Origin of the sequence: Microlunatus sp. GCM10028923 (assembly GCF_042666975.1) — a bacterium.
In the GTDB taxonomy this organism is placed as follows: Bacteria; Actinomycetota; Actinomycetes; order Propionibacteriales; family Propionibacteriaceae; genus Microlunatus.
On sequence record NZ_JBHTFF010000001.1, the window covers coordinates 216,803 to 447,488 of the forward strand.

The window sequence follows — 230,686 nt, forward strand, 5'->3', positions numbered from 1 at the left end:
GTCGACTTCCCTGCGTTGCCGGGGGTCGGTGGTGTGGGGTTGTCGACTTCCCTGCGTTGCCGGGGGTCGGTGGTGTGGGGTTGTCGACTTCCCTGCGTTGCCGGGGGTCGGTGGTGTGGGGTTGTCGACTTCCCTGCGTTGCCGGGGGTCGGTGGTGTGGGGTTGTCGACATCCCTGCGTTCTCGGGGATCGGCGGTGGGTTGTCGACATCCCTGCGTTGCCGGGGATCCGCGGCGTGGGATTGTCGACATCCCCACGTTCCCAGAGAGACCCACGGCGTGGCGTTGTCGACTTCCCCGCGTTACCGGGGATCCGCGGCGTGGCGTTGTCGACATCCCCGCGTTCTCGGGGATCCATGGTGTGGCGTTGTCGACTTCCCCGCGTTCTCGGGGATCCGCGGCGTGGCGTTGTCGACATCCCCACGTTGCCAGGGACCCACGGCGTGGGATTGTCGACAACCCCACGTCGCCGGCGGTTGCGTCCAGCGGCGGGCGGGAGCTGATCTTGGTCGGGTGACAAGGGGCTCCGGTGTTTCTGGGGTGTTCACCGGTCGGTCAGGTTGCGGCGAGCCTGGCGCAGGGCTGGCGATGCACGCTCGGAGACATCCAGCACCCCTCCGAGAAACGAGGCCCGATGGATGCGATGACCAGGGAAGATCTCTGTTCCGAGTTGAGCATGATCGACGCGTCCGGACTGATCGCGCTCGCCGACGAGTGCGTCGCCGACGAACCCGACCTCATGATCACCAGGCCGCCGACCGTCGGCAGCGTGGTCACCCAGGTCCGGGAACCCGTGGCCGAGCAGCGATTCATCCTTGCCGACGCGCTCGCCTGCTCCGCCGAGGTCAGCCTGCGCGGCCGGCTCGGCTGGGGGATGCGGCTCGGCTCCGATCGGCGGGCCGCCCTGGCGGCCGCGATCTGCGACGCCGAGGTCGTCTCGTCCGGACCGTACGCGGCCCGGGTGCTCGATCTGTGCCGCGAGGGACGGGCCCGCCGGGAGGCCGAGCGCGCCGCCGAGTGGGCCCGTCTCGCCCCGTCCGTCGTCGAGTTCGAGGAGATCCCGTGACCCTGACCGCACACCTGACCACCGCGCCCACCGACACCGCGCCCACCGACACAGCGTCCGCCGAAACCGCGTGGCCCGTGCTGCCTGCCTTGCCTGCATCGGCGTCGCAGCAGGTGTTCCGGGCCTGCCTCGGCGCCCTGTCCCGGCCGGGCAGCGTGCATCAACTGCCAGCCGCGGACCTGCCGGCCAGCATCCCGGCCGCGGCCCTGGTCCCGCTCGCGCTGACCGACCTGATGGCGCCACTGACCGGGCTCGGTCGCGCCGAAGGGCTGGCCCGCCGGATCGCGACCGCGACCGGGGCGCGTTGCGTGCCGGCCGACCGGGCCAGGTTCGCTCTCGCCCTCGACGATGATCATGATCAACTGGCCGGGCTGCCGATCGGCAGCAACTGGTCGCCGGAGCTGGGGGTGCTGCTGAGTCAGCGGGTTGCGGCCCTTCGACAGGCTCAGGGCGCGGAGAGTACGGCTCAGGGTTCGGAAGGTGCGGAAGGTGCGGAGGGTGCGGCTGGGGGTGCGCTGAGCCTGACGCTGACCGGACCGGGGATCAAGGACTCGACCGTGATCACCGTCGCCGGCCTCAGCGCGGACTTCTTCGCCGCCCGGGCGGAACTGACCGCAGAGTTCCCGACCGGGATCGATCTGGTGTTGATCACCGACGACCGGACCATGATCGGCCTTCCGCGGACGACCCGGATCGAGGTCGGCTGATGTACGCGGGCACCAACAAGGGCGGTACGGAGGCGATCATCGCGGCCGAGCGGCTGGTGCTGCAGCGGCGGGCGATGCTGGACGGCGTGATCACCGTCGACCAGGTGATCGAATGCTTCCCTCGCGCGCTGGACAAGATCATGGGCGAGGGCGGGCTGTGGGATCCGCGGACCGCCGCGACCGCCTATCTGCAGGCGGGCGGGGACACGGCGGAGGCGGTGCACCTGCTCCGGGCGCACCGGTCGACCCTGCCGCGGCTGGCGTACTCCGAACCGGTCGAACCCCGGGAGCTGGAGCTGTTGCGGCGGATCGTTCCGGCGCACCGCAAGCCGGACGGACCGCAGTTGCTCGGTGAGACCGTCGATTACACCGCGCGGCTGCTGCACCCGCCGGATGCGCCGTGGGACAGCGAGCCACCGCTGCCGGTCGAACCGCCGGAGCCCGGCGCGGAAGCGGCCGAGTCGCCGCAGGACGTGCCGTTCCGCCGCTACCGCGACTACCTGGCCGACCGGGGCGTGCTGGCCGATCGGACCGACCCGGACGATCCGGAGCCGTTCGACCTGGCCCTGGTGGCGCCGCAGCTGCCCGCCGAGCGCTCGGCGCTGCTCTCCGCGATGGCGCTCGCCGAGACCGGCGGCTTGATCAACATCTGGTACCAGTCGATCATCGGCCCGGACGGCTACACGGACGAGTCGGTCACGCTCGGCGAGGTCCGGCACGGCCGGGTACCGATCCGGGTCGTCCACCCGCACACCGGGAACCCGGTCCAGATCGGCCGGATCAGGGTCACCGAGACCGAAGCGATCACCCACCTCACCGACCGCGGCGAGGACGCCGCGAAGTTCGATATCGGGTACGGGATGGCGCTCGGCCACAACGAGCGGAAGACGATCGCGATGGCCAGTCTCGATCTCGCCGCGCACCGGTTCCGGGGCACCGAGGGCGGTCAGCGGCTGGACCAGATTCTCCTGCACACCACGGACGGGCTGGCCTCCTGCGGCTTCCTGGAACATCTCAAACTGCCGCACTACGTGACCTTCCGATCCCAACTGGAACGGGCCGAGGCGGCGGCGGGCGAGGCCGGCCCGACAACCGAGCGCCCGACCACCGAGCATGGGGAGGACTGCGACCATGATCACGACCACGCTTGATCAACTCGTCGAGGACCGGCCGGAGGACGCGGCGCCGGTGGTGCTGGACGAGCAGGCGAAGCGGGAGGTCCGGCGGGCCTGCCTGTCCGGCGTCTGCGTGCCCGGGTACATCGTCCCGTTCGGATCGCGGGAGATGCCGGTCGCTCGCGGCTGGGGCTCCGGCGGACTCCAGGTGACGCTCGCGATCGGCGGTCCGGACGACTCGGTGAAGGTGATCGACCAGGGCGACGAGGAGGGCGTCAACGCGGTCAACCTGCGCCGGCTGATCGCCGGGACGCTGCGCTGCCGTACCACCGCGGACACCCTCGACGCCTCGATCGTGCAGTCCCGGCACCGGGTGCCCGAGGACACGCTCGACGCCGACGACATCCTGGTGCTGCAGGTGCCGCAGTCCGAACCGCTGCGCAAGGTGGAGAAGTCGGTGTACGAGTGCAAGCGCCGGCACGCCGAGGCCGACTACGCGAAGATGTGGGTCGGGCTGTACGAGGGGCTGGCGCAGAACGGCGTGATCAGCGGCGGTGCCGGCTACCCGGTGATGGTTCAAGATCGTTATCTGATGGCGCCCAGCCCGATCCCGCGCTGGGACATTCCGCGGCTCGACGACAGTGATCATCTGACGCTGCTCAGTCACGGCCGGGACAAGAAGATCTACGCCGTACCGCCGCACACCAAGGTCGAACCGTTGACCTTCACCGACGTCCCGTTCGAGGTCGAGTACACGGCCGGCAGCCGGTGCGGCCTGTGCGGCTCGGACGACACGTTCCTGGTCGAGACCTCGGCGGGCGACTACCTGTGTTCCGATGTTCAGTGGTGTCTGAAGGTACGGGCCGGGATGGCCGACCATGATCATCGGGACCGGGCGCCGCTGCACCTGCTGCCCGACCCGTCCCGCCGGGTCCGCGCCACCGCCGCGACGGAGCGGCGGGTCTGGACGGCCCCGCCGGCCGGGATCACGGCGCCGGCGGAGGAGTGGTCGCTCAAGGTGGTCGACCTCGGCAAGACCTACCGCGGCTACCGCGGGTCGAGCGAGGTGGTGGCCGCCGCCGAGGTCAGCTTCGACGTCGCGCCGGGCGAGGCGCTCGGCATCATCGGCGAGTCCGGGTCGGGCAAGTCGACCGTGATGCGGTGCCTGATCGGCGACGAGCTGGAGGCCGGCGGCGAGGTCTTCGTCGGCTCGGTCGACGACGGCCGGACGAACATTCTTGATCTTGATCCGGCCCGCCGCCGGTCCCTCCGGATCGGTACGTTGAGCGTCGTCTATCAGGATCCGGCGGCCGGCCTCGATCTCGGGATCTCGGCCGGCGGCAACATCGCCGACCGGCTCACGGCGGCCGGCTGGCGGTCGTACCACGCGATCCGGGACCGGGCCGCGGAACTGCTGGAACGGGTCGAGGTGCCGCTGGAGCGGATGGACGACGTGGTCGGCCAGTTCTCCGGCGGGATGCGGCAGCGGGTCCAGATCGCGAAGGCCCTCGCCACCGATCCGCAGGTGCTGTTGCTCGACGAGCCGACCACCGGCCTGGACGCCTCGGTCGCGGCCGGCGTGCTGGACCTGCTCCGCGAGCTGCTGGCCGAGCGGCAGATCGCCGTCGTCGTGGTCAGCCACGACTTCTCGGTGATCGACGCGCTGACCGACCGGGCGCTGGTGATGCGGCACGGCCGGGTCGTCGAGACCGGGCTGACCGACCAGCTGTTCGCCGACCCGCACCATCCGTACACCCAACGCCTCGTCGCGGCGGCGAAGCACTGACCGGAAGGAAAGTGATCATGAACGCTCCGATCCTGACCGTCGCCGAGCTGACCAAGACCTTCACCCTGCATGCGATCGGCGGCCGCCGGGTGCAGTCGCTGGACACGGTGTCGTTCACCCTGGCCGCGGGGGAGCATCTCGCGATCGCCGGCGCCAGCGGGGCCGGCAAGTCCAGCCTGCTGCGCTGCCTCTACCGCAACTACCGACCGGATTCGGGACGGGTGACGCTGCACACCGAGGCCGGTGACCTGGAGCTGACCTCGCTGCCGGATCGGCGGATGGCCCGGCTCCGCGGTCGCGAGTTCGGGTACGTGTCGCAGTTCCTGGTCGCGCCGCCCCGGCAGGGCCCGCTGCGCCTGGTGGCCGGCGCGGCCCAGCGCCGGGGCCTCGAGCCGGCGGCGGCCCGGGCCGCGGCCGCCGCCTCGCTGGAGCTGCTGGGCCTGCCGGAACGGCTCTTCGACGTCGACTGCAGCCTGCTCTCGGGAGGGGAGCGGCAGCGCGTCAATCTCGCCGCGGGTACGGTGAGTCCGCCGCGACTGTTGCTGCTGGATGAGCCGGTCTCCGCCCTCGACCCGGCGAATCGGGCCCGCGCGCTCGCGGTGATCGAACGGCTCACCGAGCAGGGGGTCAGCGTGCTCGCGGTCTATCACGACCTGGCGATCATCCGCCGGATGGCGGACCGGGTGCTGGTCCTCGACGGCGGCCGGCTGGTCGCGGAGGGTCCGCCGGACAAAGTTCTTGCGGCGGGCCATCGGGCCCTCGACGATGTCATGGAGGAGGCGTACGCATGAATGCTCTGCAGACCGAACTTGATCATGAACGACGACCGGCCGGGTCCGGTTGGCCGGTCGGCGCACCACCGGATTCGTACCTGATCGGCAACGCGCGGGTCGTGCTGGCCGACCGGGTCACCGAACCGGCGACGGTGATCATCACCGACGGGCTGATCGAGGAGGTGGCGGAGCGGGTGCTGCCGGCCGACCTCGACGCCGGTGGCCGGCTGCTGCTGCCGGGACTGATCGACGTCCACAGCGATGCCCTGGAGAAGGAGCGGGCGCCGCGCGCGAATGCCGTTCTGCCATGGGATTTCGCGCTGACCTCGTACGAGGCGAAGCTGGCCGCGGCCGGGGTGACGACGATCTTCCACGGGGCCGGCTTCCAGCACAAGGCGGCGGCCGGCACCGAGCGCTCGCCGGAACGGGCGCTGGAGCTCTGTGGGGCGGTCGACGCGCACGAGTCGTCCCGCGTTGATCATCGGGTGCTGCACCGGTTCGCGGTCCGGTCCGAGGGCGGTGCCGAACTGCTGCGGCGGCGCCTGGACGGGCTTCCGGAGGGCGAGCAGCCGCTGGTCTCGCACGAGGACCACACCCCAGGTCAGGGGCAGTACGCCGACCAGCAGGTGTTGATCAAGGCGATCATGGGCGACGGCGGGCTGGATCGCGAGGCGGCGGAGCAGCGGGTGGCGGAGATCCTGGCCGACGCCGAGCGGACCGAGTCGGTCCGCCAGGACCACCTCGCCTGGCTGGGCGACCTGGCCCGAGCCGGCCGGATCCGGCTGCTCGGCCACGACCCGGACACCGCCGAGGCGATCGACGAGCTGCACGCACGGGGCGCGACCACGGCCGAGTTCCCGACCACGGTCGAGGCCGCCCGCCGGGCTCGTGACCTCGGGCTCACCTCAGTCGCCGGCGCGCCGAACGTGCTCCGCGGCCGGTCCCACTCCGGCAACGTCGGCGCCGCCGAACTGGTCGGGCTCGGCCTGGTCGACGCGCTCGCCTCGGACTACCTGCCGAGTGCGCTGCTCGGCGCCGTGTTCACCCTGGCCCGCTCCGGTGTCGCCGACCTGCCGGCGGCCGCCCACCTGGTCACCGCGGGACCGGCGAAGGTGGCCGGGCTGACCGACCGCGGCCGGATCGAGCCTGGCCGGCTGGCCGACTTCACGCTGGTCGACGACACCGGAGCCGGTTGGCCCACGGTGCTGGCCACGTTCAAGAGCAACCGCGGATGACCGCGCTGATCCCCGGCGACGTGCACCCCGCGCTCGCCGACACCTGCCGAGCCGCGTTCGACGCGCTGGCCGACGCCCAGCGTCGGTACGGCCGCGCCGAGCTGTCCGCGGAGACCCGAATGGGCGCCGACGGTACGCCGACCATGTTGATCGACGACCTGGTGGAGCAGCGGATCCTGGCCGCGGCCAAGACGCACGGGGTCAACGTGCTCAGCGAGGAGGCGGGTTTCGTCGACCTCGGCAGCGCGCTCACCCTGGTCGTCGACCCGGTCGACGGCTCGGCGAACGCCGCTGCCGGGGTGCCGCTGTCCTGCTATTCGGCGGCGCTGCTCGAGGACGGCCGACCGGTCGAGGCCCTCACCTGCTGGCTGGAGACCGGGCGTTCGATCGCGGCCCGGGTCGGCCAGCCCGCCTCGTACCGGACCAGCGGGGCGCGCCGGCTGGCCGGTCAGGCGCTGTCCATGCTGCGGCCCAAGCACGGGGCCCGCGGCGACACCGCGGAAACCTGGATGACGCTGTGCCGCCGGGCCGGCCGGGTCCGGATCCTGTCGTCCAGCTGCCTGGAGGCGATGCTCGTCGCGACCGGCGCGATCGACGCCTTCGCCGACCCGGGCTCGGACACCCATCGGCTGGTCGATCTCGCGGCCGCGATGGTGATCATGCCGGCCGCCGGCGGCTACGTCTGCGACGCCTTCGGCCGGCCGCTGGAATTCGATCATGACCTGACCCTCCGCTACTCGGGCGTCGTCGCGGCGACCCGGGAGCTGGCCGAGGAGATCTGTGCGGTGATCGACGCGGATCGCTGAGACCCGTCCCAGTGGCGCGTCGCCTAAGTTTCTTAACGTTTGGCGACGCCCAGGCACGCACCTCGCGGCGTTCTCCTCAGTCGACATATGACCCGATATGCCTTCCTCGTCGGCCTTGCGATGCACGCACCTGGACGCCGCCAAACGTCAAGCAACTTAGGCGACACGCCACTGGGCGGTGACCGCATGACGAGATTCCCTATTTAGCTACTGGGGATTATGTGAAACTGGAACGGCTGCAGCTTGTTGATCATCTCTCTACCGAGAGGCAGTCGTCCCATGTCAGCTCACCCCGCTTTCGGCACCAGAAGGCCTGATCTCAGCCTGGTGCCGCCCGACCCGGAGCCCACCATCGCTCCGGACCTCTACCGGTCCGTGTTCCGGCAACGGGCCGACGGCGTGGCGGTGATCACCGCCGACGCCGGCTCCGGCCCGGTCGGCTTCACCGCGACGTCGGTGGTCTCGCTCTCCCTCGACCCGGCCATGGTCTCGTTCTCCCTGGCCAGCAGTTCGTCCAGCTTCCCGGCCGTCGATCGCGCCCACCACGCCGCGATCAACTTCCTCGACGCGGACCAGTCCGAGCTCGCGATGCGCTTTGCCAGTAAGGGAATCGACCGGTTCGCCGGCACCCGCTGGTCGGCGCTGCCGGACCAGACCCCGGTCCTCGACGATGCGCCGAGCCGGCTGCACGGCCGGATCGCGCACCGGTTCGCCGTCGGTGATCACCACATCGTCGTGCTCCGGCTGCTCTCGGCCGAGGTACGCCGACCGTACCGGCCGCTGGTCTATCACGACGGCGGCTACGGACTGGTCGTCCGTCCCGGCGACCCGGCGTGGACGGAGGGCGGCCGATGACCGTACGCCGCTTCCTCGCCGCCCTGGCCGGCCTCGCGCTCCTGCTGTCCGGGTGCGCCGTGGCCACCGGCCAGCCGGCCGCGGGATCGCTTGGGCTGGACGCACCGCTGCCGGACGAGGTGCCGGCCGGGACCAAGATCATCGTCGGCGATCCGACCACGCAGAAGGCCCTGCAGCTGTCCGGCGAGCTGGACCGGCTCCCGTTCGTCGAGTGGGCCAATCTCTCCGGCGGGCCGCAGACCACGGAGGCGTTCCGGGCCGGTGCCCTGGACGCCGGGTCGGTCGCCGAGATCCCGCCGATCCATGCCCGTTGGACCGGGCTGCAGACCAAGATCATCGCCTCCCGGTTCCGGGTCGATCCGCTGCACCATCCGGTGTACGAGTTCGGCGTCGCGCCGGGCATCACGGCGACCACCCTGGCCGACTTCCGCGGCAAGAAGATCGCCTACTCGCCGGGGCAGGCGCAGGGTGCGCTGGTCCTCAAGGCGCTCCGCAAGGCGGGGCTGACCAAGGCCGACGTGCAGCTGATCGAACTGCCCAGCACCGGTGACGTCTACGCCAACGCGCTGGCCGCGCGGCAGGTGGACATCGCACCGATCGGCGGCGTCCAGATCAAGCGCTATCTCGCGAAGTACGCCGGCGAGGGCGCGGCGACCGTACAGCACGGCCTCCGGGACGACCCCGGGCACGTCTATGCCCTGGAATCCTCGCTCGCCGATCCCGGCAAGGCGGCCGCGCTCAAGGCCTACGTCGCGGCCTGGGCCCGGGCCGCGCGCTGGGTCGACGAGCACCCGGAGGAGTGGATCGAGGGCTACTACGTGGCCGATCAGGGGCTCAGCGCCGAGGACGGCCGCTGGCTGGTCGAGCGGGCCGGAACGATCGAGGTGCCGGACGACCTGACCGACGTGTACGTACGGCATCAGGAGACGATCGACCTGCTGGCCGCCGAGACCGGCAACGATCCGCTGCGCGCCGAAGATCTTTACGACCCGCGGTTCGTCCCGGTCGCGGCCGAGGCGTTCGGGCAGGCCGGAGGACGATCATGAGCGCCGACGTCCGGCTCGAGGCCCCGGCCGGCCTCGCTGTCGTACCCGAACGGGCCGGGGCGGGCCGGCCGCGAACCGAGGATCGGCGCAACCGGACGACCCGGCTCGGCCTGGGCAGGCCGATCCCGTTCGCGATCGCGCTCGGACCCCTGTTGCTGCTGGTGATCTGGGCCGCGGGCTCGGCCCTCGGCTGGATCGATCCGCGGATCCTCTCCGCGCCGTGGACCGTCGTGATCACCGCGATCGACCTCACCGTCGACGGCCGGCTGCCGGCCAATCTGGCGACCTCCGCCGCGCGGGCCCTGACCGGGCTGGTGCTGGGCGTCTCCCTCGGGCTACTGCTGGCCCTGCTCTCCGGCCTGAGCCGGGCCGGCGAGGCGCTGATCGACGGACCGGTGCAGCTCAAGCGGGCCATCCCGTCGCTGGCCCTGCTGCCGTTGTTGATCTTGTGGTTCGGCATCGGCGAGCCGATGAAGATCATCACGATCACGCTCGGCGTGTTCGTCCCGATCTACCTGCACACGCACAACGGGCTGCGGGCGATCGACAGCCGCTACGTGGAACTCGCGCAGTCGCTGGGCCTGCGCCGCGGGGCCTTCATCCGGCAGGTGGTGCTGCCCGGCGCCCTGCCGGGATTCCTGCTGGGGTTGCGTTTCGCGGTGACCGGCGCCTGGCTGTCGCTGGTCGTGGTCGAGCAGATCAATGCCACCAGCGGCATCGGTTACATGATGGAACTGGCGCGGACGTACGGCCAGACGGACATCATCATCGTCGGGCTGGTGGTGTACGGCGTGCTCGGCCTCACCTCCGACGGCATCGTCCGGCTGATCCAACGGAAAGGGCTGTCATGGCGACGCACACTGGCCGACTAGCTCACGATCCAACTCACGATCGGCCGGCGGTCCGGGTGACCGGACTGACCCGTCGGTACGGAAGCCGGGCCGTGCTCGACGCGGTCGACCTGTCCATCGCCGACGGCGAGTTCGTCGCCCTGATCGGGCGCAGCGGATCGGGCAAGAGCACCCTGTTGCGGGCGCTGGCCGGGCTGGACGAGGGCGTCGCCGGGGACGGCGGGCTCGACGTACCGGACCAGATCTCGGTGGTGTTCCAGGACTCCCGGCTGCTGCCTTGGCAGCGGTTGCTGGACAACGTGGTGCTGGGCCTGAACGACTCCGCTGCCGCGGCGGCGGCGCGGGGCCGGGAGGCACTGGCCGAGGTGGGCCTGGCCGGCCGGGAACGGGCCTGGCCGAATGAGCTCTCCGGCGGCGAGCAGCAGCGGGTTGCCCTGGCCCGCTCCCTCGTCCGCGAGCCGCAACTGCTGCTGGCCGACGAGCCGTTCGGTGCGCTCGACGCGCTGACCAGGATCAGGATGCACGCCCTGCTCCGCCGGCTGTGCGAGCGACACCGGCCGGCGGTCCTGCTGGTCACCCACGATGTCGACGAGGCGATCGTGCTGGCCGATCGGGTGATCGTGCTGGACGCCGGCGTGATCACCGCCGAGGTCGGCATCGACATCCCGGCCCCGCGGACCGTGGCGGATCCCGCGTTCGCCGGGATCCGGGAACACCTGTTGTCGGCCCTCGGAGTGAAGGAGTCCGTCCATGTCTGATCATGGAACGCCTGATCATGGAACGTATGATCATGGCCTCGACCCGAAGCGGCGCACGCTGCACCTGAACGCGTTCCTGATGAGCACCGGGCACCACGAGGCGTCCTGGCGGCTGCCGGAGAGCGATCCGTACGCGAACACCGACGTCGGCCACTACCAGCGACTGGCCAAGATCGCCGAACGCGGGAAGCTGGATTCGATCTTCTTCGCCGACTCGCCGGTGCTGCGTGGCGACGTCGGCCGGCGCCCCGCCGGCTCGCTGGAACCGACCGTGCTGCTCACTGCGATCGCGGCCGTGACCGAGCGCATCGGCCTGATCGCCACCGCCTCGACGACCTACAACGATCCGTACAACCTGGCCCGCCGGTTCGCCTCGGTCGATCACGTCAGCGGCGGCCGGGCCGGCTGGAACGTGGTCACCACCGCGGGTCCGGAGGCGGCCCGCAACTTCGGCCTCGATGATCAACCGGCGCACGCCGAGCGGTACCAGCGGGCGGCCGAGTTCCTCGAGGTGGCCGGACGGCTGTGGGACAGCTGGTCCGACGACGCCGCGCTCGCCGACAAGGAGTCCGGGGTCTGGGGCGACGAGACCAAGATCAGGACGGTCGATCATGCGGGCCGGTTCTTCCGGGTCCGCGGGCCGCTCAACGTACCCCGGTCGCCGCAGGGTCATCCCTTGATCGTGCAGGCCGGCAGCAGCGAGGACGGCCGGAGCTTCGCCGCCCGATATGCCGAAGCCGTGTTCACCGCCCAGCAGACGCTGGCCGACGCGCAGGCGTTCTACCGCGACCTGAAGCGGCGGGCGGCGGCCCTCGGCCGGGACCCGGAGTTGATCAAGATCCTGCCCGGAATCGTTCCGGTGCTGGGGTCCACGGAGGCCGAGGCGAAGGCGCTGGACCGGGAGTTGGACGAGTTGATCAGGCCCGAGTATGCGCGTGATCAACTGGCGAAGACCTTGCGGCTGCGGCCCGACGAACTCGAGCTGGACGCGCCGTTGCCGGCCGACCTGCCCGGCGAGGACGAGATCGAGGGTGCCAAGAGCCGGTACACCTTGATCGTCAACCTGGCCCGCACCGAGCGGCTCACGGTCCGGCAGTTGATCGGCCGGCTGGGCGGCGGACGCGGGCACCGTACCTTCACCGGCACGCCGGAGCAGGTTGCGGACGCGATCGTCGACTGGTTCGAGCACGGAGCGGCGGACGGGTTCAACGTGATGCCGCCGGTGCTGCCGTCGGGCCTGGAGACGTTCGTCGACGAGGTGGTGCCGATCCTGGTCCGGCGCGGCCTGTTCCGGTCCGACTACACGGGCCGGACACTGCGTGATCATTACGGGCTGCCGAGACCGGTGGCCGACGTGGCGGAGCTGGCGGTGACCGGATGACCGGGGCTGGGCCGGTCGACTTCCTCTGGTACATCCCGAACACCGTCCAGCCCGGCCATCGCGGCGACGACGTGGTGGACGGCTGGGGCACCCTGGACCTGTCGGTCCGGCATGCCCGGGCCGTGGAGGACCACGGCTGGTCCGGCGCACTGCTCGGTGCCGGCTGGGGCCGGCCGGACACGTTCACGCTCGGCACCGCGCTGGCCGCCCGGACCAGCACCTTCCGCCCGCTGATCGCGATCCGGCCCGGCTACTGGCAGCCCGCCCAGTTCGCCGCCGCCGCGGCGACGCTTGATCAACTGAGCGGCGGGCGGCTGTTGATCAACATCGTGAGCGGCGTCGATGATCTTGCCGCGTACGGTGACCTGCACAGCGATCCGGCCCGCCGCTACGACCGCACCCACGAGTTCCTCCGCCTGGTCCGTCGGCTGTGGCGGGAGGACGATGTCACGTTCCGGGGCGAGTTCTTCTCGGTCGAGAACTCGACCGTGCGGCCGGGACCGTACCCTTCGGAGCGCGGTCCGCAGCCGCGGCTCTACTTCGGCGGGGCCTCGCCGGCCGCGGAACGGGTCTCGGCGGCCGAGGCCGATGTCCAGCTGTTCTGGGGCGAGCCGCTGGACGGGATCGCCGAGCGGATCGACCGGCTGCGCCGGCTGAGCACGGAGGTGGACCGCGAGCATCCGCCGCTCGAGTTCGGCCTGCGCGTCACCACGGTGATCAGATCGACGGCGGAGGAGGCGTGGCGGATTGCGGAGGAGCGGGTCGCCACGATGGCCGCGCAGTCCGGCGAGGTAGGCCGGAACTGGCGCCGGGCCGTCGGTCAGCAGCGCCTGTACGAACTCGCCGACCGCGGCGAGGTGCTGGACACCTGTCTCTACACGGCGCCGGGCCGCTTCGGAGGGGGAGGTGCCGGCACCACCTGGCTGGTCGGCTCACCCGATCAGGTCGCCGCAGCCCTAGGTCGCTACGCCGAGCTGGGCGTCACGCACTTCATCCTGTCCGACACCCCGTACCTCGAGGAGGTGGCCCGCATCGGTGATCAACTTCTGCCGCTGCTCAAGACCCCGGCTGCCTCCAGCGTCCGGTAGTTGTTGGCTGGAGGCAGCAGGATGGCTGTCCTCAGTGGCGGGTTCGACTGACGTGAGCCGTGGGCGAACCGGCCGTCAGCAGGGTCACTGCACCGCGAGCTAGGTCGACGATCATGGAAGGAAGGGTTTGATCGGGTCCCCCCGGAGACGCTGCCATGACCCGCACCCGATGACGACCGGATCGTAGATCGGCTAGTGGTGCACCGGGCTGCGGAGAGCCGGACCCATCGCGCGGCCGGTGCAAGGAGCCGAAGTCGATGTCGGTCGAGGATCTGGCCCGACGAGTGATCCTGTAGGCGAAGCTCACGCAACTCGCGGGGCGAGGTGCGTGTCTGTCACGCTCACGGAGCTGGTTGGGCGGCTGGCTTGTTGTTCTTCGCGCGTGGAGCTCGATCCGCGATGGGTACTCAGCGAGCATCGGTTCAAGATCGCGGCGACGACCCACGACGCACCGACGGCCGGCGGCCGGCCTCGGCTAGCCCGTTCCTGACCAACAGCCCAGTATCCCGACCAGCAGCGTCGGTGTCGGATCAGCACGACGGCGCCGGATCCGACCGCTGTCAGGCCGCCGGGCCAGAGCGGCGGGTTGATTCGCACTCTGATTCCCGGGACTCGATACACGGCGATTCGTTATCCAGAACGGATCTGCGATATCGGTGTGGGCTCTCGATCGGCACCATCGGCTATCCCTGTGCCAACTTGAGCGGTGACAGCCCGATGGTCGGACTCGATAGTCGGCGATGTCGGAGGCAACGGTCACCCACGATCCCGATGCTGCCGGTCCAAGCCGCCGCGCAGAGTCTGCCCAAGGCTTCTGTCGGCGGTTGATCACCAGCGATACCGACGGTGACGTCCGAATCGAGCTTCATCTCAAGGCCCACGGAATCCGTCGGGACGGGTCGGTCAGCCCGCGCCGGCGGCGAGCCCAACGACTCGGTAGCGACCCTGGGGAACCTGCCATCCTCCGAAATCCAATCCGGTTCAAAGTAGTCCACAGATTCCTTGTTTTGTTGGGATTCTGTCGGTTCCTTGGCCTATAATAGTCTTTATGTTCGAATCGTTGGAGTCGAAGGCTGTCGGGTACGGCAGCCGCGACATCCTGAAGGCCGTGGACGGGTTGAAGCGTGCCCGGATCGCGGTCGCGAACGAACTCCTGGTCTGGGTCGCAGCCTGGGCGGATGCGCATCCGGCGGAGTCGATCATGGAGACCGGGCCCGGGTTGGCCCGGGCGGTCCGGCCGGGCGGGGAAGGGACGCCGGCGGTCAACGATCTCGCCATGGTCGAACTGTCCGCCAAACTGGGCAAGAGCACCAGCTCCGGGATGCTGTTCCTGGGCGACGTTCTTGATCTTCGTCACCGACTGCCACAGTTGTGGGCCAAGGTCATGGGCTGTGAGGTGGAGGAGTGGCAGGCGCTCCGGGTCGCCCGGATGACGCACCGCCTCTCCCAAGAACAAGCTGGTGAGGTGGATCGTGCGGTGGCGTGGTTCGCCGGGACGCAGCCACCCAGGAAGCTCTTCGACACAGTCGAAGCGACGATCTTGCGGATCGACGGTGATCGGGCTCGGGCGGAGTATGAGGAGCGGCGTAAGCAGGTCGGGGTGTGGAAGTCGCAGACCGACGACAACGGGCTGAAGGGCGTGTTCGGCAGGCTGGAACCGTTGGCGGCGGAACGGTTGTATGCGCGGGTGCAGGAACTCGCGGACTGTCTGAGTGAGGGCACTGCTGATGAGCGGCGTGCTGAGGCGTTCGGATTGTTGGGTGATGCCGCTGCGATCACCAGGTTGCGGGCGAAGCGTCGGCAGCCAGAGTTGTTCGATGAGGAGTTGGCCGAGGCTGTGGCCGCGTTGACGCCGGGTGATGAACCCGAGCTGATGGTCGAGGAGTCCGAGGTCCATCCGGCGTTGCGGGATCGGCCGGCTTCGGTGGATGTGGAGTCGGCGATCTTCGAGGCCGCGGTGCAGCGGCTGGTCGAGAAGTTGGATCCGAAACTATTGGTCCCGACCTCGACCGTGGTCGTCCACATCTCCGCCGAAGACCTCGCCCAGGACGAAGGCGTCTGCCGGGTGCCTGAGATCGGACCAGCCCTGAAGAGCGTGATCGGTGACTGGCTACACCACGATCGCGTGATCGTGCGTCCGGTGATCGACCTGAACGACGCTCCGCCACCAGTAGACGACTACGAGATCCCGAACCGGCATCGTGACCATGCGCTGTTGCGGTGTCCAGGGAGTGTGTTCCCGTGGTCGACGGCGACCCGGAATCTTGATCTTGATCACACGGACCCGTACCGGCCGAACGGTCCGCCCGGCCAGACCCGGGTCGAGAAGCTCATTCCGCTGTCGAGGACTGAGCATCGCGCGGTGACCCACGGTGGCTGGCGACGACGAAAACCTGATCCGACCACGATGATCTTCCGGTCACCGCATGGTCACGTCTTCCTGACGAACCGTACCGGCACTCATGATCTTGGTGCCGGACCGGTCGCCCACGCCCTCTGGTCCGCTGCTTGACCAACCCTCCGTGCCCTGAGCCTGTCGAAGGGCCAAACCGGATCGTGCCTCGTCCTTCGACAAGCTCAGGGAACGGTGCTGCCGAACGGCTCGTTGGCGGGTAAGGCCGGTAGTACCTGGCGTTTAGTCGTGCAGCCAGGCCTATCTCACATATCGCACCGCACCGATGATCTTGGTCCCGAACTGGCCACCCACACCCCCTGGTCCGCTGCCTGACCAGCCGCCGTGCCCCGAGCCTGTCGAAGGGCCAAACCCGAATCATGCGCTGCCCTTCGACAAGTTCATCGAACATCGTCGCCGAGCGGCTTGTTGGGGGGCGCGTTGGCCGGTCGTGCCTAGCGTTGGTCGTGCCGCCGGGCCCATCTCACATATCGCACCGCAACCATGATCTTGGTCCCGGACCGGTCGCCCACCCATGTAGCCCGCTGCCTGACCAATCCTGTGCCCTGAGCCTGTCGAAGGGCCAAGCCGGTTCATGCCTTGCCCTTCGACAAGCTCAGGGAACAGTGCTGCCGAGCGGCTTGTTGGTGGGCGCGTTGGCCGGCAGCGCCGAGCGTTTGGTCGTGCAGTCAGGCCCATCTCAAGAATCACACCGCATCCATGATCTTGGTTCCGGACCGCTCGCCCACCCGTGGTCTGCTGCCTGATCTGCCTCTGTGTCGTGAGCTTGTTGGAGGGCCGAACCGGATCGTGCCTTGCCCTTCGACAAGCTCAGGGAACGGTGTTGCCGAGCGGCTTGTTGGCGGAGGGTAGGCCTGCAGCGCCTAGCGGTGGGTCGTGCAGGCTGGTTTCTTTCACGAACCGTTCCGGCCCGCCGTGATCTTGGTGCCGGCCGGGTCGCCCATGCCCTGCGGCCCGCCCTCGATCATCCCTCAGTGCCCTGAGCCTGTCGAAGGGCCGAGCCGGATCGTGCCTTGCCCTTCGACAAGCTCATGGAACGATGTTGCCGAGCGGGCGCGTAGGCCGGGAGTGCCTGGCGTTTGGTCGTGGGTCTCTCTCCCGAACGGTTCCGGCACTCGTGATCTTGGTACCGGCTTGGTAGCTATACCCTCCGGCCGCTCCCGATCAAACCTCAGCGCCCTGAGCCTGTCGAAGGGCCAAGTCGGATCGCGCGCCGCCCTTCGACAAGCTCGGGTGCGTGGGTGCCGCGCGGCTTGTTGGCGGCGTTGGCGGTCGGGGATAGTGACCGAGATCGACGGGGATCGTGCCAGATCGACCCGACAGCGAGGGATCTCGTGCGATCGCCGTCGATCTCGGACATCCCGGACCCGGAGGGTGGAGTACGCGGCGCTGATCGTGCGACCGCCTCCTCCTCACCGTGATCTTGGTGTCGGTCCGGATTGGGTCCGCCGCGGCGGTGAGTTGAATTCGCGCGTTCGGGGCTCGGCTGGTAGGTCTTGGGCATGGTTGAGCTGACCGAAGACTATGTCCGCGCCGTGCTGCCGGGGGCGGGGTGGCAGGTGTCCGGGGTCCGCGGCTCGATGAAGGTGACCCGGCTGGCGGAGCGGGGCGCTGAGGCTGTCGCGGTCAAGCTGGCCGAGGTGCCGCTCGAGATCCTGTCCCGGCTCGCCGAGCTGGGCGTGACGCCGCCGATTCTGGCGACCGGCCTGTACGAAGGGCGGGAATACGTGGTGCAGCGGGCGGTCAGCGGGCCGCATCCCGATCATGACTGGTTCGCCGCCAACCTGCCGCGCTGGGCCGACCTGGTCGGCAGTTACCTCAACGACGAACCGCTCCGCCGGTTGCTCCTGCCCAGGCAAGGGACCTGGCGGCTCGCCGTCCCGGACGCGGTGGCCATGATCGACTCCCAGCCTGCCCCGGCCTTGGAGCCGCTGCGTGATCACGAACTTCAGGTCCGGCTGGATCGCTGGCGAGGGCAGGCCACCGAGATCGCGCGGCTGCCGACCCGCCCGATCCACCCCGACCCGCACTGGCACAACTACGTGATCGCCGACGGCCACCCGTACCTGCTCGACTGGGATCTCATCGACCTGTCCGATCCGCTGCGCGACGTCGGCAGCCAGATCTGGGGGTTCCTGCCGCAGCAGCGGTGGCCCGAGTTCCTGCACCGGGTCGGACTCCCGACCGGTGATCAGGCGGAGCTGGCGATCCACTGGTGGGCGGCCTTCAAGATGATCATGAACGCCTGGTGGAACGACCGCCACGGCGACGAGGGCGGCGCCGCCTTTCACGCGGACGCGTTCAAGCTCGCCGTCGACCGCCGGCCCTGGCTGCCGCGACCCTGATCAGGCGAACCGGGACAGCAGTTCGTCGTCGACCAGGACCGAATCCGGAAGCAGGACGTGGATCGAGCCGTCCTGGATCTCGCAGGCGTACGCCTTCGGGTCGTCGCAGACGTCGGCCAGTCGGACCGGGGCGTCGCCCCGGAAGTCCCAGAGCGCAAACCCGGCGGCGGTACGGAGCACGAACAGCCCCGCGATCCCGACCGGCACCACCACCGTCGCCTGGTCGGGCAACGGCCGGGTGTCGGCCAGGGTCAGCTCCGGCCAAGGCCCGGCGGCGGGCAGCATCAGCCAGCGCTTCTCGCTCCGGCCCTCGAAGGTTCCGGTCACGGTGGCCAGGAAACGATCATGGTCGATCGCGCCGCGTACCCGGGCGATCCGGGTGCCCGCCGGTGACTTCGCGGTCGTGATCACCGTCAGGGTCGCCGCGTCGATCGTGGCGAACAGGCAGTGATCATCGGACGGCGGCGCGCTCTCGCAGTCCGCGTCCATCGTGGTGCCGGCCAGCAGTGCGGTCCCCGCGGAGTCGAGCACCAGACTGCGGATCGCCTGCCCGGGCAGGGGATCGTCGGCGTAGTCGGCCAGGCCGGTCCGGGTGTCGTACCGGGTCAGCACACAGCCCAACTCGCCGTAGTGGTGGTTCGACGCATAGAAGATCATCCGGCCGTCGTCGGCCGCGGCGACCGGACGCATCCCGGCGGCCGGCTTGGCCACGATCCGCGGATTCTCCGGGAACCGGGCGGCTCGCTCGGGGTCGTACTCGACCAGCTCGGCGCCGGTGTAGGCGGCCAGGTAGACCCGGTTGTCGATCTTCCAGGTCTGCAACACCTCGCCGCCGCCCGGCGCGGCGCGGCCGAGATCCTCACCCACGCCGGTGCGCAGGTCGAGGCTCCAGAACCGTTGCGTGATGAAGGTCGTGCCGAGCAGTCGATCTTGGTCGATCCGGCGCAGGCAGTCGACGTGGCCGACCGAATCCGACGGTACGTGGCGCGCCTGCAGCAACGAGCCGTCCTCGGCGTCGATCAGGTAGAACGTGCCGAACATGGTGACCGCGACGATCCGGCCGGACTCGGTCAGCCGGGTGCCCTGGATGGTGCCGTCGGGGATCCGGCACAGCTCGGTGATCTTGCCGCTGGCCAGGTCCCAGCGAGCCAGCGTCAGCATCTCGCCGGCCATCGCCGCGCCCCACGCCGTGCCGTCCCGGAGCGCGAACCAGTTCATCCGCGCGGACGCCTCGGGACCGTCCACCAGCCGCTGCCCGATCGGGTCGTACCAGCCGAGCTCGGGCAGATAGACCCGGCCGGCGCCGTCGGTGATCGTTGCGCTGATCGTCGACCGGTCGGTCCACCGCACGGGCCGGCCGACCAGTTCGCTGGCCAGCGTCCTGGTCACCTTGTCGGTGGCCGGATCCCAACGCAGCAAGGCCAGATCGGGATTGAAGGCGAGCAGGGTGAAGGTGCCGTCGCCGTTGGCGAAGTGGGAGGCCGAGTAGTGCTCGGCACACGGATTCGGCGTGACCGACCCCGCGGTACGGTTGCGGAAGTCGAAGCTGATCGCGGTCGGATCCGGCGGCGGGAACGCGAGCCCGAACAGCTTCCCGGACGCCGGGTCGACGACCATGCCACCAAACATCAGCGCGTACGGGGCACCCGTCGCATACCGTTCCAGCTCCCGGGTGCGCAGGTCGTACCGGACCACCTTCCCCAGATCGCCGCAGAGCCACAGGGTGTCGGCATCCTCCGGCCCGGCGCTGTAGAAGCCCGGGTCGTCGGGGAACCGGTGCTGCTCGGACCGGCCGTCCTCGGTGATCATGATCGCCTGGGTCCCGGACACGCTGTTCCAGGAGGTGATCCAGAACCGCTCCAGCCCGTCGGCACCGGCTCCCAGACTGATCAGCGGCGTATTGACGAACGGATCCTGCGCAGGCGGCAGGGTGAAGCGACGCGCCATGGCGTGCTGTCTCCTCAGACGAAGTTGATCACCGCGTGGCGGCGTAGGCTTCCTCGTACTCGGTCCTGATCTTGTCGCCGCCGCCGGTGCGGAAGGTGGAGACGATCGCGTCGAAGTCGGCCAGCTTCTTCCGGCCGGTGATCACGTCGTTCATCCCGTCCACGAGGCTCTTGTCCAGGGCAGCGCCATCGGACTGCTGGGTGGGGGAGTAGAGCCCCTGGGTCGCCAGCGGCAGGCTGTTCTTCGCGCAGCGCTCCTGGTAGGCGTGATACATCTTCGTCGTCTCCGGCCGGCCGGGCGTGAAGTTCACCACCGGCGCCGAGCCGGTGTAGTTGACGGGCAGGTTGGTCTCCAGGACGCCGGCCTTGGTCTTCACGGGGTCGCCGTCCTTGTACTCGAAGGTGTGACCCTCGATGCCGTACGTGAGCAGCCGTTGCTCGACGGTGCCGAACGGGCTGGCCAGCCAGTTGAAGAACGCCAGGATCTCGCTCAGCCGCTCCGGGGTGGTCTTGGTGACCGCGAGCACCGCCGGGCCGTAGACGGCCGGGCCGAGCAGCTTCTGGCCGTCGCCGCCGCCGTCCCACTTGGGCGGCACCAGCACGCCCATCTCCATCTCCGGTGCGACCGCGGCGTAGGTGATCAAGTAGCCGGACACCGAGCCGGCGCCGCCGTTGTTCACGGCGACCGCGCCGGTGCCGACCCACTGGGCCAGCAACGTCTCCTGGGTGAAGGCGTCCGGGTGGTAGAGCCCCTCGCTCCATTGCTGGGTGATCGCGTCCAGGGCCTCCCGGAACTCTTCCCGCTCGGCGACGTGGGTGAACTTGCCTGCCTCGTCGACGCCCCAGTTCAGCGGCAGGCCGAGCATCTCCTTGAGGAAGTTCAGCGTCGACTGCGGGCTGCCCATGGCGTACTTGTTGCGCTTGGGATCGTTGACCGTGCGGCACATCTCGAGGAACTCGGCGTAGCTCTTCGGTTCCGGGTTCGCGCCCTTGGCCTTGATGATGTCGAGCCGGGCGTGCATCTCGCCGGCCGCGGCGGGCCGGTTCAGCGGGATCCCGAAGATGCCGCCGTTGTAGACGCACGACTTCCACGAGATCGTCGGGATGTTGGCCAGGTTCGGATACTTCTTGATCGCGTCGCCGGACAGGTGCTCGCTCAGGTCGGTGAACCGCGCCTCGAGCAGCCGCGGCAGGTCGGCCAGCGGCCGCATCGACACGATCTCGGGAAGATCATCTCCGGCGATCACGACGTTCAGCTTGGCCACGTAGTCGGCCGCGTTCGCCATCGTGTACTGGAGTTCGGCGCCGGCCGCCTCGTTGACCGCCTGCCAGTACTTGTTGTCGTTCAGCGCCGGCGGCAGCTGCGTGTTCGTGTTGGTCAAGATCGTCAGCGGCTTGCCGCTGGCCAACGGCTTGCCCTCGGTCGCCGTGACGTCACCCTTGGGGTAACTCAGGAACCCGGGCATCACCGCCTCGTTCGTCGACGGCAGGTCCGGCTTGATTCCGGTGTACGGGAGGTAGGACGGCAGCACGACGGTCCGGTTGGCCTCGCCGGAGTTGTCGTTCTCGGCGCTGCCGGCGCAACCGCCGAGCAGGGCCGCTCCGGTGACGGCGGCGCCGCCGGCGAGCAGATGGCGACGGCTGAGTGAGCGGGCCCAGGTCATGATCATTTCCCCAATCGATGAAACCGATTGCAATAAGTGCACAAACTAACGGCGACCGGTCCGCTTGGCAAGAGTTGACCGAAGATCGTAACCGTGACGGGCTAGAGCCGGCCGGCCTTCTTCAGCGCCAGGTAGTGATCGGCCAGGGCCGGCGCGAAGGTGTCCGGCGGCCCCTGGACGATGGAGATGCCGAGGTCGCGCAGCTGGCGGACCAGCCGTTCCCGGCGGGCGATGTCGACCTCCGCGGCGGCCGCGGCGTACGCGTCCCCGGGCTCCTCGCGCCGGCTCAGCAGTTCCTCGATCCGCGGATCGGACACGGCGGCGATCACGATCCGGTGCTTGCGCCGGATCGGCCCGATCACCCCGAGCAGGCCGTCGGTGATCGCGGCGGTGTCCAGCCCGGTCAAGATCACCACCAGGGACCGCTGGGCCACCCGGGTCATCACCTCGGCGACCAACTTGCGGTGATCGGTCTCGACCAGGACCGACTCGACGCCGGCCATCGCGTTGACGAAGGTGCTCAGCATCGTCGACGCCGGCTCGCCGACCACGCTGGCCCGCACCTCGCGGTCGACGATCAACAGGTCGACGCGATCGCCGGCCCGGGAGGCCAGCGCCGCCAGCAGCAGCGCGGCATCCATCGAGTGATCGAGTTTCGGCTGGTCGCCGACCCGGCCGGCCGAGGTCCGGCCGGATTCCAGCACGATCAGCACGTGCCGGTCCCGCTCCGGCCGCCAGGTCTTCACCACCACCGTGGTGGACCGGGCCGTCGCCCGCCAGTCGATCGACCGGACGTCGTCGCCCGGTACGTACTCGCGCAGGCTGTCGAACTCGGTGCCCTGGCCGCGCTGCAGGATGCTGGACCGGCCGTCCAGCTCACGCAGCCGGGCCACCCGGCTGGGCAGGTGCTTGCGGCTGTTGAACGGCGGCAGTGCCCGGACCTGCCACGGCGCCTGGTGGTGGGCCCGCTGCCGGCCGGCGATCCGCAGCGGCCCGTAGCTGCGGATGATCACCGGGCCGCTCGGCCGGTCGCCGCGCCGGGTCGGCCGCAGCGTGGTCCGGGTGAGCCGACGCTGCCGGGCCGGGATGGTCAACGTCGTGATGCCGTTGCGGGCTCCGGCGGACGGGGTCCAGGCGTCCCGTACGGTCGCCTTGATCGCGCGCCGGTTGTGGTTGGTCAGCAGGACCGAGACCTCGGCCTCCTCACCGAGCCGGATCGAGGTGTCGCCGGAGCGCCGTACCGTGATCTTGGCCGGGGACGGGCAGAGCACCAGGTCGACCGTGATCACCAGCACCAGCAGGCCGGTCGCGATCACGAAGGCGAGCCAGTGACCCGCGATCGCGACCGCGACCACGGCGATCGCCGCCAGCAGACCGGCCCGCCAGGTGAGGATCATGATCAGCGCGGGACCGGAACGGTGGCCAGGATCGATTCGATCACCGAATCGGCGGTGACCCCTTCCAGCTCGGCCTCGGCGCGCAACGCCACCCGGTGCCGCAGGGTGGCGAACGCCAGCGCCTTGACGTCGTCCGGGGACACATAGTCGCGGCCGGACAGCCAGGCCCAGGCCCGCGACGTGTTCAAGATCGCGGTCGCACCGCGCGGCGAGACGCCCAGCTGCAGCGAGGGCGACTGCCGGGTGGCCCGGACCACGTCGACGATGTACGCCTGCACCTGCGGCTGGATCAGCACCGCCTGGGTCTCCCGCCGTGCCTGGCGAAGATCTTCCGGCGTCGCCACCGCGGTCAGACCGGCCGCGTCCAGATCGCGCGGGTCGAAGCCATGCGCGTGCCGGTTCAGCACCTCGATCTCCGCGTCCCGCTGCGGCAGGTCGATCTTGATCTTCATCAGGAACCGGTCCAGCTGGGCCTCGGGCAGCGGGTAGGTACCCTCGTACTCGACCGGGTTCTGGGTCGCCGCGACGATGAACGGATCGGGCAGCGGCCGCGGCGTCCCGTCCACGCTGACCTGGCGTTCCTCCATCGCCTCCAGCAAGGCGGACTGGGTCTTCGGCGGGGTGCGGTTGATCTCGTCGGCCAGCAACAGGTTGGTGAAGACCGGACCCTCGCGGAAGGTGAACTCCGACGACCGCGCGTCGTAGATCACGGTGCCGGTGATGTCGCCGGGCATCAGGTCCGGGGTGAACTGGAGCCGCTTGGTGTCGATCCGCATCGCCTTGCTGAAGGCGCGCACCATCAACGTCTTCGCCGTCCCGGGTACGCCCTCGAGCAGGATGTGGCCGCGGCAGATCAGCGCGATGATCAACGAGGTGATGGCGGACTCCTGGCCCACCACGGCCTTGCCGACCTCGGCCCGCAGCGCGGACAGCGCCGCCCGGGCCGGCGACTGGGGCGGCGGAGGCGGTGCGGGCGGCGGGGCCGACTGCTGGGACGCCGGGTAGCCATGGGCGACGGGCGGGCGGTCCGGATAGGGCCGCTGCTGGTACGGGTCATGGCTCACGGTTGTCGTGCCTCCTGCTCAAGATCATCGAGATTCTCCGCAAGGTCCAGAAGTTGATCATCGTCGTCCGGGACCGGCCCGAACAGAACGTGGTACACCTGCCGGCTGTCCCGCCCGGTCCGTTCGGCGAGGGCCGCCGCCAGCGCCATCGGGTCGTTCCCGTGACCGTACCGGCGGCCGAGCCGGCGCACCACTCCCTCGCGCAGGGCGGCGGCCGCGCGCTCCCGCGCCTGCAGCCGGTGGTAGAGCTGGCCGTGCCCCTCGACGGTCTCGGAGGCCCGCACCCGTACCGGCAAGCGTTCCAGGATGATCGGGCCGAGCCGGCGGCCGCGCCAGATGCCGACGATGATCAACGCGACCACGGCCTGGGCCACCGCGACCGCCCACCAGGGCGGCAGCACGGTCGGCGGCGGCGCGGTCTGGTCGCCGGAACCGGGACCGCCTCCGCTGGCCATCACCCAGATCAGCCGTTCCCGGGAGCCGAGCAGACCGAGCACCAGGGCGGCATTGCCGTCGGCCGCTGCCGTGCTGTTGGTCCAGCCGCCGCCGAGCAGTTCGATCTCCGGGCCCGCGGTCGAGGGCAGCCTCAGGTAGCCGTGCCCGTTCTCGGTCTCGTAGCAGGCCACGGTCGGCGTGGCCTCGGCCCGGAAGGTCCGGCCGCCGGCGAACGAGGCCGACCCGGCCCGTTCGGCGGTCGGATCGGCGCAGCCGGGGTCGACAGGCTGGCCGTCGGCGTAGCTGGACTCGACCCCCGCGACGAACCGGCCCAGGCCGTCGTCCGGGCCGAGCAGGATCAACCGCGCGTCCGGGATCTCGAGCAGCTGGCGTACCTGGTCGTCGGACAGCCGGTCCGGGTAGGCGACCACGACGGTCGCCCCGGCGCCGTCCCGGACCGCGTCGCCGATCCGTTCGGTCGGCCTGACCTCGACGCCCTCCTGCTGCAGGACCGTGGCGACGGCCCGGGCACCGTCCGGCCCCGACGACCGCGGATCGTTCTCCGCCTGGCCGGCGACGGCGGTGCTGAACGCGGCCACGGTGCCCAGCACGATCAGGACGACCACGAGAACGCCGGCCACCCAGCGGGTCGCCCGATGCCGAAGGAATCTCGACCACCCCGGTCGCTGCGGCGGCTCGACCGGCGTGGTCGGCGGCTCGTCGGTCACGGTCGGGGCGGTCATCGCTCGGCCCCACGGCCGGCCGCGGGTTCCGGCTGGTCACCGGCCAGGTCGGCCCGCCGGGCCGCCTCGCTGATCCGGTCGTCGAGTTCGGTCATCCGCTGGTACGCGGCCGCGTCGGCCACCCGGTCGCCGTACATCACCTCGGAGAACGTGCCGGCCCCGGCGTCCAGCTCGGCCGCCTGCTCCGGCAACGCCCGGCCGGCCAGGGCGGACGCCTCGAAGGCGGTCCGGGCCGGGCGCGGATCGAGGATGGTGGCGATCTCCAGCTCCTTGACCACGGCCCGGAACCGGTCCCGTACCGCCGAACGCCAGTCGCCGGCCTCGGCGTACCGCTGCGCGGCGGATCGGTAGTCGTCCGGTTCCAGCGCCTCGCTGAGGTCCACCTCGGCGTCGCGGCGGCGCCGGGTCTGCCAGCGGGGCAGCCCGACCTTCCAGACCAGCAGCGCGATCCCTGCGGCGATCAGGACCAGGATGACGACGAACCCGACGTTGATCCCGCTGCCGCCCGACGCGGCCGGACCGGAACTCACCCCGGACACGAACGCGATGATCTTCTCCATCAACTCGGAAAGCCACCTCAGCAGGTCCAGCAACCACTGCGGCGCCTCGGCATAGCGCGACTTCTCGAGCTCCGCGAGGACCCGCCGGCGCGCCTCCTCCCGGCTCAGTTCGACCGGGACGTCCAGCGGGATCATCGGCCGTGCCCCGGCGGCGGTGCCTGCATCGGGGGCGGGGCCTGCATCGGCGGCGGGGGCGGCATCGGCGGGGCCACGTAGATGATCGGCGGCGCGGACGGCTGCGGGATGGGTACGCAGTCGAACCGCATCGCCAGGTCGAGGCCCTCCCGGCGCATCCGCAGATCGACGTAGAGCAGCGTCTGCACCGCGGCGACGAAGGCCAGCAGGGCCGACATGGCGACGATCGAGGAGAACCCGAACACGCCGAGGTAGGTCCACGGATTCTCAAGCAGGTCGTAGAAGTCGACCCCGAGCGAGGTGGCGTAGAGCAACAGCACCAGCAGCGACCCGAAGCCGACCAACGCGATCACCAGCAGCGCGATCGCGAACGCGCCGGCCATGATCACCGTCGCCCGGGGCAGGTTGCGCCAGCCGATCAAGGTGAACGACCGGATGAACGCGGTGATGATGTTGGTCCGGCGGGCCGGGGTGCCGATCCAGGCCGGGGCGTGCTGGCTCTCGGTGGCGTAGGCCGGGACGGCGAGCGACAGATAGCTGTACGCGGCGGCGGAGATCACGTACCCGATCACGCTGACGACCGTCGCCAGGCCACCCAGCGCGGCGGGGGAGAACCCCGTTCCCATCGCGAGCATCAGGGCGATCAGGACGTAGTAGACCCCGGTGATGATGATCGACTGCATCGTCGACGCGGCCACCCACTGCAGCAGGGACAACCCGACCATCGGCCAGAACATCCGCAGGGCCCGCCGCAGGGTCCACGGCGTTGCGGGGACGAAGCCCGGCCCGAGCACCGTCTCCAGCGTGATCCGGGACAGCACCGCGGTCATCCAGACCAGGCACATCGTCAGCAGCAGCAGGCCGAGCAGCCCGTACAGGACGACGGTGACGATCTGCGCCGTCGCACCGGAGGTGTCGCCGAGCAGGAACCAGAGGCCGATCCCGCCGAGCAGATAGAGCCCGGCGCCGCCCGCGATCACCAGCGGCAGCCCCACCATCATCCGCGCGTTGGCCCGGACCACCAGGAACGCGGCGTCCAGCACCTCGGTGATGGTCAGTGGCCGGAGCGGGATCAGGGCGGCCCGGGACGCGTCCAGAACGGCCGGCCGACGGGTCCGCTGCCAGGGCGCAGTCGCCGAGGCCAGCCGCAGCCCGCCGCCTGGGTTGGTCGTCCCTGCCATCCGCGCAAGTCTTGCATCCGGAAGAGGCACCGGCAGACACCCGAAGCGGTTCGCCGTGTTCTTCTGCTCCAGATCAGTAGGATGAACTCGCCCAGTGGCGACGGACACGACACTCACGCTATGTCAGAGAGGCTTTCGGTGTCAGAGGGAACAAAGAGCGGGAGCAGCCGCGGCAGGGTGCTCGTCGTCGATGACGACGCGTCCCTGGCGGAAATGCTCACCATCGTGCTGCGAAACGAGGGTTTCGAGCCGATCTGGTGCTCCCACGGCGACCAGGCCTATCCGGCCTATGTCGAGTCCAAGCCGGACCTGGTGCTGCTCGACCTGATGCTGCCCGGTCGCGACGGCGTCGAGATCTGCCGCCAGATCCGGGCCGAGTCCGGCGTACCGATCGTCATGCTGACCGCGAAATCCGACACGATCGACGTCGTGGCGGGGCTCGAGGCCGGCGCCGACGACTATGTGGCGAAGCCGTTCAAGGCCAAGGAACTGGTGGCCCGGATCAAGACCAGGCTGCGCCGCCAGCTGGACGACAACGAGTCCGAGACCCTGCTCATCGGAGACCTGATGATCAAGGTCGACGGGCATTCGGTGCAGCGCGACGGCCGGCCGATCCAGCTCACCCCGCTCGAGTTCGACCTGCTGCTGGCGCTGGCCCGCAAGCCGTGGCAGGTGTTCAGCCGCGAGGTGCTGCTGGAGCAGGTCTGGGGTTACCGGCATGCCGCCGACACCCGGCTGGTCAACGTGCACGTCCAGCGGCTCCGTTCCAAGATCGAACGCGATCCCGAGCATCCGGAGATCGTCGTCACCGTACGGGGGATCGGCTACAAGGCGGGCGAGCCGAAGCCGGCCCGGTGACCGCTATGAGGGGTTAAGCCTCGATGTCCCTTCCGGCCCCGCTGGACGAGAACCAGCCGTGGTGGAAGCTGCCGCTGAACTGGTGGTGGCGCTCGCTGCCGCTGCGGGTGATCACCTCCGTGTTCGCCGCGTCACTGGTGGTCGTCGTGCTCGGCGGGTTCCTGATCATGCGCCAGGCCACCACGGGCGTGATCGACACCAAGAAACGGGCCGTGCAGTCCGAGGCGACCGCCGCGCTGGCCGAGGCGCAGGAGACGCTGGACAACTCGACCGTCACCAGCAGCGCCAACGCGAACGAACTCTTCCAGACGCTGGCGGTGAACCTGGCCGGGCGGAGCGGGTCGGACCGCTACTGGGTGGTCGCCTTCGTCAACCGGCAGACCGTACGGACCGCGGACGCCGACGTCAGCAGCATCCCGAAGGCGATCCGGGACCAGGTCACCATGTCCGACGCCGAGGGCCGCTACTTCATCACGCCGGCCTCGGCGCAGCGGACCAACGAAGAGGACACCACCCGGCCCGCGTTCGTGGTCGGCACGATGCTGCAGCTGCCGGGCAGCGGGTCGTACGAGACGTACCTGATCTTCCCGTTGGAGCAGGAACAGGAGACGCTCAACGTTCTCGGCACCGCCGTGATCAGCACCAGCGCGCTGCTGGTGCTGCTGCTGACGATCATCGCCGCCCTGGTCAGCCGCCAGGTGGTGGCGCCGGTCCGGGCCGCCCGCCGGGCCGCGGAGAGTCTGGCGCTGGGCAACCTGGACAACCGGATGCGGGTCCGCGGCCAGGACGACCTGGCCCGGCTGGCCGCGTCGATGAACTACATGGCGAGCGAGCTGCAGAAACAGATCACCCAGCTGGAGGACCTGTCCGCGGTGCAGCACCGGTTCGTCTCCGACGTGTCGCACGAGCTGCGCACCCCGTTGACGACGGTACGGATGGCCGCCGAGGTGCTGTACGAGGCGCGGGAGGACTTCGACCCGGTCTCGGCCCGGTCGGCGGAACTGCTGCAGGCCGAGCTGGACCGGTTCGAGGCGCTGCTGACCGACCTGCTGGAGATCTCCCGGTTCGACGCCGGCGTCGCCGTGCTGAGCCTGGACCGGGTCGACCTGGTCGGCGTCGTGGAGCGCGTCGTCGAGGCCCACCAGCGGTTCGCCGAGGAGGCGGCCACCACGGTCACCGTGCATGCGCCGGGACCCTGCGTCGCCGAGGTCGACGCCCGCCGGATCGAGCGGGTGGTGCGGAACCTGCTGACCAACGCGATCGAGCACAGCGAGGGTCGCCCGATCGACATCTGGCTGGCCCGGGACGACGAGGCCGTCGCGATCGCGGTCCGCGACCACGGGGTCGGTTTCGAGGCGAGCCAGGCCAAGCTGGTGTTCCACCGGTTCTGGCGGGCCGATCCGGCCCGGACCCGGACCATCGGCGGCACCGGCCTCGGGCTGTCGATCGCGATGGAGGACGCCCGGCTGCACGGCGGCTGGCTGACCGCCTGGGGCCGGCCCGGAATGGGCGCCCAGTTCCGGCTCACGCTGCCCCGGGAACGGGGTGGCATCCTGGAGCAGTCGCCGTTGCCGCTGGTGCCGCGGGACCTGGTCGGACCGTCGGTCTCCCGAGTCGACGGGGTGGAGTACGCGCAGCCGCTGGTGGACACCAATGACACGCCGGCCCAGTTGCCGGCCTCGCCGACACCGGCCGCCTCGCCGGCATCGCCCGAGGTGCTGGAGCTGGGGCGGGGATCGGACGAATCCGTACCGTCGGAATCGGGGAGCTCGAGAAGGGGGGAGCAGTGAACACGACGTCGCGCGGCCGCATCGCCGCCGGCCTGCTGGTGTTGCTGCTGGCCGTCCTGGCGGGCTGCGCCGAGGTGCCGACCAGCGGGCCGGTCGACCCGGTCGAAGGTGCCGAGCCGTCCTGCCGCGGCTGCCTCAACGTCGATCCCGCCGCACCGCAGCCGGGCGACGACCCGAAGACGATCGTCGACGGCTTCCTGCAGGCGATGGCCGCCTACGAGCCGACCTATGCGACGGCGCGCAAGTACCTGACCAAGGAAGCCGCCGAGCGCTGGGATCCCGACAAGGGAGTGACGGTCTACATCGGCCAGATGACCGCGACCAGCCCGACCTCCTTCCTGCTCGACGCCAGGACGGTCGGAGTGCTGGGACCGAACCGGGACTTCCTGGTTCGCGACCAGCGGTTCCAGCCCACCTTCCGGGTGGAGAAGCAGGGCGGCGAGTGGCGGATCAACAACCCGGTGACCGGGCTGCTGGTGCCCAAGTGGACCTTCGACACGTTCTACGACAGCTTCAACGTCTACTTCGTCGGCCGGGACGGCACCCTGGTGCCGGACGTGATCTACCTGCCGGAACGGGCCAGCATCGCCTCGGCGCTGATGTTGGCGTTGCTGGCCGGACCGTCGGGCTCGCTGGGAACGGTGGTCGGCAGCGCGCTCCCCGCCGGTACGACGCTCGACGTCCAGTCCGCCTCGGTCGAGGGCGGCGTGGCCGAGGTGCAGCTGAGTGATGCGATCAACCAGCTGACCGACCAACAACGCATCCTCATGGCGGCCCAGATCGCCGAGACCCTGCGCCAGTATCAGGTCCAGTCGATCCAACTCCGGGTCAACGGCGAGGTCTTCCGGATCCCGGGCGCCGACCCGCAGACCGGAGCGATCTCGGTGAACGACGAGCGGATCCGGGCCATCGCGGCCCTGCCGCCGGGGGTCAGTGATCAGCTCTACGCGGCGACCGACGACGGCGCCCGGATGATCACCGACCGGGCGGGCAAACGAGAGACCACGCCGGTTTCCGGCGACCTGGGCAAGCAGGACGATTCCGAACGGATCGCCGTCTCCCTGGACGACCGCGACATCGCGGTGGTGACCGAGAATCGCACCGTGCTGCGCAGGCAGGGTGAGGACGGTCGGGCGTCGACGGTGATCGAGGGGGTGACCGACCTGCTGCGGCCGCAGTACTCCCGGCAGGGCGAACTGTGGGCGATCGGCGACAAGGGCGGCCAACAGCTCATCTGGGCAGTGCAGGGCGAGAAGGTCGTCGAGGTCCAGGCGCCGAGGCTGCGCGACGGCAGGATCGTGTCGTTCAAGCTCTCTCCGGACGGCTCCCGGATCGCGATGGTCCGCGAGGTCGGCTCGACCCGCCAGCTGACACTGGCCCTGGTCAATCGCGTCGACGGCCGGATCGTGATCGATGAGCCCAGCCGGGTCGACACCGCGGGCAATCAGGGCACCACGATCACGCAGTTCCGCGATGTGGGGTGGCAGGACGACTCCCGGCTGCTGGTGATCGGCGCGGCCGCCCAATTGGCGCCGGTTGGGGTGTACCTGATGTCCCAGGACGCGTCCCAGATCTCGGTCCTCGGTGAACTGCCCGACGACGAGGCGGCCGAGCTCGCGACCTCGCCCACCCACAACCAGGTGGCGATCGTGACCAAGAAGGGCGAGGCCTACTGGCTCGATCCGGCGCGCCGCTGGACCCGGATCTCGGCCGGCGTCGACTCGCTGGCGTACCCGGGCTGATCGTTTGCCGAAGCGGCAAGGAAGCTTGCCGATTCCTTGAGTACGGAGCACGGTGGAGTCCTCGACCGAATCGAAGGAGGACACGGTGTCCGGATCAGGTGCAGGGGCAGCGACGGAACGGGATCACGACGTGATCGTGATCGGCGGCGGGCCGGCGGGTCTGAGCGGGGCGGTGGCGCTGGCCAGGTCGCGGCGCTCGGTCGCCGTGATCGACTCCGGCGAACCGCGCAACGCGCCGGCTGCGCACATGCACAACTACCTCGGCCGGGAGGGCCTGCCGCCGGCGGAGTTGATCAAGCTCGGCCGGACCGAACTGGCCGGCTACGGCGGAACCCTGATCGACGGCTCGGTGACGGCGGCCGCCCGGGACGCCGAGCGGGGCGGGTTCGTGGTCGACCTGGCGGATGGCCGCCGGCTGCGGTCCCGCCGGTTGTTGATCACGACCGGCCTGGTGGACACGCTGCCGCCGGTGCCCGGGGTGTCCGACCTCTGGGGCCGGTCCGTGCTGCACTGCCCGTACTGCCATGGCTGGGAGGTCCGGGACACCGCGATCGGCGTCCTGGCGACCAGTCCGATGGCGGCGCACCAGGCGCTGATGTTCCGGCAGCTGTCCCACGACGTGATCATGTTCTCGCACACCACCGAGCTCGGTGACGATCAACGGGAGCGGCTGGAGGCCCGCGGGATCAAGATCGTCGACGGCGAGGTGGTCGGGCTGGAGCGGGACGAGGCCGACCGGCTCTCCGGGGTGGTGCTGGCCTCCGGCCGGTTCGTCGGCCGGTCCACGGTGGTGGTCGGGACGATCATGGAGGCCCGCGCGGATTTCCTGACTCCGTTGGGCTTGAGCGTGGAGCCGGTGCTGGCCGGTGAGTACCGGATCGGCAGCCGGATCGTGACCGACGGCAACGGGGCGACCAGCGTTCCGGGCGTCTGGGCGGCCGGCAACGTCGCCGATCCGCGGGCCCAGGTGATCGTCTCCGCCGGTGCCGGCCTGACCGCCGGCGCCATGATCAACGCCGACCTGATCGAGGAGGAGACCGCGGCCGCGGTCGAACACGCCCGGTCCCGCACCCGGCAGCTCAGCGGAGCTTGATCAGGAACGCTCGTCCCGGCGGGTCCGGGCCCGGACATGGGCCCGCTCGCCCTGGCTGCCGAACAGCGACAGCAGTTCGACACCGGCCGGGTCGGCCGCCGCGAACCAGTGGCCGACCCTGGTGTCGAACTCCGCGGCCTCGCCCGGCCCGAGCTCGAGTTCATGATCACCGAGGACCAGTCGGAGCCGGCCGTTGAGCACGTACATCCACTCATAGCCCTCGTGCCGCTGCGGATCCGGCTTCGCGCCCTTGCGGTACGGCATGATCATCTTGTACGCCTGCAGACCGCCCGCCCGCCGGGTCAGCGGGATCATCGTCATCCCGTTCTGGGTCATCGGCTTCAGCCGGATCCGCGGATCGCCGGTCTCCGGCGCGTCCACCAGTTCGTCGATCGCGACCCCGTACTCGCGGGCCAGCGGGAGCAGCAACTCCAGCGTCGGCCGCCGCTGTCCGGACTCCAGCCGGGACAGCGTGCTGACCGAGATCCCGGTCGCCGTCGACACGTCCTGCAACGTCGCCGACCGATCCTGCCGGAGCGCCTTCAACCGCGGCCCGACCCCGGTCAGGACGCGTTCGTACTCGTCGGTCAGGGTCTTCTCGGAATCACCACGGCCCGCCACAACCCCCAGTCAACCACCGCCCGCCCGTCACCGGCGACAGGCGGGGCGCCGGTTCAGTCGAGCAGGCCGCCGCGGCGGGCGATGGTGGCGGCCTCGGTCCGGCTCGCGGCGCCCAGCTTGCCCAGGATGTTGGAGACATGGACGCTCGCGGTCTTGGTGCTGATCACCAGTTCCCGCGCCACCTGGGCGTTGCTGCGTCCCTCCGCGACCAGAGCCAGCACCTGCCGTTCCCGAGGGGTCAGCACCGAGCTCGCGGCGCCGGTGGCCGTCGCCGCGCCGATCTCGGCCAACAGCGGAGCCGCGCCGAGCCGGGTCGCCACGGCGCGCGCCGAGGCAAGCAACTGCTCGGCCCGGGACCGGTCGCCGACCGCGACGAGCACCGCACCCAGCCGTGCCTCGGAGCGGGCCAGCTCGTAGACGTTCGGGTAGCGTCGGAACCCGTCGAGCACGGCGTCCCAGGCGGCGGTGAGTTCCGCGGCCGAGGGCCGGTCGACGTCGGCCGCCCAGCGCAGCCGCAGCAGTTCGGCGCCGAGCCGGTCCAGCCAGGCCAGGCTCTCCGGGCCCAGTACGGCGCCGTGCCGGCCCATCCCGTGGGCCCGCGCGGCCTGGTCGGCCAGCACGGTCAGCCGGTCCACCGCGGCGGCGCGGTCGGCGGGCGCCAGCCGGTGCAGTCCGCTCGCGTACTGTCCGATCAGCAGGGCGGCGAGCCGGATCTGGCCCTGCAGGTCGGGCGCCTGCCAGACCTCGGTGGCCGCCTTGACCGCCTCGCCGTGGACCCGTTCGGCCGCCGCAAGATCACCGTTGGCGGCATACCAGTCGATCGCCGTGGAACCGCTGAGCATGATCACGTGGCCGTCGTGGGACCAGGCCGGGCGGGCCAGGTCGAGCCAGGGACCGGCGTCGCCGCCACGGCCGCCGACGACCGCCAGCCGGAGCGCCGCCAGCGCGGCCCGGGCCGACTCCGGCGGCGCCTCGCCGGAGGTGTCGCTCACCGCGAGCACGGTGTCCCAGTCGCCCAGCTGGAAGGCCGTGACGCCGACGTGCATCCGGGCCCCCAGGCCGAACGGCGAGTACCTGAGCCCCAGCTCGGCGGCCCGCCGCACGCAGCCCTCGTACCGGCTCTTGGCCTCGGCCAGCTCGCCCTCCTCCATGGCCATCCCGCCCAGGTTGTAGAGCGCCCGCAGCTCGGCCGGATCGTTGTGGCGGCGCGCCACCAGGACCGCCTCCCGCAGCCGGTCCCGCATCCCGTCCGGGTCGCCGTACTTCGCCGCGCTCCACGCCTGCGCGGTACGGACCGCGACGAGCGCGTCGGGCAGGTCGAACTCCGTCGCCTGCTCGGCCGCGGTCTCGGCGATCGCCATCGCCTCGTCCTCGCGGAACTCCATCTCCAGCGCCAGCACCCGGGTGGCCAGCACCCGGGTCCGGAACGGGGTCGGCTCGTCCGGCAGCAGGCTCAGCGCCTCCGCGGCCGCAGCCTCGGTCTCGACCGGCTGGTCGGTCTGCAGCCCGACCGTCGCGAGCGTGTACAGCAGCCGGACCCGGGCCGGCGGCGCGAGGTCCCGGTCCGCCAGCGCGGTCCGCAGGATCACCGTCGCGCGATGGGACTGGCCCGCCGCCAGCGCGCACTCGGCGGCCCGGGCCGCGAGCTCGGCCGGGTCCGCGTCGGCCCCGGGCTCCGCGGCCAGCCGCATCGCCACCTCGTAGTGCCGCAGCGCCTCCGCCGGACCCGCCGCGGCCGCCGCGGCCTCGGCCGCCCGGATGCTGGCCGGCAGGGCCAGTTCATGATCACCGGCGGCGAGGGCGTGCCGGGCCAGCTCGGCCTCCCGGCCTTCGGCGGTCCGGCCCGGGACCGCCTCGGTCAGCCCGGTCAGCAGGGCACGGTGCAGCCGGACCCGCTCGCCGGGCAGCAGGTCGCGATAGACCGTCTCGGCCAGCAGCGAGTGCCGGAAGGCGAACCGGTCGTCCTCGCCGACGACCAGCAGCCGGTGCTGGGTCGCGTCCCGCAGCGCATCGTCGAGATCATCCGGGCCGAGCTCGGTGACCCGGCGCAGCAGCTCGGCCTCCACCGGGTGGCCGGCCACCGCCACCACCCGGGCCACCCGCTGGGCGGTCGGGCCAACGCGTTCCATCCGCATGATCAACACGTCGGCCAGGTTGTCCGGCAGACCGTCCTGCTCGGCGCCGGCCGCGGCCAGTTCCTCGAGGAAGAAGGCGTTTCCGTCGGATCGCTCGACCAGCTGGCGGAGCCGTTCCGCCGTCATCCCGGCGCCACCGAGGCTCATGATCAACTCGCGGGCCGACGCCTCGGCCAGCGGGCCCAGCTCCAACCGGGTGACCGCCCGGGCCCGTACCCATTCGGCCAGCACCGGGCGCAGCGGATGCTTCCGGTGCAGGTCGTCGCTGCGGTACGACACGACGATCGACAGCGGCGCCGGACAGGGCCGGGCGAACAGGTAACTGATCAACTCGAGGCTGGACCGGTCCGCCCAGTGCACGTCCTCGATGATCACCAGCAGCGGCTCGGCGCCGGCCAGTTCGTTGAGCACGGTCCAGGCACTCTCGATCAGCGCGCCCCGATCCGGTTGCGCGGCCGCCCGGTGCCCGGCCGCCATCGGTGCGAACGCCGGGTGCCGCTCGATCATCCGGTCCAGGTCCGGCCGGTCGCCGAGCAGCCGGCCGAAGATCTCCAGGAATGGCAGGTAGGGCAGCGGGCTGTCGCCGAGATCCACGCACTGACCCCGGACCACCCGCCGGCCCCGCCCCTCCGCCAGCTCGGCCAGCTCCGTCAGCAGCCGGGTCTTGCCGATTCCGGCGTCTCCGGACAGCAGGACCAGCCCGGGCGGACCGGCCGGTTCGTCCCCCGGGCAGACCAGCTCCGCCAGCCGATCCAACTCGGCCGTACGTCCGATCAGCGGTGCCATGGGCCCATCATCGCAATCCGGACTCCGACCCGAGCGGAGCGGCGCCCGGCGCCCCGCCTCCCGCCCGGCGCCGACTCGGCACTTCCGCAGCGACACGCCGACCAACCGGCTGCGTTTGTGCCGGGTCGGCGGAGGGGTGGGTGGGGTGTCGGTGGGATCGGGGAAGGTGTCCGGGTGGGGATGGGGTGGTGGGCGGCCGCGGGCGACCTGCTGCTCGGCGCCCGGTGTCAGGCGTGCCTGCGGCCGTGGTGGGGGCTCTGTCCGGCGTGCCGGGCGTCGCTGCGGTCCCGCACACCCCGGGGCACCCGGCCGACGCCCTGTCCGGTCGGGTTCCCGCCGACCTCGACGGCGGGCTGGTACGACGAGCCGATGCGCCGCCTGATCGTCGGGCACAAGGAACGGCAGGCGCTGGGCCTGGCGCCGATGCTCGGCGAACTGCTGGCGACGGCGTGCTGGCACCTGATCCGGACCCGCGTCGCGCCAGCCGAGGCCGAGTTCACGCTGGTGCCGATCCCGTCGGCGCGGGCGGCGGTCCGCAGCCGCGGGTACGACGCGACGGCGGTGCTGGCCCGCCGGGCGGCCGCGCTGCTCCGCCCCGCCGCTCCGGTACGGGTTCGCCGGCTGCTCCGGCACCACCGCGGCGTCCATGATCAATCCGGCCTGGACGCGGCGGCGAGGCAGCGCAACCTTGCCGATAGCCTGCGGGTGCGCGACGCCGCGGCGGGCGCGACACGTCAGGGGATGATCATCATCGTGGACGACCTGGTGACCACCGGGGCCACGCTCACCGAGGCGAGTCGCGCCTTGACCGCGGCCGGGATGGCGGTGCTCGGCGCCGCGACCATCGCGGCGACCCGCAGGCACCACGCGGCGCTCGCCGACCGCACCCGCTAAGATGGCGCCGATTGATCTGACGAATCTGAAGGGAACGATGACGATGGGGTCCGAGCAGGAGGCACCGAGCCGGGGCGAGTTCACCGGGCTGCGGGCGATCGTCACGGGCGGGGCGAGCGGTATCGGCCTGGCCACGGCCAACCTACTGGCCGACCGCGGTGCCGCGGTCGCCGTCCTCGATCTCCGGGTGGACGGACTGTCCGAGCGGCTGGCCGGGTTCGCGGTCGACGTGGCCGACGACGACTCGGTGACCGCCGGCGTCGCGGGCGCGGCGGAACGGCTGGGCGGCATCGACATCGTGGTCAACAACGCCGGCATCGGCGCCCAGGGCACGGTGGCCGACAACGACCTGGACGAGTGGCGCCGGGTCTTCGAGATCAACGTGTTCGGCATCGTCCGGGTGACCCGTGCCGCGCTGCCGTACCTGCGCGAATCGAAGGCCGCCAGCGTGGTCAACACCTGCTCGATCGCGGCCACCGCCGGGATCCCGCAGCGGGCGCTCTACTCGGCCAGCAAGGGCGCGGTGCTGTCGCTCACCCAGGCGATGGCGGCCGACCACATCGCCGAGGGGATCCGGGTCAACTGCGTCACGCCCGGCACCGCGGACACGCCGTGGGTCGGCCGGCTGCTCGACTCGGCGCCCGACCCGGCCGCCGAGCGCGCCGCGCTGAACGCCCGCCAGCCGCACGGCCGGCTGGTCGCGGCGGACGAGGTCGCGGCGGGCATCGTCTACCTGGCCTCCCCGCTGTCCGGATCGAACACCGCGACGGTGCTGCCGGTGGACGGCGGCATGCAGAACCTCCGGCTCCGGCCGCGGTCCGCCCAATGACCGGCGGCCCGGTCACCGGCGGTCCCGCGACCGGCGGCAGTGCCATGGTGCGGCCGGTCGAGTCGGCGGTACGGTCACCGTTCGGCCCGGTGCTGCTCGGCGGCGCGGGCTACGCCAACCTCTATGCCGCGGTCTCCGAGGACGAGGCCCAGGCCGGTCTGACGACGGCCTGGGAGCTGGGCCTGCGGGCCTTCGACACCGCGCCGCACTACGGCGCCGGGCTGTCCGAGGAGCGCCTCGGCCGGTTCCTCTGCACCCGGCCGCGGGACGAGTTCGTCGTCTGCACCAAGGTCGGCCGGCTGCTGGTCGACGACCCGGCGGCGTCCGCCGACGCCGAGGGCTTCGCCGACGCCCCGCGGCGGAGCCGGCGCTTCGACTACTCGGCCGACGGGGTCCGGCGCAGCCTGTCCGAGTCGCTGCAGCGGCTCGGCCTGGACCGGATCGACCTGGCCCTGGTGCACGACCCGGAGGACCACCTGGACCAGGCGCTCGGCGAGGCGGCGAAGGCGCTCAGCGCGCTCCGAGCAAAGGGGGTGATCGGCGGCTGGGGCGTCGGCACCAACTTCGCGGCGACGGCGGAACGTTTCGTCGCCGAGACCGACCTGGATCATCTGATGATTGCCGGTCGCTACACGTTGCTGGACCGCCGGGCCGACCGGCTGCTCGGCGCCGCCGCCGAGCGCGGAGTCGCGGTCCTGACGGCCGGCGTCCTGAACAGCAACATCCTGGTCGACCCGGCCCCGGGCGCGCGGTTCAACTACGTACCGGCGCCGGCGCCGCTGCTGGCCGCCGCGCAGCAGATGGAGGCCGTCTGCCGGCGGTACGGCAGCACGCTCCGGGCGGCCGCGCTCCAGTTCGGCCTGCGCGATCCGCGGGTGACCGGGGTCGTGCTCGGCGCCGGCCTGCCGGACCTGGTCGCGGACTCGGTCGAGCAGCTCGGTGCCGTCATCGACGAGGCCTGTTGGGCCGAGCTGGAGGCGCTGGTGCCGGACCCGGCCGAACTGCCCGACTGACCGTCCGGGATGATCTTGGGAGCGTTCGACACCCATCGAGAGTTGAGGATGATCATGGAATTACAGCGACGGGGCCCGGCCGGTGAGGAGATCCCGGTCGTCGTCGACCAGGGCCGCGCCTTTGATCTTCGCCCGCTGACCGCCGACATCGACGCCAACTTCCTCGGTGGTGACGGGATCGCCGGAGTCCGTACGGCACTCGCGGCTGGTGAGCTGTCCGAACTCGACGTGACCGACCTGCGCTACGGCGCGCCGATCGCCCGCCCCGGCGCGGTGGTCTGCATCGGCCAGAACTACGCGGCGCACGCCGCCGAGTCCGGGGCCGAGCCGCCCGCCGAGCCGATCATCTTCTTCAAGCACCCGAACAGCGTGATCGGGCCGTTCGACGACGTACACCTGCCGCCGGGCAGCACCAAGACCGACTGGGAGGTCGAGCTCGCGGTGATCATCGGCCGCCGGGCCCGTTACCTCGCCTCGCCGCAGGAGGCGCTCTCCTACGTCGCCGGCTACGCGGTGAGCAACGACGTCTCCGAGCGGGTCTACCAGGCCGAGGTCTCCGGCGGCCAGTGGTCGAAGGGCAAGTGCTGCGAGACGTTCAACCCGCTCGGCCCGTCGCTGGTCCCGGCCGACCAGGTCGACCCGCGCGACGTAAGGCTGCAGTCCTGGGTCAACGACGAGCCGAGGCAGGACTCGACCACCGCGGACATGATCTTCCCGGTGGCGCAGTTGATCTACGAGCTGAGCCAGTTCATGGTGCTCGACCCGGGCGACGTGATCAACACCGGCACCCCGCAGGGCGTGGCCCTGTCCGGCCGGTTCCCGTTCCTCGGTGTCGGCGACGAGATGCGGCTGACCATCGCCGGCCTCGGCGAGCAGCGGCAGAAGATCATCGCCGCCCCGGATGTGCCGGCCACCGCCGGCGCCGCCAACATCGCCCGCTGACCGAACCGCCAGGTGCGATGCCCGAACAACACTCGCGCGAGGTACCCGGCGGCCGGGCCTATTTCCTGACCGAACGGCTCTGGGCCCTGGCCGCCGACCTTCCGGTGCAGTCGGTAGCGATCGACTCGATCGCCGAGTTCGACCAGGACTGCTGGTTCGGCGGCCGGGGGCCCAGCTGTCGCGAGGTCGCCCGGCACGCCCAGCGGATCCAGCAGGCCGACCTCGGTTACCCGGTCATCCTGTCCGCCGACGGCCGCCTGATGGACGGCGGCCACCGGATCGGCAAGGCCTGGCTCTCCGGCGAGACCATGATCAATGCGGTCCGCTTCCGGGTCGACCCGGAGCCCGACTACATCGTCGGTACGGACTCGCCGGACAGCCGCCGGGCACCGGGGTGACCACCGCTCCGCCGATCGTCGAGGCCCACCGGCAGACCAGGGGATTGCGGTTCGCTCCGTTCCCAGAGCTGCTGGGCAGAAGTCCGGCCCCGGACCAGGGCTGGCGGCCGCTGGTCGAACTCGACCTCGACCCGGCGGCCGAGCCGGCCGGCTTCACCCTGGCCGCCGTGCTCCGCGCCGAGGTCGACCACTCGACGCCGGGCCCGCACGCCGTGCACGCGCTGCGCACGCTGACCCGGGAACTGGTCTTCGCGATGTCGGCGAGCCTGTACCTGACCGGCTCGGCGACCGTGTTCGACGAGCGGGACTGGCTGGTCCGCGAGGTCGGCCGGGCCGCCGCCTCCACCGAACCGGCGCTGCTGCTCGCCGGAGCCCGTACCGGGACCGACCGGGCCGCGGCCGAGGTCCTGCTGACGATCATCACGCCGATCCTCGACGGCATCCGGCGGGCCACCCGGGTCGGCCGGCGGACCCTGTCCAGCTACGTCGTCGACACCGCGAGCTTCGCGATGATCAACCTGGCCCGCCAATTGGGCCGGGATCGGGTGGCCGCCTGGAGCCGCGCGGAGGAGTTCGCCGAGGCGCTGTACGAGGCCGGACTGCCGCGGCTGTCCCGCCCGGAACTGGCCCGCTACCGGGGCGACGATCCGGCCGGTGTCTGGGCCGTCCGGGGCGCCTGCTGTCTCGACTTCAAGGACCCCGGGCACGGCTACTGCCTGACCTGCCCGCTGCTGGACGCCGAGGAAAGAACCCGACGATGGCAGGCGACGACACCGGCCGTCAACGCCCGAATTCGGGGGTGAGATTCTCTCCCGGGCCATGGAAATACCGGCGCCTTCGGACTACCGTCAACCTATGGTGCACCAGCCCACGAATGACCACGGTTACGGGGGTCAGCTGCGGGTGAGGCTCGGTTGCACGGCACGGCCCAGCCAGGGCCAGGATCCCTTGCGACGGCGGTTGCGGTGGCGCGCGCCCCGGGGGATCCGACCGCCGCTCACCTACGGAGGTTGACATGGATGTTGTCGTGACCACGAGGCACTGCCAGGTGTCGGACGGGTTCCGGGAGCTCGTCAACGAGAAGATCGCCCGGCTCGAGAAGCTGAACGATCGCCTCGTCCGCGTCGAGGTCGAAGTCTCCGCGGAACGGAACCCGCGACAGCACGACCAGGCCAGCCGGGTCGAGATCACCGTCCGCGGCAAGGGCAAGGTGATCCGGGCCGAATCTGCGGCCGAGGACAAGCGGGCCGCGTTCGACCTGGCCCTGGACAAGTTGATGGCCCAGCTGCGCAGGCTCGCGGACCGCAAGCGGGTGCACCGCGGGACCCGTACCCCGAAGTCCCTGCACGACGCCGCGGCGCGGCGGCCCGAGACGAACGGCCACCAAGTGGTCGAGGTCGAGGACTCCGAGGTCCGGACGATCGCCGGCATGGAGGTGCGCGGCGACGGGCCGCTCGTGGTGCGGGAGAAGATCCACAACGATCCGCCGATGTCGCTCGAGCAGGCCCTGGAGGCGATGGAGCTGGTCGGCCACGACTTCTTCCTCTTCGTCGACGCCGAGACCGGCGTGCCGAGCGTCGTCTACCGGCGCCGCGCCTACGACTACGGCGTGATCAGGCTCGATCACGGCGCCCAGGACGCCGGCCACGTCAACGGCGGCACCCGGACCGAACCCTCGGTGCTCGTCTGACCGTCGGACCGGCCGGCACTGTCAGCGGCGGCCGATAGCCTCGCCGCGTGCAGGTACGACAGCGAGAGCGGCTGAGCCGCGCGCAGGCGAGGCGGGTCGCGCTCGCGGCCCAGGGCTTCGGAACGCCACGTCCGGAGCGTGCGGTCGGGATGCGCGACGTCCAGTCGGTGATCTCCCGGCTCGGCCAGTTCCAGATCGACTCGATCAACGTGGTCCGCCGGGCGCACTATCTGCCGCTGTACTCCCGGCTCGGTCCGTACGATCCGGCCCTGCTGGACCGGGCCGCGCACCGGGCGCCGCGCCGGATGTACGAATACTGGGGCCACGCCGCGAGCCTGATCGACGTCCGGCTGCAACCGCAGCTGCGGTTCCGGATGCGGGACGGCTTCCGCGACGTCTGGCGCGGCGTCGAGCGGGCGGCCCGGGACAACCCGAACCTGGTCGACTGGGTCCGCGACCAGGTCGCCGACCGCGGCCCGCTGACCGCCCGCGAGATCGAGTACGTGGAGGACCGGAGCAAGACCAACTGGGGCTGGAACTGGTCGACGGTCAAGACCGTGCTGGAGTGGCTGTTCTACTGCGGTGAGGTGACCTCGGCCCGCCGCAACGGCCAGTTCGAGCGGGTCTACGACCTGCCCGAGCGGGTGTTCCCGGCGACCGTGCTCGATGTGCCGGACCCGTCCCCGGAGGATTCGGTACGGGAGCTGGTGCGGCACGCGGCCACCGCGCTCGGCGTGGCCAGCGAGTTCTGCCTGCGCGACTACTTCAGGACCAGCGCGGCGATGACCAGGCAGGCGGTCACCGACCTGGTCGACGCCGGCGAGCTGTTGCCGGTCCAGGTGGAGGGCTGGGAGAAGCCGCAGTACCTGTGGCACCAGGCCCGGGTGCCGCGCCGGGTCGACGCGCGGGCCCTGCTCAGTCCGTTCGACTCGATGATCTTCGAACGCGCCCGGCTGGAACGGATCTTCGACTTCTTCTACCGGATCGAGATCTACGTCCCGGAGCCGAAGCGGCAGTACGGCTATTACGTCTACCCGTTCCTGCTCGGCGAGCGCTTCGCCGCCCGGGTGGACCTGAAGGCCGATCGGGCCGCCGACCGGCTCCGGGTGAACTCCGCCTGGCTGGAGCCGGGGGAGGACCCGACCGAGGTGGCCGTCGAGCTGGCCGCCGAGCTCCGTACCCTCGCCGACTGGCTCGGCCTGTCCACCGTCGCGGTGGCCGGGAAGGGCGATCTGGCCGAACCGCTCTCGGGCGCGGTCAAGCGCGCCGCCTGAACGTCGAACGACCGGGCCGGCACGGACGTCGACAGCCTCGACATCGGCGCCTGGTCTTCCCGCCCCGACCGCGTCTCTTACGGTCAGCCGGCGTCTCGGTTCAGCGGCCCCGACTCCGCCTTTGGGCACCTCTCCGCGGTCGGCCCAACTCTCGCGTCGCCGTCCCCTTGGGAGTAGCGGCCTACCAGGGGACGGGCCCGCGACTTCGCCGCCGCGGCGCGAGCCTGCCGTTGAAACGCCGCTCAGGATCCCCGCGACCGCGCTCGTTCCACCCCTCTCCGCCTCAGCCCGGCATGCCCGCGCGCAACGTTGCACGTTACTGTGACGTTTCATGAGTAGTTAAAGCATTGACCACGCAGGTTCGATCACTTAGCGTAGCCGCGTGCACGAAGCCGTGAACGTTCCCCAAGGCAGCCCGAGACGGGCCGCCTCCGGGACGTCGACCGAACAGCGGGCCAAGCCCGGCGGCCCGGCCCGGCCCGATCGTCCGGCCCGCCCGGCCCGGAGCGCCGCGGGCCGACTCCGGTTCCTCGCTCGGCGGTTCGGCTTCTACCTGTTCACGTTCTGGGCCGCGGTCACGCTCAACTTCGTCATCCCGCGGTTCATGCCGAACGACCCGGCCGACTCGCTGCTGCGCTCGATCCAGCAGCAGACCGGTCAGCCGCCGTCGCCGGAGACGATCGCCGCGGTCCGCCGGATGTTCGGCGACCCGACCGAGAACCTGCTCCAGCGCTACCTCGACTACTGGGTCAGCCTGAGCCGGTTCGACTTCGGCGTCTCGGTGGTCAACTACCCGGTCCCGGTCGCGCAGCTGGTCGGCCAGGCGCTGCCCTGGACGGTGCTCCTGGTCGGCGTCACCACCGTCCTGGCCTGGGTGATCGGGACCGCGCTCGGCGCCTACCTGGGCTGGAAGCCGGGCGGCCGGTTCGACGCCCTGTTCACGCCGGCGACGACGTTCCTGCACGCGATCCCGACGTTCTGGCTGTCCCTGCTGGCGCTGTGGGTGTTCGCGTTCCAGCTGGGCTGGTTCCCGATCGCCGGCGGCTACGACCCGAACGTCCCGTACCAGATCAACAACGTCTGGTTCCTGCTCAGCGTGCTCCAGTACGGCGCGCTGCCGGCGGCGACGTTGATCTTCATCGGGTTCAACGGCTGGCTGTTCACGATGCGCAACGTCATGGTCACCACGGTCAGCGAGGACTACGTGCTGCTGGCCCAGGCGAAGGGGCTGTCGACCCGGCGGGTGATCTTGATGTACGCGGCCCGCAACGCCCTGCTGCCCAACGTCACCGGGCTCGCCCTGGCGATCGGCGGGGTGATCGGCGGTGTGCTGCTGACCGAGGTCGTGTTCACCTACCCGGGCATGGGCCACCTGCTCTACGTCGCGACCCTGAACCAGGACTTCCCGGTGATGCAGACGATCTTCCTGATGATCACGATCACCGTGCTGCTGGCCAACCTGATCGCGGACTCGATCTACGTACTGCTGGATCCCCGGACCCGAGAGGCGACGAGCCGATGAGGGCGGTGCTGCGCAACACCAAGGCCAGGGTCGGGCTGGCCGTGTTCGGCCTCTTCCTGCTGGTCGCGATCTTCGGCCCGCTGGTCGTCGACCGGATCCTCCAGACCAATCCGCGGGAGATCGACTACGACCACCTCGGTTCGCCGCCCGGCGCACCCGGACATCCTCTGGGTACGACGATCCAGGGCGCCGACGTGCTGGTCCAGGTGATCATCGGCGCCCAGGGATCGGTCTTCGTCGGGATCACCTCCGGCCTGCTGGCGACGGGGCTCGCGGTGGTGATCGGCGTGCCGAGCGGGTTCCTCGGCGGCCGGCTGGACCGGGTGCTCACCGTCTTCACCAACCTGTTCCTGACCCTGCCCAGCTTCGCCCTGATGCTGATCGTCGCCGGCTACATCCAGGGCGCCGACTGGTGGGTGATCGCGATCTTGATCGCCGCGTTCGAATGGCCGGGCGGCGCCCGGTATCTGCGGGCGCAGACGCTGTCGCTGCGGAACCGGGACTTCGCGGTCGCGATGCTCATGATCGGCGAGTCGAAGACCAGGCTGGTCTTCGCGGAGGTGCTGCCGCACCTGACCGGGATCATCTCGGCGATGTTCCTGCGCGCCGTGGTCGCGGGCGTCTTCGCCGAGGCCGGGTTGGCCTTCCTCGGCATCGGTACGACGACCTCGGTGTCCTGGGGGACCATGATCTCCGAAGCCCAGCAGCAGTCCGCGATCCTGAACGGCGTCTGGTGGTGGTTCGTCCCGCCGGGCCTGTGCATCGCCGTGCTCGGCACTGCGACCGCCCTGGTGAACTTCGGCATCGACGAGGTGTCCAACCCCCGGCTCGGCGCGGCCAACCGGAAGTTGATCAAGCAGTTCGAGCGGGCGGCCGCCCGGCTGCGGGCCCGGCCGGGGACGGAGACCGTCCGATGACCACCACCACGAACACCACGACGAACACAGCGAGAGTCGGCGAGGTGCTGCTCGAGGTGGAGGACCTCAGCGTCGCCTACCTGACCCAGGCCGGCCCGGTGCCGGCCTGTGACCGGGTCTCGTTCACCCTGCGCCGCGGCGAGATCCTCGGCGTGGCAGGGGAGTCCGGCAGCGGCAAGTCGACCTTGATCACGGCGCTGCTCCGGCTGCAGCGGCCGCCGGCCGTGACCACCGGCGGCCGGATCGCCTACCACCCGGACGGTGCCGAGCCGATCGACCTGGTCCGGATCAGCGAGCGGGGCCTGCGCCGCTACCGCTGGAACGAGCTGGCCATCGTGATGCAGAGCGCCATGCACTGCCTCAACCCGGTGCTGCGACTGTCGGCCCAGTTCGTCGACGTCCTGACCAGCCACGATCCGTCGCTGTCCAAGGCCGACGCCATGGCCCGGGCCGGCGAACTGCTGCGGATGGTGGGCATCGCCGAGGACCGGCTGTCCAACTACGCCCACGAGCTGAGCGGCGGGATGCGGCAGCGGGCGCTGATCGCCCTGGCGCTGGCCTGCAACCCGCAGCTGATCGTCATGGACGAGCCGACCACCGCCGTCGACGTGGTGATGCAGCGGCAGATCCTCGCTCAGGTGATCAAGCTCCAGGCCGAGTTCGGCTTCGCGGTGATCTTCGTGACCCACGACCTGTCGCTGCTGATGGAGCTGGCCGACCGGATCGCGATCATGTACGCCGGCAAGCTGGTCGAGCTGGGCGCCGCGGCCGACCTGTACACCGCGCCGCAGCACCCGTACACCAAGGGATTGCGGGACTCGTTCCCGCCGCTGCACGGCGACCTGACCGAGCTGCGCGGCATCCCGGGCACCCCGCCGAACCTGCTGGCCCCACCGTCCGGCTGCGCGTTCCACCCGCGCTGCCCGCGCCGGTTCGACGCCTGCGAGACGACCGAACCGGCCTTGATCGAGCACGAGGGCCGCGAGGTCGCCTGCCTGCTGTACGGCACCGAAGGAGCCCCCGATGCCCGACCATGATCAACAGCTCGACGATCGACGGCCGGTGCTGGAGGCGGTCGGGCTGACCAAGCACTTCGAGGTCACCGACCGGTTCGGCCAGTCCAAGCTGGTCCGCGCCCTGGAGGACGCCGACCTGGCTCTGCACCCGGGCCGCACAGTCGGCCTGGTCGGCGAGAGCGGCTCCGGCAAGACGACGCTGGCCCGGCTGCTGGCCCTGTTCCACCCGGCGACCTCCGGCGAGATCAAGCTCGACGGACGTCCGGTGTCGCACTCCAAGGACGGCGAGCGGGACTACTACCGCCAGGTGCAGTTGATCTTCCAGGACCCGTTCGCGTCGCTGAACCCGCTCAAGACGGTCCGCTACACGCTGGGCCGCGCGCTGCGGATCCACGGCCACGCGCGGAAGGCGGACCTCGAGACCAAGATCATCGAGCTGCTGCAGAAGGTGAACCTGACGCCGGCGGAGACGTTCATCGACAAGCTGCCGCACGAGTTGTCCGGCGGGCAGCGGCAGCGGGTCGTGATCGCCCGGGCCCTCGCGGTGCAGCCGAAGGTGCTGCTCGGCGACGAGCCGATCTCGATGCTCGACGTGTCGATCCGGCTGGACGTGCTCAACCTGCTGGCGAACCTGCGCGACAGCGAGGACCTGGCGCTGCTCTACATCACCCACGACATCGCCAGCGCCCGCTACCTCTGCGACTCGATCACCGTGCTGTACGCCGGCCAGCTGGTCGAGGGCGGACCGGTCGACGCGGTGATCCAGCAGCCCCGGCACCCGTACACCCGGCTGCTGCTCGACTCCTCGCCCGATCCCGGCCGGACCGTGACCGCGGGCGGCCGGCGGGCCGGGCTGTTCGACCTGGAGGAGTCCCTGGGCGAGCCGCCCAACCTCAGCGACCCGCCGCCGGGCTGCCGGTTCCACCCGCGCTGCCCGTTCGCGATGGACGAATGCCGTACCGAACTACCGGCCCGCACCGAGTTCCCGGACGGGCACTGGGCCCGCTGCTGGCTGCACCAGAAGAAGCAGAGCCATCTGCTCGAGCTCGACGTAGAGAAGAAATGAGACGAACGATGACCCGACGCCTGACCGGCCGGCTGATCGCCGCCGCGACCTCGGCCGCCCTGGCCCTCTCCCTCGCCGCCGGCTGCAGCACCGAGCGCACCGTCGACGGCGGCTCCGGCGGCCCGAGCGGCGGTGCCTCGACGGTGGACACGCTGAACATGACCGCGTCCGCCGCCACGCCGACGTTCGCCCGGAACTGGAACCCGTTCTCGCCGGTGGACAAGAAGAGCCCTGCCTCCGGCCTGATCTACGAGCCGCTGCTCCGGATCAACCACACCCAGGCGAAGAAGCCGGAGCCCTGGCTGGCCGAGTCCTTCGCCTGGAGCGACGGCGGCAAGAAGCTCACCTTCACCCTCCGGTCCGACGTGACCTGGTCGGACGGCAAGCCGTTCACCTCGGCCGACGTGAAGTTCACCTTCGACGTGCCGGCCAAGCACGACAACCTCGGCCTGGCGGTGCCGTTCGAGAAGGTCGAGGCCCCGGACGAGCGGACCGTCGTGGTCACCTTCGACGACGTCTCGTACCAGAAGATCGACTGGTTCGGCGGCTCGGCGGCGCCCGCGCTGATCGTGCCCGCCCACGTCTGGCAGGACCAGGACCCGTCGTCCTGGACCAATCCCGAGCCGGTCGGGACCGGGCCGGTGAAGCTGGAGACGTTCAGCCCGCAGCAGGTCAGCTTCGCCGTCCGGGACGACTACTGGAACGGCCAGTTCAAGATGAAGAAGATCAACATCAAGCCGTTCGCGTCGCCCGAGGCGGGCAAGGCCATGATGCTGAAGGGTGACCTGGACTGGTCGACGATGTCCTGGGCCGACGCCGAGAAGCAGTTCGTCGCGAAGAACCCGGAGACCAACAAGTACTGGGCCTATTCCACCGGCGGCGCCGAGGGTCTCGACTTCAACAACGCCAAGCCGCCGCTGGACGACGTGCACGTCCGCCGCGCCCTCTACTACGCGATCGACGCCGAGAAGATCCTGGCGCTGAACAAGACCGGGCAGCAGGTGACGAATCCGACCGGGCTGTCCGACGACGTCTGGCACGACCTGATCGATCCCCAGTTCGCCGGGAAGAAGATCACCCAGCGGGTCGACGAGGCGAAGGCGGAGCTCGCCGCGTCCTCGTACAAGCTCGAAGGCGGAGTGCTGACCAAGGACGGCAAGGCCTACCCGCTGACCATCAAGCCGGTCGTCGAGTACTCGAACTGGGCGGCCTGGGGCCAGGGCCTCTCGCAGCAGTGGAAGGAGACCCTCGGGGTCGAGGTCAAGGTGCTGCCGACCCCGGAGACCCAGGTGTTCAACCAGATCGCCGAGGGCGACTACCACATCGCGTTCGACTGGATGTACGGCGGCAACACGCAGTGGGCCAGCTTCGACTCCAACCTGAGCAGCGAGAACTACCTGCCGGTGGGGGAGAAGGCCAACGCCAACTACGGCCGGTTCAAGAGCGCCGAGGCGGACGAACTGCTGAAGCAGCTCTACCGTGCCGAGGATCCGAACCAGACCAAGGACCAGGGCTACCAGCTGCAGCGGATCCAGGCTGATCAGGTGCCGTACGCGCCGCTGTTCACCGCCGCGTGGTTCATCGAGGTGAACGCGACGAACTGGACCGGCTGGCCCGATCCGGCGGCTCCGGAGTCCGTTCCGCACACGCTGCTCGGGCCGGACACGATCCTGACGATCCGCAACCTCACCCCGGCGCGATAGGGGCCCCCGGCGCCCCGGAAATCCGGGCGTGCTGGTCTGGTACGGATGCTGGCCTACGATAGGGAGGCGCCGGCGCCAGGTGACGCGCGGCGAAATCCGGGATCGTCAATACAAGGGAGCCAAGACCGCCGTGGGCTTGATGGATAGGTTGCTGCGGGTCGGCGAGGGCAAGACGCTGCGCCGGCTCAAGGCGATTGCCGACTATGTCACGAAGATCGAATCCGACTTCGAGGAGATGTCGGACGAGGAACTGCGCTCCCAGACCGACGAGTTCAAGAAGAAACTCGAGGACGGCGCCAGTCTCGACGACCTGATGCCGGAGGCCTTCGCGACGGTCCGCGAGGCCAGCCGGCGGGTGCTCGGCAAGCGGCACTTCGACGTGCAGCTGATGGGCGGGGCGGCGCTGCACCTCGGCAACATCGCCGAGATGAAGACCGGTGAGGGCAAGACCCTGGTCGCGGTGCTGGCGTCGTACCTGAACGCGCTCAGCGGCAAGGGCGTCCACGTCATCACCGTGAACGACTACCTGGCCAAGACCCAGTCCGAGCAGATGGGCCGGATCCACCACTTCCTGGGGCTCGAGGTCGGCGTCATCCTGTCGGCGATGACGCCCGCCGAGCGTCGGAAGGCGTACGCGGCGGACATCACGTACGGCACCAACAACGAGTTCGGCTTCGACTACCTGCGCGACAACATGGCGCTGCAGCTGAGCGACTGCGTGCAGCGCGGGCACCACTTCGCGATCGTGGACGAGGTCGACTCGATCCTGATCGACGAGGCGCGGACGCCGCTGATCATCTCGGGCCCGGCCGAGGACAGCCACGAGTGGTACCCGCAGTTCGCCAAGCTGGTCGACCGGCTGCAGCGGGACGTGCACTACGAGGTGGACGAGAAGAAGCGCACCGTCGCGATCCTGGAGACCGGCATCGAGGTGGTCGAGGACCGGCTCGGCATCGAGAACCTGTACGAGTCCGCGAACACGCCGCTGATCTCGTACCTGAACAACGCACTCAAGGCCAAGGACCTGTTCAAGAAGGACAAGGACTACGTGGTCGTCGAGGGCGAGGTGCTGATCGTCGACGAGCACACCGGCCGGACGCTGGTCGGGCGGCGCTACAACGAGGGCCTGCACCAGGCGATCGAGGCCAAGGAGAAGGTGCAGATCCGCGAGGAGTACCAGACCCTCGCCACGATCACGCTGCAGAACTACTTCCGGATGTACAGCAAGCTGGCCGGCATGACCGGCACGGCGATGACGGAGGCTGCGGAGTTCCAGAAGATCTACGGCCTCGGCGTGGTCCCGATCCCGACCAACGAGCCGATGGTCCGCGAGGACCAGCGTGACTACATCTACCGGACCGAGGAAGCGAAGTTCGCCGCCATCGTCGAGGACGTGGTGGAGCGGCACGAGCAGGGCCAGCCGATCCTGATCGGCACCGCCTCGGTGGCCAAGTCGGAGATCCTGTCCGCCCTGCTGAAGAAGGCCGGCGTCAAGCACGAGGTGCTGAACGCGAAGCAGCATGACCGGGAGGCGGCGATCGTCGCCATGGCCGGCCGCAAGTCCGCCGTCACGGTGGCCACCAACATGGCCGGCCGCGGTACCGACATCATGCTCGGCGGCAACCCCGAGTTCATGGCCGACAAGCAGCTGCAGGACAAGGGCATCGACCCGGTCGAGCACTCCGAGGAGTACGAGAAGCTCTACCCGGAGGTGCTCGAGGAGCTCGAGGAGGCCACCAAGTCCGAGCACGACGAGGTGGTCGAGCTGGGCGGGCTGTACGTGGTCGGCTCGGAGCGGCACGAGTCGCGGCGGATCGACAACCAGCTGCGCGGCCGGTCCGGCCGGCAGGGCGACCCGGGCGAGAGCCGGTTCTACCTGTCGCTGGGCGACGACCTGATGCGGCTATTCAAGTCCGACATCGTCGAGTGGGTGCTGCAGGCGCTCAAGGTGCCCGACGACCAGCCGATCGAGAACAAGCGGGTCTCGTCGTCGATCGCCAGCGCGCAGGCCCAGGTCGAGTCGCAGAACTTCGAGACCCGGAAGAACATCCTCAAGTACGACGACGTGATGAACCGCCAGCGGCACGCCGTCTACGGCGACCGGCGGAAGGTGCTCGAGGGCGCCGACGTCGAGCAGCAGCTGCGCAACACCGTGGACACCGTGGTCGAGCAGTACGTCACGAACGCCACCGAGGGGTTCGCCGACGAGTGGGACCTCGAGCAGCTCTGGACCAACGTCAAGACGCTGTATCCGGTCTCGCTGAAGCTCGAGGACTACGACACCGATGATCTTGATCGGCAGACGCTGATCGACGACTTCAAGGCCGACGCCGCCGCCGCGTACGACAAGCGCGAGGAGGAGCTCGGCGCCGAGGTGATGCGGGAGCTGGAGCGGCGGGTGCTGCTCACCGTGCTGGACCGCAAGTGGCGGGAACACCTCTACGAGATGGACTACCTGCGCGAGGGCATCGGCCTGCGCGCGATGGCGCAGCGCGATCCGCTGGTCGAGTACCAGCGCGAGGGCGGCGCGATGTTCAACGCGATGATGGCCGCCTTCATGGAGGAGGTCGTCGGGTTCGTGTTCCACATCGAGGTCGAGGTCGAGCCGGCCGCGAAGGTCGGCGTCGCGACCGATGCCGACGGCGCTCCGGTGCAGGTCGGCTCGGGCCAGAACGGATCCGGCCAGAACGGTGCCGGCCGGACCAACGGCAAGGCCGGCGGGAAGTCCCGGAGCAAGGCGAAGTCGAAGCCGCGGATCGAGTCCGGTCCGGATCCGGACGGCCCCGGCGTCGAGGTGAACCGGGTCGAGGAGCCGACCAACGAGGAGCTGGCCGCGGGTGCGGCCGCCGACCTCGCGGAGTCCGAGGACGACAAGGAGCCGGAGACCGTCGGCGCCGGCGGGCGACCGCGGCTGCGCGGCAAGGGCCTGGAAGGCGGCGGCCGGTCGCGGCAGCTGTCGTACTCGGGATCGGGCACCGACGGGAAGGCACAGTCGGCGAAGAAGTCCGAGGACGACCCGTACGCCAACGCGTCCCGGAACGCGCCCTGCCCGTGCGGCTCCGGCAAGAAGTTCAAGCTGTGCCACGGCCGGTCCAGCGCGCAGCGCTGATCCCGGATCAGCACAGCCGCAGGTCCGTGACCAGCCACCGGTCGTAGTTCACCTCCAGTCGCAGCGCGACCGGAACCGAGGCCGGCCCGATCCGGACGTGTACGGCGGCCTCGGCGACCAGGTCCGACGGATGCTGGGCCCGGGCCGACTGCACCCAGGCCTGCCGGACCGGCCCGCCGCGCGGGATCGTCGGCACCAGGCTCGGCCGTGCGGCGAGCCCGGCCAGCCGGTCGAGTTGATCATCGTCGAGCCAGCGGGACAGCTGCCCGAGCGGCCGCCGGCCCCGGACCACCTCGACCGCCGCCAGGGCCAGCGAGGCCGCCCAGTTCGCGGCGTCCGGCAGCCGCTGGTCGGGCGTCGCCTGCCACACCGGCCCGGTCTCGGCGGGCCGGTCCATGAACACGGCCGGCGGCTCCGGCCCGTCGGGCGCGTCGAGCAAAGGCGGCTGACCGGCCGGCACCGCGATCGGACGGGTCAGCGAGGCGAACCAGCCGATCGCGGCCGGCCGCGACTCGACCGCCGGCAGCAGACGTGGCCCTGACATCCCCCCACCCCAACCCGACCCCCGTCCCCGCGTCCACCCCCACCTGCCGACCGGGCACAAAAGCAGCCGTTTCGGCGGCGTGTCGCTGCGGAACTGCCCGGTCGGCGTTCCGCGGCGGGACAGTGCGGCTCGTTGACATTCGATCGTCATGTTCCCGGTTTAGGGTGATCGCCATGGTGACCGCCGAGCGCGAAGCGATGACCTGGCCGATCTTCGGTACGGCGAGCCGGGCGCTGTCCGCGTCGGTCGCCGAGAGCGGGTTCCGGCCCGACATCGTGCTCGGCATCTCCCGGGGCGGGCTGATCCCGGCCGGTGCGCTCGCGTACGCGCTGGACTGCAAGAACCTGTTCACGATCAGCGTCGAGTTCTACACCGGGATCGACGAGCGCCTGGACGTGCCGGTGATGCTGCCGCCGTTCCTCGACGCGACCGACCTGGACAACGCCAAGGTGCTGGTCGTCGACGACGTCGCCGACACCGGGAAGACGCTGGAACTCGTGCACGACTTCTGCCGCGGCCACGTCGCCGAGGCCCGGACCGCCGTGCTCTACCGGAAGTCCCAGTCGATCGTCGACCCCGACTACGCGTGGGCGACGACGGACCACTGGATCACCTTCCCGTGGTCGGTCGATCCGCCGGTCGTCGACCGCGGCGGCGCCGCCGAGTCCTAGACGGCCAGGGACGACCGGATGCTGTAGCGCGCGGCGTGGTAGATGTGCCGGCCGTATTCGACCAGCCGGCCGGAGTCGTCGTAGGCCAGCCGGTCGGCGGTCAGGCAGGCGAGTGGCGGCATGGCGCCGAGCAGGTCCGCCTCGTCCTCGCTGGCCAGCCTCGCCCCGACCCGCTGGTGCGCCAGCTTGAGGTTCACCCCGGCCCGGCGCAGGCACGGGTAGAGGCCGTACCGCTCCAGGTCGGCCGGGTCGAGTTCGATCCGGGCCGGCAGGTAGTTGGCCAGCACCGCCAGCGGGAGGTCGTCGGCCAGCCGCAGCCGCCGGAGTTGCAGGTACGGCTCGTCGGCCGGCAGCGACACCCGCTGGGCGATCTCGGCCGGCAACGGGCCGACCCGGAAGTCGAGCAGCCGGGTGGTCGGCGTCTTGCCGGCCTCGACCAGGTCGTCGAACAGGCTGGACAGCCGTTCGTCGCGGCTGAACCTGGACCGGACCACCTGGGTGCCGACGCCGCGCTTGCGGACCAGCAGCCCCTTGTTGACCAGTTCCTGGATCGCCTGCCGCGCCGTCGGCCGGGAGACGCCGAGCCGGTCGGTCAGCGAGAGCTCGTTCTCCAGCCGGTCGCCGTCGGCGAGTTCGCCGGTCGCGATGGCCCGCTCGATCGCCCGGGACAGCTGGAGATACAACGGTTCCGCCGCGGACCGGTCCAGCGTGATGTCGAGGCGGCGGCTGGCCATGGCTGACATGGTAAGCCTGCTCAGCCGACGTCCACCCAGGATTTCTGGGCGATGGAACGGCTCAGAGCGGCGCCGACCCGCGCGGCCGCGACGGCGTCGATCATGGTCGCGCCCGCCGGGGTTCCGTTGGGGGCCGCGGAGCCGGCGCGGATCGCGGTGATCAACCGGTGCAGTTCGATCACCTTCAGGTCGTCGTACGACAGCGCGATGCCCGGCGCCGGCTGGTACGCGCCGAGGTCACCGGCCTCGGGCCCGACCAGCACGGTGCGGTACGCGGCGCCGGCCCGGCCGCCGTCCAGGCAGACCTGGAGCTCGCCCATCCGGCGGAAGTCCCAGGCCACCGCGCCCTCGGTGCCGCGCACCTCGAACCCGTACCGGCACTGATCACCGACCGAGGTCCGGCAGGACTCGAGCACGCCGCGGGCGCCGCCGGCGAAGCGCAGCAGGGCGGACAGGTAGTCCTCATTCTGCACCGGCCGCGACGGTCCGCTGCCCTGGGCGAAGTGCGACGTCGCCCCGGTCGCCTCCGGCCGCTCGGTGATGAAGATCGCGTCGTCGGCGATCACCGACTCGATCTCGCCGACCAGGTAGCGACCAAGATCAACTCCGTGGCAGACCAGGTCGCCGAGGACGCCGCTGCCGGACAGTGATCGGTCGAACCGCCACGAGAACGCGCCGCCGGGATCGGCGGAGTAGTCGGCCAGCATCCGGATCGACACCATGGTGACCCGGCCCAGCCGGCCGTCCTTGATCAACTCCCGGGCCGCCTCGACGGCCGGTGCGTAGCGGTAGTTGAAGCCGACCGCCGACCGGACCCCGGCCGCGGTGACCGCGTCCGCGATGGCCGTCGTCTCGGCAAGATCACGCCCGGCCGGCTTCTCCAGCCAGAGATGCCGACCGCTCTTCGCCACCGCGGCGCCGACCTCGGCGTGCAGGAAGTTGGGTGTGGTGACGCTGACCAGGTCAAGATCATCCCGGTCCAGCAGCGCGCGCCAGTCGTCCAGCACGGTGTCGACGCCGTAACCGGCGCAGAGTCTCCGGATCCGTTCCCCGCCGTTGATCTCGGCCACGGCGACCAGTTCCGGGGCCGGCAGGTCGGGGTAGTGCTGGGCGAGCCGGCGGTACGCCCGGGCGTGCACCTGGCCCATCCAGCCGAAGCCGATGATCCCGGCGCGGACGGGGGAGTCGGGTGAAGTCATGGTGATCAGTCTCGGTCATCGGCCCGGGTCCGGGTAGTACGGTGGTCGGGAAACGGCGGGACGCGAGATCGGAGGTGGGATGCCGCAACGGCTGAAGCCCGAGGAGGTGTCGGTCCTCGCGCTCGACACGGCGCGCGCGCCGGGGCACATCGGGACCGTGGACATCTTCGCCACGGACGGTGACGGGTTCAACTACGAGCGGCTGATCGGGCTGATCCGGGAGCGGCTGGCCTACGTGCCGCGCTACCGGCAGCGGCTGCGCTTCCTGCCGGCGAACCTGGCCGGACCGGTCTGGGTGGACGACGAGCACTTCGACCTCACCTTCCACGTCCGCCGCTCCGCACTGCCGCGGCCGGGCACGATGGAGCAGCTGCGGGAGTTCGTCGGCCGGGTGCTGGCCCGCCGGCTGGACCGGTCCCGCCCGCTGTGGGAGGTCTATCTGGTCGAGGGTCTGGCCGGAAACCGGTTCGCCCTGGTGGCCAAGTCGCACCTGCTGCTGATCGACGGCGTGGACGGAGTCGATCTTGGTCAGGTGCTGCTGGAGGACGAGCAGGACCCGCCGCCGGACGGGTTCGGCAGCGCGAACTGGCACCCGGTCCCGGAGCCGTCGGACGCCGAGTTGTTGATCTCCTCGGTGCTGGACGGGGTACGGAATCCGGAGCTGGCGGTGGAGAACGTCCGCGGCGCGCTGACCGGAGCGCTCGGTACGGCGATCGCGATCGGTGAGGCGGTCGGCGGCATCGCCGGGGCGCTCGGCGAACTGGCCGGCGACGCGCTGCGCGGGACCCGGCCGCCGACCACGTCGCCGCTGACCGGGGTGCTGTCCGAGCAACGTCGCTACGCCGGCGTCTCGCTGCCGCTGGCCGACCTGCGCAAGATCAGGGCCGAGCATGATCACACCGTCAACGACGTGATCCTGGCCGTGATCGCCGGCGGCCTGCGCGGCTGGCTACTGGCCCGCGGCGAGCCGGTCAGCCCGCAGACCGTGGTCCGGGCGGTGGTGCCAATGAGCGTCACCGAGGACGACGGCGAGCCGACCTCGCTGGGCAGCCAGGTCGCGCCGCACGTGCAGACGCTGCCGGTGGGCGAACCGAACCCGCTGATCCGGTTGCACCAGATCGCGTACGCGACGCAGGCGCACAAGGACACCGGCCGCGCGGTCGACGCCCGCACCCTGACCGACATCGCCGGCTTCGCGCCGACCACGATCCACGCGCTCGGCGTCCGGGTCGCCGGCGAGGTGATCCGGGCCCGGCACGACCTGTTGATCACCAACGTGCCCGGCCCGCAGCGGCCCATGTACGCGGCCGGCGAGCGGCTGGCGGCCAGCTACCCGGTGCTGCCGCTGACCGCCGGGCACCTGCTGGCCATCGGCGTCACCTCCTACGACGGCGAGGTGTTCTTCGGGCTGACCGCGGACCGGGACGCGATCAGCGACCTCGACGTACTGACCCAGTCCCTGGTCGACGCGCTGGCCGAGCTCAGCGAGCTGACCGAGGCCCGGCAGCGAGGCGATTCATGATCATCTACGTACCGGCGTCGGTGGCCGAGGCCACCGGGCTGCGGGACGGCGGCACACTGCCGAACCGGCGCGGCTCCGCAGTCACGCCGGCCCTGCTCGCCGCGGCCGGGTTCACGCCGAAGGACGCCGAGGACGCCGGCTACACCGCGCTCAGCCACGCCGGGGTGCAGGCGCTGCTGACCGGCGACGACGCGGCCGGCGGCCGGCGGCTGGTGCTGGCCGCGGACGCCGGCCGGGTGACCGACCTGGCCGACCCGTACGGAGCGGTCGAGGTGACCGGCCTGACCTGGGACCGGGTCTGGGCGCTCTATCTCGACGAGCCGGACGCGGCCGAAGCCGTCCGGAAGGCGGCCGCGGTGGTACGGCCGGGGGAGTCGGTCGCCGACGCGCTCGACCGGCCCGAGGTCGGCGCGCTGCTCGATGATCATGACCTGCTCTGGTACGACCCGACCGAGCTGGACCGCCTCTCCTGAACCGCGGCAGCCCGTCCGAAACCGGCGATCCCGGCCGGTCTGTCAGGATTACGGACATGGTCGACCAGCAATCGGACACCGAGCATCGGTCCGCCAGTGTCCGTGACGTCGCCGCCCTGGCCCGCGTCTCGCCGACCACCGTGTCCAACGTGCTGTCCGGCAACCGGCCGGTCGCGACGGCGACCCGGGACCGGGTGCGGCAGGCGATCGACGAACTCGGCTACCGGCCGAACCTGAGCGCCCGCAACCTCCGGCTCCGCCGCGGCGGGCTGATCGCGCTGGCGGTCCCGGAGATCGACGTCCCGTACTTCGCGGAGCTGGTCCGGCTGGTCGTGCAGGCCGCCCGCCGGCGCGGCTACACGGTGCTGATCGACCAGACCGAGGGCGACGCGGACGCGGAGCGGTTCGTGCTCGGCGGGATGAACCCGGGCATGGTCGACGGCATCCTGTTCAGCCCGCTGCGGACCGACCGCGCCGAGTTCGAGCAGCGCCGGGACCGGACGCCGCTGGTCCTGCTCGGCGAGCGGATCACCGGCCGCGGCATCGACCACGTCGGGATCGACAACGTCGCCGCCGCGACGGCCGCCACCCGCCACCTGGCCGACCAGGGCCGGCGCCGGATCGCGGCGCTCGGGCACCGGACCGAGACCGGTACGGCGGCGCTGCGGTCCGAGGGCTATCGGCAGGCGCTCGACCAGGCCGGGCTGCCGTACGACGAGGACCTGGTCGTGATCACCCACGGTTACCACCGGACCAACGGCGCCATGGCGGTCCGGCAGCTGCTGCAGCAGGGCGACCCGCCCGACGCGCTGTTCTGCTACAACGACCTGCTCGCCCTCGGTGCCCTGCGCGCCCTGCACGAGGCGGGGCTCCGGGTGCCCGAGGACGTCGCCGTGGTCGGCTTCGACGACATCGACGACGGCCACTACAGCATCCCGACCCTGTCCACGATCGCGCCGGACAAGGCGCGGATCGCCGAGAGCTCGCTCGACCTGCTGCTGGCCCGGATGGCCGACCCCGCCGCCGGGCCGAGTCAGGTGACCGTCCCGTACACGCTGGAGGTTCGGGAGAGCTCACGCCCGATCTAGCAGATATCGATCAATAATCGATCTAACTGAGGTTGCTCCGGCGAGACTAGTCGTTGACTGGGGCGCCAGAACGCTGACATATTGTTCGATGTGGCGAACAATAGAGGGCTTGCCGCAGGCGTACGCGACGTCAACTCGGCCGCTCTGCTGGACGCCGTCCGGCGGGACGGCCCGACCACCAGGACCGAGCTGCTGCAGCGGTCCGGCCTGAGCAAGGCCACGGTATCGGTCATCGTCGGCGATCTGCTGGAGCGCGGTCTGATCAAGGAGACCGGCCGGCTGCAGCAGGGCCGGGGCCGGAGCCGCGCCGTGCTCGAGTTCGATCCGGCGGCCCGGACCGTGGCCGGCGCCCAGCTCAACGACGAGGCCTGCGAGTTCGTCCTGACCGACCTCTACGGCAACCCGTACCACCAGCACCGGGTGGCGCTGCCCGGCACCGACCCGGACCGGGTCCTGGCGGCCGTCGCCGACGGCTTCCGGACGGTACGGGATGCGGCCACCTCGCCGGTCGTCGGCCTCGGCCTGGGCACCCCCGGCAACGTCGACCGGGACGGCCGCCGGGTCGTCGTCGCGCTCACCCACGGCTGGCAGGACCTGCCGGTCGCCGACCGCCTCGAAGATCAACTCGGGATCCCGGTGGTGATCGCCAACCGGGCCAAGGTCGCCGCGCTCGGCGTGATCGGGCACGGCCAGCCGGACGGCCCGCAGGACCTGATCTACGTCTACCTCGGCTCGGGGATCATCGCCGGTATCGTGATCGACCGCCGGCTCTACTTCGGCCGGGACGGCAGCGCCGGCGACATCGGCCATGTCACGGTCCGCGCCGACGGCGAGCTGTGCAACTGCGGCAACCGGGGCTGCCTGCACACGTACGCCTCGCAGGAAGCGATCCTCGGTGCGGTCCGGTCCCGGCTCCGGGAGGCCGAACATCCGGAGGAGTCGATCTTGTGGCAGCGCACCGACGGAGCGCTGGCCTCGCTCACCGTACCGATCCTCGGCGAGGCGGCCGCGGCCGGCGACCCGATCGCCCTCGCCGCGGTCGACCAGGTCGGCGGCAGCCTCGGCCTGGTGATCGCCAACCTGATCAACACGCTGAACCCGGACTCGGTGATCATCGGCGGCCCGACCACCGGACTCGGGGCGCCGCTGCTGGCCGCGATCGAGGCCGAGGTACGCCGCCGGGCCCTCAGCGAGTCACGGCGCGAACTGCAGCTTTCCCTGACCCGTGAGGAAAACGGGCCGGCCGGCGCCGCCGCGCTCTGGCTCAGCCGGCACCTCGATGACAGCTATTCGCTGAACCGCATCCTGTCCGACGAACTCGAGGGGACACCATGATCGACTTCGGAGTGGCCATCGTCGGCTGTGGCGGGCTGGGCGCGACCCATGCCCGCTGCATCGCCGAGATCGACGGCCTGCGGACGATAGCGTACTGCGACCTCGACCAGGCCCGGGCCGACGCGATGGCGACCGAGTTCGGCGGCTACGGAACCACCGAGTTCGACCGGATCCTGGCCGACGACGCCGTCAAGATCATCTACCTGACCACCCAGCACGACAGCCACGCCGACCTCTGCTGCCGCGCCCTGGCCGCCGGAAAGCACGTGATGGTGGAGAAGCCGCTGGCGATGACGCTGGAGCAGTGCCTCCAGGTGCGCGAGGCCGCCGCCGCGTCGTCGGCGATGCTGATGGTCGCGTTCAAGATGCGCTACTACGAGCTGCTGGCCAAGGCGCGGGAGTTGATCAGCGACCCGCTCATGATCACCATGCAGCTGATGGACGTCCGCTGGGGTGATCAACTCTGGGTCAACGACCCGGTCCGCGGTGGCGGCAACGTGCTGGCCCAGGGCTGCCACGCGACGGACCTGATCAGGTTCCTGGCCGGCCGGGACCCGATCGAGGTGTACGCGGCCGGCGGCAACTTCTACCAGGCGACCGGAGTGGTGGACAACCTGTCCGCCGTGTTCCGGTTCGACGGCGACGTCGCCGGCAACTGGATCCAGGGCGACTGCGACACGCCGCAGGTGACCAGCAAGTTCTTCCTGCAGTTGTTCGCGGAGGGGCGTGCGGTGACCCTGACCGACCGGCTCACCACGCTGGTCTACACCGAGGGCGGCCAGGAGAAGCTGCGCCTCCGCGGCACCGAGTCCGGCTTCCACGAGGAGAGCCGGGACCTGCTCCGGGCGCTCCGCGAGGAGGCGCCGTCGCCGGTCGACGTCACCGACGGGCTGTACGCCACCGTGATGGCGCTGCAGGCGATGGCCTCGACCCGGTCGCACCGGCCGGAGCCGATCCGGGACGTGATCGCCGGACGATGATCCGGATCAAGCGGCGGTCGGCCGGATGGGGCCAGCATGGAGGGCATGGGCACCCAGGACGACCGATTCGCTGCCTTCGTCGAGGCACTGGCCGACGGGATGGACGAGCATCTGTCGCCGGCGGAACTGGCGGAGCGGCTGCACCTGTCCCGATCCCACCTGGACCGGGTGGTGGCAGCGGTCGGCGGTGAATCGCCGATCCGGTTGCGCCGCCGGGTGCTGCTGGAGCGGGCTGCCTGGCGGTTGACCGTCGGCGACGGCACGATCCTCGATGCCGCGATCGAGGCCGGCTACTCCTCCCACGAGGCGTTCTCCCGTGCCTTCGCGCAGGCGTACGGCAGCAGTCCGTCGGTGTGGCGGACGGAGCCGACCCAGCTCCGGCTGCCGGGCCCGAGCGGTGTCCACTTCGCACCACCGGGTGGGCTGTTCCTGCCCGGACCCCGGCAACCGGAAGGGGCAACCGCCATGTTCACCGCGCTGGTCGATCGCCACATTCAGTCGATCGGGAGGCTGATCGCCGCGGCCCGGGAACTGCCCGACGAGCAGCTCGACCGGCCGATCGAGTTCTCGGTCGAACTGATCGACGACCTGCCGACCATCCGCCGCCTGCTGTCCCGGCTGGTCGGCCAACTGGACATGTGGAACCAGGCGATCCGGATGGGTGACTACGACTTCGGGATCGAGGCGCATGAGTCGCTTCCCGACCTCGAGGCCCGCCTCGCCCGCGTCGGCCCGGCTTTCCTCGCCCACGTACGGCAGGCCGACGAGTACGGGTCCGGCGACGACACCTTCGTCGACGCGCTCTGCGAGCCGCCGATCACGATGACGTACCTCGGCCTGATCAACCACGTGCTGACCTACGGGGGCCATCGGAAGACGCTGGTGGCCGGCGCCCTGACGTCGGCCGGCTGCGCCGGCTTCGACGCCCTCGCCTCGTCCGACCATGGCTGAACTGCTCGCGGTGAACGTGGTCCGCGAACTCCGGACCGGCCACCGTGGCGACACCGCGATCGACAAGCACCCCGTTCGCGGGCCGGTCCCGGTGACCGAGCTGGGACTGGCCGACGACCGGCAGTGCGCTCCGGCTCACGGCGGCCCGGACAAGGCCTTGTACGCGTACGCGCTCGAGGACTACGCCTGGTGGTGGACCGAGCTCCAGCGCCGGCTCGGTCCGGGTCTGTTCGGCGAGAACCTCACCACGCTCGGACTTGACGTCAACGGCGCCCGGATCGGGGAGGTCTGGGCGATCGGCGACCAGGTCAGGATCGAGGTGCGCGGGCCTCGGACGCCGTGCCCGAATCTGAGCGAGCGGCTTGGGATCGAACGCTTTCACCGCGAGTTCGCGGCCTCGGGCCGGGTCGGTGCCTACCTGAAGGTGGTGCGGGTCGGGGAGATCGCGGCCGGCGCCCGGATCCGGATCGTGCGGCGCCCGGACCACCCGGTCACGGTCGCCGCCTGGTGCCGTCCGACGGCCGAGCAGGCCGAGCAGTTGATCGGCAGCGAGGTGGACCTGTCACCCGAGGTACGACGTCGCGCGCGGCGCCTGACCGGACGCGGCTGACCGGGGCCTGACCGGGCCGGAATGTCGGCGGCGTAGGGCAGACTGGCGTCATGCCTCGTTCAATCTGGAAGGGCGCGATCTCCTTCGGCCTGGTCACCATTCCGATCAAGCTGTATTCGGCGACCGAGGAGAAGGACGTCAGCTTCCGTCAGGTGCACCCCGAAGACGGGGGCCGGATCAAGTATCGGCGGGTCTGCGAGAAGTGCGACAAGGAGGTCCCGTTCGCGGAGATCGCCAAGGGGTACGAGACCGCGGACGGCCGGATGGTGATCCTGGAGAAGGAGGACTTCGACGCGCTGCCGCTGACCACGACCAAGTCGGTCGAGGTGGTCCAGTTCGTGGCGGAGGACGAGGTCGACCCCACCTACTTCGCGAAGACGTACTTCCTGGAGGCGGACGGGCCCGGCGTGAAGCCGTACGTGCTGCTCCGGGACGCCCTGATCCAGAGCGGGCAGAGCGCCGTGGTCAAGGTCGCGCTGCGGTCCCGCGAGGCGATTGCGCTGATCCGGCCCAAGGACGGCGTGCTGCTGATGCACACGATGCTCTGGCCGGACGAGTTGCGCGACGGTGCGTTCGCCGCGCCGCCGGCCGAGGTGACCGTCTCCGAGGCCGAGGTGGACATGGCGCGCTCGTTCATCGATGCGCTGTCCGGCGAGTTCGACCCGTCGCAGTTCACGGATGCGTACCGCGAGGCGATCGAGGAACTGGTCAAGTCGAAGCTGGACGGGGTCGAGTTGCCGGTCGAGACCGAGGCCCCGGAGGAGGCCGAGGTGGTCGACCTGGTGGCGGCGCTGCGGGCGTCGGTCGAGGCGGCCAAGAAGCGGCGTGAGGGTGCGGAGGAGAAGAAGGCGATGTGAGGTTGGCCGGACCTCCGAACGACCTCGCGGAGAATGATTCCCCGCGACAAGCTTCGGAGACGGTCCGTGGAGTAGCCTCGCCGCCGTGGACGCCGTAACTTTTGTGCCCGATCCGGTCAACGAGCCGGTCCGTAGCTACGCCCCGGGAAGCCCCGAGCGGGAGTCCCTGGTGGCCCGCCTGTCCGAGCTGGCCGACGCCGGTCCGGTCGACCTGCCCGCCGTCATCGGCGGCGAGTCACGGACTCCCGGCGGCGCTCCGTTCGAGGTACGGATGCCGTCCGATCACGGCCACCTGCTGGGCCGCTCGGCGGCCGCCAGCCAGGCCGACGCCGGCGCGGCGATCGAGGCGGCGCAGCGGGCCCGGCACGACTGGGCGGCGGCGAGCTTCGACGACCGGGCCGCGGTCTTCCTGCGCGCGGCCGACCTGCTGGCCGGGCCGTGGCGGGACACCGTGAACGCGGCCACCATGCTGGGCCAGGGCAAGACGGTGCAGCAGGCCGAGATCGACGCGGCCTGCGAGCTGATCGACTTCTGGCGGTTCAACGTCTCCTTCGCCCGCACGCTGCTCGAGCAGCAGCCGAACAGCTCGCCCGGCGTCTGGAACCGGACCGACTACCGGCCGCTGGATGGTTTCGTGTACGCGATCACGCCGTTCAACTTCACCGCCATCGCGGGCAACCTGCCCACCGCACCGGCGCTGCTCGGCAACACCGTGCTCTGGAAGCCGAGCCCGACCCAGCAGTTCGCGGCGCAGTTCACGATGGAGTTGCTGCAGGCGGCGGGGCTGCCGGCCGGCGTGATCAATCTGCTGCCCGGCGACGGCATCGACGTGTCCGCGGTCGCGCTGCACCACCCGGACCTGGCCGGGATCCACTTCACCGGCTCGACGGCGACCTTCCAGAAGCTGTGGGGGACCGTCGGCGCCAACCTGCCCCGCTACCGGGCCTACCCGCGGATCGTCGGCGAGACCGGCGGCAAGGACTTCGTGGTCGCGCACGCCAGCGCCGACCCCGACGTGCTGCGTACCGCGCTGATCCGGGGCGCCTTCGAGTACTCGGGGCAGAAGTGTTCCGCCGCGTCGCGCGCCTACGTGGCCCGCAGCGTCTGGGACAAGATCAAGTCCGACCTGATCGAGCAGACCGAGGCGCTGCCGGTCGGCGACGTTCGTGATCTTGGAAACTTCACTTCGGCGGTGATCGACCAGCGCTCGTACGCGAAGCAGGCGGCCGCGATCGAGCGCGCCCGCGGCGACGCCGACACCGAGATCCTGGCCGGCGGACGGACCGACGACTCGACCGGCTGGTACGTCCGGCCGACCCTGATCGCCTCGACCGACCCGCGCAACGAGATCTTCACCACCGAGTACTTCGGCCCGATCCTCGGCATCCACGTGTACGAGGACGACGCGTTCTCCGCGACCCTCGCCGAGGTGGACCAGGCCGCGCCGTACGGGCTGACCGGAGCCGTGATCGCCGACGACCGGGCCGCCGTCGCCGAGGCCGCCCGGACGCTCCGCTTCTCGGCCGGCAACTTCTATGTCAACGACAAGCCGACCGGCGCGGTCGTCGGCCAGCAGCCGTTCGGCGGCTCCCGGCGTTCCGGCACCAATGACAAGGCCGGCTCGCCGTGGAACCTGATCCGCTGGGTCAGCCCTCGGTCGATCAAGGAGACCCTTGTCCCGCCGACCACCCACGGCTACCCGCACCAGGGCTGACCCAACCGAACGGCCGCCCGGCCGTGTCGGGCGAGGCTAGACCCCGTCGTAGTAGGCCTCGACGGCGTCCGCGTCGATGCTCGGATCGTGCGGCAGGCCGAGCCGTTCGTACTTGGACCGGCGGGCCCGCATGTCGCTGAGCAGGATCGCGCGAGCGTGGGTGGCGACCTCGAGCGCCACCTCCTGGGGCACCACGACCACCCCGTCGTCATCGGCGCCGACGATGTCGCCCGGGTTCACCTGGGCGCCGCCGCAGGCGATCGTGGTCTGGGTCTCGATCGCCTCGATCCGGCCCGGGATGATCGTCCGGCCGCGGTGGCGGGACACGATCGGCGTGCGCTGGGTGGCGAGCTCGGCGGTGTCGCGGCAGTAGCCGTCGGTGACGATGCCGACGGCGCCGCCGAGGATCGCGCCGAGGGAGTTCTCCGAGCCCCAGTAGCCGGTCTCGGGGCCGCCGCCGGAGTCCATCACGATCACGTGGCCGGGCGTGAGATCCGTGGGCAGCTTGGCCTGCGGATACTTGGCGAACCAGCGGCCGTGCGCGGCGACGATGTCCTCGGTGGTGTCCAGCTTCCACATCGGCTTGTTCGACGGTACGGCGCGGATCGTCGCCGCCTCGCCGAAGAACCGCATCCCGGACCAGATCGGGCGCAGCTCGGGCGAGACCAGACCGATGTTGAAATAGCCGATGCCGTCCAGCGCGTCGACGACGTCGACCACCCGCAGGTAGCGGTACAGGCTGCCGAGTCGCTGCGGATCGGCCTTGGTCGGATAGGTCGGGGTCGTGGTGGTCATGATCAGCGGATCTCCTTCGGGGGTTGGGTTTCCTCGGCTGGGGGATGATCAGGCAGGCCGTACCAGCGACGGGCGGTGCCGCCGCTGATCTCGGCCAGACCGGGGGAGTCGCAGACGGCCGCGGCGACGGACCGCACGTCGTGCCAGGCCCGGGCGTACGGGGCTCGCAGCTCGACCACGGGCCAGTTCGAGGCGAGCATGCACCGCTCCGGGCCGAACCGCCGGATCGCCCACTCGACGTAGCGGGGCAACGCGTCGGCCTGCCAGGATTCCCAGGCGGACAGGACATCCAGGCCGATCGACAGCTTGATCGCGACGGCCGGAAGGCCGGCCAGCCGGGCCAGTTGATCGGCCCAGGGCTGCCAGCCGGCAGTCTCGACCGGTGGCCGGGCGAGATGATCGAGAACGATCTTGAGCTCCGGTACGGCCTCGGCGAGGTCGATCACCGCCTCGACCTGCTCCGCCGTCACCGGCACCACGTCCCAGGCGAGTCCGCAGCCGGCCAACTCGGCGAACAGCGCCCGGACCTCGGGGTCGCGGGTCCACTCGATCGGAGCGGCGCCGATCAGGCAGCGCACCCCGGACAGCTTGGGGATGGTGATCCGGTCCAACTCACGCCGCGCGGCGGCCGGATCGGCCAGCGGCAGCCAGCCGACCACGCCGACGACCGGCGGCTGCTCGGCGAAGACGGCCAGCCGGTCGTTCTCGTCCGGGCCGTCGACCGACTCGACCAGGACGGTGCCGGTGACCGGCGTGCCGGCGGCGGCGGTGATCAGGTCGTCGGGCAGGTAGTCCCGGGCGATCCGGTGATGGGAGTCCCGCCGCCACGGCTGCTCGGCTTCGCCCAGCCGCCAGAAGTGCTGGTGTGCGTCGATGATCATGGTCAGCGGCCCTCCCAGACCGGGGTACGGTGCTCGAGGAAGGCGCGGACGCCCTCGGCGAAATCCCGGCTGCCGTAACAGGCCCGGATCAGGTCCTCGTCCTCGACCGGCACCGGATGCGCCGAGGCGGCAGACAGCCGGCGGTCCAGCGTCTTGATCGCGGACAGGCTCAGCGGCGCGCTCGCCGCGACCCGCTCCGCCAGCCGGTCGACGCCGGCGTCGAGGTCGTCCGCCGGCAGCACCTGGTGCACCAGGCCCAGCTGGTGGGCGCGGTTGGCGGTGATCAACTCGGCGGTGATCAACAGGGCCAGTGCCGGCCCGGCGCCGAGCCGCTCCCGCAGCCGGGCCAGCACGGCGGCCGGCACACAGTTGCCCAGCGTCCGGACGATCGGCACCCCGAACCGGGACCGGTCGCTGGCGATGATCAGGTCGGCCATGGCCGCGATGGCCAGTCCGCCGCCGACCGCCGGCCCGTCGACCGCGGCGATCACCGGCACCTCGATCGCGGCCAGCCGGCGCAGCACGTCGCCGGTCCGGCGTTCGTACCCGACGCCGTCGTCGGCGCCGCTGAAGCCGGTGAACTCGCCGATGTCGGTGCCCGCCGCAAACGCGCCGTCGACGCCTCTGATGATCACCACCCGGAGCTCGGCCGAGCCGGCCACCTCGGCGCAGCAGGCCGCCAGCTCGTCGTACATCGCCAGCGTGAGGGCGTTCCGCCGGCCCGGATGGCTGAGCCGGATCGTGCCGACCGGGCCGGATCGTTCCAGCCACACCCGGCCGCTCATCCGGCCCGCTCCGCGTCGGCCGGCGACTCGTCCAGGATTTCCTGGTTGTGCTCGCCCAGCAGCGGCGGCGGGCGCCAGACCCCGGCCGGGGTGCGGGTCAGCTTGAGCGGCGTCCCGAGCACCCGGATCGGGCCCTCGACCGGATGGTCGACCGTGCTGATCATGCCGCGTTCCCGGACGTGTTGATCATGGTCGAGCACGTCGGAGTAGTTCCGGATCGGGCCGGCCGGGACGCCGGCCGCGAGCAGGGCGTCGACCCAGACCTCGGTGGACCGGGTCCGGAACCGCTCGGACAGGATCTCGATCAGCTCGGCCCGGCTGGCCATCCGCCGGGTGTTGTCGGAGAACCGCGGATCGGTGATCAGATCGGTCCGGTCGATCACCCGGCAGAGCCCGGCCCAGAGCTTCTCGTTGTTGGCCCCGATCGTGACGTACCCGTCTGCGGTCGGCAGCGCCTGATAGGGCGCCGACATCCGGTTCGCCGAGCCGAGCGCCGCCGGTGCCTCGCCGGTGGCCCAGAACTCGGTCGACTCCCAGACCGACATGGCGAGCGCGGCCTCGTAGAGCGAGGTCTCCAGATACTGGCCCTTGCCGGTCCGGTGCCGGTCGGTGACGGCGGCGAGCACGCCGACCGCCGCGAAGAGCCCGGCGCCGAGGTCGGCGATCGGCAGGCCGCTCTTCACCGGCTCCCCGCCCGGCTCGCCGGTGATGCTCATCACCCCGGTCATCGCCTGGACGATCAGGTCGTAGCCCGGCCGGCTCGCGTACGGCCCGGTCTGGCCGAAGCCGGAGATGCTGGCGTAGATCAACTCCGGGTGATCACGGCTGAGCTCGGGATAGTCGATCCCCAGCCGCTTGGTGACTCCCGGCCGGAAGTTCTCGATCACGATGTCGGCGGTTGCGGCCAGCCGGCGGAACCGGCTCAGGCCGTCGGCCGACTTCAGGTCGAGCGTCACGCTGCGCTTGTTGCGGTTCAGGGCGAGGAAGGCCCGGCTGTCGGTGCCCTTGACCGCGACTCCCCAGGAGCGACGGGTCTGATCACCGCCGGCCGGGCTCTCGATCTTGATCACATCGGCGCCGAGGTCGGCCAGGATCATCGTGCAGTAGGGGCCGGACATCACCTGGGTCAGGTCGAGCACCCGCAGCCCGGCGAGTGCACCGGACGGCTCTGCCGACGTCGGGTCGTCCATGATCATGATCTCCTTGGGGTCACGACGCGGCTCAGCCGAGGGTGGCGTTGGTCTCGGTGAAGAAGGCATCCACCGCCTGCTGGACGGAAAGCCGGCCGAAGGCGATCTCGTCCCAGTTCCGTTCGAACGACTGCTGGAAGGTGGCGTTGTAGCCGGGCGGATAGACGATGTACGGCGGGTCGTCGGCAACGATCTGCTGATACAGCTCGAGCTCGTGCTTCTTCAACGCCGGCAGCTCGGGGTCGTTCAGCTGGGCCTCGAGCACCTGCTGGTTGGTCGCGGCGCCGTTGTCGGAGGCGAACGACTGGCCCGCCTCGGCGTCGTTGGTGAAGAAGTCGATGAAGGCCGCCGCCGTGGGCACGTTGGCACAGTTCGCCGCGATCCCGAACCCGGACGGAATCACCGCGTTGCCCATGCCGGCCGACCCGTTCGGATAGCGGTACGTCATCAGCTCGCCCGCGTCGTGCCCGGTCAACGTCTGCTGGGCGTTGAACAAGGCGTTGCCCGGGATCCCGTTGATCATCAGCTTGCCGGTCGCGACGTAGCCCTGGTCCGAGCCGACCGGCTCCTCGGCGGCAACCTGTGGGGGAATCGTGACGCCCTCGTCGAGCAGCTGCTTCCACATCGTCCAGTACTCGGTCAGCTGCTCCATGGTGATGCCGATCTTGCCCTCGGCGTTGAACAGCTCGAGGCCCTGGCCGAGGGTCCAGGCGTTGAACGCGTTGATCGTGCCGCCAAGATCACCCAGCACGTACGTGTCCTCGGCGACGGCGGCCTTGGCCTTGCGGACGTAGTCGAGGAACTCGGGCCAGGTGTACTTCTCGGGCAGCGGGTCGAGGCCGGCCTGCTCGGCGATCGTGGTGTTGATCGCGATCGCGTCATAGGCGGCGCCGTACGGGATGAAGTAGAGCTTGCCGTCGGTGCCCTTGCCGGCCTCGAGGACGGCGGGCGGGATCTTGCTGGTGTCGATGGTGCCGGCGGCGACCATCTCGTCCAGCGGCAGCAACACCTTGCGTTTCGTGTAGTCGTTCAGCTGCCGTCCCTGCAGCTGCACCGCGCAGGGCAGGGAGCCGCTGCTGGCCTGGACGTTGAGCCGGTCGAAGTAGTTGCCGTAGTCGGCCGACTGCCGTTCGGTCTTGACGCCGGTGTGCTCGGCCTCGAACAGGTCGATCACGGCATTGGTCTTCTTGTTCCGGGAATCGCCGCCCCACCAGGCGACGGTGAGGTTTCCGGTGACCTCGCCCTTGCCGTCGGAGGTCGCGGGCGGCTGGTCGCCGCCGACCTTGTCGCCGACGCCGCAGCCGGCACCGGTCAGCGTGATCAACAACGCTCCCGCCAGCAGCCGGCGTAGTCCAGTCCTCATGATCAACTCCTGTCCTCGACTCACTTGAAGCCGGTGGTCGCGATGCCTTCCACCAGCAGGCGCTGGGAGGCGATGAAGAAGCCGACGATCGGGGCGAGCGAGAGCGTCGACATGGCGAACAAGGTCCCGTACAGGCTCTGCCCGGTCTGGTCCAGGAACGAGTTCAGGCCGAGCGGTACGGTCCACATGCTCGCGTCGGGCAGATAGAGCAGCGGGCCGAGCAGTTCGTTCCAGCTGGCGATGAAGGTGAACATCGCCGTGGTGCCGATCGCCGGCAGGGCCAGCGGCAGGATGATCCGGAGGAAGATCCCGAGGTGGCCGCAGCCGTCGATCCGGGCCGACTCGTCCAGCGACCGCGGCAGGGTGCGGATGAACTGCACCATCAGGAAGATGTAGAACGCCTCGGTGCCGAGCCAGTTCGGCACCACCAGCGGCAGGTACGTGTTGATCCAGGCCAGCTCGTTGAACAGGACGTACTTCGGCACCAGCGTGACGTGCGCCGGCAGCAGCATCGTGCCGATCATGATCGCGAACAGCAGCCGCTTCAGCGGGAACCGGAGCCGGGCGAAGGCGTACGCGGTGAGCGAGCAGGCGAACAGATTGCCGGCGATGGACAGCACGGTGATCGCCGTGGAGTTGAAGAAGTAGACCGAGAAGTTGATCGCGCCGGACGACCAGCCGTCCAGATAGTTCTGCAGGGTGTAGCGCTCCGACAGCAGGCCCAGCCCGTCGAAGGTCTCGTTGCCCGGCCGGAACGACGCGGCCACCATCCAGATCAGCGGGTAGAGCATGATCACCAGGGCGCAGATGATCAGGCAGTGCCGGACGACGGCGGCGACCAGGCGGCTCTTCGGGGCCGGGCGCAGCATCAGCCGGCCGATCCGGCCGCCGGCCGGGGGAGCGGTCCGGGTGAGCACGGCCATCAGGACTCCTCCCCGTAGAACACCCACCGGCGGGAGGTGAGGAACAGGACTCCGGTGATCACGGCCAGCACGGCCAGCAGCACCCAGGCCATCGCGGAGGCGTAGCCCATCTGCAGTTGCCGGAAGCCCTTCTCGTAGAGATAGAGCGTGTAGAACAGGGTGGAGTCGACCGGTCCACCCCCGCCGCCGCTGATCACGAAGGCGCCGGTGAAGGACTGGAACGCGTTGATCGTGCCCATCAGCAGGTTGAAGAAGATCAACGGCGTCATCAGCGGCACGGTGACGGAGAAGAACCGGCGCACCCGGCCGGCGCCGTCGACCTCGGCCGCCTCCAGCAGCTCGCCCGGGATCTGGCGCAGCCCGGCCAGATAGATGATCATGGTCGAACCGAACGCCCACAGGCTGAGGGTAATGATCGTGCCCAATGCCCGGCCCGGATCGCCGACCCAGCTGCCGACATCGTGGATCCCGATCGCCGCCAGGGCGCTGTTGACCAGGCCGGCCTCGCCGAACACCTGCCGCCACAGGGCGGCGACGGCGACACTGGCCCCCATCAGCGACGGCAGGTAGAACAGGGCCCGGTAGCCGCTGCTGAACCGCATCCGCCGGTTCAGCAGCAGCGCCAGCAGCATCGAGAAGATCTGCAGCAGCGGGACGAAGATCACCACGTACGTCAGCGTGACCCGGACCGAGTTCCAGTAGCGCGGGTCGGCCGCCATCGCCTCGAAGTTGTCCACCCCGGTCCAGCTCGGCGGGGTCAGCAGGTCGTAGTCGGTGAAGGAGAGATAGAGCGAATAGAGGATCGGGCCGCCGGTCAGCACGGTGAGCCCGATCAGCCACGGCAGCAGGAACAGATAGCCGGCCAGGGCCTCGGTCACCGCCGGTCGGAGCCGGCGCCGGCGGGGGACCGTCGCGATCGTCGTCACGACTCACCCCTCCGGTCGGCGTGCCGGCGAATGAGCCCGGGCAGCCGTTCGGTGATCATGGCCGCGAACGGGGCGTCCAGCCCGAGCTCGCCGGCTGCCCGGACGGCCTGTGCCGGGTCCTTGGCCCACGGCCGGTGATCATCCGTGACCCCGGCGGCGTCGTAGTCGCGGGTCAATCCGTCGAAGAAGCCCCACTGGTCGGTGACCCAGGATCGGGCGGTGCCGGTGCCGGCCACGCGCAGCACCGCCTCCTCGGTCAGTCCGAAGCCGCGGGCCAGGTCCATCGCCTCGTACGCGCCGGCGAGGGTGGCGAAGAGCATCAACTGGTTGGCCAGCTTGGCCGCCGATCCGGCTCCCGGCGGGCCGAGGTGGATGACGTCGGATCCCAGGTCGCCGAGCAGCGGACCGGCCCGGTCATGATCATCGGCCTCGGCCCCGACCATGATCGTCAGCGAGCCGTCGGCGGCCCGCTCGGCACCGCCGCTGACCGGGGCGTCGACGAAGCCGTAGCCGACGGACCGGCAGTCGGCGCCGAGTCGCGCGGCGAGCGCCGGCGAGACCGTACTGTGCATCAGGATCAGGCCGCCGGGCCGGACCAGCCCGGCCAACCGGCCGGGCTCGGTCAGCGCGGTGACCGCCTGGTCGTCCGGCACCACCAGGCAGAGGACCGACCGCGGCGACGACTCGTCGAGCGTGGTCGCGCTGCCACCGCCGGCGGCGAAGGCGGCCCGGCGATCCGGATCGAGATCGACGCCGACGACCTCGTGCCCTCGCTCGCGAAGCCGGTTCGCCATCGGCAACCCGAGGTTGCCCAGCCCAACGAGCGCGATCGCGGCGGCATCGTCCGTCATCGTGGTCCCCTCAGCCCTGAGCACTTGATCACCGAGTATGCGACAGCGATGGACTATTGTCTACAAAAGTCTGAATACATCTCGGCAGGCCTGTGGCACACTGTGGCGGCAGCCACCCGCGGGCCGGAAGGAGCACCGATGACGGCAACCGGCCCGACCGGACCCACCGACGATCGGCTGAACCCGCCGAGCCTGGTCCGGCTGGCGGCCGATGCGATTCGGAAGTCGATCCTGGCCGGCGAGTTCGAGCCGGGGGAGCGGCTGCGCGAGGAACGGCTGACCGAACGGCTGGCCATCTCCCGGCCGCCCTTGCGGGAGGCGCTGCGGATCCTGGAGAACGAGGGCCTGATCACCACCCTGCCGCGTCGCGGCGCGACGGTGACCACGCTGACCGATCGCGACGTGTTCGAGATCCTCACCCTGCGCGGTGCGCTGGAGCGGATGGCGTTCGAACTCGGCATCCCGGTGGCGCGGCCGGAGCTGCTGGACCGGCCGCGGGCGGCCCTGGAGGAGATGGGGCGGTGCGCGCGCGAGGAGGATCGCGGCGCACTCGTGCAGGCCGGCTATGCGTTCCACTCGGCCCTGGTCGGCATCGCCGATCACCGCCGGCTCTCCGCGACCTACGAGTCGGTGCACCAGCAGGTGCTGCTCTGCATGGCCCGGAACCTGATCGCCCGGGAGACCTACTACGAGGACCTGGAGCAGCACGTGGCCCGGCATCGGACCCTGTTCGAGCTGGTGGAGTCCGGCGATCGGAAGGCCGCGCTGGCCGAGCTCGCCGTCCATGGCGAGGACTCGTTCGAGAAGCTCTCCGGCCCGCGCCGCCGGACCTCCCCGAGTTCGGCACCGGCCGGCCGGATCAGCCGGTCGGCCAAGTCCTAGGCCGACCAGGCTCGCAGCTTCTCCGGATTGCGGACCGCCCAGATCCGGGTGACCCGCTCCTCGACGACCTGGAACGAGAACACGGTCGCGATGGCGCCGTACTGCTGGGCGACCAGTCCGGGCCGGCCGTTCACCGTACGTTCCAGGATCGCGGTGCCGGTCGAGTACCGGACCAGGTCGCGGTAGAGCAAGGCGATCGGCTCGGCACCGTGCAGCGGGTCGGGCAGGGCCGGCACCACGCCGCCGCCGTCGCCGGTGGCGATCGCGTCCGGGTCGAGCAGCCCGACCAGCGCCTGCAGATCCTGTGCCTGCCAGGCCCGCCGGAACCGGCGGACGATCCGGGCCTGCTGTGCGGTCGGCGCTGCCGCGGCGCGGGCGTCGGCGACCCGGCGCCGGGCCGTCGAGGCGAGTTGCCGGCAGGCCCCGGGCGTACGGCCGGTCACCTCGGCCACGTCGGCGAAGCTGAACCGGAACACGTCGTGCAGCACGAACGCCACCCGTTCCGCCGGTGACAACGCGTCCAGCACCACCAGGAACGCCATGCTGACCGACTCGTCGAGGGTGATCCGGTCGGCCGGGTCGGCGGTGGCGTTCGGCCCGCGGTCGGTCCACTCCGCCGGTTCGGGCAGCGGTTCCGGCAGCCACTGGCCGACGTAGCGCTCCCGGCGGACCCGGGCCGAGCGGAGCTGGTCGAGGCAGATCCGGCTGGTCACGGTGCTCAGCCAGGCGGCCGGCTTCTCGATCCGGGCGCGTTGCCCGGCCGGCAGGGCGTACCAGCGGGCCATGGCGTCCTGGACCGCGTCCTCGGCGTCGGCCAACGAGCCGAGCAGTCGGTAGGCGATGTTGATCACCTGCCGGCGCCCGTCCAGCAGCGCGTCCAGCTCCTCCTGCGGGGCTGTCTCGCTCATGGTCCCGTCCTCCGTCCTCTGCTGTGTTCGACGAACCGGCCGGCCGGGATGTGACACCGGCCGGGCCGGCTGACACTTCGCCCGGGTACGTCGTCGGACCGGCAGACCGACCATCGAGCGAAGGAGAAATGATCATGACGAACCTGGACGAGGTCGCCGACCGGCTGGCGATCGAGGCGCTCCGCATCGACTACACCGACGCCACGACGGAACGTGATCATGAACGGTTGATCGCGCTGTTCACCGAGGACGGGATCTACCGGATCCCGGACGGCGGGGTGGAGCAGATCGGCCGGGACCAGCTCCGGGCCGGTCACCTGCAGCTGGCCGCGGCGTGGGAGTTCTTCGTGCAGGACACCCATCAGGGCCCGATCCACCTGGACGGCGACACCGCCACCGGCCGGGTGCCGACCTTCGAGCTGGGCCGGCTCCGGGACGGCCGCTCGATGGTCAACTACGGGACGTTCCACGACCGTTACCGGCGGACGGCGGACGGCTGGCGGTTCGCCGAGCGGGAGTACCGGGTCCGCTACTTCGACCCGACACCGCTGGCCGGCGGGCCGAAGGTCGGGCTGGCCGAGCCGGCTCCGGGGACGGGCCCGCGCCGTCCGGAGCGTTAGGCCGCCGCGCGGCCGGCTTGGTGCCGGCCCCGGCTCCGGTCCCGGTCCGGGCTGCCCGGACCCAGCGGCGCAGGTCGGCCGGCTCGACGAAGTCCAGCGTGCCGGGCGCCGCGCCGAGGGTCCGGTGCAGGGCTTCGACGTAGGCGGCCGCCTGCGCCTCGACCGCACGGGTCGAGCCGCGGCCGTCGGCGATGTCGATCAACAGCCGGGCGATCCGGTCGGAGCACTCCTGGAGCAGCGAGATCACCACCCGGGCGGTGGGTTCCGGCGCGGTCACGGTGAAGCTGCCGTCTGCGCAGCCGTCCGTGATGATCATGGTCAGCTGCGGCAGCAACCGGTCCGCCATGCCGATCCGGGCGGTGGTCTGGACGATCGCGTTGTCCTCGCTGTACAGCCCGCGCAGCACGCTGATCAGGAAGCTACGATCCTCGGACTTGATCATGGACAGGGCGCGCAGCACGGCGCGCAGCCGTTCGGTGGCCGGTCCCGGGCCGGCGGCGAGCGGTGCCAAGGTGGCTTCCCAGTGGTCCGACCGGCGCTCGAGCAGGGCGGCCAGGACGTCCCGTTTCGAGGTGAAGTAGTGGTAGAGGGCGCCCTTGGAGATCCCGGCCTCGGTCATCAGGTCGGTGATCGCCAGGCTGTCGTACCCCTTGGTGATCATGAGCCGATCGGCGACGTCCAGGATGGCATCCCGTTTGCGCTGGAACGCCTCGTCGTCGCGGGTGCGGGCCATCGTCACCGGTCCTCTCGAATAAACCGACCATCGGTCTATTAATAGCACCGACCGGGCCGGCGGACAAGATGATCATTCGCACGGGAACGTCGGAAGGAAATGGCGTTGCCGTCCGCGGGGCGGGCTGACACGATCGCGACCGTGCCTCACTCCCAGGGATCCGATGACGACAGCGGCTTCGATCTCGGCCCGGTGCCCGACCGGCCGCCGGTCGGCGACGACGTGGTCCGCCGGCTGATCGCCACCCAGTTCCTCCAGTGGTCCGACCTGCCGATCCGCCGGGTCGCCGAGGAGGGCTGGGACAACCGGACCTTCCACCTCGGCGACGACCTCTCGGTACGGCTGCCCAGCGCGGAACCGTACGCGCTCGCCGTGGTCAAGGAGCACCACTGGCTGCCGGTGCTGCGCCCCCAGCTGCCGCTGCCGATCCCGGACCCGGTCGGGCTGGGCCGGCCCGACGCCGGCTACCCGCATCCCTGGTCGGTGTATCGCTGGCTGCCCGGAACCCCGGTCGAGCGCGGGCGGATCGCGGACCTGACCACCTTCGGCTCGGACCTGGCCGGATTCCTGGCGGCGCTGCAGGCGGTCGAACCCGACGACGGCCCCGGGCCGGGGCTGCACAACTGGTTCCGGGGTGGCCCGCTGACGACCTTCTCGTCCCTGGTGGAGCGCGACCTGGCCGACCTCCCCGCCGAACTCGCCGAGCCGGCCCGGGCGATCTGGCAGGCCGCGCTGGCCGCCGGATGGGACGGCCGGCCCGTCTGGTTCCACGGCGACATCGCGGCCGGCAACCTGCTGCTGCGCGACGGCCGTCTCGGTGCGGTGATCGACTTCGGCACCTGCGGCGTCGGCGACCCGGCCTGTGATCTGGCGATCGCCTGGACCCTGCTGGACGGTCCCAGTCGCGTCGTCTTCCGGGACCGGCTCGGCGTGGATGACGGGACCTGGGCGCGGGGCCGGGGCTGGGCGCTCTGGAAGGCACTCTCGGGGGTGGCCGGGGCGATCCGCGACCAGGACGAGGCGCCGGACAGCCGGTGGGCCCTGGCCGAGCTCATCGCCGAGCTCTGATTTGCCAGAGTGGCAACCTGGCTTGCCTGATCGGCCAAGTCGGGCGACTCTGGATGGCATGGAGACGACGAAGACGGCCGACCTGGCCGCGCACTGGGAAGCTCACTACGGGGCCACCGACCGGGTCTGGTCCGGCCGGCCGAATCAGACGCTGGTCGAGGTGGTGAGCGGGCTGGACGCCGGGCGCGCCCTCGACCTCGGCTGCGGCGAGGGCGGTGACGCGATCTGGCTGGCCGGCCGCGGCTGGCAGGTGACCGGGGTGGACGTGTCGTCGGTGGCGATCGAACGGGCCCGGGCCGCAGCGCTCGGCGCCGAGGTCGCGGACCGGGTCGAGTGGGCGGTTGCCGATCTCGGTTCGTGGACCGGCGAGGGCTCGTACGATCTCGTCACGGCGTGCTTCTTCCACTCACCGGTGGAGCCGGACCGGGCCGGGGCGCTGCGCCGCGCCGCCGCTCTGGTCGCGTCGGGCGGGCGGATGTTGATCATCTCGCACGCCGGTGCGCCGTCCTGGTCGAACCATCATGATCATGCCGACTACCGGTTCCGCAGCCCGGCCGAGGAGGTCGAGGACCTCCGGCTCGAACCGGGGGACTGGACCGTCGAGCTCTCCGAGACCCGGCAGCGGGCGGTGACCGACCCGCAGGGTCAGCCGGCGACGCTGGACGACGCGGTCGTCCTGTTGCGCCGTACCTGAGTCAGGCGGGGGTCGCGAGCCATTCGGTGCCGACCTTCTGCTGGACGTCGAAGCCGGCCAGCACGGCGGGGGCCGCGGACTGCTCCAGTTTCCTGCCCAGCAAGGGGATCGAGACCTTCAGGTCGCCTGTCAACTCGAGCACCGAGCCGGGTCCGCCGGCGGTGAGGGCCAGCCGGCCGTTCATCTCGACCGGCTGGCCGGGGACGTTCAGCGTGACGACCGCGGTACGGGAGCCGTCCGGCCCCGCCTCGCTCCAGTCGATCCGCTCCTTGACGGTCAGCGTCGGGCCGGTGAACCGCGCCGCGATCTCGGGTGCGGGCAGGGTCCGGCTGGTGTTCGTGGTCAGGCCGTCCACGGAGGCCGCGTACTCCTCGGCGTGGCTGGCCTGGCAGACCCGCTCCAGATAGCGCTGATCGGTGACCATGGTGAACACGCGGTCGGGGTCGGCCGTGAATTCGACCCGGGCAGAGATCTCCATGAGCGGGAGTCTTTCACGACCCGCGAGCCCTGGTCACGACACCAGCCGGGACCAGTGGTCAGCCGGTGTCGCGAACGCCCGCCGTCCGCAGCCCCAGGCGAACCTAAGTTAGGCAAGCCTTGGTAACGTTCCGGTCCATGGTGCTCACCCGCCGAGCCGCGCTCGGTATGACGGGACTGGCCGGACTCGCCGCGATGGCCGGAGGTTGTGCGACCCCGGGCGGGGAGGCGGCCGACGCGGCCGGCACCCGTACCGTCGAACATCCGTTGGGCACGGCCGAGATCCCGGTCCGGCCGCGGCGCGTGATCGCGCTGGACGCCGGAGCCGGACTGCAGACGGCCCTCGAGGCCGGCGCCCCGCTGATCGCGTCCGAGACGCTGGCCGGCGACACCGCGATCCCGGACTACCTGCCGAAGCCGCCGGAGGGTTTCCAGCCGCTCGGCTTCAACGAGATCGACCTGGAACGGCTCACCGCCCTCGAGCCGGACCTGATCATCGGCAGCCGGAGCCGGGTCGAGGAGCTGTACCCGCAGCTGACCAAGATCGCGCCCACGGTCTCGTACCTGAACACGGCCGACCGGGTCCGCTGGCGGGACACCGCGCTCACCGTGGGTGACCTGCTCGGCGCGCGGCCGGAACTGGAGCGGCGGCTGACCGCGTTCGACACGGCGGCCAAGGAATTCGCCGAGCAGCACGCCGAGTCCTTGACGGAGCGATCGGTGGCGCTGGTCCGGTTCACCGCCGACGAGGTACGGATCCTCACCGGCGTGATCTTCCCGTCCGACCTGCTCGCCCAGTTGGGCGCCCGGCGGCCCGCGTCCAACGAGCCCGAGGAGGCCGACGCCACGTACATCTCGCTGACCCGCGAGACCGTACCGGTGCTGGCCGACGCGGACACGATCCTCTATTTCAGCGGCGGTGGCGGCTTCGCGCAGGAGTCCGGCGAGCTGTTCGCCGAGGTCACCGACGGTCCGCTGTGGCGCCGCCTGCCCGCCGTCAAGGCCGGCCGCGCCCACCAGCTGAACGCCCTGAACTGGTGGGACGGCTACTCGACCTCCGCCGCCCAAGCCTGCCTCACCGAACTGAAAACCTTCCCCCTCTAACCAACGCCCCCTCCAACCCCCGCCGACCGGGCACAAAAGCAGGCGTTCTGGCGGCGTGTCGCTGCGCAGGTGCCCGGTCGATCGTTGACCGGTGGGGCACGGAGCTGACGTCGCCAACGACACCTCACCCCTCGCCGAGCCGCGACACGCCGCAAAAACGGCTGCGGTGGTGACGGGTCGGCGATTGCGGTGGGGGAGGATTACAGTCGGGGTTAAGACCACCGTTGAGGGTGGTACGACGAACAGGTGAACAAGGGCGGTGCGGTGACAACATTCGAGGTCGAGCTCGAGCGGGAGAAAGCGGCGAAGATCGCTCGACTGGCCGAGCGGGGGGCGACGATCGGGGCGAAGTTCGGCCACGATGCCGAAGCCGTCCGGGGCTTCCTGACCCACTACTTCCGGCACGTCGACGCGGCGGACATCGACGAGCGCAGCACCGAGGACCTGCTCGGCCTCGTGGTCAGCCACTTCCGCCTCGCCACCGACCGGCCGCCGTCGCGGGCGGTGATCACCGTCCGCTCCCCGAACGAGGCGGACGCCCTGGCGCCCGAGCAGGGCGGCTGGACCACCGGCGGCACCACCGTCGTCCAGATCGTCACCGACGACCGGCCGTTCCTGGTCGACTCGGTGACCATGGAGGTGCTCCGGCAGGGCTGGAGCATCCGCGAGGTGTTCCATCCGCAGTTCACCGTACGGCGCACCCTGGCCGGCCACCTGATCGACATCGTGCGGGACCAGGAAGCGCAGCGCGACCCGAGCGTGATCGCCGAGTCCTGGATGCATCTGGAGATCCTGCCGCCGGCCCCGGCCGGGCAGGACGGCGATCCCGCCGAACTCCTGGTCGAGGGGCTGCACGAGGTTCTCCGGCTGGTCGACGAGGCCGTCGCCGACTGGCGCAAGATGGTGCAGCGGTCGACCGAGACGATCGGGATGCTGAACGAGCTGGACGCCGACGAGCAGCCCGAGGCGGCCCGCGCCCGGGAGCTGCTGCAGTGGCTCAACGACGGCCAGTTCTCGTTCCTCGGCTACCGCGAGTACACCTATGTCCCCGGTGATCAACCGAGCTACCGGCCGGTGCCGGCCACCGGGCTCGGCATCCTGCGCGCCGACACCGACGCGCCCGACACGTTCCACGCCCTGCCGCTGGCCGGCCGCGGCCGCCCGGTGCTGATGGTGATCACCAAAGATGATCATCGTTCCCGGGTGCACCGGCCCGCGTACCTGGACTACATCGGCATCCGGACCTTCGCCGACGACGGTACGGTCACCGGCGAGCGGCGCTTCCTCGGGCTGTTCGCCTCGACCGCGTACTCGGAGGCCGTGACCCGGGTTCCGGTGCTGCGCCAGAAGGCCCGGGAGATCCTGCGCCGGTCCGGCTACCACCCGGACAGCCACGGCGGCAAGGCGATCATGGACGTCCTCGACTCGTACCCGCGGGACGAGCTGTTCCAGTCCTCGATCGCCGAGCTCTACCAGACCGTCGAGAAGGTCGCGCACCTCAAGGAACGGCGCCAGGTGCGGCTGTTCGTCCGCCGGGATCCCTACGGACGTTACGTTTCCTTCCTGGTCTACCTGCCCCGGGACCGCTACACGACGGCGGTCCGCAGCCGGATGCAGCAGACCCTGCTGCACACCTTCGACGGCGACTCGATCGACTACACGGCGCGGGTCAGCGAGTCGGTGCTCGCCCGGCTGCACTTCGTGATGCGGATGCGGGTCGGCACCACCGTCGGCGAGATCGACGTCCGTTCGCTGGAACGCGAGCTGACCGCGGCGACGCGATCATGGAACGACGAGTTCGCCGACCTGCTGGTCGGCGGCCAGGGCCAGCCCGCGCTGTCCACCCTGGTCGGCGCGCTGCCGGAGGGCTACAAGGAGGAGTACGAGCCGCGCCAGGCGATCATGGACCTGGACGCGCTGAACGGCATCGACCCGTCGATCGGCATGTCGATGGTGGTGTACGCACCGGACAAGGACAAGGACGACGACCCGGCCGACCTGCGGCTCAAGATCTTCCGGCTGGAACCGCTGTCGCTGACCAAGGTGCTGCCGCACCTGTCCGTGCTCGGCGTCGACGTGGTGGACGAGCGTCCGTTCGAACTGCAGCTCGCCGGTGATCAACGGGCCTTCATCTACGACTTCGGGCTGACCATTCCGGGCGGCCGGGAGGGTCGGGTCCGGTGGTCCCGGGAGGCCCGGCACCGGTTCACCGACGCGTTCGCCGCGTCGTACCTCGGCGAGAGCGAACACGACGGCTACAACGCGCTGGTGATGGGCGCCGGCCTGACCTGGCAGCAGGTCGCGGTGCTGCGCGCGATCGGCCGCTACCTGCGGCAGGCCGGCTCGCCGTACAGCCAGACCTACATCGCCCGCGCGCTGGCCGCGAACGTCGACCTCGCCCGCGGCCTGAGCCGGCTGTTCGAGGCCAAGTTCGAGCCGGTCGCCGACGGCGAGCAGGATGATCATCACGCGCGGGCGGCCCTGGTGGCCGAGCAGACCGAGCAGCTCACCACGGCGCTGAACGAGGTCGCCAGTCTTGATCATGACCGGATCGTCCGGTCCTACCTGGCCGTGATCGGCGCCATGATCAGGACGAACGCGTTCCAGCCGAACCGGGACGCGCTGGCGTTCAAGATGCTGCCGCGCAAGATCGATGATCTTCCCGAGCCGCGGCCCGCGTACGAGATCTTCGTCTACTCGCCGCGGCTGGAGGGCGTGCACCTCCGGTTCGGCGCGGTGGCGCGCGGCGGGCTGCGCTGGTCGGACCGCTCGGAGGACTTCCGGACCGAGATCCTCGGGCTGGTCAAGGCCCAGATGGTGAAGAACACGGTGATCGTCCCGGTCGGCGCCAAGGGCGGCTTCGTCTGCAAGCGCCTGCCCGACGCGTCGGACCGCGACGCCTGGCTGGCCGAGGGCACCGCCTGCTACCGGCTGTTCATCTCCAGCCTGCTCGACGTCACCGACAACATCATCGACGGCACGGTGGTGCCGCCCCGCGACGTGATCAGGTACGACGGCGACGACCCGTACCTCGTGGTCGCCGCGGACAAGGGCACCGCGACGTTCTCCGACGTCGCCAACGCGATCTCGGTCGACCGGGGCTTCTGGCTCGGCGACGCGTTCGCCTCCGGCGGGTCGGCGGGCTATGACCACAAGGCGATGGGGATCACCGCCCGCGGCGCCTGGGAGTCGGTCCGCCGGCACTTCCGCGAGATGGGCGTGGACTGCCAGGCCGAGGACTTCACGGTGGTCGGCGTCGGCGACATGAGCGGCGACGTGTTCGGCAACGGCATGCTGCTCAGCCGCCAGATCAAGCTGGTCGCGGCCTTCGACCACCGGCACGTCTTCATCGACCCGAATCCGGATCCGGCGACCAGCTTCGCCGAGCGGGAACGGCTGTTCGCACTGCCAAGATCAAGTTGGGCGGACTACGACGCGTCGCTGATCTCGGCCGGCGGCGGCATCTTCCCGCGCACGATGAAGTCGATCCCGATCACCCCGGAGATCAGGGCGGCCCTCGGCCTGAAGGGCAAGGCCGAGCAGCTGACCCCGAGCGAGTTGATCAGCGCCTGCCTGCGGGCGCCGGTGGACCTGCTCTGGAACGGCGGCATCGGCACCTACGTGAAGGCGACCTCGGAGACCAACGCCCAGGTCGGCGACAAGGCCAACGACGGACTGCGAGTGAACGGTGCCGAGCTCCGGGCCCGCTGCGTGGGCGAGGGCGGCAACCTCGGGCTGACCCAGCTCGGCCGGATCGAGTACGCGTCGACGAAGAACTCCGCCACCGGCGAGTACGGCAAGATCAACACCGACTTCATCGACAACTCGGCCGGGGTGGACACCTCCGACCACGAGGTCAACATCAAGATCCTTTTGCAGGCGGAGATCGCCGCCGGCCGGTTGGCCGAGACGGACCGGGATCCCTTGCTGGCCTCGATGACCGACGAGGTGGCCGACCTGGTGCTGGCCAACAACATCGAGCAGAACCTGGCCCTGGCCAACGCCGTCCACCAGTCCTACTCGATGGCCGGCGTGCACGAGGACTGGATGGAGCGGCTGGCCGACGACGGGCACCTGGACCGGGACATCGAGTTCCTGCCGGGGACCGAGGAGATGGCACAGCGGCGCGGCGACAAGCGCGGCCTCACGGCACCGGAGCTGTCGGTGCTGATGGCGTACACCAAGATCGTTCTGGAGGAGCAGATCACGGCGTCCGACCTGCCGGACGACCCGTACCTGACCGAGAAGTTGATCACCTACTTCCCGTCCGAGCTGCGGGAGCGCTACCGCGAGCAGATGTCCGGGCACCGGCTGCACCGGGAGATCGTGGCGACCGTCGTCGTGAACGACTTCGTCAACATCTCCGGCACCACCTGCTACCACCGGCTGTCGGCCGAGACCGGCGCCGGGGCGGCCGATCTGATCCGGGCCCAGATCGCGGCCCGGGCGATCTTCGGCACTGACGAACTGCAGCGCGGGATCGCCGAGCTCGACTTCAAGGTCGCCGCGGCGACCCAGACCGCGCTGCGGCTGGAGATCCGGACCCTGGTCGAGCGGGCGACCCGCTGGCTGGTGAACAACCGGCGCCGGCCGGTCGACATCACCGCGGCGGTGGACCAGCTCCGCGAAGGAGTCCGGCGGGTCACCGCGGCCGTGCCGGACCTGCTCGCGGAACGAGAACTGAAGGCCTACCGGGAACGGTTGGAGGGCTACACCGCCGCCGGCGTGCCGGAGCATCTGGCCACGGCGATCGCAGCCCTGCCGCCGGCCTACGGTGCGCTGACGATCGTCCAGACCGCGCGCCGGGATGATCATGATCTTGACCGGGTGGCCCGGCTGCACTTCCTGGTGGCGCAACGGCTCGGGCTGGACCGGCTGCTGGGCCAGATCATCCGGTTGCCCCGGTCGGACCGGTGGCAGACCATGGCCCGGGCCGCGTTGCGGGACGACCTGCACACCGTGCATGCGCAGCTGACGGCCCTGGTGCTGGGCAGCAGCGGTGCCGAGCCGGAGGCGTTGCTGGAGGAGTGGGAGTCGACCAACCCGCACGTACGGGAAGTGGTCCGCGAACTCCGGCTGGTCACCGAGGGCCGCTCGGACCTGGCCCGGATGTCGGTCGGACTGCGGCTGGTCCGCTCGCTGCTGCCCGCCGCCGAATGATGAGTGGCCCCAAGAAGAGTTCCCGGACCGCACCCGGATCCGAGCGGCGGAGCGGGACCAATACGGTTGGACGCATGCGGATCGATCTGCACACGCATTCCAAGGTTTCCGACGGCACCGACGCCCCGGCCGAGCTGGTGGCCCGGGCCGCGGAGTCGGGGCTCGACGTGGTCGCGCTCACCGACCACGACACGTTCGACGGGCTGGACGAGGCCGCCGCGGCGGGGGAGCGGCTCGGGGTCCGGGTGATCCGCGGTGCCGAACTGTCGACCTCGCGGGCCGGCCACAGCGTGCACCTGCTGGCGTACGGGGTGGACGAGGAGGACCCGGCGCTGACCGCCGAGATGATCAAGATCCGGGAGGGCCGGTCCGGCCGGTTGTCGCCGGTGCTGGCCAAGCTCGCCGAGCTCGGCGTCCCGGTGACCGAGGAGCAGGTGCTGGTCCACGTCGGCACCAGCCCGTCGGTCGGCCGGCCGCACATCGCCGACGCCCTGGTCGCCGCCGGCCACGTGGCGAACCGGACCGAGGCGTTCGACCGGTTCCTGGCCGACGGCGGCCCGGCCCACGTCGCCCGCTACACCGTCGAGCTGGAGCGCGGGATCGACCTGGTCCACCAGGCCCGGGGCGTCGCGGTGATCGCCCACCCGTGGGGCCGCGGCCGGAAGCGGCTGCTGCCGCCCGAGGTGCTGGAACGCCTGGTCGACGAGCACGGCCTGGACGGCGTCGAGGTGGACCACCAAGATCACGATCCGGCCGAGCGGAAGGAACTGCGCCGCCTCGGCGCCCGCCTCGGGCTGATCATGACCGGCTCGAGCGACTACCACGGTGTCGGCAAGATCGATCACGACCTCGGCTGCAACACCACGGACCCGGACATGTTCGCCCGCCTCCAAGAACTCTCCGCCCTCCGCTAACCCTTCCCCTCCCCCTCCCCCAACAGCCCCGCTGACCGGGCACAAAAGCAGGCGTTCTGGCGGCGTGTCGCTGCACAACTGCCCTGTCGGCGATGGGAGGTACGGCACGGGGGTCCGCAGCGAGCGCGCGGACATCCACTCCTGCGAGGGCGCCGGCGTCGACTCATCGCGGGCGACCGCTCCTGCGAAGTGGTGGGCCGTTGGCCCTGGCGGGGAGCGGGGGTGTCGGTTCATCGCGAGTGCGAGTGTCGCTCCCCGCTCTGTTCCCATCGAGTGGGCACCTCTGCAGCGACACGCCGCCAAAACGGCTGCTCTTGTGCCCAGTCGGCGAGGGTTGGGGGGGAGCCCAGGGGCCGGAGGGGCCGGGGAGGGGTTAGTCGTCGCCGTATTTGATCATGCTCTGGAGCATCCAGTCGCGGGACATCGCGATGGTCTCGGCGGTGATCGCGCGGGCCTGTTCGGCGTCGTGCTCGCGGATGGCGTCCAGCAGGCGGCGGTGGTTCCGCTTCCGCGGCTTGGGGCCGTGGTCGGCGGCCTGGGCGGCGAGGAACCAGCGGAGTTGATCATGAAGGCCGGCGATGATCGTGACCAGCTGCGGGACCCGGGTGATCTCGGCGACGGCGACGTGGAAGGCGGCGTGCTGCTCGAGGTCTATCGAATCGGTGCCGGTCGCGACCAGCAGGTCGTCCAGTTCCTCGAGCCGGAGGATGTCCGCCTCGGTGGCCCGGGCTGCCGCCAGCGCCGAGGTGCCCGGTTCGGTCAGCTCACGTACCAGATAGACGTTCTTGATGTCGCGGATCGAGACGTGCCGGACGATCGTGCCCTGCCGCGGGAACACCTCGACCAGGCCGTCGGCCGCGAGTTTGTTGATCGCGTTCCGGATCGGCGTCTTGGAGGTGCCGAGCTGGGTGGCGAACGCCTTCTCGTTGATCACCTCGCCCGGAGCGATGGTGCAGGACAGGATCGCCTGCTTGATCGTGACGTACGCCTTCTCGGCCAACAGTTCCATGCGCCGCCTGCCTCCTCGGTGCGGGTACCTGCGGGCCGGGTGCTCGCCAGAGCTAGTACTCGGCCTGAAATTCTAGTAGCGTTCCTGTCGCATCTTAACCTTTGTAGGGGAGGTTTGCGTGCCACTCGCCGTAATCGGTGACAGCCAGGCCGTTGTGGTCGCGGGACTCGCGTCACACTGCAGCGGACGCACAGTCCTGCTCGGTCCCGGGCCGGGGCGGACCCGCGGAGCGGTACGGATCGAAGGGCTCAGCTCCGGTCCGATCGACGTCTGCGTGATCGACCGGCCGACGGCCGACGTGTACGTCGCGGTCACCACCAGTGGTCGCCTGGAATCCTTGTTGTCCGAGCATCGCCAGTTGCTGGCCGGCCGGGTGCTGCTGCTGGCGCCGGGCGGCTTCGGCGCGGTGGTACGGGTTCGGCGGCTGTTCGAGGAGTGGGGCGTCGCGCCGCCCGTGGTCGCCGAGGCGACCGGCTTCCCGGCGCTCGGCGGCGGCGAGGGGACCGTCGCGCTGCGCGGGATCAAGCGCTCCATGCCGATGGCCGGGATCGACGCCGAGGCGACCGACGAGGTGCACCGGGCGCTCAGCGGCTACCTGCCGGACCTGGTCTCGAGCGATCTCGCCACCACCTCGCTGTCGAACACCAACCACCTGCTGCACCCGGTGATCACACTGCTCAACGCGGACCGGATCGTCGACGGCGAGGCGTTCCTGCTCTACCGGGACGGCCGGCTGGCCGACCTGGTGGCGCGGCTGGAGGCAGCGGACGCGGAGCGGCTGGCGCTGGTCGAGGAGCTCGGCGGTGAATCGTTGTCGATCACCGAGTGGCTGCTGCGGTTCTACGCCGACCAGGGGATGACCGGCAGCACCATCGACGAGTGCCTGGCCAGCTTCCCGGGGTTCTCCGACGTGCCGTCGCCGCCCTCGCCGGACTACCGCTACCTCACCGACGACGTGCCGTACGGGCTGGCCGGCTATGCCGCCGTCGCCGAGCGGCTCGGCATCGACGTCCCACGGATCAACTCCGTGATCACTGCGGCCGAGGATCTGCTCGGCCGACCACTGCGGGCCGAAATCTCCTCGGTCGTCGACCCCTTCCTGGAGGCCGCGGCACCCGCCTCGGCCGCCGGTGGCTGGGCCCGGCGCCGAGTCGAGTCCCGCAGTATTCGAAAGGATTGTGATGTCGTCGGTACGGAATGACCTTGATCAACTACGGCGGCTGCGCGGGCAGCTGGTCGCCGGCGACATCGGCCGGCGCGGCTTCCTGACCGCCGCCATGGGCCTCTCCTCGGCTGCGTTGCTGACGGCCTGCGGCGGCGGGCTGACCCAGCAGCCGGCCGGCGGGTCCTCGGAGCGCAACGGCGATCCGAACGTGATCCCGCTCTACACCGTGGAGAACGACCCGGCCACGCTGGCCTACTACAACATGGTGATCGCCAAGTTCGAGAAAGATCATCCGGGCAAGACGGTCAAGGTCACCGTCTACGCGGACGCCAACCAGCTGCAGTACCTGACCACGGCGTTCCAGAACAACGTGGACGTCGGGATCTTCTCGCCGGCGGTGAGCTCGTTCTCCGACTTCCAGCAGGCCGGCCACCTGGCCGAGCTCGATGATCTTGTCGAGGAGATCGGCAAGGACGACTTCCTGCCCGGCACCCGGATCGTGATCGGCGGTCACGACTACGGCATCCCGCTGCAGTCCAACTCCTCGCTCGTCTACTACCGCAAGGACCTGCTGGACGCCGCCGGGCTGCCGGTGCCGACCTCGTACGACGAGTATCTGAACGCCGTGAAGGCCTTGCACCAAAGGGATGGCGAGAACCAGGTCGGCATCGCGATGGCCGTCGGCGCCACCGCGCAGCTTCCGCTGCAGTTCTTCGCGCCGTACATCTACCAGTCCGGCTGGGACTACTTCGACACCGAGGGCAAGCTCACCTTCGACCAGCCCGAGGTACGCGACGCGGTGCAGCGGTTCACCGACATCATGAAGTACGCACCGAAGTCGCTCTACAACGCGGCGTACGGCGACATCGTGACGATCTACAGCGCCGGCCAGGCCGCGTTCGCCACCTTCCCCGGCCGGCTCGGCGTGACGATCGACGACCGTGCCGCCAAGGTGGCCGACAACACCGGCGTGATGCCGGTCCCGGCCGGCCCGTTCATGACCGGCCAGCTGCACTTCGGCTCCGGCCAGCAGTACGGCCTCTACGCGCGCACCTCCGATCCCGACCTGGCGAAGGACTTCCTGCGCCGGCTGACCACCGGCGAGGACGCGCTGGCGTTCGCGCTGACCGTGCCCGGGCACCTGCTGCCGCCGATGAAGAGCGTGCTGAAGCTGATGCAGGACAAGATCGCCGGCGCGACCGACGGCTACCTGGCCAAGCGCAAGGAGTGGCTGCAGGCCTTCATCGATCAGGTGCCGAACGCGATGACCTCGTCGGTGTCGATGGGCGCTGTGACCGGCAAGACGTTCGACGGCAAGATCTTGAACATGTGCCCGTGGGCGCCGGACATCTGGCCGTCGCCGCCGCTGGACGGGACCATGTTCCAGGACATCCTGCTGAAGGGCGAGTCGGTGGACGCGGCCTGGCAGAAGACGGCCAAGCTGATGGGGGAGAAGGCCGACGCCTGGCGGGCCAAGAACCCGGACTGGAAGCCCGAGGTGAGCCGGTAGTGGCCGTCGGCCGCACCCAGGCTCGACGTCGCGGGCCGCGCCCGGTCCGGATCCTGCAGTACCTGTTGTTGATCTTGGTGCTGCTGATCTCGGCCGGTCCGCTGGTCTGGGTGTTGATCAACGCGATCCGGCCGGACTCCGAGATCGCCGCGTACCCGCCGACGTTGCTGCCGCAACAGCTCACGGGTGAGCACTTCGTGTCGCTGTTCACGCTGTACGACTTCGGCACCTACGTGATCAACAGCCTGGTCATCTCGGCCGCGGCGACGGCCGGCGCGCTGATCTTCGGCACCCTGGCGGCCTATGCGATGGCCCGGTTCGACTACCGGCTGGTCCGGGTGCTGGGCGAGCTGTCTCTGGTGGCGTACCTGATCCCGCCGATCCTGGTGCTGGTCCCGGTGACCCAGATCCTGTTCGGGTCGGGGCTCGGCGACAACCGGGTGGCGTTGGCCGTGCTCTACACCGCGACGCTGCTGCCGTTCGCGCTGTGGATCCTGCGGTCCTACTTCACCGGCATCGCGGTGGACATCGAGGAAGCCGCCATGATCGACCGGTGCACCCGGTTCGGCGCGTTCCTGCGGGTCGTGCTGCCGCAGGCGGCGCCCGGGCTGATCAGCACCGGGATCTTCACCTTCAACGCGGCCTGGAGCGAGTACCTGTTCGCCTCCACCCTGATGACGACCAACTCGAAGCTGCCGGCGAACGCCGCGATCTTCCTGCTGATGGGGCACATGGGCACCGAGTCCTGGGGCCTGCTGATGGCGGCCGCGCTGACCATCGTGGCGCCGGTGGTGATCTTGTTCCTGGTGGCCCAGCGGTGGCTGATCTCCGGAATCGGGGAAGGGGCGGTGCGCGGATGACCGGCTCGTACGTCAGCTCGCGGGAGAAGGCCCGGACCGAGGGCCGCGACCCGGAGAAGCCCCGCCGGTCCGGCCTGTCCGACCGGCAGCTGGCCGCGGCGATGGCGGCCCCGGCGGCCGTGTTGATCATCGTGTTCGCGTTCTACCCGTTCGCGATGGCGGCCTGGAACTCGTTCAACGACGTGGACATCAACACCGGTGCCGCCAGCTGGGCGGGGCTGGGCAACTACGTGGCGATCTTCTCCTCTCCGGAGACGGTGGCCTCGATCGGCCGCAGCGTGGTCTGGACGGTGGCCAACCTGGTGCTCCAGGTCGTGCTCGGCGTCGGGGTCGCCCTGCTGCTGAACGCCGGGTTGCGCTTCCAGGGCCTGGCCCGCGGGCTGGTCCTGTTCCCGTACATGGTGCCGGCGATCGTGGTCGCGTTGATCTTCCGGTTCATGTTCAACGACGTCACCGGACTGATCAACTATCTGCTGCAGACGATCGGCCTGATCGATGCGCCGGTCTCCTGGCTGAGCGATCCGTCGACGCTGCTCGGCACGGTGATCGTGGTGAACGTCTGGAAGTACACGCCGTTCTTCGTGATCATCGTGTTGGCCCGGCTGCAGACCATCCCGAGAGAGTTGTACGAGGCGGTCTCGGTCGACGGCGGCGGCGCCCGGCACCGGTTCAGCACGGTCACGGTGCCGGCGATCGTGCCGGTGGTCCTGGCCGGCGCGCTGCTCCGCACGATCTGGACCGCGTACGACTTCGACCTGCCGTTCCTGCTGTCCAACGGCGGCGGGCCGGACCGGGCCGCCGTGACCGTACCGCTGGAGATCAGGTCGCTGGCGTTCGACGCGCAGAGCATCGGCCAGGCCTCCGCGCTGGCCGTCTGCACGGCGATCCTGCTCACCGGCGCCGCCTACTTCTACCTGCGCAGCTACCGCCGGGCGGAACGCGCGAGTGGCTAGCGACGAGGCGGCGCCGCGGGCGATCGTGATCATCGGTGCCGGACCCCGCGGGGTGTCACTGGTGGAGCGCCTGATCGCGAACGCCGGCCTGGCCGCCGACCAGCCGGTGATCATCCACCTGGTCGACCCGGCCCCGGTCGGCGGCCGGGTCTGGCGCCCGGACCAGCCCGGCCACCTGCTGATGAACACCCTGTGCGACGACGCGACCCACTTCACCGACGATTCGGTACGGTGCGCCGGCCCGATCGTCCCCGGACCGACGCTGTACGGCTGGTGCCGCCGGATCGCCGACGGTGAGCTCGAGGCCGCCGATCCGGAACTGGCGGCGATGGCGGCCTCGATGAAGCCGCACTCGCATCCGCCGCGCCGGCTGCTGGGCGCCTATCTCGACTGGTGTCTCCGCACCGATCTGGAGCGGCTGCCGCCGACGATGCGGGTGGTCGAGCACCGCCAGGCCGCCGTGGCGCTGCGTCCCGGTCCGGAGCAGGTCGCGGTGGAACTGGCCGACGGCACCGTGATCGACGCCGCGGCCGTGGCGCTGGCCACCGGCCATGTCGACCTGGTGGCGGGGGACCGGGAACGGCACCGGATCGATCATGCTCGTGATCATGGTCGGTTCTACGGGCGGCCGACGAACCCGATCGACCGGGACCTCTCCGATGTCGGCGCCGCGCAGCCGGTGATCCTGCGCGGGCTCGGGATGAACTTCTTCGACTACGTCTCGCTGCTCACCGAGGGCCGCGGCGGACGGTTCGCCGAGACCGAGGACGGGCTGGTCTACCGGCCGAGCGGGGCGGAGCCGATCATGATGGTCGGGTCCGGCCGTGGCACGCCGTACCGGGCCAAGGCGATCTTCGGCACGATGACGCCGAAGCTCCCGCACGCCTTCCTGACCGACGAGGTGGTCGAGCGGCTGGAGCGGCGCGGCAAGATCGACTTCCGGACGGACCTGTGGCCGCTGATCGTCAAGGACACGCTCGCCGTCTACTACGCGACGCTGAGCCGGGTCCGGCCCGACGCGTTCGCCGGCGACCCGGAGTCGATCATGAAGGCGCTACGGGAGTGCGCCTGGGACAGCGCCGAGCTGGCCGAGACGATCTCGTCCGCGGTCCCTGATCCGGCCGACCGGGCCGACCTGGCGGAGTGGGACCGGCCGTTGGTCGACCGCAGTTTCCCTTCTCCGGAAGCGTTCCGCGACTGGTGGCTCGACGATCTCCGGCGCGACCTGGCCGAGGCCGGGCTCGGGTTGGACAGTCCGCTCAAGGTGGCCTCGGTGATGTTCGGCCAGGGCCGCACCTCGCTGCGCACCCTGGTCCGCTACGGCGGCCTGCTCGGGCACTCGTACGACGCCGAGGTGGACCGCTGGTACAAGGGCTTCGCCGGTTCGCTGGCCAGCGGCCCGCCGGCCCGCCGGATCGCCGAACTGATCGCGCTCACCGAGGCCGGCCTGGTCCGGCCGGTGGGGCCGGGCATGATCATCGCGGATCGGGAGGACGGCTTCCTGGCGTCGTCGGCGCAGGTGCTGGGCAGCGAGGTTGCGGCACCGGCGTTCGTCGAGGCCTACCTGCCGCCGCCTGACCTGCGGACCACCGACGATCCCTTGCTGGCCGGGCTGCGGGACGCCGGGCTGGCGCGGAGCTACCTGATCCCCGACCATGATCAACCGTTCGACTCCGGTGCGGTCGAGGTCGGCCCGGAACCGTACCGGGTGGTCGGGAAGGACGGCAGCGAACAGCCCCGGATCTTCGCCTGTGGCGTCCCGCTGGAAGGGCTCCTCTACGGCACCCAGCTCGGCCCGATCGCCGGCACCAACTCCCGGTTCCTGCGCGAGACCGACGCGATCGCCCGCGCCGCCCTGCTGACGCTGCGCGCACCAGTCGTTCCCTGAGCTTGTCGAAGGGCCAAGCCCCAGCATCGTGCCCTGAGCCTGTCGAAGGGCCAGAGCAGTTGTGGCCTGCCCTTCGACAAGCTCAGGGAGCGTGGTGGCTTTGCGCGTCGATCCTGACCAGGATCTTCCCCGGCACACCCTGCTCGACCAGCCGGTGCGCCTCGGCGGCCCGGTCCAGCGGCAGCGTCGCGTACACCTCGGTGTCGAGTCCTCCGGCCGCGAGCAGCGAATTGATCATGTCGGCGGCGGCGCGCAACTCGGCCGCGGACGCGTTGCTGATGGCGAAGCCGTGCAGGCTCAGATCCCTGGTGTACAAGGCACCCAGCGGGAACGAGGCGATGTGATCGAGTCCGGCGATGACGACGAGCCGGCCGCCGAGGTTCATCGCCGGCAGCACCCGGGCCGCGTCCAACCGGCCGGAGGCGTCCCACCAGACGTCGACGCCCTCGTCGAGGCGGTCCAGGTCGTCCCGGGCCAGGATCCGGTCGGCGCCGGACCGTTCCGCGGCGGCCAGCCCGCCCGCGGAGCTGACCGCGATGGTCCGGGCCCCGGCTGCGGCGGCGAGCCGGACCGCCGCCGAGCCGACCGCCCCGGCGGCGCCGTCCACCAGGACGGTCTCACCCGGCCGGACCCGCGCCTCGCGGTGCAGCCCGAGGTGCGCGGTGGCCGCGGCGTGGGCGACCGCGACGGCCCGCTCACCGGGAACCCCGGCCGGCAGCGGATAGACCCGTTCCGCGTCGGCGACCACGAACTCGGCGAACGAGCCCTGCCGGCCGCCGTGGCCGAGGCTGTTGCACCAGACCCGCGCGCCCGGCGCCGGCCAGGCCACCGACGGGCCGGTGGCGATCACCGTGCCGGCAAGATCACGACCGATCACGAACGGGTACGGCAGCGGCGTCCGGTACGCACCGGACCGGATGAAGGTGTCCACGTGGTTCACGGCGACCACCTCGACCCGGATCAGGACCTGATCATCGCCGAGCGGCGGCACCGGCAGGGACCCGACCATGATCGACTCGGGCGGCCCCGGCTGGTTCACGTACGCGGCCCGGGTGGTACCGGTGAACTGCTGCACCCTGCGATGCTAACCGGCACGACACACCGGGAGCCGCACCCGCCCGGGCCGCGGATTTCGGTCTAGGGTTCGGGACATGGCCGACGCTGCGGTTGGCCCGATCGACGTGGGCCGGGTACGCCGATCGAGCCTGCGGAACAACCTGGCGGCTTTCGCCTACCTGATTCCGGCGCTGGTCGTGTTCGTCGCGTTCTTCTTCGTCCCGCTGGGGCGCTCGATCTACCTGTCGTTCACCCGGAGTGACATCTTCGGCCGGCCGACCGGCCTGGTCGGGTTCGCCCACTACGCCAACCTGTTCACGAATCCCGAGTTCGGCCGGATCCTGCTCACCACGCTGGGCTTCGTCCTGCTCACGGTGATCCCGAGCATGGCGATCGGGCTGCTGCTGGCCCTGCTGCTGCAGGACAAGATCAGGGCGATCCGGCTGTTCCGGACCGCGTTCGCGCTGCCGTTCGCGTTCTCGGTGGCGACCGCGGCGGTGCTGTTCGGGGTGATGTTCAACCCCGCCACCGGTGTCCTCAACGGGATGCTGTCCATGATCAACGTCGCCCCGGTCGGCTGGCTCACCGATCCGCGCTGGTCGCTGATCTCGGTGGCGATCACCGCGGTCTGGATGCAACTGGGCTACAACCTGCTGGTGCTGTCGGCAGGGCTCGGCGCGGTGCCGGACGACGTGCTGGAGGCGGCCCGGCTGGACGGCGCCCACGGGCTGCGGCTGCAGTTCGGCGTGATCATGCCGCTGATCAGCCCACAGCTGTTCTTCCTGGCCGTCACCGGGACGATCCAGGCCCTGCAGAGCTTCGGCCAGATCCACATCCTGACCCGGGGCGGCCCGGACCGGACGACGACCACGCTGGTCTACTCGATCTACGACGTCGCGTTCGCCAACAACAACTCCAACTTCGGGTACGGCTCGGCGCAGGCGATCGTGCTGCTGATCGTGGTCCTGGCGATCACCGCGTTCCAGTTCGGCGTCCTCGAGCGGCGGGTGTACTACAGCTGATGGCCATCGCAACGGTCGAACCGACCACCACCAAGCGCAGCCCGCGCCGCGGCGGGCCGAAGTCGACTCGGGTCGGACCCGGCACCTATGTCGCCCTCGGGCTGCTGTTCCTGATCTTGCTGTTCCCGGTCTACTACGTGATCATCGGCAGCTTCATGTCGCCGGCCGACATCAACACGTTCCCGCCGAAGCTGTGGCCGGTGCACGGCTTCACGCCACAGAACTACGCCTCCGCGCTGGACGTGATCCCGCTCGTCCAGCAGTACGGGAACTCGTTCGCCGTCGCCATCCTGGTGGTGCTCGGCCAGTTGATCACCAGCGTCGCTGCGGCGTACGCCCTGGTCTTCCTCAAGCTGCGGGCTCGCCGGTTCTGGTTCTTCCTGCTGCTCAGCACGATGATGATCCCCTGGGAGGCGATCATCATCCCGAACTACCTGGCGATGGCCGAGCTCGGGCTGGTCAACACGGTGTGGGCACTGGCGCTGCCGTACCTGGCGGCCGGGTTCGGCGTCTTCCTGGTCCGGCAGGCGTTCCTGGCCTTCCCGATGGAGTTGCGCGACGCGGCGAAGGTGGACGGCGTCAGCGACTTCGGCTTCCTCTGGCGGATCGTCATCCCGCTCACCCGGCCGACCCTCGCCGCCCTCGGTGTCTGGTCCTTCCTGTCCGCCTGGAACATGTACTTCTGGCCGTTGCTGATCACGCAGGCGCCGGAGAACCAGACGATCCAGATCGGCATCACCCAACTGCAGTCGGTGGACGCCGGCGACCCGGGCATGGTGCTGGCGGGCGTCGTCCTGGCCCTGATCCCGACCCTGCTGCTGGTGTTGTTCGGGCAGCAGTTCATCGTTCGCGGACTGACCGCCGGAGCCGGGAAGTGATGATCATGCAACGACGGCTCGCGTACCTGCTGATCATGGTGCTGCTGCTGGCCGGATGCGGCGGTGGCCGGCCGGAGGGCAACCTCAACGTACCGGCGAAGGATGTCCTGGACCGGGCCGACGGCGTCACCACGATCAGCTTCTGGCACTCGATGGACGCCAGCAACGGTGTGGCCCTGAACAAGCTGGTGGATCAGTTCAACGCCGGGAACCAGGGCAAGATCGAGGTCAAGGCCACCTTCCAGGGCGCCTACGACGACGCGATCACGAAGTACAAGGCGTCCGTCCAGTCCAACACCACGCCGTCCATGGTGCAGATCTATGACATCGGCACCCAGTTCATGATCGACTCCAAACAGGTGGTCCCGGTCGCCGACTTCGCCGCCCGCGACGACTACGACCTGAGCACGATCCAGAAGAACATCGCCGGCTACTACACGGTCGCGGGCAAGCAGTGGTCGATGCCGCTGAACAGCTCGGTTCCGCTGCTGTACTTCAACAAGACGGCGTTCCGCGAGGCCGGCCTCGACCCGGACGACCCGCCGAGCAACCTGGCCGAGATCCGGGCGGCGGCGGAGAAGCTGTCCAAGTCCCGCGGCGGCCCGATCCAGTACGGGTTCGGCGCCGCGATCTACGGCTGGCTGCTGGAGCAGCTGACCTCGACCGCGAACCAGCTCTACTGCGATGCCGACAACGGACGGTCCGGCGAGCGGGTCACCGGCGTCGACCTCGACTCGCCGCTGCTGATCGACACCGTCACCTGGTGGCGGGCCATGATCAACGACGGCCTCGCGGTCAACACCGGCCGCGCCACCAAGGACGCCCAGGACGCCTTCAAGGCCGGGCAGACCGCGATGACGCTCGAGTCGACCGGGTCGCTGAAGTCGTTCCTGGCCGCCGCCGAGGGCAAGTTCGAGGTCGGCGTCGCGCCGTACCCGGTGGTGGCCGGCGACCTGCAGCCGGGTGCCGGCCCGTCGATCGGCGGCGCCAGCCTGTGGATCTCCGGTCCCGGGCACACCGAGGAGGAGAAGGAGGCCGCCTGGCGGTTCGTCCAGTTCCTCTCCACGCCCGAGTCGCAGGCCTTCTGGCACACCAACACCGGCTACTTCCCGGTGAACCCGGAGGCCCTGGAACTCCCGGTGGAGAAGGAATACCTGGCCAAGAACCCGCAGTTCCAGGTCGCCATCGACTCGCTGAACGCGACCGAGGTCCGGCCGACCAGCACCGGCTGCGTGGCCGGCTCGATGCCGCAGATCCGGAAGGCCTCCGAGGACGGCCTCGAACGGGTCCTGATCGGTCAGGACCCGGCCGAGTCGATGCGCAAGGTCGAGGAGAACGTCGCGCTCACGATCGCCAACTACAACGACTCGACCGGCTGATCTCCGGACCGGAAGGGTACGGTGCGCCACGGGCTCTGCTCGTTGCTGAGCAGATTCTTGTGGATGTCGTGAGCCTCGGTGTACCACTCGCGCGAGACGTCCCCGCCGAACTGGATGCAGCGGCCGAGAAGGTAGGCGACGCCGAACTCCTCCCAGGAGGCATAGCGGCGTTGGGCCTGCTGGCTGATCTCGCGGAGGACGCCGAACATCTCGGCCTGGGTGCAGAAGCGGGTGCTCCGGCCCCAGCGGGCCATGGCGGAGGCACGGCCCAGATCCCAGGCCGCGGTGGAACGTACGTAGCCGCCGGCGGGGAGCAGTTCGTCCACGCGGAACAGCTCCTCGTAGCGGAGGATCTTCATGATCAACTCGCCGCGGGCCGCGACGGCCTCGTCGAGCCCGGGATTCTCTCCCGGCTGAGCGGGAGCGCCGGACTGCGCGACGTGCCGGCGGATCGCCGACTCGTCGTACTGCTGCCACTGCGCGGCGTCGACCGGTCCGCCGAACCGGTCGGCCAGCTCGTTACGGGTGTGCATCAGGTCGTCCCAGCCCGACGTACCGACATCGAGGTTGAGCAACCGACGCTGAATCTGCAGCCACTCCTCGCGGACCTTGATGTCCCACCACTTCTCCAGCAGCGCGAGTTCCCCGCTGTAGCCGTTGCCGTGGTGCTCGGTGGTGTTCCAGGCGTAGCCGTTCGTGACACAGAGCTGTGCGCCGCAGGCCAGTCCGTGCAGGAGCGGGCCCGGCTCGGTGTCGTTACTCTGCCGGGTCAGAATCCGGCCGGAGAAGTAGCCGGGCTCCCAGTACTCGTCATGCAGTTGGAGCATCAGCTGGAGCATCTGGTCGCCGAGTTGCAGGGCGTTCTGGCACGGCGTCCCCGGATTCACCATCAAGACGTCGACGTCCCTGAGCAGCTCGACCAGGCCACGCAGGTTGGTGAACTCGTAGACCACCTTCGGATGCGGGCGAGGCAGCACGTCCAGGGTGTAGACCGACATCGCCCGCAGCCCGTCGCCCGCCTCGGCGATGATCGGCTGACGCTTCGCCGGGTCCTGGTGGGCGTGGGTGATCGCCACCAGGTGGTAGACCCCGACCGTCGCAAGAATCGACAGGTAGCCGGACACATCCGGGTCGTCCTTGTCCCGGTACAGCAGCCTCTCGACCGGAGTCGGCGCCACCCAGGGGCCGTCCGTCGGCTCCTCGAGGTGCGGCACCAGTTCGTCGTGATCATCAGCATCGCCGACTTCGTAGCCGAGATCGACCAGGTCGTTGACGGTGTCGAAGTCGTCGAAGGAGCCTTGGCTCTCGTCCTTCCTGAACATGGCTCCCAACCTAGGGGGTGCCGTGGGTCAGGCCCCACGCCAGGGTTCGGACATAGACTTCGTGGCCAGGATCGGCAAGGAGGAGCCCGTGACGATGGATCCGCAACCGACGATCCGATCGCGGACGGATCGCGGCCCATCGTTGATCATGATCGCAGGTCGCTGTCGTACTCCTTGCGGTGCCGCTCGACGGCGTCCTGATGGGTCTCCACCCAGGCGGTGAGCGCGTTGAGCGGGCCGAGCAGGGTGTGGCCGAGTTCGGTGAGTTCGTACACGACACGCGGCGGCACCTCCGGATAGGCGGTACGGGTGACCAGGCCGTCCCGCTGCAGCCCGCGCAGGGTCTGGGTCAGCATCCGGTGCGAGATGTCCTCGGCCTCGCGCATCAGCTCGGTGAAGCGGAGCGGCCCGGGCACCAGCAGCGAGACGACGACCAGGGACCACTTGTCGCCGACCATCCGGAGCCGGTCTCGGACGTGCTGCTGGCTGCGGTCGTCGGTGCACAGGACCCAGTCCCGCGGCCTGACCTGTTCCGCCTCCGTCATGCTCGATCCCTTCTCGTCCGTTCAGGTGCGTGACGCACTTCGAAGTGCGGATGGCGGAGCCGAAATGCGCCACCCGTACGCCACGTTCTGCTGACGACAACAGGGAGGAGGCGCGGCTTCTTCCCGTGACCCCAGGAGAACTCATGATCAGGATCGGCATCATCCTCGGCAGCACCCGGCCCGGGCGCAACGGCGCGGCGGTCGCGCAGTGGGTGCTGGAGCAGGCGGCCGGACGCACCGACGCCGAGTACGAGTTGATCGATCTGCTCGACCATCCGCTGCCGCATCTCGACGAGCCGATCCCCGCTTCGGCCGGTCAGTACGCGGGCGCGCACACGCTCCGGTGGGCCGAGACGATCGATCGGTTCGACGGGTACGTGTTCGTGACGCCCGAGTACAACCACTCGACGTCCGGGGTGCTGAAGAACGCCATCGACTACCTGTACCAGGAGTGGACCAACAAGGCGGCCGGCTTCGTCAGCTACGGCGCGGTCGGCGGGGCCCGGGCGGTCGAGCATCTGCGGCTGGTCGCCGCCGAACTCCAGTTGGCGACGGTACGGGAGCAGGTCACGCTGTCGCTGTACAACGACTTCGAGGACTTCACCGTGCTCCGGGCGGGCGACGTGCAGACCGCGGCCCTGGGCCGGATGCTGGACCAGCTGACCCTCTGGTCGGCGGCGCTGCGCGAGGTGCGTACCGGGCGGATCCTGGAACGCGTCTGACCGGCGCCGGCTGGTCACCCACTCGTCATCTGGCCGTCGGGTGGGTGACCGGCGGTGGAGGCCTCCGCCGCCTAGCGTCCCGGCCGACAGCGCCGGACGCCAGACGGGGGACTACTGTGACTGACCATGATCAACACCTGCCCGGAGCGGACGAACCGACCCCCGGCATCGACCGGCGCCGGTTCATCGGCATCGGCGGCGCCGCGGCCGCGGTCGGTCTCGGAGCGGCGGCGATGAACGCGATCCCGGCCCAGGCCCAGCCGCAGGGCGCCCGGCCGCTCAGTTTCGGCAAGGACGGCTCGTTCACCATCGTCCAGTTCAACGACACCCAGGACGACGAGCAGATCGACCGCCGGACGATCGAGCTGATGGAGAAGACGCTCGACTCGGTCAAGCCGGATCTCGTGATCATGAACGGCGACAACATCACCGGCGGCTGCGAGGACGCGCTGGCGATGCGGCAGGCGATGAACAACGTGGTGCTGCCGATGGAGAGCCGGAAGATTCCGTGGGCGGTGACGTTCGGCAACCACGACGAGGACTCCACCCCGGACACCGGTCTGGACGAGCCGGACATGCTCGCCTTCTACCGCTCGTACGCCCACAACCTGAACCGGCCCGGACCGGACGACGTCACCGGGACCGGCAACATGAACCTGATCATCAACGGTTCGTCGGGACGCCGGCCGGCCTTCAACCTGTTCCTGCTGGACAGCGGCCGCTACGCCCCGGAGAAGATCGCCGGGCAGGACTTCGAGGGCTACCCGACCTGGGACTGGCTCCGGATGAACCAGGTGCACTGGTACACCGAGACCTCGCGCCGCGTGGAGCGGGAGGCCGGCCGCACCGTGCCGGGGCTGATGTTCATCCACATCCCGCTGTGGGAGTACCGGTTCATGTGGTGGGGCAGTGTCGACGGCCGTACGGCTGCCGATCATGAACGCGCCGTCGCCCGGCACAAGATCATCGGCGAGCGGAACGAGGACGAGTGCCCCGGGCCGATCAACAGCGGCATGTTCTCGGCGATCCTCGACCGGGGCGACGTCAAGGGCGTCTTCTGCGGCCATGATCACGTGAACACCTACGTCGGCGACTACTACGGCGTGCTGCTCGGCTACGCCGGCAACACGGGCTTCGGCACGTACGGCCTGGCCGGCGCCGACCGCAACCGGCTCCGCGGCGCCCGGGTCTTCACGTTGACCGAGCAGGACGACGACGTCGCGGTCGAGACCCGGATGGTCTGGGCCAAGGACTTCGGCATCGACCTGACCGCGAACGACCAGCCGATCCCGCCCGCGCCGCTGGACCCGGCCCGCCGCTGAGCGGACGGGCCGGTGTCCGGCTCCGGGAGATTCAGCTCCTGGTGATCACTTGAGGCCGCTGTGGGCCAGGGCGGCGATGAAGTTCCGCTGGAAGACCAGGAACACGATCATGATCGGGATCACCGACGAGACGGAGGCCGCCATCGCCAGCCCGGCCGACAGGCCGCCGTCCGAGTCGACGAACTGGGTCAGTCCGAGCGGCACGGTATAGCTCGACTTGTCCGACAGCATGATCAGCGGCGTCTCGTAGTCGTTCCAGGAACCGACGAAGCTGATGATCGCGAGCGCGGCCAGCACCGGGCGGGCCAGTGGCAGATAGATCCGCCAGAACACCTGCCACTCGTTGGCGCCGTCGATCCGGGCCGCCTCGCCGAGCTCGGGCGGTGCGGCGACGAAGAACTGTCTGATCAGGAATGTGCCGAAGATCGTGAAGATGCCCGGCAGGATCAGCGCCCAGAGCGTGTTGTAGAGCCCGAGTTGCTGGAAGTACATGAACCGCGGGATCAGCAGCAGCTGCATCGGCACGATCGCGGTGGCCAGGTAAAGCAGGAAGATCTTGTCCCGGCCGGCGAAGGTGAGCCGGGCGAACGCGTACCCGGCCATCGAGGAGGTGGTCAGGTCGCCGACCACGCCGATCAGCGAGACGATCAGCGAGTTCCCGAAGTAGCGGGCGATCGACGCCTCACCGAACCACACCTCGGCGTAGTTCGCCCACTGCACCGGATCCGGGATCCAGCGCACCGGGATCGAGAACACGTCGAGGTTGCGCTTCAGCGACGACGAGATCATCCAGACGAACGGCAGCAGGAAGCCGACGGCCAGCGTCCAGAGGATGATCGCCTTGGTGTAGCGGCGGGCCCGCGCGGCCGGCCGGTTGCGCGCCGGCGTACGGCGGATCGGCTCCGCCGTCCGGGGGAGTGCGGTGGTCGCGGTCATGAGTACAGCCCCTGGTTTCGTTGCAGCCGCCAGAACAGCACGCTCAAGATCAACACACCGATGAAGCTGGTGACGCCGATCGCTGCCGCGTAGCCGAACCGGTAGAACTGGAAGCCGTTCTGATACATCAGGTACGACATCGTGGTGCTCGAATCACCCGGGCCGCCCTGGGTCAGGAACGCGATCAGCCCGAAGCCCTGCGACTGGCTGATCATGGACGTGATCAACAGGAACGTCGTGGTCGGCATCAGCGACCGCCAGGTCACCGTGAAGAACCGGCGCAGTGGCCCGGCGCCGTCGATCGCGGCGGCCTCGTGCAGGTCGGTCGGCATGCTCTGCAGCGCCGACAGGTAGATCACGGCGTGGAAGCCGACCCCGGACCAGATCGCGATCAGGATCAGCGACGGCAGGCTCCAGTCCTGCGAGACGAGCCAGGTCGGCGGATCGCTGATCCCGATCGTGGTCAGGCCGAGGTTGATCAGGCCGCTGGACGGATTGAGCAGCAGCAGCCAGACGAAGCCGATCGCGATCGACGACACGATGTGCGGGATGAAGAAGATCACCCGCAACGCCGCGCGGCCCGGCACCTCGCCGTTCAGGGCCAGGGCGAGCGCCATCCCGCCGGCCATGGTGAGCGGCACCCCGAAGCCCGCGTACGTCAGCGTCCGCCGGACCGCCGACCAGAACGCCGGATCGCCTGCCAGCTCGGTGAAGTTGGCCAGGCCGACGAAGCTGAGTCCCTCCAGCCCGGACACGACATCCCAGTCCGTGAAGGCGATCGCGAGCCCGGACAGCAACGGGATCAGCGTGAACAGCGCGAACCCGAGCAGGTTGGGCAGGATGAACAGCCAGCCGACCCGCGGCGACATGCCGCCCGGCCCGCGGGCCCGTCGCCGGGTCGCGGCCGGCCGGGCCGGGAGCGGGCTCGTCCTGTCCAGGGTGGTGGTGTCGGACATCGTGCTCACGGTGCGGTGGTGATCGCTGCGTCGGCCTGTTTGACGGCCTCGGTCACCCAGCTGTCGACGGTACGGTCACCGAGCAGCACCTCGTCGGTGAGCTTCTCCATGATCTGCGTGATCTGGGTCGCCCCGGAGAACTTCGTATCCACGGCCACCTTGAGGTCGGACTCGAACAGGAACTTCTGGAAGGTCGCCGAGTCGTAGAGCTTGTCCCGGTCCGGGCCGAGCAGCTGGGTGATCATGTCGGCCGGCTTCGCGTCGCCGACCAGGGACGGCAGCCGGCCGCCCTTGATCATGTACTTGGCCGCGTTCTTCACCCAGAACTGCAGGAACAGCCAGGCGTTGTCGGGGTTCTTCGACTTCGCGCTGATCGACATCAGGTCGCCGATCTGACCCGTGTTCCAGAACGGCTTGCCCTTCTCGGGCGCGGGCGTCGGCATGCAGATGGTCTTGAAGTCGTGCGGGTATTCCTTGGTGTCGCTGATGTAGCGGACCAGGTGCCCGGCCTGGATCACCATGGCGACCCGGCCGGCGATGAACGGCGTGTGCGGGAACGTCTTCAGCTTCTCCGCCAGGATCTGCGACTGCGGCATCGTGGTGCCCTCCTTCTGCAGGGAGAGCGCCAGTTCGAGTTCCTTGGCGAAGAGCGGGTCGGCGAAGTTGGACTTGCCGGCCTCCGTGTAGTTGGAGTTCGAGCCGATGGTCGCCCGGGCCAGCGTCGGCGCGTTCAGGGAGCCGAACGTCTTCCCCGGTACGGTCAGCTTCCGCGCGACCTCGACGTACTCGTCGACGGACCAGTTCTCCGGCAGCGTGATCCCGGCCGCCTCGACCATGGACGCGTTGACGTACACGTTGTGCGGGGCCAGCGCCGCCGGAACGCAGAAGAGCTTCCCGTCCAGCGGGTAGTTGCCGATCGGATCGGCGTCGGCCGTGAACGTGGCCAGATCCGGGTCGCCCGCGACCCGCTCGGTGATGTCGAGCGCGAGGTTGCTGCGCTTCTTCACGTTGGCGGGGCTGTAGGAGAAGAAGACGTCGATCGGTACGCCGCCCTGCAGGGACGTGTCCAGCTTCAGGTTGCCCTGATCATCGTTGACGTAGCGGGTGTAGGTCACCTTGATGTCAGGGTGCTCCTCGTTGAACGCCTTGATCAGGTCGTCCGGACCGGACTCGGGCGGCACTCCGCCCCAGACGTTGAGGACGCCACCCTTGCCACCGCCACCACCGGGGTTGCCGGTGCCGCCGCCACAGGCGGCGAGGCCGCCGGCAGCCGCGGCAACCAGACCACCCAGCACCGCGCGGCGCGGCAGAGCGCTCTGGGCGGCGCGGGCGATGGGCTCGGACAGCGGGCCTGTTGTTGTGTTGATCATGTTCCTACTCCCCATTGAGGTTCGTCGGTCAGGCCAGGACGGCCTCGACCCTTCTTCGTGCGTCGTGCAGCCAGAGCCGCAGGGTGGCGTGGTCCACCTGGTCGGTGGGGCCGGTGATGGCGAGCGCCACCGGCATCTCCTCGGCCGTGTGCAGGGGGATCGCGCCACCGACGCCACCCAGCTCGAACCACTCGTCCAAGATCAACACGTCGTGCTCGAGCAGCCGGCGGGCCGTGTTCAGCGTCGCCGGCACGGTGGCGGGAACGTTCGGGGTGGTGAGCGTCCAGCCAAGACGTTCCTTGGAGGCGTTCAGGATCTCGGTCGCCTGGCCTCGTGGCAAATCCAGCAGCAGTCGCAGCGAGGGGCAGGAGACGTGCAGCGGGAACGGCGAGCCCCAGAACGTGATCGTCTGATCGCCCATGGCGGTACGGAGCAGGTAGATCATCTCGGTCCGCCAGAGCAGGCAGAGGTGGACCGTGAAGCCCGGATGCTCGGCCGCGATCTTCTCGATCGTGGCCCGTGGCTTGATCACCAGCGGGAACTGCGGGATCGCCGGAGCGAACGTGAGGATCCCGTAGTCGGGCACGAACTTGCCGCTCGCGTCCTTGCGGACGTAGCCGAGATCGATCAAGGTCGCCAGCACCCGGGAGATCGAACTCTGGTGCAGCCCGAACCGGCGGGCGATCTCGGTGCCGGTGAGCGGTGCCCCCTCGTCGATCAGGGTACGCAGAATCTGCAGACCGCGGGCGAGCGACTGTACACCGCCCGCAGCGGCGCGAGAGTCGGTCATCCCCGCATCATGGCTCAGATTCATGCCGGGTCGGCGGACCGGACGATCCGCGAGTCGGGATCGGCATAACAGCGGACCGAGAAGATCGCGGCCGGCGCGTTGCCGTTGGTGGCCAGCACCTCGATGCCGATCCGGTCCGTCGCGACCGGCGGGTCCATGATCACCTCGTGCCGGGACTGGTGGTTGCCGGTCACCTCGGCCAGCACCCGGTCGCCGGCGATGACCCGGAAGTCCCTGACACAGAAGGGCATCTCTGCTTCCGGGTGCCCGAACAGCGCGGACTCCATCGGATGATCGAAATCGGTGTCGAAGGACAGCTCGATCCGGCCGATCTGTTGTTCCTCCGGCCAGGCCAGGTCCAGTCGCGGTGCCGAGTCCTCGAAGGCCGCGGCCCAGGCGTTGCTGCCGGCCGTGGGCCGGTCCGAGCCGGTGCTGACGTTGACCGCGGGGTGGCTCGCCGGTGCCGGGTCGAGCCGCAGCGCCAGGTTGCGCCCGGCCGGCCGCCGCTCCGGCGTCCAGAACTCGATCCGCGGCCGGCCGATCGAGGCGTCCTCCTCCTGGGTCGCCTTGTGCCGCAGGCCGACCGTGCCGGTCAGAAGTTGATCACTGACGTGCACCGCGACACCGTCGGAGGCGAGCAGGCTGAGCTGCGCGTACCCGGGCTGGTCCAGTTCGGCGCCGAAGTCGATCTTGACCGGCTGGCCGGTGCCGGCGCCGAGTTCGATCTCGGTGGCGGCCAGCACGACGTCGCAGGTGTAGTCGTCCGGCCGCTGCCCGATCCGCAACTCGGCCCGTACCGTCGCGGGCCGGTCGGTGTCGAAGATCAACTGGAACTGCGGGACCGGGCCGGCGGCGAGCGGCAGCAGCTGGCCGCGGGACTGGTCCAGCGAGACCGCCGCGCCGCTGTCGGGAAGCTCGGCCAGGGTGGCCTCGGACGAGGCGGTGATCGTCGCGGTCCGGACCAGGTCGTCCGGATCGTCCAACGGGACGCCCGGGATGTGCTGGCCGCGGCGGAGCAGTTCCTTGCGGAGTTCTGGGGTGCGGGTCTCGGCGGCGAGCTCACCCGGGGCGAGCTGGTCGCGCAGGCAGAGCGCGGCGGCGACGCCGACGGCCTGGCCCATGTGTGCGCCGGTGCCCATCACCCGGGTCGAGCCGAACGCGACGTGGCTGGCGCTGATCAGCCGGCCGGCCAGGAAGAGGTTGTCCACGTCGGCGCTGACCAGGCAGCGATAGGGGATCTGGTACGTGCCGCGGGCATGCAGGTGGTTGCTGCCCGGGTGCTCGGAGAACACGCCGTCGGCCGGATGAAGATCGATCGACCAGCCGCCGAACGCGACGCCGTCATGGTGCTGCCGCTGTTCGAGTACGTCGCTCTGCAGCAGCCGGTACAGCCCGTCGAACCGGCGCGACTCGCGCTTGCCCGGCACGTGCCCGACCCATTCCAGGGTGAGGTTCTCGGCGTCCGGGAACTCACCCGAGTTCTTCAGGTGGTTCCAGACGCCGTAGATCACCTTCCACAGTTCCCACTTGATCGTTTCGGTGTCGTGCACCGTGTCCAGCCGGCCGCCCCACTCGATCCACCAGAGCCGGCAGCCGTCTTCCTTGGTGTTGAAGCTGCGGGCCCGCGGGATGGTGGAGAGATCGGCGAGGGCGTACGACGGCGGCGTGAAGGTGACCGGGTGGCCGACATCCTTGCTGTAGAAGTACATCGAGTGGCCGAGCAGCGGGCCGTACTCCTCGGTCGGCGCGAACAGCTCGCCGAACTCGGACGCCGCCTCGGCGCCCATCCGGAAGCCGGCGCCGGCCGAGAAGGCGAGCGCGCCGTCGCCGGTGCAGTCGGCGAACAGGTCGGCGGTGATCTCGTACCGGGTGGAGTTCTGGCTGCAGAACGCCGACACCGCGTTGATCTTGCCGTCGACGACCTCGGACCCGACCATCGCCGTGTTGAGCAGCAGCGTGATGTTGGGTTCCTCGAGCACCTTCTCCAGCAGGATGGTGTCGAAGATGATCGAGTTGCCGTCCTTGTTGCGGTACGTGTTCTCGACGATGATCTCGTCGACGACGCCGCCCTCGCGGGCCCACCGGTTGTTGTTGCCCATGTGCGCGGTGGCACCGAGCACCCAGAGCCGTACCTCGCTCGAGGCGTTGCCGCCCAGTACCGGGCGGTCCTGGACCAAGATCACCCGGGCACCGGCCCGGGCGGCCGTGATCGCGGCGCAGGTGCCGGCCATGCCGCCACCGACGACGACGAGGCCGGCCTCCAACTGTTCGGTACGGAAGTCACGGCGTTCTTCGGCCGGAGCCACGTAGAGCTGGCCGGTACGGGTGCTGGACGACGTCGGCGGCGTGTGCATGACTACACCCTAGGTATGCGAATAGCGCATGTCCAGTGAAGGCGTATGAATTTTCAGACGTCGACTGAGCTGAACTTCCGGTCGCCGTCGGCGACGGTGAACCGGGCCAGGGTCCGGGCGTCCTCCCGCACGCTGACCTTGTCGGTTCCGCGGATCTCGATGATCATCCGGTCGGAGTCGAGGTCGCAGATCCCGTAGCCGCAATGCAGGTCGGCCCAGGACAGCAGCGGGTTCATGGTGCGCCTGATCTGGGCGCGTTCGTTGGCCTCCGGGTCGAAGTCGAGCGCGCTCGAGATGGACGGGCTGGTCACCTCGACCCCGATCGTCGGGCCCTCCGGGTCGAGCGTGTCGCGCGGCACGGTGGACGCGTAGCAGCGGTGCACATCGCCGCCGAGTGCGACGAAGTTGCGCACCGTGCCGGCGTCGAGGCCATCGCCGATCGCGCCGAAGACGCGCTGCTGAGTGGCCTGATAGCCGTCCCAGGTGCCGCCCGAGAACTGGGTCGGCTGATCCGGTCCGGACGCCGTGTTGAGCCGGGCCAGCAGCAGTTGCTGCGGGATCAGGTTCCAGCGCACCGGCTTGGCGCCGAGCCCGTCCAGCAGCCACTTCTCCTGCTCCGCGCCGAGCATCACCAGGTCGGGGTCTCGCCGGCCGCCCTCGTCAGGCACCGTCCCGCCGACCATCGGGTCGCGGTACTGCCGGGTGTCCAGCACGTCGAGCTGGGCCATCGTCCCGTACCGGAGCCGGCGATACATCCGGGCGTCGGAGCCGGTCGGCTGTTGCGGCCGGCGCAGCGGCATGTTCTCCCAGAACGCCCGGTAGGCGGCCGCGCGACGATCAAGATCGAGCGGGCTCGACTCGTAGTCGTTGGCGAGTTCATGATCATCCCAGGTGGAGATGAACGGCGTGTTGTGGCTGACGGCCTTCAGGTCGTCCTCGCTGCGGTACAGGCCGTACCGGAACCGGTAGTCGGCGAGCCGGGTCGCCGTGACCTCGGCCTCGGGCGGGATGCCGCTGACCGGCCGGCCGGCGGCGATCTGGACCACTCCGTACTCATAGATGAAGTCGCCGAGGAAGAGCATCGCGTCCAGGTCCGCGCCGGCGGCGTCGCGCATCGCGTTGAAGTAGCCGGCCCGGTAGTTCTGGCAGGAGGCGAAGCCGAACCGCAGCGGCCGGGACTCGTTCGGCGCCGGTGCGGTCAGGGTGCTGGCGGTTTCGGAGACATGATCACCGATCCGGAAGCGGTACCAGTAGCGCCGGGACGGCTGGAGTCCACCCGCCACGACGTGCACCGCGTAGCTGTCCTCGGCGAATGCGCTCACCGTCCCGCTGCGGGCGATCTTGCGGAATCCCTCGTCGGAGGCGACCTGCCAGTCCAGCCGGTACCGGCCGGTGGCGGGCAGGCCGCCGGTGTAGTCGAGCGGATCGGTGATCAGCCGGGTCCAGAGGACGACCGAGTCCGGCAGCGGATCGCCGGAGGCCACCCCGGCCCGGAACGGATAGGAGTTGATCTTGGTGGTCGTCTCGGCCTGGGCCGGGTCCGGCCGGTTCAGGGCGAAGGCGAGGCCGGCGGCGCCGCCACCGGCGAGTGCAAGGAAGCGCCGGCGACTTTCGCTGTCGAGCCGGCGGAACGAGGTGCGGGCATTGAACTTCGTTGATTCCCCCATGGCCGAGAAGGTAAGCCCCGCAACCTGGTCTTGGCAATGCGTGATGCGCATGGTGGACTGAACTTATGCACAACAGCCGATGGCGCTCGGGCTGTGGTGAGGAGACTGAGGGAGCTATCGTAGTAGTTAGCTAACTACCCGGAGGTGGCCATGAGCACCATGTCGTCGCAAGAGTTCAATCGGAACCCCACCTCGGCCAAGCGTAAGGCCGACGAGGGGCCCGTGTACGTGACCGAACACGGGAAGCCCGCCTACGTGGTGATCAACATCGACGAGTACCGGCGTCTCAAGGGTGAGCCGAAGATGGACCTGGTCACAGCGCTGCAGTCGGAGGAGTTGGACGACTACGAACTGCCCACGGTCAAGATGGAGATCAAAGGCGCCACCTTCTGATGTTCGTGCTCGACACCAACGTGCTCTCTGAGATTCGAAAGAATCCCGCGAACCAGACCGTCGTCGACTGGATCCGAAACCACGACGAGGAGAGCCTGTACATCACGTCGATCAATATCTTCGAGATCAAGAGGGGCGGGCTGGACGTGCCTGAACAGGACACGCGTCAGACCTCGATCATGAACAGATGGCTGGACGGTATTCTGCGCAGCTTCCAGAGTCGGACGCTTCCGTTGGACACGGAGTCTGCACTCAGGGCGGCCGAAGCCAACAAGCGGACCAACATCGACATGAAGGACTGCATGATCGGCGCCATCGCCGATCACCACAAGATGACCGTCGTGACCCGAAACGAGAAACATCTGGCCCGGGTCGCGCGCCGGGTGATCAATCCCTGGGAGTCATAGCCGTTCACGCGTGCTGGTCGGGGTTCTCCCAGAAGTAGCATTCCGGGTCGTAGACCGCCGGCGTCGGGTGGATCCAGGTGTTGACGAAGCCGCCGAGGGTCAGGTTCTCCTTCCGTGGCACGTTGCGGAGGTCGTTCTTGATCACCGTGATCTGCGGATAGTTCGCCACGCAGCCCATGAAGAACGGCCCGTCGGAGACGTGGATCTTGATCATCTCCCAGACCAGTTCATGCCGCTTCATCTCGTTCGGCTCGACCTTGCTGGCGTTGTAGAGGTCCCAGATCTTCTGGATCGGTCCTTCCCGTTCGGGCTCCATCCGCGGCGGGTGCCGCTCAAACGGGTCCAGTTCCAGTTCGGTGCCGGCGGTCTTGGTGCCGGTCTGCTGGTACCACTGACCCTCCAGCGGGGCCCAGCGGGTGGGTTCGATCGGGACCATCCAGGTGGGGTTGACCAGCAGGTTGGGCCCGTCGCTCGCCTCCCAGTTGCTGCGCGACATCAGCTTGCCGCTCTTCCACTGATCATCGAAGCTCTGTGGCGGGATCGGGTTGATGCGCATGTCCAGCCCGATCGCCTTCAGGTCGGCCGCCAGCTGGTTGTCCTTGGTGGAGTGTTCGGGGGAGGAGTCGGCCTGGCTGTCGATCCGGAGTCGCAGCTTCTTGCCGCCGGGCAGTTCCCGGAGCCCGTCGCCGTCGGAGTCCACCACCTTGAGCTCGTCCAGGAGCTGCTTGGCCTTCTCAGGATCGTAGGCGACGTAGCAATCCCGCCAGCTGGTGTAGGCGTCCTTGCCGGTGTCGTTCACCAGGTATTCGATCGCCTTGGGGCTCAGCGTCCCGGTGGTCGGTTCGCCGGTGTTGAAGTAGACCGACTTGCGGACCGCCTCCCGGTTGAACGCGAGCGAGATCGCCTGCCGGAACTTGGGCGTGCGGATCAGTTCCCGAAGATCATCGTCGATGTAGTCGTAGTTGAAGAAGAAGATCGATCCGGTGCCGGAGCCGCTGTCCCAGAGGATCATCTCGGTGTCGGACTTGGCGGCGGCGTCCTTGAGCCCCTGGACGTCGTTCAACGTGACCCGGTTGAACGGGCCGTGACAGTAGTCGACGGATCCCTGCTGGAGTTGGAGTTTGCCGACCTGATCATCGGTGACGACACTGATCTGGATCTCGTCGATGTAGGGAAGTTGATCACCGTTCGGCATCACGCACCAGTAGTACGGGTTGCGCTCCAGCACCACGCCGCGGGCGTTGTCGAACGACTTGCACCGATAGCCGGTCATGGTCGGGCACTCGGGGTTGCGGTGCCAGTCGGAGCGGGTCGCCATCAGGCCGCCGACCGCGTCCCAGTCGGCCGGGACACTCTTGTTGTACTTGGGGTGGAACTGTTTGAGGTAGTGGCTCGGCATCGACCAGAACGGCCCGACCCGGGGCCCGTTCACCCACATCGCGATCCGGTCCGGCGTCAGCGGTGCCGGCGTGTCGAAGCTGATCGTCAGTGTGGTCTCGTCGACGGCGGTGAAGGTGGCCAGGGTGCCGTTGCCGGAGCGCGCCTCGTCCGGAGGGGTGACGGCCATCTTCTGCTCGAGGACGAACTCCTCCCACCAGAACATCACGTCGGCGGTCGTCCACGGTTCGCCGTCGGACCACTTGAGGCCCTTGCGGAAGTGGAAGGTCCACTCGGAGGCGTCGTCGTTGGACTCCCACGACTCGACCAGTCCGGGGCCGACATCCTGGCCGTCGTTGAGATACCGCAGCAGCGAGTTGCCGTAGAAGAACTCGAAGTCCGAGACCGCGCCGGCCGCGCCGGTGGTGGTGAAGACGTTCATGTTGAGTCTGCCGCCGTACTTGCCCGGCGTCACCCAGCGGTGCGGGATCACGTACGGCTGCTCGGGCAGTCGCTCCTGCACCGGCGGCAGGTCCTGGCCCTCCAGGGCGGGTGCCTGCTGGAATTCGCCCGGGACGGGCAGCGGCTCGGTCGCTGAGCCCTGTGCCTCAGAGCGGGGGCCGTTCGAACCCGCGGCGTCCGGGCTGTCGCCGCTGGAGCAGCCGCCCAGCGCGGCGGCACCGGCGAACAGGGCGGAGCCGTACAGCAGGCTGCGCCGGGAGATCTGGGAAGCGTGCATCGGGGCCTCCAACGTCGTTGTTGTCCTCGTCGACGGCAACGCGTTGCGCTCTCGTTTCCCGGCTCCCCGAACCAAGAAACAAGCCTCCGCCTTGAGGGATCTAAGCGCTTAACCTACGGAACGCCGGGCACGACCACAGCCCTGTGGCCGCATCGTGAGATCCGGTACGGGTTTCGGCGCCAGGAGCTGGACCCTGGTCAGAGCCGGGCGAAGGCGGCCTCGGCCACGTCGAGCGTCTCGGCGAGCTGGGCCTGCGTGTGCGCGGTGGAGAGGAACCACAGGCCGCGCGGCACGATGTTGATCCCGCCGGCCAGCAGGAGCTCGTGCAGGCGGGCCATCGCGGCCCGGTCGCAGGCGGCGAAGTCGCGGTAGTCACGAACCGACGGCCGGTCGGTGATGTAGGTCTGGAAGACCGGCCCGGGGCCGTCCACCAGGAGCGGCACGCCGTGCCGGCCGGCGATCTCGCGCAGGCCGTCCATCAGCGCCCGGCCGGTGGACCGGAGCTGCGGGTAGAGGGTGTCGGCCTGCTCGGCGAGGTGGCCGAGGACCGCGTCGGCGGCCGCCATCGCGACCGGATGAGAGTTGAAGGTGCCGGCGTGGGCGACCGTGCCGTTGCTGATCGTGTCCATCACGGTACGGGTGCCGACCAGGGCCGAGACCTGCATGCCGCCGGCCAGCGCCTTGCCGAAGGTGGCCAGGTCGGGCGTCACGCCGATCACTTCCTGGCCGCCGCCCGGTGCGACCCGGAACCCGGTGATGATCTCGTCGAAGATCAACAACGCACCGTGGTCCTCGGTCAGCTTCCGGGCGCCGGCGACGAATTCGGGATCCGGCGTGATGCAGCCGGTGTTGCACAGGATCGGCTCCATGATCACCGCCGCGACCTCGTCGCCCCGGGACGCGAAGATCTCGGTGAGCACCTCGAGATCGTTGTACGGCAGCACCAGCAGCCCGTTCGCGCCCTCCGGCGGCAGGCCTGCCGTGCCGCCGACCGTGGCGGGATGGCGGGCGTCGCCGGCGGCCGCGAGGTCGGGATGCACGCTGTACAGCACGGGATCGAGCCAGCCGTGGTAGTTGCCCTCGAACTTGATGATCAAGGACCGGCCGGTGTGCCCGCGGGCCAGCCGGATCGCGCCGTGCACGGCCTCGGACCCGACACTGTTGAACCGCACCAGCTCGGCGCACGGGATCATCGAGCAGAGCCGCTCCGCGACCGACGCCTCGAGTTCGTGCTGCGCGGCGTAGGCGACCCCGCGCCGGGCCTGCGCGGCGACGGCGTCGGCGACCAGCGGCGAGGCGTGGCCGAGCAGGTTCGGCCCCTGGCCGAGCATGTAGTCGAGGTAGCGCCGGCCGTCGACGTCCCACAGTTCGGCGCCGGCGGCGTGATCGACGAACAGCGGGACCCCGGCGCTGCGCCGGGCGTCGCTGGACACGCCGCCCGCGATCACCCGGCGGGCGCGTTCGTACGCCGAAACCGACCGCTGGCCGGGCACGGGCCGTTCCGGTGAGGACGGGGCAGTCATGATCACTCCAGTTTCTCGGTGAGCAGGCGGAACAACTGTCGGGGCCGGCCGCCGCCAGCGGACGGGGCCGACGGCAGCGGCCAGGCGAGGCCGGCCGCGACCAGGTCCTTCAACATCCGGCGGCCGGTCCGCGGCGTCACCGACATCACGGCGGCGACCGTCTCGACGTCGGCGATCACCGGCTGATCTTCGTCGGCCCGCTCGACCAGCCGGTCCATGATCGCGCGCAGCCGGTCGTCGAGGCTGGAGCCGTTGTCCGGTACGGACTCGACCCGAGCGGTGTCGGAGGAGCCCGGCGGCAGGTCGATCCGGTCGCCGCCGGAGTCCCGGTAGACGGCGTAGGTTCCCTTGCCGGCCAGGGATTCCTCGACCGCACCGAGGGCGTTGGCCTCGGCGCTGCGGGCGGTCGGCCCGACCCCGACGCCGACCGCGACCGGTACGCCGAGGGAGGCGGTGATCATGGACATGAAGGGGGCCAGCTGCAGCCGCTCGGTGAGCAGGTCGAGGCCCTCGTGGGTGGTGGTGACCAGGAACAGGGTGTCCGACCGCCGGGTCACCGTCGCACCCGCCCGACGGCCGTGGGTGAGCAGCCGCTGCTGGGCCGCGAGGGCGAGCTCCTGCTGCCAGTAGTCGGTGTCCTGCGTCGCCGAGCGGGGCGCGGTGATCAACCGGACCGCGATCATGGCGATCCGGTTCGCGCCGAGCCGGGTGCCCTGACCGAGCAGCACCGCGGTCTCGATCGCGTCCCGGACGGTGGCCCGGGTCGGCGAGAGCCGGAGCACCGGGTGCCCGGCGGCGCGCAGTTCACGCTCGACCGAGAGGATCGTGGTCAGCGCCAGGCTCGCCTCGCCGGACTCGAGCGCCGCGGCGTGGAAGGTGGTGAACTGGCCGACCGACTCCGGCCCGGTGTAGGCGAGGCAGCGGACGCGGTCGGCGGGCAGGCCGAGCTCCTCGTACGCCTCCACGACGTCGGACCGGCGCAGCGAGTCGATGCTGAGCCGGGTCAGGTCGACCGTGGGGTCGGCGAGCCGGGCCCGGAGCAGCGCGGAGTAGAGCGCCGAGCCGCTCAGCGCGACGTGGGTGGCCGGGACCGAGAGCCAGCCCGTCCGCCGGATCCGGTCGTACAACCAGGGACCGGGGAACACGGCGGCGTCGATCCGGTCGGCGATCCGTTCGATCGCGGACTCCTCGTCGCCGTCGTCGGTCGGCGCCGCGACGAACTTGAGCCGCTGCGGCGCGTACCGCTCGATCACCTGCTGGGCGCAGGACTGCATCTCCCGCAGCAGCCGGCGCTGGCCCACCAGGCCAACAGTGACGTCGGGTCCGTTCGCGGAGCGTGCGGGGGATCCAAAGGGGGTCGCCCCCCTTTGCTGTGCATCCGTGACGTCGGGGCCGTTCTGTGGGCGTTTCGGCTCTTCGCTCATGATCATCCTCCCGATCCGGGTAACGGACGCCAGCTGAACAACCGGCGGGCGGAACCGCCGAGCACCGCGCGCTTGACCTCGTCCGGGGCGGGCAGCCCGAGGACCCGGCCGAGCGAGAGCCGATGGTCGATGAACGGGAAGTCGGAGCCGAACAGCACCCGGTCCGGGCCCACCGTCGCCAGCAGGTCCATGATCAGTTCGCCGACCAGCTGGGACCCGCAGAGCTCGAGATGGAGACCGGGATGGCGGCCGGCCACCATGATCGACTCGTCGATGCCGGCCGGGGTGATGCCGGAGTGGCCGAGAATGATCTTCGCCTGCGGATGGGCCGACGCCACCTCGTCGAAGGCCGACGGCGCGTCCCAGGGGGAGCCCTGGGCGGTGTGGCTGAGCACCGGGCAGCCGGTCCGGTCGGCGAACTCCCAGACCGCGGCGTAGCGGCGGCCGGTCACCGGATACGCATGCAGGCTGGGGTGCAGCTTGATCCCGACGAACCTCCGGTCCGCCTCGACCCGGGCGAGTTGATCATCGGGGTCCTGCCACGGGTTGATCACCGCGTAGCCGACGAGCCGGTCCGGGTGCGCGTCGATCGCGGCCAGGGTGGCGTCGTTGCCGCGGTCGGCGTCGAGCTGGATGGCCAGGTTCGACGACAGGACGGTGACCGCGGTGCCGACCCGGTCCATCACGGCGACCATTGTGTCGGCGTCGGGATCGGGGATGAAGAAGCGCGAGTACGGGCCCAGATGGGCGTGCGCATCCACCACGTCCACCGGAGGATGCTCCCCGAACTGGTCGAAGGGCAGGGCTGGACCTGGTTCGCCCTTCGGCAGGCTCAGGGAGCGATCGGGCCAGAGCCGCTCGGCGTTGGCACGGCCAACGGTCATGATCGTTTCGGTGTCCAGTCCGGCCCCGGCCAACCGGAACACGGCCTCGGCCGGGTCCCGCAGCCCGAACCCGCTGCCGAAGATCATCCGGTCCCCGAAACCGTTCTGCTGCAGCCATTCCAGCGCCTGGTGGGTGGCCAGGTTGACCAGGTCGAGCCGCAGCCCGGGGTGTCGCGCCAGCAGTGGTGCGGCGTACCGCAGCTCGCGATAGCCGGCCTGGCTGATCACGACGACCAGCTCCGGGCGTCGGCTGAGCAGGGTGTCCACCGCGGCCCAGCCGGCCTCGTCCAGGTCCAGCCAGAGCGGCAGTCGGTGCCGTACCAGCTCATCGAAGAAGCCGTCCAGGCCCGGGTCGGTCAAGGTGAACCGGTGCGTGTCGGGGAACAGCCGGAAGGCGGCCACGTGCTCGCCGGCGGCGCGCTCGACCAGGGCGGCCGGGTCCGCGAGCTCGCCCGGCGTCGCCGGTACGGCGGTCCAGCAGGCCAGGACGCCGTGGTCGGCAAGCTCGGTGGCGATCGCCGAGGCCTCAGCGTTGCCGGTCAGCGGGTCGTGCAGCCAGGAGAGGTTGGAGCCGACCAGCGCGCCGGTCAGCCCGAAGCGGGTCAGATGATCACGGATGGCGGCCGCGTCGCCCCGGCCGAACGGACGCTCGGGATGACGGCCGGACCGGACGTGCGCGTCGAACCAGCCCGTCCGCGTCGGCAGCTGCAGGGACGTCATCGGCTCAGCCCGTCGATCCGCCACCGTCCCGCCATCGGCAGGCCGATCATGATCGTTTCGTCGTCCCGGTGGGCGTCGATGTCGATGCCGTTCAGCCGGAGCCCGCCGGCTGCGGCCAGGCCGGTGATCCGGAGGCCGGACCGCCCGGTGCTGATGACGTCCAGGCCGACCCGGCCCGCGTCGACGGTCAGCCCGATCGAGGCCAGTGTCCCGGCCAGCGGATCTCGCTGCCGGACGGAGACCTCGGGCAGGTCCAGATCGGAACCGGCCCAGGCGGCTGCCCAGCGCAGGGCCCCCGAGGCGTCCCGACGGACCCAGCGGGCCGCATCGATCGTGTCCACCACGTTGGCAGTCTGCACCACGACCCGGCCGTGCCCGTCATCGGTCGCGGTCAGAGCAAGATCATCCGGGTCCGGTCCGGGCCGGAGCACGCTGGTGAAGGCTCCGGTCGGACGTTCCACCACCAGCCCGTACAAGGGGGCAGGATCGGCCGTCCCCGTCACAGGATCGGGCCGCCGGGCGACTCCCTCGTCGAACCGTACGGTCTCGCCGGGAGCCGGCAGGACGGTGATCAACAGGCCGGGCCCGCCCGGCGTACCGGTCCGGAAGCCGGCCTCGGTCGCCCGCCACGGCTCGACCGCGTGCCAGTAGCAGCGGAACCGGCGGGCCGGCTGCTCCTCGGTACGGTCCCGGACGATGATCACCACCGGGTCGACCCCGGCCATGATCACCTCGCGGCGCTGAGCGGGGCCGTAGCCGTGGTGCTCGGCCGACAACGCGAGCACCGGGCCGGCGGTCCAGGTCCCGAGCAGCCGGGCACCCCGGTCGTCGGCCAGCTCCGCGTCGTCCACGGTGACCGTGTTGTGGCCGCGACCGGCCTGATACCAGGAAAGGTAGTCGGGCACGTCGTAGCTGGCCGGCCCGCCGGCCTCCCAGAGCAGCGGCCGGCCCCAGCCGTCCAGCACCAGATCCAGGACCGCCCGGTGCGAATGCGACTCCAGCTCGTGCTCGATGTGCGGGCCGAGGTTGATCACGGCGCGAAGATCATCCTCCGCCCGGAGCACGGCGTAGCCGGAGTCCGGCAGCAGGTCGATCGCGGGCGGGCCCGGCACCGGGGTGGCATCGGCGGCGGTGATCAACTCGGGGGCGTCGAGCAGCTCGCCGCCGCGCCGGAGCCAGTCGGCCGGCCAGACGATCCCGCTGTCCTGCAGATGCGGCACCCAACCGCCGGAGCCGGTCAGCGTGACCAGCCAGTCGTGCATGGCCCGCACCCGCGGATGCCTCAGAATCGTGCCGTCCCCGTACCGCCGGTCGATCATGGCGGCGAGCTGGACCGCGTCGAGACACATGACGTGGTAGCCGGGGGAGCGCTCGTAGTGGCCGCCGTCGGGGTAGACGTCCAGCTCGAGGTGCTCCAGCAGCCGTTCCCGGCCGCGGCGGTCCCAGTCGGGCGCCTCGGTCAGGTCCGGCAGCACAGCGGCCAGCTGGATCAGCTGGGTGGCCGAGACCAGCTGCCAGTTGCCGTGCCGGAAACGATCATGCTCGTCGTACGCCCAGCGCGCCCCGCCGATCAGTGCCGCCACCAGCTCCCGCCAGGCCCGGTCGGACAGCGGCGCCGGCGTCAGCACTTCCAGCGCCGGCAACAGGTTGCGGCAGCGCGCCCAGGTGCCGAGGGAGTACCAGATCACGTCCAGGCCCGGCCATTCCCCGGTCACCGAGTCCCGCGTCTCGGCCCAGCGGACCAGGTGCCGGTCCACGGCCCGGAGCCGTTGTTGATCACCGGTCAGCAGCCAGGCCTGGATGCCCTCGGCGAGCCAGCCTAGGTAGTGCCAGCCGTACCGCTGCGAGCGGCCCTGGTCGGCCCCGGTCACGTCGAGCCCGCCGTCGAGCAGCCGGTCGGCCGCGGCGATGATCTTGCTGGCCTCGTCGCCGCCGCGGGCCCGGTCGGCCCACTCGGACAGCGGCCAGGCGACCGGGCGCAGGCGCGCGCCCACCCAGGCCCGAAGCTCCGCCACGTCGGCGACGCCGTCCGGCCGGCCGAAGGCCGCGATCAGGTCGTCGTCGGACAGCGTGGTGATCCGGGCGTCGATGTGCCGCGGCTTCTCCGGGCCCTGCACCGGGGCGGTGGTCATCGGACCGGCTCCGCCGGCGCGGGGACGTCGACCGGCTGCCGGGTCCGCAGCGACTCGTGCGCGGCGGCCAGCACCGCGGTGACGTCGCGGCTGCTCTCCAGGCTGACCAGGGGTTCGGTGCCGGTCCGGCAGCATTCGATCCAGTGCACGATCGCGTCCCGGTAGGCGCCCGCCGGCACCCCGTGGACGACCCGCTGCAGCAGCGTCCGCGGGTAGCTGAGGCCCTCCGGCCGGGACACCACGAGGTTCTCCGCCTGCCGGTCCAGCTGGATCACGCCGCCGTCGGCGACGATCCCGATGTAGGAGTCGACCGGGGTGGGGAAGCTGGCCGGCGAGATCCAGGCCGACTCGAAGGTGGCGACCGTGCCGCGGGCGTACTCGGCGTGGATCTGGATCGCGTCCGGGGTGTCGATGCCGCGCCCGCGCAGCACGCCCCAGCGTCCGGTCGCGAAGACCCGGACCACCCGGTCCCGGATCAGCCAGGAGACCAGGTCGATGTCGTGGCTGGACAGGAACCAGGCCGAGGTGGTGTGGCCGGCCCAGTTGATCATCTCCGTGGAGACGCTGATCGTGTCGTTCTTGCGGGCGTACGCCACCGCCGCGTCGCCCATCGTGCCGAGCTCGTCGTACGCCTGGGCGTAGGCGGGAACCCAACGGTGGTTGAACAGGCACATCCCGATCACGCCGGCGGACCGGACCGCCGCAAGCGCTCGGTCGGCGTCCTCGACCGAGGTCGCGAACGGCTTCTCCACCAGCACGTGCCGGCCGGCCTCCGCGGCGGCGACCACCAGCTCGGCGTGCTGATGATCGGGCGTCGTGATCACGACCGCATCCACGTCGTCGTCCGCGAGCAGGTCCTGCGGATGATCATGGACCCGCGGCCGGGGCGCCCCACGACCGGTGATCTCGTCGGCGAGCCGCTCGGCGCTGGCCCGGGTCCGGGACACGCACGCGGTGATCGCCACCCCGGGCTCGCGGGACAACGCGACGGCGTTGCCCCGGCCCATGATCCCGGCGCCGACGATCCCGATCCGCAGCGGCGCGGTCACCGGGGCTTGGCCAGTTCGGTGTTCCAGGACTTCTCGGCGTCGGCCAGAGCCTGGTCGGCGGACTTCTTCCCGGTCAGGAAGGCGACGATCTCGGTGTCGAAGATCAGCCGCAGCTGCTCGTCGTTGCCGGAGCCGAGCGAGGCGTCCGCGCTGTTCGGGAACGTCTTGATCAAGGTCGCGATGGCGGCGTCGGCCGGCTCGGTCGCATCGGTCGTCTTGGCCGTGAAGAACGGATCCTCGAGGGCCTTCGGCGCCGACGGGTAGATCGCGACCAGCTTGCAGAACGCGACCTGGTTGGCCGCCGAGGTGACGAACTTCAGCCACTCCGCCGCGGCCGCCGGGTTGTCCGACTTGGCCGGGATCCCGAAGATCTGCTGGCCGGGCATCATGTACGTGCCCGAGGCGCCGGTCACCGGCGGCGTGACCGCGATCTTCTGGTAGACCTGCGGCGCGTTCTTCTGCACGTTGAGCAGGTTGGACGACACCGTGATCGGCGAGAACGCGATCAGCTGGTTCTCCAGGTTCTGCGGCAGGTTCCGGATGTCCGAGCTGATCGCGCCCGGGGCGATGGCGCCGGACTCGTACAGCGGCTTGAAGGTGGCGATGAACGCGCGGGCCTCGTCGGTGTTGAACGCCGCGGTCTTCTTGTGCTCGCTGAGCAACGGGAAGTCGTTCTGCTGCAGCACGGCGCTGGTCGGGATCAGGTTGGTGGCCGACTTGCCGGTCGCCTGGTGGTACTCGGTGGCCAGCTTCAGCGCGTCCTCGAACGTCTTCGGCGGCTGCTTCGGGTCGAAGCTGGTCGGCTCCAGCAAGGCCGTGTTGTAGAAGCCGAGCGAGGTGCCGCCGTTGTACCAGGGAACGGCGATCTGCTGGCCCTGGGCGTTCTTCAGCGGCTCGGTGAGGCCCGGCGCGTACGCGGCCAGCTCCTCGGCGCTGAAGAACTCGCCGAGATCACGCATCTGGCCGGCGAACAGGCCGGTGGTGGCCGAGGTGAAGTTGACGGCGTCCGGCACCTTGCCCGAGGCGATCGTCGCGAGCAGCTTGGTGGTGATGTCCTGGCCCGGCACATCGACCCAGTTGATCTTCACGTCGCCGTGCTCCGACGTGTAGCTGTTGATCATGCCGTTCAGGTAGTCGGCGTAGTTCTTCTGCAGGTTGATCGTCCACCACTCGACGTCGCCCGCGAACTTGTCCCCGGCCGGAGCCTGCGGACCGGTGGCCGGATTCCCGGACAGGCACCCCGCGGCTCCCAGCAGGGGCAGCAGGGCGGCGGCCGCGGAGAAGCGGCGGCGGGAGATGGCGGTGGGCGCGGACATGGCGTCCCTCCTGGCTGTGGATGGTGTCCTCAAGATGGGTTACGGACACAGTGTTGAACCGAGTCGGGATCGAAGTCAAGGCCGAATCTGCATTTACACCCGCAACTCTTGACACCGGAGGGCAGGAATCCTTAGCGTCATGCTGATTCCCGAACTGTATGTTTCGGGCACGTAACAGAATTGGCTGATCGAGTTCGGGAGTGCGCGCATGGCATTGACCGCGGCAGGGCTGGCCCGTCGCAGCAGCGGACCGGGGCGGGTGGTCGGCCAGCGGTGGTGGACGCCGTACCTGTTCCTGGCGGTCGGCCTGCTCCTCTACGCCGCGATGTTCGCCTGGCCGGCGGTGATCGCGATCCAGTTGGCGTTCTCGCGCTACACGATCATCAATCCGATCAGCTTCGTCGGGCTGGCGAACTTCCAGTCGATGGGCGTCGATCCGCGGTTCTGGCACGCGCTGGGCAACTCGCTGCTGTTCCTGATCATGTTCCTGCCGCTCTCGGTGGTGGTGCCGCTGCTGCTGGCGCTGCTGGTGAACATCCCGCTGCGGGGGATCCAGGCGTTCCGGATGGCCTACTACCTGCCGGTGATCACGTCGATGGTGGCGGTCGCGGTCGGCTGGCGGTACGTGTTCAACCGGGAGGGCGTGGTCAACTGGCTGCTCAGCCTGGTCGGGCTGGGGCCGATCGACTTCCTGCTGGACACCGTCTGGGCACTGCCGACGGTGGTGCTGCTGGAGGCCTGGAAGAGCGCCGGACTGTTCATGATGATCTACCTGGCCGGCCTGCAGGCGGTGCCGCGGGAACTGGTCGAGGCGGCCCGGGTGGACGGGGCCTCGGCGGTGCGCCGACTCTGGCACGTGATCATTCCCGGCCTGCTGCCGACCTTCGCGGTCACCCTGACCCTGAGCATGCTGGAGGGGATGCGCGCCTTCGAGTCGGTCTACGTGCTCACCCGCGGCGGGCCGCTGGACTCGACCCTGACGCTCGGCTACTACATCTGGTCCAAGGCCTTCCAGGACTACGACATGGGGTACGCCAGCGCGATGGGCCTGGTGCTGTGGGCGATCATGATCATCCTGGCCATGGCCAACCTGCTGGTGACCCGGCGGCGGGACCGATGAGCGCGCCGGCCGTCCGCGCCGTGAGCCCGTCGAAGGGCCGGGCCAGGAGCACCGGTTGGTACGTGCGCCGGGTGCTGCTCTACCTGCTGCTGCTCGCGATCGCCGCGGTCTTCATCGGGCCGTTCCTGATCCTGCTGTCGGCGGCGACCAAGCCGGCCACCCAGGACGTGTTCTCGTTCCCGCCGGACCTGCTGCCGCGGCCGCCGGTGGGCGACTACTTCGTCGAGGCGTGGACCACGATCCCGTACGGGCAGTTCCTGATCAACTCCGTCATCTACGTGGTCGTCATCGTGCCGATCTACCTGGTGGTGAGCGCCCTGGTGGCGTACCCGCTGGCGCGGATCGCCTTCCGGGGCAGGGGATTCTTCTTCCTGCTGTTCCTGTCGATCATGTTCCTGCCGGGCGAGTTGATGCTGATCCCGCGGTTCCTGGTGATGAGCCAGCTGCAGCTCACCGACAGCTACACGGCGGTGATCCTGCCGGCGATCCTGTCCTCGCTGGGCATCTTCCTGCTCCGGCAGACCTTCCTGCAGATCCCGGACGAGGTGATCGAGGCGGCCCGGGTGGACGGCGCGAACGAGTTCATGATCTTCGCCAGGATCGCGGTGCCGATCGCGGCACCGACGCTCGCCGTGCTGGCGATCCTCGGCTTCATCTCGGTCTGGAACAGCTTCATCTGGCCGCTGGTCGTGCTGACCAGCCAGTCCAAGTTCCCGATCGCGCTCGGCATCGCGTACCTGACCGGGGTCAGCGGCACCGACGTGCGCGGGCTCGCGGCCGGAACGGTGATCTCCCTGGTGCCGGTGATCATCGTCTTCCTGATCCTGCAGCGGCACATCCTGGCCAGCATGAGCGGCGCGGTCAAAGGCTGATCCGCGTCCTGAGCCCGTACCAGGGCATGGAGGAGAAAGAAATGATCATGAATGGTGGATCGACGTTCGGTCGCCGGACCGCGCTGGTCGGCGCGGCCGGGATCGCCGCGGCGTTGACCCTGCCGGCGGCCCGGGCCGGCGCCGCCGGGGGCTACGACCAGCAGCCGGCCTTCACGGAGGCGCAGCAGGCGTACCTCGCCATCGGCTTCGGCCACAACGAGGCCGGCGGCTATGCCTGGGGCGAGTCGTACTTCCTGCTCGGCCTGCTCCGGATGTACCAGGCGTACGGCGAGACCGGCTACCTGGACACGGTGGTGGACCGGCTGGATCACCTGATCGCGACCACCGACCAGGGCCGCGGCGTGACCGACTACCAGGGCCGGTCCGGTCCGGTCTGGCGGACCGCCGGCAACTACACGGCGTCGCACGGCGTGATCACCGACGCCGCCGGGACTCCGGCGATCCAGGTCCGTTGGGCCGGCACACGTGGCGCGGAGTCGACGGCGGTGATCTCGGAGTCCACCGGCGGCACCTTCACACTGACCCTGCGCAATCCGGCCACCGCGACCGTGATCACCAGGACCGGGCTGTCCCTCGATCCGGCCGCGACGAACTACGCGGTGTCGGTGATCAACGCCGCGTACACGACCGGGCTGCGCTGGACGGCGGTCGATCTGCGTGATCAGCCGGGTCCGGCCGATCCGCCGCCGGCGGGCACCGTCACCTTCGCGTCGCAGTACTACGTGTTCGCCGTGCACACCGGAATGGTCGCCTACCCGCTGGCCCTGTTCGCCCGGATCGTCGCTGAGACGAAGGGGCTGCAGCAGCGGTTCGGTGCCGCGGGGAAGCGCGCCGCTGCTGCTGCCGCTGCCGCGATCGCCTTCCACGACGACGAATTCGTGATCGACGACGCCGGCCGCGGCGACTACGTGTGGCCGCGCAACGCCCCGATCCCGTTCGACGGTCTGATCCAGCCGTACAACCAGAGCCATGGGCCGGGCCAGGCGATGGTCGAGCTGTACCGGGTGACCAAGGACGCGAGCTACCGGGACCGGGTCGCGGCCATGATCAACAGCTATGCCGGCGGGGTCCGGACCGATGCCGACGGCGCGTACGTCTGGAACTACTGGCCGGTGCACAGTGAGCTCTACCGGGGCTTCACCAAGGCCGACGACCTGTCCAGCTACACCCCGGCCTACCCGGCGGTGCGCACGATCGAGGACATCAGCCACGCGGCGATCACCACCGAGTTCCTGGAGGCGGCCGAGCGCGCCGGCATCCGGCATCCCGATCTTGATCTCACCGCGATCTCGCGGACCTTCGTGAAGAACGTGATCAGGTCCGCGACCCAGGTCTGGTACCGGGTCGACGGCACCGCCGAGGCAGTGCCCGGCAACGCCGTCCAGGCGGCCCGCTGGATGCCGTACGCCCGCTACGACCAGGAGGTCTACGCGCAGTGCCTGCGGGTCTACGACGCCGTGCAACTGGTGCCCAACCAGGGTTCGCACGCGCTCGGGATCGGCTACCTGAACTGGGCCCGCAAGCGCGGCTGGGAACGCGGCTGATTCATCCTGACGTTCGATGATCTTGTCCGGCTACCGTGCCGGACATGCAGCTGAGGATCGACAACGCACCGTACGGCGTCGAGGTGAGGACGCCGCTCTTGTACGGCCGGGTGCCTGGGCAGCCGGTGTGGCAGGGCGGCCTGTGGCTCGACCTGCTGCTGCCCGTACCGGCACCACTCGAACCGGCGCCGGCCGTCGTGTATCTGCATCACGGCGGCTGGCGCCAGGGGGACCGGAGCTACGGCGGGTATCCGTGGAACGGCCCGATCCTCGCCGCCCACGGCTTCGTGGTCGCGTCGGTCAGCTACCGGTTCACCAGTGTGGCGCCCTTTCCGGCCCAGCTCCACGACGTCAAGGCCGCGGTCCGGTGGCTGCGGGCGAACGCTGATCACTACGGCATCGACCATGATCGAATCGGGGCGCTGGGAGACTCCGCCGGGGGACACCTGGCCGCCCTGCTCGGCACCACCGGCGACCGTCCCGATCTTGAGGGTGACTGTGGATCGCCGGGCCGGTCGAGCCGGGTGCAGGCGGTGGTCGCTCGCTGTGCCCCGTACGATTTCCGCACCTTCTCGCCCCGGGATCCGGGCATCAGCGCCGTTCTGGACGCCCTCTTCGGCGGCTCAGCTTCGGAGAGGGCCGCGTTGCGCGAGCTGGCCAGCCCGCGAGCCCACGTGACCCCGGAGTCGGCTCCGTTCTTGATCATCCACGGGACGCTCGACGAGACGGTCCCCGTCGAACAGGCGCGTGCGATGGCTGGGACCTTGCGGGACGGCGGTGTCCCGGTCACCCTGCACGAGCTCGAGGGCGTCTTCCACAATCTCCGGCCGGAGACCGATGTGCCCTGGGGCACGGAGCCCTGGACCGAACTGGCCGCCCTGTCCCTGGCCTGCTTTCGCTCGATGGCGGGTCAGGCGGCTTCGTGATCTTGGTCTCTGGTCATGCTGAACAAGGCCTCGACGCAGTTGTGGAGACTGAATCCTTCCCCGCCGCCGATGGTGCGGATGGTGGTGGGGTCGTTGTGATCATGAGCGTTCGGGCCGGGCAGGGTGGAGAGGTGGCGGATGAGGTGGTCGGCCGTCATGACGCGCCAGCCTGATTCGGCGACGGGTTGTCCGTCGGGAAGCAGGAACTGCCAGCCCGGTTGGCCGGTTCGGGCGCCCAGGTAAGGGGTTCCGGGTCGGCGGGCGATCGTGATGCCGCCTTCGTGGACGGTGGTGTGATGGAAACCGCAGAGCAGGATCAGGTTGGTCAGGTCGGTGGCGCCGCCGTGGGACCAGGGGATCCGATGGTGGGCCTGGAGGCGCCGGTCGCGGGTGCAGCCGGGGAACTGGCAGGTCTGGTCGCGGATCAGCAGGGCGCGGCGTTGTCGTGGGGAGACGAGGCGACGGCTGCGTCCGAGGGCGAGGACGTCGCCGTGCCGGTCGACGATGGCGCCGAGGATCGAGCCGGTGCAGATCAGGCGTTGCGCGGTCTGCGGTTCGATCGGCCCGGTGCCGCGGACCGTGCAGACCTGGGCCCGCGGGCGGGCCGCCGATTCGTGGTGCAGTTCCCGACGATCCGTTCCCGCGGGAACGTCTCCGACGGGCAGGTGGCTGGTGCCGACCTCGTTCCCTGAGCCTGTCGAAGGGCAGGGCCGGGTCTGGCTGGGCACTGCGACCAGTTCGGTGCGCGCTTCGCTCTGGGTCGTGGTGGAGTCGGCGGGTTGTGGCGTTCCCGCGGGAACGTCCACTCGGGCGGCGGCAGGGGAGGTGGGGCCTGCTGCTGGTGGTGGCTTCCTCGCGGGTACGTCGGCGGTCCGGGACGTGATGCCGGCTGGGTTTCGCGTTCCCGCGGGAACGCCACCTGCGTTGGCGCTCCGGAAAGTGAGCCCGGCAGCGTGCCGTGTTCCCGCGGGACCATCACCTGCGTTGGTGGTGGCCGGCTGCGGTGTTCCCGCAGGAGCGTCTGCTTCGCCGGTGATCCGGAATCTGCTGGGCGGCGATTGAGACATTCCCGCGGGAACGCCGTCGACCCCGACTCCGGTGAACTCTTCGGCCGTCGTCTGCTCTTGCGCGGCCACCCCCGCCGGAACCTCGGCGTGGTCGAGTTGTTCGGCCGCCACCTCGATGATCACCAGGGTGCGGTCCTCGCCCGATTCATCCTCGGTGGCCGCGGTCGCCAGATAGTGCCGGCACACGTCCAGGAGGGCTTCGGCATCGGAGTAGGGCGGGGTGGGGTCGTGCTTGTCGGGATCGGCGGAGCGCTGAAGGTCGGCGGCGACGCTGGGCGGCACGCCGTGGAGATCTCGCGCACGCTGCACGGCCGTCGTCACGATGGCGGCCTCCTCGGGAGGCAGCCGACCGGTGATGCCCATCATCGGGTCGCCGTCCCGAGCCACCAGCCGGAACAGTCGGCGACTCTCCGCTCGGATCCTGGTGCCGGCCGCTGCCCGGTAGCTGGCGATCATCCGGGCCAGTTGGGAGGCGGTGGCGTACTTCGCGAGTTCGCAGAGCTGGGCTTCGTCGACGACATCGACCACCCGGGTGACTTCGCGTACCTTCGAGTAGGACAGTTCTCCGGCGCCGAACGCCGCGGTCACGGTCGGCATCCGTCGCAGCGCGCGGGCGACTCGGATGTGTTCGCGGGCAGTCGCCGCGGTCATCGAGCAGGTCCAGGCCAGCCAGTGGGCGACCGACTTGAAGCCTTGCGACCAGCCCCAACCCTGGCCGGCGTCGAACTCGCCGATCAAGATCAACAGTTCACAGCTGTCGCGGGCCTGCCTCGCTGCATGGGCGCAGATCCGGTCGGCCAGTTCCTCGGCCGCCTCCCGGCTCAACGGCGGCGCCGCGGCCGCCTGCTCCGCGTGTGTCATGGTGGTCATGGTCGTCCCCCGATTCCTCTTACCTGGACGAGAAACGCTAACTGCGTCCACTGACACTCCGACCCTGACCGGCGACACAGCGCCGGCGCTGATGATCTTGGTGACCGACCGGTCACCGACGGGTCCGGGCCGCGATCTCGCCGGGCGTCCGCTGGGGGTTCAGGCGGCGCTCAGGCCGAGGATCCCGCGGGCGGCCCGTACGGCGAGCTTGACGTCGTGGGGTGCACCGGCGACGCCGATACTGACGGCCTCCAGGGCGTGGCCGAGGGCCTGGGCGGTCTGGGTTGCCGGTGGGCCGGGCGGGATGGAGCCGGCTCGACGGCCGGCCCGGATCAGCCGGAGCAGGTCCGCCTCGGTCTTGGCGACGGTCGCGGCGATGGCTCGGCCGACCGGGTGTTCCGGGTCGTTGAACTCGATCCGCAGCACCTGGATCACCCGCGCGACGTCGTGTCGCCGGCAGAACCGGGCGTGTTCGGCGGCCAGGCTCAGCAGGAGTTCGGCCGGGTCGCCGCCGCGGCCCAGAACCTCGCCGACCTCGGTGTCCCAGGTCTGGTCGACCCATTCGACGACGGCGAGCGCGACCTCCTCCTTGCTGGCGAACTGGTGGTAGAGCGCGCCGCGGCTGTAGCCGGCGGCCCGCGCGACCTCCTCCAGGGAGAGTCGCGTGTAGCCGGTCCGGGCGATGCCCTGCGCGGCGGCCCGCACCAGGGCGGTCCGGCTGGCGGCGCGGCGCTCCTGCTGGGTCCGGCGGGGCGGGTTCGTGGTGGCCATCGGTTGGTCAGCGTACCGGCGGGGCACTGAGAAAGATCAGCACGGCCATGGTGCCGGCGATGATCGGCTCGGCCGGCTGGTGATCGGGACCGAGCCCCATGATCATGGTCACGGTCCGGGTGATCGCGATGACGGCGACCAGCGCGGCGGCGTAGCGGACCAGCGGCCGTCCGGAGTCCGCCGGCAGCCGGAGGGACAAGATCAACACCGTCGCCACCGATGCGAACAGCACACAGCTGAACAGCCAGATCGCGGCGAACTCCGCGCGCTGGGGTGGCGCCGTGTTGCTGGCCAGCAACTGAGCGGGCCAGCTCTGCACCGTCGCCCAGCCCACATGGAACAGCGTCGTGACCGTCGCCAGGGCCGCGGTGAACCAGAAGATCACGAGCCTGCCGCGGCTCCGCACCGGCCGGTCCATCGGCATCCGCTCCGGCCTCGGCGGACGGGCCAGCCAGGCCAGGACGGCCACGACGCCGGGCAGGACCCAGAACGGCCCGGCGCCGCCGAGGAGGAGCCCGGCGCCGACCCAGGAGATCGCGAACGACGCGTTCAGGACCATGATCATGGTCAGCGCGGCCCGCCGGCCGGGCACCGTGAGGCGGCGGGTGAGGATCAGCATGATCGGGTACGTCCAGGCAACGACCGCCATCGCGAATCCCATCATCCGCAGACCTTCCTTGGCCTCGCCGACAGCGTCGCCGGCCAGCAATCCGGTCACGGCAGGCCCGGTGAAGCCCCGGCTCTGGACGACGGCGGCGAGCACCGCGAGCACCACGGCCGCCGCCAGGGCACCCGTACGCCATCGAGCACCTCCCGTCGGCGTCGCCGGCCGGTCGATCATCGCCTGCTTGCTCATGGCCTCGTCCTCACTGTCCTCGGAGTCTCACTAAGAAACATACTCGTCGGTTTGTAAGTTCGGAAGCCGGGCTGGCTCGGGAGGGCTCTCAGTGGGCCGCCGTCACGCGTTCACAGCGCCGCGAGGGTGCCGTACCGTACGTGCTGAAAGCGGGCCTGGAACTCGAACTGGTGCGACCGGAGGGGCGGTGCGGGGATGACGAACGAACGGGCGGTGCCGGCAGAGGAGGACGTGCTCGGGTACTTCGACACGCTGTCGAACTGGGGGCGGTGGGGTGACGAGGACGAACGCGGCACGCTGAACCACATCACCGACGAGGTCCGGCTGGCCGCGGCGCGGGCCGTCCGGCACGGCCGGAGTGTGTCCTGCGGCTGGGAGATCACGGTGCCGGCGGAGATGGAGCGGGCGACGAACTCGTGCCCCTGCGCCGCCGAGATGCCGGGCGCCGAGCACATGCCGGCCGCCTTCCACCAGGACCGGCACTGGGGTTTCTCGAACGAACGCCTCGGCATCCTGTTCCACGGCAACACGATCACCCACCTCGACTCGCCGTGCCACCTCTACTGGGACGGCCGGATGTACAACGGACGCCCGCACACGTTGGTCGATTCCGAGACGGGCTCGGCCTGGGCGGCGGTCACGGCGGCGGCGGACGGGATCGTCACCCGTGGCGTCCTGCTGGATGTCGCGGCCGCCCGCGACGTGCCCTGGCTGGAGCCGGGGGAGGGCGTCCATCCGGAGGACCTCGAGGAGGCCGAACGCCGCCAGGGTGTACGAGTGCGCTCCGGCGACGCGGTGCTGCTGCGGACCGGCTACGGCCGGTTCCGGCACGAGAACGGTGACGCCGGCAGCATCACCCAGGCCGGCTGGCACGCGTCCTGCCTGCCGTGGTTGCGGGACCGGGAGGTCGCACTGATCGGCGCCGACACGCCTCAGGACGTCCAGCCCTCCGGGTACGACGCCGTGCTGATGCCGGTGCACGCCGTGAGCCTGGTGGCGATGGGCCTGTGGCTGCTCGACAACTGTGATCTTGAGGAGTGCGCGACGACGGCCGCCGAGCTCGGCCAGTGGGACTTCCAGCTGGCCGTCGCGCCGGTCCGCTATGCCGGGACCTCCGGCAGCCCGATCAACCCGATCGCCACCTTCTGAGGGCTCAGATCACGATGTTCCAGTGCAACATCATCGCCAGCACGAAGTAGAGCGAGATGATCAAGGACAGCGTGATCACGAGGGTGGACACCCGACGGACGGTCGGCGGCCGCACGCCGGCCTCGCGCAGATAGCCGATCGCCGCAACGGCCATGCAGATTCCGAAGGCGAGGAACCACGGCTGGTAGAACGCGATCTGCCAGGTCAGTTCGGCGGCTGAGCCGCGCGGGTCGTCGGCCCGGATCGAGGCGATGCCGACCCCGGCGGCCTCGAGCACCTTGGCGAATCCGCCGCCGGCGCCGTGCCCGATCGCGAAGATCGCGGCGATCATGGTCGGCACCGCACAGCAGCTGATCATGAACCAGCGCGGCAGGCTGCGGCCGGCCAGCACCGGCGACCAGGCAGGCCCGGTCCGCAGGCTGGGCTGGGTCAGGACGAGACAGGCGACGGCGCCGACCAAGATCAAGAGTCCGGCGGTGTAGCTGGCCCAGGCCAGACCGGGCGGCGGTGCATCGGGCAGCCCGATCGTGCCGCCCGCGGCCTGATAGAACCGGACGAAGACCGCGTACCAGGTGCCGAGGGCGAAGCCGAGCAGACCGGCGAGCCGGTAGCGGCGGACCGGCAGCAGCGTTGAGGTGCTGATCATGATCACCAGTGCACCGCTCGGAGCGTCCCGCCCGCTTCCGCTTCCCGGGTGAGTTCGGGCCGACGGGGTGACCCGTCCGGGGGAGTACGGCCTTCCGGTACGCCCTCGCCGGGATCAGGGCGTGCGGAGCCGGATCTGGTCGCGGAGCTCGGCCCGGGAGGTGATGCCGAGCTTCGTGTAGACGTGGCGGAGGTGGTACTCCACCGTCTTCGGGCTGAGGAACAGGGCCGCGGCCGCCTCCCGGGTGGTCCGGCCGTCGGCCAGCAGCAGCGCGATCTGCAGCTCGCGCGCGGTCAGTTCCAGCACCGGCCCGAGGCTGCGCCGGTGGGCGGTGACCCCGGTCGCGTTGAGCTCGGTCAGGGCGGCCTCGGCCCACACCGCCGCCCCGAGCCGCTCGAACGTGGTCAGCGCCGACTGGAGTTGTTCCCGCGCGGCGACCCGGCGCCGGCTCCGGCGCAGCAGCTGCCCGACGACGAGGCGGGTCCTGGCCTCCTCGAAACGGTCCAGGGTCCGGCCGTGCAACGCCAGCGCACGGGCCAGCAGCCCGGTCAGCTCGGCCGGCTCGGCGAGCAGGGCCCGCACCCGGATCGCCCGGGCCTGCGACCAGGGCTGGCCCTTCCGCTCGGCGGCGGCCAGGTAGTCCGGTGCGACCGCGCGGGCCTCGGCGGTCCGGCCGCTCCGGGTCAGGCCCTCGACCAGCTCCGGAACGGGTGACAGGTCGACGTCCAGCACACCGCGGTCGCGCAGCCAGGTGTCGAGGGCCCGGAAGGATTCGACGGCGGCCTCGGACCGGCCCAGCGACAGCTCGAGCTCGGCCCGGGCGAACCGGATCCAGGCGGTCGCCATGTGCAGGTCGCGCGTCTCGGCGAGCCGCAGCGCCTCCGCGCCGTGGCGCTCGCTCTCCTCGGTCCGGCCCAGCCGGGCCAGCAGCCAGCCGAGCCCGGCCAGCGCGGCGCCGAGTTCGGTGTCCTGGCCGAACTCGCGGGCCAGCGCGACCGCCTCCCCGTAGCCCGCCTCGGCCCGGGTCCAGCGGTCGGTGGTCGCGTCGTCCCGGGCCAGATGCCAGAGCAGGTGGGGCAGTGCGCCGATCGCGGACGCCCGCCGCCGCAGGTCGACCGCCTGGGCGACCAGGTCCCGGCCGCCGTCGCTCTCGCGCAGGAACAGCGGCCCGAGCACCTCCCAGGCCAGCCGGGCGTCGTTCGCGCCGCCGAGTACGGACAGCCGGGCCACGCCCGCCCGGATCATCGCGGCTCCCGGCTCCCCGGCGACGATCCGCGCCATCCCGACGGCCATCGACGCCACCGCGGCGGCCCGGTCGCCATCGGCACCGTCACGGGTCCCGTCGCCCCGCTCGGCGAGCAGCCGCTCCAACCGGTCCGCCGCCGTACGGGCCCCGGCGATGTCCAGCAGCATGAAGCAGAGATCCACGGCGTCGGCGTACAGCACCAAGGCCTCGTCCGGAGCCTGCACGCGGACGGCGTCGGCGGCCCGGAACAGCAGGTCCCGGGCCTGCCGGAGGGAACCGCCGCGGGCCGTCGCCAGCCCGGCCAGCCCGAGCGCCCGGGCCCGGGACGCCGCCGACGGGTCGTACTGGACCGCCTGCTCGGCCAGCTCGACGGCCAGCCGGTCGTCGCCGGCGAACCAGGCCGCCTCGGCCGCCTGCAGGAACCGGTCCGCCCGGGCCTCGTGCCGCGGCGACAACCGGGCCGCCCGGGCCAGGGCTCCCGCGGCGACGGCGTACGCGCCCCGGTCCGCGGCCCGCCGACCGACGGCGGCCAGCCCCGCGGCGACCGGCTCCGCGGTGCCCAGGGTCGCGGCGCTCAACTGCCAGGCCCGGCGGTCCTCGTCGCCACTGGGCAGAGCCGCCGCGACCAACCGGTGCGCCCACCGCCGCTCGGCGCCGGCGGCCGCGGAGTAGACGGCGGACCGCATCAGCGAGTGCTGGAAGACGACCTCGTTCTCGGTCGCCCGGACGAGACCGGCGGCCTCGGCCCGCTCCAGGGCGGTCAGGTCGAGGCCCTCGCCGGCGCAGATCCGGGCCACCAGGGCCAGGTCCCCGTCGGCCACCGCGGCGAGCAGTAGGACCGAGCGGTCGCCCGCCGCCAGGTCGGACAGCCGGCGCCCGAACGTCTCGGCGACGACGGCCGGCACCGGCAGCGGGATCCCGTCCGGCCGATCGTCGGCGCGGGCCGGGTCCCGGGCCAGTTCCCGGATCGCCAGCGGGTTGCCGCCCGCGAGCCGGATCACCCGGTCCCGGCGGGCCGTCGTCAGCGGCGCCGGCGCGCTCGCCGCGGCCAGCATCGCCGCGGCGTCGTCGTCGAGCCCGGCCAGCCGCAGCCGCGGCAGGTCGCCGGCGGACCACGGCGGCTCGTCGGCGGTACGGCTGGCCGCGAGCACGAACACCGGATCGGCGAGCAGCCGGCGCCCGGTAAAGGCGATCGCCTCGGCCGAGGCCCGGTCGACCCAGTGGGCGTCGTCGACGACGAGGCCGACCGGCCCGGCCTCGGCCGCCTGGGTGACCAGGGTGAGGACGCCGGCGCAGACGGCGAACCGGTCGACGGCGCCGCCGTGCCGCAGCGACAGGGCGATGCCGAGCGCCTCGGCCTGCGGCTCCGGCAGCAGGTCGAGCCGGTCCAGCAGCGGGCGGAGCAGTCCGGCCAGCCCGGCGAACGGCAGGTCCTGCTCGGTCTCGCTGCCGGCCACCCGGAGCAGTTGGAAGGCGGTGGCCCGGCTGCTCGCGTACTCCAACAGGCGGGTCTTGCCGATGCCCGCCTCGCCGGTCAGCAGCAGGGCTCCGCCGCGGCTCACGGCGGCGTCGGTGAGCAGCGCGTCGACCGCGCGCTGTTCGGCCCCCCGCCCTATCAGCATGTCCGTCGAGTCTAGGGATCCCTGGGCTGTAGCGGGCCAAGATCGACATTCCTAGGTGGCTGCCCTGATGCGAGCCGAGGCGGCCGAGGCCGACGCTCGATCACGGGCCCGGACGGACCGGGCACCAAGATCGACTGGAGAAATGATCATGACTGCTACCGAAGCCCGACCCGCCCTGGACGAGGAGAAGCTGATGGGCTTCGTCTTCCGCGCGGTCGACGAGGTCGGCGCGACGCTCAACTGTGCGCTCGTCGTGATGGGTGATCGACTCGGCTACTACCGGGCGCTCGCCGAACACGGCCCGCTGGATGCTCCCGGACTGGCCCGGATCACCGGAACCGGGGAGAAGTACGCCCGGGAATGGCTCAACGCCCAGGCCGCCGGCAGCTTCGTCGGCTACGACCCGGGCACCGGCCGGTACACCCTGCCGCCCGAGCACGCGGTCGCCCTGACCGACGAGTCGTCCCCGGTCTTCCTGCCGGGCATGTTCCAGATCGCCTTCGGGACCGTACGCGACGCCGACCGCATCTTCGAGCTGGCCCGGGACGGCGACGGGCTCGGCTGGGGCGATCACAACACCGACGTCCACGACGGCTGCGAGCGCTTCTTCCGGCCCGGCTACGCCGCCAACCTGGTCGCCGGTTGGCTGCCCGCCCTGGACGGCGTGGTCGCGAAGCTGGAGGCGGGCGGCAAGGTCGCCGACCTCGGCTGCGGCCACGGATCCTCCACGATCCTGATGGCGCAGGCCTTTCCGCAGTCCTCGTTCGTCGGCTTCGACGCCCACGCCGGCTCGATCGAGACCGCCCGCCGGCGGGCCGCGGAGGCCGGCGTCGCGGACCGGATCACCTTCGTCGCCGAGCCGGCCACCGGCTTCTCCGGGACCGGGTACGACCTGGTGACCACGTTCGATGCGCTGCACGACATGGGTGATCCGGTCGGTGCCGCGCGGCGGGTCGCCGGTGCGCTCGCCCCGGACGGGACCTGGATGGTCGTCGAGCCGGCGGCCGGGGACCGGGTCGAGGACAACCTCAATCCGGTCGGCCGGGCCTACTACGGGTTCTCCACCCTGCTCTGCACGCCGGCGTCGCTGTCCCAGGAGGTCGGGCTGGCGATCGGCACCCAGGCCGGGCCGGCGAAGATCAACGACATCGTGGCGGCGGCCGGTTTCGGCAGGTTCCGGATCGCGGCGCAGACGCCGTTCAACAACGTGCTGGAGATCCGACCATGAGCCGGTCTTACTGTGTCCGAGAGGGGACTTGAACCCCTACGCCCTATAACGGGCACTAGCACCTCAAGCTAGCGCGTCTACCAATTCCGCCACCCGGACCAGGCTGGTGTGAACAGCGCCTGAACTATAGCAACCGAGAGCCCCTGAACGACAACTCGTTCCATGGGTGAGCCAGGCCTTCCTTTCTGGAATGGTTCAAGAAAACCGGTTACGGTGCTGGGTATGACCGAATCGACCGTGCCCGAGGCCGCCGCGAACCACGACGAGCCGCACGGTCAGGGCCTCCAGCAGAGGCTCAACTGGCTCCGGGCCGGCGTGCTCGGGGCGAACGACGGGATCGTGTCCACCGCGGCGCTGGTGGTCGGCGTCGCGGGGGCCACGACCGAGCGTGGGCCGATCCTGATCGCCGGCCTGGCCGGCCTGATCGCCGGCGCGCTGTCGATGGCGGCCGGCGAGTACGTTTCCGTCAGCACCCAGCGCGACACCGAACGGGCGCTGATCGCCAAGGAGCGCGACGAGTTGCGGACGATGCCGGAACAGGAGCTCGACGAGCTCACCCAGCTCTACCGGGACAAGGGCCTGTCGCCGGAGCTGGCCCGCCAGGTCGCCGTCGAGCTCACCGAGAAGGACGCGCTGAAGGCGCACCTCGACGTCGAGCTCAACCTGGACGCCGACGACGTGGCCAACCCGTGGACCGCCGCGATCGCGTCGGCGGTCTCGTTCAGCGTCGGCGCGCTGCTGCCGCTGCTGGCGATCCTGTTGTCGCCGGAGGCGATCCGGGTGCCGGTGACGTTCGGTGCCGTCGTCGTCGCGCTCGGCCTGACCGGGGCGATCAGCTCCCGGCTGGGCGGCGCGGTGACCTCGCGTGCGGTGATCAGGAACGTCCTCGGCGGCGCGCTGGCCATGATCATCACGTACGTGGTCGGACGGCTCGTCGGCGGCGCCTGAGGTCAGTGCCTGAGGCCCGCGCCGTGCCGGATGGCAGGATGGCGGCCATGGACCACCGACCGGATGCCGAGGTCGTCGAGATCTGCCGCGACCTGATCAGGATCGACACCACCAACTTCGGCCCGCAGCCCGGACCGGGGGAGCGGGCCGCCGCGGAGCACGTGGCCGGCCTGCTCGACGAGGTCGGGATCTCCTCCGAGATCTTCGAGGCCGGGCCGAAACGCGCCTCGCTGATCGCGGACTGGGCGCCGGAGGGTGTCGACACCTCCGTGACGCCGTTGTTGATCCACGGGCACCTCGACGTGGTGCCGGCGAACGCCGACGACTGGACCCACCACCCGTTCGCCGGCGAGATCGCCGACGGCTGCGTGTGGGGCCGCGGCGCGGTCGACATGAAGGACTTCGACGCCATGGTGCTGAGCGTGATCCGGGCCCGGGCCCGGGCCGGCGTGGCGCCGCGGCGGCCGATCAAGCTGGTCCTCACCGCCGACGAGGAGGCCGGCAGTCACTACGGTGCGCACTGGCTCGTTGATCATCACCGGGACCGGCTGGAGGGCTGCACCGAGGCCATCGGCGAGGTGGGTGGCTTCTCGCTCTCCGTACGCGATGATCTTCGGCTCTACCTGATCCAGACCGCCGAGAAGGGCATCGCCTGGCTGCGCCTGATCGCCGACGGCACGGCCGGCCACGGCTCGATGCGCAACGACGACAACGCGGTCACCGAGCTGGCGGCCGCGGTGGCCCGGATCGGCGCGTACGACTGGCCGCACAAGATCACCGAGGCGCAGCGGGCGTTCCTCGACGCGGTGTCCGAGGCCCTGGAGGTGGAGCTCGATCCGGACCAGGCCGAGGAGACGCTGGCCAAGCTGGGCAGCATCTCCCGGATGATCGGCGCCACGATGTCGAACACCACCAACCCGACCATGCTCACCGCGGGCTACAAGCACAACGTGATCCCCGGCCGGGCCGAGGCCGCGATCGACGGCCGGTTCGTGCCGGGCGGCCGGGAGGAGTTCCTGGCCACGATCAAGGACCTGGTCGGCGACAAGATCACGATCGAGATGGACACCCTGCAGCCGTCGGTGGAGACCGAGTTCTCCGGCGCGCTGGTCGAGGCGATGCAGCAGAGCCTGTCCGCCGAGGACCCGGGAGCCCGCGCGGTGCCGTACCTGATGAGCGGCGGGACCGACGCCAAGGCCTGGGACCGGATGGGGATCCGCTGCTTCGGCTTCGCGCCGCTCCGGCTGCCCGCGGACCTCGACTTCGTCGGCATGTTCCACGGGGTCGACGAGCGGGTCCCGACCGACGCACTGGAATTCGGCGCCCGGGTACTGGACCGATTCCTGGCCACTGCCTGAACATTCCGAATATCCTGGTGGTCGATGAGTAAACGTCAGGTGGAGTACCAGGTCCAGCGGGTCCGGCTGGACCGGACGGTCTCCCGCAACGCGGTCCGGAAGCTGCTCACCGACCACGCCGAGTACGGCGGCTGGGAACTGACCCGGCTCCGCCGCTACTGGGACGGCAGCCGCGAGATCTGGATCCGGCGCAAGATCATTCCGGCGGTCGCGACTCTCGAGTGACGTGATCGAGTTCGTCCTGCGTCTGCAGGACGTGCTCGCGGACGAGCTCCCTGACCTGGGCGTCGGCCCTGCGCCGGATGGCCGCGACGATGGTCCGGTGCTCCTCGACGGAGCGGGCGTGCCGAGCCGTCGCGACGGCGGAGAAGTAGAACCGGGTCCGTGCGTTGAGTGACCGTACGTGCGCCGCCAGCAAGGCGTTCTGGCTGGCCTCGCCGACGGCACTGTGGAACTCGGCGTTGAGCCTCGCGAACTCGATCGGGTCGGCGGTCCGCTCCTGTTCGGTGACGACCGCCTCCATGATCGACAACTGCTCGGCGCTGCGTCGCTGCGCGGCCAGCTCGGCGGAGTACGGCTCGACCTGGGCCCGCAACTCGAAGAGGTCCGCCAGCTCCTGCTGACTGCGGGACCGGACGAACGCGCCCTGGTGCGGGCGGAGCAGCACCCAGCCGTCCGCGGCCAGCGCCCGGATGGCCTCCCGGAGCGGGATGTGGCTCACGCCGAGGTGCCGGCCCAGATGATCGGCGTTCAGCCGTACGCCCTCGGGCAGGTCGCCGCGCAGGATGGATTCCCGGATCAGTTCGCGGATCCGGTCAGCCGTGTCGCCGACGCCGCCCCGAGGGAGCGCGGGCAGCCGGCTGAGATCGACCTGGGACGTCACGGACACGCCTTCATCCTATAGGGAAGCTGGTCGATCACCTTCGTTACGTGACAGAAACACACTGTTACGCGGCTGCAGCAGGGCGATGATCCTATAGGAACTGCTCGGGCCGTTCGGTCCACTCACGGCAACACCGGCAGAGATGGGGGAACCATGAAGGCATCGTTCCGGCTGGCATCGGGGATCAGTGCGGCCCTCGCGGCCACGCTGCTGTTCACCGGATGCGGGGCCAAGGTCGGCGAGGCCGGATCGGCGGGGACGGCGACGTCCTGCGTCGACACCTCCGGCGCGACGATCAAGATCGGCTTCCTCAACTCGCTGTCCGGCACCATGGCGATCAGCGAGAAGACGGTCAACGATGCACTCAACCTGGCCGCCGAGGAGATCAACGCGGCTGGCGGGGTGCAGGGCAAGCAACTGCAGCTGGTCACCGAGGACGGCGCGTCGGAGCCGACCAGCTTCGCCGAGAAGGCCACCAAGTTGATCAAGAGCGACTGCGTCGCCGCGGTCTTCGGCGGCTGGACGTCGGCCTCCCGGAAGGCGATGCTGCCGGTCTTCGAGTCGAACAACTCGCTGCTCTTCTACCCGGTGCAGTACGAGGGCCTGGAGGCGTCCAAGAACATCTTCTACAGCGGCGCCACCACCAATCAGCAGATCATCCCGGCCCTGGACTACCTCAAGGAGTCCGGCGTGAAGAGCCTGTTCCTGGTCGGCAGCGACTACGTCTTCCCGCGCACCGCGAACAAGATCATCAAGGCTTACGCCGAGGCGAACGGGATCGAGATCCTCGGCGAGGAGTACACGCCGCTCGGCGACACCGAGTTCTCCACCATCGTCAACAAGGTGGCGAGCGCCGACGCGGACGCCGTCTTCAACACGCTCAACGGTGACTCCAATGTCGCGTTCTTCAAGCAGTACAGCAATGTCGGGCTGACCGCGGAGAAGATGCCGGTGCTCTCGGTGTCGATCGCCGAGGAGGAGGTCCAGGGCATCGGCAAGCAGGTGCTGGCCGGCCAGCTGACCGCCTGGAACTACTACCAGACCGTCGACAGCTCCGCGAACGAGAAGTTCGTCGCCGCGTTCCAGAAGGCGTACGGAGCCGACCGGGTCACCTCCGACCCGATGGAGGCGGCCTACACCTCGCTGTATCTGTGGAAGGGCATGGTGGAGAAGGCCGGCTCGTTCGACGTGGCCGCGGTGCAGGGTGCCGCCGGTGGGGTCACCTTCGAGGCCCCGGAGGGCCCGGTGACGGTGAACGGCGACAACCACCACCTGGCCAAGACGGCGCTGATCGGCAAGATCAACGGCGACTCCGGGCTGATCGACGTGGTCTGGAGCTCGGGCAAGCCGATCGAGCCGGATCCGTTCCTGGAGAGCTACGACTGGGCCAAGTCCCTGAACGCCAACTGAGCCGGCGCCGATCATGATCACCGCAGTCTCGCAGGGCTTCGCCGGTCTGAGCCTGGCCTCGATCCTGTTGCTGATCGCGCTCGGACTGGTGCTGACGTTCGGCCAGATGGGCGTGATCAACATGGCGCACGGCGAGTTCATCATGGCGGGGGCGTACACCGCTTTCGTGCTGCAGCAGGTGATCGGGGCGCCCGGGGTGTCGCTGCTGGTCGCGCTGCCGGTGTCGTTCCTGATCGGCGGGGCGCTCGGGCTGCTGCTCGAGATGACCCTGCTGCACCGGATGTACCACCGGCCGCTGGACACCCTGCTGGTCACCTGGGGAGTCTCGCTGATCTTGCAGCAGGTGGCCCGGGACGTCTTCGGCGCACCGAACGTCGACGTCGCGGCGCCGGCCTGGCTGTCCGGCGCGGTGACCGTGCTGGGCGCGGAGGTGCCGCGGTCCCGGGTGTTCATCCTGCTGCTGGCCGCGGCCGCTGTGATCGTCCTGGCCCTGGTGATCAGGCTGACCAGCCTGGGCCGCCGGATCCGTGCCACGGTGGAGAACCGCTCGCTCGCCGAGACCTCCGGCATCGGCACCCGCTCGGTCGACCGCCGGTCGTTCTTCATCGGTTCCGGCCTGGCCGGGATCGCCGGGGTCGCGCTGAGCCAGATCGGGTCGATCGGCCCGACCCTGGGCACCGGCTACATCGTCGACGCCTTCCTGGTCGTCGTGGTGGGCGGCATCGGGCAGCTCCGCGGCGCGATCCTGGCCGCGCTCGCGCTGGGCCTGCTCCGGGCCGGCCTGGAGTTCTGGGACTGGTCCTCGGCGACGCTGGCCCGGGTCGGCGTGTTCGTCGCGATCGTGATCTTCCTCCAGCTCCGGCCGCAGGGGATCTTCACCGTCCGGACCAGGAGCCTGGCATGAGGTTCACTCCAAAGAACGCGCTGCTGGGACGGTTCCGGGACTGGACCGGGCTGGTGATCTTGGCCGCCGTTCTGCTGGCGGCGCCGGCGGTGCTGACCGACTTCCGGCTCGACCTGCTCGGCAAGTACGTCTGCTACGCGATCGTGGCGATCGGCATCGGCCTGGCCTGGGGCAAGGGCGGCATGCTGGTGCTCGGCCAGGGCGTCTACTTCGGCATCGGCGGCTACGCGATGGCGATGCATCTGAAGCTGTCCGACGCCGGTCCGGGCGGGGTGCCGGACTTCATGCAGCTGTACGGGGACGGCCGGCTGCCCTGGTGGTGGGAGCCGTTCCGCAACCCGGCCCTGACCATGATCGCGATCGTGCTGGTGCCGAGCCTGCTGGCCGCCGCCCTGGGCTACGCGACGTTCTCCCGGAAGGTCCGCGGCGCCTACTTCGCGATCCTGTCCCAGGCCCTCGCCGCCGCGTTCGCGATCTTCCTGATCGGCAACCAGGTGAGCACCGGCGGGACCAACGGACTGACCAATTTCCGGTCCTTCTTCGGCTACGACCTGTACGACCCGGCCAACCGGCTGATGCTCTACCTGATCGCCGTCGGGGTGCTGCTGGCGGCCGTGATCGGCTACCGGCAGCTGACCGCCAGCCGGTACGGGGAGCTGCTGGTGGCCTGCCGGGACGCCGAGGACCGGGTCGAGTTCCTCGGCTACTCGCCGGCCATGATCAAGACCACCGGGTACGTGATCGCGGCCCTGCTGGCGTCCGTCGGCGGTGCCCTGTTCGTGCCGATCGTCGGCATCATCTCGCCGGCCGACGTCGGCATCGTGCCCTCGGTCGGCCTGGTGATCGGCGTCGCGATCGGCGGCCGGAACAGCCTGTTCGGGCCGGTGCTCGGGGCGATCGTCGTGGCCTGGGCCGAGACCAGCCTGTCCGAACAGTTCCCGTCGGCGTGGACGTACGCGCAGGGGCTGATGTTCATGATCGTCGTTGCCTTCCTGCCCGGCGGGCTGGCGTCGATCGGCGCCGTGGCCTGGCTCCGGTCGCTGCCCGGGCGGCTGCGGCGCGACGCGACGGAACGGGAGGCGGTCTGATGGCCGAGGACTATCTGCAGCTCGACGACGTCCGGGTCTCGTTCGACGGGTTCGTCGCCCTGGCCGGGGTCGACCTGACCGTCCTGCAGTCCGACCTGCGGTTCCTGATCGGGCCCAACGGCGCCGGCAAGACGACCCTGATCGACGCGATCACCGGACTGACTGCCAGCACGGGCTTGATCGACTTCTCCGGCAACCGGCTGGACGGGCGGCGGGTGGCGCAGATCGCCCGGCTCGGCGTCGGCCGAACCTTCCAGACGGCCAGCCTGTTCGAGGAACTGACGGTGCTGCAGCACCTGGACATCGCGGCCGGTTCGGCCCGCCGGCCGTTGTCGTTGCTCCGCCGGCGCCGTGGCCTGCCGAGCGAACTGGGCGAGGTGCTGGAGCTGATCGGCCTGACCGACCGGGCGGCGACGCCGGCCGGGGTGCTGCCGCACGGCGAGAAGCGCTGGCTGGAGATCGGCATGCTGCTGGCCCAGCGCTCCCGGCTGCTGTTGCTGGACGAGCCGGTGGCCGGGATGAGCGCGGCCGAGAAGGAACGCACCGGTGCGCTGCTGCAGCGGATCGCCGAGGACCGGTCGGTGATCATCGTCGAGCACGACATGGACTTCATGCGGGCGTACGCGAAGTCGGTCAGCGTGCTGGCCCGGGGCCGGGTGCTGGCGGAGGGCACGGTCGCCGAGGTGCAGGCCAACCCCGAGGTCCAACAGGCCTACCTCGGCACTCCGATCCCTGAGCCTGTCGAAGGGCCGGAGCCCGTCGAAGGGCCGGACCAGGTCCTGGCCGGTCGGGAGGCCTGATGTTGATCATGGAAGACATCCGGGTCGGGTACGGCCGGACGGACGTGATCGAGGACGTCACGGTCGAGGTGCCGGCCGACGGCGTGGCCGCGGTGCTCGGCCACAACGGCGCCGGCAAGACCACTCTGCTCCGGGCCGCGGTCGGGCTGCTCCGGCCGCGCGCCGGCAAGGTGACCTTCGACGGCACCGAGATCACCAAGCTGCCGCCGCACCGCCGGGTCCGGCTCGGGATCGCGTACGTCCCGCAGGGCCAGCAGTGCTTCGGCCAGCTGACCGTCGCCGAGAACCTCCGGCTGATCACCGACGGCCGCCGAGGGGCCGGCCGGGACGAGGTGCTGGACATGTTCCCGGCGCTGCGCGGGTTCCTGGACCGGCGGGCCGGGCTGCTCTCGGGCGGCCAGCGGCAGCAGCTGGCCATCGCCCGCGCGCTGCTCACCCGGCCCCGGCTGTTGATCTTGGACGAGCCGACCGAAGGCCTGCAGCCGTCGGTGGTCGCCGAGATCGAGACGATCATCGCCGGCCTGGCCGCCACCGACGGTCTCTCGGTGCTGCTGGTGGAGCAGCAGCTCGGCTTCGCCCTGGAGCTGGCGGACCGCTACACGGTGCTCGCCTCGGGCCGGGTCACCACGGCCGGTCCGGGCGGCGCCGCGGCCGTCGGTGCCGTCCGCGCCGCGCTGACCATCTGAAACGGGAGAGGGGAGACGGCCGTGTTCGAGACGCTGCTGATCGCCAACCGCGGCGAGATCGCCTGCCGGATCATCCGTACCGCGGCGGAGCTCGGCTGCAAGACCGTCGCCGTGTACTCCGACGCCGATGCGACCGCGCCGCACGTCCGGCAGGCCGACGCCGCGGTGCGGCTCGGCCCGGCCGCGCCGACGGAGTCGTACCTGCGCGGGGAGGCGGTGATCGAGGCGGCGCTGGCCACCGGCGCCGGCGCCGTCCATCCGGGTTACGGGTTCCTGTCCGAGCGGGCCGAGTTCGCCGAGGCGGTCCGCGACGCCGGGCTGATCTTCGTCGGCCCGACCCCGGACCAGCTCCGGCTGTTCGGCGACAAGCAGTCGGCCCGGGCCGCCGCCCGTGCCGCCGGGGTGCCGCTCGCGCAGGGCAGCGGAGCGCTCGACTCGGCCGACGCCGCCGTCGCTGCCGCGGAACGGATCGGCTATCCGGTGATGATCAAGGCCGCGGCGGGCGGCGGTGGGATCGGGCTCGCCGTCGCGCGGGATGCCGACGAGGTGATCGCCGGCTACGCCTCGGTGGCCCGGCTGGCCGGGGTCAACTTCGGTAGCGGCGGCATCTTCTGTGAGCGGTACGTGGAGCGCGCCCGGCACGTCGAGGTGCAGCTGTTCGGCGCCGGCGACGGCCGGATGATCACGCTGGGCACCCGGGACTGCACGCTGCAGCGACGGAACCAGAAGGTGATCGAGGAGGCCCCGGCGTTCGGCCTCACCCCGGACCTGGAACGGCGGCTGATCGACTCCGCGGCCGCGCTGACCGGGGCGGTGCGCTACCGGTCGGCCGGCACCGCGGAGTTCCTACTCGACCTGGACCGGGACGAGATCGCTTTCCTGGAAGTGAATTCCCGGCTCCAGGTGGAGCACCCGGTCACCGAGTTGATCACCGGGGTCGACCTGGTCGGCTGGATGATCAGGCTGGCTCAGGGCGACGACGGGATGTTCGACGAGCCGGCGCCCGCGATCACCGGGCACGCCGTCGAGGCCCGGGTCTATGCCGAGGACCCGGCCGCCGACTACCGGCCCAGTGCCGGCCTGCTGACCGAGGTGGTGCTGCCCGGCGACGCGACCTCGGCGACCGGCGAACGGATCCGTACCGACGGCTGGGTCGAGACCGGCTCGGTGATCAGCACCCACTACGACCCGATGCTGGCCAAGATCATCACCGGCGGCCCGGACCGGGCGGCCGCGTACGATCGGCTGGCCGGCGCGCTCGCCGGCACCCGGATCTCCGGCGTGGCCAGCAACCTTGATCAACTCCGGGCGGCCGCCGCCGATCCGTGGATCCGGGACGGCGCGCACACCACGGCCACGCTGGCCCTGATCACCGGCGACCGGGCACCCCGGATCGACGTCCTCCGGGCCGGCGCGCAGACCACCGTGCAGGACCTGCCCGGCCGGCTCGGCTACTGGGAGGTCGGGCTGCCGCCGTCCGGGCCGATGGACGACCTGTCGTTCCGGCTGGCCAATCGGGCCGTCGGCAACCCGGCCGGCGCGCCGGGCCTGGAGCTGACCCTGACCGGGCCACGGCTGCGGTTCGCGACCGATGCCGTGGTCTGTGTCGCCGGGGCCCGGACCGAGGTCACGCTGGACGGCCGACCGTTCCCGATGTGGCGGCCGATCCCCGTACCGGCCGGGTCCGAGCTGGACCTCGGCACGATCGGCGGGCCCGGGCTGCGCAGCTATCTTGCGGTGCGTGGCGGCCTGGCCGTGCCGGACTACCTGGGCAGCGCGGCGACGTTCGCCCTCGGCGGGTTCGGCGGCTACACCGGTGCCGCCGTGGCCGCCGGCGACGTGCTCCGGATCGCCGCACCGGGCCCGGAACTCACCGAACCGGCCCCGGTGCCGCGGGAGGACCGGCCGGAGTTGGTCGAGGAGTGGCAACTCGCCGTCAGCGAGGGACCGCAGCCGGCGCCGGAGTACTTCACAGCCGCCGACCTGGAGCAGTTCTACCGGGTCGCCTGGACCGTCCAGGCGCACGCCAACCGGACCGGGATCCGGCTGTCCGGCCCGCGCCCGGCGTGGGCCCGGCAGGACGGCGGCGAGGCCGGGCTGCATCCGTCCAACCTGCACGACAACGCCTACAGCGTCGGCTCGCTCAACGTCTCCGGCGACACCCCGATCCTGCTCGGGCCGGACGGCCCCAGCCTCGGCGGCTTCGCCTGCCCGCTGACCGTGATCCCGGCCCACCGCTGGAAGCTCGGCCAGATCCGGCCCGGCGACCGGGTCCGGTTCGTCCCCGTCGACGAGCCGGCGGCCGCGGACCTGCGGCAGGCCCCGGAGCGTGCTCGGTCCGTGCTGCCGGAACGGTTCCGGACCGGCGCCGACCATGATCACGGCGTGCTGCACCGGCTGCCGGCCGCGGACGGCCGGCCGGCCGTGACGTACCGGCGCGGCGCGGAGGACAACCTGCTGGTCGAGTACGGCGAGATGATCTTGGACCTGGGGCTGCGGCTGCGGGTGCACGCCCTGACCGCGGCGCTCCGGGAGCAGCAGCTGGACGGCCTGATCGACCTGACCCCCGGAGTCCGGTCGCTGCACCTGCACACGGATCCGGACCGGCTCGGCCTGCGCCGGCTGCTCGGGATCCTGATCGAGCTGGAACGGGACCTGCCCGCCACCGACGACCTGGCCGTGCCGAGCCGGCGGATCCGGTTGCCGCTCTCGTTCGATGACCCGGCGGTGACCGAGGCGATCCACCGCTACCTGACCAGCGTCCGGCCCGAGGCGCCCTGGCTGCCGTCCAACCTCGAGTTCATCCGGCGGATCAACGGACTGGACTCGGTGGACGACGTGGCCAAGATCGTCTTCGGCGCCGACTACCTGGTGCTCGGGCTCGGCGACGTCTACCTGGGCGCCCCGCTGGCGGTGCCGCTGGATCCGCGGCACCGGCTGGTCACCACGAAATACAACCCGGCCCGGACCTGGACCGCCGCCGACACGGTCGGCCTCGGCGGCCAGTACCTCTGCGTGTACGGGATGGACTCGCCCGGTGGCTACCAGCTGATCGGCCGCACCGTGCCGATCTGGTCCGGCTACCGGCAGGCCGGTGCGTTCGAGGCCGGGAAGCCGTGGCTGTTCCGGTTCTTCGACAAGATCAACTGGTATCCGGTCGAGCCGGGCGAGCTGCACGACCTGCGGGCCGAGTTCGCGGCCGGCCGGCTGGAGGTCGAGGTCGACGAGGGCCGGTTCTCGCTGGCCGAGCAGCGCCGGCTGCTGGCCGGCCAGGAGGCGGAGATCGCCGCGTTCCGGGCGAAACAGCAGGCCGCGTTCGACACCGAACGGGAGGCCTGGCGGGCCGCCGGCGAATTCGACGTGACCGAACCGGAGCCGACGGCGTCCGGGCTCGGTGCGGCTGAAGCACCGGACGGGTGCGAGCTGGTCCCGGCGCCGATGGCCGCCGGCGTGTGGCGGATCGGCGTCGAGCCGGGACAAACCATCGAGGCAGGAGAAGTGATCGTGATCTTGGAGGCGATGAAGATGGAACTGCCGGTGATCTCCGACCGCCGGGCCGTGGTCCGCGAGGTGCTGGTCCGGCCGGGTGCGCAGGTCGCGCCCGGCACGCCGCTCGCCGTGATCGAGCCGGCATGAGTACCGCCGTCGCCCGGGTCGGCCGGGCCTTCCGGGCGATCGCTGTCCAGGACCGCAAGGAGATCTGGATCAGCCTCCGCGACGAGGCCGACTGCACCGCCGAGGCGGCTCGGGTGGACGCTCGGGTCGCGGCGGGGGAGCGGCTGCCGCTGGCCGGTCGGCTGCTCGCGGTGAAGGACAACATCGACGTCGCCGGGTTGCCGACGACGGCCGGCTGCCCGAGTTTCGGCTATCCGCCGGCGGCCGACGCGCCGGTGGTGGCCCGGCTGCGCGCGGCCGGGGCGATCGTGATCGGCAAGACCAACCTGGACCAGTTCGCGACCGGGCTGGTCGGCACCCGGAGCCCGTACGGCCCGGTCCGTGGTGCGGTAGACCCGACCCGGATCTCCGGCGGCTCCAGCGCCGGCTCGGCCGTCGCCGTCGCGCTCGGCATGGCCGATCTCGCCCTCGGTACGGACACGGCCGGGTCCGGCCGGGTGCCGGCGGCCTTCCAGGGGCTGATCGGGCTGAAGCCAACCCTCGGTCTGGTCCCCAACACCGGCGTGGTGCCGGCCTGCGTGGACTACGACGCGGTCACCGTCTTCGCCCGGGAGCTCGAGCTCGCGGCCACCGCACTGTCGATCATGGTCGGGCCCGACCCGGCCGACCCGCGGAGCCGGACCTGGCCGGACTCGGTGCCGCTGGACGCGCCGACGGAGCCCCGGATCGGGGTGGCCCAGCAAGATCAACTGGCCGCCCTCACGCCGTCCTACGGGTACGCCTACCGGCGCGCCGTCGACCGGCTGGCCGACCACGGCATGACCGCCGTACCGGTCGAACTGAGCACCCTGCTGGACGCCGCCCTGCTGCTCTACGACGGCGCGATCGTGGCCGAGCGCTACACGGCCGTCGGTGCCTTCCTGGACGAGGATCCGGCCGACGCCGACCCGGTGGTGGCGAAGATCATCCGGGCCGCCGCTGCCGTACCGGCGCATCGGCTGGTGGCCGACACCGAGACGCTGCTGATCGCCCGGCAGCGCGCCGCGGAGCTGTTCTCCGAGGTGGACGCGCTCTACCTGCCGACTACCACCGAGCATCCGACGCTGGCCGAGATCGCGGCCGACCCGGTGGCGATCAACCGGCGGCTCGGCACGTACACGAACTTCTGCAACCTGCTCGACCTGTCCGCGGTGGCGATCCCGGCCGGCGCGGTGGACGGGCTGCCGTTCGGCGCGATGCTGGTCGGCCCCGCGTTCCATGATCAACGACTGCTGGCGCTGGCCGGCCGGCTGCTCGGTACGGCACCGCCGCCGATGATCATCGGCGACACGGTCGACCTGGCCGTGTTCGGCGCGCACCGGCGCGGTCAGCCGCTGAACCCGGAGTTGATCAAGCTCGGCGCCCGCTACGCCGGCGAGGTCTGCACCAGCGACGCGTACCGGCTGGTCGCCCTGGCCACCGAACCCGGCAAGCCCGGCCTGGTCCGGGTCGGCCCCGGCGTGGGCACCCGGATCGGCGGCGAGCGGTGGCAGCTGTCCGTCGGCGCGCTCGGCCGGTTCCTGGCCGCGCTGCCGGCGCCGATGAGCCTGACCCGGGTCGAGCTGCGCGACGGCAGCCAGGTGCTGGGCTTCGGCTGCGCCCAGGACGCCGCCGAGGCGGGGCGCGACATCAGCGACTACGGCGACTGGCCGAGCTACCTGGAGGAGCGCGACGGCTGACCGCGCCGGCTCAGCTGGGGCTGCGGGCCTCGACCGGCTCGGACCGGGCGCTCATCGGGCCGCCGGAGACGTCGTCCAGCGCCGACGCGATCTGGGCCGGCAACTCCTGGTCCTCGACCGCCAGCGCGGGCGTCAGCTGCCCGGAGGTCCGGGCACCGAGCAGCGGCGCGGTCACGCCCGGCGCGTCGCGGACCCAGAGCAGGGCCACCTGGAGCGGGGTCAGGCCGAGCCCGTCGGCTGCCCGTACGACCGCCTCGACGACGGCCCGGGACCGCTGCTCGAGGTAGGGCTCGACGAACCACGAGAAATGATCACTGGCCGCCCGGGAGCCGCGCGGGGTGCTGTTGCGGTACTGGCCGGTCAGCACGCCGCGGCCGAGCGGGGACCAGGGGAAGAACCCGATGCCGAGCGACCGGACCGCCGGCAGCACCTCCACCTCGGCCCGCCGGGCCAGCAGCGAGTACTCCACCTGGGCGCTGGCGATCGGCGTCCGGCCGGGCAGGGCGCGCTGCCAGGTCGCGGCCTGCGCGGTCTGCCAGCCGACGAAGTTGGACACCCCGACGTAGCGCGCCTTGCCCTGCGCCACGGCCAGGTCCAACGCCGCCAGCGATTCCTCCAGCGGCGCCTCGCCCCAGGTGTGCAGCTGCCAGAGGTCGACGTAGTCGGTGCCGAGCCGGCGCAGCGAACCCTCAAGATCACGCAGCAGCGCGCCGCGGGAGGTGTCGACCACCCGCTGGCCGGACCTGATCGCGAAGCCGGCCTTGGTGGCGATGATCACGTCGTCGCGCGGCACCACATCTCCGATCAGCCGCCCGATCAGCCGCTCGGTCTCTCCGGAGCCGTACGCGGCCGCAGTGTCGAGCAGGTTGCCGCCCGCCTCGCAGTACGTCTGCAGCAGCGACCTGGCCTGCTCGGCCGTCGTATCGCGTCCCCAGGTCAGCGTTCCGAGACCCAGTCGCGACACCCGCAGTCCGGTGCTGCCGACCTGGCGCGTTTCCATAGCGCGCCACTCTAATCGGATGGTTTAGCGTGACCGGCATGCGACTTGGCCTGAATCTTGGTTACCTGGTCGGCTCCGAGGATCCGCGCGGCCAGCTGCGCCTGGTCCGGCGGGCCGAGGAGTTGGGCTTCGACACGGTCTGGGCGGCCGAGGCGTACGGGTCCGACGCCGTCTCCGTGCTGGCCTGGCTGGCCGGTCAGACGACCACGATCGGAATCGGGTCGGCCGTGCTGCAGATCCCGGGCCGCACCCCGACGATGACCGCGATGACGGCCGCGTCGCTCGACCTACTGACCGGCGGCCGGTTCCGGCTCGGGCTGGGCGTCTCGGGGCCGCAGGTGTCGGAGGGCTGGCACGGCGTCCGGTTCGATCACCCGCTCGGCCGGACCCGGGAGTACGTCGCGATCGTCCGGTCCGCGCTGGCCCGGGAGACGGTCAGCCACGACGGTGATCATTACCGGCTGCCGCTGCCGGACGGGCCCGGCAAGCCGCTGAAGCTGACCATCGTGCCGCCCAGCGAACGGATCCCGCTGCTGCTGGCCGCCGTCGGCCCGCGCAACCTCGAACTGGCCGGGGAGATCGCCGACGGCTGGCTCGCCGTGTTTCACGCGCCCGAGCACGCCGAAGATCAACTCGCCGCGATCCGGCGCGGCCGGGAACGGTCCGGGCAGCCGGACCGGGACTTCGCCGTCGTCCCGACCGTGCCGGTGGTGGTCGGCGACGACCCGGAACGCTGCGCCGACGTGATCCGCCCCTACGCCGCGCTGTACGTGGGCGGGATGGGCAGCCGGAAGCAGAACTTCTACAACGCCCTCGCGGTCCGGATGGGGTTCGCCGACGCGGCCGCCGAGGTGCAGGACCTGTTCCTGTCCGGCCGGCCCCGGGACGCCGCGGCGGCGATCCCGTACGAGTTCATCGATCAGACCTCGCTGGTCGGCCCGCCCGGCCGGATCGCCGAACGGCTGGCCGTGCTCGCCGAGTCGGGCGTGACCAGCGCCGCGCTGCTGCCGTTCGGCCGGACGGTCGAGGACAAGCTCGCGATGATCACCGCGGTGCGCGAGGCGTACCGAGAGGACTAGGGGGAGACGGCCGGCACCACGCCGGTCAGCAGCAGCACCGCGACGACCGCGGCCAGGGCCAGCCGGTAGATCACGAAGCCCTTGAAGTCGTGGGTGCTGATGTAGCGCAGCAGCCAGTGGATCACGGCCAGGCCGACGCCGAAGGCGATCGCCGTGGCCAGGATGATCGGGCCGATGTCGGACGGTACGCCCTCGTCCTTGATCAGATCGAACAGTTGGTAGAAGCCGGAACCGAGGACGGCCGGGATGGCGAGCAGAAAGCCGTATCGGGCCGCCGCCTCGCGCTTGTAACCCATCGCCAGGCCGGCCGCGATCGTCGCGCCGGAGCGGGAGACGCCGGGGACCAGGGCCAGCGACTGGGCCAGGCCGAACAGGATGCCGTGCTTCCAGGTGATCTGCTCCAGCGTGCGCTCGGTCTTGGCGAAGTGGTCGACCAGGCCGATGATCAGGCCGAAGCCCGCGAGCATCGCGACGGTCAGCCACAGGTTGCGGAAGACCGATTCGATCTGGTTCTGGAACAGCAGGCCGAGCACGACGATCGGGATCGAGCCGATGATCACCAGCCAGCCCATCCGGACGTCCGGGTCGTCCTGCAGTTCCCAACGGAACAAGGCCTTGAACCAGCGCGAGATGATCCGCCCGATGTCCTTGGCGAAGTACAGGACGACCGCGAGCTCGGTGCCGATCTGGGTGATCGCGGTGAACGCGGCCCCGGGATCCTTGCCGCTGATCAGCCGCCCCACGATCGAAATGTGCGCACTGGAGGAGATCGGCAGAAACTCGGTCAATCCCTGTACCAGGCCCAAGATCAGCGCTTCAAGCCATCCCACGTCGCTCGTGTCTCCCGTTCGTCGGCGTCGGCCCACACCCGGGCCCCGCAAGACACTAGACCCCAGCTGGCACCGGCTCGTCGCACCCCGGTCCCATTCGAGACCGTGTCGGGTGCGACCTGCGGCTCGACCGGAATCCAGCACAGTTCGCCGGGATCGACCGCTGAGATCGCGATGCGGCGAAAGTGCGCTGGAATCCGGTCACCGGTAGAACTGGACGCGTGACGATCCACTCCGAGCACCCGTTCCTGCCGCCGGAACGGGACCGGTCGCCGGTCCGCCGGTTCCGCGGCCGCCTGCCCGCGCCGGTCACCCTGTGGACCAGCCCCGGGCCGGCCGGGCTCACCGTGTCGTCGCTGCTGATCGCCGACGGCGAACCGGCCGAGCTGATCGGGCTGATCGACCCCGACTCCGACCTGGCCGACGCCTTCGCCGACCAGGACACCGTCGCGGTGAGCCTGCTGGGCAGCGGCGACCAGCGGCTGGCCGACGCCTTCGCCGGGCAGACCCCGGCCCCCGGCGGGCCGTTCCGGCTGGCCGAGTGGACCGACACCGACTGGGGCCCGGTGCTGTCCGGAACCGCCGCCTGGCTCGGAGCCCGGCTCGTCGACCGGACCACCCGAGCCGGCTGGGCGCTGCTGGTCCGGGCCACGATCGAACGGGTCGAACTCGCCGACCCGACCGCCGACGCGCTGGCCCACCTGCGCGGCCGCTACGGAGTATTCGAAATCAGGAGTTGACCTCCGCCAGCCAGGTGCTGGTGACCCGATTCCAGAGCAGGCCCAACCCGTGCGTCCGGGATCTCGAACAGCCCGAGCCTCGCCCATCGATGCCCCGACCCGATCGTGAAGGCACGAACGATCATCACGACGCTCTCGATCAAGGTGAGCATGGTCAAGAACACGGTGAGCGCGTAGCCGAACGGCAGCTGGGTCTGCTCGTTCAGTTCGACCAGCGCGGGGACGGCCATGAACCCCGCGAGTAGGGCCAGCGCCCCGGGCCGGAACCGGGCTTGTGAAGGCGTTGCATTGCAGGTTTAGGACATCGGCCGCCACGGCCGCGAGCCATGATCAGCGACCGCTCCGACGGGCACTTCTTCGATGCACGGATCGAGGCTGGGGTCCGCGCCGGCGGTGATCATCGGTGCTTGGCCTCCAACTCGTCCGCCAAAGCGCGTTTGGGTCTCGGCCCAGTGCTCGACCGGCTCGGCGTTGTCCGCACCCGAGGCGAGAAGCCGTTCGGCGGCGGCCTGCCGGACGCCGATCCCACTCTCGTCGTGCTCATGTCGGGCGAGCCGAATCCGAACGTGAACGCGCCGCTCCGGAGTCAAAGGCATGCACCCAGCCTTGCAGGCACACGCCGGGTTCAGCGAGGACGCTTCGTGGGACTGAAGCATAGAGTCGACACTATGATCGACGATGCCCGTACCTTCCTCGGCACTGATCTTTCGGGGGCAAGATTCCGCGACGTGGTGCTGGTCGACGCCAAGATCACCGGGCTGATCACCGGGCTCACGGTGAACGACGTCGAGGTCGAGCCGTTGATCAACGCCGAGCTGGACCGGCGGCATCCGGAGCGGATCCTGCTCCGGTCGGCGGACCCGGATGATCTTGGTCGCGGCTGGCGGATCGTCCGGGAGCAGTGGTCGGCGACGCTGGCCCGGATCCGCGCGTTGCCCGGCCGACAACGGCGGGAGCGGGTCGACGGCGAGTGGTCCGCGCTGGAGACACTGCGTCACCTGATCTTCGTCGCCGACGACTGGTTCGGCCGCACGGTACGAGGCGAGGCGCAGCCCTATTGGCCGGCCGGGCTGGTGCCGTCGTTCCTGGAGGCGTTCCACCCGGAGCAACTCGGGATCGACCTCGCCGCCGACCCGGACCTGGCCGCGATCGAGCAGCGCTGGACCGAACGGACCGCCCAACTGGACGCCTGGCTGGCCACGCTGACCGAGGCCGAGCTGGCCCGGGAATGCCCGTCCAGCTTCAGCTCCGGGGCCGGCGCGACGCTCCCGGCACGAACCTGCCTCCACGCGGTGCTGGAGGAGTTCGCCGCCCACCGCCGGTACGCCGAGCGGGACCTGGACCGCCTTGTTACCGTTGACGGCAAATGACGACACTGTTGCTGATCCGGCACGGCCGTACCGCGGCCAACACAGCCGGGATCCTGGCCGGGCGTTCTCCCGGGGTCGAGCTCGACGAGGTGGGCCGGGGCCAGGCCGCCGCGGTCGCCGAACGCCTGATCCGGGTGCCGCTGACCTCCGTGATCACGTCCCCGCTGCGCCGCTGCCGGCAGACCGCGCAGGCGATCCTCGCGGTCCGCGACGGGCAGCAGGCGACGGTCGAGAACTCGCTGACCGAGTGCGGCTACGGCGACTGGACCGGCAAGCCGCTGCGCGAGCTGGTCAAGGAGAAGCTCTGGCCGACCGTTCAGCAGCAGCCGTCCGCGGTCCGGTTCCCGAACGGCGAGTCGATGACCGAGATGTCGGCCCGCGCGGTCGGCGCCGTCCGGGCCTGGGACGCCAAGCAGGCGGCCGAGCACGGCGACCACGCGGTCTGGGCGGCGGTCTCCCACGGCGACGTGATCAAGGCGATCCTGGCCGACGCGCTCGGCCTGCACCTGGACCAGTTCCAGCGGCTGCTGGTCGATCCGGCGTCGATCTCGATCATCCGCTACACCGCGACGCGCCCGTACCTGGTCACGATGAACTCGACCACGGCCGATCTGGGTGACCTGCTGAAGCCGCCGCCGGCGCCGAAGAAACGGTCCCGGAAGGGCTCGGCCGACGCACCGGTGGGCGGCGGGCTCGGCGCCGCCGAGGCACCGCACTAGGCTGGTCGTCATGGCGATATTGGTTCACCGCTTCGACGCGCCGGACAGGTTCGTCGCCGGCACCGTCGGGCAGCCAGGGGAGCGAACCTTCTTCCTGCAGGCCCGGGAGGGCAACCGGATCACCAGCGTGGTCTGCGAGAAGCAACAGGTCTCCGTGCTGGCCGAGCACCTGGACAAGATCCTCAACGAGGTCGTCCGGCGCAGCGGCGGCGATGTCGAGGTGCCTCCGCCGGCCCCGGCACCCCGGGACACCCAGCCGCTGGACGCGCCGATCACCGAGGAATTCCGGGTCGGCACGATGACGATCGCCTGGGACCCGAACATCGACCGGATCGTCATCGAGATGTTCTCCAACGTCGAGAACGCCGAGGACAGCGAGGAGGAGACTCCCGTCGAGCCGGAGCAGGAACTGTCGCCCGAGGAGGAGTCCGACGAGGTGTTCGTGGTCCGGATCACGGCCGCGTACGCCCGCGAATTCGTGGCCCGGTCCCAGGCGCTGGTCAACGCCGGCCGCCCCGCCTGCCCGTTCTGTCTGCAGCCGATCGATCCCGAGGGCCACGTGTGCCCGCGGGCCAACGGCTACCGGCGCCCGCTGTTCAACTGACGCCGGTGCATCCTGCCCTCGAAGCTCGCCTGGACACCGGCGAGCTGGAGATCACCGGGCGACTGCTGCAGGCCTCCAACGTCACCCTGCTGGCGACGCTGACCGATCCCGAGACGAAGCAGGGGATCGACTGCGTCTACAAGCCGATCAAGGGCGAGCGGCCGCTCTGGGACTTCCCGGACGGCACGCTGGCGCTGCGCGAGGTCGCGGCGTACGAGGTGTCGAAGGCCGGCGGCTTCGACCTGGTCCCGGTGACCGTGCTGGTCGACGGGCCGCTCGGGCCGGGATCGCTGCAGGCCTGGGTCGACGTCGAGGACGACGCCGAGGAGCTGATCGACCTGGTCCCGGCGGAGACCATGCCGCGGGACGGCTGGTTCACCTGCGTCGAGGGGTACGGGCCCGACGAGACCCCGGTCGCGGTGATCCACGCCGACCATGATCGACTCCGGCTGATGGCCGTCCTGGACGCCTTGATCAACAACGCCGACCGCAAGGGCGGCCACATCCTGAACAGCCACGGCGGCGTCTTCGGCGTCGATCACGGGATCAGCTTCCACAGCGAGCCGAAGCTGCGCACCCTGCTCTGGGGCTGGGCCGGTACAGACCTCGACGAGGCCGAGCTGGCCTGCGTCGAGCGGGCCGCCGCGGAGGCCCCGCCGGTGCTGCGCAAGCTGCTCGCCGAGGACGAGGTGGAGGCGTTCCTGCACCGCGCCGCCCGGCTGCTCGGCACCCGCCGGTTCCCGCGGCCGCGGGCCGATGATCATCGCACCGTGCCCTGGCCGCCCTTCTGACTCAAGAAAACAGGGCCTCGCCGACGAACGATCCCTCGGCGATGCCGGGCGGCACCGCCCACAGGCCCGAGCCGGTGTGCTGCAGATACTCCATCAGCCCGTCGGTCGCGGAAAGCCTGGTCTGCATGGGGATGTAGTGGGTCCGCGGATCCCGGACGAAGGCGATGAAGAACAGCCCGGCGTCCAGCCGGCCCAGGCCAGTGGTGCCGTCGACGAAGTTGAAGCCGCGGCGCAGCATCCGTACCCCGTCGTTGGCGTCCGGATGAGCGAGGCGTACGTGAGCGTCGGCGGCGATCAACGGCTCGCCGCCGCGACCGGCCAGCCGGAAGTCCGGCTGGCTGAACTCGGAGCCGCCGGACAGCGGCGCCCCGGCCGCCTTGGTCCGGCCGATCAGCGCCTCCTGCTCGCGCAGCGAGGTGCGGTCCCAGGGCTCGACCGCCATGCTGATCCGGCGGGCGACCAGGTACGTGCCGCCGGCCAGCCACTCGGCCCGCGGGTCGGCGCCGGCCGGCACCCAGACATGATCATCGAGCAGCCCGGGTTCCTCGGCCTTCAGGTTCGCCGTGCCGTCCTTGAACCCGAACAGGTTGCGCGGCGTTTGCTGACCGGTCGACGTCGAGGAGGTACGGCCGAAGCCGAGCTCGGACCAGCGCACCGATGCCGTGCCGAACGCGATCCGGGCCAGGTTGCGAATCGCGTGCACCGCCACCTGCGGATCGTCGGCGCAGGCCTGCACGCAGAGATCGCCGTCGCTGCGGGCCGGGTCGAGCTTGTCGGCGGGGAAGTGCGGCAGCCGGCGCAGCGCGGCGGGCTGCCGGCCGGCCAGCCCGAACCGGTCCCTTCCTTGATCATCGCGGAACAGGGACGGCCCGAACCCGAAGGTCAGCGTGAGCCCGGCCGGCGGCAGCCCGATCGCCTCGCCGGTGTCGTCGGGCGGGGCGTCGTACGGTCCGGAGGTGGGCCCCAGTTCGCCGGCGCCGAGCCCCTGGGTGAGCCGCGCGGCGGCCGCGGTCCAGCGCCGGAGCAGGTCGATCAACGCCGGCCGGTCGTCGGTGGTGACGTCGAACGCGGCGAAGTGCAGGCGATCCTGGACCGGGGTCGCGATGCCGGCCTGATGCCCGTCGTGGAACGGATAGCGCCGCTCCACCGCGGGTACGGCGCTCCCGGTGGCCGCGCCGTGATCATGGAGGGCCCGGTCGCCGACCACGCCGGCCGCGACCCCGGCGCCGAGCAGGGCGGCGCCGGCACCGGCCGTGCCGAACAGCCGCCGGCGGGACAGCCCGCCGGCGGTCGGCTCGCGCTCCGGTTCGGTCATGATCAGACGACCGCTGCGGTCATCGACGACAACGGCTCGGAGAGCGCGTTGACCGCGTCGGAGAGCTGCTTGACCTCGGCCCGGCTCAGCTCGTCGTAGAAGGCGAAGCCGTCGTCCTTCCGGTGCTGGTCGAGCAGCTTCTGCAGCTCGGCGAAGCGCTGGCCGATCTTGCCGTCCAGGTCCGGATTCCGCTTCTGCAGCAGGGGTTTCAGGCCCTCGTAGCCGACCCGGGCGCCGTCCACGTTGGCCTGGAAGTCCCACAGGTCGGTGCGTGACCAGTACTCCTCCTCGCCGGTCACCTTGCCGGTCGCCACCTCGTCCAGCAGGCCCTTCGCGCCGTTGCCGATCTGGTCGGCGGTGAAGGTCAGGTCGCGGGTCCGGTCGTACAGTTCCCTGGTGTTCGCCACAAGATCATCGGCGTACTTCTTCCGGCCGGCGTCGTCGAGCTTCGCGTACCCCTTGGCCCGGGCCGGCCAGAGGTCCTTCTCGATCCGGTGCCAGCCGGTCCACTGCTGGCCCTCGGCGAGGTCGGCCTCGCGCAGATCCATCTTCGGGTCAAGATCACCGAACGACTCGGCGACGGTCTCGATCCGCTCCCAGTGCTCGCGGGCCTTCGGATAGAGGGCGCGCGCCTCGTCGTCCGAACCGCCGGTGTAGAGCCCGGCGAACTTCTCGGTCGCCGCCAGCAACTGCTCGGTCTGGTCCTTGACGTACGCGCCGTAGAGCTTGTTCGCCTGCTCGACCAGGGCCGCGTCGTCGCCGGACGGGGCCAGGTCGGTGCCGGAGTCGGTCACGGTGAAGGCGGCCCGGATGCCGTCGCCGACCATGCCCGGCTTGCAGGCGGTGAAGTAGCCGCCGGGCGGCGCGGTCAGGACCAGGTCGCGGGACAGGCCGGGCCCGATGTTCTCCACCTCGCCGATGATCCGGAGGCCGTCGGCGCCGAGCAGGTAGAACTCGGTCACCTGGCTGCCCTCGTTGGTGACGCTGAAGGTGAGGTTGCCGGACGGCGCCCCGGCGGCCGAGACCGTACAGGCGGTGTCGCCGGCCTTGACCGTGAGCGACTGCGGGTTGCCGCCCGGGTCGGCGGGGGCGGCGTTGTCGGTGCAGCCGGCCGTCGCGAGCGCCAGCGTGGCGAGCAGGGCGAGCGAGCAGCGTTTCATCCGGGAGTGGTTCATCAGGCTCCTTGGGTACGGGCCGCCGCGGGCACGGCCGACGTCGAGCGGCCGCGGCGGTTGATCATGGTCAGAAAGATGATCATCGTGGGAACGGCGTAGCCGACCCAGGCGATCAGTTCCAGCCACGTGGTGGCGGGGGAGAAGTTGAAGACGCCCTTGAGCAGGGTTCCGTACCAGGAGGTCGGCGGGATCGCCGCGGACACGTCGAAGGCCAGATCGTGCAAGCCCGGCAGGAATCTCGCCTCCTGCAGGTCATGCACTCCGTACGACAGCACACCGGCCGCGATGATGATCAGGAACGCACCGGTCCAGGTGAAGAAGCGGGTCAGGTTGATCTTGATCGCGCCGCGGTAGAACAGGTAGCCGAGCAGCACCGCGACCACGATCCCGAGCAGCGCACCGACCAGCGGGACGACGGTGCTGGACCCGGCCCGCAGCGCCGTCTGGGTCGCGGCCCAGAGGAACAGTGCGGTCTCCAGGCCTTCCCGCCCGACGGCGAGCAGCGCGACGACGACCAGCGACCAGGCCCGCGAATCCGCGGCGGAGTCGATCTTGGTCCGCAACTGGCCGGACAGGCCCTTCGCGGCCCCGGCCATCCAGAAGATCATCCAGGTGACGAAGCCGACCGCGATGATCGACAACGTCCCGCCGATCAGCTCCTGCGCCTCGAAGGTCAGCCCTTTCGGGCCGAAGGTCAGCAGGGCCCCGAACAGCAGCGACACCGCGACGGCCAGGCCGACCCCGAGCCAGATCCGCGGCAACAGGTGCCGCCGGTCGGACTTGACCAGGTAGGCGACCAGGATGCTGACCACCAGCGCGGCCTCGAGACCCTCGCGCAGGCCGATCAGGAAGTTCGCCACCATGATGCCCCTCCGACTGCCTCAGGGTGAGGCTTGCCTAAGCTAACGCCGGGCTGGTCTCGTGGCAAGCGGTCCGCGTGATTAGGGTTGGCGCATGCAGGCATGGCGCGCTCCGGGGATCTCCCGCCTGCCGGGATCGGACGGAACGGTCTCGGTGTACGACACCTCCAGCGGGGCCGTCGTCCCCGTCGGTCCAACGTCCGGCACGGCCCGGATGTACGTGTGCGGCATCACGCCGTACGACGCGACCCACCTCGGGCACGCGAACACCTACGTGGCGTTCGACCTGCTGAACCGGTCCTGGCGCGATGCCGGGCTCGAGGTCGCCTACGTCCAGAACGTCACCGACGTCGACGACCCACTGCTGGAGCGGGCCGAGCAGACCGGGGTCGACTGGGCCGAGCTGGCGGCGGAGCAGACCGAACTGTTCCGGACCGACCTGGCCGCGCTCAACGTGCTGCCGCCGGACCACCTGATCGGCGCGGTCGAGTCGATCGACGAGGTGGTCGGCCTGATCGAGAAGCTGCGCGAGATCGACGGCGCGATCTATCCGGTCGCCGATCCCGAGCATCCTGATCTCTATTTCGCCCGCGCCGCCGACGGCCGGTTCGGCAGCCTGTCCAAGCTCGGCGCCGAGGCGGTCACGATCTTCGGCGAGAACGGCGGCGACCCGGACCGGGCCGGCAAGAAGGACCCGCTGGACTGCCTGGTCTGGCGGCTGGCCCGCGACGGCGAGCCGAGCTGGGAGACCGCGCTCGGCGCCGGCCGTCCCGGCTGGCACATCGAGTGCACCGCCATCGCGCTGCGCTACCTCGGCCCGGAGTTCGACGTGCAGGGCGGCGGCCGGGACCTGATCTTCCCGCACCACGAGATGTGCGCGGCCGAGGGCCGGGTGGCGACCGGCCGCGAGTTCGCGAAGGCGTACGTGCACAGCGGGATGGTCGGCCTGAACGGCGAGAAGATGTCCAAGTCGAAGGGCAACCTCGAGCTGGTCTCGCGGCTGCGCGCCGCCGGCGCCGACCCGATGGCGATCCGGCTGGCCCTGCTCTCCCAGCACTACCGCGCCGACTGGTCCTGGACCGCGGACCTGCTCACCGAGGGCACCGAGCGCCTCGATCAGTGGCGCGAAGCCGTCCGCCGGGATGCCGGCATCGACGCCACCGAGACCCTGGCCAAGGTCCGCGCCGCCCTCCGGAATGATCTTGACGCCCCGGCCGCCCTGGCCGCCATCGACGCCTGGGCCGGCGCCACCCTGACCATCGACGGCGACGACTCCCAGGCCCCCGCCCTGATCGCCCAAGCCACCGACGCCCTCCTCGGCATCTCCCTCTAACCCCCACCTCCAAGCCCCCGCCTCCAAACCCCGCCGACCGGGCACAAAAGCAGCCGTTCTGGCGGCGTGTCGCTGCAGAGGTGCCCGGTCGATCCCGGTGGGCTCCGGCTGGGCCCAGAGCAGAAAACCCGTTGCTGACGAGCGGGCCGGCCCTGTTACGTTGCAGGTCCAAGGTCAGATCCGGGCACACCCCGGAGCACTCGACCACAGCGACTCACAACGAGCCGCGTGGTGGTGAGGTGCTCCGGGTTCCTGGTTTCCGGAGTCCGCTTCACTTCCGCGCGGTGCGTGGAAGGAACACGTGATCACCATGGTTCTCGATCCCGACCACACCGAACCCGAGCGCCAGATCGGGCCGCGCCGGTACTCCGAGAGACTCGGCGTGATCGATGGCGCCCAACTCCAGGCCGTCGCCGACGAGTTCGGACTCGGCCGCGTCCTCGCCGCCGAGCCGGCTCCCCAGGGCCTGTTCGGCCAGATCATCTTCCTCACGACAACCGACGGTGAGTACGCGATGCGGGGAAACCCGCACGGGCACGGCCACCTCACCAAGGAGCGCCGGGTCGCGCAGCTGATTCACGAACGGTCGTCGTTGGCCGCGCCGTGGCCGTACCTGATCAGCGAGGACACCGAGCTGTTCGGCTGGACGTACGCCGTCATGCCCAGACTGCCCGGCGCGAACGGCTCCGAGTTCTGGGACGCGGCCGATGACACGCAGCAAGTCGCGATCGCGGCGACCTGTGGCGAAGCACTGGCTCGGCTGCACGAGACGACCTCACCGTTCTTCGGGCCGTACGACTTCGAGCGCGACGCGTTCACCGCGTTGGACGACTACCCGGGTTGGGTGGTGCAACGCCTCGAACAGTGCCGCACGACGTGCCGCGAGGTCGACGCGCTGCGGGCCGAGGACGAGAGCTTGATCGACAGCGTGATCGAGGAAGGCGTCGAGGCGCTGGCCGAGCCGTTCGAGCCGGTCCTCGTCCATCACGACTTCAGGCCGGGCAACCTCAATCTCCGACAGACGAATCATCGCTTCGTCGCCACCGGCGTCTTCGACCTGTTCGAGGCCTACCTGGGCGACGGTGAGGAGGACCTGGTCCGGATGCTCCGGACGGTCCGGACGGACGAGCAGCGCCGAGCCTTCCTCGACGCCTACACGGCTCACCGGCCGCTGCGGCCGGGTGCCTCCCGACGCCTCGCGCTGTACGCCCTCGCCGACTGGCTGATCATCTGGGGGTGCGGCCAACGACACCACGTCTGGTTCGAGGACGACGACACCCTCCGCGGCACGGCCGGCCCGATCATCGACGCGGCCCGACGAGCCGGCTCGGCCTGACGGGCTGAATTCCTGCACCCGATCGATCGCGCCGTCCCCTCGACCTTCGCTGCGGACCTGGCCCGCGCCCGGCTCCCTGCGCCGACCCGGCACCTCTGCAGCGACACGCCGCCAGATCGGCTGCTTTTGTGCCCGGTCGGCGGTACGGCGGAGCCTCGGTCCGGCTAGTGGTGGGGGTCGCGTGGCGCTGCCGGTGGCCGCTGCCAGCCGGCCGGGTCGGGGGCGACCCGGCTGTTGGTCACATCCAGGTCTCTGGCCGCCTTGGCTCGGCCGTTGGCGATGCGCAGGAAGTTGTTGACCATGTGCCTTCCGATCTCCCGATTGGCCTCCGACTGCCGTTGGCGCAGGTCGTCCACGGTTCCGTGCTCAAGGGCCCGGACGGTGCCGAACCCGTCCGGCGCCGGCCGGGTGATCCAGCGGTCCACGATCACCTCGTCCTTGGTGCTCGGCCGGATCTCGGATCGGTCGTAGGGACCCGGGTCCCAGGGCCGTCCGGTCTGGGGCTCGAGCTCCGGGAACACGCTGATCAAGTAGGCACCGAGGGCCTGGTCGCTGACCGGACCGAGGCCGAGTTTGAGCTTCAGATCGTCGGGGTCGGTCGCGGTCGAGCCGATCCGCAGCACGTCCGCCGAGGTCAGTTCCTCGGGCTTGATGGCGACCTCGATGGGCCTGCTCGCTGACTCGGCATCGGAGGGAGCCAGGCCGAACCTGGTGGTCCAGTCGTCTTGCTCGATCAGCCGCTGCCAAGAGTCAGGACCGCCGAGGGGGTTGGCCTCCGGATAGCCGACGACCGTCACTTCATGGATCGGCTGTACGCCCTCGGCCGCGGGAGCAGTACCACCGCCACCCCCACCACCGCCGCTGGGTGGTGTGACGCCTTCGGTCATCAACTGGCCGTCCCTGCCGTAGCGGTCGGTCGCCGGTTTGAGGGTGTCGGCGGTGGTGGTGAGGTGATCAAGATCGACCCGGTCGTCCAGATAGCGCTGCCCGAAGTCGTCCCTGGGCCCGGTGCCCCGGGCGGTCGGGCCATGGGCCGGCTGGTCGGCCTGGGGTGCGGCCTGAAGTTCGTTCATCGTTGTTGTCCTTCCAGATGTTTCGCGACCCATTCGGCATCGGCGAACAGGACCGTCGGATCCCGACGGTCGCGTCGAAGCGCGGTCTCCAGCGCGGAGGGCCGCACGGCCCCGTACGTCACCGCGTCCCGTGCCTCGACGTCGGCGAGGTCCGTGAGCAACCACTCCGTCACGATCCGTTGCCGTTCGGTCCGAGTGGCGCCGGGGACGTATTGATCGTCCTCCCTGCCGACAGCCATGGCGTGCCGGGTGCGTTCCCAGCGGTATGGCATCGCAAGGTGATCAAGTTCGTCGCGCCCACAGCCGGCGGAGGCGCCCGCCAGCACCCGCCGCAGGGCGGCCGTGACGTGGACGGCGAGCTGGTCGCCGCCGGTTTCTGGTGCCAGGACGGCCGATCGATGTGCCACCGCCGCGTCGACCGCCTGCGCCAGCGAACAGTCCAGCGTTCGACGGTCCGTGCCGGGCACCGGCCGGCGGGGAAGTGGCAGCGGCTGTCCGGTGAGATGGGCGACCACGGCCAGCTCGGCCCAGATCACGAGCCACGGTTCGGTGGCCTGCAGGTTGGCGGCCGTTCGGAGTTGTCGCAGCGTGCACGGCTCGGCGAGGCATTCGGTGCCGCAGGTCGGGCTGCGGCGCCCGATCACCGCCGTGATCGGCTCTGCGGGTGGCGGCGGGGATTTCTCGACCGCGGTGCCGTCCGGAACCCGGATCAGGATCGGGCGATCCATTCCGTCGGCGAACACGGCGCCCTCGCCGGGCAGCAGCGAGACCAGCTGGCGGGAATGCGCGGCGTCGATGTTCATCGTGGCTCCGACGCTGTCCCGGTCGTCCTGGGCCGGCAGTCGATGAACGATCTTGACCGGTGTTCTTGATCACGTCGGCGGTCAGCTTGCTCGGGATCTGCTCGGCGATGATCAACCCTTCGCCGTACGACCGCACCTCGGCCAGCAGGGACGCGAACAGCTCAACGGCGTGCGCCGCCGCGCCGGTCTGGCCGACTGGGGCAGCCCGCAGCAGCCGGTGGGCTTCCTCGATCACCGTCAGATGGGCGAGACCGGGCCGGGTTCCGTCGCGCGCCGCGACTCGCAGGTGCTCGGACAGCCTGATCAAGATCACCGCGATCAGGAAGGCCTTGTCGGCGTCGTCCCCGACGTCTTCGATCTCCAGGACGACATTGCGCCGATACAGTTCGGCGAAGTCGAGCGGATGACCGCCCTCGAGGAATCGTCCGGTAGTTCCCAGCCGGAGACTGCCCAGTCGGACGTCGATGAAGCCACGTACGTTGTCGGCGATGTCCTTGCCGTAGCCGATCTCCGTGACCACGGCGGCCGCGACGCGCTGCAGATCGCCCAACGTCGGGTAGCGCAGCCGGCGACCCGGGTGCGCGGGTTCGCCGAGCGTCAGATCCCAGCCCAGCTCCTCATAACAACGGGTGAGTGCGGCCGCGAGGATCTGCGGGAACGGCTCCTGCGCTTCGAAGGCGGCCAGGAACGAGGCCCGCAACAGGTCGACGTGGGACTGCAGACTGAAGCCGGGCGCGGGCTCGAACGGATTCATCCCGGCCGGCGGCACACGTGGATCCCCGGGCCGGATCACGGTCACCGCGCTGCCGAGCCCGGTCAACCGCTGGGCCATCCGCGCGTACTCGGCCTTGGCCGGTTCGATGACCAGCCAGGGGATCCCTGACCGCGTCGCCTCGGTGAGCAGATGCCGGATCGTCTGCGACTTGCCGCCGCCGGTCGCACCGCAGACGAACAGATGCCGGTTCAGGGTGTGCTCGCCGATCGCCATGTCACCCGCTGCGGAGCGTGCCTGATCGAGTACGGTGCCGAGCCGGATCGTTTCGCCGACCGGCTCCGGCGTCACGTCGAACGTGTGCGGCTCGGTCATGCGCAACCCTGGGAGTTCCCGTTCCGGTGGCCGTAGCAACGCGGCCAGCAGCTCGGGGCCACAGGTGAACGACGGTCCCGCCGCTCCGACCGGCGCGGCCGGTCCGGCGGGTTCGAGCAGGTAGGGCAAGCCGTCGAGTTCACTGGCCGCGCACAGCAGACCGGCCACCGTCGTCGCTCCGGTGGGAGTGACGCCGCCGACGCTTACCTGGACGCGCCAGGCACCGGCGCGCCGGGCCCGGCTGAGTTCCCGGTGGCGGGCCCGCCTGCGTTCCAGTTCGACCCGGTTGGCCTCGCCGACCTCGGCCCGCGACAGCGGAAGGATCTCGCGGGTCAGGGCCTGCAGCTCGGCTTCCACCTCGGCCCCGGGCACCGGCTCGGCCATGATCATCCACGCGAAGGGTACGTCGAGGTGCGCGACGTGACGATCGAAGGAGCCGCGCCGGGCGCTGTTGGGTTGGGGCCCGGTGTCGGGGGCCCACAACGCGTCCGGCCGAGCCAGACACGGTACCCAGGACGGGAAGGCTCCAGTCAGCTCGGCGACCTCCTGGTCGGTCGCGCCGATCGCCTTCGCGCCCGGAGGGAAGAGCACCGGGGCCGGCCCGTCGGCCGCCGCAACCGCCGGCGGGAAGTGCGGCCGGCCACCCACCAGGATCCGGAGTCGGCTCCGGCCGGGTGCCCGGACCCAGATCATGATCAACGACGGCTCCGGCGCACCCGACGCGAGCAGGTCGCGGTGGGACCCGATGAGCGGAGCTGCCAGGGGCGCGGATCGGCCGGGTTCGGCCATCCCGTACTCCTGGTCGCCGTCGCCCGGGCTCGGTACGGAGATCAGCCGGTGGAACCGGAATCCGTGCCAGGTCGTGATCATGATCGGTCCTTGGTCAGCGGAGTGTCGGAGACCCGGTCGAGCATGCAGATGCCCGGATTGCTGTCGGCGAAGGTCACCTGGCGAGCCGGTCCGGTGTTGTCGACCAGGATGAAAGCCGTCTCCGGCAGGTCGAGGATCTCGGTCGGCTCGACGGCGAACTCGTACACCCGGCTGGTCGAGGTCGACGTCCCGAGGTTGTCCGCCATGGTCCAGTTGCGGGTGCCGGTCCAGGCGTGCCCGCGGGTGTCGGACAGATTCTGCCGCCGGCCGGGGACGCCGGACCGGCTCTGCTTGCGGCCGGAGGCCTGGGAGGTGTTCGCGGCGAAGCTGTCGCCGCCGCCTTCGGTGAGTGTCGTGCCGACCTGGCGGGTCACCTGGTTGACCACGAACCGGTGGCCCTTGCCGATGAACTCGGCCGCGAGGTTCGCTTCCCGGTGGTTGTACAGCTTCATGATCAACACCGCTCCGCCGCTGCCCAGCGACGTTTCCCAGTGGCCCTGCGGCTGCTCGATCAGCTGGACCAGCGGCACCCCGCCGCGGCGGGCCCGGTCGGACAACGAGCGCAGCGTTCGCTCCCCGAGATGATCAGCGCCGGCGACCACCAGCACGCCGTCCAGGCCACCGCGGTCGATCTCCTGCTCCACCAACTGGATCAGCAACTCCTCGATCGGGCGATGAAGATCATCACGACGTCCGTCGGTGGCGAGTACGGATACCGAATCCCTGCTCCACAAGGGAAAGCCGGAGGCGTCCACGGGAATGAACCGGTGCAGCAGGTCGAGCTGGCTGGCGGCATGGCGGAGCAGTCGGCTGGTCCAGTCGTCCTGATCGATGTCGCCGATCCGCTCGACCAGACGGGTCACCTCGACGTCCGACAAGTCGTCGGCCCGGCCCTTCCGCAGCACCCTGATCCCGGCGGCCAACCGGCCGAACGTCGGTGCACCGTCGAGGCAGTCGAGCACGGCGCGCAGAACATCGGTGATCACGCGACACTCCTCCTGCCGATCTTCCTCGCCGCCGGTCAGCACTCGGCCGAGCCGATCGGCAATCTGCTCGCGACTGAGTCCGGACAACGCGGCGCAGGGTGGTGGCCGGAGTACGTCGTCGAAGGCGACCGTGCGGGTGGTTCGCCCGGCGACGCGGGCGATCTCGAGCAGGCCTCCACCGACGTCCGACCCGGTGAGATCGAGCAGCGTGATTCGGTGCCCGGCCGCCAGCATCGAACCGCCGAGCGTCACCAGCAGGCTGGCCCAACCGTGTCGGTGCGGGTCGCCGCCGAACACGTCGACCCGGGTCGGTTGCCCGGCCGGTCGAACGGGGAACCACAGCGCCCCGCCCGCCCGCCGGGCGGCGTCCTGCGCGACCGCTGCGGCCGACTGGGCGTGCTGCCGCTGCGCGATCGACCACCGCTGCAGCGCCTGGTCGTGACGGGCCCGTTCCTCGTCGCGCATGATCAGGTACGGCCGCTCGAAATTGCGCAGGTTGCGGACGGCGTACCAGAGACCGGCTACCGCACGCAGAACCCAGAGCGCGAGCAGGCCCGCGGCAGCGAGGAAGGCGACGTCGAGCACCGCCCCCGCCCCGAACTCGTCGGCCTGCTCCTCGATCACGAACCGATAGGTGGAGAACGCGGCCAGCAGGACCAGGATGCAGGCCCCACGCCAGAACACCCGGGTCACCGCAGCCGACCGGGCGTCCCGAAGCGCCGTCTGGTCGGGCCGCGGCGGCTCGACCCAGGTCGGGCGCGGGGCGAGATCGGCCGGCGCCGGGGGAACGTCCGGCACCGGCGCCGCCTCCCAGCCCCAGCGGGCCGGCGGCGCGACGAGTCGCGGCGCCAACTGCTGGGCCCAGTGGTCCCGTCCGGACCTGGCCGGACTGCTCGGGGCGGGACTGCTCATAGCCGGTTGGCTCACGACTGGCTGGTCAGCCAGCTGACCAGTTCCTCGAACCAGCCCGGGTACACCGCGGTGGCGACCTGGGTCACGACCCAGATGGCGAACACGGTCGCGGCCAGTCCGATCAACTGGCTGAGGAAACCGCCGCCGCCCGAGGCCCGGTGATTGTTGTTCCACGCGGCGCGATGCGCCTGCTGGGCGGCCTGGAAGGCTGCGTTGGCGTCGAAGCTAGCGCCGTAGCCCGGTCGATATCCGGAGTTGTCCATGATCGTCTCCTGGTCTCGTTGTGCTTACCGCACAACGGTGGCCCGGGACGGCCAGGATCGGATCGGTGGTTCTACGGAGACCCGGTACGCATTCCGTCCCGGACCCAGGTCGCGATCAGCGTGCGGTTGGCCAGCCCGAGCTTGGTCAGGACGTGCTGGACGTGGGTCTCCACGGTCCGTTCGGACAGGTGCAGCAGGGCCGCGATCTGGCGATTGGTGAGCCCCTCCGCGAGATGGCCGGCCACTTCCCGTTCCCGCCGGGTCAGCGGCCCGGTCTGCCGACCGGAACTCTCCGCCACCAGCGCCTTAGCATCACTGAGCAGCGGTGCCATGCCCATGGCCCGCGCGGCGGCCGCGGCGGCGGTCGCCAGTGCGGTCGCCTCCTCCGAGTCGCCTGCCCGACGGCGCCGGATCAGCACGCGGCCCAGGAGATACCTGCTCAGCGCCGCGAAGGGCGGCAGGCCGACCCGTTCGTTGGCCTCGACGGCGAGCCGCAGCTCACGTACGGCCTCGTCGAGAGAGCCGTCGGCGGCGGCCGCCATCCCGAGGTACATCCGGACCGAGCCGTTCACCAGTAGGGCCCCGGCCCCACCGGCCACGAAGAGGTCCGGATGTTCACGCAGCAGCGCGGCTGCCGTTCGGACATGTTCGGGCGGCCCGAGCGCGGCCGCGACCTCGACGTAGGCGGCGGCCAGTGGCAGCCGAACCGTGATCGGTATCGAGGCCGGGCCGTCGGCGGACGCATAGAGCCTGCGGGCTCGGTCGAGATCTCCCCGGCGTAGGCAGTCGACGGAGACCGCGACGCTGACGACCGGTGGAACCCCGCGCTCGAAGACTTCGAACATCGCGTCCGGGAACAGCTCGGTACGGCCGGTCAGCGCGGCGAGTGAGCTCAGGACGGTCATCGGCAACCCGGCCAGCGACGCGTGCTCCCGGGCGTGTGCCTCGACCAGGGCCAGGCAGGCCCGCGTCGCGGTGATCGCCTCGTCGAAGCGGCCGCGGGCCAGGTCGATGGTGGCCTGGCTCCGCAGCGAATGCCATTGCGCCAGCGGGCCGCGAACCGACTCGGCCAGGACACGGATTGGACCCAGCTCGGCCTCGGCCTCGTCGATCCGGCCGAGCATGAGCAGGGCGTCGTACCGCCACAGCCGCCCCCACAACGCGGCGTCGTGGTCATGCTCGGCGGTGGCGAGCGCGAGCATCCGGTCGCCGAGCCGAAGCCGGTCGGACACGCCGTCCGGACCGGAGCGCACCATCTGGCGGGCGCGCAGCGCGGACCGGAGGGCCGCGCCGTCGCCCACCCGCTCAGCCATCGCCAACGCCTCGACGGAGATCCGTTCCGGTCCCGGGCCGCCGGCGAATCCTGCCTCGCCCGCCTGCAGCGCGAGCAGCCGGACCCGCAGCGGGCTGTCCTCTGCCGGCAGCCCGGCCAGTGCCTCGGCGGCGATCGCGCCGCCCTGGAAAGTACCCCAGGGATCGGCGACGCCTTCGACCGCCAGCGCCGTCTGGCCGAGGGCCACCGGGTCGTCCGCCTCCCGGGCGGCGGCGGCCGCGGCGGTCAAGGTGGGCATGCCGCGGGACAGGTTGCCGGCCCGGATCAGCGCCAACCCGGCACCGCACAGGAGGCGGGAACGATCTGCCGGGGCCAGGTCGGCGCCGGTGTCGTTGGCCTGTTGGAACAGCTCGGCTGCTGACTCCCATGCGAGTTGGCCGAGGGCCTCGTTCGCCGCGCGCTCGGCCCACTCGGTGGCCAGTTCCGGATCGCCGATCGGCAGCGACGCGAGCCGGTGGTGGGCGATCTCGCCGACCCGCTCGGCTGCATCCGAGCGGGCGCTCAGGACCTCCGCCAGCCGCGCGTGGGCGGTGAGCCGGGACGTGCTTGACAACCCGAGCCGCGCGGACTCCCGGACCAGATCGTGGGCGAACTGCCACCGGCCCGGACCAGCGATCAGGCCGGCAGTTGCGGCATCGTCCAGGTCGGACAGCACCTGCGGAACGGGCCGGCCGGTCACCTGGGCCAGGATCGACGGGTCGAGGAACTCGCCGAGCGCGGCCGCGACCGTGATCAAGTCCCGGCTGGAGTCGCCCAGCCGACCCAGCCGAGCCCGTACGGCATCGACCACGAGGTCCGGCAGGTCGTCGGTCGAACCCAGCAGCCGGGCCAGTTCGCCGACGAAGAACGGATTGCCGCCACTGCGTCGCCGGATCCGGCTGGCCAGGTCGCCGGACACCGCGGCTCCGGTCGAGCGCTTGAGTTGCTCGCCCACCTCCGCGTCAGTCAGCCCGGTCAGCCGGATCCGGGTCAGCACCGGTTCCTGAGCGAGGGCCGCCAGGACGTCCGTGAGGGCGGCCGCCTCAGTGTCGCGATAGGCGGCCAAGATCAGCACCGGCGACCCGGCGATGCCGCGGGCCAAGTGGACCAGCAGCGCCAGCGACGCGGCATCGGCCCACTGCAGATCGTCCATGACGATCACCAGGCCCGACGGTCCGGCGGCTTCGCGAAGATCATCGGCGACGGCCTCGAAGGCTTCGAACCGTGCTTCTGGATGGCTGGATCCCGGGCTGCCGAGCCGGTCCGGCAGCGGCCGTTGCAGCGAGCGGTACACCTGCCGGATCATCCAGTACGGCGGGCAGCCCTCGTCCTCACTGGCCCGGCCCCAGCCGATCGCCAGACCGGCGTCGGCGCCGTCGACCAACTCCCGGGCCAGCCGGGTCTTGCCGATGCCCGGCTCACCGGCCAGCAGCACCACCTGGCCCAGTCCCGAGGCCATGCGGGCCAGCCGCTCCCGTACCCGCGCCAATTCGTCCGCCCGGCCGACGAAATCCTGCACACCCGAATCCTATCGGCGGGAATAGGGCTGCGAGGATGGGAGTTGACAGGTTCGTTCAAGCTCGCGCGTGTTCCGGGGTCGGTGCAAGTCCGAACCGGCGGTGACAGTCCGCGACCCGGCCTCAGGGCCGGTTGATGTGGTGAAACTCCACGACCGACGGTGAAAGTCCGGATGGGAGGAACCGCGGGGGTCGTGGCCTGCGCCGCCGGCGTGAGCGCGTACCCCGTCCACCCCGGTCTGCATGCGCCCGGAGAGTGGAGAGGTCAGTGGGTTTCTCGGAACTGCTGCTTGGCTTCCTGAACGCCAAGCTCGACATCGGCCCAGGCATCCTGTGGCGGGAGATCATCGGCAACGGGTTCGGGCTGGCCAGCGCGATCCTCGGCATGCAGCGCCGGGTCGCCGCGTGGCCGATCGGGATCATCGGCAACATCCTGCTCTTCACGGTCTTCCTCGGCGGCGTCTTCCACACCCCGCAGGACCTGGACCTGTGGGGCCAGGCCGGCCGGCAGATCTTCTTCTTCGCGGTGAGCGTCTACGGCTGGGTCCGCTGGTACGGCTACCGCAAGTCCCACGCCGGCGAGAAGGCGGGCGTGCAGCCGCGCTGGGCCGGCTGGCGGGGCCGGCTGCAACTGGCGATCGCCGCGGTGATCTTGTGGGTTGCGTTCTACTTCGGCCTGTCGGCGCTCGGCTCCTGGGGCCCGGCGGCGGACGCCTGGATCCTCACCGGCTCCATCCTGGCCACCTACGGCATGGCCCGCGGCTGGGTCGAGTTCTGGCTGATCTGGATCGCCGTCGACGCGGTCGGTGTGCCGCTGCTGCTGGGCGCCGGGTTCTACCCGTCCGCGATCATGTACGTGATCTACGGCGGCTTCTGCCTGGCCGGCTTCGTGGCCTGGTGGCGGCTCGAGCGCAACCCCCGGCCGGAGGTCCAGCCGCAGCAGGTGACCCAAGCTCGGTAGACCACTTCGCGCAGGCCCGCCCGGGCGGCAGCGGGCGGGCCGTGGCGCAAACGTACGGCGGACAAGAGGATCCGCGTCCTGGCCCGGCCGGACCATGATCATCAACGGCGGTCCGCAGGTCTAGCGGCACTGGTTCCGGCCTGCTCCGACCCCGGTCCGGCGGGGATACCGTTCGGCGCACCGACTGATGATCAACATCAGCCCGATCGGTCGAGGAGCAGACATGTCCGGATCGGTCCCGCGTCGCCTGTCGCGACGCACCGTGCTCGGCACGGCAGCACTGGGAACCGTGGCGCTCGGCGGTTGTGCGATGGGCGGCGCCGGCTCCGGCGGCCCGGCCACGCCGCGGCCGACCAGCGCCGACAACCCGTTCGGCGCCGCCGTCGACAAGCCGGTCGAGTTCTTCAACTTCGAGGGCGGCTACGGCCACGACTGGTTCGACGTGCCGACCCGCCTCTACAACGCCCGGTTCCCGGACTCGGCGGTGACGTACAAGAGCAGTCAGGACCTGCCCAAGGAACTGCAGCCGCGGTTCGTCGACGGCACTCCGCCGGACCTGATCGGCAACGTCGGCCTGGACACCGCCGGCCTGGTCAAGCAGGGCCGGCTGGTCGACCTCGGGCCGGTGCTCGAGGCGCCCGCGTACGACACCGAGGGCAAGACGGTGGCCGAGACGCTGCTGCCGGGCGTGGCCGAGGTCGGCGTCTACGACGGCAAGCGCTACTCGGTGCCGTCGGGCTACGGCCTGAACGCGGTCTGGTGCTCCGGCAAGCTGCTGGCCGAACACGGCTGGAGCTATCCGGAGACCTTCGACGCGATGCTCGCCCTGTGCGAGGAGATCAAGCAGGCAGGGCTCGCGCCGTGGACCTACCAGGGCAAGTACCCCGGCTACATGTGGGGGCCGATCATGGGCACGGCCGAGAAGGCCGGCGGCCGGGAGCTCGGTCTGGCCGTCGACAACCTCGAACCCGGGGCCTGGCAGCAGGAGGCGCTGGTCGAATCGGCCGCCCGGTACGGCGAGTTGCACGCCCGCGGCTACATCCTGGACGGGACGGCCGGGCTGACCCACACCCAGGCCCAGACCTACTGGGCGCAGGGCAAGGCGGTCTTCATCCCCTGCGGTGCGTGGCTGGAGAACGAGCTGGGCGAGATCGCGCCGCAGGACCTGGAGATGACCGCCAAGCCGGCTCCCGGCCTGGGCGCCGGCGACGCGCTGCCGTTCGCGGCCTGCAACGGCGGGCCGGGCGGTGACCTGCTGGTCGCCGCCGACGCACCGAACCCCGGCGCCGGGATGGAGCTGCTGCGGGCGATGCTGTCGGTCGAGGCCAGCCGCCGCCGGATCGAGGTGACCCGCTCGCTCGGCATCGTCAAGGGCGCCGCCGACGGCGCCGACATCTCGTTCGCCATGACCTCGATGAGTTCCATGATCGAAGCCGCCGGCGCCGACGTCGGCAGCTACTGGATGTTCGGCACCTGGTACCAGGCGCTGCAGAAGGAGGTCGACAACGCGACCGGTGCGCTGCTCACCGGCGCCGTCGACGCGAAGGGGTGGGCGGCCCGGATCCAGAAGAAGGCGGACGCGATCGCGGCCGACTCGTCGGTGACCAAGTATCGCCGCGAAGCGCGCTGACGCCGAGGCCCGATGCATCACCACAAGTGGCGCTTCATCCTGTCCGCGCTGGTCGTCCCGGTCACCCTGTACGTGATCTTCGTCGTCTCCCCGTACTGGCAGGCGGTCTGGATCGCGATGACGGACTGGGGCGGCTACTCGGCGACCTGGAACTTCGTCGGCCTGGACAACTTCGTCCGGGTGCTCCGCGACGCCGAGTTCCTCCGGGCGCTCGGCCACAACGTGATCATGCTCGTCGTCTGCCCGGTGTTGATCATCCTGCTCGGCCTGTTCCTGGCCACCATGATCACCTTCGGCGGTTCGGGCCGCTCCGGCCACCGGGCGGTGACCGGGGTCCGCGGCGCCGGCTTCTACCGGGTCGTCTACTTCTTCCCCAGCGTGCTGTCGATCGCAGTGATCGCGGTGATGTGGCAGGCCGTCTTCGAACCCCGCAACGGCCTGCTCAACGGCTTCCTGTCCGCGGTCGGGCTGGGCGGGCTGCGCCAGGTCTGGCTGGGTGACCCGCGCACCTCGCTGGCCAGCGTGATCGCCGTCATGGTCTGGGTCTCGGCCGGCTTCTACGTCGTGCTGTTCACCGCGGCGATGGCCTCGATTCCGACCGAGATCATCGAGGCGGCGCTGATCGACGGCGCGAACCGCTGGGCGACGTTCTGGCGGATCGTCCTGCCGCTGGTCTGGTCGCCGGTGCAGACCGCGATCATCTTCCTGATCATCGGCGCGCTGGACGGCTTCGCGGTGGTCCAGATCCTGACCAACGGGGGACCGGACAACTCGAGCACGGTGATGTCGCTCTACATGTACGACACCGCGTTCAAGTCGAGCAACTTCGGCTACGCGTCGGCGATCGGGGTCACCCTGCTGGTGATCACGCTGGTGCTGACCACGGTGACGTTGCGGCTGACCCGGCGGGAGGTGTGATGACGCGCTTCGGCCGGGCGGTGCTCGGCGCGCCGGCGCAGGTGATCCTGCTCTGCTGGGCGGTGATCGTCTGCGTCCCGATGCTGTGGTCGTTCGTCAGCTCGTTCAAGTCGGACCCGGAGATCTTCGAGAGCCCGTGGTCGCTGCCGGCGGTCTGGCGCTGGGACAACTTCGCCCGGGCCTGGAACCAGTCCAACATCGGCGCGTACTTCCTCAACACGATCATCGTCGTGACCTTCGGCCTGATCCTGACCCTGGCGCTGTCCTCGGTCGTCGCGTACGTGCTCGCCCAGTTCCGGTTCTTCGGCCGCACCTTCCTCTACTACCTGTTCGTCGGCGGGATGGCGTTCCCGGGCTTCCTGGCCCTGGTCCCGTTGTTCTTCGTGGTCAAGAACATGGGCCTGCTGAACACCTTCACCGGCCTGATCCTCGTCTACGCGACCCAATCACTGTCCTTCTCGGTGTTCTTCCTGACCGCGTTCTTCCGGTCGCTGCCGATGGAGCTCGCCGAGGCCGCGCTGCTGGACGGCTGCGGGCACTGGCGGGTGTTCTGGACCGTGATGCTGCCGCTGGCCCGGCCGGGCCTGATCAGCATCGGGATCTTCGACTTCCTCGGCATGTGGAACCAGTACGTGCTGCCGATCGTGCTGGTCACCGACCCGAACAAGTTCGTGATCGGCCAGGGCCTGGCGAACCTCGCCGTCAACCAGGGGTACGCCAGCGACTTCTCCGGCCTGTTCGCCGGGCTCACCATCGCGACCGTGCCCGTCCTGCTCGTCTACCTGATCTTCCAGCGCAAGATCACCGCGGGTATGACGGTGGGCGCCCTGCGCTGACCGGCGGAGCCGTCGGTTCGAGGATCTCCTCGCGCCGCCGAGCCGCGGCGATCACCGCCCACAGGCCGGTCAGCAGCAGCCCGGTGCCGAGCAGTTCGGAGCCGACCAGGGCGAACCGGTCCAGGTCGACGGCGAAGGTGACCGCGAGCTGGTCGAACGCGGTGATCGCCATCGCCGTGGCGAAGTAGCCGATCAGCGCCAGCGCCCGGGCCGGGCGGGGGAAGGCCGGCGAGTCCGCGTTGGCGTCCGCGGCCCCGGTGAGCAGGCCCCAGACCAGGCCGATGATCATCAGTGCGCCGCCGGTGCCGCCGAGCAGCCAGCCCAGCGGGTCGGCGACCAGCTCCCGTACGGTGATCGCGAGGCCGAGCACCAGGGCCAGTGCGACCGCCTCGGCCCGGACCGGAGTGAGCCGGCGTCGGATCGCCCAGCCGGCCGCGATGATCACGGTCACCGTGATCACGACGGCGGCCAGGTCGTCCAGGGTGACGGTCAGGAACGGGACCTCGAGCGTGATCAGCAACCGGACCAGGCAGAGCAGGGCGGCCACGACGGCGAGCTCGGCCAGGCCGCGCCGCCGCCGGTGTACGGCCACGGCGGCGATCACCAGCCCGGCGACGGTGGCCACCGCGAACCCGGCCGGCAGCGCGACGTTGGGCAGCCCGAGCCGCTCGGTCAGGTTGCCCGGCAGATAGCCGATCCCGGCCGTCCGGAGTAGGGGAGCGAGGCCGTACTCGGCCCGGGCCCAGATCCAGTTGATCATGAACGGCGCGACGACGGCGGAGCCGAGCACCAGCGTCACGGTACGAAACGGTGCGGGCAGCTGCGCCAGCCGGGTGTCCCCGGCGGCGGCCCGGCCGACCGCCAGCTCGCGCCGGTCGATCAGCAGGTCGACCAGCAGCCAGCCGAACCAGGTCAGCCCGACCACGGCGCCGCCGAAGGTCAGCCCGATCAGCTTCGGCAGCGGCGGCACGATCGAGGTCGACCAGCGGACCGCGACCGTGATCAACGCGGCCGGCACCAGCAGGGCGACCAGCACCATCAGCGCCCGCGGCGAGATCCGCCGGCTGGCCAGCTCGACCAGCCAGCTCGCGCTGGACAGCGCCACCTCGGCCAGCGCGGCGCCGGACACGACCGTGAACGGCAGCGCGAAGACGCCGACGGCCATCAGCACGATCACCGACTCGAAGCTGACGTCGACCGTCCCGCCGGCCAGGGCCGGGACCAGCAGCAGCCGGAGCGAGGCGATCGTCCCGGCGCCGACCAGGGCCAGCAGCACCACGTACTCCCACCAGGCCCACCGGCCGAACCAGCGCCAGCAGCTGAACCCGATCACGGCGGCCAGCGCGATCCCGGGCCAGAGCAGCTGGTCCGGCCGTACGGCCAGCCGGGCGAAGCCGAGCGCCAGCACGATCGGGGCGAGCAACCCGACCAGCCGCAGGTACCACGGGGCGTGCAGCGAGGCCGCGCAGAGCAGCGGCAGCAGGGCCAGCGTGATCATGATCATGATGCCGAACAGTCCCGGCGGGATCCCGAACGCCGCGTCGCCCGGTGGCAGCGCGCGCCGCAGCGGACCCGCGACCAGCGCCAGGCCCACCGTGATCAGATAGACGGCGAGGCCGATCCCGACCAGCGGCCGCACCCCGCGCGGCCAGCCGTCACCGCGCAGCCGGCCGGACCGGACCGGATCCACCAGCACCCGCAGGAACAGTTCCTTGATCAACTGACCGGCCACGACGAGCGGCGACGGGCGCCGGTAGCCGTACGGCGGCGCGGCCGGGGGCAGCGGGTTCACCGGTACTCCCACCAGGCCGCGGTTTCCGGGTCGCGCTGCAGCGCCAGCAGCCCGGTCGGTGTCACGACCGGTGCCGGGTCGGGCTGGCCGAAGCCGGCCGGGAAGGGGAGCGTCGCGGCCGAACCGTCGGCCCGCCGGACCTCGATCCGGTCCTTCATGATCAGAGCGATCCCGTCGCCGACCCCGCGAGCCCCCGCGGCGGCCGGCGCAGCCCAACGCTGGTTGCCGGCGAGGTCGAGCGCGCTGGTGCTCTCGTCGCCGAAGATCACCACCTGGTCGGCCCCGCCGGTCAGCAGCGCTCCGGCCGGCACGGCCCGGGTCCAGCGGTGCCGGCCGTCCGCGGCGCCCCGGGCGACCAGCCAGTTGCCGACCTTGATCAGGACCAGGTCGCCGGCCAGGGCGACCTCGGTGCTGCGCTGATCGGCCGCGGCGCTCCAACGGTCCCGGCCGGTCGCGGCGTCGACGACGCGGACCGTGTCGCCGTCCAGGAAGACGATCGTGCGGTCGTCGAGCACCGGCGGCCAGGGCAGGTCACCGCCGTCGGTCTCCCAGCGGACCGCGCCGGTCCGGCCGTCCAGCAGCCGGAGCCGGCCGGAGGCGTCGGTGACCAGGGCGTCCGAGCCGAGCCGCGCGACGTCGACCACGGCGTCGTCGATCTCGTGCCGCCAACGCTGCCAGCCGTCGCTGCCGTACCCGATGATCATCCGGGCCGTCGTCCCGACCACCGTGGTGCCGCCGATCGTTGCGAGGCCACGAACCGAACCGCCGGGCCGGACCCGCCACAACTGCCCGTAGTAGGCCTCGGCCGGTTGTTCGTCGGGCAGCCGCTGCCAGCCGGTGATCACGCCGTCGACGTCCGCGATCACCAGCGTCGGGCCGGCCGCGGCCAGCCGGGACGGCCGGATCGCCGGGTGTTCCTGCCACCGCCCGGCCAGCCTGGTCAGGAACCGGAGCTGCCGTACCTCGTCCCCGTCCAGCCGAGGCAGCGCCGGCGAGGGATCGGCCGGCGCCTCCGGAGCGGGTACGGACCCGGCGGCCGGTTCCAGCACGTACGTCGGCGCCTCGGCCCCCGCCCAGCCGGCCTGCTCGCCGGAGCACCAGGTCGCGCCGAGCTGCACGGTCATCCCGCCGACGGCCAGCTCGGCGTTGGTGGCCAGGCAGAACGGCCGGCTCGGATGCGGACGGGTGGTGATCACCGCCTCGGCCGGCGCGGCCGCCGGGTCGTCGCCCGAGCCGGCGTCGGCGACGTTCTTGACCGCCGCGGTGCCGGTCCACCGGGTGGAACCGCCGGCCGCCGGGTCGGCCGCCAGCATCGGCAGCCCGGGACTGAACACGGCCCAACCGGCCGAATCCTGGTAGGCGCGCAGGGTGATCCCGTCGCCGACCTGGTACGCCAGCCGGAGCAGCCGGCCCTGCTGGTCGGGCCGGATCGCGTCGACCATCAGCCAGGCCCCGTCGCCCGGCGCTCCGAGCAGCCGACGGACCGGGGCGGTCAGCTCGGCCGGCCCGGCGCCCGGCTCACGGAGTCCCTGGTTGGCCTGCCAGGGCCGGCCGTCGGTGCCGTCGATCAGGACCGCGACCGGATCGCCCACCGGCAGGTAGCGCCCGATGCCGGGATCGGGCGCCGGCAGCCGGGTCGACGGGTAGGCCAGCGCCCAGACGATCCCGAGCAGCAGCAGCGGCACGACGACCCGGACCACCGCGCCGGAAACGCCGGGACGCCGCGGTCGGAAGGAGGGGCCCGCGACCCCTCGGCCCGGGCCGGCCGGCTCACCCGGCCGTTGCCAGGACCAGGGCTCGGCCGGCGGCAGGGGTCGGGCCATGGCCGGATTATGACACTGTGTCGTCGCCCCGTCCGGGCATCCGGATACGCTGACCCGCGTGACCGCGCCCGAAGCCCGTACGCCGAAGACGTTCGAGTCGCTGTTCGCCGAACTGAGCGCGAAAGCGGCCGGCGGGGACCCGAACTCCGGCACCGTGGCCCGGCTGGAAGCCGGCGTCCACGAGATCGGGAAGAAGATCGTCGAGGAGGCCGCCGAGGTCTGGATGGCCGCGGAGCACGAGTCGCGGGAGGCCGCCGCGGAGGAGATCAGCCAGCTGCTGTACCACCTGCAGGTGCTGATGCTCGCGCTCGACCTCGACCTCGACGACGTGTACGCGAAGCTGTAGCGGCCCCGCACTACGATGAGCGCCGTGACCGACACCCAGTCCCGCAACGGGACCCTCCGGATCGCCGTACCGAACAAGGGCGGATTGTCCGGGCCGGCCGCCGACATGCTGCGCGAGGCGGGCTACGCGCAACGCCAGCCGAACAGCAAGGACCTCGTGCTGTACGACGAGGCCAACGGCGTCGAGTTCTTCTATCTGCGGCCGCGTGACGTTGCGGTGTACGTCGGCGAGGGCGTGCTCGACCTCGGCATCACCGGCCGCGACATCGTGGTCGAATCCGGCGCCGCCGCGAACGAGGTGATGTCGCTCGGCTTCGGCGCCAGCCGGTTCCGGTTCGCCGCTCCGGCCGGCAGCGGCCTCGACGTGGCCGGGCTGGACGGGCTGCGGCTGGCGACCTCGTACCCGAATCTGGTCGCCGGCTACCTGGCCGAGCGCAACGTGACCGCCCGGCTGATCGAACTGGACGGAGCGGTGGAGTCGTCGATCCGGCTCGGCATCGCGGATGCGATCGCCGACGTCGTGGAGACCGGCACCACCCTGCGGCAGGCCGGCCTGGAACTCTTCGGCGACCCGATCCTCACGTCGGAGGCGGTCCTGATCACCAGTTCCGACCGGCCGGCCCCGCTCGGCCTTGATCAACTTCAGCGCCGGCTGAACGGCGTCCTGGTCGCCCGCAACTACGTGATGATGGACTACGACGTGTCCGGCGAGGGCCTGGACAAGGCCATGGTGATCACGCCCGGCCTGGAGTCGCCGACGGTGTCGTCGCTGGCCCGGGAGAACTGGTACGCGGTCCGGTCGATGGTGCCGCGCCGGGACGCCCAGCGGGTGATGGACGAACTCTGGGAGGTCGGGGCCCGGGCGATCCTGGTCACCGATATCGGCGCCTGCCGGCTGTAGTCCGATGACCTCGACCGAATCCGGCACCGACCGGCTGGTGCTGCGGCCGTTCTGGCTGCGCCTCGTCGGCCGGGCCCTGGCCGTGGGCTTCGTGATCTTCGCCGTGGTGGGCTGGTTCGCCTTCCCGGCAACGATCCGGGCCCTGGTGACGCCGTTCCAGCTCGGCACCCTGATCGCGATCCTGGTGGCCATGATCGCGGTGATCATCATCGCGACGGCGAGCTCGGTGACCGCCGAGCCGGACGGGCTCACCGTCCGCAACGGCGTCCGGCGGCACCGGGTCGGCTGGGACCGGGTGCACAAGATCATTCTGCGGGACGGCGACCCGTGGGCCTTCGCGCTGCTGGTGCCGGACGACGGCACCCCGTTCGAGGCCGACCTCGACGCCGAACGGCTCTCCCTGATGGGAATCCAGGGCCACGACGGGGACCGGGCCCGGCAGGCGGTCGACGCCCTGCGCCGCTACCGCGCCGCGGTGTCCTGACCAGCGGAGCTCACTCGATCCCGCGCTTCTTCAACAGCGCCTCGATCTCGGCCAGATCGTCGTCGACGGGATCGGCCTGCTTCGCCGGGGCCGCCTGCTTCTGCTGCTTCGCCGCGGGCTTCGCGCCGCCGACTGCCTTCGGCTGGCCACCCGCGACCGGCTTGGCGCCCTCGTCCGGCTTGGTCTTGCCGCCGGTCCGCTTGGCCACGATGCCGCCGACCACCCAGAGCACGATGCAGAGGCCGAGCATCGAGATGCCGAGCCAGACCAGCGGGGTGAACACGATCCGGGCGGCCCAGCCGACCACGGCGACGACCGCGTTCCAGACCAGCGTGAGCAGGCCGGCGAAATAGAGGGCGATCGGGGCCAGCACGACACCGATGCCCTGCACCACCCGGCCCTTGTTCCCGCGGCGCCAGGCGATCGCCGTGATGATCACGCCGAGCAGGGCGATTCCGGCGCAGAGCGGAAGGAGTACGGCATCCGAGGCAGGCATGCCTCAACCCTGCCACAGCGAGCCAGCCCCGGGCATGGGTGACCGCCCGCACCGAGCCCCCATCCCCGACTACGCCCACGGCACTCCCTAGGGTGGCCGGGTGCAGCACGAACGGAGCCTGAGCCCGTCCCCCTTCCCTGGCGACGACGGCAGCGCGAAGCCGGCCACCCGATCCGCCCTCGCCGCGTTCACCGAGGCCGGCGGATCCGATCCGGTCGCCTACCTGCGCGCGGTCGCGGCCCTCTGCGGGGACCGGCTGCTGGTCCCGGTGGTCGCGACGGCCACCTCGACCGGCACCGGAGCCCACGGTCTCGCCTCCGACAAGGAATCCGAGATGTCGGTGGTGCTGCTGCAGGCGCCGGACGGTCGGCGGGCCATGCTCTCCTTCACCGGTACGGACTCGTTGGCCGCCTGGGACCCCGCGGCCCGGCCGGTGCCGGTGACCCTGGACCAGGCGGCCGAGGCCGCCGTCGCCGACCACGCCGACGCGCTGCTGATCGACCACGCCGGCCCGGCGTCGCTGGTGATCGAGGACGAGGTGCTGCGGCAGCTGGCCGCCGGGCATCGGCTGGTCGAGGTCGAGCCGGGGGAGTTCGGCTGGACCACCGTCGTGACAGGCTGAAGTCCGCGATCTGACAGCCTTGGGGTGCTGGTGTTACAGTGGGCGCCGACCGGTTCAGCATGCCCGTTGAACCCGCAAGCGGAGACCTGATCTCCCACCCGCGTGACTCACAAGTTGGACAAGTCGCCGGGTCGGTCCGCGACTGCGGCGTATGCCGTATCGCTTGATCAGGGTCTTCGTTGGTGACGAAGGCCCTTTCTTCGTTTCCGGGCGGGATTCGCCGCGGAGGCCGTACCGATCACTGAGGAATCCACTGAGGAGGATCAACAATCAGCACTGAACCGCGAATCAACGATCGCATTCGCGTCCCGGAGGTCCGGCTCGTCGGGCCGGCCGGGGAGCAGGCCGGCATCGTCAAGATCGAAGATGCCCTGCGGTTGGCCCGGGACGCCGAGCTCGACCTCGTCGAGGTCGCGCCGATGGCGCGTCCGCCCGTGGTCAAGATGATGGATTACGGCAAGTTCAAGTACGAGAACGCGCAGAAGGCGCGGGAGAACCGCCGTAACCAGACCAACACCGTGATCAAGGAGATGAAACTCCGGCCCAAGATCGACAACCACGACTACGAGACCAAGAAGGGTCACGTGGTCCGGTTCCTCAAGGCCGGGGACAAGGTCAAGATCACGATCATGTTCCGCGGCCGGGAGCAGTCGCGTCCCGAGCTGGGCTTCAACCTGTTGAAGCGGCTGGCCGACGACGTTGACGAGTTCGGCTTCGTCGAGTCCTCGCCGAAGCAGGACGGGCGCAACATGCTGATGGTGCTCGGCCCGCACAAGAAGAAAACCGAGGCCAAGGCGGACGTCCAGGCCGAGCGAGACCGCAGGGCGGCCGAACGCGAGGCCGACGCGGAAGCCGAGCGGACCCAGCTGGCCGACCGGCGTGCGCAGGCGGCGGCATCGGAGCCGGTGAAGAAGAAGCGTGGTCCGGCCGACAACCTCGACCCGGACATCGACCTCGGCTGACCCAGCCGGCGGGGCCTGGCCCCGTTTCAGTAGACCAAGGAAACAGGAGCGGCACGATCATGCCGAAAATGAAGACCCACACCGGTGCCAAGCGACGGTTCAAGGTAACCGGTACGGGCAAGCTGGTCCGCCGCCAGGCCGGCAAGGCGCACCTCAACGAGCACAAGCCGACCAAGCAGAAGCGGCGTCTTTCCGGGACCGTGGTCCTGTCGAAGGGCGACGCGTCCACCATCAAGAAGCTGCTCGGCAAGTAGGCCGCGCCCCACCGAGTCAAGGAGTAGTGCAATGGCACGCGTGAAGCGTTCCGTCAACGCCCAGAAGAAGCGTCGCGAGGTTCTGGAGCAGGCCTCCGGTTACCGGGGTCAGCGGTCGCGGCTGTACCGCAAGGCCAAGGAGCAGGTCACCCACTCGCTGGTTTACGCCTACCGTGACCGCCGGGCCCGGAAGGGTGACTTCCGCAAGCTGTGGATCCAGCGGATCAACGCCGCCGCCCGCGCCGAGGGCGTGACCTACAACCGGTTCATCTCCGGCCTGAAGTCCGCCGGCATCGAGGTGGACCGGAAGATCCTGGCCGAGCTGGCCGTGTCCGACCCGAAGGCGTTCACCGCCCTGGTCGAGCTGGCCAAGGCAGCCCGGGTCACCGAGTCCGCTGCCTGATCCTTTGCGGCCTGAGCCTGACGAAGGTCACGAGCCGATCGGACTGCCCGCCGCATCGCGGGGGCGGATCCGGTCGGCTCGTCGCTTGCTCCGGCGCAAGGACCGCTACGCCAGCGGCACCTTCCTGGCCGAGGGCCCGCAGTCGGTACGGGAAGCGCTGGCCGAACCCGGCCGGGTCGAGGACCTGTTCCTCACCACGGCCGGTCTGACCCGCTATCCGGAGCTGGCCGCCGCGCACCCGGCGCCGTCGCTGATCACCGACGACGAGCTTCGTACGCTGACCGACGCGGTCACCCCGCAGGGCGTGGTCGCGGTCTGCCGGATGGAGCTCCGGCCGGTGCCGGAGTTGATCACCGGCGAGACCCGGCTGCTGGTCTGCTGTGCCCGGGTCAGCGATCCCGGCAACGCGGGCACCGTGATCCGCTGTGCCGACGCGTTCGGCGCCGACGGCGTCGTGCTGTCGGCCGAGTCCGTGGACCCGTACAACCCGAAGACGGTCCGGGCGACGGTCGGCAGCCTGTTCCACCTCCCGATCGGCGTCGGCGCCGAGGTGCCCGACGTGGTCGACGCCGCCCGAGCGGCCGGACTGCAGGTGCTCGCCGCCGACGGCGCGGGGGAGAACCTGGCCGCCCTGACCGCCGCCGGCGAACTCGCCCGGCCCACCCTGTGGCTGTTCGGCAACGAGGCCCACGGCCTCCCCGCGGACCTGGCCCGGCTGGCCGACCGCGTCGTCGCCGTCCCGATCTTCGGCTCCGCCGAGAGCCTCAACCTCTCCACGGCGGCCGCCGTCTGCCTCTACGCCTCCGCCACCGCCCAGCACCCCACCCCCTAAAAGACCCGCCGACCGGGCAAAAAAGCAGCCGTTTCGGCGGCGTGTCGCTGCTGAGGTGCCCAGTCGATGACATTTGGGAGTGGGGCGCGCTGCACCGGAGCGAGCAGGATGGGGCCGTGGCCCAACCTTCCTTCGGCGTGCTGCACGACTTCTCCCAGCCACTGCCGGCTGCCGTGCCCTGGCCCGCCTACTACGCCGAGACCCTGGACCTGATCACCGACGCCGAACGGTTCGGGTACGAAGCCGTCTGGCTGTCCGAGCACCACGGCCGGGCGGACGGGTTCGCGCCGTCCCCGCTGGTGGCCGCGGCGGCGATCTCCGCCCGGACCAGCCGGATCCGGATCGGCACCAACATCCTGCTGCTGCCGCTGCACCATCCGCTGCGGGTGGCCGAGGACGGCGCCGTCGTCCACGCGGTATCGGACGGCCGGCTGATCCTCGGCGTCGGACGCGGCTATGCCGAGGACGAGTTCGCCCTGTTCCAGGCGCCGCTCGACCAGCGGACGTCGCGGCTCGAGGACGGCATCGGGATCATCCGGCGGGCCTGGCGGGACGGCCGGACCGGGTTCCAGGGCCGCCGCTACACGTTGCCCGACGGGCCGTTCACGCCGCAGCCGCCGGCCGACGCTCCGATCTACGTCGGCGCGGTCGCCCCCGCGGCCGTCGAACGTGCGGCCCGGCTGGCCGACGGCTTGTTGATCTACGTCACCGCTGAACGCGACCTGCCGCCGCGCTATCAGGCCTATACGGCGGCGCTGGCCGCGGCGGGCCGGTCCGCGGAGACGTTCCCGTTCGTCTGGACCGGTGTCGCGCACGTCGCCGACTCGGCCGACCGGGCCTGGTCCGAGGCCGGCCCGTGCCTGGCCTACCTCGAAGATCAACTCCGGATCGCGCGCGGCGAGGACCGGCCGATCACGGTCGATGATCTTGATCCGGCCGACTTCCTGGTCGGCCGCCCGGACCAGGTCGCGGAACGCCTGATCGCGCTGCGCGAGACCGTACCGTTCGATCACTTCGCCTTCTGGGGCAGGCTGCCCGGCCTGACCGTCGAGCAGGCCCGGCGGGGGATCGAGGCCTTCGCCGGTCAGGTGATCCCGGCGGTCCGGGCCGCCTCCTGATCAGACCGCGGCGCCGCGGAGCAGCCAGCGGTCGACCGGGACGTTGATCAACACCCGCTTCCCGTACGGTTCGATCTCGACCCCGGCCTGCCAGCCGCCGTACTTCTCCGCGAGCGCCGCCAGCACGTCCTCCCGGAGCCGGTCCCGGTGCACCACGGCCCGGCCCTCCGCCACATACGGGGCGTCGCCGCCCTCCACCGCCAGGCTCACCCGCGGATCGTTGATCACGTTGCGCACCTTGGCGTTGCGCTCGCCGCTGCTGATCCAGAACTCGCCGTCGACGAAGACGTACCAGACCGGGGTGACGTGTGGCGACCCGTCCCGGCGCAGGGTGCAGAGCCAGGCGTTCCGCTCCGACCGCAACCGATCAAGATCAGGATCAGGCATGGAAGGAGCGTAGCGACGGCACCCGGAGCAGGCCGGAGGAGACCCCGTCCAGGGCCAGCTCCAGGTCCTGCTGATGGAACCGCACCCCGTACAGCCGGCGGCTCTCCTCGATGATCGCGGCCGCGTCCGGATCGGTCGCCACCGCGGCCGCGGCCGTGTTGTAGACCTCGATCCGGAGCGTGTGCGAACCCTCGCCGAAGCGCCCGGTCAGGTCCAGCCGGTACGGGGCGTCCCAGACGACGCCGCAGACGGTCCCGTTCAGCGAGACCACCGCGACCTCCCGCACCGGCGCCTCGACCCGCGCCCGGTAGGAGTTGCCCCGGATCTCCGCGCCGCCCGGATCATGATCATCGATCGGCTCGGCCGGTCCGAAGTCCAAGATCAACTCGGTGGCCGGGTCCAGCCAGTCCGGCCGGGCGTCGAGCTCCAGTTCGTACCAGGCGCCGCCGGAATAGCCGGGTCGCTGGTCCTCCCAGCGATGCGGCAGGGTGACTTCGCGGGCACCGTCCTGGTCCAGGTAGCCGAAGCCCCACGGACCGGCCAGCGGGGCCTCGGTACCGGAGCCGGACCGGCCGACCACCTCGGTCGCGTCGCCGGCGCCGTCGGTCGCCACGACGACCGTCGCCTGGTACGGGTGCAGGGTCAGCGTCACCGACCGAGAGCCGGCCAGCTCCTCGGCCACGCCGGTCGCCGGATCCCAACGCTCGAAGCGATCCCGCTCGGTCCGCGGGGCCAGCTCGAAGGTCCGCACGGTGTTGCCGGTGTTCGCGACGAAGTAGAGGTCGCCGTCCTCGAGGCGCCGGTGCACGACCCCGATGCCGTCACCGGCCCCGGACAGTTCGGCGTCCGGTGGCAGGGCCCGACGCAGCGCCTCCTCGAACGTCTCGACCGTCGCCGGAATGCCTTCGGGATAGGCGGTGGAGTCGACCGCGAGGACCGTGCCGCCCGCCTTCCGTACCGCATCGAGCCAGGCCCGTGCCGCCGGCGGCAGGGTGGTCACCCGGGGCAGCACGATCACCGGCACCGAGGCCGGGTCGATCGATTCCAGAGCTTGATCGTCGACCAGGTCGTAGTCGTACCCGGCGCAGCGGATCGCCCGCGGCAGGTCCGGGCCGATGTGGCGCCGGGTCTCCTTCCAGAGATCCAGCCCGGGGCCGAGGGCCGGGTAGATGTCGCTGGACGGCAGGTAGAGCTTCACGTCGGACACCGGCTCGCCCTGGCGGAGCAGCCAGCCCAGCCTGGTCAGGTACGCGTTCAGGCCGGGCATCGCCGGCCACCACGGGTTGCGGTCGTCCAGCGCTCCCGAGGCGTAGAAATACCAGCCGAGGCCGGGCGCATCGGGCGCCGAGTAGGGCCAGCCGTGGCCGACGAACTGGTTGATGCCGAGCAGGAAGTGCTCGTGCGCCTCGCCCTTCAGGTCCAGCGGGCCGGCCCGGAACGAGGGGGAGTGCACCCAGGTCCAGATCTCCGACGAGATCACCGGCCGCCCGTACAGGTGCCCGGCCGAGGAGGCCCAGCGGGTCTGGGTCAGCTCGGTCCAGCCCCAGCCCTCTCCCTCGATCAGGTCCGCGTGCCGGTTGCTGCTCACGGTGACCGGCGGCACCCCGTACCCCTGGAGCCGGAACGGCACCCCGTGCCCGGCGGCCCAGTCCCGGCAGACGGCGATGAAGTTGTCCTCGGCCAGCTCGGTCAGCGTCCGGTAGAAGTCGGTACGGAACTCGGCCGACCCAGCCTCGTCGACGGTCAGCCGATGCAGGTGGGGCAGCGGATCGTAGCCGCGGCGCCGGGCGAACTCGGCCGGCAGGTCCGGTGTCCAGTCCGCCCGGTACACCTCGAGGCTGTCGCAGAAGACCGAACCGAGCAGCTCGGCCGGCACCGCCGCCAGCAGCCGGTCGCCCACCTCCGCCAGGTGTTTCCGGGTGGCCGCCGCCGAATAATGATCAAGGACCGGACCCTCCGCGCCGGCGGACGCCCGCTTCACGTTCTGGCCGGTCGGCCGGGACCAGGCGAGCAGCACGGTGCGCGGGCCGCGGCCCTGCTCGATGTTGATCATGGAATCCGAGATCGACAACGGGACCCAGCCGGACCGCGCCTCGCCCGGCGAGCCCTCGGCCAGGAAGGCGGCCACCAGCTCGTCACCGGGCCACGGCGCGGCCGCCGGCGCCCGGAGAGCCGCGGCGGTGAGCTCCCGCCGCTCCCAGTGCAGCTGCCGGGAGACGTGCTCGGGGCCGATGTGCGGGCCGCCGTACGACCAGCCGCTGCCGACCGTCAGGTCGAACCGCAGCCCGAGCGACCGGGCGAATTCGGCGGCGTGCCGCAGCCGGGCGCCGAACTCGTCGGACAGGAACGGATGCGGCACCTGACGCAGCGGATAGACGAACGCCACCTCGGCGCCGCCGAACCCGGCCTCCGCCATCGCGGTCAGCTCACGTTCGGTCTCGGCATCCTCGACGTCCGGCCCGAACCACCACCACCGCAGCATCGGCCGGGCCGCCGGGTTCGGCTCCGCGAATCCGCGTCGCGCCTCCGCCACCCTCGGACTCCGGTCATCGCCTGCTGTTCCCTTGGTCTGTCGCAGGGCATCGGTCCGACGGGTGGCGTCGTCGCTCGGCATGTCGCTCGCTTCCTCGAGGGCGTGGCCTCGCGGCGGTCCGGGGGTGCGGTGAAACGATTTTACCGAGCCGGTCGTCGCGGGCGGACGCCGGGGCGGGGTGTCCGATTGGCAGGGGTACGTACGCGGTTCCTAGACTGTGCGGGCAATCCCGACCCCATTCGCAGAACCCGAGGGAGCCTTCATGCCCGGGCCGACACAGACCGAGGCCGCCAACGCTCTGGACGCCGAACAGCTCGACGCCCTGGTGACGGCGGCGATCGAGGCGTTCGCCGCCGCCGACAGCGTGGCCGCCTTGAAGCAGGCGCGGCTGGCGCACACCGGCGACCGGTCGCCGCTGGCCCTGGCCAACCGGCAGATCGGCGGCCTGCCGCCGGAGCAGCGCAAGGAGGCCGGTGGGCGGGTCGGCCAGGCCCGGAACCGGGTCAAGCAGGCGCTCGAGGCGAGGGACGCCGAGATCAGCGCGGCCGAGCTGGATCGCCGGCTGGTCGAGGAGCGGATCGACGTCACCCTGCCGACCGAGCTGGGGCCGCAGGGCGCGGTCCACCCGGTGACGGCGCTGATGGAGAAGATGAGCGACGTCTTCCTGGCGATGGGCTGGGAGATCGCCGAAGGGCCCGAGCTCGAGGCCGAGTGGCTCAACTTCGACGCGCTCAACTTCATCCCCGACCACCCGGCGCGGACGATGCAGGACACCCTGTTTATCGAGCCGCCGGAACACAACCTGCTGCTGCGGACGCACACCTCGCCGGTGCAGGTGCGCAGCCTGCTGGACCGGGAGCTGCCGGTCTACGTGGTCTGCCCGGGCAAGGTCTACCGGGCCGACGAGTACGACGCGACGCACCTGCCCGTGTTCCACCAGATCGAGGGCCTCGCGGTCGACCGCGGCATCTCGTTCGGTCACCTGAAGGGGACCCTGGAGCACTTCGCCCGGGCCATGTTCGGCGACGACACGAAGTTCCGCTGGCGGCCCTCGTACTTCCCGTTCACCGAGCCGTCGGCCGAGGTCGACCTGCTCTGCTTCGTCTGCAAGGGCTCCTCCGTCGGCGATCCCGAGCGCCCGTGCCGGACCTGCCGCAGCGAGGGTTGGATCGAGTGGGGCGGCTGCGGCGTGGTCAACCCGCGGGTGCTCGAGGCCGGCGGCGTCGACTCGTCGGAGTATTCGGGTTTCGCGTTCGGCATGGGCATCGACCGGACGCTGATGTTCCGCAACGGCGCGGAGGACATGCGGGACATGATCGAGGGCGACGTGCGGTTCAGCCGTTCGCTGGTGGGAGGAGCACGATGAGGGCACCGCTGTCCTGGCTGCGGGAGTACGCGCCGCTGCCGGAGGGGACCTCGGGCCGGGACGTCTCGGAGGCGTTGATCAAGATCGGCTTCGAGGTCGAGTCGGTCGAGACCGCCGGCGGCGAGATCGACGGTCCGCTGGTGATCGGCCGGGTGCTCGAGTTCACCGAGGCCGAGCAGAAGAACGGCAAGATCATCCGCTGGTGCCGGGTCGACGTCGGCGAGCAGAACAACGGCTCCTACGCCAAGGACTCCGGCGGCGACGACACCACGTCCCGCGGGATCATCTGTGGCGCCCGCAACTTCGCAGTCGATGATCTTGTCGTCGTGGCGCTGCCCGGCACCACGCTGCCCGGCGGCTTCCAGATCGCGGCCCGGAAGACGTACGGGCACGTCTCCGACGGCATGATCTGCTCCGCCCAGGAGCTGGAGCTCGGTGATGATCATGACGGGATCATGGTGCTGGCCGGCGATGATCTTGTGGTCGGCGCCGACGCGCGGCCGGTGCTCGGCCTCGGCGAAGAGGTGCTGGACATCGCCGTCACGCCGGACCGCGGCTACGCCTGGTCGGTCCGCGGCCTGGCCCGGGAGACGGCGCACGCGTTCGGCCTGCCGTTCGCCGATCCGGTGGATCGCGCCGTGCCGGCCTCGGTCGGCGACGGCCACCCGGTCCGGCTGGAGAGCGGCGGCTGCCCGCTGTTCGTCGCGGTGACGGTGACCGGTGTCGATCCCGAGGCACCGAGCCCCCGCTGGCTCACCTCGCGACTGCAGCAGGCGGGGATGCGGCCGATCTCGCTCGCGGTCGACGTGACCAACTACGTGATGCTGGAGACCGGCCAGCCGCTGCACGCCTACGACGGCGCGAAGCTGGCCGGGCCGATCGTCGTCCGCAAGGCACGCGGCGGCGAGACGATCACCACCCTGGACGACGTCGAGCGCCCCCTGGACGCCGACGATCTCGTGATCACCGACGACTCCGGCCCGATCGGCATCGCCGGCGTGATGGGTGGCGAGACGACCGAGGTCGGAGCCGACACGGCGACCCTGGTGATCGAGGCGGCGCACTTCGAGGCCATCTCGATCGCCCGTACCTCGCGCCGGCACAAGCTCTCCTCCGAGGCGTCCCGCCGGTTCGAGCGCGGCGTGGATCCCGGCGCCACCTATGCCGCGGCGCACCGGGCTGCCTCGCTCCTGGTCGAGTACGGCGGCGGCGAGATCGCCGCGGCCGAGACCGTCGCCGGCGCGGTGCCCGAGCTGCCGACGCTGCGGCTGGATCCGGCGCTGCCCGGAACGATCATGGGCGCCGAGCTCGACGCCGACACGGTGATCGACAACCTGCGCCTGGTCGGCGTGACCGTCGCCGCCGATGATCATGAGCTGACCGTGACCCCGCCGACCTGGCGGCCCGACCTGCGCGACCCGTACGACTTCGTCGAGGAGGTCGGCCGGCTGTACGGCTACGACCGGATCGCCCCGGTGCTGCCGCCGGCGCCGAGCGGCCGCGGGCTGACCCGCTCGCAGCGGTCCCGCCGGTTGATCAACGCCGCGCTGGCCCAGGCCGGCTACGTCGAGGTGTTGTCCTTCCCGTTCCTCGGCACCGGTGATCTCGACCTGCTGGAGATCGGTGCCGACGACGAACGGCGCCGCACCATGGAGATCGCGAACCCGCTGTCGGAGACCCAGCCGCTGCTCCGCACCACGGTGCTGCCCGGCCTGATCGCCGCCGCGCACCGCAACACCAGCCGCGGTCTTGTTGATCTTGCCCTGTACGAGCTCGGCTCCGTCTTCTTCGCCCCGGAGCAGCCGATCGCGGCGCCCCGTCCGGGCGTCGAGCAGCGGCCCTCCGCCGAGGACCTGGCCGCGATGGACGCCGCGGTCGGCCACCAGCCGCGGCACGCCGCCGTCCTGCTGGCGGGGGACTGGCGACCGCCGGGCTGGAGCGGACCTGCGGTGCCGGCCGACTGGCGGCACGCGATCGCGTTCGCCGAGACGGCCGCCCGGGCCGTCGGCGCCACGGTCGAGGTGAAGGCCGCCGAGCGGGCGCCCTGGCACCCGGGCCGATGCGCCGAGCTGAGTGTCGCCGGCCGGGTGATCGGCTACGCCGGCGAGCTGCATCCGCGCGTGATCGAGGCCGCCGGCCTGCCCGAGCGCGCCTGCGCCGCCGAGTTCGACTGCGACGCCCTGATCGACCTGGCGCCGGACCTCGGCACGGTGGCGGCGATCTCGTCGCACCCGGTCGCCAAGGAGGACGTCGCCCTGATCGTCGACGAGGCCGTTCCCGCGGCCGAGGTCGAGGCGGCCCTGGTCGCCGGCGCCGGGAACCTGCTCGAATCGGTCCGCCTGTTCGACAGCTACACCGGCCCGCAGGTCGGCGAGGGCAAGAAGTCGCTCGCGTACGCCCTCCGCTTCCGCGCCCCCGACCGCACCCTGACCGACGCCGAATCCGCCGAGGCCCGCGACGCCGCCGTGGCCAAGGCCGCCACCGCCCTCAACGCCCACCAACGCACCCTCTAAATGCCCGCCGACTGGGCACAAAAGCAGCCGTGGCGCCTGTCCTGAGCCTGTCGAAGGGGCGGCGTGTCGCTGCTGAACTGCCCAGTCGGCGGATCCGGTCAAAGTGGGCCTGTGGATAACTGAGCCGGGGCGTACGGAAGCTTCGAGAATCTCGGCATGGCAACTCTCGATCCGGCGACCGCGGACTCGCGCCTGCCGACCAACCGTCCGTTCACTCTGCAGCAGGCCGTGGCCGCCGGCCTGAGTCGGAGCGTCGTCGCCCGGCTCCGCAAACAGGGCCTGATCCGCCCGGTCATCCGGTCGGTCTACGTCGACGCGTCGACGGCCGACACCACCGACCTGCGCGCCGCGGCGATCGCCCTCGTCGTCCACTCCGACGGCGTGATCACCGACCTCTCGGCGGCCTGGCTGCACGGGGCTCAGCTTCAGCTGCCCGGCGACTACCTGCCCCGGGTCTCGGTGTTCCTGCCGCCCGACCGAACCCGGGTCCGGTCCAGCTCCACCAACAGCGGCATTCGTGCTCTCGCGAAGCGGGACGTCGAAATGATCAACGGGCTCCGGGTGACCACGCCGCTGCGCACGGCCCTTGATCTCGGGCGGCTCCTGAAACGCGGACCGGCCCTCGCTTCGATGGACGCCCTGCTGCGGGTCGGGCGGTTCACCAGAGCTGACCTGCGCGCCGCGCTGCCCAGGTTCAAGGGCTATCGCGGCGTCGTTCAACTGCGCGACCTGATCCCGCTCTGCGATCCTCGCGCCGAATCACCGCAGGAGTCCGTGCTCCGGTTGCGCTGGCTCGAGGCGCAGTTGCCGGCTCCGGTGCCGCAATACGTCGTGTACGACAACGGAGCTCCGGTCTACCGGCTCGACCTGGCCGACCCGACCGTGAAGTACGCCGCGGAGTACGACGGTCAAGATCACCACTTCACGGCATCTCAGCGGAAGTACGACGAGCGACGTCGGGACTGGTTGCGGCGGCACGGCTGGACGATCATCGTCTTCGACCGGGACTCGCTCGCGTCCCCGAACGCCCGAACCATCTTGCGGCAAACCCATCAACAGGCGGCCCAGCGCCTACACGCCGCGGCCTGAACCCGAGGCCCGGGCCTACCGGGACAAACCGGTTGGTAAGGATATTCCGTCTATGGCATGATTATTCCTATGACGGTGAAGGTAGCGGTGGCGGGCGCCACCGGGTACGCGGGCGGGGAGTTGCTCCGGCTGCTGCTCGGTCACCCGCAGGTCGAGATCGGAGCGGTGACGGCCGGCGGGAGCGCCGGGTCACGATTGGGTGATCACCAGCCTCACCTGGTGCCGCTCGCGGATCGTACGGTCGGCAGCACGGATGCCGAGACGCTGGCCGGGCACGACGTCGTCTTCCTCGCGCTGCCGCACGGGACGTCCGCACCGATCGCGGAGCAGCTCGGTCCCGACACCCTGGTGATCGATTGCGGCGCAGACTTCCGGCTCACCGATCCGGAAGACTGGCGCCGGTTCTACGGCAGCGAGCACGCCGGCAGCTGGCCGTACGGACTGCCCGAACTGCCCGGGCAGCGGGACAAGCTGGCCGGGTCCAAGCGGATCGCGGTGCCCGGTTGCTACCCGACCACCGGAACGCTGGCCCTGTTGCCGGCGATCACGGCCGGCCTGATCACCGCGCAGGATGTGGTGATCGTCGCGGCCAGCGGCCCGTCCGGTGCCGGCCGGGCGCTGAAGCCGCACCTGCTCGGCTCGGAGCTGATCGGCTCGGCGAGCGCGTACGGGGTCGGCGGTGTGCACCGGCACACGCCGGAGCTGCTGCAGAACTTCACCGCCTGTGGCGCATCGGACCCGACGGTGTCCTTCACCCCGGTGCTGGTCCCGATGTCGCGCGGCATCCTGGCCACCTGCACCGCACCGCTTTCTGACCCGGCGTCCACCCCGGCGCAGGCGTACGCGAGCTATGCCGGGGCCTACGCCGACGAGCCGTTCGTGCACCTGCTGCCCGAGGGGCAGTGGCCGCAGACCCAGGCCGTGCTCGGCAGCAACGCCGCGCACGTGCAGGTGACGGTCGATCAGGCGGCCGGCCGGCTGGTCGCGGTCGCGGCGATCGACAACCTGACCAAGGGCACCGCCGGCGGCGCCGTCCAGTCGATGAACCTCGCCCTCGGCCTCGCCGAGACCACCGGCCTCAGCAGTGTAGGAGTCGCACCGTGAGCGTCACGCAACCCAAGGGCTTCACGGCCGCGGGCACGGCGGCCGGGCTCAAGGCCTCCGGCAAGCCCGACCTCGCGCTGGTGATCAACAACGGCCCGCAGTACGCGGCCGCCGGCGTCTTCACCAGCAACCGGGTCAAGGCCGCCCCCGTGGTCTGGTCCCAGCAGGTGATCAAGGACGGCGCGCTCCGGGCCGTGATCTTGAACTCCGGCGGGGCCAACGCCTGCACCGGACCCGAGGGCTTCGGCACCACGCACCGGACCGCCGAGCAGACCGCCGAGGCGCTCGGCATCGGCGCGATCGACGTCGCCGTCTGCTCGACCGGCCTGATCGGCGTTCAGCTCGACGTCACCAAGATCGTCGACGCGCTGCCCACCCTGGTCGAGGGCGCCTCTGACCAGGGCGGACCGGCCGCGGCCGAGGCAATCATGACCACCGACACGGTGTCCAAGCAGGCCGTCCACCAGGGCGACGGCTGGAGCATCGGCGGGATGGCCAAGGGTGCCGGCATGCTGGCCCCAGGCCTGGCCACGATGCTGGTGGTGATCACCACCGACGCGAGTGTCCCGGCCGACCGGCTCCATGATCAACTCGCCGAGGCGTGCCGGGTCACCTTCGACCGGGCCGACAGCGACGGCTGCATGTCCACCAACGACACGGTGATCGTGCTGGCCAACGGCGCCTCCGGCGTCACGCCGGACCAGGCCGACTTCCAGGCCGCGCTGACCGCGGTCTGCGCGGACCTGGCCAAGCAGCTGATCGCCGACGCGGAGGGCGCCTCGCACGAGATCGAGATCGTGGTCTTCGGCGCGGCGACCGAGGCCGAGGCGGTCGAGGTCGGCCGGTCGGTGGCCCGGAACAACCTGTTCAAGTGCGCGATCTTCGGCGCCGACCCGAACTGGGGCCGGGTGCTCGCCGCGATCGGCACCACCGCGGCCACCTTCGAACCGGACCAGCTGGACGTCTCGTTCAACGGCGTCCAGGTCTGCCGCGCCGGCGGCATCGGTGAGCCCCGCGAGCTGGTCGACCTGTCCGACCGCAAGGTCCGGGTCGAGATCGACCTGCATGCCGGCTCCGAGACAGCGACGATCCTCACCAACGACCTCACCTACGACTACGTCAAGGAAAACGCGGAGTACTCCTCATGAAGCCACCCCACAGAGTTCTTCTCCTCCGCTGCGCTCCCCCGAACAACTCCGCGGGGGCCCCGAAATGACCTCACCCCAACCGGATGAGCACCGGCTGACCTTGATCGAGAAGGCGTCGATCCTGACCGAGGCGTTGCCCTGGCTGGAGACGTACGCCGGCAAGACGGTCGTGATCAAGTACGGCGGCAACGCCATGATCGACGAGGACCTGAAGCGCGCGTTCGCGTCCGACATCGTGTTCATGAAGCGGTGCGGCGTGCACCCGGTCGTGGTGCACGGCGGCGGCCCGCAGATCTCGACGATGCTGAAGCGGCTCGGCATCGCCAGCGAGTTCAAGAACGGCCTCCGGGTGACCAGCCCGGAGGTGATGGAGGTCGTCCGGATGGTGCTGGTCGGCCAGGTCGGCCGTGACCTGGTCGGCCTGATCAACCAGCAGAGCACGCTGGCGGTCGGCATGTCCGGCGAGGACGGCGGCCTGTTCACCGCCGAACGCAAGTCGCTCACGATCGACGGCGAGGAAGTCGATCTCGGACTGGTCGGCGATGTCACGGCCGTCCACACGGAGGCGATCGAGGGCCTGATCGGCGCTGGCCGGATCCCGGTCGTGGCCAGCATCGCGCCGGACGTGAACGGCGTCGTGCACAACGTGAACGCCGACACCGCGGCCGCGGCGCTGGCCGTCGCCCTGCAGGCGGACCGGCTGGTCGTGCTGACCGACGTCGAGGGCCTCTACGCGGACTGGCCGCACAGCACCGAGATCGTCAAGAACATCTCCGCCTCCCAGCTGCGGGAGTTGTTGCCGACGCTGGAATCCGGCATGGTGCCGAAGATGGAGGCCTGCCTGCGTGCCGTCGAGGGCGGGCTGACCCGCGCCACGGTCACCGACGGCCGGGTGCCGCACTCGCTACTGCTGGAGATCTTCACCAACGAGGGCCTCGGCACCATGGTCATCCAGGACGGCCTGGTCCGATTGGGAAGCCGCGTCTTCCCGGCCGGCCAACCGATCCCGGACCACGAGCTCAACAACGGCGAATTCATGATCAGCAAGGACGGAGCATGAGCACCATCGACGCCCGGGACCTGTCCCGGGTCAACGGGAACGGCCGGACCAGTGCCGACGTGCTGGCCGGCTACACGGCGACCCTGATGCCGACGTTCGGCACGCCGAAGCGGGTGTTCGTCCGCGGCGAGGGCTGCCACGTCTGGGACGTGGAGGGTCGCAAACACCTCGACCTGCTGTCCGGCCTGGCCGTCAACGCGCTCGGTCACGCCCACCCGACAGTGCTCGCCGCGATCACCAGCCAGCTGTCCACGCTCGGCCACGTGTCGAACTTCTTCGCCACCCCGGCCCAGGTGGCCCTGGCCGAACGCCTGACCGGCCTGATCCCGGGCGACGCCGAGACCCGCGTCTTCTTCACCAATTCCGGTACGGAAGCGAACGAGGCCGCCTTCAAGATCACCCGGCGGACCGGCCGGACCAAGATCATCTCCACCGAGGGCGCGTTCCACGGCCGGTCCACCGGCGCGCTGGCGATCACCCACAGCCCGAAGTACCGGGAGCCGTTCGAGCCGCTGCCCGGCGAGGTGATCTTCGTCCCGTACGGTGACGCGGAGGCCCTCGCCGCCGCGATCGACGACACCGTGGCCGCGGTCGTCCTGGAACCGATCCAGGGCGAGAACGGCGTGGTGGTGCCGCCGCCGGACTATCTGACCAAGGCCCGCGAGCTCTGCGACGCGAACGGCAGCCTGCTCTGGATCGACGAGGTGCAGACCGGCATCGGCCGGACCGGCTCCTGGCTGGTGCACACCGAGCAGGGCGTCCGGGCCGACATCGTCACCGTCGCCAAGGGGCTCGGCAACGGCTTCCCGATCGGGGCCTGCCTGGCCACCGGGACCGCGGCGACCCTGCTCGGCCCGGGCAGTCACGGCTCGACCTTCGGCGGCAACCCGGTCGCGGCGATCGCCGGGCTCGCGGTGATGGCCGTGATCGACCGGGACGGCCTGCTGGCCAACGCGACCGCCATGGGCGAGCACCTCGCGACCGCGGTCACCGCGCTCGACCACCCGATGATCACCGGCACCCGCGGCCGCGGCCTGCTGCAGGCGATCCTGCTCGCCGAGCCCGTCGCGCAGCAGGTCGCCGACGCGGCGCTCGAGGCCGGCTTCGTGATCAACGCGCCGCGGCCGGACGTGCTCCGGATCGCCCCGCCGTTGATCATCACGGCCGACCAGCTGGACACGTTCGTCGCCGCGCTCCCGGCGATTCTGGAGGCTGCCGCATGACTTCGTCCCCCAAGATCAAGCACTTCCTGGCCGACGACGACCTGACCCCGTCCGATCAGGCCGCCGTGCTGGAGCTGGCCGCGAAACTCAAGGCCGACCCGTACGCCGAGCGACCGCTGGACGGACCGCAGAGCGTCGCGGTGCTGTTCGACAAGCCGACGCTGCGGACCCAGTCCTCGTTCAGTGCGGGCATCGCCGAGCTCGGCGGGAACCCGATGATCGTCGACGGCCGGCTGGCTGGGATCGGCACCCGGGAGTCGGTGGCCGACGTGGCCCGGGTGCTCGGCCGGCAGTGCTCGGCGATCGTCTGGCGGACCTTCGCCCAGGACGATCTGGCCCAGATGGCGGAGTACGCCGGCGTCCCGGTGGTCAACGCGCTGACCGACGACTACCACCCGTGCCAGATCCTGGCCGACCTGCAGACGGTGGCCGAGCACAGCGGCCCGCTGGCCGGCCGGAGCCTGACCTACCTGGGCGACGGCGCCAACAACATGGCGCACTCGTACGTCCTCGGCGGCGCCCTGGCCGGCATGAAGATCACGATCGCCTCACCGGACGGCTTCCAGCCGCGCACCGACATCGTCGAGCGGGCCAAGGCGATCGCCGCGACCACCGGCGGCGAGGTGATCATCACCGACGACCCCGAGGCCGCGACCGGCGCCGACGTGCTGGCCACCGACACCTGGGTGTCGATGGGCCAGGAGAACGACGGCATCGACCGGCCGGCGATCTTCGCCCCGTACCGGCTGACCGGTGCGCTGCTCGCCAAGGCGGCCCCGGACGCGATCGTGCTGCACTGCCTGCCCGCGTACCGCGGCAAGGAGATCGACGCCGACGTGATCGACGGCCCGCAGTCGGTCGTCTGGGACCAGGCCGAGAACCGGCGGCACGCCCAGAAGGCGCTGCTCACGTACGTGTTGGCTGCGAGATGATCACCGCTCCTCCCAGCAAGGCAGCCCGGCAGGCCAAGATCATCGAGCTGCTCGGGCAGCATCCGGTGCGGTCGCAGACCGAGCTCGCCGAGCTGCTCGCCGGCGCCGGGGTGAGCGTCACCCAGGGCACCCTGTCCAAGGACCTGGTCGAGATCGGCGCGCTCCGGGTCCGCGGCGAGGGCGGCCACCTGGTCTACGCGGTGCCCGCGGACGGCGGCGACCGTACCCCGCAGACCGACTACGCGACCTTCGCGGTCCGGCTGGCCCGGCTCTGCAACGAGGTGCTGACCTCGGCCGAGGCGTCGGCCAACCTGGTCGTGTTGCGCACGCCACCCGGTGCGGCGCAGTATTTCGCCTCGGCGATCGATCGCGTCGGCTGGGCAGCGATCCTCGGCACCATCGCGGGGGACGACACGGTGCTGATGATCACCCGCGACCCGAACGGCGGGGCGCTGATCGCCGAACAGTTTCTGATCATGGCCCGCACCGGCAAACCGGCCGGTCCCGACACCACCGCGGCCGGCCGCGCGAACTCTGACGAAGGAGCAACCATCCCGTGAGCAAGGTCCTGACCTCCCTCCCGAAGGGCGAGCGCATCGGCATCGCCTTCTCCGGCGGCCTCGACACGTCGGTGGCGGTCGCCTGGATGCGCGACAAGGGCGGGATCCCGTGCACCTACACCGCCGACCTCGGTCAGTACGACGAGCAGGACATCTCCGGTGTGCCCGGCCGCGCGAAGCAGTACGGCGCCGAGATCGCCCGCGTGGTCGACATCAAGCCGCAGCTGGTCCAGGAGGGGCTGGCGGCACTGGCCTGCGGCGCGTTCCACATCCGCACCGGCGGCCGGACGTACTTCAACACCACGCCGCTGGGCCGCGCGGTCACCGGAACGCTGCTGGTCCGGACCATGCAGTCCGACGACGTGAACATCTGGGGCGACGGCTCGACGTTCAAGGGCAACGACATCGAGCGGTTCTACCGGTACGGGCTGCTGGCCAACCCCGAGCTGCGGATCTACAAGCCGTGGCTGGACGCGGAGTTCGTGCACGAGCTGGGCGGGCGGCAGGAGATGAGCCGGTGGCTGACCGCGCACGGGCTGCCGTACCGGGACGCGGCCGAGAAGGCGTACTCGACCGACGCCAACATCTGGGGCGCGACCCACGAGGCCAAGACGCTGGAACACCTCGACGTGTCGCTGGAGACGATCGACCCGATCATGGGCGTGAAGTTCTGGGACCCGGCGGTCACGATCGAGTCCGAGGACGTCGCGATCACGTTCGAGGCCGGCTACCCGGTAGCGATCAACGGTGAGCGCTTCAAGGATCCGGTCGCCCTGGTCCAGCAGGCCAACACGATCGGCGGCCGGCACGGGCTCGGCATGTCCGACCAGATCGAGAACCGGATCATCGAGGCCAAGTCGCGCGGCATCTACGAGGCGCCCGGGATGGCCCTCCTCTTCATCGCCTACGAGCGGCTGGTCAACGCGATCCACAACGAGGACACCGTCGCCAGCTATCACAACGAGGGCCGCAAGCTGGGCCGGCTGCTCTACGAGGGCCGCTGGCTGGACCCGCAGTCGCTGATGATCCGGGAGTCGATCCAGCGCTGGATCGCCTCGCTGGTGACCGGCACCGTCACGCTGCGGCTGCGGCGCGGCGACGACTACACGGTCCTCGACACCGACGGCCCCGGCTTCTCGTACCACCCGGAACGGCTGTCGATGGAGCGGGTCGAGAACGCCGCCTTCGGACCGACCGACCGGATCGGCCAGCTCACCATGCGCAACCTCGACATCGCCGACTCCCGGGCCAAGCTGGAGGCGTACGCCGGTCAGCCGCTGGAGCAGGGGACCGTGTTGGTCGAGCACGGCACCCTGTTCGGCGAACTGCCGGAGGGTGGCTTCGACCGGATCGCCACCGCCGAGGAGTCGCCTGGTCGCGACCTCGGCGACGCCCTGGACGAGGCCGCCATCGAAGCAGGTACGGACTGATGGCGGAATCCTCGACGCCCTCGGGCCAGCTGTGGGGCGGCCGGTTCGCCGGCGGCGCCGCGGAGGCCATGTTCGCGCTGAGCCAGTCGACCCAGTTCGACTGGCGGCTGGCCAGGTACGACCTCGCCGGGTCGCGCGCGCACGCCTCGGCGCTGCGGGCGGCCGGGCTGCTGACCGACGACGAGCACGCCGGCCTGGTCGACGCCCTGAACCGGCTCGACCAGCAGGTGGCATCCGGCGACTTCACGCCGGCGCCGACCGACGAGGACGTGCACGGCGCCCTCGAGCGCGGCCTGATCGAACTCGCCGGACCCGAGCTGGGCGGCCGGCTCCGGGCCGGCCGGTCCCGGAACGATCAGATCGCGACGCTGCTCCGGCTCTATCTGCGTGACGCGATGCGCGAGGTCGCGGCCGGGATCCGGCAGGTGGTCGAGGCGCTGCACGAGCAGGCCCGGACCAACCTGGGCGCGATCATGCCCGGCCGGACCCACCTGCAGTCGGCCCAGCCGGTGCTGCTGTCGCACCACCTGCTCGCCCATGCCTGGCCGCTGCTCCGCGACGCCGAACGGATCCGCGACCTGGACCGGCGGCTGGACGTCAGCCCGTACGGTTCGGCGGCCCTGGCCGGCACCTCGCTCGGCCTCGATCCGGAGTCGGTGGCCCACGACCTCGGCTTCGGATCGTCGGTGCCGAACTCGATCGACGGCACCGCCGCGCGTGATCTTGCCGCCGAGGCGGCCTTCGTCTGCGCCCAGGTCGGGGTCGACCTGTCCCGGCTGAGCGAGGACGTGATCATCTGGTGCACCCACGAGTTCGGGTTCGCGGTCCTCGACGACGCCTGGTCCACCGGCTCGTCGATCATGCCGCAGAAGAAGAACCCGGATGTCGCGGAGCTGGCCCGGGGCAAGTCCGGCCGGCTGATCGGCAACCTGTCCGGGCTGCTGGCCACGCTGAAGGGCCTGCCGCTGGCGTACAACCGGGACCTGCAGGAGGACAAGGAGCCGATCTTCGACTCGATCGACCAGTTGTTGATCTTGCTCCCGGCGATGGCCGGGATGGTCGGCACGCTGCGGTTCGACACCGACCGGATGGCCGGGCTGGCGCCGAAGGGCTTCTCGCTGGCGACCGACGTGGCCGACTGGCTGGTCCGGCAGCGGGTGCCGTTCGCCGAGGCGCACGAGATCTCCGGCACGGCCGTACGGTACTGCGAGCAGCGCGGCATCGAACTGTCCGACCTGACCCCGGACCAGCTGGCCGAGATCTCGCCCCGGCTGACCCCGGCGGTGCTGGAGGTGCTGACCGTCGAGGGCTCGGTGAACAGCCGGAACGGCCGCGGCGGCACCGCACCCGAGCAGGTGCAACGCCAACTGGCCGAACTGCTCGACCAGCTCACCGAGATCGGTTGACGGGTCCGGTCGCGCGGTGAGACCTTGCGCGCATGGACACCGTCGAGTTCACGCCGACCGCTGACCAGTTCGCTTGGACGTTCGGCGGTGTCGAGCCGATCATGAAGGTCAGGCCGGGCACCACGATGCGGCTCTGGTGCGAGGACGCGTACGCCGGCCGGCTCCGCTCGCCGGCCGACCTGCCCAGCCAATGCATCGACATCAACCAGGTCAACCCGCAGACCGGGCCGTTCTACGTCGAGGGCGCGGAGCCCGGCGACACGCTGGCGCTGCACTTCGTCGACCTGCAGCCGGCCCGCGACTGGGGTGTCTCGACGACGATCCCGTTCTTCGGCGGGCTGACCGGCACGGACCGGACGGCGCTGCTGCAGGACGCGCTGCCGGAGATCACCTGGATCTATCAGTACGACAGCGCGCGGCAGACGGTGACGTTCGAGGCGGCCCGCAGCGACTTCCGCGTCGACTGGCCGGCCGAACCGATGCTCGGCACGGTCGGCGTCGCGCCACCGGCCCGCGAGGTCCGGACCTCGCTCGTCCCGGAGCGCTTCGGCGGCAACATGGACACGACCGAGATGAAGGCCGGCGCCACCTGCTACCTCGGCGTGAACGTCCCGGGCGCCCTGTTCTCGGTCGGTGACGGGCACTACCGGCAGGGCGAGGGTGAGGCCTGCGGCACCGCGGTCGAGGGCGCCATGAACGTGACCCTGATCGTCGAGTTGATCAAGGGCGGCGCACCGCTCTGGCCACGGATCGAGCAGGACGACTGGCTGATCGTGGTCGGCTCCAGCCGGCCGCTCGAGGACGCCTGGCGGATCGCCCAGGTCGAGATGATCACCTGGCTCGGCGAGCTGTACGGGCTGGACCGGATGGACGGCTACCAGGTGGTGTCGCAGCTGGCGAAGGCCCCGCTCGCCAATGTGGTCGACGCGAACTACAGCTCGGTCGTGAAGCTGGCCAAGTCCCTGTTGCCGGCCGCGAACCCGTACGACGGCATGCATCGGCATCTGCGGACCTCCTGACGGGTTGCAGTCCGGTATCGACGGCCGCCCACGTGCCGGATCCGGTGTTCACTGGAACCGACGGAGGTGGCGGCATGATCAGGAGCCGGGGTTTCATGATCATCTGCGGTACGACGCTGCTGCTGTCCCTGGTGGCCGGAGGCGGTTGCGCCGCTCGTGACCGGGTGTCCCCGGCCCCGGCCGCGACGCCGTACGACGGACCGCTCCGGGTCGAGCCGACCGCCCCGCCGGCCCCGGACGTCCCGGACCGCGGCGGCGGTGCGGGGCTGGCGGTGCAGTGCCGCGGCGAGCCGGTCGGCGGCAACAGGTCCGCTCCCGCGCACCCCGGCAAGGTCTTCCCGTCCGCCGAAGACGCGCTCCGCGACGCGCTGCGCAGCGGAGCCTTCAAGGGTGCGCTCCGGGAGTACCGGAAGGCGGCCGAGTCCGGCGACCGGGTCCTGTACCGCTACGAGCCCGAGGGCGTCGCCAGGCACGCCCTGGTGGCGCACCACGGCGACTCCGTCGACGGCAAGACCGGCTGGTACGTCGAATCCTGGGCCCGCTGCGACCCGGCGGACTTCCCGGACTCGGTCACCGGGCCGACCGGCATGCAGATCTGGACCGACGCGAAGGGCGGGCGGGTGCTGACCACGGAGCTCTACTCCGTCCGGGGACCGGACCACTGTGGCTGGGAGCGGATGACCTTCCTGCACCGCGGCGGGGACCTGGCGTATGCCTCCGACCCGATCCCGGAGCTGGCCGAATACTCCGCCGAGCCCTATCAGCCGGACCTGCCACTCCCCGGCGATGCGGTCGACTCCGGCTATCACCTCGGCGACGACCGGCTGTGGTTCTCACCGGACGGGATGCGCGCGTACGTCGGGAACCCGGAGCACGTCGCACTGTGGCCGAGGACGGTGAAGTTACTGGGCTGCGCGTAATCGGCGGGACTTACGGATGTCACATCCGCATGACACGCTGAGGTCATGGACCGCAGCCATGACTTCGATCTCGCCGTGATCGGCTCGGGGCCGGGCGGTCAGAAGGCGGCCATCATGGCCGCGAAACTGGGTCGGCGGGTCTGTGTGATCGACCGCCTGCACATGGTCGGCGGAGTCTGCGTCAACACCGGCACCATCCCCTCCAAGACCCTGCGCGAGGCCGTCGTCTACCTGACCGGCATGCAGATGCGCGACCTGTACGGGGCGAGCTACCGGGTCAAGAGCGACATCACGATCGGTGACCTGCTGGCCCGGTTGCAGCACGTGATCGGCCGGGAGACCGAGGTGGTCCGGGCCCAGCTGCTGCGCAACCACATCGAGCTGATCGGCGGCATGGCGGCGTTCACCGACCCGCACACCCTGTCGATCGAGGTCGACGGCGGAACCCAGCACCGTACGGTGACGGCGGAGAAGATCGTGATCGCGACCGGCACCACGCCGGCCCGCCCGCCACACATCGATTTCGACGGCACCCGCATCCTCGACTCCGACCAGATCCTCACCCTGGACCACGTGCCGGACTCCCTCGTCGTGGTCGGCGCCGGCGTGATCGGCGTCGAGTACGCGTCGATCTTCGCCGCCCTCGGCACCCGCGTGACCCTGGTCGAGAAGCGCCCGCGGATGCTCGAGTTCTGCGACCCGGAGCTGATCGAGTCGCTCAAGTTCCACCTCCGCGACCAGGGCATGTCGTTCCGGTTCGGCGAGGAGGTGGCGTCGGTGACCAGCTCCGGCCACGGCACGATCACCACCCTCGCCTCCGGCAAGCGGATCGCCGCCGAGGTGGTCATGTACTCGGCCGGCCGGCAGGGCGCCACCGCCCGGCTCGACCTGCCGAAGGCCGGGCTGACGGCCGACGATCGTGGCCGGCTCGTGGTCGACGAGAACTACCGGACGCCGGTCGGCCACGTGTACGCGGTCGGCGACGTGATCGGCTTCCCGGCGCTGGCCGCGACCTCGATGGACCAGGGCCGGCTGGCCGCGTCGCACGCGTTCGACGAGCCGGCGCACGAGCTGCGGGACCTGCAGCCGATCGGCATCTACACGATCCCGGAGCTGTCTTATTGCGGCCGGACCGAGGAGGACCTGACCTCGGAGGCGGTGCCGTTCGAGGTCGGCATCTCCCGCTACCGGGAACTGGCCCGGGGACAGATCGTCGGCGACCCGTACGGGATGCTCAAGCTGATCGTGCACAGCGAGACCCGGCACATCCTCGGCGTCCACGTCTTCGGCACCTCGGCCACCGAACTGGTGCACATCGGGCAGGCGATCATGGGCTGCGGCGGGACCATCGACTACCTGGTGGACACGGTGTTGAACTACCCGACGCTGTCCGAGGCGTACAAGGTCGCCGCCCTCGATGCGACGAACAAGATGCGGGCCGTGGACCGCCTCACGAGCGTCATCGGTGTGGACTAGCTTTACCGGGGTGACTGACATCCTCGATGAGCTCAGCTGGCGCGGCCTGGTGGCCGAATCGACCGATCGCGACGCATTACGCGAGCATCTCGCCGCCGGGCCCGTCACCTTCTATGTCGGGTTCGACCCGACCGCGCCGAGCCTCCACTTCGGCAACCTGGTCCAGCTGATCGTCGCCGGCCACCTGCAACGGGCCGGCCACCGCCCCCTGATCCTGGTCGGCGGTTCGACCGGCCTGATCGGTGATCCGAAGGACTCCGGCGAGCGGACGCTGAACTCCAAGGACGTCGTCGCCGGTTGGGTGGAGAAGATCCGCAGTCAGGTGTCCAGGTACGTCGACTTCGAAGGTCCCGCCGCGGCCACCGTGGTGAACAACCTGGACTGGACCGGCACGGTGCCGGTGCTCGACTTCCTCCGCGACATCGGCAAACACTTCCCGGTGAACCGCATGCTGGCCAGGGATGTCGTACGGAACCGGTTGGAGGCCGGGATCTCGTATACGGAGTTCTCCTACGTCCTGCTGCAGTCGTTCGACTACCTCGAACTGTTCCGCCGGCACGGCTGCACGCTGCAGTTCGGCGGCTCGGACCAGTGGGGCAACATCACCGCCGGCGTGGAGCTGATCCGCCGGTCGACGGGGGACCGGGTGCACGCCCTCGCGACTCCGCTGCTGACCAAGGCGGACGGCACGAAGTTCGGCAAGACCGAGTCGGGGACGGTCTGGCTCGACCCGGAGATGACCAGCCCGTACGCGTTCCACCAGTTCTTCCTGAATGCCGAGGACGCCAAGGTGATCGAGTACCTCAAGGTGTTCTCACCGCGATCCGAGGCGGAGATCGACGAGCTGGCGAAGGCGACCGAGGAACGCCCGCACGAGCGACGGGCCCAGCGCGCCCTGGCCGACGACGTCACCGACTTCGTCCATTCCCGCAAAGCTCGGGAGGGAGCCGAAGCCGCCGCGGCGGCGTTGTTCGGCCGGGCGGATCTCGCCGACCTGGACGAGGAGACGCTGACCGGCGTGGTCGCCGAGGTCGGCGGGGGAGAGGTGACCGCGACGGACGGAGGCCTGCCCGGAGTGGTCGAGGTGCTCGAGGCCAGCGGGGTGGTGGCGAGCAAGTCGGCCGCCCGGCGCACCATCGCCGAGGGCGGCGCCTACCTGAACAACGAGAAGGTCACCGACCCGGACGCGAAGGTGACGGACGCCGCCCTGCTGCACGGTCGGTACGTGATCGCTCGCCGCGGCCGGAAGACGGTCGGCGCCGTTACCATCCGACGCTGATCTCAGGCCACTTCGCGCTGGCGTGTCACGCTGTGAGGACTGCCACGCCGGCTCGATTTGACCCTGTCCGACACAGCCTCGTACTGTTCTACATGTCGAGCCGGGGGGCGGAACGCAGAGGGAAACCGAAGCGAGCCACCGGCCGAACTCCTCCGAGATGAAGATCCGGTTGGTGTGCGCCCTTGAAGGGGCCCACCGCGAAGACCGGCTCGGGAGCCTCGAAGGAGAAGGGATGCAACACCTGCTTGACTCTCCGGAGTCGGGCGAGTAATGTAGCCCAAGCCTCCAGTTGGGGGCACACCACCCACGATGATCGACCCGGATCATTGCGCTCTTCTTCAGGGCGACAAGGTTTCGGGAGCAGCAGCGTGGGTACATACAAATCAACAGTGGGGGATCGGGACCGGATTTGACACCCGAAACCGAAGATCACTAAGGTTGGTCAGGTTGCCTCAAGGAAAGAATCGAGGCAATTCAAACTCGAAGTGAAGCTCAAACGCCGATTTGACATCGCGAACTGAGAATCTCTAGAGTTACGCAGGCTGCCTCAGAAGCAAAGAATAGCGACTGAGAAAGCCAAAACAACTGAAGTGAAACTCGGAAACACGGATTTGACACCGGATACCGAACCTCACTAAAGTAAGTCGAGTTGCCCCAAACGGAAACGCAAGTGACCGAGCGGTGTGCGCCCGAAACTTGAGAACTCAACAGCGTGCTAAAAGTCAATGCCAAATATGCACAAAAACCCCGTGCTCATGGCATCTGAGAGACCTTAGGTCTCAACGATCCAGGAGTTCGGAATTCCTTTGATTGATGATGAACCCAGCAATGGGTCTTGTCGGCGATTGAACATTATGTTGAACGGAAACGGGCTATTAACCCGCAACCGCTAGATTTCAACGGAGAGTTTGATCCTGGCTCAGGACGAACGCTGGCGGCGTGCTTAACACATGCAAGTCGAACGGTAAGGCCCCTTCGGGGGTACACGAGTGGCGAACGGGTGAGTAACACGTGAGTAACCTGCCCTTGACTTCGGAATAAGCCCGAGAAATCGGGTCTAATACCGAATGACCACCCTTGCGGACATCTGCGAGGGTGCAAAGCTCCGGCGGTCAAGGATGGACTCGCGGCCTATCAGCTAGTTGGTGAGGTAACGGCTCACCAAGGCTTCGACGGGTAGCCGGCCTGAGAGGGCGACCGGCCACACTGGGACTGAGATACGGCCCAGACTCCTACGGGAGGCAGCAGTGGGGAATATTGCACAATGGGCGAAAGCCTGATGCAGCAACGCCGCGTGCGGGATGACGGCCTTCGGGTTGTAAACCGCTTTCAGTACCGACGAAGCGAAAGTGACGGTAGGTGCAGAAGAAGGACCGGCCAACTACGTGCCAGCAGCCGCGGTGATACGTAGGGTCCGAGCGTTGTCCGGAATTATTGGGCGTAAAGGGCTTGTAGGCGGTCTGCCGCGTCGGAAGTGAAAACTCAGGGCTTAACCCTGAGCCTGCTTCCGATACGGGCGGACTAGAGGAATGCAGGGGAGAATGGAATACCTGGTGGAGCGGTGGAATGCGCAGATATCAGGTGGAACACCAGTGGCGAAGGCGGTTCTCTGGGCATTTCCTGACGCTGAGAAGCGAAAGCGTGGGGAGCAAACAGGCTTAGATACCCTGGTAGTCCACGCCGTAAACGGTGGGCACTAGGTGTGGGACTCATTCCACGAGTTCCGTGCCGTAGCTAACGCATTAAGTGCCCCGCCTGGGGAGTACGGCCGCAAGGCTAAAACTCAAAGGAATTGACGGGGGCCCGCACAAGCGGCGGAGCATGCGGATTAATTCGATGCAACGCGAAGAACCTTACCTGGGTTTGACATATACCGGAAAGCTGCAGAGATGTAGCCCCCGCAAGGTCGGTATACAGGTGGTGCATGGCTGTCGTCAGCTCGTGTCGTGAGATGTTGGGTTAAGTCCCGCAACGAGCGCAACCCTCGTCCTATGTTGCCAGCGGATAATGCCGGGGACTCATAGGAGACTGCCGGGGTCAACTCGGAGGAAGGTGGGGATGACGTCAAGTCATCATGCCCCTTATGTCCAGGGCTTCACGCATGCTACAATGGCTGGTACAAAGAGCTGCGAGACCGCAAGGTTAAGCGAATCTCAAAAAGCCAGTCTCAGTTCGGATTGGGGTCTGCAACTCGACCCCATGAAGTCGGAGTCGCTAGTAATCGCAGATCAGCAATGCTGCGGTGAATACGTTCCCGGGCCTTGTACACACCGCCCGTCAAGTCATGAAAGTCGGTAACACCCGAAGCCGGTGGCCCAACCCTTGTGGAGGGAGCCGTCGAAGGTGGGACCGGCGATTAGGACTAAGTCGTAACAAGGTAGCCGTACCGGAAGGTGCGGCTGGATCACCTCCTTTCTAAGGAGCCATGTGGCGGATCTTGATCCGTCCATGCACCTGGATCTGAACCGATCGTGTTCAGCCAGGTAGGCACCGGAATGTGGAACATTGACCATTAAGCCGTAGCCGGCGAGCAACGTCAGTACAACCCATGCAAATGGGAGTGGAACCTCGACGCTCGAAGGGTACGGCCTGAAGCACGCTGTTGGGTCCTGAAGGTTCGGTCGCTTTTGCAACCACCTTCCAGCGGACAATGATCCCCTCGCCGAAAATCGGGGGGACTTTGTTACCGCCCGTATGTTGAGAACTTCACAGTGGACGCGAGCATCTTTGTAGTAACAACAAGCTACTAAGGGCGATCGGTGGATGCCTAGGCACCAAGAGCCGATGAAGGACGTTGTAACCTGCGATAAGCCCCGGGGAGCTGGTAAACGAGCTTCGATCCGGGGATCTCCGAATAGGGAAACCTCGAAGGAAACCGGAGTAATGTCCGGCGACCCCTGCCTGAACACATAGGGCAGTGGGAGGGAACGTGGGGAAGTGAATCATCTCAGTACCCACAGGAAGAGAAAACAACAGTGATTCCGTAAGTAGACGTGAGCGAAAGCGGAAGAGGCCAAACCACAGATGTGTGATAGCTGACAGGCGTTGCATCTGCGGTGTTGTGGGGCCATTCAGACCGGGCTGTCGACTGGTCAGAGAGTAAAAAATGATCGATGAAGTCGAAGTGCACTGGGAAGGCACAGCAAAGAAGGTAACACTCCTGTAGACGTAAGTTGATCACTCTCGAATGTCACCCCAAGTAGGACGGAGGTCCTGAATCCTCCGTGCGAATCTGGCGGGACCACCCGCTAAGCCTAAATACTCCTTGGTGACCGATAGCGGACTAGTACCGTGAGGGAAAGGTGAAAAGTACCCCGGGAGGGGAGTGAAAGAGTACCTGAAACCGATTGCCTACAATCCGTCGGAGCAGATCTTCGGATCTGTCACGGCGTGCCTTTTGAAGAATGAGCCTGCGAGTTAGTGGTACGTGGCGAGGTTAACCCGTGTGGGGTAGCCGTAGCGAAAGCGAGTCTGAATAGGGCGATTTAGTCGCGTGCTCTAGACCCGAAGCGGAGTGATCTATCCATGGCCAGGGTGAAGCGACGGTAAGACGTCGTGGAGGCCCGAACCCACCAGGGTTACAAACCTGGGGGATGAGCTGTGGATAGGGGTGAAAGGCCAATCAAACTCCGTAATAGCTGGTTCTCCCCGAAATGCATATAGGTGCAGCGTCGCGCGTTTCTTGCCGGAGGTAGAGCACTGGATAGTCTAGGGGGCCCACAAGCTTACCGAAATTAGCCAAACTCCGAATGCCGGTAAGTGAGAGCGCGGCAGTGAGACTGCGGGCGATAAGGTTCGTAGTCGAGAGGGAAACAGCCCAGAACACCAGCTAAGGCCCCTAAGCGATTGCTAAGTGGAAAAGGATGTGGAGTTGCGGAGACAACCAGGAGGTTGGCTTGGAAGCAGCCACCCTTGAAAGAGTGCGTAATAGCTCACTGGTCAAGTGATTCTGCGCCGACAATTTAGCGGGGCTCAAGCAATCCGCCGAAGCTGTGTCATTCACGCAAGTGCCCGGCCTCTCTCTTCGGAGATTGGTCCAAGCGCGTGGATGGGTAGGGGAGCGTCGTGTGCACGGTGAAGCGGCAGGGGAACCTAGCCGTGGAGAGCACACGAGTGAGAATGCAGGCATGAGTAGCGAATGACGGGTGAGAAACCCGTCCGCCGAATGACCAAGGGTTCCAGGGTCAAGCTAATCTGCCCTGGGTAAGTCGGGACCTAAGGCGAGGCCGACAGGCGTAGTCGATGGACAACGGGTTGATATTCCCGTACCGGCGTATGAACGCCCCTGCCGAGGCGAATAATGCTAAGCACGCGAGCACTGAGGACGCCTTCGGGCTGATCCAGTGCGAGTCTGCGACCCAAGTTCGTATTAGGCAAGCTGAGGAGTGACGCAGGAAGGTAGCCCATCCCGGGCGATGGTAGTCCCGGGCTAAATGCGTAGGGTGAGATGTAGGCAAATCCGCATCTCGTATGCCTGAGACATGACGGCTCTATCGATTTCGATCGAATGAGTGGGTGATCCTATGCTGCCTAGAAAACCTTCGTAGCGAGTTCATAAGCCGCCCGTACCCTAAACCGACTCTGGTGGTCAGGTAGAGAATACTAAGGCGATCGAGATAACCGTGGTTAAGGAACTCGGCAAAATACCCCCGTAACTTAGGGATAAGGGGGGCCGACTCTGTCTATGGATTTACTCCAGACGGCGGAGAAGGCCGCAGAGACCAGGCCCGAGCGACTGTTTATTAAAAACACAGGTCCGTGCTAAGTCGTAAGACGATGTATACGGACTGACGCCTGCCCGGTGCTGGAACGTTAAGGGGAGGTGTTAGCCGCAAGGCGAAGCACTGAACTTAAGCGCCAGTAAACGGCGGTGGTAACTATAACCATCCTAAGGTAGCGAAATTCCTTGTCGGGTAAGTTCCGACCTGCACGAATGGCGTAACGACTTGGGCGCTGTCTCGACCACGGACTCGGCGAAATTGCACTACGAGTAAAGATGCTCGTTACGCGCAGCAGGACGGAAAGACCCCGGGACCTTTACTATAGTTTGGTATTGGTGATTGGTACAGCTTGTGTAGGATAGGTGGGAGACTTTGAAGCAGTCACGCCAGTGGTTGTGGAGTCAATGTTGAAATACCACTCTGGTTGTTCTGGTTATCTAACGTAGGTCCGTAATCCGGATCACGGACAGTGCCTGATGGGTAGTTTGACTGGGGCGGTCGCCTCCTAAAAGGTAACGGAGGCGCCCAAAGGTTCCCTCAGCCTGGTTGGCAATCAGGTTTCGAGTGTAAGTGCACAAGGGAGCTTGACTGTGAGAGAGGCATCTCGAGCAGGGACGAAAGTCGGGACTAGTGATCTGACGGTGGCATGTGGAAGCGCCGTCACTCAACGGCTAAAAGGTACCCCGGGGATAACAGGCTGATCTTGCCCGAGCGTCCATAGCGACGGCATGGTTTGGCACCTCGATGTCGGCTCGTCGCATCCTGGGGCTGTAGTCGGTCCCAAGGGTTGGGCTGTTCGCCCATTAAAGCGGCACGCGAGCTGGGTTTAGAACGTCGTGAGACAGTTCGGTCCCTATCCGCTGCGCGCGTAGGAGTCTTGAGGAGAGCTGTCCTTAGTACGAGAGGACCGGGACGGACGAACCTCTGGTGTGCCAGTTGTTCTGCCAAGAGCACGGCTGGTTGGCTACGTTCGGAAGTGATAACCGCTGAAAGCATCTAAGCGGGAAGCACGCTCCAAGATGATGGCTCCCACAGGGTAACCTGGTAAGGCCCCCAGCAGAACACTGGGTGATAGGTCGGATGTGGAAGCACAGTAATGTGTGGAGCTGACCGATACTAATAGGCCGAGGGCTTGTTCCTACAAAGATGCTACGCGTCCACTGTGCAGTTCCCGAGATACGGTCGGGAACCCGCTGATATCTCAATAGAGTTTCGGTGATCATAGCGAGAGGGAAACACCCGGTCCCATTCCGAACCCGGAAGTTAAGCCTCTCAGCGCCGATGGTACTGCACGGGGAGCCGTGTGGGAGACTAGGACGTCGCCGGTCATATACACTTCAAGGTCGATCCTTTCGGGGATCGGCCTTGAAGTGTTTTTGCGTTCTTGTGCAGTTTGGTCGGCGATACTGTCGACGTGGAGTACGTGTCGCGGGTGCCTGGACCGCCGTTGGACGGGCTGATCGACGACGTGTATTTCCTGGAGGGTACGCCGCCGTACGCGCGGCTGACCCTGCCGCCGGCGCCTTCGGCGCTGTTGATCATCAATCTCTCTGCGCCCTTCCAGATCCGGGCCGGCTCCGAGCGGGAAACGGCCGGCTATGCCGACGGGTGTGTGGTCACCATGCCTACCCGTGCCTGGGAGTTCGGCTATCCGCAAGGCTCTCGGTCCGTCGGCGTGCACTTCAAGCCGTGGGGTCTGGCGCCATTCCTGCGGATTCCTGCGGCAGAGCTGCGAGACCGGCCGGTGACGGTCGAACAGGTGTGGGGCCGGGCTGTCGTCGCCGAGCTGCAGGACCGGCTGGCGACGGCGGGCGGACCGCACGCGATGCTGGCGCTGCTCGAGGAGGAGCTCAGGCGCCGGCTGGGCGAGTCCGCCGGCCTGGACCTGGTCCGCCGGACGAGCAGCGTCATCGCTGCGACCAGGGGAGCGGTGTCGATCAACGAGCTGAGCGTCGCGGCGGGAGTCAGCAACACCCACCTGGTGCAGCGATTCAAGGAACTCATCGGGATCACCCCGAAACGGCTGGCCCGCAGCCATCGGTTCGCCGCCACCGTGTTCTCGATCAATCACAGCGGACCGATCGACTGGAGTGAGCTCGCGGCCGGCGCGGGCTATTTCGACCAGGCTCACTTCGGCCACGAGTTCCGGGAATTCACCGGGCTCACACCGACCAGGTACGTCGAGGTCCGGAGACGGTTCCTGCGCGAGCATCCCGGCAACGTGCTGAACAGCTGGCCGCTGCCGGCCGATTGATTTCTTACAAGATCGGCGGCTGGCGGCAGCCTTAGGGTGGGGCTCCCCAAGCAAAGGAGGCTCCGTGGGCAAAGTGGTCATGTACAGCTCGGTGTCGGTGGACGGATTCATCGCGGACGAGAACGACCAGCCGGGACCGCTGTTCGAATGGTTGTCCAGTGGTGACGTCCCGATGGACGAGAGCGGCCAGGTGAAGGTGTCGCAGGCGTCCTACGACTACACCCGGCCGTACTGGGACGAGATCGGGGTGACCGTCGCGGGCCGCCACGTCTTCGACCTGACGAACGGGTGGGACGGGATTCCTCCGGCGGGCATCGACCATGTGGTGGTCGTGACGCACCGGCCGCCGCCCGAGGACTGGGACCCGAAGGCGCCGTACCACTTCGTCGATGGCATCGAGGCAGCCATGGCCAAGGCGCAGGAGCTGGCGGGTGACCGCGTTGTGGAGATCGCGGCCGGCGACGTCGGCGGCCAGGCGCTGGCCGCGGGCCTGGTCGACGAGGTGCGGATGGACGTCGTACCGGTCGTGTTGGGCGCCGGCAAGCGCTACTTCGGGACGGTCAACGCGCAGCACCTGCTGGAGGACCCGGACGCGAAGGTTCAGGGTGACCGGGTGCTGCACCTGCGCTATCGGGTGCGCCGCTGACCGGACAATGTTCGTGTCCTGAGCTTGTCGAAGGACCAAGCCGAATCGGATCTTGCCCTTCGACAGGCTCGGGGAACGTTGTGGCTTCCTTCTCAGCCCGCGGTCTGCGGGAAGTTGCGGTGCAGCAGGTCCAGGTAGCGCTCGCCGAGGGTGCCGGCGGCCTTGACCTCGTTCTCGTCGGGCTCGTGCTGGCCGAGGACGGGGACCTTCCACTCGGGCAGCTCACCGGTGAGCGCCCAGGCGGCCTGGCGGGCGGCACCGACGGCCACGCTCTCGAACGGCTCCGTGAACGCGATCGGCAGGCCGAAGACGGCGGGCGCGATCGCACGGACGGCCGCTGACTGAGCCGCCCCACCGGTCAGCGTGATCCGGCCGATCTCGCCGGCTTCACGGCGCAACACCTCGACTCCGTACGCGAGACTCCACAGCACCCCCTCGACGGTGGCGCGGGCCAGATTCGCGGGGGTGAGGTTCTTCAGGGTGAGGCCGAGCAGCTGTCCGGTCGCGTCCGGCAACGGTGGTGTGCGCTCGCCCTCCAGGTACGGCAGGTAGCTGACGCCCTCGCTTCCGGGCGGCGCACTCTGGGCGAGCTTGTCGAACTCGGCCAGGTCCACCCCGAGCAGTTCGGCGGTGGCGACGAGGTTGCGGGCTCCGTTCAGCGTGCAGACCAACGGCAGGAAGGCTCCGCTGGCGTCGGCGAAACCCGAGACGGTGCCGGTGACCTCGTGGGTCTGCCGGTCCGACCGCACGTACGCCGTGCCACTGGTGCCGAGCGAGACCACCGCCTCGCCGGGCCGCAGGCCGAGGCCAAGGGCGGCGGCCATGTTGTCTCCGGTCCCGGGCGCGATCACGGCACCCCAGGAGGTCTCGCCGACCACCTCGTCGGGCGCGGCGACCCGCGGCAGTTCGAGTTCGCGGCCGAGAGCGAGCCGGACCAGATCCTGCCGGTACTCGTTGCTGGTGGCGTCGAAGTAGAGAGTGCCGGACGCGTCGCCGCGGTCGGTGACCGGTGCGAAGCTGCGGTCACCCAGCTGCCAGGTGAGCCAGTCGTGCGGCAGCAGGACGCTGCGGGTCCGGGCGGCGTTGTCCGGTTCGTTGCGGGCCAGCCAGCGGACCTTGGCCACGGTCATCGACGCGACCGGGACGGAGCCGGTGGCCTCGGCCCAGGCCTGTGCGCCGCCGAGTTCGTCGATCAGGTCGACGGCGTCGGTGCCGGACCGGTTGTCGTTCCAGAGCAGCGCGTCCCGGACCAGTTCACCGTCCTCGTCGAGGGTCACCATGCCGTGCTGCTGGCCGGCGACGGCGATCGCCTCGACCCCGTCGAGCAGGGCGGGATCGGCGGTCGCGGTGCGGTAGGCGTCGAGCCAGGCCTGCGCGGAGACCTCGGTGCCGTCCGGATGCGGCGCACGGGAGGTGCGGACCACCTCGCCGGTCTCGGCGTCGCAGACCACGAGCTTGACCGATTGGGTGGACGAGTCGACGCCGGCGACGAGTCGCATGTGAGCTCCAGGGCAACGTAGAAGGGGCAGGCCAGAACGCTCCCTGAGCCTGTCGAAGGGCAAGCCGCGTGACCGGTTTCGCACTTCGACAGGCTCAGTGCACGCTTCTTCAGGCTCCGACGATAGCGCCCGCGTCCGGCTCGGCGGCGTCCTGTTCGGTCCGCGGTCCGGGCGTGATGATCTTGATCCCGCCCTCCCGGTACGGACGCAGCGCACGGTCCGGCACCGAGCCGGCGACGGCGAGCACGTCCACCGATTCCAGCGACGCGAACCGGACCAGGGCGGTGCCGCCCAGCGACTCCGGAGCGGCCAGCGCCACCACCGTTGTTCCGGCCGCCACCTCCGCCTCCGACACCGCGGCGGCGGCCGGGGTCTGCTGGGTCAGCCCGTGATCATGGTGTACGCCGGCCGGGCAGATCACACTGACATCGGTGTGCAGCCGGCCCAGTTCGGCGAGGGCCCAGTCGCCCTCCTGGGCGCGGGTGCGCGCCGAGACCGTACCGCCGAGGTTGTAGACCGACAGCCCCGGTGCCCGGGACAGCACCAGGGCCGCGTCCAGCGAGTTCGTGACGATGGTGAGGTCGGTCAGGTCGTCGGCCTCGGTGACGATCAGCTTGGCCAGCGTCAGGGTGGGCTCACCGGTGCCGAGCAGCACGGTGCCGCTCCGTGGCAGCAGCGCCCAGACCGCAGCAGCCCAGTCCTGATCGGCGGGGTCGACCGAGTCCGGCCGGCCGAGCGCCGCGATCGGATCGGAATCGGCCGCCACGGCACCACCGTGGACCCGCCGCAGCCGGCCGGAGCGCTCCATGGCGCGCAGATCCCGCCGGATCGTCTCCGGCGCGACGCCGAGCCGGTCGGCGGCGGTGATCACGTCGATCCTGCCCTCGTCCGCCAGCCATTCGGCCAGGGTCGACTGCCGGTCCTCCGCCCGCATCGGATCGCCCACCTCGCCCGGACTCACGACGGGGCGGCCAGTTCGATGGTTCGGTCCAGCGCCGGCCGCAGTTGCAGCTTCCGCCCGGTGCCGGCCCGGAAGGTCTCCAGCGCCGATCCGTACTCGGTGAGCGGGAAGGCGTGGCTCACCATCGGCGCCGCGTTCAGCACGCCGGCGGCGAACAGCTCGACCGCGCGTTCGTACGAACTCAGCACCGCCATCGAGCCGACCACGGTGATCTCGTCGTTGTAGATCCGGAACGGCGAGAAGGCGGCCCGGGCGTCCGTCGGCGCGACCCCGAACTGCTGGAAGGTGCCTCCCCGGCGGACCCGCCCGAGTCCGTCCTCGATCGCGCCGACGACACCCGTACAGTCGATCACCACGTCCCAGCCGCCGGCCCGCTCCACCTGATCCGCTGACTCGGCGACCCGTTCGACGCCGACCTCGCGGGCCACCTGCAGCCGGTCCGGGTTGCGGTCGATCACCGTGACCGAGGCGGCGCCGGCCCGCGGCGCCAGCTGGGCCATCATCAGTCCCATCGTCCCGGCGCCGTAGACGAGATAGTGTTCGCCGAGCCGGCGGGGCAGCAGGTCGTAGCCGTGGATGGCGCAGGACAGCGGCTCGATCAGCGCCGCGAGCTCGAGGTCGACGCCGTCCGGCAACCGGTAGACGTTGCGTACCGGCGCCAGCATGTAGTCGGCCGCCGAGCCGTTGGTCCGGGCCACGCCGGCGCCGTCCCAGCGCTGGCACAGATTGGGCCGCCCGTTCCGGCAGTACGTGCACTCGCCGCAGGTCAGGGTCGGATCGACCGAGACCCGGTCGCCGGGGGAGAACTCCGACACCTCCGAACCGACCGCGACGACGACGCCGGAGGTCTCGTGCCCGGGCGTGATCGGGAAGACGGTCGGCTCGAACTCGCCGTCCAGGACGTGCACGTCGGTCCCGCAGATCCCGACCGCGGACACCTCGACGACGACCTCGCGCGGACCGGGACTCGGGTCCGGCACCTCGGCGAGTTCGAACGCGCCGGGCCCGGTGAAGACGATCGCCCGCATTACTTGACCGCCCCCATCGCCAGGCCCCGGACCAGTCGCTTCTGGGCGATCCAACCGGCCGCGATCACCGGCAGTACGGCGATCGTCGCGGCCGCCGACAGCACCGCCACGAACTGGCCGCGGCCGTCGACGAAGCTGCCCAGGAACGGCGGTGTGGTACGGGCCACGACCGCGGTGAGCAGGTTGGCCAGGAAGTATTCGTTCCAGGCGAAGATGAAGCAGATCAGCGCGGCCGCCGCGGCGCCCGGCGCGACGATCGGCAGCGAGATCCGCCACAGTTCCCGGGAGTACGAGGCGCCGTCCACCTGGGCCGCTTCGACGACGGCCCGCGGCACCTCGGCGAAGAAGGACCGCATCATCCAGATCGCCAGCGGCAGGTTGATCCCGAGATAGAGGGCGCCGAGCCACCACAGGTTGTCCAGGCCGCCCACGACGCGCAGCAGCAGGAACACCGGGATGATCGACGCGGCGACCGGCATGAACCGGGTCGAGATGAAGAAGAACAGCGCGTCCTGCCACTTCCCGATCGGCCGCACTGACAGGGCGTACGCGGCCGGGATGGCGAGCATCATCACCACCACGGTGGACAGGATCGAGACCGCCGCGGAGTTGGCCAGGTAGAGGCCCATGCCGCGCTCGAACACCTGGCCGTACCGGTCGAAGGAGAAGTCGGCGACGATCTGGGGCGGGAAGGCGGCCGCGCCCGCCTCGGACTTGAAGCTGTTCAGCACCATCCAGAGCACCGGGAAGAAGAACAGGAAGACCAGCACCCAGGTGACGCCGGTGATGATCACGCCACCGACCTTCCGCTTGGTGAACCTGCTGCCGCCGCGGGCGATCGCCGCTCGGGGTTCGGCTGCCTGTGGCGCGGTTGCCGTCGTGGTGGCCATCAGCGTGCCTCCTCGGTGAAGACGCGGAACAGGGTCCGCAACGCGATCGTGGTGACGATGATCGTCAGGATGACGGTGACGACGCCGTACGCGGCGGCCTCGCCGATCTCCTGGCCGATGAAGGCCCGCTCGTAGAGCAGGTACGGCAGCGTCTTGGTGCCGCCGGTGCCCTTGGTCATGATGTTCACCGGGTCGAACACCTGGATCATCATCACCGTGCCGAGCAGGGTGGCCAGCTCCGCGTACGTCCGCAGGTGCGGCAGCGTCATGTAGCGGAAGGTCTGCAGCGGACCGGCGCCGTCGACATCGGCCGCCTCGAGCACCTCACCGGATTGCGACTGCAGGCCGGCCAGCAAGATCAACATCATGAACGGCGTGTACTGCCAGGTCAGCGTGAAGATGATCGTCAGCATCGGGAAGTTGGTGTTCCAGGCCACCGGGTCGATGCCGAAGAAGGAGAGCCCGTAGTTGATCATGCCGGTACCGACGTCCAGCATCGAGTACTTCCAGATCAGCGCGGCCGCCGCCGGCATCACCAGGAACGGCGTGATCAACAGCGTCCGGGCGATCGCCTGACCCTTGAACTTGCGGTCCAGCAGGACGGCGAAGACCAGGCCGAGGATCAGCGACAGGATCACCGAGCCGCCGACGATGAGCACCGTGGCCAAGGCCGAGGGGAGGAAGGCGCCATTGGCCACAACGGCGATGTAGTTGTCGAAACCGGCGAAGCCGCGCTGTTCGGGCCGGGCCAGGTTCCAGTCGGCGAACGAGTAGACGATCGTCGCGATGAACGGGACCTGGGTGATCAGGATCGCCACGATCAGGGCCGGCAGGACCAGCTTGCGCGCGAAGATCCGCTCGGCGAGGTCCTGTCCGGTCAGCTTGATCTTGGCCGGTTTGCCTCGCTTCGGTCCGGTGGTGGTCGGGACCGGGTCTGCTGCTGTGGTGGTCATCGAGCCCTCACTGATTCTTCTGCTTGTCGCCGGCTCGCTGGGCGATCGCCTGGCTGTCCTGCAGCGCGCCGTCGAGGTCGCGCCGGCCGGCGATCACGTCCGCGATCAGCTGCGAGGTCTGGTTGCCGACGTCCTGGAACTCGGGAATCGTCACGTACTGGATGCCGATCCACGGCTGCGGCGCGACGCCCGGCTGCTTCGGATTGACCTCGCCCATGATCTCTGCGGTGAGCGGGGCGAACTCCTCGCCGGAGGCCAGGTAGTCGGGGATCTCGAACGTGGAGGCCCGGGTGCCGGACGGTACCCGCGGCCAGCCCATCCGTTCGCCGGAGAGCTGGACGTACTCCTTCGAGGTGGCCCACTTGACGAACTCCCAGGCGGCCGCCTGCTTCTCCGGATCCTCCTTCACGCTGGCGTTGATGCCGAGGTTCCACGACCACAGCCAGCCGGAGTCCTTGGTCTGCTCGACCGGTGCCCGGACGTAGCCGAACTTGCCCTTGTTGGGCCCGGATTCGAGGGAGCCGGCGGCCGACGTCGCGTCGTACCACATCGCCGCATTGCCGCCACCGACCAGGTTGAGACACTCGGTGAAGCCGTACGAGACCGGGTCGGACTGGCCGCCGGCCTTCAGCGTGTCCAGGTAGAACTGGATGGCGTTGCGGAAGCCGGGCCCGTTCACCTGGGCGTTCCAGCTCTCGTCGTACCACTGGCCGCCGAAGGTGTTCACCATCGTCGTCAGCGGCGCGAACATCTCGCCCCAGCCGGGCTTGCCGCGCAGGCAGATGCCGGCCCGGTCGTCGGTCTTCAGCTGCTTGGCGAAGTCGGCCACCTGCTGCCAGGTCGGCCGTTCCGGCATCTCCAGCCCGGCCTGCTCGAACAGATCCTTGCGGTACATGAGGAAGGACGACTCGCCGTAGAACGGCATCGCGTAGTAGCGGTCCTGGTAGGAGACGCCGTCCAGGACCGGGGTGAAGATGTCCTCGACGTCGTAGCTCGGATCCTGCTTCGCCTGATCGGTCAGGTCGACCAGCCAACCGTTCTGACCCCAGATCGGCACCTCGTAGAGGCCGACGGTCATCACGTCGTACTGCCCGCCCTCGGTCGCGACGTCCTTGGTCGCGGCGTTGCGAAGATCGTTCTCCTCCATCATCAAGGTGTTGATCTTGATGTTGGGATGGGTCCGTTCGAACTCGGGGATGAGCTGGGCCAGGTCCTGCATCTGCGGGTTGTTGACGCTGGCGAAGGTCACCGTCGTCACGCCCGGTTGGTTGCCGATGTTGCCGAAACCGGCGCAGCCGGTCACTGTCAGGCTGAGCCCGGCCAGCAGCACGGGTGCCGCCAGCCTGGCTCTGGAGCGGGTGGTTGTGATCATCGAAGGCCGGCCTCCCTGCCAAGTCGCGTCTGCAGCCGCCGCGCTGTTCCCGCATCACGTGCTGCCCGTTTGTGACCATAACCCATCTCACAGTGCCCGGTCCAGACCGAAATAGGGGTGATTCGGTGGATACTGTGCCCGATTGTGTGTTGAAACGATCCGTTCGTGTTTGAATGGGCGTCGTGGGCAGCGCCGACACCTTGCCGATGTATCCGCCGCAGCGTCAGCAGGCGATCGCGGAGTTCTTGTTGACCGTCCCGGGCCGGGACGTGAGCGTCGCCGAGATCGGCCGTCGGCTGGGTGTTGCGGCCGAGACCGTACGGCGGGACCTGGAGGTGCTGGCCCGGCGGGGGACCGTGCGCCGGGTGCGCGGCGGTGCCCGGCTGGTCGACGCGACACCGTTCGAGCAGGCGCTGGCGGCGCGCCACGCGGAGCAGCGGGCGGAGAAGCTGGCGATCGCCGACCGGGTGGCCGAGGAGTTGCCGGCCGACGGCGTGATCATGCTCGACTCGGGGTCGCTGACCTTCAGTTGCGCGCAGGCCATGGCGAAGGACGGCGGTGCGGCGGTCGTGACCAACAACCTGCCGGCGGCGCAGTATCTCGCTCAGTCGACGACGCTGACCGTACTCACGCTGCCGGGACTGATCCGCGGGCTGACCTCGGCGGCCGTGGACGCCGCGACCAGCCGGCGGTTGGAGAGTCTCGCCGTGGACGTCGCGATCATCGGGGTGAACGGCCTCACCGCGGCCCGCGGGTTGACTACGACCAATCCCGAGGAGGCGGCGGTGAAGCGGGCCATGCTGCTGTCGGCCCGGCGCCGAATCGTGCCGGTGATCTCCGGCAAGGTGGGCCGGGACTCCTTCTGTGCCTTCGGTACGTTGAGCGAGGTCGACCTGATCATCACCGACGCGGGGGCGGATCGCGAGCTGCTCGGCGAGCTCACCGCGGCCGGTCCGGAAGTGATCATCGTCGATCCGTGACGATCAGTCCGGATAGCGCGGGAGATCGATGTTGTTCGCGAAGTCGTCGGTCAGCTTCATCATCAGACCGAGCAGGAACCTGTTGGCGAAGGTCAGGTCCCGCATTCTGATCTTGAGCTTCGAGGCCGGCGCCAGGAACGGCCCGGCGTTGCCCTTCCGGGCGATCTTGGCGTAGCGATACATGATCGACGTGTAGCGATCGAAGGCGGCTCGGTGATCACCGCCGGCCGACGCGAGCTCGCCGGCCAGCACGTAGCCGCCGACCAGGGCGAGCCCGGTGCCGAAACCGCCGAGGGTGTTCGCGTAGGCCGCGTCGCCGACCAGGGCGAACCGCCCGGTGGTGTAGCGGTCGGTCACGACCTTGCTGATCGAGTCGAGGTAGAAGTCCAGTTGGTCGGGCAGCCGAGCCAGCAGGCGTGGCGTGCGCCAGCCGGCCCCACGGAACGCGTCGGTCAGGATTCCCTTCTGGACATGGATGTCCGAGCGGTCGTAGTCCAGCAGCGGCGAGGCGAACACGTACAGTTGCGGGGCCTTGGAACCGCCGTCGGTGATCATGCGGCCCGGCTCGTTGTACAGCGAACCGACGGCGCGGCCGGGTTCGGTGCCGCCGGGTCGGACCGGGCTGCCGCCGACCACCGCGTAGTAGTAGCCAAGGTGCCGGACGTAGTCGCGCTTCGGCCCGAAGGCGAGCCGGCGGACGCCGGAGTGGACGCCGTCGGCGCCGATCACGAGGTCGTACCGTTCCGGGGCGTGGTGGGCGAAGGTGGCCTCGACCCCGTCCGGGGTCTCGGTCAGCGAGGTCAGGTGATCACCGAACAGGTACCGGCAGGAGTCCTTCGTGCGCTCGTAGAGCAGAGTCGCCAGGTCGCCGCGCAGGATCTCCACATCGCCACCGGAGAACTCGCCCGGGATCACCGCCTTGACCCGATCATGATCATCGACGATCTGCAGATCGGTCCGCCCGGTCTGGCGATCATGAACAGCGTCCCAGAGCCCCATCCGCTCCAGCACCGTGCGGTGGGTGGTGCCCTTGAAGTCCACCGCCTGGCCGCCGCCGCGCAGTTCCGGTGCTCGCTCGACGACCGTGACGTCGTAGCCGTACCGGGCGAGCCACCAGGCCGTCGCCGGCCCGGCGATGCTGGCCCCCGAGACGAGAACCCTGCGAGCGGACATCCGTACCCCCTGAGAATTAATTGTGTCCATCGGACACAGAAACTGTATGGTAAACACCTGGCAGGGGCAAGTCGGTTCCGGGAGGCGTGGGTGGATCATCGCGAGACCGTCGCGTTGCTGTGGCCCGAGGAGCAGGGCGTCAAGCGCGGGCCGAAGCCGCGGATCAGTCTTGATCAGATCGTCGAGACGGCGATCGGGCTGGCCGACGCCGACGGGCTGGACGCGGTGACCATGCAACGGATCGCCGACCGGCTCGGCGTCACCAAGATGTCCCTCTATCGCTATGCGCCGGGGAAGGACGAGCTTCTCGCCCTGGTGTTGGATCGTGCCCTGGGTACGCCGCCCGACCTCGATGACGAGCCGGACTGGCGAGCCGCCCTGCGATCCTGGGCCCTCGCTCTGCACACCGAGATGATCAAGCACCCCTGGGCGTTGACCCTCTCGGTCGGGATCCGCCCGTTCGGCCCGAAGGAACTCGCCTGGACCGAGGTCGGTCTGCGCGCCCTGCGTCCGACCTCACTCGACGGCGCCGCCCGCCTGGACGCCCTCGCCATGATCGTCTGGCACGTGCGCGGCCTCGTCCAGCAGTCGGCAGGGCAGGCATCCTCGAACGTGGAGGCCGGGGTCGCCGACCTGATGGCCGGAGTCCTGTCCCGGCACGCCGACCGCTACCCGGAAGCGTCTGCAGCCTTCACTGCCGCCGCTTCCTCCGGCGGCCAAGACGCCGCCCTCGACTTCGGGCTGGACCGGATCCTCGACGGGCTGGCCGGCTACGCCGACCGGTGAGTGCCGTTAGGCAGGCGCCCCGGCCTTGTGCAGGGAGAGGGTGAGGTCGAGGTCGTCGAAGCGGTGCCAGTCTGCGGCGGGGGCGGCTTCGGTGAACTCGACGGCGAGGACCTCGTCGGCGACCAGGGTGGAGTGTTCGCGGAGGGCCTCGGCGAGTTCCGGGCCGGCGGACCAGGCGAGGGTGATCCGGTCGGTGACCTCGAGGCCGGTGTCCTTGCGGGTCTCCTGGATCAGCCGGATCGCCTCGCGGGCCAGGCCGGCCTTGATCAATTCCGGCGTCAGCTCGAGGTCGAGGGCGATGGTCTCGCCCTGGTCGTTGATCACCGACCAGCCTTCCTTCGGGCGCTCGGAGATGATCACCTCGTCCGCCGTCACCTCGGTGCCGCCGTCGTGGTCGACGGTGGCGGATCCCTTGCTGGACAGGGATGCGGCGAGGGTGGCGGAGTCGGCTGCGGCGATCGCGGCGGCGACCTGAGGGGTCTGCTTGCCGAACCGCTTGCCGAGGGCGCGGAAGTTGCCCTTGGCCGTGTACTCGACCAGGTCGCCGGCGCCGGTGAACGACTCGACCTTGGACAGGTTGAGTTCGGCGGCGATCTCGGCGAGCAGCTCGGGGCCGAGACGATCATGGCTGGCGGTCGGGATCAGGGCGCGGCCGAGGGGCTGGCGGATCTTGATCTTGGCCTCCGAGCGGGCGGCGCGGCCGAGTTCGACCAGGCGCTGGGCCAGCTGCATCGAGGCGTCCAGGTCGGCGTCGCGTACGGCATCGTCGGCGGTCGGCCAGGAGGCCAGGTGGACCGAGTCGGGGCCGTCCGGATCCGTACCGGCGAACAGGTCCTGCCAGACCCGCTCGGTGAGGAACGGGGCCACCGGGGCCATCAGCCGGGTCAGCACGTTGAGCGAGTCGTGCAGCGTGCCCAGGGCACCCTGGTCGCCGGCCCAGAAGCGGCGGCGGGAGCGGCGGACGTACCAGTTGGAAAGATCGTCGACGAACGTGGTGATCAACTGGCCGACGCGCTGCAGGTCGAAGTTCTCGTACGCCTCGGTGGTCTCGGTGATCAACTTTCCGGTGATCGAGGTGAGCCACCGGTCCAGGACGTGGGTGGAGTCCACGCGGTCGGCGGGGGACCAGTGGTTGGCGTTCGCGTAGAGGGCCTGGAAGGCGACGACGTTCCAGTACGTCAGCAGGACCTTGCGGACGGTCTCGGTGATCGTGGAGTGACCGACCCGCCGGGACGCCCAGGGGGAGCCGCCGGCGGCCATGAACCAGCGGACGGCGTCGGCGCCGTGGGAGTCCATCAGCTCGATCGGGTCGAGCACGTTGCCCAGGTGCTTCGACATCTTGCGGCCGTCCTCGGCGAGGATGTGGCCGAGGCAGACGACGTTCTTGTACGACGATTCGTCGAACACCAGGGTGCCGACGGTCATCAGCGTGTAGAACCAGCCGCGGGTCTGGTCGATCGCCTCGCAGATGAAGTCGGCCGGGTAGGCCTGCTCGAACTGCTCGACCGAGCCCTCCAGATGCGGATAGCCCCACTGGGCAAAGGGCATCGAGCCGGAGTCGAACCAGGCGTCGATCACCTCCGGCACCCGCCGGTAGGTCCCTTCCTCACCCGGCACCGTGAACGTCACGTCGTCGATGAACGGGCGGTGCGGATCAAGATCAGCCAGGTCGGTGCCGGTCAGCTCGGACAGCTCGGCCAGCGACCCGACGCAGATGAGCTTGGTCGGGTCGGCGTCGTTGCGCCAGACCGGCAGCGGGGTGCCCCAGTAGCGGGACCGGGACAGCGCCCAGTCGATGTTGTTGTTCAGCCAGTCGCCGTAGCGGCCCCACTTGATCGTTTCCGGGTACCAGGTGGTCCGCTCGTTCTCCCGGAGCAGGGCGTCCTTGATCTTGGTGGTCCGGATGTACCAGGACGGCAGCGCGTAGTACATCAGCGCGCTGTGGCAGCGCCAGCAGTGCGGGTACGAGTGCTCGAAGTCGATCCGGCGGAACAGCCGGCCGCGCTCGGCCAGGTCGTCCATCAGCGCCTCGTTGGCGTCGCGGAAGTAGACACCGCCGACCAGCTCGAGGCCGTCGTCGAACCGGCCCTGGGTGTTGATCGGATTGATCAACTCGACCCCGTTGCGGCGCACCGACTCGAAGTCGTCCGCCCCGAAAACCGTGGCCTGATGGACCAATCCGGTGCCGTCGGTCGTGGTGACGTAGTCCTCGGTCACCACGAAATGGCCGCGACCCGGCCAGTCGACGATGGTGAACGGACGGTCGTACGTCCAGCCCACCATCTCCGCGCCGGTGAAGGTCGAGGTGGCCCGCCAGCCCTCGCCGAGCGCCGACCCGATCAGCGACTCCGTCACCACCACCGGGCGTTCCTGATCATGGACGGCGACCGTGTACGTGACGTCGTCCTTGACCGCGACCAGCGCGTTGGACGGCAGGGTCCACGGGGTCGTCGTCCAGATCAGCAGATCCGCCTGGCCGGCGTGCGGGCCGGAGGTCAGCGGCAGCCGTACGTAGACGGAGGGGTCGACGATGTTCTCGTACCCCTGGGCGAGTTCATGATCGGAAAGGCCGGTGCCGCAGCGCGGGCAGTACGGCGCGACCCGGAAGTCCTCGGTCAGCAGCCCGGAGTCGAAGATCTTCTTCAGCGCCCACCAGACCGACTCGACGTAGGTCGGGTTCATCGTCTCGTACGCCTGGTCGAGATTGACCCAGTAGCCCATCCGCTCGGTCAGCTCGCGGAACGCGTCGACATGGCGGCGCACCGACTCGCGGCACTTGGCGTTGAACGCCTCCACCCCGTACCGCTCGATGTCCGGCTTGCCGTTCAGGCCCAGTTCGTTCTCCACCGCGAGCTCGACCGGAAGCCCGTGGCAGTCCCAGCCGGCCTTGCGGTCCACCCGGTAGCCGCGCATCGTGCGGAACCGCGGGAACACGTCCTTGAAGACCCGGGTCTCGATGTGGTGGGTACCCGGCTTCCCGTTCGCCGTCGGCGGTCCTTCGTAGAACGTCCACGGCTCGCCGCCGGCGGTCTGCTCGAGGGAACGGTCGAACGTACGGTTCCGCTGCCACAGGTCCAGAATCTGCTTTTCCATCGCCGGCAGGTCGATCTGCGGCGGTACGGAGGCGTAGCCGGCGGTGGGCTGGGAATCACGGGTGAGCTGCTCAGTCATGGCGCGATGATGATAGCGCCGGGGCACCGGTTCGGGCGGGTGCGGCCAGAACGGCCGGAGTGGTGCAGGATTGTCGGGTGAATCAGGACCGGGATAGAGGCCCAAGCAGGCCGGAACCAGAGCGGCGCGCGGATGACCGGCGCGGCCGCGGTCGGCGCGCGGAGCCGGGCGGGCAGGACCGGTCCGATCGATCCGGGTCCGGCCGAGGCGGTGAACGGCAGGGCGGAGACCGTCCCTGGCGGGATCGACCGCAGCAGGATCGGCCTGCGGGCGACCGCGGCAAGGGTTCGAACCAGGGTGGCGGCTTCCGGCGGGACCGGCCCGGCCAGGACCGGTCGAACCGCGGCGACGACCGGGGTCGCCCGGAGCGGGACAACAAGGACCGCGATCGTACGGACCGGGATCGCGGCGGCGACCGCGACCGCGACCGCACTGACCGGCCCCGTTCGGATCGGGGTGGCTCCGGCCGTGCCGGGTCAGATCGTGGTCGTTCTGACTGGAGCGGTGCGGGCCGCGGTGGTTCGGATCGGGGTGGTTCGGATCGCGGTGGTTCGGATCGGGGCGGGTCGGGCCGGAGTGGTTCGGATCGCGGTCGGTCCGACTGGGGCGGTTCGGACCGTGGCGGTTCGGGTCGCGGGCGCTCTGACTGGAGTGGGTCGGGTCGTGGTGGTTCCGATCGGGGTGGTTCCGATCGCGGTCGTTCGGACCGGGGAGGCTCTGATCGCGGTCGTTCTGACTGGAGCGGCGCGGGTCGCGGTGGCTCTGATCGTGGTGGGTCGGACCGCGGTCGTTCCGACTGGAGCGGTGGAGGCCGTGGCGGCTCTGATCGTGGTGGGTCGGACAGGGGTCGTTCTGACTGGAGCGGTGCGGGTCGCGGTGGCTCTGATCGTGGTGGGTCGGACAGGGGACGTTCTGACTGGAGCGGTGCGGGCCGTGGTGGCTCCGATCGTGGTCGTTCGGATCGTGGTGGTTCGGATCGCGGGCGTTCTGACTGGAGTGGTTCGAGCAGGGGCGGCTCGGACCGGGGCCGCACCGACCGGGATCGGTCGGATCGTGGCGGTTCCGGGCGCGGGCGTTCGGACTGGAGCGGTTCGGACCGCGGCGGTTCGGGTCGCGGACGTTCCGACTGGAGCGGCTCGGATCGGGGTGGTTCCGACCGCGGACGTACGGATCGTGACCGCACGGACCGCCGCGGTGGCGAGGGACGACGGGAAGGCCGGGCAGCGCCGCCCGGACTGAACCGCCCGCCCCGGGAGCCCAGGGTGCCCGCCGACGTCAGCCAGGCGGAGTTGCCGCGTCAGGTCCGGGCCGAGTTGCGGGGGCTGCCCAAGGAACTGGCCGAGCAGGTCGGCGGCTTCCTGATCATGGCCGGTCGGCTGATCGAGGAGGACCCGGACCAGGCGTACGAGTTCGCCGAGGCCGCCCGGCGCCGTGCCGCGCGACTGCCGATCGTCCGCGAGGCGGCGGCGGAGACCGCGTACGCGGCCGGGAAGTACGAGGTCGCCCTGGCGGAGTTCCGGGCGATCCGGCGGATGTCCGGGAATCACGACGTGCTGCCCGCGATGGCCGACTGCGAGCGGGCGCTCGGCAAGCCGCAGGCGGCGCTGAAGCTGAGCCGCGAGGCCAAGGAACTGCCGCTGGACCCGGCGCAGCAGATCGAGATGATCATCGTCGAGGCCGGCGCTCGTCGCGACCTCGGCCAGGACGCCGAGGCGGCCCGGCTGCTCCGTGCGGCTGTGGACGATCTGCGGCTGACCGAGCCCGGCCGGAACGCCGCCGCTCGGCTCCGCTACGCCTACGCGGACGTGCTGGCCTATCGCGGCGACGAGAAGGCGGCCCGGGACTGGTTCGCGGCCGCCGCCGACCTCGACCGGGAGCAGCTCACCGACGCCGCCGAGCGCCGGGACGCCCTGGACGGCGTCACGATCGACTTCGATCTCGACGAGGACGAAGACGACGATGAGCAGTCCGGGTCCGGCGAACCCGGCGGCGAGGCCGATCGCGACGATGATCACGACAGTCGCGGTGATCAGGAGAGCGACGACGATCCCGAGGATGCCGACGATCTCGAGGATGCCGACGATCTCGAGGACGGCGACGATCTCGGGGATGCCGACGATCATGAAGACGCCGGAGATTACGAGGATGCCGGGGATCACGAGGACGCTGTCGATCACGAGGATGGCGGTGACCTCGAGGATGCCGACGATCATGACGACGCTGACGATCACGACGATGCCGACGATCACGAGGATGCCGACGATCACGTGGACGCCGGCGACCGCGAGGATGCCGACGATCACGAGGACGCCGACGATCACGAGGACGCTGGCGACCGCGAAGGTGCCGACGACCGCGAGGATTCCGAGGGCGCTCACGAGGTCGGCGACGATCACGGGACCGACGGTGATCACGACGCGATCGACGCGGGCGACGCGGCCGATGATCACGAAGAGGCCGATCGGCCCGACGGCGATCGTTGATCATGGAAGCGCTGATCGACGCCTATGACGCTGCCCTGTTCGACCTGGACGGGGTGGTCTATCTCGGCCCGGAGCCGGTGCCGGGAGCGCCCGGCGGGCTGAAGCGGCTCCGGGAGCGCGGGGTACGGATCGGCTACGTCACGAACAACGCGGCCCGTACCCCCGAAGTCGTCGCCGAACACCTCCGGGAGCTGGGCATCGAGGCCACCACGGAAGACGTGGTGACCTCGGCCCAGGCCGGTGCCCGGCTGCTCGCCGACCGGTTCGGCGCCGGGGCCCGGATCCTGGTGGTCGGCGGCATCGGCGTCGAGGTGGCGCTGGCCGAGGCCGGCCTGGTCGCGGTGCGGTCCGCCGACGACGATCCGATCGCGGTGATCCAGGGGTACGGCACCGATCTGACCTGGAACCAGCTCAACGAGGCGGCGATCGCGATCCAGCGCGGCGCCTACTGGCTCGCCACGAACACGGACCCGACCCGGCCGACCGATCGGGGCATCGTGCCGGGCAACGGTGCCGCCGTCGCTGCGGTACGGACGGCGGTCGGCGTCGAGCCCGAGGTCGCCGGCAAGCCGTACCCGCCCTTGATCACCGAGACGCTGCGCCGGCTGGGCGCCGCCCGGGCGATCTTCGTCGGAGATCGCTTCGACACCGACATCGCCGGTGCCGAAGCGGTCGGGCTGGACAGCCTGTTCGTGCTGAGTGGATCCTGCGGACCGGCCGAACTGCTGGCCGCGGGGCCGGGGGAGCGGCCGACCCACGTCGGGCTCGACCTGGCGGCGCTGCTGGACCCGCCACGGCCCGTACAGCGGGACGGCGATCAGGCCCGCCGCGGACGCAGCACGGCCCGGCTGCGGGACGGCCGGCTCAGCCTCGACGAAGCGCCGGAGGACCAGGTCAGCGCCCTGGATGCGCTGGTCGCGGCGGCTGATCTTGCCTGGTCGGCGGCTGATCGCGGGCTCCCCGCGGATCCGGCCGATGTGCTCTCGGCCCTGGGCAGGCTGCCCGCGTTGTGAGTACGGTAGGGCTGACGTACGACCTCGGGGGACTCTACCGAGGGAGGAGAACTGTGGTCGTCGACTCAAAACACAATTATCTGGATACGGTGGGCGGGATCGGTCGCAGCACCCGGGCGAAGGCTCGGGCGGCGGCGCGGTCGCTGCAGCAAACGATCACGGCCGAGATGGAGAAGGCCTCCGGCCGGCTGGGTCTGGTTCGGTCCGAGGACCTCGACGAGGTGCGGTCCGAACTCACCGGGAT

The 230,686-nt window shown here is 70.1% G+C and carries 192 protein-coding genes, 1 tRNA gene, 3 rRNA genes, 1 pseudogene and 1 riboswitch (1 of these 198 only partly in view); of the genes and pseudogenes, 125 read left to right on the forward strand and 72 right to left on the reverse strand.

All coding sequences use genetic code 11. From position 1 onward, the window contains the following. Positions 1-633: 633 nt before the first annotated feature. From ACFQU4_RS01000 to ACFQU4_RS01070, 15 genes are all read left to right on the forward strand, one after another. Positions 634-1,065, forward strand: coding sequence for a phosphonate C-P lyase system protein PhnG (locus tag ACFQU4_RS01000; protein WP_377485767.1), 432 nt, complete (start codon positions 634-636; stop codon positions 1,063-1,065). Continuing rightward, the gene (gene phnH / locus ACFQU4_RS01005) at positions 1,062-1,772 is read left to right on the forward strand and encodes a phosphonate C-P lyase system protein PhnH (protein WP_377485769.1); all 711 of its coding nucleotides are present in this window, start codon (positions 1,062-1,064) and stop codon (positions 1,770-1,772) included. Before ACFQU4_RS01000 ends, phnH begins: the two co-directional genes overlap by 4 nt. Continuing rightward, the gene (locus tag ACFQU4_RS01010; RefSeq protein WP_377485771.1) at positions 1,772-2,923 is read left to right on the forward strand and encodes a carbon-phosphorus lyase complex subunit PhnI; all 1,152 of its coding nucleotides are present in this window, start codon (positions 1,772-1,774) and stop codon (positions 2,921-2,923) included. The genes phnH and ACFQU4_RS01010 overlap by 1 nt, the downstream gene beginning before the upstream one ends. Beyond that, entirely contained in the window at positions 2,904-4,673 is a 1,770-nt protein-coding gene (locus ACFQU4_RS01015) for an alpha-D-ribose 1-methylphosphonate 5-phosphate C-P-lyase PhnJ (protein ID WP_377485773.1), read from the forward strand. Before ACFQU4_RS01010 ends, ACFQU4_RS01015 begins: the two co-directional genes overlap by 20 nt. Before the next feature lie 17 nt (positions 4,674-4,690). Then, the gene (locus ACFQU4_RS01020) at positions 4,691-5,464 is read left to right on the forward strand and encodes an ATP-binding cassette domain-containing protein (protein WP_377485775.1); all 774 of its coding nucleotides are present in this window, start codon (positions 4,691-4,693) and stop codon (positions 5,462-5,464) included. Next, complete coding sequence (locus ACFQU4_RS01025) at positions 5,461-6,681, forward strand: alpha-D-ribose 1-methylphosphonate 5-triphosphate diphosphatase (protein ID WP_377485777.1); 1,221 nt, start codon at positions 5,461-5,463, stop codon at positions 6,679-6,681. Before ACFQU4_RS01020 ends, ACFQU4_RS01025 begins: the two co-directional genes overlap by 4 nt. Beyond that, positions 6,678-7,487: an inositol monophosphatase family protein gene (locus ACFQU4_RS01030; protein WP_377485779.1), complete on the forward strand. Its 810-nt coding sequence runs from the start codon at positions 6,678-6,680 to the stop codon at positions 7,485-7,487. Before ACFQU4_RS01025 ends, ACFQU4_RS01030 begins: the two co-directional genes overlap by 4 nt. A 279-nt stretch (positions 7,488-7,766) precedes the next feature. Then, the gene (locus ACFQU4_RS01035; RefSeq protein ID WP_377485781.1) at positions 7,767-8,342 is read left to right on the forward strand and encodes a flavin reductase family protein; all 576 of its coding nucleotides are present in this window, start codon (positions 7,767-7,769) and stop codon (positions 8,340-8,342) included. Next, positions 8,339-9,388: an ABC transporter substrate-binding protein gene (locus ACFQU4_RS01040; protein ID WP_377485783.1), complete on the forward strand. Its 1,050-nt coding sequence runs from the start codon at positions 8,339-8,341 to the stop codon at positions 9,386-9,388. Before ACFQU4_RS01035 ends, ACFQU4_RS01040 begins: the two co-directional genes overlap by 4 nt. Beyond that, complete coding sequence (locus ACFQU4_RS01045) at positions 9,385-10,260, forward strand: ABC transporter permease (RefSeq protein WP_377485785.1); 876 nt, start codon at positions 9,385-9,387, stop codon at positions 10,258-10,260. Before ACFQU4_RS01040 ends, ACFQU4_RS01045 begins: the two co-directional genes overlap by 4 nt. Next, positions 10,236-10,997, forward strand: coding sequence for an ABC transporter ATP-binding protein (locus ACFQU4_RS01050; RefSeq protein ID WP_377485787.1), 762 nt, complete (start codon positions 10,236-10,238; stop codon positions 10,995-10,997). Before ACFQU4_RS01045 ends, ACFQU4_RS01050 begins: the two co-directional genes overlap by 25 nt. After that, positions 10,990-12,378 carry an LLM class flavin-dependent oxidoreductase gene (locus ACFQU4_RS01055; protein ID WP_377485789.1) on the forward strand — a complete coding sequence of 463 codons (1,389 nt, stop codon included), beginning with the start codon at positions 10,990-10,992 and terminating at the stop codon, positions 12,376-12,378. The genes ACFQU4_RS01050 and ACFQU4_RS01055 overlap by 8 nt, the downstream gene beginning before the upstream one ends. Continuing rightward, entirely contained in the window at positions 12,375-13,466 is a 1,092-nt protein-coding gene (locus ACFQU4_RS01060; protein ID WP_377485791.1) for an LLM class flavin-dependent oxidoreductase, read from the forward strand. Before ACFQU4_RS01055 ends, ACFQU4_RS01060 begins: the two co-directional genes overlap by 4 nt. Before the next feature lie 1,048 nt (positions 13,467-14,514). Next, complete coding sequence (locus ACFQU4_RS01065; RefSeq protein ID WP_377485793.1) at positions 14,515-15,978, forward strand: hypothetical protein; 1,464 nt, start codon at positions 14,515-14,517, stop codon at positions 15,976-15,978. 1,403 nt (positions 15,979-17,381) lie between these two features. Further along, on the forward strand, positions 17,382-18,224 hold the full coding sequence (locus tag ACFQU4_RS01070) for a phosphotransferase family protein (protein WP_377485795.1): 843 nt from the start codon (positions 17,382-17,384) through the stop codon (positions 18,222-18,224). Here ACFQU4_RS01070 and ACFQU4_RS01075 read toward each other — a convergent pair whose 3' ends face one another. The 7 genes from ACFQU4_RS01075 to ACFQU4_RS01105 all read right to left on the reverse strand — a co-directional run bounded on the left by ACFQU4_RS01075 (position 18,225) and on the right by ACFQU4_RS01105 (position 27,349). Next, complete coding sequence (locus ACFQU4_RS01075; RefSeq protein ID WP_377485797.1) at positions 18,225-20,171, reverse strand: hypothetical protein; 1,947 nt, start codon at positions 20,169-20,171, stop codon at positions 18,225-18,227. Between the two features lie 28 nt (positions 20,172-20,199). Further along, positions 20,200-21,840 carry an extracellular solute-binding protein gene (locus ACFQU4_RS01080; RefSeq protein ID WP_377485799.1) on the reverse strand — a complete coding sequence of 547 codons (1,641 nt, stop codon included), beginning with the start codon at positions 21,838-21,840 and terminating at the stop codon, positions 20,200-20,202. A gap of 95 nt (positions 21,841-21,935) precedes the next feature. After that, positions 21,936-23,231 (reverse strand): DUF58 domain-containing protein, encoded by a 1,296-nt coding sequence (locus tag ACFQU4_RS01085; RefSeq protein ID WP_377485801.1) that lies wholly within the window; start codon positions 23,229-23,231, stop codon positions 21,936-21,938. A gap of 2 nt (positions 23,232-23,233) precedes the next feature. After that, positions 23,234-24,163, reverse strand: coding sequence for an AAA family ATPase (locus tag ACFQU4_RS01090; protein ID WP_377487319.1), 930 nt, complete (start codon positions 24,161-24,163; stop codon positions 23,234-23,236). A 128-nt stretch (positions 24,164-24,291) separates the two neighbouring features. Then, positions 24,292-25,473 (reverse strand): DUF4350 domain-containing protein, encoded by a 1,182-nt coding sequence (locus ACFQU4_RS01095; RefSeq protein WP_377485803.1) that lies wholly within the window; start codon positions 25,471-25,473, stop codon positions 24,292-24,294. Then, entirely contained in the window at positions 25,470-26,168 is a 699-nt protein-coding gene (locus ACFQU4_RS01100) for a DUF4129 domain-containing protein (protein WP_377485805.1), read from the reverse strand. The genes ACFQU4_RS01095 and ACFQU4_RS01100 overlap by 4 nt, the downstream gene beginning before the upstream one ends. Then, positions 26,165-27,349, reverse strand: coding sequence for a hypothetical protein (locus tag ACFQU4_RS01105; protein ID WP_377485807.1), 1,185 nt, complete (start codon positions 27,347-27,349; stop codon positions 26,165-26,167). Before ACFQU4_RS01105 ends, ACFQU4_RS01100 begins: the two co-directional genes overlap by 4 nt. Positions 27,350-27,487: 138 nt before the next feature. On the opposite strand from ACFQU4_RS01105, the gene mtrA reads away from it, so the two are divergent. The 4 genes from mtrA (at position 27,488) to ACFQU4_RS01125 (ending at position 32,832) form a co-directional block, all read left to right on the forward strand. Continuing rightward, on the forward strand, positions 27,488-28,207 hold the full coding sequence (gene mtrA / locus ACFQU4_RS01110) for an MtrAB system response regulator MtrA (RefSeq protein ID WP_377485813.1): 720 nt from the start codon (positions 27,488-27,490) through the stop codon (positions 28,205-28,207). 23 nt (positions 28,208-28,230) lie between these two features. Continuing rightward, positions 28,231-29,997: an MtrAB system histidine kinase MtrB gene (mtrB, locus tag ACFQU4_RS01115; RefSeq protein WP_377485815.1), complete on the forward strand. Its 1,767-nt coding sequence runs from the start codon at positions 28,231-28,233 to the stop codon at positions 29,995-29,997. Further along, positions 29,994-31,739, forward strand: coding sequence for an LpqB family beta-propeller domain-containing protein (locus ACFQU4_RS01120; RefSeq protein WP_377485817.1), 1,746 nt, complete (start codon positions 29,994-29,996; stop codon positions 31,737-31,739). Before mtrB ends, ACFQU4_RS01120 begins: the two co-directional genes overlap by 4 nt. Positions 31,740-31,824: 85 nt before the next feature. After that, entirely contained in the window at positions 31,825-32,832 is a 1,008-nt protein-coding gene (locus ACFQU4_RS01125) for an NAD(P)/FAD-dependent oxidoreductase (RefSeq protein ID WP_377485819.1), read from the forward strand. Here the strand turns inward: ACFQU4_RS01125 and ACFQU4_RS01130 are convergent, their stop codons facing one another. Together ACFQU4_RS01130 and ACFQU4_RS01135 are read right to left on the reverse strand one after the other, a co-directional pair. Beyond that, complete coding sequence (locus ACFQU4_RS01130) at positions 32,833-33,423, reverse strand: helix-turn-helix domain-containing protein (protein WP_377487321.1); 591 nt, start codon at positions 33,421-33,423, stop codon at positions 32,833-32,835. 83 nt (positions 33,424-33,506) lie between these two features. Next, positions 33,507-36,374, reverse strand: coding sequence for a helix-turn-helix transcriptional regulator (locus ACFQU4_RS01135; RefSeq protein WP_377485821.1), 2,868 nt, complete (start codon positions 36,372-36,374; stop codon positions 33,507-33,509). Between the two features lie 174 nt (positions 36,375-36,548). Here ACFQU4_RS01135 and ACFQU4_RS01140 point away from each other — a divergent pair, with 174 nt between their 5' ends. From ACFQU4_RS01140 to secA, 14 genes are all read left to right on the forward strand, one after another. Then, the gene (locus ACFQU4_RS01140) at positions 36,549-37,268 is read left to right on the forward strand and encodes a ComF family protein (protein WP_377485823.1); all 720 of its coding nucleotides are present in this window, start codon (positions 36,549-36,551) and stop codon (positions 37,266-37,268) included. A gap of 37 nt (positions 37,269-37,305) precedes the next feature. After that, the gene (locus tag ACFQU4_RS01145) at positions 37,306-38,097 is read left to right on the forward strand and encodes an SDR family NAD(P)-dependent oxidoreductase (protein WP_377485825.1); all 792 of its coding nucleotides are present in this window, start codon (positions 37,306-37,308) and stop codon (positions 38,095-38,097) included. Then, entirely contained in the window at positions 38,094-39,110 is a 1,017-nt protein-coding gene (locus ACFQU4_RS01150) for an aldo/keto reductase (protein WP_377485827.1), read from the forward strand. The genes ACFQU4_RS01145 and ACFQU4_RS01150 overlap by 4 nt, the downstream gene beginning before the upstream one ends. A gap of 54 nt (positions 39,111-39,164) precedes the next feature. Beyond that, positions 39,165-40,052, forward strand: coding sequence for a fumarylacetoacetate hydrolase family protein (locus ACFQU4_RS01155; RefSeq protein ID WP_377485829.1), 888 nt, complete (start codon positions 39,165-39,167; stop codon positions 40,050-40,052). Between the two features lie 17 nt (positions 40,053-40,069). Next, positions 40,070-40,450: a hypothetical protein gene (locus ACFQU4_RS01160; protein WP_377485831.1), complete on the forward strand. Its 381-nt coding sequence runs from the start codon at positions 40,070-40,072 to the stop codon at positions 40,448-40,450. Continuing rightward, positions 40,447-41,253, forward strand: a complete 807-nt coding sequence (locus ACFQU4_RS01165; protein ID WP_377485833.1) for a (2Fe-2S)-binding protein — start codon at positions 40,447-40,449, stop codon at positions 41,251-41,253. Before ACFQU4_RS01160 ends, ACFQU4_RS01165 begins: the two co-directional genes overlap by 4 nt. Positions 41,254-41,465: 212 nt before the next feature. After that, complete coding sequence (gene hpf, locus ACFQU4_RS01170; protein ID WP_377485835.1) at positions 41,466-42,140, forward strand: ribosome hibernation-promoting factor, HPF/YfiA family; 675 nt, start codon at positions 41,466-41,468, stop codon at positions 42,138-42,140. A gap of 47 nt (positions 42,141-42,187) precedes the next feature. Next, complete coding sequence (locus tag ACFQU4_RS01175; protein ID WP_377485837.1) at positions 42,188-43,414, forward strand: winged helix-turn-helix domain-containing protein; 1,227 nt, start codon at positions 42,188-42,190, stop codon at positions 43,412-43,414. A 382-nt stretch (positions 43,415-43,796) separates the two neighbouring features. Continuing rightward, the gene (locus ACFQU4_RS01180) at positions 43,797-44,936 is read left to right on the forward strand and encodes an ABC transporter permease (RefSeq protein ID WP_377485839.1); all 1,140 of its coding nucleotides are present in this window, start codon (positions 43,797-43,799) and stop codon (positions 44,934-44,936) included. Then, complete coding sequence (locus tag ACFQU4_RS01185; protein WP_377485841.1) at positions 44,933-45,853, forward strand: ABC transporter permease; 921 nt, start codon at positions 44,933-44,935, stop codon at positions 45,851-45,853. The genes ACFQU4_RS01180 and ACFQU4_RS01185 overlap by 4 nt, the downstream gene beginning before the upstream one ends. Further along, on the forward strand, positions 45,850-46,890 hold the full coding sequence (locus ACFQU4_RS01190; RefSeq protein WP_377485843.1) for an ABC transporter ATP-binding protein: 1,041 nt from the start codon (positions 45,850-45,852) through the stop codon (positions 46,888-46,890). Before ACFQU4_RS01185 ends, ACFQU4_RS01190 begins: the two co-directional genes overlap by 4 nt. Continuing rightward, on the forward strand, positions 46,877-47,935 hold the full coding sequence (locus ACFQU4_RS01195; protein ID WP_377485845.1) for an ABC transporter ATP-binding protein: 1,059 nt from the start codon (positions 46,877-46,879) through the stop codon (positions 47,933-47,935). Before ACFQU4_RS01190 ends, ACFQU4_RS01195 begins: the two co-directional genes overlap by 14 nt. 8 nt (positions 47,936-47,943) lie before the next feature. After that, complete coding sequence (locus ACFQU4_RS01200) at positions 47,944-49,638, forward strand: ABC transporter substrate-binding protein (RefSeq protein WP_377485847.1); 1,695 nt, start codon at positions 47,944-47,946, stop codon at positions 49,636-49,638. 139 nt (positions 49,639-49,777) lie between these two features. Next, positions 49,778-52,747, forward strand: coding sequence for a preprotein translocase subunit SecA (gene secA / locus ACFQU4_RS01205; protein WP_377485849.1), 2,970 nt, complete (start codon positions 49,778-49,780; stop codon positions 52,745-52,747). Between the two features lie 7 nt (positions 52,748-52,754). On the opposite strand, the gene ACFQU4_RS01210 is transcribed toward secA, so the two are convergent. Next, complete coding sequence (locus ACFQU4_RS01210; protein ID WP_377485851.1) at positions 52,755-53,291, reverse strand: Rv3235 family protein; 537 nt, start codon at positions 53,289-53,291, stop codon at positions 52,755-52,757. Positions 53,292-53,467: 176 nt separating this feature from the next. Between ACFQU4_RS01210 and ACFQU4_RS01215 the strand changes: the two genes are divergently transcribed. Next, positions 53,468-53,962: a phosphoribosyltransferase gene (locus ACFQU4_RS01215; protein ID WP_377487323.1), complete on the forward strand. Its 495-nt coding sequence runs from the start codon at positions 53,468-53,470 to the stop codon at positions 53,960-53,962. Here ACFQU4_RS01215 and ACFQU4_RS01220 read toward each other — a convergent pair. Both ACFQU4_RS01220 and ACFQU4_RS01225 read right to left on the reverse strand, forming a co-directional pair. Continuing rightward, positions 53,959-54,696: a GntR family transcriptional regulator gene (locus tag ACFQU4_RS01220; RefSeq protein WP_377485853.1), complete on the reverse strand. Its 738-nt coding sequence runs from the start codon at positions 54,694-54,696 to the stop codon at positions 53,959-53,961. The genes ACFQU4_RS01215 and ACFQU4_RS01220 overlap by 4 nt on opposite strands. Positions 54,697-54,716: 20 nt before the next feature. After that, the gene (locus ACFQU4_RS01225; RefSeq protein WP_377485855.1) at positions 54,717-55,895 is read right to left on the reverse strand and encodes a Gfo/Idh/MocA family protein; all 1,179 of its coding nucleotides are present in this window, start codon (positions 55,893-55,895) and stop codon (positions 54,717-54,719) included. A gap of 79 nt (positions 55,896-55,974) precedes the next feature. On the opposite strand from ACFQU4_RS01225, the gene ACFQU4_RS01230 reads away from it, so the two are divergent. The 9 genes from ACFQU4_RS01230 (at position 55,975) to pruA (ending at position 65,425) form a co-directional block, all read left to right on the forward strand. Continuing rightward, positions 55,975-57,417 carry a wax ester/triacylglycerol synthase family O-acyltransferase gene (locus ACFQU4_RS01230; protein ID WP_377485857.1) on the forward strand — a complete coding sequence of 481 codons (1,443 nt, stop codon included), beginning with the start codon at positions 55,975-55,977 and terminating at the stop codon, positions 57,415-57,417. Continuing rightward, a complete protein-coding gene (locus ACFQU4_RS01235; protein WP_377485859.1) occupies positions 57,414-57,890 on the forward strand; it encodes a DUF6912 family protein in 477 nt (158 codons plus the stop codon). Before ACFQU4_RS01230 ends, ACFQU4_RS01235 begins: the two co-directional genes overlap by 4 nt. A 56-nt stretch (positions 57,891-57,946) precedes the next feature. After that, positions 57,947-58,978, forward strand: coding sequence for a LacI family DNA-binding transcriptional regulator (locus tag ACFQU4_RS01240; protein WP_377485861.1), 1,032 nt, complete (start codon positions 57,947-57,949; stop codon positions 58,976-58,978). A gap of 90 nt (positions 58,979-59,068) precedes the next feature. Beyond that, complete coding sequence (locus ACFQU4_RS01245) at positions 59,069-60,313, forward strand: ROK family protein (protein ID WP_377485863.1); 1,245 nt, start codon at positions 59,069-59,071, stop codon at positions 60,311-60,313. Next, positions 60,310-61,293, forward strand: a complete 984-nt coding sequence (locus ACFQU4_RS01250; RefSeq protein WP_377485865.1) for a Gfo/Idh/MocA family protein — start codon at positions 60,310-60,312, stop codon at positions 61,291-61,293. Before ACFQU4_RS01245 ends, ACFQU4_RS01250 begins: the two co-directional genes overlap by 4 nt. A 45-nt stretch (positions 61,294-61,338) precedes the next feature. Next, entirely contained in the window at positions 61,339-62,244 is a 906-nt protein-coding gene (locus ACFQU4_RS01255; protein WP_377485867.1) for a helix-turn-helix domain-containing protein, read from the forward strand. After that, complete coding sequence (locus ACFQU4_RS01260; RefSeq protein ID WP_377485869.1) at positions 62,237-62,854, forward strand: MOSC domain-containing protein; 618 nt, start codon at positions 62,237-62,239, stop codon at positions 62,852-62,854. The genes ACFQU4_RS01255 and ACFQU4_RS01260 overlap by 8 nt, the downstream gene beginning before the upstream one ends. A 50-nt stretch (positions 62,855-62,904) precedes the next feature. Then, a complete protein-coding gene (locus ACFQU4_RS01265) occupies positions 62,905-63,711 on the forward strand; it encodes a Ku protein (protein WP_377485871.1) in 807 nt (268 codons plus the stop codon). A gap of 85 nt (positions 63,712-63,796) precedes the next feature. Beyond that, positions 63,797-65,425 carry an L-glutamate gamma-semialdehyde dehydrogenase gene (gene pruA / locus ACFQU4_RS01270; protein ID WP_377485873.1) on the forward strand — a complete coding sequence of 543 codons (1,629 nt, stop codon included), beginning with the start codon at positions 63,797-63,799 and terminating at the stop codon, positions 65,423-65,425. Between the two features lie 36 nt (positions 65,426-65,461). Here pruA and ACFQU4_RS01275 read toward each other — a convergent pair whose 3' ends face one another. The 8 genes from ACFQU4_RS01275 to ACFQU4_RS01310 are packed head-to-tail and all read right to left on the reverse strand — an operon-like array spanning position 65,462 to position 73,139. After that, positions 65,462-66,220, reverse strand: a complete 759-nt coding sequence (locus ACFQU4_RS01275) for an RraA family protein (protein ID WP_377485875.1) — start codon at positions 66,218-66,220, stop codon at positions 65,462-65,464. A gap of 2 nt (positions 66,221-66,222) precedes the next feature. Further along, positions 66,223-67,101 carry an amidohydrolase family protein gene (locus ACFQU4_RS01280; protein ID WP_377485877.1) on the reverse strand — a complete coding sequence of 293 codons (879 nt, stop codon included), beginning with the start codon at positions 67,099-67,101 and terminating at the stop codon, positions 66,223-66,225. Between the two features lie 2 nt (positions 67,102-67,103). Next, positions 67,104-67,886, reverse strand: coding sequence for an enoyl-CoA hydratase (locus ACFQU4_RS01285; protein WP_377485879.1), 783 nt, complete (start codon positions 67,884-67,886; stop codon positions 67,104-67,106). After that, the gene (locus ACFQU4_RS01290) at positions 67,883-69,082 is read right to left on the reverse strand and encodes a CaiB/BaiF CoA transferase family protein (RefSeq protein WP_377485881.1); all 1,200 of its coding nucleotides are present in this window, start codon (positions 69,080-69,082) and stop codon (positions 67,883-67,885) included. Before ACFQU4_RS01290 ends, ACFQU4_RS01285 begins: the two co-directional genes overlap by 4 nt. A 25-nt stretch (positions 69,083-69,107) precedes the next feature. After that, complete coding sequence (locus ACFQU4_RS01295) at positions 69,108-70,439, reverse strand: ABC transporter substrate-binding protein (RefSeq protein WP_377485883.1); 1,332 nt, start codon at positions 70,437-70,439, stop codon at positions 69,108-69,110. A 20-nt stretch (positions 70,440-70,459) separates the two neighbouring features. Then, the gene (locus ACFQU4_RS01300; protein ID WP_377485885.1) at positions 70,460-71,362 is read right to left on the reverse strand and encodes a carbohydrate ABC transporter permease; all 903 of its coding nucleotides are present in this window, start codon (positions 71,360-71,362) and stop codon (positions 70,460-70,462) included. After that, the gene (locus ACFQU4_RS01305; RefSeq protein WP_377485887.1) at positions 71,362-72,288 is read right to left on the reverse strand and encodes a carbohydrate ABC transporter permease; all 927 of its coding nucleotides are present in this window, start codon (positions 72,286-72,288) and stop codon (positions 71,362-71,364) included. The genes ACFQU4_RS01300 and ACFQU4_RS01305 overlap by 1 nt, the downstream gene beginning before the upstream one ends. Continuing rightward, positions 72,285-73,139 (reverse strand): NAD(P)-dependent oxidoreductase, encoded by an 855-nt coding sequence (locus tag ACFQU4_RS01310; RefSeq protein ID WP_377485889.1) that lies wholly within the window; start codon positions 73,137-73,139, stop codon positions 72,285-72,287. The genes ACFQU4_RS01305 and ACFQU4_RS01310 overlap by 4 nt, the downstream gene beginning before the upstream one ends. 138 nt (positions 73,140-73,277) lie before the next feature. Between ACFQU4_RS01310 and ACFQU4_RS01315 the strand changes: the two genes are divergently transcribed. Beyond that, positions 73,278-74,021, forward strand: a complete 744-nt coding sequence (locus ACFQU4_RS01315; protein ID WP_377485891.1) for a GntR family transcriptional regulator — start codon at positions 73,278-73,280, stop codon at positions 74,019-74,021. Here the strand turns inward: ACFQU4_RS01315 and sigJ are convergent. Next, entirely contained in the window at positions 74,018-74,929 is a 912-nt protein-coding gene (gene sigJ / locus ACFQU4_RS01320; RefSeq protein WP_377485893.1) for an RNA polymerase sigma factor SigJ, read from the reverse strand. The genes ACFQU4_RS01315 and sigJ overlap by 4 nt on opposite strands. 128 nt (positions 74,930-75,057) lie before the next feature. Between sigJ and ACFQU4_RS01325 the strand changes: the two genes are divergently transcribed. Continuing rightward, the gene (locus ACFQU4_RS01325) at positions 75,058-75,549 is read left to right on the forward strand and encodes a YybH family protein (protein WP_377485895.1); all 492 of its coding nucleotides are present in this window, start codon (positions 75,058-75,060) and stop codon (positions 75,547-75,549) included. 556 nt (positions 75,550-76,105) lie between these two features. On the opposite strand, the pseudogene ACFQU4_RS01330 reads toward ACFQU4_RS01325, so the two are convergent. Next, a pseudogene (locus ACFQU4_RS01330) lies at positions 76,106-76,282 on the reverse strand (helix-turn-helix domain-containing protein); the annotation flags it as partial. A gap of 141 nt (positions 76,283-76,423) precedes the next feature. On the opposite strand from ACFQU4_RS01330, the gene ACFQU4_RS01335 reads away from it, so the two are divergent. Further along, positions 76,424-77,350 (forward strand): aminoglycoside phosphotransferase family protein, encoded by a 927-nt coding sequence (locus tag ACFQU4_RS01335; protein WP_377485897.1) that lies wholly within the window; start codon positions 76,424-76,426, stop codon positions 77,348-77,350. A 58-nt stretch (positions 77,351-77,408) separates the two neighbouring features. After that, positions 77,409-78,044, forward strand: a complete 636-nt coding sequence (locus ACFQU4_RS01340) for a class I SAM-dependent methyltransferase (RefSeq protein ID WP_377485899.1) — start codon at positions 77,409-77,411, stop codon at positions 78,042-78,044. Position 78,045: 1 nt separating this feature from the next. On the opposite strand, the gene ACFQU4_RS01345 is transcribed toward ACFQU4_RS01340, so the two are convergent. Next, a complete protein-coding gene (locus ACFQU4_RS01345) occupies positions 78,046-78,522 on the reverse strand; it encodes a DUF2505 domain-containing protein (RefSeq protein WP_377485901.1) in 477 nt (158 codons plus the stop codon). 137 nt (positions 78,523-78,659) lie between these two features. Between ACFQU4_RS01345 and ACFQU4_RS01350 the strand changes: the two genes are divergently transcribed. The 3 genes from ACFQU4_RS01350 (at position 78,660) to ACFQU4_RS01360 (ending at position 85,699) form a co-directional block, all read left to right on the forward strand. After that, positions 78,660-79,625 carry an ABC transporter substrate-binding protein gene (locus ACFQU4_RS01350; protein WP_377485903.1) on the forward strand — a complete coding sequence of 322 codons (966 nt, stop codon included), beginning with the start codon at positions 78,660-78,662 and terminating at the stop codon, positions 79,623-79,625. A gap of 264 nt (positions 79,626-79,889) precedes the next feature. Further along, positions 79,890-84,785, forward strand: coding sequence for an NAD-glutamate dehydrogenase (locus ACFQU4_RS01355; RefSeq protein ID WP_377485905.1), 4,896 nt, complete (start codon positions 79,890-79,892; stop codon positions 84,783-84,785). A gap of 74 nt (positions 84,786-84,859) precedes the next feature. Beyond that, positions 84,860-85,699, forward strand: a complete 840-nt coding sequence (locus ACFQU4_RS01360; protein WP_377485907.1) for a PHP domain-containing protein — start codon at positions 84,860-84,862, stop codon at positions 85,697-85,699. Between the two features lie 373 nt (positions 85,700-86,072). Here ACFQU4_RS01360 and ACFQU4_RS01365 read toward each other — a convergent pair whose 3' ends face one another. Continuing rightward, entirely contained in the window at positions 86,073-86,708 is a 636-nt protein-coding gene (locus tag ACFQU4_RS01365) for a GntR family transcriptional regulator (RefSeq protein WP_377485909.1), read from the reverse strand. A gap of 118 nt (positions 86,709-86,826) precedes the next feature. Between ACFQU4_RS01365 and ACFQU4_RS01370 the strand changes: the two genes are divergently transcribed. The 5 genes from ACFQU4_RS01370 to ACFQU4_RS01390 are packed head-to-tail and all read left to right on the forward strand — an operon-like array spanning position 86,827 to position 93,084. Next, positions 86,827-87,909: an NAD/NADP octopine/nopaline dehydrogenase family protein gene (locus tag ACFQU4_RS01370; protein ID WP_377485911.1), complete on the forward strand. Its 1,083-nt coding sequence runs from the start codon at positions 86,827-86,829 to the stop codon at positions 87,907-87,909. Continuing rightward, a complete protein-coding gene (locus tag ACFQU4_RS01375; protein WP_377485913.1) occupies positions 87,890-89,383 on the forward strand; it encodes an ABC transporter substrate-binding protein in 1,494 nt (497 codons plus the stop codon). The genes ACFQU4_RS01370 and ACFQU4_RS01375 overlap by 20 nt, the downstream gene beginning before the upstream one ends. Then, positions 89,383-90,243, forward strand: a complete 861-nt coding sequence (locus ACFQU4_RS01380) for a carbohydrate ABC transporter permease (protein ID WP_377485915.1) — start codon at positions 89,383-89,385, stop codon at positions 90,241-90,243. The genes ACFQU4_RS01375 and ACFQU4_RS01380 overlap by 1 nt, the downstream gene beginning before the upstream one ends. Continuing rightward, positions 90,240-91,196 carry a carbohydrate ABC transporter permease gene (locus ACFQU4_RS01385; protein ID WP_377485917.1) on the forward strand — a complete coding sequence of 319 codons (957 nt, stop codon included), beginning with the start codon at positions 90,240-90,242 and terminating at the stop codon, positions 91,194-91,196. The genes ACFQU4_RS01380 and ACFQU4_RS01385 overlap by 4 nt, the downstream gene beginning before the upstream one ends. After that, a complete protein-coding gene (locus tag ACFQU4_RS01390) occupies positions 91,189-93,084 on the forward strand; it encodes an FAD/NAD(P)-binding protein (RefSeq protein WP_377485919.1) in 1,896 nt (631 codons plus the stop codon). Before ACFQU4_RS01385 ends, ACFQU4_RS01390 begins: the two co-directional genes overlap by 8 nt. Before the next feature lie 82 nt (positions 93,085-93,166). On the opposite strand, the gene ACFQU4_RS01395 is transcribed toward ACFQU4_RS01390, so the two are convergent. Continuing rightward, the gene (locus tag ACFQU4_RS01395; protein WP_377485921.1) at positions 93,167-94,159 is read right to left on the reverse strand and encodes an alcohol dehydrogenase catalytic domain-containing protein; all 993 of its coding nucleotides are present in this window, start codon (positions 94,157-94,159) and stop codon (positions 93,167-93,169) included. Positions 94,160-94,235: 76 nt separating this feature from the next. Between ACFQU4_RS01395 and ACFQU4_RS01400 the strand changes: the two genes are divergently transcribed. Genes ACFQU4_RS01400 through ACFQU4_RS01410 form a run of 3 tightly spaced genes read left to right on the forward strand, consistent with a single transcriptional unit; the run spans position 94,236 to position 97,419 of the window. Further along, complete coding sequence (locus tag ACFQU4_RS01400) at positions 94,236-95,162, forward strand: carbohydrate ABC transporter permease (RefSeq protein WP_377485923.1); 927 nt, start codon at positions 94,236-94,238, stop codon at positions 95,160-95,162. After that, positions 95,162-96,040, forward strand: a complete 879-nt coding sequence (locus ACFQU4_RS01405) for a carbohydrate ABC transporter permease (RefSeq protein ID WP_377485925.1) — start codon at positions 95,162-95,164, stop codon at positions 96,038-96,040. The genes ACFQU4_RS01400 and ACFQU4_RS01405 overlap by 1 nt, the downstream gene beginning before the upstream one ends. Further along, positions 96,040-97,419 carry an ABC transporter substrate-binding protein gene (locus ACFQU4_RS01410; protein WP_377485927.1) on the forward strand — a complete coding sequence of 460 codons (1,380 nt, stop codon included), beginning with the start codon at positions 96,040-96,042 and terminating at the stop codon, positions 97,417-97,419. Before ACFQU4_RS01405 ends, ACFQU4_RS01410 begins: the two co-directional genes overlap by 1 nt. Here the strand turns inward: ACFQU4_RS01410 and ACFQU4_RS01415 are convergent. After that, entirely contained in the window at positions 97,398-98,741 is a 1,344-nt protein-coding gene (locus tag ACFQU4_RS01415) for a DUF1266 domain-containing protein (RefSeq protein ID WP_377485929.1), read from the reverse strand. The genes ACFQU4_RS01410 and ACFQU4_RS01415 overlap by 22 nt on opposite strands. A gap of 146 nt (positions 98,742-98,887) precedes the next feature. Beyond that, complete coding sequence (locus ACFQU4_RS01420) at positions 98,888-99,286, reverse strand: winged helix-turn-helix transcriptional regulator (protein ID WP_377485931.1); 399 nt, start codon at positions 99,284-99,286, stop codon at positions 98,888-98,890. Between the two features lie 143 nt (positions 99,287-99,429). Between ACFQU4_RS01420 and ACFQU4_RS01425 the strand changes: the two genes are divergently transcribed. After that, on the forward strand, positions 99,430-100,008 hold the full coding sequence (locus ACFQU4_RS01425) for an NADPH-dependent FMN reductase (protein ID WP_377485933.1): 579 nt from the start codon (positions 99,430-99,432) through the stop codon (positions 100,006-100,008). Between the two features lie 116 nt (positions 100,009-100,124). After that, positions 100,125-101,330, forward strand: coding sequence for a metallophosphoesterase family protein (locus tag ACFQU4_RS01430; RefSeq protein ID WP_377485935.1), 1,206 nt, complete (start codon positions 100,125-100,127; stop codon positions 101,328-101,330). 45 nt (positions 101,331-101,375) lie between these two features. On the opposite strand, the gene ACFQU4_RS01435 is transcribed toward ACFQU4_RS01430, so the two are convergent. From ACFQU4_RS01435 to ACFQU4_RS01460, 6 genes are read right to left on the reverse strand one after another with little or no spacing between them, the layout of a single operon-like run. Beyond that, entirely contained in the window at positions 101,376-102,266 is an 891-nt protein-coding gene (locus tag ACFQU4_RS01435) for a carbohydrate ABC transporter permease (RefSeq protein ID WP_377485937.1), read from the reverse strand. Then, positions 102,263-103,222, reverse strand: coding sequence for a carbohydrate ABC transporter permease (locus ACFQU4_RS01440; RefSeq protein WP_377485939.1), 960 nt, complete (start codon positions 103,220-103,222; stop codon positions 102,263-102,265). Before ACFQU4_RS01440 ends, ACFQU4_RS01435 begins: the two co-directional genes overlap by 4 nt. A gap of 5 nt (positions 103,223-103,227) precedes the next feature. Beyond that, complete coding sequence (locus ACFQU4_RS01445; RefSeq protein ID WP_377485941.1) at positions 103,228-104,592, reverse strand: ABC transporter substrate-binding protein; 1,365 nt, start codon at positions 104,590-104,592, stop codon at positions 103,228-103,230. Between the two features lie 28 nt (positions 104,593-104,620). After that, the gene (locus ACFQU4_RS01450) at positions 104,621-105,382 is read right to left on the reverse strand and encodes an IclR family transcriptional regulator (protein ID WP_377485943.1); all 762 of its coding nucleotides are present in this window, start codon (positions 105,380-105,382) and stop codon (positions 104,621-104,623) included. Positions 105,383-105,402: 20 nt separating this feature from the next. Continuing rightward, positions 105,403-107,736 (reverse strand): FAD-dependent oxidoreductase, encoded by a 2,334-nt coding sequence (locus ACFQU4_RS01455; protein ID WP_377485945.1) that lies wholly within the window; start codon positions 107,734-107,736, stop codon positions 105,403-105,405. 53 nt (positions 107,737-107,789) lie between these two features. After that, complete coding sequence (locus ACFQU4_RS01460; RefSeq protein ID WP_377485946.1) at positions 107,790-109,403, reverse strand: alkaline phosphatase D family protein; 1,614 nt, start codon at positions 109,401-109,403, stop codon at positions 107,790-107,792. 150 nt (positions 109,404-109,553) lie between these two features. Between ACFQU4_RS01460 and ACFQU4_RS01465 the strand changes: the two genes are divergently transcribed. Together ACFQU4_RS01465 and ACFQU4_RS01470 are read left to right on the forward strand one after the other, a co-directional pair. Beyond that, positions 109,554-109,796 (forward strand): type II toxin-antitoxin system Phd/YefM family antitoxin, encoded by a 243-nt coding sequence (locus ACFQU4_RS01465; RefSeq protein ID WP_377485947.1) that lies wholly within the window; start codon positions 109,554-109,556, stop codon positions 109,794-109,796. After that, complete coding sequence (locus tag ACFQU4_RS01470; protein WP_377485949.1) at positions 109,796-110,203, forward strand: type II toxin-antitoxin system VapC family toxin; 408 nt, start codon at positions 109,796-109,798, stop codon at positions 110,201-110,203. Before ACFQU4_RS01465 ends, ACFQU4_RS01470 begins: the two co-directional genes overlap by 1 nt. A gap of 4 nt (positions 110,204-110,207) precedes the next feature. Here the strand turns inward: ACFQU4_RS01470 and ACFQU4_RS01475 are convergent, their stop codons facing one another. From ACFQU4_RS01475 to ACFQU4_RS01505, 7 genes are all read right to left on the reverse strand, one after another. Further along, the gene (locus tag ACFQU4_RS01475; protein ID WP_377485951.1) at positions 110,208-112,319 is read right to left on the reverse strand and encodes an ABC transporter substrate-binding protein; all 2,112 of its coding nucleotides are present in this window, start codon (positions 112,317-112,319) and stop codon (positions 110,208-110,210) included. Positions 112,320-112,516: 197 nt separating this feature from the next. Then, entirely contained in the window at positions 112,517-113,842 is a 1,326-nt protein-coding gene (locus tag ACFQU4_RS01480) for an aspartate aminotransferase family protein (protein WP_377487326.1), read from the reverse strand. Between the two features lie 2 nt (positions 113,843-113,844). Further along, positions 113,845-115,143 (reverse strand): hypothetical protein, encoded by a 1,299-nt coding sequence (locus tag ACFQU4_RS01485; RefSeq protein ID WP_377485953.1) that lies wholly within the window; start codon positions 115,141-115,143, stop codon positions 113,845-113,847. Between the two features lie 125 nt (positions 115,144-115,268). Then, on the reverse strand, positions 115,269-116,870 hold the full coding sequence (locus ACFQU4_RS01490; RefSeq protein WP_377485955.1) for an amidohydrolase family protein: 1,602 nt from the start codon (positions 116,868-116,870) through the stop codon (positions 115,269-115,271). Continuing rightward, positions 116,867-119,002, reverse strand: coding sequence for a heparinase II/III family protein (locus ACFQU4_RS01495; protein WP_377485957.1), 2,136 nt, complete (start codon positions 119,000-119,002; stop codon positions 116,867-116,869). Before ACFQU4_RS01495 ends, ACFQU4_RS01490 begins: the two co-directional genes overlap by 4 nt. Beyond that, entirely contained in the window at positions 118,999-120,051 is a 1,053-nt protein-coding gene (locus ACFQU4_RS01500) for a Gfo/Idh/MocA family protein (RefSeq protein ID WP_377485959.1), read from the reverse strand. The genes ACFQU4_RS01495 and ACFQU4_RS01500 overlap by 4 nt, the downstream gene beginning before the upstream one ends. Then, positions 120,048-121,367 (reverse strand): ABC transporter substrate-binding protein, encoded by a 1,320-nt coding sequence (locus tag ACFQU4_RS01505; RefSeq protein WP_377485961.1) that lies wholly within the window; start codon positions 121,365-121,367, stop codon positions 120,048-120,050. Before ACFQU4_RS01505 ends, ACFQU4_RS01500 begins: the two co-directional genes overlap by 4 nt. 208 nt (positions 121,368-121,575) lie before the next feature. On the opposite strand from ACFQU4_RS01505, the gene ACFQU4_RS01510 reads away from it, so the two are divergent. Genes ACFQU4_RS01510 through ACFQU4_RS01525 form a run of 4 tightly spaced genes read left to right on the forward strand, consistent with a single transcriptional unit; the run spans position 121,576 to position 125,850 of the window. Continuing rightward, positions 121,576-122,487, forward strand: coding sequence for a carbohydrate ABC transporter permease (locus tag ACFQU4_RS01510; RefSeq protein WP_377485963.1), 912 nt, complete (start codon positions 121,576-121,578; stop codon positions 122,485-122,487). Further along, positions 122,484-123,359 (forward strand): carbohydrate ABC transporter permease, encoded by an 876-nt coding sequence (locus tag ACFQU4_RS01515; protein ID WP_377485965.1) that lies wholly within the window; start codon positions 122,484-122,486, stop codon positions 123,357-123,359. Before ACFQU4_RS01510 ends, ACFQU4_RS01515 begins: the two co-directional genes overlap by 4 nt. Before the next feature lie 41 nt (positions 123,360-123,400). Next, positions 123,401-124,924, forward strand: a complete 1,524-nt coding sequence (locus tag ACFQU4_RS01520) for a hypothetical protein (protein WP_377485967.1) — start codon at positions 123,401-123,403, stop codon at positions 124,922-124,924. A 44-nt stretch (positions 124,925-124,968) separates the two neighbouring features. Beyond that, on the forward strand, positions 124,969-125,850 hold the full coding sequence (locus ACFQU4_RS01525) for an alpha/beta hydrolase fold domain-containing protein (protein ID WP_377485969.1): 882 nt from the start codon (positions 124,969-124,971) through the stop codon (positions 125,848-125,850). Here ACFQU4_RS01525 and ACFQU4_RS01530 read toward each other — a convergent pair. From ACFQU4_RS01530 to ACFQU4_RS01540, 3 genes are all read right to left on the reverse strand, one after another. Further along, a complete protein-coding gene (locus ACFQU4_RS01530; RefSeq protein WP_377485971.1) occupies positions 125,835-127,865 on the reverse strand; it encodes a DUF222 domain-containing protein in 2,031 nt (676 codons plus the stop codon). The two genes, ACFQU4_RS01525 and ACFQU4_RS01530, sit on opposite strands and share 16 nt — an antisense overlap. Positions 127,866-127,946: 81 nt before the next feature. Then, a complete protein-coding gene (locus ACFQU4_RS01535; protein WP_377485973.1) occupies positions 127,947-128,558 on the reverse strand; it encodes a TetR/AcrR family transcriptional regulator in 612 nt (203 codons plus the stop codon). A 7-nt stretch (positions 128,559-128,565) separates the two neighbouring features. Further along, a complete protein-coding gene (locus ACFQU4_RS01540) occupies positions 128,566-129,414 on the reverse strand; it encodes a hypothetical protein (protein ID WP_377485975.1) in 849 nt (282 codons plus the stop codon). Between the two features lie 195 nt (positions 129,415-129,609). Here ACFQU4_RS01540 and ACFQU4_RS01545 point away from each other — a divergent pair, with 195 nt between their 5' ends. Further along, positions 129,610-130,563 (forward strand): cyclase family protein, encoded by a 954-nt coding sequence (locus ACFQU4_RS01545; protein WP_377485977.1) that lies wholly within the window; start codon positions 129,610-129,612, stop codon positions 130,561-130,563. Positions 130,564-130,567: 4 nt separating this feature from the next. Here the strand turns inward: ACFQU4_RS01545 and ACFQU4_RS01550 are convergent, their stop codons facing one another. Then, the gene (locus tag ACFQU4_RS01550) at positions 130,568-131,209 is read right to left on the reverse strand and encodes a hypothetical protein (protein WP_377485979.1); all 642 of its coding nucleotides are present in this window, start codon (positions 131,207-131,209) and stop codon (positions 130,568-130,570) included. A gap of 114 nt (positions 131,210-131,323) precedes the next feature. Then, positions 131,324-134,077: an AAA family ATPase gene (locus tag ACFQU4_RS01555; protein WP_377485981.1), complete on the reverse strand. Its 2,754-nt coding sequence runs from the start codon at positions 134,075-134,077 to the stop codon at positions 131,324-131,326. A 142-nt stretch (positions 134,078-134,219) separates the two neighbouring features. On the opposite strand from ACFQU4_RS01555, the gene ACFQU4_RS01560 reads away from it, so the two are divergent. After that, the gene (locus ACFQU4_RS01560; protein ID WP_377485983.1) at positions 134,220-135,305 is read left to right on the forward strand and encodes a class I SAM-dependent methyltransferase; all 1,086 of its coding nucleotides are present in this window, start codon (positions 134,220-134,222) and stop codon (positions 135,303-135,305) included. Between the two features lie 13 nt (positions 135,306-135,318). Here ACFQU4_RS01560 and ACFQU4_RS01565 read toward each other — a convergent pair. Then, positions 135,319-135,404, reverse strand: a tRNA-Leu gene (locus ACFQU4_RS01565). Between the two features lie 123 nt (positions 135,405-135,527). Here ACFQU4_RS01565 and ACFQU4_RS01570 point away from each other — a divergent pair. Genes ACFQU4_RS01570 through ACFQU4_RS01580 form a run of 3 tightly spaced genes read left to right on the forward strand, consistent with a single transcriptional unit; the run spans position 135,528 to position 137,836 of the window. Beyond that, positions 135,528-136,253, forward strand: coding sequence for a VIT family protein (locus ACFQU4_RS01570; RefSeq protein ID WP_377485985.1), 726 nt, complete (start codon positions 135,528-135,530; stop codon positions 136,251-136,253). Positions 136,254-136,300: 47 nt separating this feature from the next. Further along, the gene (locus tag ACFQU4_RS01575; protein ID WP_377485987.1) at positions 136,301-137,611 is read left to right on the forward strand and encodes a M20/M25/M40 family metallo-hydrolase; all 1,311 of its coding nucleotides are present in this window, start codon (positions 136,301-136,303) and stop codon (positions 137,609-137,611) included. A 24-nt stretch (positions 137,612-137,635) separates the two neighbouring features. Further along, positions 137,636-137,836 (forward strand): DUF5703 family protein, encoded by a 201-nt coding sequence (locus tag ACFQU4_RS01580; RefSeq protein WP_377485989.1) that lies wholly within the window; start codon positions 137,636-137,638, stop codon positions 137,834-137,836. On the opposite strand, the gene ACFQU4_RS01585 is transcribed toward ACFQU4_RS01580, so the two are convergent. Beyond that, the gene (locus ACFQU4_RS01585) at positions 137,808-138,500 is read right to left on the reverse strand and encodes a GntR family transcriptional regulator (protein ID WP_377485991.1); all 693 of its coding nucleotides are present in this window, start codon (positions 138,498-138,500) and stop codon (positions 137,808-137,810) included. The two genes, ACFQU4_RS01580 and ACFQU4_RS01585, sit on opposite strands and share 29 nt — an antisense overlap. Before the next feature lie 147 nt (positions 138,501-138,647). Between ACFQU4_RS01585 and urtA the strand changes: the two genes are divergently transcribed. Genes urtA through atzF form a run of 7 tightly spaced genes read left to right on the forward strand, consistent with a single transcriptional unit; the run spans position 138,648 to position 148,715 of the window. Beyond that, positions 138,648-139,904, forward strand: a complete 1,257-nt coding sequence (urtA, locus tag ACFQU4_RS01590) for an urea ABC transporter substrate-binding protein (RefSeq protein ID WP_377485993.1) — start codon at positions 138,648-138,650, stop codon at positions 139,902-139,904. A 13-nt stretch (positions 139,905-139,917) separates the two neighbouring features. Further along, positions 139,918-140,808, forward strand: a complete 891-nt coding sequence (urtB, locus tag ACFQU4_RS01595) for an urea ABC transporter permease subunit UrtB (RefSeq protein WP_377485995.1) — start codon at positions 139,918-139,920, stop codon at positions 140,806-140,808. Beyond that, positions 140,805-141,896 carry an urea ABC transporter permease subunit UrtC gene (urtC, locus tag ACFQU4_RS01600; protein WP_377485997.1) on the forward strand — a complete coding sequence of 364 codons (1,092 nt, stop codon included), beginning with the start codon at positions 140,805-140,807 and terminating at the stop codon, positions 141,894-141,896. Before urtB ends, urtC begins: the two co-directional genes overlap by 4 nt. After that, complete coding sequence (locus ACFQU4_RS01605) at positions 141,896-142,696, forward strand: ABC transporter ATP-binding protein (protein ID WP_377485999.1); 801 nt, start codon at positions 141,896-141,898, stop codon at positions 142,694-142,696. The genes urtC and ACFQU4_RS01605 overlap by 1 nt, the downstream gene beginning before the upstream one ends. After that, positions 142,696-143,382 (forward strand): ATP-binding cassette domain-containing protein, encoded by a 687-nt coding sequence (locus ACFQU4_RS01610; protein ID WP_377486001.1) that lies wholly within the window; start codon positions 142,696-142,698, stop codon positions 143,380-143,382. The genes ACFQU4_RS01605 and ACFQU4_RS01610 overlap by 1 nt, the downstream gene beginning before the upstream one ends. 21 nt (positions 143,383-143,403) lie before the next feature. After that, complete coding sequence (gene uca / locus ACFQU4_RS01615; RefSeq protein WP_377486003.1) at positions 143,404-147,018, forward strand: urea carboxylase; 3,615 nt, start codon at positions 143,404-143,406, stop codon at positions 147,016-147,018. Then, complete coding sequence (gene atzF / locus ACFQU4_RS01620; protein ID WP_377486005.1) at positions 147,015-148,715, forward strand: allophanate hydrolase; 1,701 nt, start codon at positions 147,015-147,017, stop codon at positions 148,713-148,715. Before uca ends, atzF begins: the two co-directional genes overlap by 4 nt. A gap of 10 nt (positions 148,716-148,725) precedes the next feature. Here the strand turns inward: atzF and ACFQU4_RS01625 are convergent, their stop codons facing one another. After that, a complete protein-coding gene (locus ACFQU4_RS01625) occupies positions 148,726-149,715 on the reverse strand; it encodes an aldo/keto reductase (RefSeq protein ID WP_377486007.1) in 990 nt (329 codons plus the stop codon). 38 nt (positions 149,716-149,753) lie between these two features. On the opposite strand from ACFQU4_RS01625, the gene ACFQU4_RS01630 reads away from it, so the two are divergent. Beyond that, a complete protein-coding gene (locus ACFQU4_RS01630) occupies positions 149,754-150,794 on the forward strand; it encodes an LLM class F420-dependent oxidoreductase (RefSeq protein ID WP_377486009.1) in 1,041 nt (346 codons plus the stop codon). On the opposite strand, the gene ACFQU4_RS01635 is transcribed toward ACFQU4_RS01630, so the two are convergent. Continuing rightward, positions 150,791-151,660 (reverse strand): undecaprenyl-diphosphate phosphatase, encoded by an 870-nt coding sequence (locus ACFQU4_RS01635; RefSeq protein ID WP_377486011.1) that lies wholly within the window; start codon positions 151,658-151,660, stop codon positions 150,791-150,793. The two genes, ACFQU4_RS01630 and ACFQU4_RS01635, sit on opposite strands and share 4 nt — an antisense overlap. Before the next feature lie 185 nt (positions 151,661-151,845). Here ACFQU4_RS01635 and ACFQU4_RS01640 point away from each other — a divergent pair, with 185 nt between their 5' ends. Next, complete coding sequence (locus tag ACFQU4_RS01640) at positions 151,846-152,364, forward strand: flavin reductase family protein (protein WP_377486013.1); 519 nt, start codon at positions 151,846-151,848, stop codon at positions 152,362-152,364. Here ACFQU4_RS01640 and ACFQU4_RS01645 read toward each other — a convergent pair. Further along, positions 152,337-152,594, reverse strand: coding sequence for a hypothetical protein (locus ACFQU4_RS01645; protein ID WP_377486015.1), 258 nt, complete (start codon positions 152,592-152,594; stop codon positions 152,337-152,339). The genes ACFQU4_RS01640 and ACFQU4_RS01645 overlap by 28 nt on opposite strands. Before the next feature lie 438 nt (positions 152,595-153,032). Between ACFQU4_RS01645 and ACFQU4_RS01650 the strand changes: the two genes are divergently transcribed. Genes ACFQU4_RS01650 through ACFQU4_RS01665 form a run of 4 tightly spaced genes read left to right on the forward strand, consistent with a single transcriptional unit; the run spans position 153,033 to position 155,848 of the window. Continuing rightward, positions 153,033-153,734 (forward strand): DinB family protein, encoded by a 702-nt coding sequence (locus ACFQU4_RS01650; RefSeq protein WP_377486017.1) that lies wholly within the window; start codon positions 153,033-153,035, stop codon positions 153,732-153,734. Next, positions 153,731-154,453: a histidine phosphatase family protein gene (locus tag ACFQU4_RS01655; RefSeq protein WP_377486019.1), complete on the forward strand. Its 723-nt coding sequence runs from the start codon at positions 153,731-153,733 to the stop codon at positions 154,451-154,453. The genes ACFQU4_RS01650 and ACFQU4_RS01655 overlap by 4 nt, the downstream gene beginning before the upstream one ends. Positions 154,454-154,463: 10 nt before the next feature. Next, positions 154,464-155,057 carry a DUF3090 domain-containing protein gene (locus tag ACFQU4_RS01660; RefSeq protein WP_377486021.1) on the forward strand — a complete coding sequence of 198 codons (594 nt, stop codon included), beginning with the start codon at positions 154,464-154,466 and terminating at the stop codon, positions 155,055-155,057. Between the two features lie 5 nt (positions 155,058-155,062). Continuing rightward, complete coding sequence (locus ACFQU4_RS01665) at positions 155,063-155,848, forward strand: SCO1664 family protein (protein ID WP_377486023.1); 786 nt, start codon at positions 155,063-155,065, stop codon at positions 155,846-155,848. A gap of 1 nt (position 155,849) precedes the next feature. On the opposite strand, the gene efeB is transcribed toward ACFQU4_RS01665, so the two are convergent. The 3 genes from efeB to efeU are packed head-to-tail and all read right to left on the reverse strand — an operon-like array spanning position 155,850 to position 159,201. Continuing rightward, a complete protein-coding gene (efeB, locus tag ACFQU4_RS01670; protein ID WP_377486025.1) occupies positions 155,850-157,163 on the reverse strand; it encodes an iron uptake transporter deferrochelatase/peroxidase subunit in 1,314 nt (437 codons plus the stop codon). Between the two features lie 2 nt (positions 157,164-157,165). After that, positions 157,166-158,338: an iron uptake system protein EfeO gene (gene efeO, locus ACFQU4_RS01675; protein ID WP_377486027.1), complete on the reverse strand. Its 1,173-nt coding sequence runs from the start codon at positions 158,336-158,338 to the stop codon at positions 157,166-157,168. Next, positions 158,338-159,201 (reverse strand): iron uptake transporter permease EfeU, encoded by an 864-nt coding sequence (efeU, locus tag ACFQU4_RS01680; protein WP_377486029.1) that lies wholly within the window; start codon positions 159,199-159,201, stop codon positions 158,338-158,340. The genes efeO and efeU overlap by 1 nt, the downstream gene beginning before the upstream one ends. A gap of 91 nt (positions 159,202-159,292) precedes the next feature. On the opposite strand from efeU, the gene mshC reads away from it, so the two are divergent. Further along, a complete protein-coding gene (gene mshC / locus ACFQU4_RS01685; protein ID WP_377486031.1) occupies positions 159,293-160,531 on the forward strand; it encodes a cysteine--1-D-myo-inosityl 2-amino-2-deoxy-alpha-D-glucopyranoside ligase in 1,239 nt (412 codons plus the stop codon). A gap of 310 nt (positions 160,532-160,841) precedes the next feature. Then, positions 160,842-161,867, forward strand: coding sequence for a phosphotransferase family protein (locus tag ACFQU4_RS01690; protein ID WP_377487328.1), 1,026 nt, complete (start codon positions 160,842-160,844; stop codon positions 161,865-161,867). 164 nt (positions 161,868-162,031) lie between these two features. Here ACFQU4_RS01690 and ACFQU4_RS01695 read toward each other — a convergent pair whose 3' ends face one another. The 6 genes from ACFQU4_RS01695 to ACFQU4_RS01720 form a co-directional block, all read right to left on the reverse strand. Beyond that, positions 162,032-162,940, reverse strand: a complete 909-nt coding sequence (locus tag ACFQU4_RS01695) for a hypothetical protein (protein ID WP_377486033.1) — start codon at positions 162,938-162,940, stop codon at positions 162,032-162,034. Then, a complete protein-coding gene (locus ACFQU4_RS01700; RefSeq protein ID WP_377486035.1) occupies positions 162,937-163,179 on the reverse strand; it encodes a hypothetical protein in 243 nt (80 codons plus the stop codon). Before ACFQU4_RS01700 ends, ACFQU4_RS01695 begins: the two co-directional genes overlap by 4 nt. 43 nt (positions 163,180-163,222) lie before the next feature. After that, positions 163,223-165,700 (reverse strand): ATP-binding protein, encoded by a 2,478-nt coding sequence (locus ACFQU4_RS01705; protein WP_377486037.1) that lies wholly within the window; start codon positions 165,698-165,700, stop codon positions 163,223-163,225. Then, positions 165,697-167,598, reverse strand: coding sequence for a hypothetical protein (locus ACFQU4_RS01710; protein ID WP_377486039.1), 1,902 nt, complete (start codon positions 167,596-167,598; stop codon positions 165,697-165,699). Before ACFQU4_RS01710 ends, ACFQU4_RS01705 begins: the two co-directional genes overlap by 4 nt. 11 nt (positions 167,599-167,609) lie before the next feature. Then, on the reverse strand, positions 167,610-167,861 hold the full coding sequence (locus tag ACFQU4_RS01715) for a hypothetical protein (RefSeq protein WP_377486041.1): 252 nt from the start codon (positions 167,859-167,861) through the stop codon (positions 167,610-167,612). Between the two features lie 71 nt (positions 167,862-167,932). After that, positions 167,933-170,692 (reverse strand): AAA family ATPase, encoded by a 2,760-nt coding sequence (locus tag ACFQU4_RS01720; protein ID WP_377486044.1) that lies wholly within the window; start codon positions 170,690-170,692, stop codon positions 167,933-167,935. A gap of 63 nt (positions 170,693-170,755) precedes the next feature. After that, a riboswitch (FMN riboswitch) is annotated at positions 170,756-170,879 on the forward strand. Positions 170,880-170,958: 79 nt separating this feature from the next. Between ACFQU4_RS01720 and pnuC the strand changes: the two genes are divergently transcribed. From pnuC to ACFQU4_RS01740, 4 genes are all read left to right on the forward strand, one after another. Beyond that, the gene (gene pnuC / locus ACFQU4_RS01725) at positions 170,959-171,651 is read left to right on the forward strand and encodes a nicotinamide riboside transporter PnuC (RefSeq protein WP_377486046.1); all 693 of its coding nucleotides are present in this window, start codon (positions 170,959-170,961) and stop codon (positions 171,649-171,651) included. 223 nt (positions 171,652-171,874) lie between these two features. Next, on the forward strand, positions 171,875-173,281 hold the full coding sequence (ngcE, locus tag ACFQU4_RS01730) for an N-acetylglucosamine/diacetylchitobiose ABC transporter substrate-binding protein (RefSeq protein ID WP_377486049.1): 1,407 nt from the start codon (positions 171,875-171,877) through the stop codon (positions 173,279-173,281). 12 nt (positions 173,282-173,293) lie between these two features. After that, positions 173,294-174,199, forward strand: coding sequence for a carbohydrate ABC transporter permease (locus tag ACFQU4_RS01735; protein WP_377486051.1), 906 nt, complete (start codon positions 173,294-173,296; stop codon positions 174,197-174,199). Continuing rightward, complete coding sequence (locus ACFQU4_RS01740) at positions 174,199-175,035, forward strand: carbohydrate ABC transporter permease (protein WP_377486053.1); 837 nt, start codon at positions 174,199-174,201, stop codon at positions 175,033-175,035. The genes ACFQU4_RS01735 and ACFQU4_RS01740 overlap by 1 nt, the downstream gene beginning before the upstream one ends. On the opposite strand, the gene ACFQU4_RS01745 is transcribed toward ACFQU4_RS01740, so the two are convergent. Together ACFQU4_RS01745 and ACFQU4_RS01750 are read right to left on the reverse strand one after the other, a co-directional pair. Then, positions 175,001-176,827 (reverse strand): hypothetical protein, encoded by a 1,827-nt coding sequence (locus ACFQU4_RS01745; RefSeq protein WP_377486056.1) that lies wholly within the window; start codon positions 176,825-176,827, stop codon positions 175,001-175,003. The two genes, ACFQU4_RS01740 and ACFQU4_RS01745, sit on opposite strands and share 35 nt — an antisense overlap. Next, positions 176,824-178,650, reverse strand: coding sequence for a PQQ-binding-like beta-propeller repeat protein (locus tag ACFQU4_RS01750; RefSeq protein WP_377486058.1), 1,827 nt, complete (start codon positions 178,648-178,650; stop codon positions 176,824-176,826). The genes ACFQU4_RS01745 and ACFQU4_RS01750 overlap by 4 nt, the downstream gene beginning before the upstream one ends. A gap of 58 nt (positions 178,651-178,708) precedes the next feature. Between ACFQU4_RS01750 and ACFQU4_RS01755 the strand changes: the two genes are divergently transcribed. The 3 genes from ACFQU4_RS01755 to ACFQU4_RS01765 are packed head-to-tail and all read left to right on the forward strand — an operon-like array spanning position 178,709 to position 180,380. Further along, positions 178,709-178,996, forward strand: coding sequence for a phosphoribosyl-ATP diphosphatase (locus ACFQU4_RS01755; RefSeq protein WP_377486061.1), 288 nt, complete (start codon positions 178,709-178,711; stop codon positions 178,994-178,996). A 24-nt stretch (positions 178,997-179,020) separates the two neighbouring features. Next, a complete protein-coding gene (gene hisG / locus ACFQU4_RS01760; protein WP_377486063.1) occupies positions 179,021-179,896 on the forward strand; it encodes an ATP phosphoribosyltransferase in 876 nt (291 codons plus the stop codon). A 4-nt stretch (positions 179,897-179,900) separates the two neighbouring features. Next, positions 179,901-180,380 (forward strand): PH domain-containing protein, encoded by a 480-nt coding sequence (locus ACFQU4_RS01765; protein ID WP_377486066.1) that lies wholly within the window; start codon positions 179,901-179,903, stop codon positions 180,378-180,380. A gap of 10 nt (positions 180,381-180,390) precedes the next feature. Here ACFQU4_RS01765 and ACFQU4_RS01770 read toward each other — a convergent pair whose 3' ends face one another. Further along, positions 180,391-180,876, reverse strand: coding sequence for a hypothetical protein (locus ACFQU4_RS01770; RefSeq protein ID WP_377486069.1), 486 nt, complete (start codon positions 180,874-180,876; stop codon positions 180,391-180,393). A gap of 100 nt (positions 180,877-180,976) precedes the next feature. On the opposite strand from ACFQU4_RS01770, the gene ACFQU4_RS01775 reads away from it, so the two are divergent. The 6 genes from ACFQU4_RS01775 to ACFQU4_RS01800 all read left to right on the forward strand — a co-directional run bounded on the left by ACFQU4_RS01775 (position 180,977) and on the right by ACFQU4_RS01800 (position 185,067). Next, positions 180,977-181,498, forward strand: coding sequence for an SseB family protein (locus ACFQU4_RS01775; protein ID WP_377486071.1), 522 nt, complete (start codon positions 180,977-180,979; stop codon positions 181,496-181,498). Between the two features lie 287 nt (positions 181,499-181,785). Continuing rightward, the gene (infC, locus tag ACFQU4_RS01780) at positions 181,786-182,460 is read left to right on the forward strand and encodes a translation initiation factor IF-3 (RefSeq protein WP_377487330.1); all 675 of its coding nucleotides are present in this window, start codon (positions 181,786-181,788) and stop codon (positions 182,458-182,460) included. A gap of 59 nt (positions 182,461-182,519) precedes the next feature. Beyond that, positions 182,520-182,714 (forward strand): 50S ribosomal protein L35, encoded by a 195-nt coding sequence (gene rpmI / locus ACFQU4_RS01785; RefSeq protein ID WP_377486074.1) that lies wholly within the window; start codon positions 182,520-182,522, stop codon positions 182,712-182,714. A gap of 31 nt (positions 182,715-182,745) precedes the next feature. Then, positions 182,746-183,117 (forward strand): 50S ribosomal protein L20, encoded by a 372-nt coding sequence (gene rplT / locus ACFQU4_RS01790; RefSeq protein ID WP_377486076.1) that lies wholly within the window; start codon positions 182,746-182,748, stop codon positions 183,115-183,117. A 4-nt stretch (positions 183,118-183,121) separates the two neighbouring features. Further along, positions 183,122-183,949: a TrmH family RNA methyltransferase gene (locus ACFQU4_RS01795; RefSeq protein ID WP_377486078.1), complete on the forward strand. Its 828-nt coding sequence runs from the start codon at positions 183,122-183,124 to the stop codon at positions 183,947-183,949. 116 nt (positions 183,950-184,065) lie between these two features. Continuing rightward, positions 184,066-185,067: an LLM class flavin-dependent oxidoreductase gene (locus ACFQU4_RS01800; protein ID WP_377486080.1), complete on the forward strand. Its 1,002-nt coding sequence runs from the start codon at positions 184,066-184,068 to the stop codon at positions 185,065-185,067. Here the strand turns inward: ACFQU4_RS01800 and ACFQU4_RS01805 are convergent, their stop codons facing one another. Then, positions 185,068-185,454, reverse strand: coding sequence for a pyridoxamine 5'-phosphate oxidase family protein (locus ACFQU4_RS01805; RefSeq protein WP_377486082.1), 387 nt, complete (start codon positions 185,452-185,454; stop codon positions 185,068-185,070). It lies immediately after the preceding gene. Then, positions 185,447-187,987, reverse strand: a complete 2,541-nt coding sequence (locus ACFQU4_RS01810) for a glycosyl hydrolase (RefSeq protein ID WP_377486084.1) — start codon at positions 187,985-187,987, stop codon at positions 185,447-185,449. Before ACFQU4_RS01810 ends, ACFQU4_RS01805 begins: the two co-directional genes overlap by 8 nt. Before the next feature lie 262 nt (positions 187,988-188,249). On the opposite strand from ACFQU4_RS01810, the gene pheS reads away from it, so the two are divergent. From pheS to ACFQU4_RS01910, 20 genes are all read left to right on the forward strand, one after another. Beyond that, positions 188,250-189,353 (forward strand): phenylalanine--tRNA ligase subunit alpha, encoded by a 1,104-nt coding sequence (gene pheS / locus ACFQU4_RS01815; RefSeq protein ID WP_377486086.1) that lies wholly within the window; start codon positions 188,250-188,252, stop codon positions 189,351-189,353. Then, positions 189,350-191,866 (forward strand): phenylalanine--tRNA ligase subunit beta, encoded by a 2,517-nt coding sequence (pheT, locus tag ACFQU4_RS01820; RefSeq protein ID WP_377486088.1) that lies wholly within the window; start codon positions 189,350-189,352, stop codon positions 191,864-191,866. Before pheS ends, pheT begins: the two co-directional genes overlap by 4 nt. A 156-nt stretch (positions 191,867-192,022) precedes the next feature. Beyond that, on the forward strand, positions 192,023-192,955 hold the full coding sequence (locus ACFQU4_RS01825) for a type IV toxin-antitoxin system AbiEi family antitoxin domain-containing protein (RefSeq protein ID WP_377486090.1): 933 nt from the start codon (positions 192,023-192,025) through the stop codon (positions 192,953-192,955). A 69-nt stretch (positions 192,956-193,024) separates the two neighbouring features. After that, entirely contained in the window at positions 193,025-194,059 is a 1,035-nt protein-coding gene (gene argC, locus ACFQU4_RS01830; RefSeq protein ID WP_377486092.1) for an N-acetyl-gamma-glutamyl-phosphate reductase, read from the forward strand. Further along, positions 194,056-195,207 (forward strand): bifunctional glutamate N-acetyltransferase/amino-acid acetyltransferase ArgJ, encoded by a 1,152-nt coding sequence (argJ, locus tag ACFQU4_RS01835; RefSeq protein WP_377486094.1) that lies wholly within the window; start codon positions 194,056-194,058, stop codon positions 195,205-195,207. Before argC ends, argJ begins: the two co-directional genes overlap by 4 nt. 64 nt (positions 195,208-195,271) lie before the next feature. Then, positions 195,272-196,267: an acetylglutamate kinase gene (argB, locus tag ACFQU4_RS01840; RefSeq protein ID WP_377486096.1), complete on the forward strand. Its 996-nt coding sequence runs from the start codon at positions 195,272-195,274 to the stop codon at positions 196,265-196,267. Continuing rightward, positions 196,264-197,490, forward strand: a complete 1,227-nt coding sequence (locus ACFQU4_RS01845) for an acetylornithine transaminase (protein ID WP_377486098.1) — start codon at positions 196,264-196,266, stop codon at positions 197,488-197,490. Before argB ends, ACFQU4_RS01845 begins: the two co-directional genes overlap by 4 nt. Then, positions 197,487-198,422, forward strand: a complete 936-nt coding sequence (gene argF, locus ACFQU4_RS01850) for an ornithine carbamoyltransferase (protein ID WP_377486101.1) — start codon at positions 197,487-197,489, stop codon at positions 198,420-198,422. Before ACFQU4_RS01845 ends, argF begins: the two co-directional genes overlap by 4 nt. After that, a complete protein-coding gene (locus ACFQU4_RS01855) occupies positions 198,419-198,982 on the forward strand; it encodes an arginine repressor (RefSeq protein WP_377486103.1) in 564 nt (187 codons plus the stop codon). Before argF ends, ACFQU4_RS01855 begins: the two co-directional genes overlap by 4 nt. Then, a complete protein-coding gene (gene argG, locus ACFQU4_RS01860) occupies positions 198,979-200,412 on the forward strand; it encodes an argininosuccinate synthase (RefSeq protein ID WP_377486105.1) in 1,434 nt (477 codons plus the stop codon). Before ACFQU4_RS01855 ends, argG begins: the two co-directional genes overlap by 4 nt. After that, the gene (argH, locus tag ACFQU4_RS01865; protein WP_377486107.1) at positions 200,412-201,818 is read left to right on the forward strand and encodes an argininosuccinate lyase; all 1,407 of its coding nucleotides are present in this window, start codon (positions 200,412-200,414) and stop codon (positions 201,816-201,818) included. Before argG ends, argH begins: the two co-directional genes overlap by 1 nt. A gap of 32 nt (positions 201,819-201,850) precedes the next feature. Further along, positions 201,851-202,837, forward strand: a complete 987-nt coding sequence (locus tag ACFQU4_RS01870) for an acetamidase/formamidase family protein (protein ID WP_377486110.1) — start codon at positions 201,851-201,853, stop codon at positions 202,835-202,837. 74 nt (positions 202,838-202,911) lie between these two features. Then, entirely contained in the window at positions 202,912-203,757 is an 846-nt protein-coding gene (locus ACFQU4_RS01875; protein ID WP_377486113.1) for a hypothetical protein, read from the forward strand. Between the two features lie 45 nt (positions 203,758-203,802). Further along, the gene (sthA, locus tag ACFQU4_RS01880) at positions 203,803-205,233 is read left to right on the forward strand and encodes a Si-specific NAD(P)(+) transhydrogenase (protein ID WP_377486116.1); all 1,431 of its coding nucleotides are present in this window, start codon (positions 203,803-203,805) and stop codon (positions 205,231-205,233) included. 10 nt (positions 205,234-205,243) lie between these two features. Then, positions 205,244-206,512: a tyrosine--tRNA ligase gene (tyrS, locus tag ACFQU4_RS01885; RefSeq protein WP_377486119.1), complete on the forward strand. Its 1,269-nt coding sequence runs from the start codon at positions 205,244-205,246 to the stop codon at positions 206,510-206,512. An 896-nt stretch (positions 206,513-207,408) separates the two neighbouring features. Continuing rightward, positions 207,409-208,927 (forward strand): 16S ribosomal RNA (locus ACFQU4_RS01890). A gap of 321 nt (positions 208,928-209,248) precedes the next feature. After that, a 23S ribosomal RNA gene (locus ACFQU4_RS01895) occupies positions 209,249-212,373 on the forward strand. Positions 212,374-212,444: 71 nt separating this feature from the next. Continuing rightward, positions 212,445-212,561, forward strand: a 5S ribosomal RNA gene (gene rrf / locus ACFQU4_RS01900). Together the 16S, 23S and 5S rRNA genes form the textbook arrangement of a ribosomal RNA operon. A gap of 86 nt (positions 212,562-212,647) precedes the next feature. Continuing rightward, positions 212,648-213,487, forward strand: coding sequence for a helix-turn-helix domain-containing protein (locus tag ACFQU4_RS01905; protein ID WP_377486122.1), 840 nt, complete (start codon positions 212,648-212,650; stop codon positions 213,485-213,487). 64 nt (positions 213,488-213,551) lie between these two features. Then, positions 213,552-214,133, forward strand: coding sequence for a dihydrofolate reductase family protein (locus ACFQU4_RS01910; protein WP_377486125.1), 582 nt, complete (start codon positions 213,552-213,554; stop codon positions 214,131-214,133). A gap of 92 nt (positions 214,134-214,225) precedes the next feature. On the opposite strand, the gene xylB is transcribed toward ACFQU4_RS01910, so the two are convergent. From xylB to ACFQU4_RS01940, 6 genes are all read right to left on the reverse strand, one after another. Continuing rightward, on the reverse strand, positions 214,226-215,632 hold the full coding sequence (gene xylB / locus ACFQU4_RS01915; RefSeq protein ID WP_377486128.1) for a xylulokinase: 1,407 nt from the start codon (positions 215,630-215,632) through the stop codon (positions 214,226-214,228). Between the two features lie 109 nt (positions 215,633-215,741). Further along, on the reverse strand, positions 215,742-216,566 hold the full coding sequence (locus tag ACFQU4_RS01920) for a DeoR/GlpR family DNA-binding transcription regulator (RefSeq protein WP_377486132.1): 825 nt from the start codon (positions 216,564-216,566) through the stop codon (positions 215,742-215,744). Between the two features lie 23 nt (positions 216,567-216,589). Beyond that, entirely contained in the window at positions 216,590-217,621 is a 1,032-nt protein-coding gene (locus ACFQU4_RS01925) for a zinc-dependent alcohol dehydrogenase family protein (RefSeq protein ID WP_377486135.1), read from the reverse strand. Then, positions 217,621-218,511 carry a carbohydrate ABC transporter permease gene (locus tag ACFQU4_RS01930; RefSeq protein ID WP_377486138.1) on the reverse strand — a complete coding sequence of 297 codons (891 nt, stop codon included), beginning with the start codon at positions 218,509-218,511 and terminating at the stop codon, positions 217,621-217,623. Before ACFQU4_RS01930 ends, ACFQU4_RS01925 begins: the two co-directional genes overlap by 1 nt. Continuing rightward, entirely contained in the window at positions 218,511-219,464 is a 954-nt protein-coding gene (locus tag ACFQU4_RS01935; protein WP_377486141.1) for a carbohydrate ABC transporter permease, read from the reverse strand. The genes ACFQU4_RS01930 and ACFQU4_RS01935 overlap by 1 nt, the downstream gene beginning before the upstream one ends. A 7-nt stretch (positions 219,465-219,471) precedes the next feature. After that, complete coding sequence (locus ACFQU4_RS01940) at positions 219,472-220,836, reverse strand: ABC transporter substrate-binding protein (RefSeq protein ID WP_377486144.1); 1,365 nt, start codon at positions 220,834-220,836, stop codon at positions 219,472-219,474. A 182-nt stretch (positions 220,837-221,018) separates the two neighbouring features. Here ACFQU4_RS01940 and ACFQU4_RS01945 point away from each other — a divergent pair, with 182 nt between their 5' ends. Continuing rightward, positions 221,019-221,816, forward strand: coding sequence for a DeoR/GlpR family DNA-binding transcription regulator (locus ACFQU4_RS01945; protein ID WP_377486147.1), 798 nt, complete (start codon positions 221,019-221,021; stop codon positions 221,814-221,816). Positions 221,817-221,819: 3 nt separating this feature from the next. Here ACFQU4_RS01945 and ACFQU4_RS01950 read toward each other — a convergent pair whose 3' ends face one another. Beyond that, a complete protein-coding gene (locus ACFQU4_RS01950) occupies positions 221,820-222,989 on the reverse strand; it encodes an FAD-dependent monooxygenase (RefSeq protein WP_377486149.1) in 1,170 nt (389 codons plus the stop codon). A gap of 90 nt (positions 222,990-223,079) precedes the next feature. Here ACFQU4_RS01950 and ACFQU4_RS01955 point away from each other — a divergent pair, with 90 nt between their 5' ends. Then, positions 223,080-223,775, forward strand: a complete 696-nt coding sequence (locus tag ACFQU4_RS01955) for a TetR/AcrR family transcriptional regulator (RefSeq protein WP_377486153.1) — start codon at positions 223,080-223,082, stop codon at positions 223,773-223,775. A gap of 6 nt (positions 223,776-223,781) precedes the next feature. On the opposite strand, the gene ileS is transcribed toward ACFQU4_RS01955, so the two are convergent. Then, positions 223,782-226,946 (reverse strand): isoleucine--tRNA ligase, encoded by a 3,165-nt coding sequence (gene ileS / locus ACFQU4_RS01960; protein WP_377486156.1) that lies wholly within the window; start codon positions 226,944-226,946, stop codon positions 223,782-223,784. A 132-nt stretch (positions 226,947-227,078) separates the two neighbouring features. Between ileS and ACFQU4_RS01965 the strand changes: the two genes are divergently transcribed. From ACFQU4_RS01965 to ACFQU4_RS01980, 4 genes are all read left to right on the forward strand, one after another. Continuing rightward, complete coding sequence (locus ACFQU4_RS01965; protein WP_377486159.1) at positions 227,079-228,185, forward strand: hypothetical protein; 1,107 nt, start codon at positions 227,079-227,081, stop codon at positions 228,183-228,185. A gap of 23 nt (positions 228,186-228,208) precedes the next feature. Next, positions 228,209-229,429, forward strand: coding sequence for a hypothetical protein (locus ACFQU4_RS01970; RefSeq protein ID WP_377486162.1), 1,221 nt, complete (start codon positions 228,209-228,211; stop codon positions 229,427-229,429). A 2-nt stretch (positions 229,430-229,431) separates the two neighbouring features. Then, positions 229,432-230,442 carry an HAD-IIA family hydrolase gene (locus tag ACFQU4_RS01975; protein ID WP_377486165.1) on the forward strand — a complete coding sequence of 337 codons (1,011 nt, stop codon included), beginning with the start codon at positions 229,432-229,434 and terminating at the stop codon, positions 230,440-230,442. An 89-nt stretch (positions 230,443-230,531) separates the two neighbouring features. Next, positions 230,532-230,686 carry the 5' portion of a hypothetical protein gene (locus ACFQU4_RS01980; protein ID WP_377486168.1) on the forward strand. Its footprint extends 460 nt past the window's final position, so only the first 155 of its 615 coding nucleotides appear in the window; the start codon lies at positions 230,532-230,534; the stop codon falls past the right edge of the window.

Bases quoted from the DNA above. Each gene is read 5' to 3' on its own strand.
- ACFQU4_RS01975 (WP_377486165.1), top strand. From the start codon at position 229,432: ATGGAAGCGCTGATCGACGCCTATGACGCTGCCCTGTTCGACCTGGAC.
- efeB (WP_377486025.1), bottom strand. From the start codon at position 157,163: ATGACCGAACCGGAGCGCGAGCCGACCGCCGGCGGGCTGTCCCGCCGG.
- efeO (WP_377486027.1), bottom strand. From the start codon at position 158,338: ATGAACCACTCCCGGATGAAACGCTGCTCGCTCGCCCTGCTCGCCACG.
- ACFQU4_RS01700 (WP_377486035.1), bottom strand. From the start codon at position 163,179: ATGGCTGTCGGCAGGGAGGACGATCAATACGTCCCCGGCGCCACTCGG.
- ACFQU4_RS01920 (WP_377486132.1), bottom strand. From the start codon at position 216,566: ATGCGGGCGGAGGACCGGCAGTCGACCCTGGCCGAATGGCTGGCGGAC.
- ACFQU4_RS01160 (WP_377485831.1), top strand. From the start codon at position 40,070: ATGCCCGAACAACACTCGCGCGAGGTACCCGGCGGCCGGGCCTATTTC.
- ACFQU4_RS01280 (WP_377485877.1), bottom strand. From the start codon at position 67,101: ATGATCATCGACGCACACCAGCACTTCTGGCGGCTGGGCGAAGCCGAG.
- secA (WP_377485849.1), top strand. From the start codon at position 49,778: ATGGATAGGTTGCTGCGGGTCGGCGAGGGCAAGACGCTGCGCCGGCTC.
- ACFQU4_RS01710 (WP_377486039.1), bottom strand. From the start codon at position 167,598: ATGAGCAGTCCCGCCCCGAGCAGTCCGGCCAGGTCCGGACGGGACCAC.
- ACFQU4_RS01075 (WP_377485797.1), bottom strand. From the start codon at position 20,171: ATGGCGCGTCGCTTCACCCTGCCGCCTGCGCAGGATCCGTTCGTCAAT.
- ACFQU4_RS01275 (WP_377485875.1), bottom strand. From the start codon at position 66,220: ATGACCACCACGACCCCGACCTATCCGACCAAGGCCGATCCGCAGCGA.
- ACFQU4_RS01420 (WP_377485931.1), bottom strand. From the start codon at position 99,286: ATGACGGAGGCGGAACAGGTCAGGCCGCGGGACTGGGTCCTGTGCACC.
- ACFQU4_RS01935 (WP_377486141.1), bottom strand. From the start codon at position 219,464: ATGACCACCACAGCAGCAGACCCGGTCCCGACCACCACCGGACCGAAG.
- ACFQU4_RS01510 (WP_377485963.1), top strand. From the start codon at position 121,576: ATGGCATTGACCGCGGCAGGGCTGGCCCGTCGCAGCAGCGGACCGGGG.
- ACFQU4_RS01055 (WP_377485789.1), top strand. From the start codon at position 10,990: ATGTCTGATCATGGAACGCCTGATCATGGAACGTATGATCATGGCCTC.
- ACFQU4_RS01440 (WP_377485939.1), bottom strand. From the start codon at position 103,222: ATGTCCGACACCACCACCCTGGACAGGACGAGCCCGCTCCCGGCCCGG.
- ACFQU4_RS01465 (WP_377485947.1), top strand. From the start codon at position 109,554: ATGAGCACCATGTCGTCGCAAGAGTTCAATCGGAACCCCACCTCGGCC.
- ACFQU4_RS01095 (WP_377485803.1), bottom strand. From the start codon at position 25,473: ATGACCGCCCCGACCGTGACCGACGAGCCGCCGACCACGCCGGTCGAG.
- ACFQU4_RS01250 (WP_377485865.1), top strand. From the start codon at position 60,310: ATGATCGACTTCGGAGTGGCCATCGTCGGCTGTGGCGGGCTGGGCGCG.
- ACFQU4_RS01660 (WP_377486021.1), top strand. From the start codon at position 154,464: ATGGCGATATTGGTTCACCGCTTCGACGCGCCGGACAGGTTCGTCGCC.
- ACFQU4_RS01035 (WP_377485781.1), top strand. From the start codon at position 7,767: ATGTCAGCTCACCCCGCTTTCGGCACCAGAAGGCCTGATCTCAGCCTG.
- ACFQU4_RS01415 (WP_377485929.1), bottom strand. From the start codon at position 98,741: ATGTTCAGGAAGGACGAGAGCCAAGGCTCCTTCGACGACTTCGACACC.
- ACFQU4_RS01225 (WP_377485855.1), bottom strand. From the start codon at position 55,895: ATGACTTCACCCGACTCCCCCGTCCGCGCCGGGATCATCGGCTTCGGC.
- ACFQU4_RS01025 (WP_377485777.1), top strand. From the start codon at position 5,461: ATGAATGCTCTGCAGACCGAACTTGATCATGAACGACGACCGGCCGGG.
- ACFQU4_RS01365 (WP_377485909.1), bottom strand. From the start codon at position 86,708: ATGGAACTGTTGGCCGAGAAGGCGTACGTCACGATCAAGCAGGCGATC.
- ACFQU4_RS01520 (WP_377485967.1), top strand. From the start codon at position 123,401: ATGATCATGAATGGTGGATCGACGTTCGGTCGCCGGACCGCGCTGGTC.
- ACFQU4_RS01740 (WP_377486053.1), top strand. From the start codon at position 174,199: ATGACGCGCTTCGGCCGGGCGGTGCTCGGCGCGCCGGCGCAGGTGATC.
- ACFQU4_RS01135 (WP_377485821.1), bottom strand. From the start codon at position 36,374: ATGGCACCGCTGATCGGACGTACGGCCGAGTTGGATCGGCTGGCGGAG.
- ACFQU4_RS01345 (WP_377485901.1), bottom strand. From the start codon at position 78,522: ATGGAGATCTCTGCCCGGGTCGAATTCACGGCCGACCCCGACCGCGTG.
- ACFQU4_RS01575 (WP_377485987.1), top strand. From the start codon at position 136,301: ATGGACCACCGACCGGATGCCGAGGTCGTCGAGATCTGCCGCGACCTG.
- ACFQU4_RS01100 (WP_377485805.1), bottom strand. From the start codon at position 26,168: ATGATCCCGCTGGACGTCCCGGTCGAACTGAGCCGGGAGGAGGCGCGC.
- hpf (WP_377485835.1), top strand. From the start codon at position 41,466: ATGGATGTTGTCGTGACCACGAGGCACTGCCAGGTGTCGGACGGGTTC.
- atzF (WP_377486005.1), top strand. From the start codon at position 147,015: ATGAGTACCGCCGTCGCCCGGGTCGGCCGGGCCTTCCGGGCGATCGCT.
- ACFQU4_RS01000 (WP_377485767.1), top strand. From the start codon at position 634: ATGGATGCGATGACCAGGGAAGATCTCTGTTCCGAGTTGAGCATGATC.
- ACFQU4_RS01650 (WP_377486017.1), top strand. From the start codon at position 153,033: ATGATCGACGATGCCCGTACCTTCCTCGGCACTGATCTTTCGGGGGCA.
- ACFQU4_RS01875 (WP_377486113.1), top strand. From the start codon at position 202,912: ATGATCAGGAGCCGGGGTTTCATGATCATCTGCGGTACGACGCTGCTG.
- ACFQU4_RS01570 (WP_377485985.1), top strand. From the start codon at position 135,528: ATGACCGAATCGACCGTGCCCGAGGCCGCCGCGAACCACGACGAGCCG.
- ACFQU4_RS01195 (WP_377485845.1), top strand. From the start codon at position 46,877: ATGCCCGACCATGATCAACAGCTCGACGATCGACGGCCGGTGCTGGAG.
- ACFQU4_RS01870 (WP_377486110.1), top strand. From the start codon at position 201,851: ATGGACACCGTCGAGTTCACGCCGACCGCTGACCAGTTCGCTTGGACG.
- ACFQU4_RS01630 (WP_377486009.1), top strand. From the start codon at position 149,754: ATGCGACTTGGCCTGAATCTTGGTTACCTGGTCGGCTCCGAGGATCCG.
- ACFQU4_RS01155 (WP_377485829.1), top strand. From the start codon at position 39,165: ATGGAATTACAGCGACGGGGCCCGGCCGGTGAGGAGATCCCGGTCGTC.
- ACFQU4_RS01625 (WP_377486007.1), bottom strand. From the start codon at position 149,715: ATGGAAACGCGCCAGGTCGGCAGCACCGGACTGCGGGTGTCGCGACTG.
- ACFQU4_RS01310 (WP_377485889.1), bottom strand. From the start codon at position 73,139: ATGACGGACGATGCCGCCGCGATCGCGCTCGTTGGGCTGGGCAACCTC.
- ACFQU4_RS01855 (WP_377486103.1), top strand. From the start codon at position 198,419: ATGATCACCGCTCCTCCCAGCAAGGCAGCCCGGCAGGCCAAGATCATC.
- ACFQU4_RS01715 (WP_377486041.1), bottom strand. From the start codon at position 167,861: ATGGACAACTCCGGATATCGACCGGGCTACGGCGCTAGCTTCGACGCC.
- rpmI (WP_377486074.1), top strand. From the start codon at position 182,520: ATGCCGAAAATGAAGACCCACACCGGTGCCAAGCGACGGTTCAAGGTA.
- ACFQU4_RS01750 (WP_377486058.1), bottom strand. From the start codon at position 178,650: ATGGCCCGACCCCTGCCGCCGGCCGAGCCCTGGTCCTGGCAACGGCCG.
- ACFQU4_RS01185 (WP_377485841.1), top strand. From the start codon at position 44,933: ATGAGGGCGGTGCTGCGCAACACCAAGGCCAGGGTCGGGCTGGCCGTG.
- pheT (WP_377486088.1), top strand. From the start codon at position 189,350: ATGAGGGCACCGCTGTCCTGGCTGCGGGAGTACGCGCCGCTGCCGGAG.
- ACFQU4_RS01765 (WP_377486066.1), top strand. From the start codon at position 179,901: ATGACCTCGACCGAATCCGGCACCGACCGGCTGGTGCTGCGGCCGTTC.
- ACFQU4_RS01940 (WP_377486144.1), bottom strand. From the start codon at position 220,836: ATGATCACAACCACCCGCTCCAGAGCCAGGCTGGCGGCACCCGTGCTG.
- ACFQU4_RS01200 (WP_377485847.1), top strand. From the start codon at position 47,944: ATGACCCGACGCCTGACCGGCCGGCTGATCGCCGCCGCGACCTCGGCC.
- ACFQU4_RS01105 (WP_377485807.1), bottom strand. From the start codon at position 27,349: ATGGCAGGGACGACCAACCCAGGCGGCGGGCTGCGGCTGGCCTCGGCG.
- ACFQU4_RS01925 (WP_377486135.1), bottom strand. From the start codon at position 217,621: ATGCGGGCGATCGTCTTCACCGGGCCCGGCGCGTTCGAACTCGCCGAG.
- ACFQU4_RS01235 (WP_377485859.1), top strand. From the start codon at position 57,414: ATGATCATCTACGTACCGGCGTCGGTGGCCGAGGCCACCGGGCTGCGG.
- urtA (WP_377485993.1), top strand. From the start codon at position 138,648: ATGAAGGCATCGTTCCGGCTGGCATCGGGGATCAGTGCGGCCCTCGCG.
- ACFQU4_RS01735 (WP_377486051.1), top strand. From the start codon at position 173,294: ATGCATCACCACAAGTGGCGCTTCATCCTGTCCGCGCTGGTCGTCCCG.
- ACFQU4_RS01655 (WP_377486019.1), top strand. From the start codon at position 153,731: ATGACGACACTGTTGCTGATCCGGCACGGCCGTACCGCGGCCAACACA.
- xylB (WP_377486128.1), bottom strand. From the start codon at position 215,632: ATGCGACTCGTCGCCGGCGTCGACTCGTCCACCCAATCGGTCAAGCTC.
- ACFQU4_RS01495 (WP_377485957.1), bottom strand. From the start codon at position 119,002: ATGACCACCGCCCCGGTGCAGGGCCCGGAGAAGCCGCGGCACATCGAC.
- ACFQU4_RS01450 (WP_377485943.1), bottom strand. From the start codon at position 105,382: ATGACCGACTCTCGCGCCGCTGCGGGCGGTGTACAGTCGCTCGCCCGC.
- argB (WP_377486096.1), top strand. From the start codon at position 195,272: ATGACCTCACCCCAACCGGATGAGCACCGGCTGACCTTGATCGAGAAG.
- rplT (WP_377486076.1), top strand. From the start codon at position 182,746: ATGGCACGCGTGAAGCGTTCCGTCAACGCCCAGAAGAAGCGTCGCGAG.
- sigJ (WP_377485893.1), bottom strand. From the start codon at position 74,929: ATGAGCGAGACAGCCCCGCAGGAGGAGCTGGACGCGCTGCTGGACGGG.
- ACFQU4_RS01525 (WP_377485969.1), top strand. From the start codon at position 124,969: ATGCAGCTGAGGATCGACAACGCACCGTACGGCGTCGAGGTGAGGACG.
- ACFQU4_RS01150 (WP_377485827.1), top strand. From the start codon at position 38,094: ATGACCGGCGGCCCGGTCACCGGCGGTCCCGCGACCGGCGGCAGTGCC.
- ngcE (WP_377486049.1), top strand. From the start codon at position 171,875: ATGTCCGGATCGGTCCCGCGTCGCCTGTCGCGACGCACCGTGCTCGGC.
- ACFQU4_RS01010 (WP_377485771.1), top strand. From the start codon at position 1,772: ATGTACGCGGGCACCAACAAGGGCGGTACGGAGGCGATCATCGCGGCC.
- ACFQU4_RS01385 (WP_377485917.1), top strand. From the start codon at position 90,240: ATGACCGGCTCGTACGTCAGCTCGCGGGAGAAGGCCCGGACCGAGGGC.
- ACFQU4_RS01295 (WP_377485883.1), bottom strand. From the start codon at position 70,439: ATGAGGACTGGACTACGCCGGCTGCTGGCGGGAGCGTTGTTGATCACG.
- ACFQU4_RS01930 (WP_377486138.1), bottom strand. From the start codon at position 218,511: ATGGCCACCACGACGGCAACCGCGCCACAGGCAGCCGAACCCCGAGCG.
- ACFQU4_RS01825 (WP_377486090.1), top strand. From the start codon at position 192,023: ATGGCAACTCTCGATCCGGCGACCGCGGACTCGCGCCTGCCGACCAAC.
- ACFQU4_RS01610 (WP_377486001.1), top strand. From the start codon at position 142,696: ATGTTGATCATGGAAGACATCCGGGTCGGGTACGGCCGGACGGACGTG.
- ACFQU4_RS01555 (WP_377485981.1), bottom strand. From the start codon at position 134,077: ATGCTGATAGGGCGGGGGGCCGAACAGCGCGCGGTCGACGCGCTGCTC.
- urtC (WP_377485997.1), top strand. From the start codon at position 140,805: ATGAGGTTCACTCCAAAGAACGCGCTGCTGGGACGGTTCCGGGACTGG.
- ACFQU4_RS01805 (WP_377486082.1), bottom strand. From the start codon at position 185,454: ATGCCTGATCCTGATCTTGATCGGTTGCGGTCGGAGCGGAACGCCTGG.
- ACFQU4_RS01065 (WP_377485793.1), top strand. From the start codon at position 14,515: ATGTTCGAATCGTTGGAGTCGAAGGCTGTCGGGTACGGCAGCCGCGAC.
- ACFQU4_RS01210 (WP_377485851.1), bottom strand. From the start codon at position 53,291: ATGTCAGGGCCACGTCTGCTGCCGGCGGTCGAGTCGCGGCCGGCCGCG.
- ACFQU4_RS01240 (WP_377485861.1), top strand. From the start codon at position 57,947: ATGGTCGACCAGCAATCGGACACCGAGCATCGGTCCGCCAGTGTCCGT.
- ACFQU4_RS01020 (WP_377485775.1), top strand. From the start codon at position 4,691: ATGAACGCTCCGATCCTGACCGTCGCCGAGCTGACCAAGACCTTCACC.
- ACFQU4_RS01605 (WP_377485999.1), top strand. From the start codon at position 141,896: ATGGCCGAGGACTATCTGCAGCTCGACGACGTCCGGGTCTCGTTCGAC.
- ACFQU4_RS01690 (WP_377487328.1), top strand. From the start codon at position 160,842: ATGGTTCTCGATCCCGACCACACCGAACCCGAGCGCCAGATCGGGCCG.
- ACFQU4_RS01350 (WP_377485903.1), top strand. From the start codon at position 78,660: ATGGTGCTCACCCGCCGAGCCGCGCTCGGTATGACGGGACTGGCCGGA.
- ACFQU4_RS01460 (WP_377485946.1), bottom strand. From the start codon at position 109,403: ATGGGGGAATCAACGAAGTTCAATGCCCGCACCTCGTTCCGCCGGCTC.
- ACFQU4_RS01340 (WP_377485899.1), top strand. From the start codon at position 77,409: ATGGAGACGACGAAGACGGCCGACCTGGCCGCGCACTGGGAAGCTCAC.
- ACFQU4_RS01950 (WP_377486149.1), bottom strand. From the start codon at position 222,989: ATGTCCGCTCGCAGGGTTCTCGTCTCGGGGGCCAGCATCGCCGGGCCG.
- ACFQU4_RS01445 (WP_377485941.1), bottom strand. From the start codon at position 104,592: ATGATCAACACAACAACAGGCCCGCTGTCCGAGCCCATCGCCCGCGCC.
- ACFQU4_RS01705 (WP_377486037.1), bottom strand. From the start codon at position 165,700: ATGATCACGACCTGGCACGGATTCCGGTTCCACCGGCTGATCTCCGTA.
- mtrB (WP_377485815.1), top strand. From the start codon at position 28,231: ATGTCCCTTCCGGCCCCGCTGGACGAGAACCAGCCGTGGTGGAAGCTG.
- ACFQU4_RS01050 (WP_377485787.1), top strand. From the start codon at position 10,236: ATGGCGACGCACACTGGCCGACTAGCTCACGATCCAACTCACGATCGG.
- ACFQU4_RS01290 (WP_377485881.1), bottom strand. From the start codon at position 69,082: ATGATCATGGACGACCCGACGTCGGCAGAGCCGTCCGGTGCACTCGCC.
- ACFQU4_RS01045 (WP_377485785.1), top strand. From the start codon at position 9,385: ATGAGCGCCGACGTCCGGCTCGAGGCCCCGGCCGGCCTCGCTGTCGTA.
- ACFQU4_RS01455 (WP_377485945.1), bottom strand. From the start codon at position 107,736: ATGCACACGCCGCCGACGTCGTCCAGCACCCGTACCGGCCAGCTCTAC.
- ACFQU4_RS01405 (WP_377485925.1), top strand. From the start codon at position 95,162: ATGGCCATCGCAACGGTCGAACCGACCACCACCAAGCGCAGCCCGCGC.
- ileS (WP_377486156.1), bottom strand. From the start codon at position 226,946: ATGACTGAGCAGCTCACCCGTGATTCCCAGCCCACCGCCGGCTACGCC.
- ACFQU4_RS01770 (WP_377486069.1), bottom strand. From the start codon at position 180,876: ATGCCTGCCTCGGATGCCGTACTCCTTCCGCTCTGCGCCGGAATCGCC.
- ACFQU4_RS01425 (WP_377485933.1), top strand. From the start codon at position 99,430: ATGATCAGGATCGGCATCATCCTCGGCAGCACCCGGCCCGGGCGCAAC.
- ACFQU4_RS01505 (WP_377485961.1), bottom strand. From the start codon at position 121,367: ATGTCCGCGCCCACCGCCATCTCCCGCCGCCGCTTCTCCGCGGCCGCC.
- ACFQU4_RS01030 (WP_377485779.1), top strand. From the start codon at position 6,678: ATGACCGCGCTGATCCCCGGCGACGTGCACCCCGCGCTCGCCGACACC.
- argC (WP_377486092.1), top strand. From the start codon at position 193,025: ATGACGGTGAAGGTAGCGGTGGCGGGCGCCACCGGGTACGCGGGCGGG.
- ACFQU4_RS01845 (WP_377486098.1), top strand. From the start codon at position 196,264: ATGAGCACCATCGACGCCCGGGACCTGTCCCGGGTCAACGGGAACGGC.
- ACFQU4_RS01410 (WP_377485927.1), top strand. From the start codon at position 96,040: ATGATCATGCAACGACGGCTCGCGTACCTGCTGATCATGGTGCTGCTG.
- ACFQU4_RS01545 (WP_377485977.1), top strand. From the start codon at position 129,610: ATGACGAACGAACGGGCGGTGCCGGCAGAGGAGGACGTGCTCGGGTAC.
- ACFQU4_RS01535 (WP_377485973.1), bottom strand. From the start codon at position 128,558: ATGGCCACCACGAACCCGCCCCGCCGGACCCAGCAGGAGCGCCGCGCC.
- argH (WP_377486107.1), top strand. From the start codon at position 200,412: ATGGCGGAATCCTCGACGCCCTCGGGCCAGCTGTGGGGCGGCCGGTTC.
- mshC (WP_377486031.1), top strand. From the start codon at position 159,293: ATGCAGGCATGGCGCGCTCCGGGGATCTCCCGCCTGCCGGGATCGGAC.
- ACFQU4_RS01255 (WP_377485867.1), top strand. From the start codon at position 61,339: ATGGGCACCCAGGACGACCGATTCGCTGCCTTCGTCGAGGCACTGGCC.
- ACFQU4_RS01580 (WP_377485989.1), top strand. From the start codon at position 137,636: ATGAGTAAACGTCAGGTGGAGTACCAGGTCCAGCGGGTCCGGCTGGAC.
- ACFQU4_RS01965 (WP_377486159.1), top strand. From the start codon at position 227,079: ATGACCGGCGCGGCCGCGGTCGGCGCGCGGAGCCGGGCGGGCAGGACC.
- efeU (WP_377486029.1), bottom strand. From the start codon at position 159,201: ATGGTGGCGAACTTCCTGATCGGCCTGCGCGAGGGTCTCGAGGCCGCG.
- ACFQU4_RS01060 (WP_377485791.1), top strand. From the start codon at position 12,375: ATGACCGGGGCTGGGCCGGTCGACTTCCTCTGGTACATCCCGAACACC.
- ACFQU4_RS01040 (WP_377485783.1), top strand. From the start codon at position 8,339: ATGACCGTACGCCGCTTCCTCGCCGCCCTGGCCGGCCTCGCGCTCCTG.
- ACFQU4_RS01470 (WP_377485949.1), top strand. From the start codon at position 109,796: ATGTTCGTGCTCGACACCAACGTGCTCTCTGAGATTCGAAAGAATCCC.
- ACFQU4_RS01480 (WP_377487326.1), bottom strand. From the start codon at position 113,842: ATGACTGCCCCGTCCTCACCGGAACGGCCCGTGCCCGGCCAGCGGTCG.
- ACFQU4_RS01145 (WP_377485825.1), top strand. From the start codon at position 37,306: ATGACGATGGGGTCCGAGCAGGAGGCACCGAGCCGGGGCGAGTTCACC.
- ACFQU4_RS01315 (WP_377485891.1), top strand. From the start codon at position 73,278: ATGACGGCAACCGGCCCGACCGGACCCACCGACGATCGGCTGAACCCG.
- urtB (WP_377485995.1), top strand. From the start codon at position 139,918: ATGATCACCGCAGTCTCGCAGGGCTTCGCCGGTCTGAGCCTGGCCTCG.
- ACFQU4_RS01220 (WP_377485853.1), bottom strand. From the start codon at position 54,696: ATGGCCAGCCGCCGCCTCGACATCACGCTGGACCGGTCCGCGGCGGAA.
- ACFQU4_RS01260 (WP_377485869.1), top strand. From the start codon at position 62,237: ATGGCTGAACTGCTCGCGGTGAACGTGGTCCGCGAACTCCGGACCGGC.
- sthA (WP_377486116.1), top strand. From the start codon at position 203,803: ATGGACCGCAGCCATGACTTCGATCTCGCCGTGATCGGCTCGGGGCCG.
- ACFQU4_RS01550 (WP_377485979.1), bottom strand. From the start codon at position 131,209: ATGATCAGCACCTCAACGCTGCTGCCGGTCCGCCGCTACCGGCTCGCC.
- pheS (WP_377486086.1), top strand. From the start codon at position 188,250: ATGCCCGGGCCGACACAGACCGAGGCCGCCAACGCTCTGGACGCCGAA.
- ACFQU4_RS01325 (WP_377485895.1), top strand. From the start codon at position 75,058: ATGATCATGACGAACCTGGACGAGGTCGCCGACCGGCTGGCGATCGAG.
- argF (WP_377486101.1), top strand. From the start codon at position 197,487: ATGACTTCGTCCCCCAAGATCAAGCACTTCCTGGCCGACGACGACCTG.
- ACFQU4_RS01540 (WP_377485975.1), bottom strand. From the start codon at position 129,414: ATGAGCAAGCAGGCGATGATCGACCGGCCGGCGACGCCGACGGGAGGT.
- ACFQU4_RS01560 (WP_377485983.1), top strand. From the start codon at position 134,220: ATGATCATGACTGCTACCGAAGCCCGACCCGCCCTGGACGAGGAGAAG.
- ACFQU4_RS01360 (WP_377485907.1), top strand. From the start codon at position 84,860: ATGCGGATCGATCTGCACACGCATTCCAAGGTTTCCGACGGCACCGAC.
- ACFQU4_RS01285 (WP_377485879.1), bottom strand. From the start codon at position 67,886: ATGAGCGGCCGGGTGTGGCTGGAACGATCCGGCCCGGTCGGCACGATC.
- ACFQU4_RS01080 (WP_377485799.1), bottom strand. From the start codon at position 21,840: ATGATCATGACCTGGGCCCGCTCACTCAGCCGTCGCCATCTGCTCGCC.
- ACFQU4_RS01435 (WP_377485937.1), bottom strand. From the start codon at position 102,266: ATGACCGCGACCACCGCACTCCCCCGGACGGCGGAGCCGATCCGCCGT.
- ACFQU4_RS01085 (WP_377485801.1), bottom strand. From the start codon at position 23,231: ATGATCCTCACCTGGCGGGCCGGTCTGCTGGCGGCGATCGCCGTGGTC.
- ACFQU4_RS01265 (WP_377485871.1), top strand. From the start codon at position 62,905: ATGCCTCGTTCAATCTGGAAGGGCGCGATCTCCTTCGGCCTGGTCACC.
- ACFQU4_RS01475 (WP_377485951.1), bottom strand. From the start codon at position 112,319: ATGCACGCTTCCCAGATCTCCCGGCGCAGCCTGCTGTACGGCTCCGCC.
- ACFQU4_RS01490 (WP_377485955.1), bottom strand. From the start codon at position 116,870: ATGACGTCCCTGCAGCTGCCGACGCGGACGGGCTGGTTCGACGCGCAC.
- ACFQU4_RS01515 (WP_377485965.1), top strand. From the start codon at position 122,484: ATGAGCGCGCCGGCCGTCCGCGCCGTGAGCCCGTCGAAGGGCCGGGCC.
- ACFQU4_RS01190 (WP_377485843.1), top strand. From the start codon at position 45,850: ATGACCACCACCACGAACACCACGACGAACACAGCGAGAGTCGGCGAG.
- ACFQU4_RS01070 (WP_377485795.1), top strand. From the start codon at position 17,382: ATGGTTGAGCTGACCGAAGACTATGTCCGCGCCGTGCTGCCGGGGGCG.
- ACFQU4_RS01400 (WP_377485923.1), top strand. From the start codon at position 94,236: ATGGCCGACGCTGCGGTTGGCCCGATCGACGTGGGCCGGGTACGCCGA.
- ACFQU4_RS01230 (WP_377485857.1), top strand. From the start codon at position 55,975: ATGCCGCAACGGCTGAAGCCCGAGGAGGTGTCGGTCCTCGCGCTCGAC.
- ACFQU4_RS01375 (WP_377485913.1), top strand. From the start codon at position 87,890: ATGTCGTCGGTACGGAATGACCTTGATCAACTACGGCGGCTGCGCGGG.
- ACFQU4_RS01015 (WP_377485773.1), top strand. From the start codon at position 2,904: ATGATCACGACCACGCTTGATCAACTCGTCGAGGACCGGCCGGAGGAC.
- ACFQU4_RS01695 (WP_377486033.1), bottom strand. From the start codon at position 162,940: ATGAACGAACTTCAGGCCGCACCCCAGGCCGACCAGCCGGCCCATGGC.
- ACFQU4_RS01645 (WP_377486015.1), bottom strand. From the start codon at position 152,594: ATGGCCGTCCCCGCGCTGGTCGAACTGAACGAGCAGACCCAGCTGCCG.
- ACFQU4_RS01300 (WP_377485885.1), bottom strand. From the start codon at position 71,362: ATGGCCGTGCTCACCCGGACCGCTCCCCCGGCCGGCGGCCGGATCGGC.